This window comes from Ensifer sp. ENS07 (genome assembly GCF_014852185.1).
Lineage (GTDB): Bacteria > Pseudomonadota > Alphaproteobacteria > Rhizobiales > Rhizobiaceae > Ensifer > Ensifer adhaerens.
In genome coordinates this window covers 56,040-277,401 of record NZ_JACVBE010000004.1, presented here as the reverse complement: position 1 = coordinate 277,401, position 221,362 = coordinate 56,040, and the positions used below count along the sequence as shown (strand labels likewise).

Below are 221,362 nucleotides of genomic sequence, written 5' to 3'. Positions count from 1 at the left end.
CGCTCTTCAAGAACGAGGGCCTGAAGATCATCGGCCTCAACGTTCAGCCTTTCGACGCCGGCAAACACAACGGCCTGCCGCTGATCGCAGACGCCCGCGCCGGTCTCAACCGCATCTCCGGCGGTCTTGGCGGCCACAAGGCCGATCCGAGCTGGACCGCGAAGGCCAAGGCCGGCAAGGCGGAATGGCTGGCGGCGGCCGACAAGGCGACGGCCACGACCAATGCCGCCCTCCCCTCCGACGCGCAGGTGATCGGCGCCGTGCAGCGCGCCCGCGGCGGTAAGAACACGACGCTCGTCTGCGCCGCCGGCGGTCTACCCGGTGAGTTGCACAAGCTCTGGCAGGCGGAAGAGCCCGGCGGCTACCACATGGAATACGGCTTCTCGACCATGGGTTACGAAGTTGCCGGCGGTCTCGGCGTCAAGCTCGCCAAGCCCGAGAGCGACGTGATCGTCATGGTCGGTGACGGCAGCTACATGATGCTGAATTCGGAGATCGCCTCTTCGATCATGCTTGGCGCCAAGTTCACGATCGTGCTGCTCGACAATGCCGGCTACGGCTGCATCAACCGGCTGCAGATGGGTACCGGTGGCGCCAACTTCAACAATCTCTTGAAGGACACCCATCACGTCGAACTGCCGCAGATCGACTTCGCGGCGCATGCCGGCGCGATGGGCGCCGTCACCCGCAAGGTCGGCTCGATCTCCGAGCTCGAAGCAGCGCTCAAGGAGACCGCGAGCGAGACGCGCACGACCGTGATCGTCATCGACACCGATCCGCTAATCACGACCGAGGCCGGCGGCCACTGGTGGGATGTCGCAGTGCCCGAGGTCTCGGGCCGCGCCCAGGTCAACGCGGCGCGCGAGGGTTATGAGAAGGCGCTCGCCGCACAGCGCTTCGGCTAAGATTGCCCTTTCGGCGCCCGCGTTTTCGCGCGGGCGCTTTTCCCGTTTATGCTCACAAAACATCCGCCTTCCGCGGATGGCATCAGAAAGTGAAAGACATGATCCGCTACGGAACTAACCCGATCGCCTGGAGCAACGACGACGATCATTCGATCGGCGCGCATTTGACGCTCGAGGACTGCCTGTCCGATTGCCAGAAGATCGGCTTCGACGGCATCGAGAAGGGCCACAAGATGCCGTCCGATCCGGAAGCACTGAAGCAGAAGCTCGGCTCCTACGATCTCGTATTCGTCTCCGGCTGGCACTCGACCAACCTGCTCACCCATGACGTCGAGGCCGAGAAGAAGGCGATCCAGCCGCATCTCGACCTCCTGAAGCACAATGGCTGCAAGGTGGCAATCGTCTGCGAAACCTCGAACGCCATCCATGGCGACGACGGAAAGTCGGTCGCCAACGACAAGCCGGTGCTGCCGGCCGACCAGTGGAAGAAGTTCGGCGCCGACCTCGAAGCGATCGCGCAATATTGTGCCGACCAGGGCATCGACCTCGTCTACCATCACCACATGGGCACGATCGTCCAGACCGGCGAGGAAATCGATCTCCTGATGCAGAACACCGGCCCGGCGACCAAGTTGCTGCTCGACACCGGGCACGCCTGGTTCGGCGGTTCCGATCCGGCCGAGGTCGCGAAGAAATACATGCACCGCGTGCGCCACATCCATTGCAAGAACGTGCGTCCCGCTGTCCGCAAGGTCGTCGAGGGCGAAGGCCTCTCCTTCCTCGAAGGCGTGCGCCGTGGCGTCTTCACGGTTCCCGGCGACAGCGAAGGCGGCGTCGACTTCCTGCCCGTACTGAAGATCGCCGCCGAGCACGATTATTCCGGCTGGCTGGTGATCGAGGCGGAACAGGATTCGGCCGTGCGCAACCCTTTCGAATACCAGTCACTTGGGTTGAAATCGCTGAAGGCCTTCGCCAAGGAAGCCGGGCTCGACAAGTAAGCCGTCACTTTCGGTCGCCGGACTTCACGGGGCGTGCCCCTCATCCGCGCGGTGAGGGAGGCCCTCATCCGGCTGCCGCCACCTTCTCCCCGCCGGCGGGGTGAAGGGATAGGCCGCGCCCTCCGGTCCCTCGCGACGTAGAGGTGGGGAGCGCGACGCAAACTCCGAAAATCCCCTCTCCCCGTAAGCGGGGAGAGGGCTAGGGTGAGGGGCAGGCCAACCATTCGGCGCGGCTCCAGAAAAAGTATCAGGGAGATCGACATGTCCAAGCTACTCGTCAAACCGAAGGCCAAATCGGGCCTCATGCAAAACGTGACGCCGGAGAGCGCCGGCTGGACCTATGTCGGCTTCGCGCTGGAACGGCTGAAAGCGGGCGAGACGACCGAGGGCGAGACCGGCGACAAGGAAATCTGCCTGGTGCTCGTGTCCGGCAAGGCGAAGGTCGCCGTCGACGGCGAAAGCCTCGGCGAGCTCGGCGAGCGCATGACCCCCTTCGAGGGCCAGCCCTATGCCGTCTACGTGCCGAAGGGCAGCCGCTGGCAAGCAACGGCCACCTCCGACCTCGACCTTGCCATCTGCTCGGCCCCGGGCGGCGACGGCTTCAAGGCGAAGGTGATCGCACCGGGCACCCATCCGCAGATGACCCGCGGCAAGGGTACCAACACCCGCTACGTCACCAACATCATGCCGGAAGATGACGGCTCGGCGCAGTCGCTGCTCGTCGTCGAGGTGATCACGCCCGGTGGCCATACTTCCTCCTACCCCCCGCACAAGCACGACCAGGACGACCTGCCGGCCGAGAGCTATCTGGAAGAGACCTATTACCACCGGCTGAACCCGCCCCAGGGCTTTGCGATGCAACGCGTCTATACCGACGATCGCTCGCTCGACGAGACCATGGCAGTCGAGGACGGCGACGTGACGCTGGTGCCGAGGGGCTATCATCCGGTCGCTGCCGTGCACGGCTACGACGTCTATTATCTCAACGTCATGGCCGGACCGAAGCGCATCTGGAAGTTCCACAACGCCCGCGAACACGAGTGGCTGTTTACCGGCGTGTAAGCGGCGAACCAAACGGTGGCACTCCACCGCTCTCCGTCCATGCCGAACGGCGGGGCGAGACGCTGCGATCCTTGAGCCCGATCGCCCAATGAGGCTTCGGGCGGATGAGAGTGGCATAGCCTTTCGCCCGGACCGCCCTAGCTTTCCCGCTTTCAGGGAGGGCTCCATGCATATCGACGGGCAATGCCACTGCGGCTTCGTCACCTACGAGGCGGAGATCGACCCGGCCGATGTCGGGATCTGCCATTGCACCGATTGCCAGCAACTGACGGGATCGGCCTACCGCGTCACCGCCGGCACGGAACGGGAGAACTTTCGGCTGACCGGCGGCGAACCGAAGCTCTATGTGAAGATCGGCGCAAACGGGCGGCAGCGGCTGCAGTTCTTCTGCCCGAACTGCGGCTCGCCGATCTATACGACCGGCACCGACGAGGACGCGCTGGAGGTTGGCATCCGGGTGGGAACGATCAACCAGCGCCGGCAGCTCAGACCGCGGTCGCAGATCTGGTGTTCCTCGGCGTTGCCCTGGATCGGCGACGTCAGGAAGCTGCCGGGCCGCGATCGCGACGAGGCGCCTCACGCTTAGCCATCTCGGCCTGAACCATCATGCGGCGACGAGCAGACGATCCTTGAGCGGCGCCCATGCTTCGCCGATCACGACCGATGCCGGCGTCGCCGTCATCTGCGATGGGCGCGCCTGCGGATTGACAGCAAGATAAGTCTTCACCAGATGATAGCCGATCGTGTAGCCGGCCCAGCGCGGCAGAGACCGATCGGTGCCAAAGAACCAGCCTGCGTGATCATAGGTCTCGGCCCAAAGCTCTCGTTCGGCGCGCTCCAACAAGCTTTCCCAATCCGCGGCGTTGAGCGCATGATTCCACACATGGCCGTCGCCGCCGTTGATCTCGGCATCGAAAGCATCGGCCAGCCCCTCGCTGACCAGCGCTTCGCCGAGCTTGGAACCATAGCCGCAGGTCGCGTGGCGAAAGGAATGATGCAGTTCGTGCGTCAGCAATTTGCGCACTTCTCCCGCACTAAGGCTCGCCTCGAAATTCTCGTTGCCGGGATCGACCGTGAAGACGACCAGCGCCCTGCGGTAGCAGGCGCCCGCAACACCGAGTTCGGGGATCGTCTCGCCCGCACGATACTCGACGAGGACATCGATGGGGGCGGCGCTGTCCGAGGCAGAAACCGCCGCGCCGACACGCTCGGCGGTTTCCCGCACGGCCTCCCGTATTCGTTCGTGCCACGGCGCCAGAGATCCGTCCGCTTCGAGAAAGTGAACACGAAGATCCAGCATTTCGACCATCTCCTATTGTCTCAGCCGCCTGGAACCGCAACGTAAGGATGCGGCCGGTGATTGCAACGCCGGAAAGATGAAAGTTTCTGCGACCCACCGATGTCAGCCGGAGCAGGAGGCGTCATGAGGCGTCATTGCGATGGCCGGATGCGGCGCCTCGGTGTACAAGACAAAGCTGGAGAACGGAGCAGGCGCGCGGGATGGCGAAGGGCAAGATCAGGATGCTGCGCAGTGCCGCCGCGGGCATAGACGCTGTCGAGGCCGAAACGCGCCAGTCCTTCGCCCGCCACACGCACGATCAGTTTGGCATCGGTCTCATCTATGAGGGCGCGCAGAAGTCGCTCAGCGGCCGCGGCATTGTCGAAGCCGGCGCCGGCGACATGATCACCGTCAACCCCGGCGAGGTGCATGACGGAACGCCGATCGGTGATGCCGGCCGCGCCTGGCGCATGCTCTACTTCGATCCCTCGGTCATCGCGACTGCCGCCGAGGATATCAGCCAGGGCCGCGCGCATTCCGGCGAGTTCACTGCACCCGCGTTCCACGACCGGGAGGTCGCAGATCACTTTCGGGCACTGTTTGCGGCCATCACCGATCCGACGGCCATGGGCGACGCCATCCGGCACGAGGAGCAGCTCCTGCCGCTGCTTGCAGGCGTTCTTGCAACCGGCAGGCGACACCAGCGTGAACGGCCGGCAACAGTCGCGGCGGCCAAGACGATGATCGACGACGATCCGACGGCCGCGATCACGCTCGCCGATCTCGCCGCCGAAGCCGGGCTCAGCCGCTTTCAACTGGTGCGCAATTTCGCAAGTGCGGTCGGCCTGACGCCGCATGCCTATATCGTCCAGCGCCGCATCGATCTCGCCCGCCGCCTGATCGGTGGGGGCATGCCGCTGGCGGAGGCCGCGTTCGCGGCCGGCTTCGCCGACCAGAGCCACATGACCCGCGTCTTCGTCAGCAAATATGGCCTCTCGCCGGGCATCTATGCCGGGGCCAAAAAGTAGCGCCCGCAATTCCGTTCAAGACCCGAGCCCTCCCCCGGAGCATTGCTGCATCGGCTGCACAGCGACAAGCGCGGCGAAGCAACGGAGAACGGACATGTCGGGAAAATTTCAAGGCTATCTCTATCTGTCGCTGGCGATGATCCTCGTCGGTAGCACGGTGATCGCCAGCAAGATCATCGCGACGGGCCTGCCACCGTTCACGGCCACCGCGCTGCGCTTCGCCGTCGCCTTCCCGCTCTTCCTGCTGTTGATGTGGCTCACCAGGACGTCATGGCCGAAACTTAAGGGCCGCGACTGGCTTCTCCTCATCGCCCAAGCCGGCGCTGGCAGCGTCGGCTATACGACGCTTTTGATCGCGGGCCTCAGCCTGACCTCGGCAACCGATGCCGGCGTGGTGATCGGTACGCTGCCGGTGGTTTCCGCCGCCATCGCTATCCTTCTTCTCGGCGAGCGCCCGGACCGCAAAGTGCTTGCGGCGATCGCACTTGCCGCAGCCGGCGTGCTGACCATCGTCTTCAAGCCCGGCGAAGGCGGCACCCATTCGCCGCTCGGCATCGCCCTCATCTTTGGCGCCGTCATATGCGAAGGCCTGTTCATCCTTCTCAACAAGCGCGTGAAGACGGAGATCTCGCCGCTGGCTCTTTCGACGCTGATGGCCGGCCTCGGCTTCGCGGTCGCCATCATCCCTGCGCTCTTCGAGACGCATGCGACGGCCGAGATCGACAGGGGCGCAATCGTTGCGGTTCTCTACTACGCCCTCATCCCGACCGTTGCCGGCTTCCTGCTCTGGTATGCGGGATCGGCCAAAGTAAGCGGCACCGAGGCCTCCGTCTTCACGGCGCTGGCGCCCGTTTCAGCCGTCGCCTTCGCCTTTCTCCTGCTCGACGAGCCGGTCGGCGCCCCTCAATTGCTTGGGATCGGCTGCGTGCTCGCCGCCGTCCTCGGCCTGACCCTACCCCAGATCCTCGCCGGCCGAAGGACGGCACGCGCCTTTCCGGTCGCGGAGGTTTGAACCAGAATGAACGCATCCAATTCGAGGACTTCCATGCACTTCCAGCACGCAGACGACATCTGGCGCGATTTCCCGGAGCTGAGCGCCGGCGCGCTTTTCATCGATGGCATAAATGGCGGCGTCTCGGTCGAGGACCATGTTCGCCAGTTCCAGGCGAGCGCAAATGATCGTCTCGGCGCGGGTTCGGAAAGCGACCTGCCCGAGATCCAGGCGTGGCGCCGGACCTTTGCCAAGATGGGATTGAAGCCGACACAATACCGCTCGGCAGCCGAAGCCTTGCTCCGCCGCTTCCGCAAGGAAGGGGACCTGCCCTCGATCCATCCGCTGATCGATCTTTGCAACGCCGCTTCGCTCGCCTTCGCCATTCCGATCGCCGTCTTCGACCTCTCCCACGTCAGCGGTTTTCTGCACGTCCGCCGGGCGGCCGGCAGCGAACGCTATCTGACGTTCTCAGGAGAAACGGAGAGCCCCGAACCAGGCGAAGTGATCTTCGCCGATGCCGAGGGGCGGGCGCATGCCCGGCGCTGGACCAACCGGCAGAGCGGTCTTTCGGCCATCCGGCCGCAGACGACGCATGCGCTGATCGTGGCGGAAGCGCTGCACAAGACGGCATGCGAGGACACCGAACGCCTGCTCACGGCACTTTCGCAGGCAATCGAACAGACCTGGGGCGCTCGCCCGAGCATGGCCATGCTCGATCGTTCGTCGCCGCGTTTCGATTTTTCGGTTTAGGGATTTCGTTCGGAAAACGGCGCTTGGGCGCCGCGAGACCGGCCGATGCCTAGGCACCGGCCGGACACAGGACAATCAGGCCGCCTTGGCGACGTGATATTCCTTGATCGCGACCATCTTGATCGCCGGATAGCGCTCGGCTTCGTAGCGCAGCGAGAAGCTGTCCTGCGCCAGGAACACCGGGTCGCCGTCGAGATCGCGGGCGATGTCGCCGCGGCGCGCGGTGACGAACTTGTCGAGTTCGGCCGGCTGATCGGACGAAATCCAGCGGCAAACGGAAAAGCGCGACATTTCGAAGGAGACCGGCAGGCCGTATTCGGCGCTGAGGCGCTCCTTCAACACGTCGAGCTGCAGCGCGCCGACGACGCCGACGATCGCCGGCGAGCCGTCTTCCGGCGAGAAGAGCTGCACGACGCCTTCTTCCGCCATCTGCTGCAGCGCCTCTTTCAGCTTCTTCGCCTTCATCGCATCCTCGAGCCGCACGCGGCGCAGGATTTCCGGCGAGAAGTTCGGCACGCCCTGGAACACCAGCGGCTCACCCTCCGTCAGCGTGTCGCCGATACGGAGCGTGCCGTGGTTCGGGATGCCGACGACGTCGCCGGCGTAAGCCGTGTCGGCGAGCTGGCGCTGCGAGGCGAAGAAGAACTGCGGGGCGCTGAGGCCAAGCTGCTTGCCGGTGCGCGACAGGCGTGCCTTCATGCCGCGCTCGAGCTTGCCGGAGCAGACGCGGGCAAAGGCGATGCGGTCGCGATGGTTCGGGTCCATGTTGGCCTGGATCTTGAAGACGAAGGCCGTCATCTTGTCGTCGGTCGCATGCACCGTGCGGATATCCGCGACCTGGTCGCGCGGCGGCGGGGCGATGTCGCCAAGCGCATTGATGAGATCGCGCACACCGAAGTTGCGCAGCGCCGAGCCGAAAAAGACCGGGGTCAGGTGGCCTTCGAGGAAGGCCTTCTTGTCGAAGGGCTTGCAGGCCTCGATCGCCAGCATCAGCTCTTCGGTAAAGGCGTCGCGCTCGTTTTCCGGCAGGCGATGGGAGGCCATTTCCGGGCCGTTGACCTTGGTCGGGATTTCCTGCGTGTCCGAACCGCGCACGGTGTTGTCGGCGAGGTTGTAGGACCCGCAGAAAGTCTTCGAGCGGCCGATCGGCCAGGTCACCGGCGCGCAGTCGAGCGCCAGCTTCTCCTCGACCTCATCCAGGATCTCGAAGGGATCGCGGCTCTCGCGGTCCATCTTGTTGACGAAGGTGATGATCGGGATGTCGCGCATGCGGCAGACTTCGAAGAGCTTTAGCGTGCGCGGTTCGATACCCTTGGCGGCGTCGATGACCATGACGGCCGCATCCACCGCCGTCAGCGTGCGATAGGTGTCATCGGCGAAGTCTTCGTGACCGGGCGTATCAAGAATGTTGAAGACGTTGCCGCCATACTCGAAGGTCATCACCGAGGTGACGACCGAGATGCCGCGCTCGCGCTCGATCTTCATCCAGTCCGAACGGGTCTGGATGCGGTCCTTCTTGGCCTTGACCTCACCGGCGAGCTGGATGGCACCGCCGAACAGCAGCAACTTTTCCGTGAGCGTGGTCTTACCGGCGTCCGGGTGGGCGATAATCGCAAATGTGCGGCGGCGGGAGACCGCCTCGGCGAGAGTTTCAGCCATGTCGTAAAATCCTGTGAGTTGCCGCGTCCTTTACAGGCTCGGCCCCGATTATGCAATTGACCGAGGCGCCCGTGGCCCGGCTTATGCGGGCATGAGCACGCACACTTCCCTATCCCGCCCGACCCTCAACCTCGTTCGTCTGCCGCACGGCGAAGGCCTGGAGCTTCCGGCCTACGAGACCGCAGGCGCCGCCGGCATGGATTTGCGCGCGGGCGTCCCCGCCGATCGACCGCTGATGCTCACCCCCGGCAAGCGCGCCCTCGTTCCGACCGGCTTCATTTTCGAAGTGCCCGCCGGCTACGAGGCGCAGATCCGCCCGCGCTCCGGCCTCGCCTTCAAGCACGGCATCACCTGCCTCAACACGCCCGGTACGATCGACAGCGACTATCGCGGTGAAGTGAAGGTGCTGCTCGTCAATCTCGGCGACGAGGAGTTCATCTTCGAGCGCGGCATGCGCATCGCCCAGATGGTGATCGCACCGGTCACGCAGGTCACGGTTCGCGAGGCCGACGGCGCAAGCGAGACGGCACGCGGCGCCGGCGGCTTCGGCTCGACCGGCGTCTGATCGAGCGACGGCTACCGCTTCGCACTTTTCCCGGAATTGGCTTTTAGGCCGTAATCCCGAACGGAAAACCGCTATGCACTTTTCCTGGGATTGCTCTCGCATGCGCAATTCCGGACGGAAAACCGCTTCGCACTCTTCCTGGGATTGCTTTAAATCAAAGGCGGCAGGCGGCGCTTGACCGGTGTCGACTTGACAATCGAGGTGTTGGTCTGCGCCTTCTCGGCGATCCGGTCGAGGATCGTGTCGAGCTGCGCCATGTCACGCACGTAGAGCTTGGCGATGAAGCAGTCGTCGCCTGTAACCTTGTCGCATTCGACGAATTCCGGCGTTTCCTGGATCAGCCTCTCGACGATGTGCAGCATGCCCGGCATCGGCCGCACGCGGATGACCGCCTGCAGCGGGTAGCCGACTTTGGCGGGGTTGAGGGCGATGGTGAAACCGTCGAGGACACCGCGCTCTTCCAGCTTGCGGAGCCTATCCGCAGCGCTCGGCGAGGAGAGCCCAGCCTCCTGCGCGAGCTCCTTCAGCGACACCCGGGCATTGGCGGCCAGTATGTCGAGGATTCGTCGGTCAATCTCGTCCAGCATCACGACACCATAAGTCACAACAACAAACAGAACTTCGATAATTAGGCAACCTAGCACAATTGCCTTCGTTAATCTATGGGAAAGGCCATGAGCACCGGCTATTCTGCGATCACCAATAGGAGCAGAAATCATGAATACCGAGCTCAAACGCGGCAGCATCGAGATGACGGCAGCGATGCTGATATCCGGCACCATCGGCTGGTTCGTGCTGATGTCGGGGCAGCCGGTGACGAGCGTGGTGTTCTGGCGCTGCGTCTTCGGGGCCATAACGCTCGTTGCCATTGCCTGGGCGCTCGGACTTCTCGACCGTCGCCACTTCAGCCGACGGATGCTGCTGCTTTCGGTCATCGGCGGCATCGCGATCGTGGTCAACTGGCTGCTGCTTTTCGCCGCCTATTCCCACGCATCGATCTCGATCGCGACGATGGTCTACAACACCCAGCCCTTCATGCTCTTGGGCCTCGGCGCCGTGTTCCTCGGCGAAAAGATCACCGTCACCAAGATCTTCTGGCTCCTGGTGTCGTTTGCCGGCATGCTCGCGATCATTTCGGCCAAGCCTGGCCAAGGCTTCGCGCCTGAAGATTATCTGATCGGCGTGGCCCTTTCGATCGGCGCTGCCTTCTTCTACGCGATCGCGGCGATTGCGACCAAGCTGCTCAAGGGCACGCCGCCGCATCTGATTGCGCTGATCCAGGTGATCACCGGCACCGTGATGCTGGCACCGATGGCGCTTGCCGCACCCGCCCCGTCAGGTGCAACGCAATGGTCGATCGTCCTGACCCTCGGCGTCATCCACACCGGGCTGATGTATGTGATGCTCTACGGCGCGATCCAGCGGCTGCCGACGCACATGACCGGGGCGCTTTCCTTCATCTATCCGATTGCCGCCATTGTGGTGGACCGCCTCGCCTTCGGGCACCAGTTGCAGCCGATCCAGATCGCCGGCTCCGTCGCGATCCTCGTTGCCGCCGCCGGCATGACTCTCGGCTGGAAACTTCGCCTTCCCTCTTCTATCAAGAAGCGGGAACGCGAAGGGAGAACTGCATGATCACCTGCTACCTGAAATACATTATCGACCCTTACAAGGCGGCCGAGTTCGAACATTACGCCAAGCTCTGGATCCCGCTCGTCAATCGGCTGGGCGGCACGCATCACGGCTACTTCCTGCCGCATGAAGGGGCGAACAACATCGCCCTGGCGCTCTTCAGCTTTCCGACCCTTGCCCACTATGAAAACTACCGCCGGGAAATGGCCGCGGATCCGGAATGCCAGGACGCCTTCGCCTATGCCGAGAAGACGCGCTGCATCCTCAGCTACGAGCGCAGCTTCATGCGGCCGGTTTTCGAGTAAGCCAGCTCCGGAGTTGAGGGCGGCGTCGGCAAGCGCGCGTTAGCGCCGCGCTTCCGAAGCCATGCTCAGCGCGAAGCCGAAGAGCGCCGTCCCCATCGCCCAGCGCTGCACCACCATGAACAACGGCCGCCGGGCAAGAAAAGCGGCGATGCCGCTGGCGGCGAGCGCGATCATGGCGTTGACGGTGACGCTGGTCGCGATCTGGATCGAGCCGAAGACCAGCGACTGGCCGAGCACGTTGCCGAGCTCCGGCCGGATGAACTGCGGCAGCAACGAGAGATAGAGCACCGCTACCTTGGGATTGAGCAGGCTGGTCAGGAAGCCCATGACGAACAGCTTCTTCGGCCCATCCTTCGGCAGGTTCTTGACCTGAAAGGGCGAGCGTCCACCGGGCCTGACCGCCTGCCAGGCGAGATAGAGAAGGTAGGCTGCACCGGCGATGCGAAGCGCATCATAGGCGAGGGGCACGGCCAGAAGCAGCGCTGTGATACCGAATGCCGCCGAGACCATATAGACGACGAAGCCGAGCGCCACGCCGCCGAGCGAAATCAAGCCGGCGCCCGGCCCCTGGCTGATCGAGCGCGAGATCAAGTAGATCATGTTCGGGCCTGGCGTCAGCACCATGCCAAGGGCCAGGAGGGCAAAGCCGATCATATCCTTCAACTCGGGCATGGAGAGGCGCCTTTCGCTCGTTTTCGCCAAGCTCTACGCATTTCGCACCAGCGGACAACGCCAGACTTGTCACCCGGTCAATTTCTTCAGCGGACGCCCGCCGGTCGCAGTTCGGTGATTTCCTTTTTCAGTCGCTTGAGGTAGAAATCGGCATCATCTTCGGAAGGACGTTCCATGACGCTCGCGGCCCTCATCGCCTATAGCGGCGCGCTCTTCATCGCCGCGGCCATTCCAGGCCCCGGCGTGACGGCGCTGGTTGCGCGCGCGCTCGGCTCCGGTTTCCGCGAGACCTTCTTCATGGGCCTCGGCATCGCGCTCGGCGACATGATCTATCTAACCGCGGTCATCCTCGGGCTGGCGCTGATTGCCCAGACCTTCACCACAGCCTTCCTGGTGGTGAAGTTTGCCGGCGTCCTCTACCTCGGCTACATCGCGTGGAAGCTGTGGAGCGCAGGGCTGCTGCCGGAGGACATCAAGGCGAAGCCGTCGACGAGTGCGGCCATGTCCTTTCTGTCCGGCCTGCTGATCACGCTCGGCAATCCGAAGACGATGCTGTTTTACGTGGCGCTCGTGCCGACGCTGATCGACATTCGGGCGATCGGACCCGGCGACTACGGCCTGCTCCTGACAGCCACCTTTCTGGTGCTCTTGAGCGTTCTCGTACCCTATATGGTGCTCGCCTCGCGTGCGCGTCTGCTGCTCAAGCAACCGAAGGCCCTGAAAGCGCTGAACCGGGTTGCGGCCAGCGTGCTTGCCGGCACGGCGGCCTATATCGCCGTTCGCGCCAGCTGAAAAAACTTTTCCCGAACAACGACTTCGCCAGTGGTTTTTCCTTCGGCGGATCGCTGCGCGGTGTTTGTCGTTCTGGAATTGCGCGATCATTGTTCCTATTCTCATAGCTCGACAATTTACGCCCAAGGGAGAAACCCATGTCCGACACACGCAAGCCCGGCCGCGGCCGCGTCTACTCCTCGATCACGGAAACGATCGGCGACACGCCCATCGTGCGGCTGGACAAGCTTGCCAAGGAAAAGGGCGTCAAGGCGAACCTGCTCGCCAAGCTCGAATTCTTCAACCCGATCGCCTCGGTCAAGGACCGTATCGGTGTGGCGATGATCGAGAGCCTGGAAGCGCAGGGCAAGATTACGCCCGGCCGCACGACGCTGGTGGAGCCGACCTCCGGCAATACCGGCATCGCGCTCGCCTTCGTCGCGGCCGCCAAGGGCTACAAGCTGATCCTGACGATGCCAGAGACCATGTCGGTCGAGCGGCGCAAGATGCTGGCGCTGCTCGGCGCCGAGCTGGTGCTGACCGAGGGCGCCAAGGGCATGAAGGGCGCGATCGCCAAGGCGCAGGAACTGGTCGAGACACTGCCGGACGCCATCATCCCACAGCAGTTCGAAAACCCGGCCAACCCGGAAATTCACCGCAAGACGACGGCCGAAGAAATCTGGAACGACACGGACGGCGCTGTCGACATTTTCGTCTCCGGCATCGGCACCGGCGGCACGATTACCGGCGCCGGCCAGGTGCTGAAGGCGCGCAAGCCTTCGATCAAGGTAATCGCCGTCGAGCCGGAGGAATCTCCGGTTCTGTCCGGTGGCAATCCCGGGCCGCACAAGATCCAGGGCATCGGCGCAGGCTTTGCGCCGGCGATCCTCGACACCACGGTCTATGACGAGATCGTCACGGTCAACAGCGCGGAAGCGATCGAGGCCGCCCGCCTTGTCGCCAAGCTCGAAGGCGTGCCGGTCGGCATCTCCGCCGGTGCAGCTCTAACCGCGGCAATCGAGGTCGGCCAGCGCGAGGAAAATGCCGGCAAGACCATCGTCGTCATCATCCCTTCCTTTGCCGAACGCTACCTCTCGACGGTGCTGTTCGATGGCCTGGGCGGCTGATCAGGCTGGGATAACTTCTGATCGGAAAGGGCGCCCACGAGGCGCCCTTTTTTTTCCAGGCACGCCGCTATGCGGCGACGGGCAAGCGTTCCCCGGCGATCCGATAGGAAATCGCCTCGGCGAGATGGATTCGGCCGACCGTCGACGCACCATCGAGGTCCGCAAGAGTGCGCGCCACCTTCAGCACCCGGTGATAGCCGCGGGCGGAGAATTTCATCTTTTCGGCGGCGTCCCGGAGAAGCTGCAGGCCGGCCGCATCGGGTGCTGCGATCTTCTCGATCATCGAGGTCGACGCGCGGGCATTGCTTGTCAGCTCTGGATGTCCGAGGGCGGCGAAACGATCGATCTGCAGCGCCCGGGCACGGGCGACGCGACGGGCAACGACCTCACTGCTTTCGGCTGCGGCCGGCTTCAGGAGATCGGCGGCGCTGACGGCCGGCACGTCGATGCGGATATCGATGCGGTCCATCAGCGGACCAGAAATGCGCGCCTGATAGTCGGACATGCAGCGCGGTCCACGGGCGCAGCTGCGGCCGGGTTCGCCGGCCATGCCGCAGCGGCAGGGGTTCATGGCCGCGACAAGCTGGATCGCGGCGGGATAGCTGACGCGGTGGTTGGCGCGGGCGATGATGCATTCGGCGGTTTCAAGCGGCTGGCGCAGCGCGTCGAGCACCTGCGGCGAGAATTCCGGAAACTCGTCGAGGAACAGTACGCCGTTGTGCGCAAGCGAGGCTTCGCCAGGCTTGGCGCGCAAGCCGCCACCGACCATGGCGGCCATCGTCGCGGAATGATGCGGCGTGCGGAACGGCCGTCGGTCCGAGAGCTTGCCGCCTGGAAGCTGCCCGGCGATCGAATGGATCATCGACACTTCGAGGAGCTCGGCCGGGTTGAGCGGCGGCAGGATCGACGGCAGGCGGGCAGCGAGCATCGACTTGCCCGAGCCGGGCGGGCCGACCATCAGCAGATTGTGGTTGCCGGCGGCCGCCACTTCGAGCGCCCGCTTGGCGCTTTCCTGACCCTTGATATCGGCGAGATCGGGCAGGTTAGATGCGCCTGAGCGGATCGCGGCCTCGGGTCGCGAAAGCACCTGCGTACCGCGGAAATGGTTGGCGATTGCGATCAGGCTGCGGGGCGCCAGAATGTCGATCTCGGCCCCGGCCCAGGCCGCCTCGGGTCCGCTTTCGGCCGGGCAGATCAGCCCCTTGCCGAGCGCATTGGCACCGATCGCGGCGGGAAGCGCGCCGGCAACGGCAGCAATGGTGCCATCGAGATTGAGCTCACCGATCACCACATAAGGCGCCAACGCATCGCCGGGAATGGCGCCGAGGGCTGCCATCAGGCCGAGTGCGATCGCCAGGTCGAAGTGGCTGCCTTCCTTGGGAAGGTCAGCGGGCGCAAGATTGACGGTCACGCGCTTGGCCGGCAGCGCCAGACCTGAAGCATGAAGGGCGGCCTGCACCCGCTCGCGGCTTTCGGCGACGGCCTTGTCCGGCAGGCCGACGATCTGCATGCCGACCTTGCCCGGCGCGACCATCACCTGCACATCGACAGGCAGACCCTCGATACCCTGAAATGCGACCGTGCTGACGCGCGCGACCATGCTTGCCCCCTCGCCCAGGCAGCCCAGTTATCGGGCGCCACAACCGCCCAGGGTTGCAGGCAGAAGCCTTGCACGGATCGCGCACAAAAACAAGAACAATAACGGAACATTTGAGGAGACGCGGGCCTGTACCTGGGACGTTTCGGCAAACGGCCGCAGGCGGAGGCCCGCGGCAAGCGCCATCGACCCGAGATGGATCCTAGGCCGAGATCTTGATCAGGCGCTTGCGCTCGATCGCATCCCAGAGCAGGCTCGCGACATCGGCGCCGCCGAACTTCTTCACTTCGCGGATGCCGGTCGGCGATGTCACGTTGATCTCGGTCATGTAGTCGCCGATAACGTCGATGCCGACGAAGAGGAAGCCGCGCTCCTTCAGCGCCGGCGCGATGCGGGTGCAGATTTCCTTCTCACGCGCCGTCAGTTCGGTCGGCTCAGGCCGGCCGCCAGCATGCATGTTGGAGCGGGCGTCGTGGTCTGCCGGAACGCGGTTGATGGCGCCGACCGGCTCGCCGTCGACGAGCAGGATGCGCTTGTCGCCCTTGCGCACCGCCGGCAGGTATTCCTGGGCGATGAAGGGCTCGCGGAACATCTGGCCGAACATTTCGAGCAGAGAGGACATGTTGCGGTCATCGCGGGTCGAGTGGAACACGCCGGCGCCGCCGTTGCCGTAGAGCGGCTTCAGGATGATGTCGCCCATTTCCTGGCGGAAGCTGGCGATCTCAGCGGGGTCGCGGGTGATCAGCGTCTTCGGCATCAGGTCGGCGAATTCGGTGACGAAGATCTTCTCCGGCGAATTGCGCACCCAGGCGGGATCATTGACGACGAGCGTCTTCGGATGCAGGCGTTCCAAAAGGTGCGTCGAGGTAATGTAGGCCATGTCGAAGGGCGGATCCTGGCGCAGCAGGATGACGTCCATGGTCGAAAGATCCACGCGCTCGGCTTCGCCAAGCGTGAAGTGGTCGCCCTTGACGTCGCGCAGCGTCATCGGCTGCACGCTCGCATAGACCTTGCCGTCGCGCAGCGACAGCTTTTCCGGCGTATAGTGGAAGAGGCGATAGCCGCGCGACTGTGCCTCGAGGCTCATGGCGAAGGTGGAGTCACCCGCAATGTTGATGCCCGACACATGGTCCATCTGGACCCCGACATTGACGATTTTCGCCATCTACCCATTCCCTCATGGATCACGGATAGCCGTGATCGATTTCAAACCGCCGGAGCGAATGAGGACGGGAAAACCGCTGCCCTCTGCCGCACTGGCAAAGCCCTCGACATGTAGAATGCGGGCGGGCCTTAGGCAAGGAGAGGCGAGCCTATTCGAAGCCTTCGATCACGCAGGTGATGAGATCGTGATCCGAAAGCGGCCGGCCGGTTTCGTCAAGCGAAGGAATGATCGTGGTCTCGCCGATCTTCAGCCCGCGCGACAGGAACCAGTCGAGCTTCATCGCCCGCTCTGGCCAGCGGGTGATCAGGCTCGGCCGCGTGGTCATCACGTCGAGCGGCCCACCATGGCGGGTAAAGCCCCTGATGGCGCTCATGGCAAACAGCCCTTCGGCCTCGAAATCGCCGCCGGCATGGTTGCCGGTGTTGAGATCGCCACCGATCATCACCGGCAGGCCGGGGAAAGTCTCGTCGAGTGCATCGATCAATTCCTTGACCTGGCGCTCTCGGTAGACGGCAGTCGTCGCACTCTCGAGATGGGTGGAGACGGCGACGAAGGGTCCGGCTTCCGTCTCGATGACGGCGCCGATCGCACAGCGCTCGCCAAGGCGCGGCTGCTCGCCATCGGTGAACCAGAGGCGTTCGCCCCATAGGCGCAACATGAAGGGCCGGGAGAACGGCACCGCAGCCATCACCGCATTGCCATGGAACCCCTTGGCGTTGAATTCGTCCTCGCAGAATTCGCGCTCCGTATCGGAGCCGAGCCCCATCTCGATGAACTCGATGCCATACGCATAGTGCATGCCGAGTGTTTCGGCGACTTCGGCGGTCGGGTGACGCTGGCCGGTGCGGGCCATGCCGTTGTCCATCTCTGAAAGAAGGACGACCGGCGCGTTTGTCGCGGCGAGATGGGCGGCGCTTTCGGCCGGAAACAGGCAGCGCTCCAGGTTCCAGGCAGCAACGGTGAACGGGAAGGCGAGCGGCGTATCGGAGGCCGGTGTGCCGCCGACCTCCACGCTGTTCATCTCCGGCCGTGCGGCCATGGCTGCGTCATGGGCGGCAATGGTGCGCACGATCTCGGCAAAGCTGGCGCGGGTTTCAAGCGAAGGAACGGCAAGCTGCTCGACGGTCTTGGAGATCACGATGCGGTCTCCAGGCGTGGCGCTGCAACCGGCGCTTCATTGGCAAACGACGTGCCGCGCTCCAGCCGCTTGCCGGTCTCGGTCGAGAAGAAGTGCAGACGGTCGACGGCGATCGTCACTGCAAGATCACCCGAAAGTGGCGTCTCCGGAGACAGCGCGATGGTGAGCGCCTGGCTCTCGATGGTGCCGTGCACGAGCCGCTGCGCGCCCAGTTCCTCGACATAGTCGACCTGGAACAGCATGGCGTCCTCGCCGACGCCGGCGAGCTTGAGATCTTCGGCGCGAAGCCCAACCGTGACCGGGCCTTCGACCGGCGCACGGTCGCCAAGCGCGATCCTGTAGAGACCGATCTGCAGGTTGCCGCCTTCGATCTCACCCTTGATCAGGTTCATCGCCGGCGAGCCGATGAAGCTGGCGACGAAGGTTGAGGCCGGGCGGTGATAGACGTCGAGCGGACGGCCGATCTGTTCGATGCGACCGCCATTCAGCACCACCAGACGGTCGGCAAGGGTCATCGCCTCGAGCTGGTCGTGGGTGACGTAGAGCGAGGTCGTACCGAGGCGCTTCTGCAGGCGTTTGATCTCGCCGCGCATGGAGACGCGCAGCTTGGCGTCGAGATTGGAGAGCGGCTCGTCGAAGAGGAAGGCCGCCGGCTTGCGCACGATGGCGCGGCCCATGGCGACGCGCTGGCGCTGGCCGCCCGAGAGCGCACGGGGCTTGCGGGTAAGATAGGGCTCGATCTCCAGCATGCGAGCGGCTTCGGCGACGCGGGCGTCGATCTCGGCCTTCGGCGTCTTGCGGTTCTTCAGGCCGTAAGCGAGGTTTTCGTAGACGGTCATGTGCGGATAGAGCGCGTAGTTCTGGAAGACCATGGCGATGTCGCGCTCGGCCGGATCGACCTCGTTGATCACGCGTGAGCCGATCGTCACCGTGCCCTTCGAAATCGTCTCCAGCCCCGCGACCATGCGCAGAAGCGTGGACTTGCCGCAGCCGGACGGGCCGACCAGCACGATAAATTCGCCGTCCTCGATATCGATCGAGACGGATTTCACCGCCTCGACATTGCCGTGATAGATCTTCGAGACCTCGGCGATGGTAATGGCCGCCATGGCTGCCTCCGTAAGATTGATGTCGTTTCAGGAGCGGGCGGGACTTTTGTCCCGCCACGACCCCGTTTACTTGTCGCTTTCCGTCAGGCCCTTGATGAACCAGCGCTGGAAGATCACGACGATCATGACCGGCGGCAGCATGGCGAGAATCGCCAGCGCAAAGGCCTCGTTATAGTCGGGGATGTTCGAGCCGACCCAGACGAGCAGGATCTGCTTGATGCCGCGCACCAGGGTGAAGAAGCCTTCGTCGGTGGTCATCAGGGTGGGCCAGAGATACTGGTTCCAACCGTAGACGAACATGATGATGAAGATCGCCGCCATCATCGTGCGCGAGAGCGGCACCAGTACGTCGATGAAGAACTTGAAGGGGCCGGCGCCGTCGATGCGCGCGGCCTCCAGCAACTCGTCCGGCACCGACTTGAAGAACTGCCGGAAGTAGAAGGTGCCCGTCGCCGAGGCGAGAAGCGGCACGATCAGGCCGGTATAGGTGTTGGTCAGCTTCAGCGTGTTCATCACTTCATAGGAAGGAAGGATGCGCACTTCGAGTGGCAGAAGCAGGGTGGTGAAGATCACCCAGAAGAAGAAGGTCGCGAGCGGAAAGCGGAAATAGACGAGCGCATAGGCCGCCAGCATCGACAGCACGATCTTGCCGACGGCGAAACCCAGGCCGAGGATCATCGAGTTCAGCATCATGTTGAAGCCGGTGATCTTGCCGGTGAAGCCGCCCTCGCGCGTCAGTACCGTCTGGTAGGTCTCGACGAAATGGCCGCCCCAGCTGAGGCTGAGACCGTTGCGGTGAATGTCGGCCGCCTCGTGCGTCGAGGTCATGAAGGCGACGACGACGGGCGCCACCATGATGAAGACGCCGAAGAGCAGGACGATGTGGTCGAAAATCTTGGTGCGATACATCGGCCCCACCTCAGTTGTAATGCACGCGCCGCTCGATGAAGCGGAACTGGAAGATGGTGAGCACGAAGACGATCAGCATCAGGATCACTGACTGGGCCGAGGAGCCGCCGAGATCGTTGCCGCGGAAACCGTCCATGTAGACCTTGTAGACAAGGGTGATCGGGTTGTTGGCAGCCTTGTCCTTCACCATCACGTCGATGACGCCGAAAGTGTCGAACAGCGCATAGGTGACGTTAATGATCAGAAGGAAGAAGGCGGTCGGCGCGAGCAGCGGCAGGATCACCGTCCAGAAACGGCGGAAGCCGGAGCGGCAGTCGATCGCCGCAGCTTCCCGCACCGAGACCGGAATGCCCTGGAGCCCTGAGAGGAAGAAGATGAAATTGTAGGGGATCTGTTTCCAGACCGAGACGACCACCATGGAAAAGGCGGTGTCGAAGTAGTTCAGACCAACCTTGATGTCCCAGCCGAACCAGCGCGCAAGCTCGACGATCGGGCCGATATGCTGGTCGAAGAACATCATGCCGATGAGGCCTGCGACCGGCGGGGCAATGGCATAGACCCAGATCAGCAGCGTCTTATAGGCGGCGTTGCCGCGGATGACGCCATCGGCCTTGACGGCGAGCAGCAGCCCGATCGACAGCGCAAAGAAGGTGACCAGCGCCGTGAAAACGGCGGTGAAACGGGCAATGCCGAGATATTCGCCTGATTTCAGCACGTCGGCATAATTGGTCATCCCGACGAAGGTCGAGCCGAAACCGAAGGGGTCTTCAAGATAGAACGACGACTGGATCGCCTGAACCGACGGCCAGTAGAAGAAGATGAAGATGATCGCGAGCTGCGGCGCGAGGAAGAGGTATGGCAGGAACGGCGAGGAGAACTGCACGCGCTTTGCAGCGCTTTCGCCTCCGCTATTCGACTGGCCACCGAAAATCCGGAAGGCGCCGAAGCGACGCCCCCCGGTCTTTGTTCCGGTCCCTCCCCGCGCTGCGGGGAGGAGATCTGTCGCGGTCGACATCGAGCTCAGCCGGCCGTCTTGGCGAAACGGGCGAGCAGCTCGTTGCCTTCCTTCTCGATCGTGTCGAACGCGTCCTTGACGGTTGTTTCGCCCGAGAAGATGCGGCCGTATTCGCGTTCCATGATTTCACGGATCTGCGGGTAGAAGCCGAGGCGGTAGCCCTTCGACCAGTCGCCGGCCGGCAGCATCAGCTGCTTGATGCCGACTTCGGCAACCGGCTTTTCCTTGTAGTAACCATCCTTCTGGGCAAGCTCGTAGGCTGCCTTGGTGATGGCCACATAGCCGGTGGCCTTGTGGTAGAAGTACTGGATCTCAGGCGAGGTCAGGAACTGGAAGAAGTCGGCAACGCACTTGTTTTCTTCATCCGTCTTGCCGGACATGGCAAAGAGTGCCGCGCCGCCGATGAAGGAGTTGGTGCCGGCGCCCTTGATCGAGCCCCAATAGGGCAGGAAGGTTGCCGAGAACGGCATCTGCGCCGTCTTCTGCAGGCCGCCGAACGAACCCGACGAACCGATCCAGAACGCAGCCTTGCCTTCTTCGAAGACCTTCTGGTTGTCGTTCCAACCGGCGCCGTAGAAGGCGAAGTAGCCTTCATCCTTCCAGGCCTTCAGCTTGTCGAACATCATGACGAGGTTCGGGTCGGTGACCTTCAGCTCAGTGTCGACGACGGCGTCGTAACCGTTGTTGTTGGTGGCGAACTGGATGTTGTTGCGGGAGAAGAAGTTCTCCGTGAACTGCCAGGTGAGCTGCGACTGGACGAGCGGGATGTAACCGGCTTCCTTCAGCTTCGGGGCGACGGCCTCGAACTCTTCCCAGGTCTTCGGCGCTTCGACGCCGGCCTTCTTCAGGGCCTCGTCGTTGATGTACATGATCGGCGCGGAGGAATTGAACGGCATGCCGACGAACTTGCCTTCGCTGTCGGCGTAGAAGTAGCGCACGCCATCGATGAAGGCGTTGCGGTCGAAGTTGTGACCAGCCTTGATGATCAGGTCTTCGGCCGGGATGACCGCGCCCTTGGCGTTGATGATCGTGGCGGCACCGGCGTCGAAGACCTGCAGGATGTTCGGCTGTTCACCCGAGCGGAAAGCGGCGATACCGGAAGCGAGCGCTTCCTCGTAGGTGCCCTTGGAAACCGGGGTCAGCGCGCAGGCGCTCTGGGCTTCATTGAACTTCTTGGAAACTTCATTGATGACTTCGCCATTGCGGCCGGCCATGCCGTGCCACCAGGTAATGTTGGTCGCGGCAAGCGACGAGGTCGCGGAAAATGCAAGGGTAAGGGCTGCGAGCGTAAACTTCTTGAACATGACTAATCCTCTCCACCGGGTTGCGGATGGCAGTGGACTAGTGACCTTCAATGACAGGCCCGTAACGCTTTTATGTCGGAACGATTACAAATTCGAGAATATGTTCCAACGAGGAGCACCCGCGGAACAACGCAATCATTTTCCTTCATTATGCGCCGATTCAGAACGCATCCGGCAGGTGCCGCGGCCAGCCCCAAGGGGTCACGGTGACGATGTCGTAGCGCACGGAAAGCCTGCTGAAATCCGGCTGTTTCGCCAGCCAGAGATCGCTCGCGGCACGGATACGCCTCTGCGCTGTCGCCGTCACGGCGAAGACGCCGTCTTCGGCCGAGCGACGGGCCTTGACCTCGACGCAGGCGATGAGATCGCCGCGCCTTGCGATGATGTCGATCTCGCCAAGCTTGGTGCGATGGCGCATGGCGACGATGCGGTAGCCCTTGAGCAGAAGGCAAAGCGCGGCACGGTATTCGGCGAGATGCCCTCGCCTCAGCGCCTTCAGCTTCCGCTTGTCGCCACCATCAGTCGTCATGGCGCTCCTTCAACTGCAGCAGCCGGTCATAGAGTTCCTTGCGCGGCAGGCCCGTCTGGCGGGCGGCTTCGGTTGCCGCCTTGCCGGTCGGCATGTCGGCGACCAGGCTTTGCAGCAGCGCGTCGACGTCGGCCGCTTCCGGTTCGGGCGCGGCATCGGGAGGGCCTATGACGAGCACGATCTCGCCCTTGACCGGCCCCGCCTGTTCATAATGAGCTGCAAGCTCGCCGAGCGTGCCGCGGCGAAATTCCTCGAAGGTCTTGGTCAATTCGCGGCAGACGGACGCCCGCCTGCCCTCCCCCAAAACGTCGGCCGCCGCCGCAACCGTCGCAGCGATCCGGTGCGGCGATTCGAAGAACAGGATGGTTGCCGGCACGGTGGCGAGTTCCCTGAGGCGATCGCGTTTGGCCTTGTCCTTGGTCGGCAGGAAACCGGCAAAGAGGAAAGCATCGTTCGGCAGGCCGGACCCGACGAGGGCTGCAAGCGGCGCCGAGGCGCCGGGAATCGGCACGACGCGATGTCCGGCCTCGATCGCAAGCTGCCCCAGGCGGTAGCCGGGGTCGGAGACCAGTGGCGTGCCGGCATCAGAGACTAGTGCCACCGAACGCCCTTCGGCGAGCGCTGCCAGCAGCCGCGGACCGGCCTCGTCGGCATTGTGCTCGTGGTAGGCGTAGGGCCGATTGGTGATGCCGTAGCGATCAAGCAGAACACGGGTGACCCGCGTGTCCTCACAGGCAAGCACATCGGCGCCGGCCAATGTTTCCAGCGCGCGCAGCGTGATATCGCCGAGATTGCCGATCGGGGTTGCCACCAGATAGAGCGCGGCATCAAGGGGGCGGGCCGGAACGCTCACATTGTGCAGCCGGTAGCTGCGCTCCCTCTGTCCGCCGGCCGGTTCCGCTGTCTTTTGCTTTTCCACCTGTAACGTCCTGATCGTGCTTACCGATGTGTCTGTCCGGTCTTTATGAGTGAGCCACCATGGCAGAGCAAGGGCAAGACGACGGGCCCACGTGCCGCATCTGGGGACAGAAGCCCTCAAACCCCTTGCTTTCCGGGCGCTCTTTCTGCCATTTTGCCGGTCCACATCTATCCGGTCGGTCGGCCGGGGCACTCGCAGTTGACGCTCAGGCGGACGTTTCGCCCGCCGGGCAATGGTTGAAAGCGGCATCCCATGCGCATTACTCTCGAGCGATCCAACCTCCTGAAATCGCTGAACCACGTGCACCGCGTGGTGGAGCGGCGAAACACGATCCCGATCCTCTCGAACGTGCTCCTGCGTTCCGACGGCGCCAGCCTCGAAATGAAGGCGACCGACCTCGACCTCGAAATCACCGAGGCGACCCCGGCGCAGGTGGAGCAGGCGGGCGCGACCACCGTGCCAGCGCACCTGCTCTACGACATCGTGCGCAAGCTGCCCGACGGTTCGGAAGTGCTGCTCGCCACCAACGCCGAGGGCACGGCGATGACCGTCGCCTCGGGCCGTTCCAAGTTCTCGCTGCAGTGCCTGCCGCAATCCGACTTCCCGGATCTGACCGCCGGCAGCTTCTCGCATTCGTTCCGCCTCAAGGCGACTGACCTCAAGATGTTGATCGATCGCACCCAGTTCGCGATCTCGACTGAGGAAACCCGCTACTACCTCAACGGCATCTTCGTACACACGGTCGAAAGCAAGGGTGAGCTGAAACTGCGCGCCGTCGCAACCGACGGCCATCGCCTGGCGCGCGCCGACGTCGAGGCGCCATCCGGCTCCGAAGGCATGCCGGGCATCATCATCCCGCGCAAGACCGTCAGCGAATTGCAGAAGCTGCTCGACAACCCGGAACTCGTCGTCACTGTCGAAGTCTCGGACGCCAAGATCCGCCTGACGATCGGCTCGATCGTCATGACCTCGAAGCTGATCGACGGCACTTTCCCCGACTACCAGCGCGTCATCCCGGCCAACAACGACAAGGAACTGCGCGTCGATTGCCAGTCCTTCGCTCAGGCGGTCGATCGCGTATCGACGATCTCGTCGGAGCGCGGCCGCGCCGTCAAGTTGGCGCTGAACGAAGGCCAGATGACGCTGACGGTCAACAATCCCGATTCCGGCAGTGCTACGGAAGAACTGCCCGTCGGCTACGACCACGATCCGCTCGAAATCGGCTTCAACGCGAAGTACCTGCTCGACATTACTTCGCAGCTGACAGGCACCGATGCGATCTTCATGCTGGCAGACCCGGGCTCGCCGACGCTCGTCCGTGATCTGGCCGCTGAAGATGCGCTCTATGTGCTCATGCCGATGCGCGTGTAGCCGGGCCTGATGCGGCGCGAAATGCCAACCCGTCACGCCCGCGCGTGACGGGTTTTTTGTTGGCCGCGGCATCTGCGGACTGTTGATAAGCGAACGCTTTCAGGCGCAGACAGACTTGTTTTTGCCGCAGATGGGGACACATTATGATCACCGCCGCCGCGGCCGGCCCGAATCACCGGGCGAGGAATTTTGCGCGGACGGCCTGTGCGAGGAGAGGACAGCGGTTTTGAGGGGTTCAATGAATTTGCGCGTGAAGGTGAAGGAACGGCTCGGACGGAAGTTCGACGAAGAGATTCGCTTTTTCAAAGGATGGATGAGCAATGCCAAGGCCGTCGGCGCGATCCTGCCGACCTCCTCCGTCACAGCGCGCCGAATGGCGAGCGTCATCAATCCGGCCTCAGGCCTTCCGGTTCTTGAGCTCGGCCCCGGCACCGGCGTCATCACCAAGGCGATCCTGGAACGTGGCCTTGAGCCGTCCAATCTCGTGTCGATCGAGTATTCGACCGATTTCTACAATCAGCTCAAGACCAACTTCAACGGCGTCAACTTCATCAACGGCGACGCCTTCGATCTGGAACACACGCTCGGCGAACTCAACGGCCAGACCTTCGACAGCGTCGTCTCTGCCGTGCCGCTTCTGAACTTCCCGATGCATCGCCGCGTCGAACTGATCGACGATCTGCTGTCGCGCATTCCGGTCGGCCGGCCGGTCGTGCAGATTTCCTATGGGCCTTTGTCGCCCGTCGTTGCCATGCCGGACCGCTACAGCATCCAGCATCTCGACTTCGTCGTGCGCAACATTCCGCCGGCGCAGCTCTGGGTCTATCGCCGGGCGCACTGACGGGATGTTCGGCGTCTACGTCACCCATCCGCAGGTCCAGATCGATCCGGACGTGCCCGTCCCGCAATGGGGACTTTCCACTGTTGGCCGCGAACGCGCGGTCATCACCGCCCGATTGCCCTGGGTGCGTTCGCTCGGACGGATCGTTTCGAGCGACGAAACCAAGGCGATCGAGACGGCACAACTTTTGGCCGATGCGGCCGGCGTGACGGTCGAGGTCCACCACGACATGGGCGAGAACGATCGATCGGCCACCGGCTTCCTGCCGCCGCCGGAATTCGAGAAGGCGGCCGACTGGTTCTTCGCCAATCCCACCGAAAGCTTCAAGGGCTGGGAGCGCGCGATCGATGCCCAGAGCCGCATCTCGAACGCGGTCTTTCGGATCCTCGGCGATCACGATCCGAAAATCCCGATTGCCTTCGTCGGCCATGGCGGCGTCGGCACACTTCTGAAATGCCGCCTTACCGGCGCGCCAATCTCGCGCGCAGCCGACCAGAAGGGTGGTGGCGGCGGCAATGTCTTCGCTTTCCGCCTTGCGGATCGGACTGTTGCATGCGACTGGACCCCGATGGAACACTGGCAGGGGATTTAGACGATGACCGAAACCGCGCGCGACAGACTGATCGTAGGCCTCGACCTTCCGACGATTGCGGATGCCGAGAAGATCGTGTCGACGCTCGGCAACGATGTCTCCTTCTACAAGATCGGCTACCAGTTGGTCTTTGCCGGCGGCCTGGAATTCGCGCGCGACCTGGCCAAAAGCGGCAAGAACGTCTTCCTCGACATGAAGCTGCTCGACATCGACAACACGGTGGCCAAGGGCGTCGAGAACATCGCCAAGATGGGCATGTCGATGCTGACCCTGCACGCCTATCCGAAGGCGATGAAGGCGGCTGTCGAGGCTGCAAAAGGCTCCGACCTCTGCCTGCTCGGCGTCACCGTGCTCACCTCGATGGACGAGCAGGACGTGATCGATGCCGGCTATGAATACGATCCGCACACGCTGGTGCTGCGCCGGGCCGAACAGGCGCGCGCCGCCGGCATGGGCGGCATCGTCTGCTCAGCGGAAGAATCGGCGGCAGTGCGCAAGATCATCGGGCCGGACATGGCACTCGTCACCCCGGGCATTCGCCCGGCCGGCGCGGACAAGGGCGACCAGAAGCGGGTGATGACGCCCTCCGAGGCGCTCAAGGCCGGATCCAGCCATCTCGTCGTCGCGCGCCCAATCGTCGCAGCCGCCGAGCCGCTTGCGGCTGCCCGCGCCATCCTTGCCGAAATGAACGGTGCGCTCGCCCGCTGATGCCGGGCGACACCCGTCGGACCAGCGCGCCCGGTCGATCCGCTTGACCTCGGCCCAAATTTGCCGGAAGTAACACTCCCGTCAGCCTTTCGTGCTGCAAGACGAGGAGCTCAATATGGCCAAGGGATACTGGATCGCACGGGTCGATGTCCGCGACCCCGAGCGCTACAAGGACTATGTAGCGGCCGCAAAGCCCGCCTTCGAGAAATACGGCGCCAATTTTCTGGCACGCGGCGGGCTGCATCATCGGTTGGAGGGTGGCGTTCGCGCCCGCAACGTCGTCATCGAATTTCCATCGCTGCAGGCGGCGATCGACTGTTATAACTCTCCCGAGTACCAGATTGCCGCCGCGATCCGCCAGGAAGTCGCCGACGCCGAGATGGTGGTCGTCGAAGGCGTCTGATCCCACCGCCCCCAACCTTTAGCAGGCTCTGCACGCAGGCGTCGATTGGCCTTCACCTCTCGCGGCTGTTGGGTTATGTAGCAATCAATTCTTTCCGATCCGATCAGGAGTGCACATCCCATGACCTTGTCCAACCTTCCGCCGCTGGTGACGATTTTCGGCGGATCCGGGTTCGTCGGCCGTCATGTGGTGCGCGCGCTCGCCAAACGCGGCTATCGCATCCGCGTCGCCGTTCGCCGGCCGGACCTTGCCGGTCATCTCCAGCCGCTCGGCAATGTCGGCCAGATCTCCTTCGTTCAGGCGAACCTGCGCTACCGTAAATCGGTCGACCGCGCCGTTGAAGGCTCCGATCACGTCATCAACTGCGTCGGCGTACTGTTCGAGAGCGGCCGCAACACCTTCGATGCGGTCCAGGATTTCGGCGCCCGTGCCGTGGCTGAAGCGGCCCGCGGCGTCGGCGCGACGCTGACCCATATCTCCGCCATCGGCGCCGACGCCTCCTCTGCATCGAACTACGCCCGCAGCAAGGGCCGCGCCGAGGCCGCTATCCTTGAGACCAAGCCTGACGCGATCATCCTGCGTCCGTCGGTCGTCTTCGGTCCAGAGGACGGCTTCTTCAACAAATTCGCCAACATGGCCCGCTTCTCGCCGGTCCTGCCGCTGATCGGCGGCGGCGAGACGAAATTCCAGCCCGTCTACGTGACCGACGTCGCCGAAGCCGTGGCCCGCGCCGTCGACGGCAAGATCGCCAAGGGCAAGATCTACGAACTCGGCGGCCCTGACGTCTTGAGCTTCCGCGACTGTCTCGAGATCATGCTCAACACGATCGACCGCAAGCGCACGCTCGTCTCGCTGCCCTTCGGCGTCGCGTCTCTGATCGGCAGCGTTTCGTCGCTGATCCCCTTCGTCACGCCGCCGCTTACCGCCGACCAGGTGGTGTTGCTGAAATCCGACAATGTCGTCTCCGCAAAGGCCGTATCGGAAGGCCGCACACTTTCCGGCATCGGCATCGACCCGACGATGCTGGAATCGATCCTGCCGACCTATCTGGTGCGCTACCGCCCGCAGGGCCAGTACACCCGTAGCGGCCGCGCCGCCTGATCGGCAGCAACCCAACGATTTTTTTGAACGGCCGCCGGAACCACCGGCGGCCGTTTTCTGTTGTATTGCGGTAACAGCGTTGCAGTTCTGCCGCAGTCGGAAAAGCGATTGGCATTTACCGCAAATTCAACATGTCCTGATATTGATCATGTCATATCCACCAACTAAACACCGCCTCGCGCCCCCGATCCCAAGGCATGACGGCGGGCGGCGGCATCAATCTCGAAAGGCATAGCGTCCATGGGCAAGTCGATCGCAATCTTTTTTGCGTGTGCGGCACTGATCATTCTGGCTGGATCGTTCATGGCGCCGAACACGGTCGCCAGCAGCGGCAAGGATTGCGCACCGGCCTATGGCGTCGATCCGTGCACCACGGCATCGATCGACCTTTCCGGCCACTAAGGGCCGGCGCCTCGACGAGGCATCAAAAGTTATTGGCGGGGGCCAGTAGCCGCGTGCGTTTCACCATGAGACGCACGCGGCTTTGTTTTTAGGGCCTGACAACAGGTCAAGGAAAAAGGCGCGTCGGGGACGCGCCTTTTGTCATTGAGATCGTCGGTTCTGCTCAGCCAAGCAGCCACAGACCGATCAGGCCGGCGATCCCGACGATGATGCGCCAGATGGCGAAAGGCGTGAAACCGCGCCGCGAGACGAAGTCGAGCAATGAGCGCACGACGAAGATGCCGGCGACGAAGGCCGCAATGAAACCGACTGCAATCAGGGTAAAATCGTCAAAGGAGAGCGCATCGCGGTTCTTGTAGAGGTCCAGCGTAAAGGCGCCGACCATGGTCGGCATCGCCAGGAAGAACGAGAACTCGGCGGCCGAACGCTTGTCGGTGCCCATCAGCAGGGCGCCGGCGATCGTCGCGCCGGAACGGGACGTTCCGGGGATCATAGCCAGGCACTGGAACAGGCCGATCTTCAGCGCCAGCGACGGCGGGTAGTCCATCACGTCGGTATAGCGCGGCTTCAGCGGCAGATGGTCTATCGCATAAAGGATGACGCCGCCGACGATCAGTACGACGCAGATCAGGACAGGCGTCTCGAACAGCACCGTCTTGATAAAATCATGGGCAATGGCACCGATGACCGCCGCCGGCAGGAAGGCGAGCAGCACTGACACGACGAAGCGGCGCGCCTTGATGCTTGTCGGCAACGCCAGCGCGATCGACAGAAGCTTCTGGAAATAGACGAGCAGGATCGCCAGAATGGCGCCGAGCTGGATGAGGACGGCGAAGGTGTTGCCCGGCGACTTGAAGCCGAGGAAGTGGCCGGCGAGAAGGACGTGCGCCGTTGACGAGACGGGGATGAACTCCGTCAGGCCCTCGATCAGACCGAGGACAAGCGCACTGATGATCGATTGATCCGCCATATATGAGAATTTCCTGACAAGTTTTGGAGTGGGAGGAAAAGGCTGATTCGCTTGTGTTTGCCACCACAAATTTCTATAGCTCTAACACATGAGCCGTGGCCAGACGCTTGCGCCGCCACGCTGACGCCCCCAAGCCAAAGCCCTGAGAAGCCAGATCATCGATGCCGACACTGTATCACCACCCCATGTCCGCCGCTTCACGCTTCGTTCGCCTGATCCTTTCGGAATACGGCTACCAGACGGAATTGACGGACGAGCAGCCCTGGGAGAACCGGCGCGACTTCCTGGCTTTGAACCCGGCCGGAACGCTACCGGTCTATGTTGACGACAGTATGAGGGCGCTCTGTGGGGCGACGATCATCTCGGAATATCTCGACGAGACGAATGGCATCATGAAGCGGGATCGCCGCCTTCTGGCCGAGGATCCGTTCCAGCGCGCGGAAATCCGCCGGCTGGTCGAATGGTTCCTGCAGAAGATGGAAGCCGATGTGACGCGGCCGCTGGTGCGCGAGCGGATCTTCAAGCTGCAGATGACGCCGGACCAGGGCGGCGGCGCACCCGACAGCAAGGTCCTGCGGACCTCGCGCGCCAACATCCGCCAGCATATGAAGTATCTCTCCTGGCTTGCCGGCTCGCGGACCTGGCTTGCCGGCGACCGGATCTCCTATGCCGATCTTGCCGCCGCCGCGACGGTGTCCGTGCTCGATTATCTCGGCGAAATCGACTGGTCGGACGCCCCGAGCGCCAAGGAGTGGTACCAGCGGCTGAAGTCCCGCCCCTCCTTCCGGCCGCTGCTTGCCGAGCGCGTGCGCGGCGTCACCCCCGTTCCGCACTATGCGGATCTCGACTTCTGAGGCGAATACCGTGCCCGGCATCGATGCCAAGGCAGACAGTGAGGAACGGCGCCGGCTGAAGCTGACGGCGTTCCTGAAGGCAGAGGCGGCAGACAAGGGCTTCGATCTCTGTCGCATCACCCGGCCGGATGCCATTCCGCAAGCACCGGCCCGGCTTCGAGACTTTCTCGACGAGAGCTTTCACGGCACGATGGACTGGCTCGAAGAGACAGCCGAGCGCCGTTCCGATCCGCGCACGCTCTGGAGCGAGGTGCGCTCCGTCGTCATGTTCGCGATGAACTACGGCCCGGAACACGATCCGCGTGGCATTCTTGAGCGGACCGATCGCGGTGCGATCTCGGTCTATGCCCAGAACCGCGACTACCACGACATCATCAAGGGCAAGCTCAAGGAAGTCGCGACCCGCTTTGCCGCGCGCGCTGGCGAGTACGTCAAGGTCTTCGTCGATACCGCCCCGGTGATGGAAAAGCCGCTGGCGGAGCAGTCCGGCCTCGGCTGGCAGGGCAAGCACACCAATCTGGTCAGCCGCGAATTCGGCTCCTGGCTTTTTCTCGGCAGCCTGTTCACGACGGCGGACCTCGCCTTCGACGAAGCCGAGCGCGACCATTGCGGCTCCTGCCGCGCCTGCCTCGATGCCTGTCCGACAGACGCTTTCCCGGCGCCCTACCGGATCGACGCGCGACGTTGCATCTCTTACCTCACGATCGAGCACAAGGGGCCGATCGATCCCGAATTCCGGCCGCTGATCGGCAACCGCATCTATGGCTGCGACGACTGTCTTGCCGCCTGCCCCTGGAACAAGTTCGCGCAGGCAGCCTCGGAAATGAAGCTCAGAGCACGCGACGATCTGAAGGCGCCGTCGCTCGAAACCCTGCTTGACCTGGATGATCCGAGCTTTCGCAGCCTGTTCTCAGGCTCACCGGTCAAGCGCATCGGTCGCGACCGGTTCGTGCGGAACGTGCTGATCGCCGCCGGCAATTCAGGCAGCCAGGCGCTGGTGCCCGCAGTCAAGGCCCGCGTCAACGACACCTCAGCCGTGGTGCGGGCAATGGCGGTCTGGGCGCTGTCACGATTGGTCGCGCCTGCGGCGCTTGCGGAATTTGCCGAACAATGCGAGCCAGAGACGGACGAAGACGTCCTCAACGAATGGCAGATCGCGGGAGTGAGCCGATGCATGTCCTGATCCTTGGCGCCGGTTACTCCGGTACGGCAATCGCAAAAGCGATGGCCCCAACGGCCACAAGCGTTATCGGCACCACCAGGAGCGAGGAGAAGGCGGCAAAACTCGAAAGGGCCGGCATCCGCCCGGTGCTCTTCGACGGCGAGACGATCTCCGACGACCTTGCCGCCGCCCTCGGCAAGGCAACTCATCTGATCCAGTCGATCGCGCCCGGTCGCGATGGCGATCCCATGTTCCGCACCACGAGCCCGGACCTCACGCAGATCGCGCCGAACCTCGAATGGATCGGCTATCTCTCAACGGTCGGGGTCTATGGCGACCATGGCGGCGAATGGGTCACCGAGGACATGCTGCGCAAGCCGGTCTCGGCCCGCTCTGTCGAGCGCGTGGAAGCGGAGGACGCCTGGATCGCCTTCGGCAAGAACCAGGATATTCCGGTCGCGGTGCTCAGGCTCTCCGGCATCTACGGACCCGGACGCAACGCCTTCTGCAATCTCGAAAACGGCACGGCACGGCGGCTGGTCAAGCCCGGCCAGGTGTTCAATCGAATCCGCGTCGAGGATATCGGCGCCGCAGCGCTGTTCCTCGCCAACAATGGCACCAGCGGCGTCTTCAACATCACCGACAACGAGCCGGCGCCGCCGCAGGACGTGGTCGCGGAAGCCGCCCGGCTGATGGGCGTCGAGCCGCCGCCGGAAACGCCTTTCGAGCAAGCCGAACTGTCACCGATGGCCCGCACTTTCTATGGAGAAAACAAGCGGGTTTCGAATGCCCGCATGCGTGCGACCGGTTTTGAATTTGCCTTTCCGGATTATCGCGTCTCGCTTGCACAGCTTTGGCAGTCGGGCGCGTGGCGCGGACAGTGAAATGCAATACGGCACCCGCCAGATAGCATAACCCGTAATGCTTATAGAACGTCGATAGTCAGTCCGTCAGTAATGGCCAGGGCTCGGCCATCGCAATTGTGACATTCTTTGGATATTCGTTCGATACTTGGCTAATTTCATACAACCTGCGCGCTAGTAACGAATTTTCGACCATCCGGATTCCGGAAAATTGGTCCAATTCGAAATTTTTAATGAAATTTTTCGTTTACGGGCGGGTTCGGCTCACGTGCGGAGGCTGGCGAACGCTCAACCCCTGATTCCAAAGAACTCCTGTCTGCGTTTAAACTATTTCAAACAATCTTCGTTTTTGAAATTTCGTCATTTTTTAATAAATCCTAATAGAGCGTAAATGGTTGAAGCACGTTTTTGCCATTTTTCGCCCCAATTAGCGGTTCTCAGAAGTTTTTAACCAAGTGTTTTGACCGAGGGGATCGCCAGTTTGACGCCAGCGAAGATCAAGACGGCTGCCGCTGCAGCGCTATTCACGGCCACTATCGGTCTCGTCTCCGTTTCCGATAGCCATGCAGCCGGCGCCGGCTGCGGCGGCGCATCCTGGTATGCGCTGAGCTCCAAGACCGCCTCCGGCGAGCGCATGAATGCCGCTCACCTGACGGCCGCCCATCGCAGCCTGAAATTCGGCACCAAGGTGCAGGTCACCAACAAGCGCAACGGCAAGAGCGTTATCGTTCGCATCAACGATCGTGGCCCGTTTATCCGCGGTCGCGTCATGGATCTTTCCAAGGCTGCAGCATCGCAGATCGGCATGGTCCGCTCCGGCACTGCCAGCGTCTGCTATCGCGTCGTCAATTCCTGATCTTGAAATACTGCTACCCGGCCTGCGGGCGGGTGGATCTACTTCGCTAAAGACCGTTCTCGGCGGTTAATCTTCTCCGCCGTCTTGCTCTTCGATGCCATCGCCGTTACCACGGCGAAAAAGGAGTTGATCGAAGATGCGTTTGGGCGGCAGGCTCGCTGGAGCCATTGAGGTTCTTGAGGATATCGAAAAGCGGAAGCGCCCGGTCGCCGACGCGCTCAAGGATTGGGGCCTTGGCCACCGTTTCGCCGGATCCGGCGATCGCTCGGCGATCGGCAACATCGTCTACGACGCCCTTCGCATGAAGCTCTCCCACGCCTACCTGATGGATAGCGACAGCGCCTCGGCCCTCGGCCACGCGGTGATGTACCGCCAGTGGGGCTTTTCGCCCGAGGCGCTGGCCGCCGAGCTCGATGGCGACAAGTTCGCGCCGGAGGCACCGGCCGAACAGCTTCAAGCCTTCAGGTCGCGCCGGATCGAGGACGCCCCGGCCCATGTGCAGGGCGACATCCCCGAATGGGTCCAGGCCTCCTTTGAAGAGAACTTTTCCGACGACTGGCTGGAAGAAGCCAAGGCGCTCGCCGGCCGGCCGACGCTGGACCTGCGCGCAAACACGCTGAAGGCGTCGCGCGCCAAGGTCCTGAAGGCACTGGAGCGTAGCGGTGCCGAGGCCGCAACGATCGCCCGTAATGGTATCCGCATTCCCGCCGGCGAAGGCGCCTCGCGCCTGCCGAACGTCACGGCCGAGCTTTCCTTCCAGAAGGGCTGGTTCGAGGTTCAGGACGAGGGCTCGCAGATCGTCGCCGATCTCGCCTATCCGCAGGAAGGCGAACAGGTGCTCGACTATTGCGCCGGCGGCGGCGGCAAGACGCTCGCCATGTCGGCGGCGATGAACAACAAGGGCCAGGTGCACGCCTACGACACCGACCGCAAGCGGCTAGCCCCGATCATCGAGCGGCTGAAGCGCGCCGGCACCCGCAATGTCCAGGTGCATGAATCCACCGACAGCCTCGCGCCGCTTGCCGGCCGTTTCGACCGCGTGCTGGTCGATGCGCCCTGCACCGGCACCGGTACCTGGCGCCGTCGCCCCGACACCAAGTGGCGGCTGAACCAGAAGAACCTCGAAGAGCGCATCTCCCAGCAGGAAGAAGCGCTGGCAAGCGCTGCCCAGTTCGTCCGTCCCGGCGGCCATCTGATCTACGTCACCTGCTCGGTACTGCCTGAGGAAAACGAGGCGCAGGTCTACGGCTTCTGCGAAGACAATCCGGAATTCGAGATCCTGTCGGCCGCCGATATCTGGGCGACGCTGTTCGGCACCGACAAGCCGCAGCCCTGGTCGGCAGACATGAAGACGGTGACGCTGACACCCGCTTCCACCGGCACGGACGGCTTCTTCTTCTGCCTGATGCAACGCAAGGGTTAACGCCGTTTGACGATCGGCAAAAGACGCGCATCAGATTGAAAGCGTTCTAAACTATACACTTTGACACAAGTTTGCTTTTGGTTCATGAGAAGCGGGCTCGGCGGGGCCTTTTCTGATGGCTCGACGGCTGAACGACGCCATGTTTTGCGGCTCGTTCGACGGCGCCGGGGGACGCAACAGGAGAGGGTCATGACCAAGAAATTTTTCCGGGGCGCCGCGCTGGCGCTGATGACGGCGACCTCGGCGATGGCCCTGCAGCCGGCCCATGCCGCAACCGATGCCGCCGCCGTGGTGAAGCACTACACCGCCGTCGCCCACGCCAAGTTCGAAGACGCGCTGACGACCGCAGAAGCGCTCGACAAGGCCGTTGACGCGCTGATCGCGACGCCGAGCGAAGAAACGCTGAAGGCCGCGCGCGACGCCTGGAAGAAGGCCCGCAACCCCTACCAGGAAACCGAAGTCTACCGTTTCGGCAATGCGATCGTTGACGAGTGGGAAGGTAAGGTCAACGCCTGGCCGCTCGACGAGGGCCTGATCGACTATGTCGATCCGAGCTATGGCACCGAGAGCGACGAGAACGCGCTGTTCACCGCCAATGTCATCGCCAACAAGACGATCAAGATCGACGGCAAGGACGTCGACGCTTCCAACATCACGCCGGAATTCCTGGCGGGCACGCTACAGGAAGCCGGCGGCATCGAAGCAAACGTCGCGACCGGCTACCACGCGATCGAGTTCCTGCTCTGGGGCCAGGACCTGAACGGGACCAAGGCCGGCGCCGGCAACCGCCCCTTCACCGACTACGACACCAAGGCCTGCACCCGCGGAAATTGCGACCGCCGCGCCGCCTACCTCAAGGCTGCGACCGAGCTGCTCGTTTCCGACCTCAAGGAGATGGTTGCCAACTGGACGCCGGATGGTGCCGCGACCAAGGCGGTCGAGGCCGACCCGAAGGCTGGTCTCGTCGCCATCCTCACCGGCATGGGCTCGCTCTCCTATGGCGAACTGGCGGGCGAGCGGATGAAGCTCGGCCTGCTGCTGCACGATCCGGAAGAAGAGCATGACTGCTTCTCCGACAACACGCACAACTCGCACCTGCACGACGCGATCGGCATCCAGTCGGCCTATACCGGCGAATATACCCGCGTCGACGGCACGAAGATGACCGGCCCGTCGCTGTCCGAACTCGTCGCCGCCAAGGATGCAGCGCTCGACAAGGAAATGGCCGGCAACCTTTCGACCACGGTCGAGAAGATGCAGGCGATGGCCAAGCGCGCGGAAACGACCGAGGCCTACGACCAGATGATCGGCGAAGGCAATGCCGAGGGCAACGCCACCGTTCAGGCGGCGATCGACGGCCTGATCGCCCAGGCAAAGACCGTACAGCGCGTCATTGCGTCGCTGGATCTCGGCACCGTCGAGCTTGAAGGTTCCGACAGCCTGGATAATCCTAACGCCGTCTTCCAATAAGCTGAAAAGGCGGGCCGCGTCGACAAAGACGCGGCCCGATCCTCCTGAGATGAAATCTGGCGCTTTCCGCCTTTGCGCGCTTGTTCTCGTTCAAGCGCTTTTCACGGCCCTGCCCGCCTTCGCCGGCGACGGCCTTTTGACCGAACGCTCCGACCTCAACGACAAGGACCGCCAGCGGGTCCAGGCGGTGACGCGGCCTGCGACCGATTTCTCCAAGGCGGAAACCTTCGAAGCCATGTCCGGCGGTGCGGCCACCTCGATCGCGCCCGTCAATGCCGACAGTTTTTCGCAATTCTCGGCCAATCTCACCTTCCAAGAGGAAGAGGGCTTCAAGCTCGGCAACGCGCTCTTTCGCAAGCTTTGGGTTTCCTCCCCCTCCTCCACACAGGCCTCCGACGGGCTCGGACCACTCTACAACGCCCGAGCCTGCCAGAGCTGTCACCTGAAGGACGGGCGCGGCCGGCCACCGGAAGGTGCCGTCGATACAACCTCGATGTTCTTCCGCCTGGCGCGGCCGCCCCGCGACGACGAGGAGCGCCGGATGATTGCGGCGCACGAGGTGGTGAACTTCGGCGACGCTGTTTATGGCGCCCAGCTTCAGGATAGCGCCGTGCCCGGCCTTGCCGCCGAAGGCCATCTGAAGATCAGCTACACCGAGGAGCCCTTCACTTTCCCCGACGGCGAAACGGCCTCTCTGCGCCGACCAGGCTATTCGGTGGCCGATCTCGCCTATGGCCCGCTCGATCCGGAAACCACGCTCTCGCCGCGTGTGGCGCAGCCGATGATCGGCCTTGGCCTGATCGAGGCGATCCACGAGGCGGACATCCTCGCCCTTGCCGACCCCGACGATAGGGATGGCGACGGCATCAGCGGACGGCCGGCGCTGACGCGCGACGCCAGGACCGGCAAGCTCATGCTCGGGCGCTTCGGCTGGAAGGCGCAGAACGCCACCGTGCGGCAACAGAGCGCCGATGCCTTCGCCACCGACATCGGCATCTCTTCACCCGACGCCGACCGCCCGCATGGCGACTGCACCGCGGCCCAGGCAAAATGCCTGACCATGCCGACCGGCGAGCAGGCACGCCTTGGCCCCACAGAAGCGCCCGACCCGGTGCTCAACCTCGTGACCTTCTATTCGGAGAACCTGGCCGTGCCGGCGCGGCGCAAGGCGAGCTTTGCGGAGACACTGCGTGGCAAGAAGGTCTTCTACGAACTCGGCTGCACCAGTTGCCACACACCGAAATTCGTCACCCGCCGGGACGCGGCCAACAAGGCGCAGTCGTTCCAGCTGATCTGGCCCTATTCCGATTTCCTGCTGCACGACATGGGCGAGGGTCTTGCCGACGGACAGCAGGTGGGTGTGGCCACCGGCCGCGAGTGGCGCACGCCGCCGCTTTGGGGCATCGGCTTGACGAAGACCGTCAGTGGGCACACTTTCCTGCTCCACGACGGACGCGCCCGCAATTTCACCGAAGCGATCCTCTGGCACGGCGGCGAAGGGCAGAAGGCCCGTGACGCCTTTGCCGCCCTTGCCGCAAGCGATCGCCGCGATCTCCTTGCCTTCCTGGAGTCACTCTAATGCCCCGCACGCATACGCTTACTCTCGCTTTTGCCCTGACCTTGACCGCCGTTTTCCCGGCGGTGGCCCAGGAAGGAAGCGCGCTCTCGCCGCGCGTCGTCAACGAGGCGGCCGTGCCCGCGGTCATGGCCAAAGCCGTCGACGGCTTCATCATCCCCGGCTATCGCAACCTCACGGAAAAGACCGCTGCCGCCACGCAGGCCACGGCCAAGCTCTGCGCGGCGCCGTCGCAGGCGACGGTCGATGGCGCTCGCGTTGCCTTTTCCGAGATGGTCGGCGCCTGGTCGGCGATCGAGGTGGTGAGGCTTGGTCCGGCACTTGAGCAGAACCGCTTCGAGCGGTTCCTGTTCTACCCCGACCGCAAGAGCACGGGCCTGAAGCAGGTGCAGGCGATCGTTTCGAAGCACGATGAAAGCGCAACGGACGAAGCCAAACTCAAGGGCAAGAGCGTCGCCGCACAAGGGCTCGGCGCGCTCGAATACGTGCTCTATGGCACGGGCGCCGAGTCACTTCTGAACAAGGATGGCGATTTCCGCTGCCGCTACGGCCTAGCGATCACCAAGAACCTCGACACGATCGCCAACGAGTTCCTGGCCGCATGGCAGAAGCCCGATGGCATTCAGGCTGCCTGGAAACATCCGGGCCCTGACAATCCCGAGTTCCGCGACAACCGCGAAGCGGCAACAGAACTGCTCGGCATTCTCGTCCATGGCGTCGAGACGGTGAAGGACCAGCGGCTGAAGCCGTTCTACGAGAGCAAGGACGACAAGGGACATCCGAAGCTCGCGATCTACTGGCGCTCCGGCAACACCATGCCGTCGATCGCCGCCAACGTGCGGGGCCTGAAGACACTGTTCGACGTTGCCGACATGCAGAGCCTTTTGCCGGAAGACAGCCGCTCGGTCGCGGGTTCCGCCGACTTCGTCTTGAAGTCGGTGATCGGCATGGCCGGCAACATCGACGGACCGATCGATCAGGCGCTCGAGGACAAGGACAAACGGGCCAAGCTCGCCTTCCTGTCGCTCAATACCAATGACCTTCTCGATCGACTGAACAAGGATTTCGGCGGTGCGATCGGGCTTGGCGCGGGCTTCTCCTTTGCCGACGGCGACTAGAGCGGGATGAGGAAACGTGTGCGCGGTTTCCGCCCGCATCCCGCTCAAGCGCCGAGTGTTGACAATCAAGGTTTTTGGGCGCAAAGCGCTTCCCGTGTCCGCTCTCGCGGGCACGTTTCACCACAAGGACCAACTCCCAATGAACCCCGACAGTCGAAGTCGAGCCTTCACGCTCACGGCCGTCCGGTCCTGATTGATCAGGGCTTCAGGCGGTCGGATGACTCGCCCTATGGAGCCCAATATGCTGCGCATCTACAAAAGCCAGAACAGCCACCTCGTGCTTGTCGACATGATCGACGGCATCGCCCTGCCGACGCCGGCAATCTGGTACGACCTCTACAATCCATCGGCCGAGGAAACGCGGCTCGTCGAAGGCCAGCTCGGCATCGAGATCCCGACCCGCGACGAGATGCAGGAGATCGAGCTTTCCGACCGCCTCTACCAGGAGGCCGGCGCCGAATTCATGACGATGACGGCCGCCGCCAAGCTCGACAGCGATTATCCGGTCAAGGTGCCGGTGACCTTCATTCTCAAGGGCACGACGCTGGTTACCGTGCGCCACGCGGACCCGAAGCCGTTCCAGAATTTTTCCAATCGCATCCAGAAGGCAAACGGCCAGATCTGCGAAAGCGGCGAACTGGTGATGCTCGGGCTGCTTGAGGCGATCATCGACCGTACGGCGGATGCCCTGGAGCGCGCCGGCAGCGAGGTCGACGGAATTTCGCGGGATGTGTTCCGCAAGACCAATGCCAGCGCCACCAAGAAGACGCGCGACCTGCAGTCGCTGATCGAGCAGATCGGCCAGAAGGGCGACCTTTTGACGGTCATCCGCGAAAGCCTGGTCAGCATCGGCCGGCTCGTCGCCTATCATGTGGCGCTCGAAGGCATGGGGCCGCGCAAGGCAGGCAAGGAAAGCCGGCAGCGGATCAAGCTGATCCAGCGGGACGCGACGTCGCTTGGTGATCACGCGCTGTTCCTGTCGAACAAGATCAATTTCCTGCTCGACGCGACGCTTGGCCTCATCAACCTCGAGCAGAACCAAATCATCAAGATCTTCTCGGTTGCCGCCGTCGTCTTCCTGCCGCCGACGCTGGTCGCCTCGATCTACGGCATGAACTTCGGGGTGATGCCGGAACTGCAGTGGGAATTCGGCTACCCTGCGGCACTGATGCTGATGGTGATCTCGGCGATCGTGCCCTATTTCTACTTCAAGCGCCGGGGCTGGCTCTGAGCGCGCAACCTGCTGCATCGCAGCCCTGAGCGGGCACTCCGCCCAGGGCTTGCAGATTTCCATGACGAGCGAGGATGGCATGACAGCCGCCACGGGCCTGATCGACCGGCGCAGTTTCCTGAGGATGGCGGGCGCGGCCTGGGTGGCGAGCCTCGCGCCTGAGCGAGCCTTCGCCCTGACCAGGGCCGACGCCGTCTTTGCCTCGGCCTTCATGGCGCCGGACGGCAGCTATGGCGTCGCGACGCTCACGGAAGCGGGCGAGATCATCGACCGCACGGCGCTGCCGGCCCGTGCACACGGCATGGCCTATTCGCCCGTCAGCCGCCGCACCGTCGCCTTTGCCCGCAGGCCCGGCACCTATGCGATGATCCTTGCAACCGACGGCACGGCCGAGCCGATCGTGATCACCGCTGCCGACGGCCGGCATTTCTACGGGCATGGCTGCTTCTCGGCAGACGGCAAGCTGCTCTACGCCACCGAGAACGACTTTGCCGCCAATCGCGGCATGGTCGGCATCTATGACGGCAGCGACAACTTCACCCGCATCGGCGAATTCCCGACCTATGGCATCGGCCCACACGACATGACGCTGAGCGCCGACGGGAAACTGCTGGCGATTGCAAATGGAGGCATCGAGACCCATCCGGATTTTGGCCGCACCAAGCTCAATCTCGACCATATGGAGCCGAGCCTGACGCTGGTCGATACGCGAACCGGCGCGCTCGTACAGAAGCACGGTCTGCCGGATGATCTCAGCCGCCTGTCGACCCGGCATGTCGATATCGGTCCGAAGGGCGAGATCTGGTTCGCCTGCCAGTATGAGGGTGCGCGCAGCGACCTGCCGCCGCTCGTCGGCTCGTTTTCCCAGGGCGAAGACCTGAAGTTCCTGTCTCTGCCCGAGCGCACGACGGAAGCGCTGGCGAACTATGTCGGCGCCATCGCCGTCAACCGGAACGAGGGGCTGATCGGACTGACTTCGCCGAAGGGCGGCGTGGCGGTGATGCTCGATGCACGAACCGGTACCGTGCTGAAGGAAGAGCGCGTCGCCGATGCGGCGGGGGTCGCCAGAGCCGACCACGGCTTTGCCGTTTCCTCCTATGACGGCCACTTCAAGGCTAACAAGAGCCGAGTGGCCTGGGACCAGCACATCGTGCGGTTGGCTTAGGCCTAAGACGATCTCAGGCCGAAAAACGGCCGTCGCCGGAGAGTTTTGCCAGATCGTTCCAACGATAGGCGGTCTGGTCGTGGTTTTCGCCGCCGAGGCTCACCTGGCCCTGGCCAACGGCAATGGCGCCGAGATGCTCATAGAAGCCCCGATTCGGGTTGCTGGAAAGCACCCAGGCAAAGAGCGACTTGCCGCCAAGCTCCCGGCAGTGACCGGCGACGCTGCGCACCAGTGCCGAGCCGATGCCCGCGCCCTGGAACTCTTTCAGGATGTAAAGCGCATAGAGCTCGCGGTCGAACCGCGGCGGCATCGAGCGCGCCTTGCCGTAATTGGCAAAGCCGATCACCTTGTTCGTGCTCACGTCAACCGCAACCAGATGGAAGACGTCGGCGATGCGCATGCGTCTTGCGTGGCGCAACGCCTGTTCCTCGATGCTCATGGCGTCGAGAAAGGCATCGGAAATCAGCCCGCGGAAGGTCGATCGCCAGGTTTCGACGATAACGGAGGCGATCATCATGATGTCATCCGGGCCGGCCGGCCGGATGTCGATACGTCGGAAGGTCTTCATGGCAGCTCATATAGGTGGTGCATGATGGCTTCAAAACGGCGGCCCCGCTGGAAAGACGGAAAGTCTGTTCTATCTGGCGAGATCATGAACAGAACCATCGTATACGTAGTCTTCATCGCCGCCGTTCTCGGCCTCGGCCTTCTCATCGGCACCAACAACATCCCCGGCGAATGGTACCGGTCGCTGGCAAAGCCAGCCTTCAATCCACCGGACTGGATCTTCGCGCCGGTCTGGTCGATCCTCTACGTGATGATCGGCGTTGTCGGCGCCCGCATGTTTCTCGATCATCGGCGCAGCGCCGCCATGCGCCTGTGGCTGGCGCAGATGATCCTCAACTTCCTCTGGTCGCCACTGTTCTTTGGCATGCAGGATATAGCGTCGGCGCTGATCGTGATCATCGCGCTCGTGATCGCGGTTGCCGGCTTCGTCGTCGCAAGTTGGCAACGGGATCGCATTTCGGCCCTGCTGTTCCTTCCCTATCTCGCCTGGGTTGCGTTTGCGACGGCGCTCAACAGCGCGATTTTGCTCATGAATTGAACTTGTCCGACCTTCACGACCGTGCCACTGTCCCGCGGTCATAATGATGCCGCCCGACACAAAGGCCCATGGACTGATGGACGACCGTGATCCCCCCGATTTCCGAAAGCGCATTCGCGAGAGCTTCGCGCGGCAGGCGGCGATGCGCACGATCGGCGCCGAACTGACACTTGTCGAGCAAGGCACGGTCGAAATCGAGCTGCCCTTCGACGACAAGCTGACGCAGCAGCACGGCTTCCTGCATGCCGGCGTGATCTCCGCGGCGCTGGATTCAGCCGGCACCTATGCGGCCTATTCGGTGATCGACCCGGATGCCTCGATCCTGACGATCGAGTTCAAGGTCAACCTGCTTTCGCCCGGGCGCGGCGAACGCTTCCTCTTCCGCGGCGAGGTGACAAAGCCCGGATCGACGATCATCGTTTCCGACGGTCGCGGCTATGCGATCCGCTCCGACGGACCGGCAAAGCTGATCGCCTCGATGACCGGAACGATGATGGTTGTGCGCGGACGCGAAGGGATCGAAGGATGAGTTTTGCCGTCAAGGACGTTGCCGGACACAAGGTGCTCTACGTCATGGCCGTGGATGCCGAGTACGGTCCGCACCTGAAAGGCCGGATCAAGCCGCTGATGACCGGCGTCGGGCCGGTCGAGGCGGCCGTCGTGTTGACGCGCACGCTTGCCGAACTCGCCGCCGAGCGGGCCCTGCCCGATCTCGTCGTTTCGCTCGGCTCGGCGGGTGCCGCCACGCTCGAACAGACCGAAGTTTACCAGGCGGTTTCCGTCGGCTACCGCGACATGGATGCCTCGCCGCTCGGCTTCGAGAAGGGCGCAACGCCGTTTCTCGACCTTCCGGCCGTGGTGCCGCTGCCGCTGCGCATCCCCGGCGTTCCGGAAGCGCGGCTTTCGACCGGCGCCAACATCGTCTCGGGCGCTGCCTACGAGACGATCGACGCCGACATGGTCGAGATGGAGACCTTCGCGGTGCTGCGCGCCTGCCAGTCCTTCGGCATTCCTTTGATTGCGCTTCGCGGCATTTCCGACGGCAAGGCCGAACTGAAGCACGTCAACGACTGGACGGAGTATCTTCACGTCATCGACGAGAAGCTTGCAAGCGTGATCGACCGGTTGGAGAATGCGGTTTCGAGCGGCGTGATCCCGCTCTAGACCCCGATGGCTTCGGGTCTGGTCGACCCAAGGCCATAAACGTGATCGATGCTCACAGGTCAGAACGGGATGCGGGCGGAAAACCGCACGCACTTTTCCTCATCCCGCTCCAAAACCCCGGAATTGTCCGGGTGCAATAGAATCGTTGCGTCGATGGCGGGCTTTCATTAAAGGCTCGCCATGATCAAGCTTGTTTGAAGGCACCCAATGACCCAGACAGCCCATCCCGACACCGTTCTCATCGTCGACTTCGGCAGCCAGGTGACGCAGCTCATCGCCCGGCGCGTGCGCGAATCCGGTGTCTATTGCGAAATCGTGCCGTTCCAGTCGGCCGAAGAAGGTTTTCAGCGGCTGAAGCCGAAGGCCGTCATCCTTTCCGGCAGCCCTGCCTCGACGCTCGATATCGGCTCGCCGCGTGCGCCCTCGGTGATCTTCGATTCCGGCCTGCCGGTGTTCGGCATCTGCTATGGCCAGCAAACCATTTGCGCCCAGCTCGGCGGCAAGGTCGAGAGCGGCCATCACCGTGAATTCGGCCGCGCCTTCCTGGAAGTCGAAAAGGAATGCGCTCTGTTCGACGGTCTCTGGTCCCTCGGCTCGCGCCACCAGGTCTGGATGTCGCACGGTGACCGCGTCACCGCGATCCCCGAAGGCTTCGAGGTCGTCGCGACCTCCGCCAACGCCCCCTTCGCCTTCATCGCCGACGAGAAGCGCAAGTACTACGCCGTGCAGTTCCATCCGGAAGTCGTGCACACGCCCGATGGCGCCAAGCTGATTTCCAACTTCGTGCACAAGATCGCCGGCATCAAGGGCGACTGGTCGATGTCGGCTTATCGCGCCAAGGCGGTCGAGGCGATCCGCCGCCAAGTCGGTGACAAGAAGGTGATCTGCGCGCTCTCGGGCGGCGTCGACAGCTCGGTTGCGGCACTGCTGATCCACGAAGCCGTTGGCGACCAGCTCACCTGCATCCTCGTCGACCACGGCCTCATGCGCAAGGACGAGGCAAAGAACGTCGTTGCGATGTTCGAGGAGCACTACAACCTGCACCTCCTGCACGTCGACGCTTCCGACCGGTTCATCGGCGAGCTGGAAGGCCAGAGCGATCCGGAAACCAAGCGCAAGATCATCGGCCGCCTGTTCATCGAGGTGTTCGAGGAAGAGGCAAAGAAGCTCGGCGGTGCGGACTTCCTCGCCCAAGGGACGCTCTATCCCGACGTGATCGAAAGCGTCTCGTTTACCGGCGGCCCGTCGGTGACCATCAAGTCGCACCACAATGTCGGCGGCCTGCCGGAGCGCATGAACATGCAGCTCGTCGAGCCGCTGCGCGAACTCTTCAAGGACGAAGTGCGCGTGCTCGGCCGCGAACTCGGCTTGCCCGACAGCTTCATCGGCCGCCACCCCTTCCCGGGTCCGGGCCTTGCCATCCGTTGCCCGGGCGGCATCACCCGCGAGAAGCTCGAGATCCTGCGCGAAGCGGATGCGATCTATCTCGACGAAATCCGCAAGGCCGGCCTCTATGACGCCATCTGGCAGGCTTTCGCTGTGCTTCTGCCGGTGCAGACCGTCGGCGTCATGGGCGATGGCCGCACCTACGAGTTCGTCTGTGCACTTCGCGCCGTCACCTCGGTCGACGGCATGACGGCGGACTTCTACCACTACGACATGGAATTCCTCGGCCGCGCGGCGACGCGTATCATCAACGAGGTCCGCGGCATCAACCGCGTCGTCTACGACGTCACCTCGAAGCCGCCGGGCACGATCGAGTGGGAATAAACGCGCGGACGCATCTGCTGCGTCGGTGATAAAAAATGTTAAAGGGCGTGCTTCGGCGCGCCCTTTTTGCTTCCCGGCACAGTCGCGGCCCGGGTGCAGCGCTACTTCACCGCGTCGCGCATGCCATCGCGGAGTTTCCGCACCCGCTCGTTCAAATCGATCATTTCCGGCACCGTGAAGCCGGAGTTTTCCAGAAGCGCATCGGTCAGGCAGCCGGTCTTCACGTGGAGGCCGCGCCCTTTCGCGGTGAGGTGGACCTCGACCTGCCGCTCGTCGGTGACGCTGCGATGCCGCCCCAGGAAGCCGGCAGCTTCGAGCCGCTTCACAGCCGGCGTGATCGTGCTCGATTCCAGACCCAGCCGATCGGCAATCGCCGAGATCGTCAACCCATCCCTCTCCCAAAGCGTGCTCAGGACGAGATACTGCGTGTAGGTCACACCGAGCGCATCGAGCATCGGCTTGTAGACGCGGTTGATGGCGATCGACGCCGAGTAGATCGAAAAACAGAGCTGGCTGTCGAGCGGCAGCGTTGTCGGTTCGTCAGGCATTCCAACCTCCTTGTGGCGCTTTGCGGCTTCTTCCGCGAAAATAGATATCGCGATAATTAATATCTTTACAAGAAACCGGAGTCGCCGTATACGATTGTTATCGCGATAATGAATGTCGCGAAAACAACTCAACGAAGGAGACCCGAAATGCTCAAGTCCCTCATCACCGCCGCCGCTTTCGCCCTCTCCGCAAGCGCGCTGACGCCGGCCCAGGCCGCCCCCGCCACCAAGAATGTCGTGCTCGTTCACGGCGCCTTTGCCGACGGCTCCGGCTGGCAGGGCGTCTACAACATCCTGAAGAAGGACGGCTATAACGTCACCATCGTGCAGAACCCGACCCTGACGCTTGCCGGCGATGTCGCGGCCACCAAGCGTGCGATCGCCGCTCAGGACGGCCCGATCGTGCTCGTCGGCCACTCCTATGGCGGTGTGGTCGTTTCGGAAGCCGGCACCGATGAGAAGGTGAAGTCTGTCGTCTACATCGCCGCCTTCGCGCCGGATAAGGGCGAGTCCGTTTCCTCGCTCATCGCCAACCCGCCGGCCGGCGCGCCCGTTCCGCCGATCCTGCCGCCGGTCGATGGTTTCCTCTCGCTCGACAAGGAAAAGTTCGCCGCCGCCTTCGCGGCCGATGTCGATCCTGAGATTGCCGCCTTCATGGCCGACTCCCAGGTCCCGTGGGGCGTCGAAGCGGCAGCCGGCGCCGTCACCGCTCCGGCCTGGAAGGAGAAGCCGAGCTTCTATCTGGTCGCGACCGACGACCACATGATCCCGCCGGCCGCCCAGCGCCAGATGGCAAAACGCGCTGGCTCCACCGTGGTCGAAACATCCGGCAGCCACGCCATCTACGTCTCGAAGCCGGAAGCGGTCGCCAAGCTGATCGAGCAGGCAGCGCAGGCGAGCGAATAAGCGATATCAACCGGCAACGAAGGCAAAAGGGCGAAGCGCGACGCGTCGCCCTTTTGCTTGTCCCGAAGACAATCCGGAAGATCCTGGTGGACGCCATTGCCGGCCCTGTTGCCGCCAGATCTTTGGTTAGAATTTCTGACCGCCCCATGCTCGATCGGCACCTCGATCGAACGGATCGCCCTTTCTATCTTCTGTCTCACCGGCGCTCAGGCCCAACGCCCGAGCCGGACTCAAACAGAAACGCACCTTTCGAAAGGGCATATCCATGGAAAATGTTCACGGAAAAGTCGTGGCCGTGACCGGCGCAAGCAGCGGCATCGGCGAAGCCGCTGCGAAGCTGCTGGCGGCTGCCGGAGCCAAGGTCGTGATTGGCGCACGCCGGTCCGACCGGCTGGAACGCATCGCCGGCGAAATCGCCGGCGCCGGCGGCGAGGTCCGCTTTCGCGTGCTCGACGTTACCGACCGCGGCGACGTCGCCGCCTTCGCCCGCTTTGCCCAGGCCGAATTCGGCCGCCTCGATGTCATCGTCAACAATGCCGGCGTGATGCCGCTGTCGCCGCTGGCAGCGCTCAAGGTCGACGAGTGGGACCGCATGGTCGACGTGAACATCAAGGGTGTGCTCTATGGTATCGCCGCGGCCCTGCCGATCATGAGCGCGCAAGGGGACGGGCAGATCATCAACATCTCCTCGATCGGCGGCCATTCCGTGTCGCCGACGGCCGCCGTCTATTGCGCCACCAAGTTCGCCGTCCGGGCGATCTCGGACGGCCTGAGGCAGGAGACCGACCGCATCCGCGTTACCGTCATCTCGCCCGGAACGACGACCTCCGAACTCGCCGATACGATCAGCGATTTGACCGCACGAGAAACCATGAAGGAATGGCGGGCCGTCTGCATCAGTCCTGACGCCATCGCGTCGTCGATCGCCTACGCCATCGGACAGCCCGACGATGTCGACGTCAGCGAGATCATCGTGCGCCCGACGGCGAGCCCGCATTGAGGCCATGTGCTCCGGGGATCAAAGCGACTGAAGGCACGCCTCGAGCGTGCCTTTTCGTTCTGCAGCAGCATTCAAATCAATAGCGTTGACTAATCAATTAGTATTCGCTATTTATTTATCCATGATGATCGAAACCGCTCCCATCACCGCCGTCATGCGCGCCCTTGCCGATCCGACCAGGCGCGCCGTGTTCGAGCGCATCGCCAATGCCGACGAGATCACCGTCGTTGAACTGACGCGCGGCAGCGGCGTGACGCAGGGCGCGATTTCGCAGCACCTCAAGTCGCTGAAACAGGCGGGTCTCGTCGCCGAGCGTCCGGAGGGCCGCAACGTCTATTACCGCGCCGAGCCCGAGGGCCTGGCGCCGCTCGTCGACTGGATGAGCCACTACGGTACCTTCTGGCGTGACCGCTTCGCCAATCTGCGCACCCTTCTCAAGGAGATCGATCCATGACCGACGCAGCAGCCTTGAAACTCGAGACCCAGGATATCGTCGTCGACGAGGTCTTTCCGCATACGCCCGAGACGATCTGGAGGACGCTGACCAACGGCGAATTGATGGGCCGATGGATCATGCCGCCGACCGGCTTCCAACCGGTGGAAGGCACCCATTTCACCTTCCGGACGACGCCCGCCGGCGCATGGGACGGGACCATCCGTTGCCAGGTGCTGGAGGTGCGCCCGCATGAGCGTTTCGTCTACTCCTGGAAAGGTGGCGACGAAGGCAACAGCGGCTATGGCTCGCGTCTCGATACGGTCGTCACCTGGACGCTGACGAAGGTCGACAACGGCACCCGCCTCCGGCTCGTTCATTCCGGCTTCGTCACGCCGAAGAACGACAGCGCCTATGCCAACATGAGCAATGGCTGGCCGAAGGTCCTGTCGCGACTCGGCACCATTACCGACGAACAGCATTGAAGCCCAGGCCGGGTCGCCATAGCGATCCGCCCCCCCCCCGAAACAGGCAAAGTGATTGGTCGGCGTCGCCCTCGCAGCCACGCGCAAGGCTTTGCCGTGCCCGAGACTGGAGCGAATGTATGAGCAAGTCCTATATCGGCGGATGCGCCTGCGGTGCGATCCGCTACGAGATCTCAGGAGAACCGGTCTTCTCCAACGACTGCCAGTGCCGTGATTGCCAGCACGAAAGCGGGACCGGGCACGGATCGCATATGGCGTTCCGCCGCGAGGGCGTGAAGCTCGAAGGTCAGGCCTCGCATTGGGACATGGTCGCCGACAGCGGCCATTTGAAGACGCGCGGCTTCTGCCCCAGCTGCGGCTCTCCGGTCTACATGACCTTCTCAGCCATGCCGGAGTTCTTCAGCGTTCGCGCTGCAAGCCTCGACGATCCCAGCCGTTACAGACCGCAAGCGGTGACCTACGCCGTGCGCGGCCTTGCCTGGGACCGTCTCGATCCGAATTTGCAGAAATTTGGCCGGATGCCGACGGAGTAGCGAAGCAACAGCCTCAGCCAACGGGTGAAGTCTTCCATTCCCCGCCGGATGTCCTTGGCATTGTCAGCCGGCATCCCCTTCTCCGGTCGAGACCACATGTCGTGGCGCGCGACCCGGGCGGCGGAGGGCACCATGTCGTCGAACCAATTCGCATTCGATCTCGGCTGTCCCCAGCCAGCGCCGGCAATCGACATCCTCTACTTCGCGCTGCTTCCGGACGAGCCGGCTGCCACGAAGGCACTGGCGATTGCCGAAAGGGATTTCGCCGACCAGATGGCGGATGGCTTCATCTATCGGCCCGATCGCCTGCACGTCTCTGTCGACAAGCGCTGGCAGGGCCGCGGCTTGCCCGACTTCGCGGTTGCGGATGCGCTGCGGCAGGGTGACCGCGTCGACGTGCCAGCGGTCGAGATCCGCCTCGACAGGTTGGTCAGCAACGGCAATGGCCGCGACCGGCCGCGCGCCCTGACGACGCGCGACGCCGCGCCGGGCTTCAGCGCGCTGGTCCGGCAGATCGAGGCGCTCAAACGCCCGCTCATGGCAATCCCCCATATGACGCTCTACCGGAACGATCGGGTCGCGCCGGATCTCCGCGTTTCCGAACCGGTCTCCTGGGTGGCGCGCGAACTCGTTCTGATCCATGCCCGCAAGGGGGCGGGCTCTACGAAGATCCTCGCCCGCTGGCCGCTATTGCCGTCGCGCTGAAGTCCAGGCGGAAGGTAGCCGCACACCTTGGTGATGTGCCAGTCCGGCTCCGACGGTGACCCCGCCCTTACGCGGGCGGAATGAAGGGTTGGCTGATCGTCTGGAACACCGGAAGCGCTTCAAGCATGTCCGCATGCGCCTGCAGACGCGGATAGCGTCCCATCGCGACCAGATCGCGATGCACCTCCTTGAGGAAGCGCAACACAGCCGCAACGGCGATATCCACATGGCCGATGCGCTCGCCGAACCAGTAGGCGCCCGTGCTTTGCGCGCGGCTCGTTTCGAGCACTTGAAGCGTCTCTTCGATCTGGCGGCGGCAGCGGTCGACCCAGAGTGCCGAGACCGCCCCGTGCAACCGCTTCTCGTAGAACAGGCTGACGGCCTTGTCGCCGAGGCCCGTGGCGAGCGTCGCGATTCTCAGCGCCCGGTGGCGCGCCGGTTCCGTTCGCGGGAACAGGACCCGTTCGTCGGAAACGAGACTGTCGAGATAATCGAGAATGATATGGCTGTCGGTAAGCACCGTCCCATCGTCCAGAACCAGCGTCGGCACGCGCGTCAGCGGATTGTAGGCCCGAAGCTCGTCGGCATTGCCGAAGGACGACCAGGGACGATGTTCGAACGGGATGTCGTAAAGGCTGAGCGCGATGCCCACGCGTCGCACGAAGGGGGAGTCATATTGGCCGATCAGGATCATCTTGCTGTCTCCCACCTGTGCTGGATGCTTCACGGAACAATAGGCCTGCCGATCATGTCAAAGCCAGAGCGACGTCGGCGCAACCCGAAACCGCACCCTAGTTCTTAGCGACTTGCGGAGCGCCTTGGGAATGCCGATAAGCGCGACCAACGAACGATACGGGAGGAGCCCATGGACGTTTCCGAAATCATCATCGCCGGCGATACGCCCGGTATCGAATGGCGCCTACCGGTTTTCCGTTTCAAGGGCAGAACGGCCGCTGCACCGAAGACCTACATCCAGGCGGCGCTGCACGCCAACGAACTGCCGGGCACCGCACTTGCCCATTTCCTGCTGCAGCGGCTGCAGCAGGCGGAGAAAGACGGCGCCATCCTCGGCGACATCACCGTCGTGCCCCAGGCAAATCCGATCGGCACCGCGCAGTCGCATTTCGGCGAGTTGCAGGGCCGCTTCGACCTCGGCTCACGCACGAACTTCAACCGTGATTTTCCGCTGATCACGCTTGGCGACCGTGACCGGCTGATCGACGATCTCGACCGCTACTCGGCGACGGATCGGCTGAAACGGCAGCTGCTGCATATGGCGCTCGGCGCCGACCTGATGCTCGATCTTCATTGCGACGACGAGGCGCTGCAATACGCCTATATCGACGACGCCTTCTGGCCGGAAGCGGGCGACCTCGCCTCGGCGCTCGATATGGAGGCGGTCTTCCTTTCGGACGGCGAAAGCTCCGCCTTCGAGGAGGCTGTCGCCTATGCCTGGAAATACGAAACCGGGCAGAAGAAGACACGCCTGCCGGGACGCCTCTCGGTGACGGTCGAGCTTCGCGGCACGCGCGACGTTTATCCGGAGCTTGCTCGCAAGGATGCCGAAGGGGTCTTCCGCTTCCTCGTCGCCCGCGGCGTCATTACCGGTGACGAAGAAACGATTGCACCCTTCGCTGGCATCATCGCACCGCTCGACAACATCGAGATGATCAGGGCCCCTGAGGCCGGCGCCATCCTGTTCCACCGGGATATCGGCGAGAGCGTGAAGGCAGGCGATCTGCTCGCAACGATCCTTACGCGCCCCGGCCAGGCGGACGGCGCCCTCGAGGTGCGCGCGCCGCAGGACGGGCTGATCGTCACCCGCGTCTCGACCCGCCTTGCACGCCGGCGCTCGGACTTGATGAAGATCGCCTGCGCTGCGCCGTCGAGCGCCGGGCGCAAACCCGGGTCGCTTGAAGCCTAGGGCCTGGGATTGAATGTTCAAGCGGCCGTCACGCCCCCGTGGCGGCCGTCATCTTTGGGCTGTCGAGCAGAATGGTCGAGCGCAACGTCTTGATCTCGGCGATCTGCTCGAATTCACTCCAGAGCAGGCGTTTGTAATCCGCGACGTCGCGCACCGCGATCTTCAGAAGAAAATCGAAATCGCCGGCGACCGTGTGGCATTCCACCACCTCCGGCATGCGCGACACCAGCTCGATGAAGCGCTGGCCGACCTTGCTTGCGGTGCGCTCCAGCGTCACCTCGACGAAGGCCTGGAAGCCGATGCCGGCTGCCTTCGGATCGACGACCACCGTCTGGCGGATGACGCCGGCCGCATAGAGCCGGGCAAGGCGGCGCGACAGCGGCGCCGGCGAGAGCCCGACTCTCGCCGCAAGCGCGTTGTTGCTGAGCGATGCATCCTCCACCAGAAGACGGATAATCCGCCGGTCGATCTGATCCAGTTCCACCGCCATCTTCTCAACCATCATCGCCCCCAACGCTTCGATTTCGGCTTCAGGGAATATGCCGCAGCACGCAAATCAGCAAATGAATTGCAGAATTTTGCGCAAATAGCACGCTGTCGATATTGTCTCCGTGGCAAATATCGCATCGATTTTGCGCTTGCGCTGACTTAAGAAGAAAGCCGCAGGGCAGCCGGAGGAACGGCGGCCGGCAGGCTTTCTCGACCGATAACGCATCGCTGCCACTCAAGGGGGAATTTCCGGCATGTTCGACGCTCTGATCCGCCAACCCGATGATCCGTTGCTGGCCCTGATCGGGCTTTACCGCAAGGACGAGCGCCCCGGAAAGGTCGATCTCGGCGTCGGCGTCTACCGCGACGAAACCGGCCACACCCCGATCTTTCGCGCCGTCAAGGCAGCGGAGAAGCGCCTGCTCGAAACGCAGGACAGCAAGTCCTATGTCGGCCCCGAGGGCGATCTCGTCTTCATCGATCATCTCTGGACGCTGGTCGGTGGCGATACCATCGATCGCAGCCATATCGCCGGCGTGCAGACGCCGGGCGGTTCCGGCGCTCTCCGGCTCGCGGCCGACCTCATCCACCAGATGGGCGGCAAGCGCATCTGGATCGGGCTGCCGAGCTGGCCAAACCATGCCAGCATCTTCAAGACCGCTGGCCTTGAGCCCGCCGGTTACCCGTTCTTCGACGTGCCGACGCAGAGCGTGCTCTTCGACAACATGATAACGGCGCTCCAGAGCGCTGCTGCCGGCGACGCCGTGCTGCTGCATGCGAGCTGCCACAACCCGACGGGCGGCGTCATCACGCAAACGCAGTGGATGGAGCTTGCCGCCGTCATCGCCGAGCGCGGCCTGCTGCCGCTCGTCGACCTTGCCTACCAGGGTTTCGGCCGCGGTCTCGACGAGGATGTCGCCGGTCTCCGCCACCTGATCGGCGTCGTTCCGGAAGCGCTGGTTGCCGTTTCCTGCTCCAAGTCCTTCGGGCTCTATCGCGAGCGCGCCGGCGCGATCTTCGCGGTGACGGCCTCCTCGTCTTCGGCCGATACGGTCCGCTCCAACCTCGCCGGCCTTGCCCGCACCAGCTACTCGATGCCGCCGGATCACGGTGCTGCAATCGTGCGGATAATCCTTTCCGACGCCGAGCTCAAGCGTGACTGGCAAGCAGAACTCGAAACCATGCGGCTGCGCATCACCAACATCCGCCGCGCGCTCGCCGAAGGCTTGCGCGATCGCTGGCAGGCGCTCGGCGCCGTCGCCAGCCAGGAAGGCATGTTCTCGCTGCTTCCGCTTGCCGAGGCCGACGTCATGCGGCTTCGGAACGAGCACGGCATCTACATGCCCGGTTCCGGCCGCATCAACATTGCCGGCCTGAAGACGGCGGAAGTCGACGGCGTCATCGCCAACTTCAAGAACCTCTGAGGACCATGATGGCCGAGCACAGCATCGACGCGACAGAAACCCCGACTGAACGCCATCGCCTCTACGAGGATGCGCTGGCGATCCTGACGGGCACGCTGATCATGTCGCTCGGCATCATCATCTACAGCAAGGCGATGCTGCTCACGGGCAGCACGTCGGGCCTGGCACTGCTTCTGCAATATGCGACCGGCGCCGAGTTCTGGCTGGTCTTTTCGCTCGTCAACCTGCCCTTCTACGTCCTGGCGGTCAAACGGCTCGGCTGGATGTTTGCGCTGCGCACCTTCATCGCCGTCAGCCTCGTCTCGCTGTTTTCTCGGCTGACGGCCGGCTGGGTGGAGATCGCCCGGCTTGACCCGATCTACGCGGCGGTTGTCGGCGGCGGGCTGATGGGCATGGGCCTGTTGATCCTCTTTCGCCATCGCACCGGGCTTGGCGGCATCAACATCGTCGCGATCTATCTCCAGGAAAGGTTCGGCATCCGTGCCGGCTATTTCCAGCTGGCGGTCGATCTCACCATTCTGGCTGCCGCCTTCTTCGTGTTGCCGCCATCGAACCTGGTGCTCTCGGTGATCGGGGCCGCTGTCGTCAACATGACGCTGGCGATCAATCACAAGCCGGGACGCTACGCCGGCGTGACCTGACGCAAGGTCTCGGTCTTCCCTCCCGCGCATCGGGCGGCTATCACTCCTGCCACGCTTTGAAATTGCGCGATTCCCAGCGGCGCGGCCGTTCGGAATTGCTCGCTGCGGCTGGAGCATGGGAATGACGGTTACGATTTACGGCATCAAGAACTGCGACACGATGAAGAAGGCCCGCACCTGGCTCGACGGCCGGGGCATCGCCTATCGCTTCCACGACTATAAGGCCGAGGCCATCGACCGCCCGCATCTCGAGCGCTGGTGCAAGGAGGCCGGATGGGAAACGGTGCTGAACCGCGCCGGCACGACTTTCCGCAAGCTCGACGAGGCCGACAGGCAGGGCCTCGACGAACAGAAGGCGATTGCGCTGATGCTCGCCCAACCCTCGATGATCAAGCGTCCGGTGCTCGAAGCGGACGGCAATCTGCTGATCGGCTTCAAGCCGGACCTCTACGAGGCCGTACTCGCCAAAGCCTGACCCCCATTTGGAGCGACGACGATGTCGAAGACCACGCGCGCCACGCAGATGCTTTCGAAGGCCGGTGTCACCTTCAGCGTGCATGCCTATGACTATGATCCCAATGCGGAGCGCGTCGGCCTGCAGGCAGCCGAGGCGCTCGGCGAGGATCCGAGCCGGGTGCTGAAGACGCTGATGGCTGAAGTCGACGGCAAGCCGGTCTGCTGCGTCGTTCCCTCGGATCGTGAGGTCAGCATGAAGAAGCTCGCCGCCGCCTTCGGCGGCAAGTCGGCGGCGATGATGAAGCCGGCGGATGCCGAGCGGCTGACCGGTTACCATGTCGGCGGCATCAGCCCGTTCGGCCAGAAAAAACATGTGCCGACGGCAATCGAGGAGGCCGCACTTGCCGAAGTGCAGGTCTACATCAATGGCGGACAGCGCGGTCTGCAGGTGCGGCTTGCACCCCGCGACGCCCAAACCGCGCTAAAGGCGATCGCGGCACCGCTCATCGCCTGAGGCACTGCCATCAAAATATCACAGATGCCTTATACGAGCCGCTGATGCGGGGACGAAATGTGCAATTTTTGCATGCACGCCCGCCTTGGAACGGCGTCGGGTCTCTCACATGGCATTTGCAAGATTTCCCAGCGCGAAGCGTCTTCTGAAGCGCCTCGCCGTCGGCACGGCTGCGCTCGTCGCGGCCCTAGTCATCTACCTCGTCGGTCTTCAGTGGACCGGCAATTTCCATACGCTCGTGGCCGGTGAGGTCTACCGTTCGGCACAGCCGACGCCGGAGGCGATCGCCGCCTATTCCAAGGCCTACGGCATCCGCACCATTCTCAACCTGCGCGGCGAAAAGCCGGACGAGCGCTGGTATCGCGAAGAGGTTGCCGCCGCCGAGCGCAACGGTATCCGGCTCATCAACTTCCCCATGTCCGCTTCGGCCGAGATCGACCGCAAGGAAACCGACGCGCTGATGGCGATCCTCAGGGACGCGCCAAAGCCGCTTCTGATCCACTGCAAGGCCGGCGCCGACCGCACCGGCCTCGTCTCGACGATCTACCTGCAGCAGATCGCAGGGGTCGACGAGGAAACGGCCGAGTGGCAGCTTTCGCCGCTCTATGGACACGTGGCCATTCCCTATCTCTCCGGCACCTTCGCCATGGACGAGACCTGGGAAGCGCTGGAGAAGTCGTTCGGGCTGAGCAGCTAGGCGACGACGGCGTCCCAGATTGACGCTCGTTCCGGCGGGGCCCCTCATCCGGCCTGCCGGCCACCTTCTCCCCACAAGCGGGGCGAAGGAGACGCATGGCACCCGTTCGTCTCAGCAACGACGACCTCCCTCTCCTGTGACGGCTCCGGTCGGCGGCGCTACGAACAGCACGCCAGCACGCCCCCTCTCCCCACCTGCGGGGTAACTTGCCTGGAAGGCGCTACCCGATCGTTCGCCGGTACCCTGTTTGAGAACTGACGTGCTCTACCTGAGCTTCGCCAGCAGCCCCGTGAGCTGCCGCGCCTCCGCTTCTGTCAGCCGGGCGCCGACATGGGACTCTATCGAAGGCCCATAAGTCTGCCACATGCGCGCGCGCAGCGCCCTTCCGGCCTCGGTGACGACAACCCATTGGCCGCGACCGTCGGCGTCGAAGGCTTCGCGACGGACCAACCCCTCTTTGACCAGGCGATCGATCAGGCGGGACAAGTTATACTGCGCGAGCAAGGTGCGCGCCTCGATCTCGAAGGGCCGCAGCCGGCCGTCTTCGGCCTGAACCAGTTCCCACAACACGTCGTACCAGCCAAGCGGTGGCAGGCTGGCCCCCTTGAAATCGGCCTCGATCCGAGCAAGCACGCATTCCCGTGCGCGCATCAGCCCGATCCAGGCCGCGGTCGTTTCGGGGCCAGGGCCCTTCTCGTCGATTTTCGTCTCTTTGCTCATAGATGCAATTACATCCATCTTGAAAGTCGAAGCAAGCCCACATACATGCATATGCATCTACTTTACCTCAACCGGGAGATTGCCATGCTTACCCTCGTCAGCCACCATCTCTGCCCCTATGTGCAGCGTGCCTCGATCGCGCTCGACGAAAAAGGCGTTCGCTTCGAGCGGACCTATATCGACCTCAAGGCCAAGCCCGACTGGTTCCTGAAAATCTCCCCGCTCGGCAAGGTGCCGCTGTTGCAGGTGCCGCAGCAGAGCGGCGAAACGGTACTGTTTGAAAGCTCCGTCATCGCCGAATATGTCGAGGAAAGCCAAGCCGGCCCGAAGCTTCACCCCGAAGATGCGCTGGAGCGCGCCCGTCATCGCGGCTGGATGGAATTCGGCTCGTCGATCCTTTCGGATCTCTGGGGCTTCGAGACTGCTCAGGACCGGGAAACCTACGAACAGAAACGCCAGGCGGTGGCCGGCAAACTTGCGACCATGGAAGCGGCACTTGGCGAAGGTCCCTACTTTGCCGGTACACAATTTTCGCTCGTCGATGCGGTCTTCGCACCGATCTTCCGTTACTTCGATCTCTTCGACACGCTTGCAGATCACGGCATTTTCGACGGACTCGATCGTGTCGGCGCCTGGCGCAAGGCGCTCGCCGAGCGGCCGAGCGTCAAGGCGGCCGTGACGCCGGATTACGGTGAGCGGCTGATGACCTTCCTCAGGGAGCACGACGCCTATCTGCTGCGCGCCGGACAGGCATAGCGAAGAGCGCGTGATCACGCCGTCCTTCAGTTTGGCGCGCGCCTGCTCTATGACAGGGCGCAAGCCATGCTGGAGGAGCGCCTTGTGACCGACATGATCTCGACCCTTACGGTTCTTGAGCCCTATCCCGGCGTCTATGCCTACTATGACGGGCGTGTTGCCGGAGTGCGGCTCTATTCGCAGGCGGCGAACTGGCTCGATGACGGCGCCTACGAACTCGGCGTCGCCTCCTATGCCATCGTCGACGGCGCGCAAGCGCTGGTCTACGACACGCATATCTCGCTCGATCACGCCCGGGCGATCCGCAACCATCTCGAAAGCCTTGGCGTCACCGCGATCCGCGTCGTGCTCAGCCATTGGCATAAGGACCATGTGGCCGGAAATGCGGTCTTTGCCGATTGCGAGATCATCGCCCTCAAGCTGACGGCAGCGAAACTTGAAGAAAACCGCGAGAAGATCGAAACGGCGACGCCGCCGATCCAGCCCCTCGTGATGCCGAACCGCCTGTTCGACGAGACGCTTGCACTGACCGTCGGCGCACGCCGGGTCGAACTGCATCACTTCGCCATCCATAGCGCCGATGGCAACGTGATCTGGCTGACCGAGGAGAAGTTGCTGCTGGCGGGCGATACGCTTGAGGATACGACGACCTTCATCAGCGAGGCTGAGCAGACGGCGACGCACATCGCGGAACTCAAGCGCCTGCGGCAATGGCAGATTGCTCGGATTCTACCCGCCCATGGCGACCGCGAACGCATCGCCAGCGGCGGCTACGGACCGAAACTGATCGATGCCAATCGCGGCTATCTCGAGCGGCTGACCCGCGCGATCGCGACCGGTTCTGCCATCGGCACACTCAAGGAATTCGCCGCCGAGGATATCGCCTCCGGCGCGATCCTCTATTTCGCGCCTTATGAGGCTGTGCACAGGAGCAATGTCGAGCGGGTGCGTGCGGCCCTCGGCGCGCGCTGATTGCACGAAACCTCCCGGGCTCAGCCTTCATTTTCGCCGCAAAGCACTCTAAGTCTTCTTCTTCCGATTTCAGAAAGACAGGTAGATCATGACCTTTCCCGCCAATACGCCCGATCCGATCGACCCGGTGAAACTCGACAAGCTCGCGGAAGTCGCGATCCAGGTCGGCCTGCAGCTTCAGCGCGGTCAGGACCTTGTCATGACTGCGCCGGTCGCGGCGATGCCGCTTGTTCGCCTGATCACCAAGCACGCCTACAAGGCCGGTGCCGGCCTCGTGACGACGCTCTATTCGGACGAGGACACGACGCTTTCGCGTTATGCCTATGCACCGGACGAGAGCTTCGACCGGGCAAGCGACTGGCTGTTCAAGGGCATGGCCGAAGCTTTCGCCGGTGGTGCAGCGCGGCTTGCGATCTCCGGCGACAACCCGATGATGCTTTCGGCGCAGGATCCGGCCAAGGTGGCGCGGGCCAACAAGGCAAATTCCATTGCCTATAAGCCGGCGCTCGAAAAGATCTCGAACTTCGACATCAACTGGAACATCGTTTCCTACCCGAACCCGTCCTGGGCGAAGCTCGTCTTCCCGAACGACCCGGAAGAGGTTGCCGTCGAGAAGCTCGCCAACGCCATCTTCGCCGCCTCGCGCGTCGATGTCGCCGATCCGGTGGCCGCCTGGAAGGAGCACAACGCCAACCTCGCCCGGCGCTCGGCCTGGCTGAACGGCGAGCGCTTTGCCGCGTTGCACTTTACCGGCCCGGGCACCGATCTGACCGTCGGGCTTGCCGATGGCCATCTCTGGTGCGGCGGCGCATCGGAGGCCAAGAACGGCGTCACCTGCAACCCGAACATCCCGACCGAGGAAGTGTTCACGACGCCGCATGCGCTGCGCGTCGAAGGCCATGTCTCCTCGACCAAGCCGCTGTCGCACCAGGGCACGCTGATCGACAACATCCAGGTGCGTTTCGAGGGCGGCCGGATCGTCGAAGCCAAGGCATCGCGCGGCGAGGAAGTACTGAACAAGGTGCTAGACACCGACGAGGGCGCGCGCCGGCTCGGCGAAGTGGCTCTGGTGCCGCATTCCTCGCCGATCTCGGCAAGCGGCATCCTGTTCTACAACACGCTGTTTGATGAAAACGCCTCGTGCCACATCGCGCTCGGCCAGTGCTATTCCGGCTGTTTCGTCGACGACACCAAGCTGACGCCGGAACAGATCCGCGCCCAGGGCGGCAATTCCAGCCTGATCCACATCGACTGGATGATCGGTTCGGGCCAGGTCGACATCGACGGCGTGCGCGCCGATGGTAGCCGCGTTCCGGTCATGCGAAAGGGTGAATGGGCCTGATCACGGCCCCTCCCCGGCCTCGTCCGACCTGAAAGGCTTGTGGCCGCCACAACACATGCGGCGGCCTTTTCTATTGGGGAAACTGCCCCTTCAGCCGTTGGCAGCCCGCTTCAGACGCGGCATCTCCGCCGATTGGTAGAGGGACAGCACGTGGCCATCGGGATCGGCGAATTCTGCCGACCAGCCGCCGGGCGCATGGCTCACCGGCGTGACGATGGTGGTTCCCTTTTCAGCGAGGCCCGCGACCACATCGTCGATGCCGCCCTCGGCGAGATCGAACACGACGATCGGTGTGTTGCCCGGCTTGCTCTCCACGACGAAGAAGATCAACTCGACCTCGTCTTCTATCTTCGCCATCAGCCAGGAACCGGCTTCGTCGTCCTCCATGCGCTGGACGTTGAGACCCAGAACATCACGGTAGAAGGCTTCCGTGCGGGTGAGATCCGAGACGAAGTAGCAGATGGCCCCGATACGTGGTTTCGACAACATTGGTTGCTTCCCTTGTGTTTGTTACGCCGGCTTGTTGCCGCCGGTTGCCGTTTCGTGAGACACGCGCGGCGAAAAATTGATCGCGAAGAGATGGCCGTCCGGATCGTGGCTGGCAAAGGCGGCGCGGCCGCCGCGGGTGACCGGCAGCAGGGCCTGACGAATACGGCCGCTTTCGAGCGGATAGCGAAGTCCGGTCAGCTCCAGATTGGTCTCGACATGGCCGGCATCGCGCCAGGCCCGGCGCAGCATCAGGATGCGCTGGCGCAGCGCTTCATCGGAAATGCCGAGGAGATGACGGATTTCGAGGCGATTGTGGCCGCCGATCGCCAGCAGCATCACGATCCTGAGGCTCGGGGAAAGCGTGACGGCGAAGGCCAGCGGATCGCCAGAGCGCCGCTCTTCCACTTCGGGAACGTCCGCTTGGAGCTCCCGGCGCAAACGGCGAGCAGCGGTGCGCGCCTGCATCGCTGCGAGCTTGCGGAGAACACCGCAGAACCAGGCGCGATCGCCGCCGGTTGGAAAACGCCCTGCCTTGAGCGCGACGATCAGCGCCTCATGCAGCAAATCCTCCGCTTCGGCCGCACGGCGGCTTTGCCGCCTCGCGAAACGGAGGAGATCGGAATAGAGCGCTGGCGTCAGATGCTCGGTCATCAGGGCGTGCGCTTCTTTGAGGATTGACGTTGCCGGCAATGTGAAGCGCATGCGCTGTGGTTGCAAGCCCTGCTTTCAGGCGCGCGCCGGTCGCACCTTCGGGGCGAGTTGCGCGCGCTGGCTGAGCCAGACGCTGGCGAAGACGACGAGGATGCCGAGCGCCTGCACCGGCGTCAGTTGCTCGCCGAGCACGCCCCAGCCGAGCAGGATGGCAACGACCGGGCTCAGGAAACCGAGCGGCGAGACGGCAGAAGGTTCGAGGCGCGACAGGCCGCGGAACCAGAGCAGATAGGTGAAGGCGGCGCCGATCAGGCCGAGATAGGCGAGACCGAAGACGTTGGCGGTGGTCAGCGACGGCAGCGACGGCTCGAAGAACAGCGCCACCGGCACGAGCATGAGGCCACCGGCCGCCAATTGCCAGGCAGTGAAGGTGAGCGGCGGAACCGGCGGCGCCCAGTGGCGGCTCAGCACCGTGCCGAAGGCCATGGAGACGGCTCCGGCGAGACCAGCGAGCACCCCGAGCGGATCGAGCGCGGCGCCCGGCGTCAACACCAGCAGGGCGACGCCGGCAATGCCCGCAAGGCCGGCAACCACGCTGAGCAGGCGGATCGGCGAGCCCAGGAAGACGCGCGACAACAGGATGACGATCAGCGGCTGAACGGCACCGACGGTTGCGGCGACGCCGCCTGGCAGCCTGTAAGCGGAAACGAACAGCATGGCCCAGAAGAAGGAGAAGTTGAGCGCGCCGAGCACGAAGGTCCGCGGCCACCAGATACCGTCCGGCAGGCGCCGCACAATCAGGAGCAGGAGCAACCCCGCCGGCAGGGCCCGCAGCATGGCAACCGTCAACGGATAGCCAGACGGCAGGAACTCTGTGGTGACGAGATAGGTGCTGCCCCAGATGGCCGGTGCCAGCGCGGTCAAGGCAAGGTCGACGGTGCGGTTCGAAGTCATATCTTTACCTCAAGAATCTCTATATCAAGATAAAATGACGATAACGCGGTTTATCTCTAAGTCAAGATACTCTATGCTGAGATAAATGCATGGAGGTTTTGATGGATCGCGTCGACAGGATTTTGGCCCAATGGCACCGGGAGCGGCCGGACCTCGATGTTTCGGCCATGGGCCTGCTTGGCCGGCTCTCACGGGTTTCGACACATATCGCCCGGGAAATCGAGAAGTCGTTCTCCGAGCGCGGATTGAATGCGTCGAGCTTCGACGTGCTCGCGACGCTTCGTCGGTCCGGACCGCCCTATCGGCTTTCGCCCGGAGAACTTCTGGATACGACCATGGTCAGCTCCGGCACCATGACCAACCGCATCGACCAGCTTGAAAAGGCCGGGCTCGTCGAACGGATCGCCAATCCCGAGGACAGGCGGGGGGTGATCATCGCCTTGACGGACGAGGGCTTGCGCCGTGTCGACGAGGCCGCGACCGCGCATGTGGCAAACCAGCATCGCGTCGTTTCCGCGCTGTCGCCCGAGGAACGCGTAGTGCTCAACGCACTGCTGCGCAAATATCTCGCGACCTTCGAGTAGCCGCGATCACAAACTGGAGGCAAGCCGACGGACACGCTCCAGATGCGCCTTGCGCTTGGCGTCGGTCGCCCGGTCCATGTCGTGCAGCGCGAGCATGCGGAAGTTCAGTCCCTTGGCGCAGAAGGCGGCGATGCCGCGCTTCAAAAGCCGCTTCACCGGATTACCCATGTAGAGATGCACCACCCACCAGGGCGAGCCGGTCGTCGTCAGCGCCCAGAAGAGCTTGATATTGTGGAGCCGCGGGATGATGCGGCCGCCGGCCGGGTCGTTGTCGAAGGCGATGCCCGGCGCAAAGACGCGATCGAAGAAGCCCTTCAGGATCGCCGGAAAATTGAACCACCATTGCGGGAAGACGAGCACCAGCCCATCGGCCGCCTGCAGCCGGCCGATCCAATCTGCCGCGCCTGACCGATCATAGGTGTCGGTGAAGTAACTGCCGCGCTCGGCGACGCTGAGGCGCGGATCGAAATCCTCGCGATAGAGATCGAGTAAGTCGACCGAATGTCCCCTCGCCTCCAAGGCGGCGCGCGCTTCACGCGCCACGTTCGCGGCAAAACTGTCTTCGAGCGGGTGGGCAAGCACGAGCAGAATGCGCATGCGGTGTTCCTAACATATCGATCTGGAATCAAGATCCGTCGCCGGGAAAATGAGCTTAAAAATCAACCGAATACAATGCCGTTTTTCGCGACCGTCAGGCCGCGCCGAGGAGGCAGTCATGCGAGCCGACACGCTCGCTCCCTAGACCGCCAGCAGCCGCCTTCTTCAGAACGGGGATTTGCCCGATCCTGCCCGGGCTTCCAGCGCCAGTGTGTCGAAGACGGAGGGCGAGCGGCGCACTGACCAGGCGGAAATCAATTGCGCGGCGGCGTCATCGGCGGCCTGTCCCGGACCAAGCTCCAGATCGTAACACTGTCCGACGTGAATGCGGTGAAAATCATCTGCGGCGCTGCCGATCGGCCGGTCGGCGCGAAGCCGTTCGCGCCGGATGAGTTCGTCGCGTTCACAATGAAGCGCGACAAAAAACACATCGAACGGCTGAAGCATCACCGCGAGCTCAGACGCCCAGCCGGGCTCTTCGAGAATGTGCTCCAGCAGGAGATTGTTGCCGGCTGACGCATAGGCGACCAGCGAGCGGTGAAAACCGTCGAAGAAACGCGCCCGGTGTTCCTTCCAACGAAAATCGCCGCGGCGGAACCTTTCCATTGGCACCGTCCCCGAAGCGCGAAGATGGTCGATCGAAACATGCCAGAACGGCGCGCCGATCTGCGCCTGGACCGCCCGCGCCAGCGTCGATTTCCCGCTGCTGGAAGCGCCGTGGATGAAGATAATCTTGGCTCGCTCGACCATGCCGGGCTCCGTCACTTTCTTGCGAACGCTGGCGTTATGTCGTCGGCATGACAGCGTGATGACGCGCTAGAACAGGTTGCCCTGTTTCGGCGGGTCTCCCGCCGGGTCTGCGGGCTTCGGCTGCTTCTTGCGGGGCGCCGTCGGCGGAGAACCTGGCTCGCCCTCCCCGTCGCCGGCAATCGCCGACACGCGACCGTCGGCAAATTCCAGGCTTAGCGTCATCCCGACCGAGACGGACGCAGCCTGGCGCACCGGCCCGCCTTCGGCATCGCGCACCAGCGCAAAACCGCGCTGCAGGACGTTACGATAGGAAAGCGACTGCAGGATGCGATCCTGGGCGACGATGACGCTGCGCAGGCGTCGCACGTCGGCGCGCACGGCCGCATCGGACCGGGCAGCAAGCCCGGCGACGCGATCGGATGCCCGATGGATCTGGCCGATGAGGCGCGAGGGCAAGGCGCGCAGCGCAGCGTCGGCCGCAGAAACCCGCGCCTCGCCGCGATGGACTTGCCGCTCGACGATGCGGTCGGCCTTGTTCATGGCGTCGACCAGGCGCTGGCGACGCTCGGAAAGCTTGCCCTTGAGAAGATCGGCACGCAGCTCGGCAGACACGCGTTCGAACTGACGACGCTTGTTGGCCGTGTTCATCGTGAGCCCGCGCCCGAGCCCGAGTGCAGCCTCGTCGAAACGGCGGCGCGGCAGCGCCAGCAACTGGTCGAGCGACGGCAGCGCCCGCGCCAGAGACCGCACCGCCTGGCGGCGATTGTCCATCTGGCGCCCGACAGCCGACTTGAGGCGTGCCGACAGGCCGGAGAGACCGGCTTCGAGATCGGCCCTGACCGGCACCGCCATTTCCGCAGCACCCGTCGGCGTCGGCGCGCGCTGGTCGGCGGCATAGTCGATCAGCGTCCAGTCGGTCTCGTGGCCGACGGCCGAAATCAGCGGGATCCCGGAGGCGGCGGCGGCGCGCACGACGGCCTCGTCGTTGAAGCCCCAGAGGTCTTCGAGGCTGCCGCCGCCACGCGCGACGATCAGGACATCCGGCCGCGCAATCGGCCCGCCGGGCTCGATCGCGTTGAAGCCGCGGATCGCCGCTGCCACCTCGTCACCCGAGCCATCGCCCTGCACGCGAACCGGCCAGACGACGACATGGACGGGAAAGCGGTCGGCGATGCGGTGCAGGATGTCGCGGATGACGGCACCGGTCGGCGACGTCACGACGCCGATCACCTTGGGCATATAGGGCAGCTGCCGCTTGCGATTGGCGTCGAACAGCCCTTCGGCGGCCAGCTTGCGCTTGCGCTCTTCGAGCAGCGCCATCAGCGCGCCGGCGCCGGCCGGTTCCATCGTCTCGATAACGATCTGATACTTCGACGAACCCGGGAAGGTCGTGACCTTGCCGGTCGCGATCACCTCCATGCCCTCTTCCGGACGGAAGCGCAGGCGCGAGAAGGTGCCCTTCCAGATGACTGCATCGATGCGCGCCCGATCGTCCTTGAGCGCGAAATAGGCGTGGCCCGACGAATGAGGGCCGCGATAGCCGGAGATTTCGCCGCGCACGCGCACCTGGTCGAAGGCCTGTTCGACCGTTCGCTTGATCGAGCCCGAAAGCTCGGACACCGAATATTCGGTGAGGTTGCTCGGAGAATCGCTGTCGAAGAAAGAGGCCATTGCCTCTTTTACCGCACCCTTCGCCGAAGGCCAGCACATCCCTCACGCTTTCCACGCGCCAGGGGCGTGGCGCTCAAGGCGCCAGCGTATAGAGCCGGATGGGCGAGCCTTCCGAAACCGGCAGGGGCGACAGGAATGCCGGCACGCGCCCGGCGGCGAGATCCGCATAGAGACCACGCGGAGCGCGGGCAGCTATGACCTGCGTTTGAGCGTCAACGGCGCAGAAGGCGAGCACCGGCTGCCCCAGCTGGTGCAACAGGACGGCGGCGGCTTCGGGCTCGGCCAGGCCGATCTTCAGCTCGCGGAGCATGCCGCCGGCATTGCGATGATAGGGCGCGCTGAGCACGCGGTGTTCGGTGCGGCGAAGCAGCGTCGCGCCGATATCCGACGGTCCGACGACCAGCGACGGCGCCAGCCGCCCAATATCGGCAAGGGCGGCGTCGGTCAGGCACGCCTCGCCGTTCGTGACCGCTGCTTCCGCGGCAGCAAACCCGCTGATCCCCTTTTCCGCAAGCGTTCCGGCAACGGCCCACATCGCCGGAACGGAAACGAGCAGCGCTCCGACATAGAGAAGGGAGGCGCGGGCGCCAGCCGTTCCGCCGCTCGACCGCGCACGCAGGTCGGCAAGCAGCAGGGCCATCGGCACGATGGCGAGCAGGTTGGAAAATGCCATACCGCGGACCTGGACGAGGGCGATCGCCAGGCTCGAAAGCACCAAGGCAAGGAGCACCAGATGGAGATCGATCCGGTCGCGATGCAAGATGCGCCAGAGGCAGATGGCCGAGGCAAAGGCGCCGGTGAAATAGTAGGCGCCGATATTGGTCGGCTCCTGCGCAGCGATCAGCGTGACGGAACGGGCTTCGGAGATATGGTCGAGCCAGAGCTCGATGAGCAGCGGATCGAGACCGGCCAGTGGATTACCGAGGCATTGCGGCGCCACCGACAGGGCGACCGCGGCAACGACGAGACCGCAGAGAGCGAGCGCGCCGAAGCGCAGCGCTGGCGCGCGGTGGCTGACAGTGGCGGCGGCGAGCGCGAGGAGGACGCCTCCCGTCAGCGCCAGCGAATAGAAGGCGATCGAGAGATTGTCGCAGGTCGCGACGAAATAGAGGCGCGGCGGGACGGTCGAAAAGAAGATGACGCTGAGGCCGGCTGCCAGCGAGAGGCCGAAGGCGACGGTCGAACGCGCGGCCGTCTGGCCGGCCCAGAGCCACTGGCAGGCAACGATTGCGCAGACGACCGCCACGAGTGGCGTGGTTTCGGCACCTACGGCGATCGCGAGTGCGGCCGCCGCTCCCGCAAGCGCATAGTTTAGGGCACGATACCGTCGATCGACGAGCATCGCCGCCATGACCGCGGCCAGCACCAGTTGCACATTGTGGTGATCGATGGCCCCCCCGAGGAAACGGTTCGAGGTGGCGATGAAGATCGCGGTCAGCCCCAGGCAGAAATGCATGGCGACCGTGCCGCCGGCACGGCGTCCGGCGAGCCCCATCGCCGCAAGCAGCCCGACCGCGAGCGCCATCGGCCAGATCGCAAGCGCCAGGACTTCCGCCTGCTCCACGCCGACAAAAGGCCGAAAAATCAACATGAGCCCGGCGATCGGCAGATCGATCAGGCGCGACCAGTGCATCAGCGTTCCGCCCTCGAGCCCCAGGCGGGGCTGGGTGAGGTCGAACCAGCTCTGTCCGGCGAGGAGGTCGCGCACCTCGACCAGGCGCATGGCATCGTCATTGTCGCGGCCGAGATAATCCGGCGCCCGCATGAACTGGGTGACGAGGAAAAGAACCGTGGGCACGCCATAGGCGAGCACCATCCCAAGGAGGCTCGACGAGAGCCGCCGCTGCCTGGGCGTAGCCGCCATTTCCGGTAGTGCCGCCATTCCGCTCGACATAGGTTCCCGCCCTCTAGATCGCGTGGATCTTACGTCCCTGCGATCAAGAAAGCGTAAAGCGCGCGGCGGCGAGGCCGGTCGCTTCGACCGGCCCGCGCGGCGCACCTTGGCGTCTTGTTAACACCCTGATCCTATGATGGCGCGATCCAACAGCAACCGAGCCACCTTGATGTTCGACCGCTTCAACATCGCCGTTCTCCTGCCTTGCTACAACGAAGCATCGACCATCGGACAGGTGGTCGAGGGTTTCCAGACGGCACTACCGACGGCGCGAATTTACGTCTACGACAACAACTCGACCGACGGCACGGCGTTGAAGGCGATGCTTGCCGGCGCGACCGTCGTACGTGAACGCCGGCAGGGCAAGGGGCACGTGGTGCGCCGCATGCTCGCCGATATCGACGCCGACATCTATGTCATGGCCGACGGCGACAGCACCTATTGCCCGACCGATGCGGAAGACCTGATCCGCACCTTGATCACCGAGCGCGCCGACATGGTCGTCGGCACGCGGCGCGGCGTTCACGACGATGCCGGCAGGCAGGGTCACGCCTTCGGCAACAGGCTTTTCAACATTCTGTACCGGGAAATTTTCGGTACCGATTTCAACGACATCTTCTCCGGTTACCGCGTGCTCTCGCGCCGCTTCGCCAAGAGCTTCCCGGCGATTTCCAACGGCTTTGAAATCGAAACGGAGATGTCCGTCCATGCCTCGCGTCTCAAACTGCCGGTCGCGGAGCTTGAACTGGACTATGGCCGGCGCCCGGAAGGTTCCCATTCCAAGCTGTCGACGTACAAGGATGGCGCCAAGATCCTCTGGACCTTCGCCATGCTCATGAAAGAAACGCGGCCCTTCACGTTCTTCGGCGTGATCGCCATGGCGTTCTTTGCGACGAGCATCGGCTTCATGATGCCTGTCTTGCTCGAATATTTCGCCACAGGCCTCGTGCCGCGCATGCCGACCTGGGTCCTCGCGCTGGCCATGCTGATGATGTCGATCATCATGTTCACCGCAGGCCTGATCCTCGATTCGGTCTCGCGCGCCCGCACCGAGCAGCTCCGGCTGCACTACATCGCGACACCGGTACGGGCTGCGCCGCTGGAGAAGGTCGATAGCGGCGTCGCTCTGCCCCGGGGCGAGGACCAGGAAGCCGGCTTGCAGTCGGCACCACGCATTGTGCGGGAGCGCCGCGGATGAACCGGGAAACGACCAACCGCATACGCTTCCTGATCGAAGACGTCATGCCGCCGATCCTCAGGGATTCGCGCCTGTTCAAGGGTATGGCGAGCCTCGCCTGGGGCAAGCACATCGCCCATCTCGCCGACTTTCGCGCACGGGCGCCGTTCCTGTCGGCGAACGAGTACGAGGACCTCTACCGGCAGCACCCAAGAGTGCACGAGGGAACGGACAATTCCGAAGCCTGCGTGCGCAAGATCGCGGCAAGCGTCGTCGGCGACAGCGTCTGCGACGTCGGTTGCGGCACCGGCGTTCTGTTGAAGCGTATCCGGGAAGCCAAGCCCGACCTTAAACGCCTCGCCGGTGTCGACTTCGCCATCGACGATGCGGCCCGGATCGAAGGCATCGAATATCACGCCGCGATGATCGAGGACCTGCCCTTTGCGGACGGCGAATTCGACACGGTCGTCTGCACGCATGTGATCGAGCACATTCTCGACTACCGCAAGGCGATCGCCGAGCTTCGCCGGGTCACTCGCCGGCGCCTGATCATCGTCGTGCCGCGCGAGCGCGAGTACCGCTACACCTTCAATCCGCACTTCAATTTCTTTCCCTATACCCACTCCTTCCTGCGGGCGATGCATCCCGTTCCGGCCGAGCACACATGCGTCGATATCGGCCGCGATATCTTCTATTGCGAAGACAGAACTGCCGCGGCGGAGTGAGGCATGGCGATGAACCTCAATCTCACGCCCACCGTCTGGTTCGGGCTGTTCTTCACGCCGGTGCTGATCTCGGCCGGGCAGATCCTCTTCAAGCTGACAAGCGCGAAGACCGGGAATGCCAGTGCCCAGGGGCTCCTGGCTCTGGCCCTCAGCCCTACCCTGCTGATTGCGCTCGCCGTCTATGGCATCGGCACGATCATCTGGATCTTCACGATCAAGTCGGTGCCACTGACGATCGCCTATTCCTTCATGGGTCTTACCTTCTGCATCGTGCCGCTGCTTGCCGCCGTCTTTCTCGGCGAGGCGGTGACGCTGCGCTACGCCTTCGGCGCCGCGCTGATCATCAGCGGCATGATCATCATCAACTCCTAAGGGGATAAGCGGGCCTCATGATCGTCACCGCATCCTTCGTCCTCGGCATTGCCATATGCGGCCTCAAATCCGCCCGCGCCTGCCTGTTTGCCGGCACGGGGCTGCTGGCGCTTGCCGGCGCAAACGGCGACTGGATCCAGGCGGCGGCAGCGATCGGCGCTTACAACATGGGCGTCGCGCTGATGATTTGCGGCGCGATTGCCATCGGCCTGGAGCGCGACCGATAGCCGATCATCCCTTGCGTTCGAAAAACGTCCTGGTCTCCTCGTCGGCCGGAAAGAAAGATTCGATCAGCACCCCCTCGACCAGCGCATCCTGGGTCGAGCCGAAGGTCTGAAGCGTGGTGATGAAGCTTAAGCGCAAGCCGCCGACGTCGAGCTCGATCGGCAGCACCGGCAACCGGTCAGTGTCCGGATGGTTTTCGGTCGCACGCGTCACGGCCGGATTGGACGCCGCTTTTTCCAGCCGCTTGCCGAGGCGGCTGCGGGGACCCTGCAGCCAGGCTTCGGTTCTGACCCGCTGCACCAGATCGGCGGCCGCGGCCTCCCAGTTGACGACCAGCTTGCGCACATTGTCGTTGCCGAGAAAGGTGTCGAGAAAGTTCTCGCCGGGCTGGAACGGAATGTCGGCGGCAACCGCGAGGCTCGCCAGCGCCGGATTGACGACCAGCAGTGTATACTCGTGATCGAGCACCAGCCCCGGATAGGGATCGTGGCGCGCCAGGATCAGCCTGATGGCATTGGCAACGACCGGCGGCATGGCGTCCAGCCCGGAGGCGGGCCGCGTCGCCATCCGCGGTCGATAGCCGGCTGCCGAAAACAGCGTGCCCTGGTCGCGGGCGGGGACTTCCAGCACCGAGGCCAGCCGCAGGATCATGCCCTCCGACGGTTTCGAGCGGCCGGTTTCGAGAAAGGACAGGTGGCGCGCCGAGATGCCGGCGGCAACCGCAAGATCAAGCTGGCTCATGCGGCGATGCCCGCGCCATTCCTTCAGATGTTCACCAAACTGCATGGATCGTGATTCTCCGTTCTGCCGGAGAGTGGCGCGCGCCGGTCGTAAAATCCATTACCTCAGAGGTAATTGGTTTGATGACACCGAACCGGCAATCTCCGGTCATCGACAAACCGATGGAGCCGACGATGAACCTCTCGAACCGCAGCCTGCTCAACAAGACCTTCCTTGCCGACGGCGTCTACTCTCTTGCCGTCGGCGCCGTGCTGATCCTTTTTGCCGCCCCGCTTGCTTCGCTCTTCAGCCCCGCCGCGACAGCGCCGATGATGAAGATCCTCGGCGTCGGGTTGGTATTTTGGGGGATCTTCCACCTTGCCGCGGCGCGCAACGGCGGGCCGGTCGCAGCAGCGGCACGCGTCAGCATCGCTGGCGACATCCTTTGGCAGGTGGCAAGCGTAGCACTGCTGGTCGCGGCTTACCCGTTCCTCACAGTCGCGGGTATCGGCTTCATCGTCATCGGCCTGATCACGGTCGCCGACTTTCTGATCTTCAAGCTGCGCGGCCTTGCGCGGGAACAGGCAGCGATTGCCTGACGGGATGATCGCTGGAGATGAAGAGGAACGGGCCTGCCGGCAAAACCAGCGGGCCCTTTCCGTTGATCAGATGGTCTCCCAACCGTCCTTGGCGCTGGCGCGGTAGATCGCGTCGATGAATTTCTGATTGAGGCGGGAGTTTTCCAGCGTCACCACTTCCTCGTCCTCGCCCTTGGCCGCGCGGGCGAAAGCCTCCGCCTGGAGCTTGTACTGGCGCGCGTCCTGGAAGCGGAAAAGCTGGGATTGGGCGTGGTTCTGGTTCGTCAACTCCACTTCCTCGCGGCCATAGCGGTCAGCGTTGAAGGGCGACTTCACCTCGATGAAGCCCTTGTCGCCATGGAAGACCATGACCTGGCGGGCCGCCAACTGGGTGGAGATGTAGAAGCTCAGCTCGAAGTCGCCGAAATCGGCGCGCACGCTCGAATAGATATCCGTGCCGAATTCCGGATCGCGATCGGTGTTTGCCTGAACGCGCACCGGCTCCTTGGCCGTGACGAAGCGGGTGGTGATCGTCGGGTATACGCCGATATCCGGCAGGCCGCCGCCACCGAGCGCCGGGATGTTGCGCATGTTGTTGGGGTCGCGGTTGAAATAGGTGAAGGCGCCCTGGACGTGGCGCAGCCGGCCGATCGCGCCTTCGGCGATTAGGGCGCGGACCTTTCGCCAGACCGGGCTATAGGTGACCATGAAGGCTTCGGCGATTACGACGCCGTTGCGGTCACGTGCGGCGATGAGCTGGTCGATCTCAGAGGCGCGCAGGGCAATCGGCTTTTCGCAAAGCACATGCTTGCCGGCATTGGCGGCCTTGACCGACCATTCCACATGTTGCGCCGTCGGCAGCGGAATGTAGACCGCATCGATGACATCGGAAGCGAGCATCTCTTCGTAGGAACCGAAGGCGTGCGGCGCGGAGAAGCGATCGGCCATTGCCCGGGCCTTGGCGAAGTCGCGGCTGGCGACAGCCGAGACGACGGCATTTTCCGCATCCTGAATGGCCGGCACGACGAGGTCGCGGCCGATCCTGGCCGTGGACAGAATTCCGAAACGTAACATGACAAGGCTCCCTGATTTGGTGGCAGAGACTAGCGCCGAGGTACGTACCTAGCAAGCGGCAGTGAGCGGTTTGGCGAAGAAGTACGACGTGCAGAAAGTTGCCGAAAGGCGGGTGACAATGTCAGCTTTTCTGCCCTATCTTTCCTTCGCAATCCTCCCGATCGCAACATGCCCTCATCCAGTCCAATGGAGCGAAACCATGGAAAAACTGAGACTTGGCCGCACCGACCTGACAATTGCGCCCCTCGTCTTCGGCGGCAATGTCTTCGGCTGGACCGCCGACGAGAAGACCTCTTTCGCGCTGCTCGACGCCTTTTTCGATGCCGGCTTCAATGCCATCGACACCGCCGATGTCTATTCCTCCTGGGCGCCCGGCAATCAGGGCGGCGAGTCCGAAACGATCATCGGCAAGTGGCTGAAACAGTCGGGCCGGTCGCGCGACAAGGCCGTCATCGTCACCAAGGTCGGCTCGGAGCTCGGCCCCGACCGCAAGGGGCTTTCGCGCCGCTGGATCCTGCAGGCGGTCGAAGATTCGCTGAAGCGGCTCCAGACCGACCATATCGATCTTTATCTCTCGCACTGGCCAGACCCCGACACGCCTTACGAGGAGACGCTTGCGGCCTATGACCAGCTTCTGTCCGAAGGCAAGGTGCGGGCGATCGGCGCCTCCAACCTGAACTCGCTGCAACTGCGCGAGGCGCTCGACGTGTCCGCCAACCAGGGCCTGCCCCGCTATCAGGTGCTGCAGCCGGAATATAATCTCTACGACCGCGACGCATTCGAAGGACCGCTGCGCGACCTCTGCATCGCCGAGGAGATCGGCGTCATCAGCTATTTCGGGCTGGCGCGGGGCTTCCTTTCGGGGAAATACCGCACCCACAAGGACCTCGAAGGCTCCGTGCGCGGCAGCGGCGTCGAGAAATATCTCGACGGACGCGGCATGCGCATCCTTGGCGTTCTCGACGACATCGCGGCCGACACGGGCGCGACCCAGGCGGAAATCGCGCTCGCCTGGATCCGGACACGCAAGGGCGTCACAGCGCCGATCGCCAGCGCCACCAGCCTTGAGCAATTGCAAAGCCTCATTCGCTCCGCGGAACTCAAGTTGTCGGACGAGGCGGTGCAAAAACTCAACGACGTCGGTGAGTGACGGGAGCAAAAACCACACAATGGCATTGACGATACGCGCCGCGACTGGCGGCGACGAGGCGGACTGGCGCCGCCTCTGGGCTGGCTATGTCGCCTTTTCCGGCACCGATCTCGCCGAAGACATCATCGACCTCACCTGGAAGAGGCTTATGGATCCCGCCGCACCGCTCTTTGCGCGGCTGGCGATGCTCGACGGGCAGGTGGTCGGCTTTGCGATCTGCCAGGAGCAGCTCGCCACCTTCTTTCGCCAGTCGATATGCTACATCGAGGATCTCTATGTCGATCCTGCAGCGCGCGGCCAGGGCGTGGCGCGGGCGATGATCGACGATCTCATTGCGCATTGCCAGGAGAAGGGCTGGGACCGGCTCTACTGGTACACCGAGGCCGACAATGCGACGGCGCGGCGGCTCTATGACCGCTACTCCGGCACCGACGAGCACGTGCGCTACAAGGTGAATATCGGCGCGGCCCTCAAATCCGGAAACCCGGCATAGGCCTCGGCGTGGCGGCCGGCCTGGTTCTCCATGCCGGCCTTGGTCAGGACACCGCGCGGCTCAACGAAGCTCATGATCCGGCGCGCCGGCCGCTCGTGCCACTGGATGTTGAAAGCCCATAGCTTCGGGAAAAAGCAGAGCGAGGCGTAGGGCAGATGGTCGTGGATCCACCAGGCGATCGACTGCCAGCCGCCGATCTCGCCGCGTCGATCCCAGACCCAGGGAATGACGATGCAGGCGGTGGCGCCGATGCACCCGTCGGCATCGCGCATGTCCCAGATGTGGTCGGCGGCAGAGGCCGCATTGGTCGAGCAGTTGAGCCCATTGGCATTGCCGAAGCCGTTGACGGCGCGGTTGCGGTAGCCCGAGCGGATGACGAGGCGGCCGAAGGTCGCTTCCAGCGGTTCCAGCAGTTCCTCGCAGAGACGGCGCCCGGCCTCGATCGCCAGATCCGGATCATCGGGAATGTTCGGGATACGGTAGAAGTCGGCGATTTCCGAATGCAGGAAATCGCGAAAGAAGAAGTTTCGAGAAAGCCGCACCCGGCCGAGATCTTCAAGACCCTTCATCGAACCGGGCTTTTTCATAGGCCTTCCTCTCATCAAGACACGAAACCAATGGCATTCCATCCGGGCCCGTCGCGCCACCCGATTTTGCGCCGGCTGCTATCCGCTGTGCCGGAAGAAGTCGATGAAAGCGCGCAGTGCCGGCCGCATCTGCCGGCGGCTCGGATAGTAGAGATAGGGGCCGGCATAGGGCGCGCACCAGTCCTCCATGACGCGCACCAGCTTCCCTTCGGCAATCGCGGTCTCGACCCGTGAGAGGAAGAGATAGGCGAGACCGGCGCCGCCCATTGTCGCCTTGATGATCGGCCGGTCCTCGCCAAGGATCAGCGGTCCCTCGACCGATACCGTCAATTCCTCGCCATGCTTCTCGAATTCCCAGCGATAGAGCGTGCCGTTGGAGAAGCGCCGGCGGATGCAGCGATGCTGCGCGAGGTCGCGCGGATGCTGCGGCCGGCCATAGCGTTGGAAATATTCGGGAGACGCGACGACGGCGCTTTCCAGCTCCGGGCCGACCTTCACCGCGATCATGTCGGCCTCCAGGCTCTCGCCGAGCCGGATGCCGGCGTCGAAACCTTCTTCGACGATATCGGTGAAGCCGTCCTCGTTGGCGATTTCGAGCACGATCTCGGGATACCGATCCAGGAAGGCGCCCAGGCGCGGCGCCAGGATCAGATCGGCAGCGAACCGCGGTGCGGTGATGCGCAGATTGCCGGCCGGGCGCTCGCGGGCGTCGGCGGCTGCCTCCAGTGCATGGGCGATCTCGTCGAGCGCCGGCGCCAACCGTTCGAGCAGCCGGCGCCCCTCCTCCGTCGGGGCGACGCTGCGGGTGGTGCGGGCAAGCAGACGAATGCCGAGGCTCGCCTCGAGGCTGCCGACGGCGTGGCTGACGGCCGAAGGTGCGACGCCCAGTTCGCGCGCGGCACCACGAAAGCTGCCGTGGGCGGCGACGGCGGCCAATACCGCGAGTTGGGAGAGCTGTGTTCTGTTCATTGATCGAAATAATAGAACAGCCCGTGAGAATTGACAGTGATTTTCAGCCGCCCCATCGAGCCCTATTCTTCACATGTCGCCAGCGTCAGGACGAAGCGAGGAGCTCGTCTGGCGATGAGGCAGAGGAACCCGTCGCGCCGCCACAAAAGGGCGTGGGCGGCGGTGCCACCCACCATTTCATGCCTCGGACGATAGACGTGCGCTCCCAACGCGCTAGCTCCGACGCATGGCAGCCATAAAGGACACGACATGAAGACCCGCAAACTCGGAAGTGAGCTTACCGTCTCCACCATCGGCCTTGGATGCATGGGCATGAGTTTCGCCTATGGCGCTGCGGACGAAGCGGAATCGATCCGCACGCTGCAGCGCGCCGTCGATCTCGGCGTCACCTTCTTCGACACGGCCGAAGTCTATGGTCCCTTCGAGAACGAAAAGCTCGTCGGCAAGGCGCTCGGCCCGGTGCGTGACAAGGTGGTCATCGCCACCAAGTTCGGCTTCCGCATCGAGACCGGCGTGCCGAGCGTCCAGGCGATCAGGGGCGTCGACGGCCGGCCGGAGCATGCGAAGGCGGTAGCGGAAGCCTCGCTCAAGCGGCTCGGCACAGATGTCATCGATCTCTACTACCAGCACCGCGTCGACCCTGACGTACCGATCGAGGACACCGTCGGCGCCATGGCCGAGCTGGTGCGCGAGGGCAAGGTGCGCGCGCTCGGCCTTTCGGAAGCGAGTGCCGCCACCATCCGCCGCGCCCACAAGGTTCATCCGATCGCCGCGGTGCAGAGCGAGTATTCGCTGTGGACGCGCGATCCGGAAGAAGACGTGCTTGCCACTTGCCGCGAACTCGGCATCGGTTTCGTGCCATACAGCCCGCTTGGACGCGGCATGCTGACCGGCGCGATCCGCAAAGCCGAGGATCTGGAAGCCGACGATTTTCGCCGCTCGCTGCCGCGGTTCCAGGCGGAGAACTTCGACGCCAACGTCCGACTGGTCGAGACGCTGCAGGCGCTGGCCGAGGAGAAGGGCGTGACCGCCGCCCAGCTGGCGCTCGCCTGGGTCATCAACCAAGGCGATTTCATCGTGCCGATCCCGGGTGCCCGCAAGCTCGACCATCTGGAGCAGAACGCCGCCGCTGCGGAAATCCGGCTCACGGTCGAAGAAACCACCCGGCTGTCCGACGCACTCTCGCCGACCCTGGTCGCAGGAAAACGCTACACCGACGCCTCGCTGGCACTCACCAATCGTTGAGCCAAAATTTCTCTCCGCTCTCCCAGCGGAGAGAATGCCCATCGAAATTCCCGCTGAACGCACTACCTCTGAGCAACAAGCAACTGGGGAGGAGCGGGATGTCCGACGAGCAGGCGATCAGTGCAGTGGTGCACCTCTATGTGGACGGCATGGCATTTGCCAACGAAGGGGCGCTGCGCAAGGCGTTCCATCCCGATGCGGCGATCATCGGCAACTACCAGGGCGCGCTCGAATGGATGACGCGTGACGGCTTCATCAAGGCGATCCTCGATACCGGTGCGGCACCACCCGGAACACAGCCGGAAATGGACGTGCAGATGATCGACATCACCGGCGACGCCGCCACGGTGAAGGTCATCGACAGCTTCGCCGGAGAGCGCTTCTCCGATTACCTGTCGCTGGTGAAGATCGACGGCCGTTGGCTGATCGTCAACAAGATCTATCACCTGCACGCGCAATGACGGACGGCGGACCCGAGTCCACATCGACCGGCCGGCTGCTCGCCATCGACCATGTGCAGCTTGCGATACCGGAAGGCGGCGAAGACTTGGCGCGCGGCTTCTATGGCGGGTTGCTCGGACTGACGGAGGTCGTCAAGCCCGCCAATCTGCTTGGCCGTGGCGGCTGCTGGTTCGAGCGGGGCAGCATCCGCCTGCACCTCGGCATCGACCAGGATTTCGTGCCGGCGCGCAAGGCCCATCCGGCCTTTTTGGTCGACGATCTCGAGCGGATGATCCTCAGGCTCGAAGCCGGCGGCGTGACGATCGCCGAGGACGAGCCGCTTGCCGGCTACCGCAGATGTTATGGCAACGACCCGTTCGGCAACCGCATCGAGCTGATGCAGCGCGCGCAATAGGCCGCAACGAAAAGGGCCGCTGCGGTGCAGCGGCCCTTCGGTATCGGTTTTGTCGATCGGATCAGGCGCGCAGTACGCCGCCGGTCGTCTTCGTCACATTGGCGACGATCTTGGCGGTGAGCGCCTCGAAATCCTCGTCGGTGAGCGTACGCTCGACCGGCTGGATGGTCACCTCGATGGCGATCGACTTCTTGCCTTCGCCGAGCGATGCACCCTCGAAGACGTCGAAGACGCTGACGCCGGTCACCAGCTTGCGGTCGGCACCCGAAGCGGCGCGCAGGATTGCGCCGGCTTCCACGGCCTTGTCGACAACGAAGGCGAAGTCGCGCTTGACCGCCTGGAACGGCGAGAGATCGAGCGCCGGCTTGGTGCGGGTCGCCTTCTTCTTCGGCTCCGGCATGGCATCGACATAGATCTCGAAGCCGCAGAGTGCGCCGGAGACGTCGAGCGCTTCCAGCGTCTTCGGATGGAACTCGCCGAAGGTGCCGAGAACGATCTTCGGGCCGAGCTTGATCGTGCCGGAGCGGCCCGGATGATACCAAGCGGGACCGCCCGGTTCGAACTGGACGTTGCCCATCGGCACGCCGCAGGCTTCGAGCACGGCAATCGCGTCGGCCTTGGCGTCGAACACGTCGACCGGCTTGCCGCCGCCCTTGGCGGCGTTCGACCAGAGACGACCTGCACCGTTCAAGGAAGCCGTGCCGCGACGAATGCCGCCGGCTACGCGGCGCTGCGCGTCCGCCGTATCGCCTTCATAGGTGCCGGAGACTTCGAAGATCGCGACGTCGCCGAAACCCTTGTCGGCATTGCGCTGGGCAGCCGTCAAAAGGCCCGGCAGCAGCGACGGGCGCATGTCCGACATGTCGGAGGCAATCGGGTTCGCAAGCTTCAGTGCCGGTGCGCCGCCGCCAAAGAGCTTTGCCTGCTCTTCGGAGATGAACGACCAGGTAACGGCTTCGAGCATGCCGCGGCTGGCAAGCGCGCGCTTGGCAAGGCGCGTGCGGATCTGCAGCGTCGTCAGGATCTTGCCGTTGACGGTACCATGGCTCGGCAAGGGGGCTGCAACGATGTTGTCGACGCCGTGGATGCGCATGACCTCTTCGACGAGATCGGCCTTGCCGTCGACATCGGGACGCCAGGAAGGAACCGACACCTTGAAGCGGTCGCCAGAACCTTCGACGCCGAAGCCGAGCTTTTTCAGGATCGAGACGCTTTCCTCGGAGGAAACCTCAAGGCCCGTCAGGCGCTTCACTTCGGAAACCGGGAAGTCGACGATCTTCGGCTCATGGCCGGCATAACCGACCACTTCCGCCTTGGCGGCGGTGCCACCGCAAAGCGCGAGCACCAGTTCTGTGGTGCGCTCGAGACCGGGCACCATATATTCCGGGTCGACGCCACGCTCGAAGCGGTAGCGCGCATCGGTGATGATGCCGAGCGTGCGGCCGGTCTTGGCGATGTTCATCGGGTCCCAGAGAGCCGATTCGATCAGGACGTCGGTGGTGTTCTCGTCGCAGCCGGAATGTTCGCCGCCCATGACGCCGCCGATCGACTCGATCGCCTTTTCGTCGGCGATGACCACGTTGTTGGGACCGAGCTTATATTCGCGCTGGTCGAGCGCCAGCACCGTCTCGCCGTCCTTGGCGCGGCGGACCGTCAGGTTGCCCTTGACCTTGGCGGCGTCGAAGACGTGCATCGGCCGGCCCTGGTCGAAGGTCATGTAGTTGGTGATGTCGACCAGCGCATTGATCGGGCGGAGGCCAATTGCCAGCAGGCGCTGCTGCATCCACTTCGGCGACGGGCCGTTCTTGACGCCGCGCACCAGGCGCAGCGAGAAGCCCGGGCAGAGATGCCTATCTTCGCCGAGATCGAGCGTCAGCTTGGTGGGCGTGTCGCCTTCCACCTTGAAGGCCGGCGCCTTGCGCGCCTTCAAGGTGCCGAGGCCGGAAGCGGCGAGGTCACGGGCAATGCCGTAGACGCTGGTGCAATCCGGCCGGTTCGGCGTGAGGTTGATCTCGATCATCGGATCGTCGAGGCCGGCATAGGTCGCATAGCTCGTGCCAACGGGTGCGTCGGCCGGAAGGTCGATGATGCCGTTGTGGTCCTCGGAGATCTGCAGTTCCTTTTCCGAGCACATCATGCCGCGGCTTTCGACGCCACGGATGGTGCCGACGGCGAGCGTCACGTCGATGCCGGGAACATAGGTACCGGGGGCTGCAAAGGCGCCGACCAAGCCGGCGCGCGCATTCGGTGCGCCGCAGACGACCTGGATCGGAGCGCCGGCGCCGGTGTCGACCATCAGTACCCGCAGCTTGTCGGCGTTCGGATGCTGCTCGGCCGAAACGACCTTGGCGATGACGAAGGGCTTGAAGGCGGCCTTGTCGTCGACGTCTTCCACTTCGAGCCCGATCATCGTCAGGCGCGCGCAGATGTCTTCCAGCGAAGCGTCGGTTTCAAGGTGGTCCTTGAGCCAGGAAAGCGTGAATTTCATGATTTCACCTGTGTCCTAAATATCTACGCGCGATCAGGCCGAGAGACCGCCGAACAGCGTCGGCATGTCCAGCGGGCGGAAGCCGTAATGGGTCATCCAGCGAACGTCGGCGTTGAAGAAGTCGCGCAGGTCCGGCATGCCGTATTTCAGCATGGCGATGCGATCGAGGCCCATGCCCCAGGCAAAGCCCTGGTACTCGTCCGGATCAAGCCCTCCGGAGCGCAGCACGTTCGGGTGCACCATGCCGCAGCCGAGGATCTCCATCCAGTCGGTGCCTTCGCCGAACTTCACGATCGGGCCGGAGCGGTCGCACTGGATGTCGACCTCGAAGGACGGCTCGGTGAAGGGGAAGAAGGACGGGCGGAAGCGCATCGTCACCTGGTCCACCTCGAAGAAGGCCTTGCAGAATTCTTCCAGCACCCAGCGCATATTGGCGACGTTGGCCGCCTTGTCGATGACCAGGCCTTCGACCTGATGGAACATCGGCGAGTGGGTCGCGTCCGAATCCTGGCGGTAGGTCTTGCCGGGAATGATGATGCGGATCGGCGGCTTCTGCGCTTCCATCGTGCGGATCTGCACCGGCGAGGTGTGCGTGCGCAGCACCTTGCGATCGCCGTTCTCATCCGGGTTGAAGAAGAACGTGTCGTGCATCTCGCGGGCCGGATGACCTTCGGGGAAGTTCAGCGCCGTGAAGTTGTAGTAGTCGGTCTCGATATCGGGACCTTCGGCGATCGAGAAGCCCATGTCGCCGAAGATCGCGGTGATCTCGTCGACGATCTGGCTGATCGGGTGGATGCGGCCGCGCTCGGCCGGCGAGGAGCGGACCGGCAGGCTGATATCGACGGTCTCGCGCGCCAGGCGCTCGGCAATCGCCTGGTCCTTCAGCGCCGACTTGCGGGCGGCAATCGCTTCGGCGACCGTGTTCTTCAGCGCGTTGATCTGCGCGCCGCGGGTCTGGCGCTCTTCCGGCGTCATGGTGCCGAGCGTCTTCAGGAGCTCGGAGATCGAGCCCTTCTTGCCGAGCGCGTTGACGCGCACCGCCTCGATCGATCCTTCGTCGCCGGCGGCGTCGATGTCCGCCAGGAGTGTCCGTTCCAGTGTTTCCAGTTCGCTCATTCTGTCCTGCCTCGATGCGGGAATGGGTTCGGTTCTATATCGGTTCTTGTCTTCAGGAATGTGATCGCGTTGCACCCGCCAGATAGTCCGTCGCAGCGATGAAACGGATGATATCGTTGCCCTTGCGGAAGCGCAGGACGAAGCGCGCCAGCGGCAGGAAGCGGATGAAGAGCGGCATGATTTCGGTGAGCGCCCGGCTGGCTTCCGCCGGCGCTGCGCGCCTCCAGGCGGCAAAGGCCGCGGCCGGGGTTTCCGGCTGCACGGCCCGGCTCGCCACCTGCAGGAACAGGAGCCAAAGGTCGCGCGCCTGGGCGGTCGCCAGCGGCATGACGCTCGCAGGCACCTCCTCGAAATCGAGGAAGCCGAATTCGCCGTTGTCGATGATGAAATCGCGCGGATGCGGACGTCCGTGGCAGAGACCTGCGCGGTGCAGGCGCCCGAGTTCCGCAGCGCAGCGCACCAGCAGCTGATCGTGCGCGGCGGCGTCGCTGTTGCGCAGCGGCCCCATATGCTTGCTGACCGGCAGACCAAGATGGGAGAGAACCAGCACCTTGGGCCCACGGTAGACGACCTCGGGCGTCATGAAACCGGCCGCGGAGAAGGTCGCGATCTGGCGAACTTCGCGCTCGATCATGCCCTCGACGTCGAGAAGCGGGGACGGCAACAGCACCGGAAGGCCACAGACCCGCGCGACGAAGGCTTGCGTGCGCAGCCAAAGACGAGGGCCCTGACGACGATAGCGCTTGATCCAGACCATACGATCCTTGAGCTCGCAGCGCTCAACGCGCTCCCGGCCGGCTGCAAGCGCTGCCAGCAGAGACGTCATATCGTCGTCATCAAGCTCCGGGACCGCGCATGGTCCCCTTCGATCGTGGTACACTTTCGTCCCGTAAAACAAGAAAAACCCGCGCCAGCCCTGCCAGCGCGGGTTTCCCAACTAATTTCAAAAACGATTTTGGGAAAACGCTGGCTTAACGAACAGCGCTTTCAAACTCGTTTGCCGTGCCGGCTTCCTTGAGATAGGCGAGCGCCTTCTTGGAAGCTTCGACGAGGGCGCCGAATGCTGCCGGCTCATGGATAGCCATGTCGGACAGAACCTTGCGGTCAACTTCGATGCCAGCCTTGTTCAGGCCGTCGATGAAGCGGCCGTAGGTCAGGCCGAATTCGCGGACGGCAGCGTTGATACGCTGGATCCAGAGAGCGCGGAAGTTGCGCTTGTTGACCTTGCGGTCGCGGTAAGCGAACTGCTTCGAACGGTCAACCGCTGCCTTGGCGGCGCGGATGGTGTTCTTGCGACGGCCATAGAAGCCCTTGGCTGCCTTGAGCGTCTTCTTGTGCTTGGCGTGAGCGGTTACGCCGCGTTTTACACGTGCCATGTCATGATCTCCTTAACGTGTCCAATATGCCTGAAAGTCTTAGAGACCGTTGGGCAGGTAGTTCTTGATGACCTTCTTGCCATCAGGCTCCGCGAGAACCATGGTTCCACGTGCGTCGCGGATGAACTTGTTGGAACGCTTGATCATGCCGTGGCGCTTGCCAGCAGCTGCTGCACGAACCTTGCCGGTCGCGGTGATCTTGAACCGCTTCTTGGCAGACGATTTCGTCTTCATCTTGGGCATTTTGCTACTCCATTGTTCTTAAGAATCGAAACGGACAGACGAGGTCCATTTCCAGCGTTAAGAACGGCCACGGCATGCCCTGCCGGACCGTTCGGACGGGGGCTTATAACCGCACATCCCGAAAAGCGCAACTGGGGAATCGAAAGAGCGGGCTGCAAGCGGCGATCCAGTGCCTTCGCCGCCTGCGCATGCCGCCTTTTTTTTGCGACGACGCATTGCGCCTCAGGTCGGATCGCGCGGACGCCGGCTGCCGCCGCCGACGTCGAAGATCAGCGCGACCTCGAGACCGCCCAGGGCCGACTGCCCGAGCGACATGGTCGCGCCATAGGCCTCCGCTATATCGGCGCTGATCGCCAGCCCCAGGCCATTGCCGGAGGCGTGGCCCGGCGCTGCATTGGCACTATGCCCCCCGCGGCGCATCGCCTGCTCGCGGTCGCCCTCGGCAACCCCCGGCCCATCGTCACCGACCGTGATCCGCACGCGCCCGTCGACCACCTCGGCCGATAGCCGGATCCGCGCCCGCGCCCATTTGGCGGCATTGTCGAGCAGATTGCCGAGACATTCGGCAAGGTCGGCCGGGTCGACGTCGAGTGAAATCGACGGATCGATGTCGACCTCCCAGACGACGTCGCGCTCCGCGGTCACGGGACGCAGGACGCTGACCAGCTTGTTGCCGAGATCGGCGAGTAAGGTCGTTGCCATGCGCTCGACGCCCATGCGGGCCGCCTGAAGCTGGCGGTCGGCGCGCTGGCGTACGAGGTCGACCTGTTCGAGCGCGATGTCGCGCTGGTGTTTCGGCAGGCCTTCGGCGAGTTGCGCCAGCACCGTCAGCGGCGTCTTCAGCCCGTGGGCGAGGTCGCTGGCGCGCGCCCGGGCCTGCGCCAGCGCCGTCGCGCGCTCCGCAAGCAGAAGATTGATTTCGCTGACGAGCGGCTGCACCTCACTTGGCCCGGCCAGGCCAAAATCCTTCTCCTCGCCGGACCGGACGCGGGCGGCTCGCTCCCGCAGCCGCACCAGTGGCAGAAGGCCGAGGGCACCCTGCAGGAATGCGGCGCCGGCAAGCACGACGGCCGTCGCCAGCAGCATCAGCCGGATACGGCCGTGAAAGGCGGAAAGAGCGTCATCGAGTTCGCTGCGCGCAAAGCCGGCAGTAACCGCGAACTGCCTGGCATCCGCGCCTTCGCCAAGCGTCAGGGCCTGGCGGTAGACAAGGATCGGCGCGCCATCCGGCCCCTCCGCTTCGAGGAAGCCCAGGTGGTGCGGCGCCGACGGGCGATCGGCATCGATTACCGTGTCCCACAGGGAGCGCGAACGCAGAGGAGTGCCGCCGTCGCGGTCGAGCTGCCAGTAGCGGCCGCCGGCCGGCAGGCTCAGGCGCGGATCGGCCGGCGCGCGCGGCAGCACCAATTCACCGTTGCGCACCCGCACCTGGGCGGCAACCGTATCGACGAGCGTTGCCATTTCGGCGCGGTAGCGCCCGGCAACGTAGTCGGTAAAAAGCCGGCTCAAGGAGAGCCAGACCACCAGCAGAACCAGGCAGATGGCGACCGATGCGCCGATTGCCAGCCTCAGCCGCAACGAGCGGATCATGCGCCACCGTCCGGCAGGACATAGCCAAATCCGCGCCGCGTTTCGATCGCACCGCTCTCCGTCTTTTTGCGCAGACGGGCAATCATCGCTTCCACCGCATTCTTGGCGGCATCGTCGTCGCGGCCCTGAACGTGGCTTGCCAGCTCGAGCGGCGTGACAACCTGCCCCTTGCGCTCCACGAACAGTGCAAGCATGCGGTATTCGAGCGGGCTGAGGTCGAGCGGCAGCCCGTCGAAGGTCACCCGGCGCCCCGCCTCGTCGAGGGTGAAGCGTCCGGCAGCACGCACCGACCCAACACGCGGACCGGCGCGCCGCAGAAGGGCGCGCAGCCGCGCCAGAAGCTCCTCGGCCCGAAAGGGTTTCGGCAGATAGTCGTCCGCCCCGGCATCGAAACCGTCGACGCGCTCCATCCAGGAGCCGCGCGCCGTCAGAACCAGAACCGGCGTCTCCAGCCCCGCCTGCCGCCAACGCTTCAGGATCGACAGCCCGTCCATGCCCGGCAGGCCGAGATCGAGGATGACCAGGGCGTAGTTACCGCTCTCCCCTTGCTCCCAGACATCCGGGCCATGGGTGAGCGTATCGACGCCGTAGCCTTCCGCCTCCAGCCGGCTTGCCACATGGGCCGCGATGTTGGGATCGTCCTCCGCCAGAAGAATCCGCATGTCGTTCCTCTAGAACCCGAAAATGTTCACGAACTTGCCGGTTCGAGCATTGATGCGCAGGTTGCGGATCGTGCCCTGCTCGTCGCGGGTGCGGAGCCGGTAAATCTCGCTGCCACCCGATCGCTTGAGATCGACCGCAATGACCTGGCCGTATCTGTCTTCGTCGACCAGCCGGAGAACCTCCTTCAGCGGCAGGATGTCGCCCTTTTCGACGCCGTCGCGCGCCCGCTCCTGATCGCTTCGACGGATACCGCCGGCACCATCCGGCCCTAGGTCTTCGTCGTCATCATCATCATCATCGTCTTCGTCTTCGTCATCATCGTCGTCATCGTCGTTGCCGTGCCCGCCGCCGCCATGCGAGCCACCGTCATCATCGTCGTCGTCATCCTTGGCGAGAGCCGCCATGCCGCCGGGCTGCGGCGCGAGCGAAAGCAGGAGCGAGCAGCAGAAGAGCGCGATCAGGTCTCGTCGTGTCATCGCCATGGCTTCATCCTGTCGCAACTGCTCCTCAGCGTCGGGTCCTTCCAAATGCGCTTGCGCAAGCATCCGCCAGGTGCTTCGTCTGCGGCGACGCCGCGGGCATCGTTCGGGGCGAGCCTATGCCAGCCTTGGCGAGAACGCCAGCGACGCGCATGCCCCCGGCGCCGTTTCGGGCACAGGGGGCATGCGCTTGCCGGGTCGGGCCGCCGGGCGGGCTGGTGACGGCCGACCATCGCTCCGGCGCATGGTGTGGGGCGAATGCGCCGGGCAAATTGTGACCTGATCAGAATGCCGGCCGGATGGAGACGCTGCCGACCGGTCCCGGATTGCGGCGGATATCGCTGTCGTGCGGCTCGACCGTCACGACGCGAACGCCATGTTCGTATTCCACCTCGACCTCGAGCACACGGCCGAGATTGTCGACGGCAACCAGCGAACCATTGCGCAGGCCCCGGAGATTTTCGTCGGTCACCCGCAGTTCAATCTCATGATCATCTCGGGCATCATCGAAGTCGTCGTCGATGTCGTCGAAGCGGTCATCATCATCATCATCGTCGTCGCGATGACCGGGGCCACGATCATCGTCATCGTCTCGATCGTTGTGACGACCGTCGTCCCGATCGTCGTCGCGGTCGTCATTGCCGCCACCACGACCGCCGTTATCGTCGCCGTCATCGTCATCGTCGGCGAGCGCCGTGGTCGAGAAGGGATTCGACGCTCCGGTGGCAACGAGGGAAGCGCCAATCGGCGCCGAAACGAGGCCGCAGACGGCGACCGTAGAAACGAGCAAGGCCTTGCGCAGTACTGAAGTCATGATCTCGGCTCCTTCTCCCGATGCGATGCGGAGAGAATGGCACGGGACGCCTGACAGCTCGCTGAGGGCGATTGTCAGCATTCTGTCAGCAAAGCCCGAAGGATCCCGCAAACGAAAAAAGCCGCCCGGAGGCGGCTTTCGTCATCTCGACGGATGGGCGGCACGCGCTTAGCGCGGCGCGAGAACCATCATCATCTGGCGGCCTTCGAGCTTCGGCTCGGCTTCCACCTTGGCAATCGCCTGGGTGTCGTCCTTGACCTGCAGCAGAAGCTTCATGCCGAGTTCCTGGTGGGCCATTTCGCGACCGCGGAACTTCAGCGTGACCTTGACCTTGTCGCCGTCCTCGAAGAACCGGTTCATCGCCCGCATCTTCACGTCATAATCGTGCGTGTCGATGTTGGGACGCATCTTGATTTCTTTGATTTCGACGATCTTCTGCTTCTTGCGCGCTTCGGCCGCCTTCTTCTGGTTGGCGAACTTCAGCTTGCCAAGATCGAGGATCTTGCACACCGGCGGTTCGGAGTTCGGCGCGATTTCCACCAGATCAAGACCGGCTTCCTCCGCCATACGGAGCGCCTGGTCGATCGGGACGGCGCCGATGTTCTGGCCTTCGGCGTCGATAAGCTGAACCCGGGGCACCCGGATTTCCTTGTTTGAGCGCGGCCCCTCCTTGACGGGGGCGTCCGCTTTGAACGGTCTGCGAATGGTCGTACTCTCCTCGAGCTATTTCGAAAAATGTTGTTTAATTCGTTCGCCGGCGCGATCCCAAACGAAGCGCCTGAATCTGTCACCGACGGCAATGTGTGAATTGCGACGGGAGAGTCAATAGCACGGCTTGCAAGGAAAATCACCACCTGTCGATAGCAAGACGAATCTGTTTTAGAAAGAAAATCGCCAGCGAAACGGGCCCTTGGAGAGAATTTGCATGCAGGATACGCCAGCCGAGACGGAAATCAGCTTCATCGAGGTCGGCGCAGCGGAGGCCGCGCGCAAGATCGCGATGCGCGTGCGGCACGCCGACAAACCGGCGGATGCGCAGCCGACGCTGGTCTGGCTCGGCGGCTACCGCTCGGACATGACCGGCACCAAGGCGGTCGAAGTCGAGCGCTATGCCATGGAACGGGGGGCTAGCTGCGTGCGCTTCGATTATTCCGGCCATGGCTCCTCCGGCGGCGCCTTCACCGACGGCACGATCTCGCGCTGGTTGGAAGAAAGCCTCGCCGTCATCGATCAGGCGGCACCGGGGCGCGTGGTGCTGATCGGTTCGTCGATGGGCGGCTGGATTGCCTTGCGGGTCATCCAGGAGCTCAGGCGCCGGGGCGACGGAAACCGGCTCGCCGGTCTCGTCCTGATCGCGCCGGCACCCGACTTTACCGCCGAACTGATCGAGCCCAACCTGACGGATGCCGAGCGGGCCTCGCTTTTAGAAAGCGGCTATTTCGAGGAGCCTTCCGAATACAGCCCCGAGCCGAACATCTTTACCCGCGCGCTCATCGAGGACGGCCGGGCCAACCGGGTGCTCGACAGCACGATCTCCACCGGCTGCCCGGTGCACATCCTGCAGGGCATGCGCGACCCCGATGTCCCCTACTCCCACGCCCTGCGGCTGATGGAGCACCTACCCGCCGACGACGTCGTCATGACGCTCATTCGCGACGGCGACCATCGCCTCTCGCGTGAAGAAGACATTGCTAAAATGAAACAGGCGATCGGCACGATGCTCGCCTGAGCCCATGCCGCAATAGCCCTTCCTTTTCGACGGAACCTCAAGGACAAAACCCGTCCCGTGCCGCAGATCCCCTGCGGCGCAACGGTTCGCGTGCACCCCGCTCCGGTTTTAACCATAAAGTCCGATGCCCCGATTCCGGAGATTGACTCCGCAGCCCCGACGTTATTAACTCTTTATTAACGATTAGAGCAGCGCCGGGGACGAACCTAAACAAGCTGCCTTCAACTCAGGATTGCGCGAATGCGTCCGGACAAAGAGCGTCCGGCATACCGCGCCGCAGGGGACTTGTATGGCGTCTTGGACTGGGGTTAAGGGAAGTATCGCGGCGTTCTGCGCACTTTTCATTTCAGCAAACACGGCAATCCCCGCACAGGCGGGATCGCCTCCCTGGATGCAGACCGGCTCCGCGACCTCGCAGCCGATCGGCCACTACGAATTCTGCCAGAAGTACAAGAGCGAGTGCAACGTACGCTCCAAGGGAACCGTCGCTGCGCGTGTGACCGAACGAGGCTGGGCAACGATCCGGCAGGTGAACGCGGCGGTCAACCGCGAGATCACGCCGATGACCGACCTGGAACTGCACGGCCGGGACGAAGTCTGGTCCTATCCGGACGGCGCCGGCGACTGCGAAGACTTCGTGCTCGAAAAGCGCAAGCGCCTGATGAGCAGGGGCTTCTCGGCAAGCGACCTGTTGATCACCGTGGTGCGCAAGCCTGACGGCGAAGGCCATGCGGTTCTGACCGTTCGCACCTCGCAGGGCGACTTCATCCTCGATAACCTCGAAAACGGCGTCAAGCTCTGGACCAACACGCCCTACCGCTACCTGAAGCGCCAGGCGTCGAACCACAGCGGCCGCTGGGTCACCATCCAGAACGGCGCGGAAGTCCTCGTTGGCTCGGTCGGCAACTGACCTCAAGACAACACGAAGAGTTTCAAAAAAGGGCCGGTCGAACCGGCCCTTTTTCGTATCTCCCGCTCGCCCGTCAGGCGTTGCCGATCAGGATGCCGGCCGCGAGCACCAGACCGCCGCCGAGCACCACCTGGAATGCGGCCCTGAGGAACGGCGTTTCCATGTAGCGGTTCTGGATGAAGGCGATCGCCCAAAGCTCGACGAAGACGATTACCGCTGCAGTCGCGGTCGCCGTCCAGAAATGCGGGATCAGATAGGGCAGCGCATGGCCGAGACCGCCGAGCGCGGTCATGATGCCGGAGGCAAGGCCGCGCTTGATCGGTGAGCCGCGACCGGAAAGCTTGCCGTCATCATGGGCGGCTTCGGTGAAGCCCATGGAGATGCCGGCGCCGACGGAGGCCGAGAGACCGACAAGGAAGGTCTGCCAGGTATCCTGGGTGGCAAACGCAGCGGCGAAGATCGGGGCCAGCGTCGAGACCGAGCCGTCCATCAGGCCGGCGAGACCGGGCTGAACGTAAGTGAGGATGAACTGGCGGCGCGCGGTCTGGTCCTCCTCGGCGCGCACGTCCTCAGGCGTATGCTCTTCGCCAAGCCGACGGGCGAGCGATTCATGCGACTTTTCGGCGATCGCGAGATCGCCGAGCAGTTTGCGGGTGGCGGCATCCTGGGTTCTGGTGGCGGCCTCGACATAGAAGCGGTGCGCCGCCTCCTCCATCGCTTCGGCCTCCTCGCGTGCCTTTTCGATCGGCATTTCGGCAATCAGCCAGTCAGGCTTGCGCTCGGGGAAGTCGCGCACATGTTCGCGCCGGATCAGCGGGATGCGGTTGCCGAAGCGCTGGACGTGCAGATCGATCAACCATTGCCTGTGGTGGCTTTCCTCCTCCGCCATCTCCTCGAACACTTTTGCCGAGTGGGGGTACTGCGCCCGAAGCGCATCCGCATATGCGAGATAGATGCGCCCGTCGTCCTCCTCGGAGGAGATGGCGAGCGCCAGGATTTCCTGTTCGCTGAGAGACAAAAACGGGCGTTTGGAACGGGAGAAGAGACGGGAAAACATTGGGAGGAAACCTTCTTTAGAATAATTCTAAAATAGAAATGCAGGATCGCACCGTCAAGCCCAAAGCTATGCAATCATGTAACAATCGCTCGACAGAGTGTCGCGGCTCGGCCACCATGCCCGCCAGTTTCGAATCCCTATCCCCTCCCCGGAGCGATCGCCTCGATGAGGACCATCTATCCACTTTCCGAAAGCAAGGACACGCTGCTCGATCGTGTCGGCGCCAGGCTCGCCGCCCGCCTGCAGGCGCAGACGTCGGGCTACGAGCCCTACACGCCATCCGATCAGGAAACGCTGGCGCGCACGCTGCGCCCGGGCGACATTCTCCTGATCGAAGGCAACCAGAAGGTTTCGGCAGCGATCAAGTATCTGACGCAATCGACCTGGTCGCATGCCGCCTTCTTTGCCGGTGACCAGATGCCGCTGACGCTCGATCAGGCGACACTACCCGTCATCGAGCGGCCGCAACTGATCGAGGTAAACATCGGCGAGGGCTGCGTTGCCGTGCCGTTGAAGAAATACGCCTCGTTCAACACCCGCATCTGCCGGCCTATCGCGCTGACGCCGGATGATCGCACAGCACTCGTCGGCTTCATGATCTCGAGGCTCGGGATGAAATACGACCTGAAGAACATTTTGGACATGCTGCGCTATTTCATGCCGACGCCGCCGGTTCCGGTGCGCTGGCGGCGGCGCCTGCTTGCCTTCGGTTCCGGCGACCCGACGCGCGCGATCTGCTCGACGCTGATTGCGGCCGCCTTCGAGCAGATCCGCTATCCGATCCTGCCCGAGGTTACCCGCGCGCCCGGACGGGCGTCCGCGACCTCGACCTATTCACGCGAGGAGATCCTGCATATCCGCCATCATTCGCTCTACACGCCCAGGGATTTCGACCTCTCGCCGTTCTTCGCGATCGTCAAGCCGACGCTGGAGTTCGGCTTCGACTACAAGCGATTACGCTGGCAAGGTGACGGAGAACACCCGTTCAAAGGTTGAGAGCGAGCGCCTGTTCGCGGGCCATGTAATCGCGCTGGCGGTCGGTGATGTAATCGCGAACGATCGGCGCCGCATCACGCGAGCGCGACAGCTGCATGTGGAAGACAAGCTGGCTGCCGGTGCGGAACATCATCTCGGCACTGATCAGATAGAACTCCCACATGCGGGCAAAGCGCTCGTCGTACAGGGCGATCACCTTGTCGCGGTTCGCGTCGAAGCGCGCGCCCCAATGGGCAAGCGTCGTCGCGTAGTGCACCCGCAGGAATTCGAGATCGCTGACCCAGAGGCTGTTGCGCTCGACGACCTCGAAGACCTCCGACAGTGCCGGCGAATAGGCGCCCGGGAAGATGTACTTGCGAAGCCACGAGCTCGCCATGCCGGGCGGGCTCATGTGGCCGATCGAATGCAGCACCGCCAGGCCGTCGTCCGGCATCAGCGCGTTCAGCTTCTTGAAGAACTCGTCATAGTGATGGACGCCGACATGTTCGAACATCCCGACCGAGACGATGCGGTCGAACGGCCCCTGCACATCGCGATAGTCCTTGAGCTCGAAGCGCACCCGGTCCGACAGGCCCGCCTTGCGCGCCCGTTCGGTGGCAAGCGCCTGCTGCTCCTTGGAAAGCGTGACGCCGAGCACCTGAACATCCGCCAGCTGCGCCAAGTACATCGCGAGATCGCCCCAGCCGCAGCCAATATCCAGCACCTTCATGCCGGGCTCCAGGCAAAGCTTGGAGGCAAGCAACCTCAGCTTGTTGCGCTGCGCCGTCTCGAGCGTCTCGTTGGGCTCGCGGAAGTAGGCGCAGGAGTAGAGCATGTTCTCGTCGAGGAACAGCTTGTAGAACTCGTTGCCGAGATCGTAGTGATGCGCGACGTTCTGCTGGGCCTTGCCCTTGGGGTTGGCCTGCTGACGCTTGCGGAAGCGCATTTTTACCGCGCGCAGCAACTTCTGGATCGGGTAGGAGCCGAGCGACAGGCGGTTGATCGAAAACAGCGTCAGGAAATCGCGGAGGGTGGAGCCCTCCTCGAAGCGCATGGTGCCGTCCATATAGGCTTCGCCGGCGGCCAGTTCGGCATTGAAGACGAGGCTGCGATAAAGCTTCTTGTCGGTGAGACGCATCGTCACTTCCGGTCCTGGCGTCCCGGAATAAACGTGCCTCTTGCCATCGGCATCGATCACCGTCAGGCGACCCTTGCGAATGAACGACTTCATCATATGCGACAATGGGAACATGCAGGCCCTCTCGTGACACGTCGTATCGGCGCCGCATCCTAGCACCCGTTTTTCGAAATGCGCCCCTTAAATTTCTGGTTGCTCATGCGGCCTGCCCGAAACGAAAACGGGGACGGCAACCTTCGCTGCCGTCCCCGTCCAAATTGACCTGGTCGATGCCTCAGTCCTTGGCGCGCTCGACGTAGGAGCCGTCTTCCGTCGCGATGATGACGCGGGTGCCGGCCTGGATATGCGGCGGAACCAGCGTGCGGACGCCGTTCGACAGAATGGCCGGCTTGTAGGACGACGAAGCCGTCTGGCCCTTGACGACCGGCTCGGTCTCGGTGATTTCGAGCGTCACGTGGCGCGGCAGGTCGATGGCGATCGCCAGGCCTTCGTGGATCGAAAGAATGACGGCCATGCCTTCCTGCAGGTAGGCCTTGAGATCGCCGATGTCCTCGGTGGTCATGACCAGCTGGTCATAGCTTTCCGGGTTCATGAAGTGGAAGCCTTCGGCATCTTCATAGAGGAAGGTGTGCTCGCGGTCTTCGACGAAGGCGCGCTCGACCTGTTCGGTCGTGCGGTAGCGTTCGGAGACCTTCACGCCGTCGGAAATGCGGCGCATGTCGACCTGGGTGACCGGCGTGCCCTTGCCCGGGTGGAAGTTCTGGGCGGTAAGCACGACATAGAGCTTGCCGTCGACGTCGAGAACGTTGCCCTTACGGACAGATGAAGCGATGACCTTGACCATTAGTCTTCCTTGTAACAGAGGTATGCGCGACACCGCGGGCCGGAAACACGGGCCCTGAAGGACGCGGAAAGAAGGATTTCGCGCCGCCACTACCCTAATTTCGCGCAAATAGCCAGCCTGAGCCGGTATCTGCACGAAGAAAGCCTGGACTGAACCGATCATGTCGCATGCCTCACCCTGGTGGACACCCGATGTCCATGCCGACCGGCGCCCGTTTCTTCTCGGCCGCAACCGGATCCAATCGGTATTGCGCCGGTTCTTCGAGACACGCGACTTCATCGAGGTCGACACCGCGACCCTGCAGGTCTCGCCCGGCAACGAGGCGCACCTGCATGCCTTCGCGACCGAGGCGCTCAACCACGACGGAACCGGCCATCCGCTCTATCTGCACACCTCGCCGGAATTTGCCTGCAAGAAGCTGCTGGCCGCCGGCGAAGAGCGCATCGCCTGCTTTGCCCATGTCTACCGCAATCGCGAGCGCGGGCCGCTTCATCACCCCGAGTTCACCATGCTCGAATGGTACCGCGCCGGCGAAAGCTACGAGGCGCTGATGCGCGACTGCGCCGAGATCCTGGCGCTTGCGGCGGAAACCACCGGCACCAAGCAGTTTATTTTCCAGGGGCAGGCCTGCGATCCCTTCGCCGCTCCGGAGCGCCTCAGCGTGGCGGACGCCTTCGAGCGCTTTGCCGGCATCGACCTGCTGGCATCGATCGCCGCCAACGGCGAAACCGACCGCGACCATCTGGCTGCCACGATGGCCGCAGCCGGCCTTCGGGTCGCCCATGACGACACCTGGGCCGATCTTTTCAGCCGGGTGCTCGTCGAAAAGGTCGAGCCGCACCTCGGCTTCGGCCGCGCGACGATCCTCGACGAATATCCGACGGCCGAGGCGGCACTGGCGCGTCCTGCCGCACGCGACCCTCGCGTTGCCGAACGCTTCGAGCTCTATGCCTGCGGCGTTGAGCTTGCCAATGCCTTCGGCGAGCTGACGGATGCGCCGGAACAACGGCGTCGCTTCGAGATGGAGATGGCGGAGAAGGCCCGCGTCTACGGCGAGACCTATCCACTCGACGAGGATTTTCTTGCAGCGCTCGCGATCATGCCCGAGGCAAGCGGCATCGCGCTCGGCTTCGACCGGCTGGTGATGCTCGCAACCGGAGCCTCACGCATCGACCAGGTGCTCTGGGCGCCGGTGGCGGAGACACGGGCATGAACGTCCACCGCCCGATCAAGACCGCACGCGAGCTGGTCGAAACTGGCCTCATCGACAGCGCCAAGGAGGCGGCGGTTGCCGCCGTTGCCGAGCGTTATGCCGTTGCGATCAGCCCCGCCATCGCCGGTCTCATCGATCCCAACGACCCCAATGACCCGATTGCACGGCAGTTCGTGCCGGATGCCGCCGAGTTGACCCTGCTGCCCGAAGAGCGCGAGGACCCGATCGGCGACAAGCCGCACAGTCCCGTGACCGGCATCGTCCACCGTTATCCCGACCGAGTGCTCCTGAAGGCCGTGCATGTCTGCCCGGTCTATTGCCGCTTCTGCTTCCGCCGCGAAATGGTCGGACCCCAGGGGCTCGGCACGCTGACACCAGCCGAACTCGATGCGGCGATCGCCTACATCGCCGAACACAAGGAAATCTGGGAGGTGATCCTCACCGGCGGCGATCCGCTGGTACTGTCCCCGCGGCGGCTCGCCGAACTCATGGAACGGCTGAAGCCGATCCCCCATGTGAAGATCGTCCGCCTCCACACCCGCGTGCCCGTGGTCGAGCCGGCACGCATCGACGCCGACCTGATCGCGGCACTCAAAGCCAGCGGCAAGGCGACCTATGTGGCGCTGCATGCCAACCACCCGCGCGAGCTGACGGACGAGGCACGTGCCGCCTCTGCCCGCCTGATCGATGCCGGCATCGTCATGATCAGCCAATCGGTGCTCTTGAGGGGCGTCAACGACGATGCCGAGGTGCTTGCCAGCCTGATGCGCGCCTTCGTCGAAACGCGGATCAAGCCCTACTACCTGCACCACCCGGATCTCGCCCCCGGCACCAGCCATTTTCGCCTGACGATCGAGGAAGGCCAGGCGCTGGTTGCCGCCCTGCGCGGCCGCGTCTCCGGCCTCTGCCAGCCGACCTATATCCTCGACATTCCTGGCGGGCACGGCAAGGCGGTGATCAGCGCTGCCTCGATCGCGGACGAGGGCGGCGGCTGCTACACCGTCACGGATTTTCGCGGCAGCGAGCACAGCTATCCACCGAAAGCCTGATGCACGGCGAGAAATCGCGACTCTCCAAATTATTGAAACTTCTTCAAAATAATCAGCTCATGCATTTTTCTTCGCGTCCTGCGAGAAAAATCATCGAGCCCGCGTCACAGCTGTCCGGCGTCGATCGTCAATTGGTCATAAGCAACACGACAACGATGGAGTTGAGACCATGACCGATACCAAGGCCGTCCGCTACGAACAGGAAATCTCCGACGTGCTCGGCGCGCTCGCCGACGTGCACAAGACCATGGACCTGCACGGGCTCGACCGCACGATCCACAATCTCGTGCAGCTGCGCGCCTCGCAGATCAACCGCTGCGGCTTCTGCGTGAAGATGCACACCAAGGAATCCCGCACCGAGGGCGAGAGCAACGAGCGGCTCGACCGCATCATCGTCTGGGACCAGGTCAATGATTTCACGCCGCGCGAGAAGGCAGCGCTTGCCTGGACCGAAGCTCTGACCGAACTCGAGCCGCGCACCGACTTTGCGCCGCTTCGCGCCGAGCTGCGCCAGCATTTCAGCGAAAAGGAGATCAGCGTCATCACCGCGACGGTGGCGATGATCAACCTTTGGAACCGCATCCAGATCTCGAGGCACTGACATGAACGACCGGCAGCACATGCAGATCTTCGAGGAGGCGCGCCCGCGCCTTCTCGGCCTTGCCTACCGCATCCTCGGCTCGCGTGCCGATGCGGAAGATGCGGTGCAGGATACGTTCCTGAAATGGCAGGAGGTCGACCGGACAACGATCGAAACGCCGGCGGCGTGGCTGACGACCGCCTGCACGCGGCGCTGCCTCGACCTCCTGAAGGCGGCGCACCGCAAGCGCATCGATTATGTCGGCGCATGGCTACCGGAGCCGATCCATACGGCGAGCGATGACAATGCCGAGGAGAAGCTTGCGCTGACATCCTCACTGACGACGGCCTTCCTGCTGATGCTCGAACGGCTCACACCGAAGGAGCGCGCCGCCTATCTGCTGCACGAGATCTTCGGCCAGCCCTATGAGGAAGTGGCCGAAACGCTCGACATGCAGGAAACCGCCGCCCGCAAGCTGGTGTCGCGCGCCAAGACCAATATCGGGCTCGAAAAAGCCCGGCACCAGACGCCGCGTGAGCGACAGGACGAACTGCTTTCGGCCTTCCACCAGGCAATCCACGGCGGCAATGTCGCTAGCCTCTCGGCCCTGCTTTCGGCCGATGTGAAGCTGACAGCCGACGGCGGCGGCAAGGTGGCGACCGTGCTCGGAGTGCTCTCGGGCAAGGAGACGGTGCTCGCCTTTATCATCGATCGGCTTACCGAATACTGGTCGCATTACGTCTGGGAAATCGGCGACATCAACGGCGGCCGCGGCATCGTGCTTCGAGACGAAGCGAAAAACGAGATCGCGGCAACCGTCGCCTTCGGCTATGACGGCGACGGAAACGTCAACGACATCTTCATCATGCGCAACCCGGACAAGCTCACGCATTTCGGCGAGGCTGCGCTCCACTGATAATGGCGGCATCGCCCTTGCAAACGTGATCCTCCCCACCGGCCGGGCCGGCCGCACGTTTTCGGCAATACCGCTGCATGAGGTACTGACATGCTCGAAAAAACATCCGCAGCCCACCAGGAAACCGGCTGGCGCGCGCTTTTGACCGGCGGAAACGCCGTGCATTCGCTGGTGCTCAGCGGCGGCGTCGCGCTGCACGCGCTCAACATCTACGTCGTAACGACGATCATGCCTTCGATCGTGCGCGAGATCGGCGGGCTCGAATATTACGCCTGGAGCACGACCGTCTTCGTCGCCGCCTCGATCCTCGGCGCGGCCCTGTCGGCCCGGCTGCTTGGTGCCGTCGGCGCCGGCGGCGCTTATGCGATCGGTGCGCTGGTCTTCGGGCTGGGCACACTCCTCTGCGCTGCGGCCCCCTCGATGGCGATGCTGCTCGCCGGCCGCGCGATCCAGGGTTTTGGCGGCGGGCTGCTCTATGCGCTTGCCTATGGCGTGATCCGTGAGGTCTTCCGGCCAGAGCTCTGGACCCGCGCCATCGGCCTGATTTCGGCCACCTGGGGTACGGCGACGCTGGTCGGCCCGGCGATCGGCGGTATGTTCGCGGAGTTTTCCACCTGGCGCGTCGCCTTCTGGTCGCTCTTGCCGCTGACGGCGCTGCTGGCGACCCTCGCCTTCTCGACCTTGCCGCGCAAGGCTGCCGGCGAAGGCGCACGCACGCCGCTTCCCTTGGTGCAACTGGCGCTGCTCGTCGCCATCGTGCTTGCGCTTTCCATCGCCAGCACGCTGACCACGGCGGTGGAGCAGGTAGGCTGCGTCGGCGCGGCGATCCTCATGTTCCTGGCACTGCTCGTCGTCGAGAAACGGGCGACAGGCAAGCTGCTCCCCTCCGGCAGTTTCACCCCGACCTCCCCGCTGGCAGCCCTTTATGCTACGATCACCCTGCTGATGGTCGGCCTGCAGCCGGAAATCTATGTGCCGTACCTCCTGCAGGAGCTGCACGGATTGTCGCCGCTGGTAGCCGGCTACATTGCGGCGCTGATGTCGATCGGCTGGACCGCCGGGTCGATGACAAGCGCCCACTGGCATGGGGAAAGGGCAAAGCAGACGATCTTTGCCGGCCCGGCCTTCGGCTTTGTCGGCCTGGCACTGATTGCGCTGTTCATGCCGATGGCAGGATCGGAATTCATGGTGATCGCCGCGCCGCTCAGCGTCGGCATCATGGCGGTCGGCTTCGGCATGGGCTTTGCCTGGCCGCACATCGTGACGGCCGTCTATGAATTTGCGCCGGAAGGCGAAGCGGAGAAGGCGTCGAGCTCGATTACCACGGTCCAGCTCTTCGCCGCAGCACTCGGCGCGGCGCTGGCCGGGCTTACCGCCAATCTCGCCGGCATCGAAACGCGGTCGACGGAAGGCGTGGCGATGGCGACACGCTGGCTCTTCTGGCTGTTTGCGCTGATGCCGGCGCTGGCCGTTCTGACAGCCGGACGTGTCTGGCGGGCGCGCCGAACGGCGAAATAGGCGCCTTTGCGGGCCTTCCCCGGGGTGGAGGGCCTGCAAAATGCAAGCTGTGCGGCGGGGTGCATCACGCCCTTGGGAGGAGAGGATGGAAGCCGAGGAGATCGGCCTTCACGGCGTACGGGAGACCTTGCTGGTCACGCTCCAGGCCAAAGCCGCAGAGAGCGCGTTCCCGGATTCCCTGCTCAACGATCACTTTGCCGCCGATCTCATGCGGCGGCTCGCCGGCAGGCCGAAACCGCCCGATGCCGGCCACGACATGACCATCGGCATTGCCGTGCGCGCCCATATGCTCGACCGCTGGGCGCGCGCCTTTATCGGGCGCCACCCGGACGCAATCGTGCTCAACCTCGGCTGCGGTCTCGACACACGTATATTGCGGCTCGATCCGCCCGCGTCCATCGGCTGGTTCGATGTCGACTTTCCCGATGTGATCGCCTTGCGGCGACAGCTTTTCCCGGCGCGCGTCGGCTGCACGACGATCGCCTCCTCGATAACGGAGCGTGAGTGGATCGACCTCGTTCCGGCGGACCGCCCGGCGATCATCGTCGCCGAGGGCGTGTTTCCCTATCTCTCAGAACACGAGGTCCGCGACGTCTTGCGACGGCTGACCTCCTGTCTTGCCGGCGGGGAAATCGTCTTCGACGCCTACAGCCATCTCGGTATCGAGCTTTTGCGGCTGAGCCCATCGCTGCGGGCAACGGGGGCGGAGCTTCGCTGGGGGCTGGAAAACGCGCAAACGCTGGAACGCGACGTGCCCGGGCTGACGTTGCTCGACGAGATCAGCGAGTATGATTCAGGCCAGGTCGCACGCCTGTCGCCGATGGCGCGGATAGCGGCGCATGTCGTCAGCGCCCTGCCGATGCTGCGCCGGATGGGCCGCCTGTTGCGCTACCGTTTCTAGCCCGGCAAGGCATGAAAAGGGCCGCGCCTTGCGGCGCAGCCCCTTCGATTGCAAGCGGTCGCTTTCGGCCGATCAGGCCTTGATCGGCGCGATCGAGATTTCGACGCGGCGGTTCTGCGCGCGGCCGGCTTCGCTTCCGTTGGAGGCGATCGGACGCTCCTTGCCGTAGCCCATGGCCGACATACGGCGCTGGTCGACGCCCTGGCCCGCCAGGTAGTTGGCGACCGAAGCGGCGCGGCGCTCGGAGAGGCCCTGGTTGTAGGAGGCGCTGCCGGTCGCGTCCGTGTGGCCATCGACGTCGATCATCGTCTTGTTGAACTTGCGCAGCACGATCGCCACCGAGTTCAGCGTGTCGTAGAAGGCCGGGATCACCTGGTCGCGGTCGGTCGCGAACGTGATGTTGGACGGCATGTTGAGGATGATGCGGTCGCCGGCGCGCGTGACCGATACGCCGGTGCCCTGCAGCTGGGCGCGCAGTTCGGCTTCCTGGTTGTCCATGTAGTTGCCGATCAGGCCGCCGCCGAGACCGCCGATTGCGGCGCCGACGAGTGCGGAGTCACGCCGTCCTGCGGCACTGCCGCCAACCAGCAGACCGGTCGCCGCGCCGAGGCCTGCGCCGATCAGCGCGCCACCGGCCGTGTTCGACATCTTCTGCTCGCCCGTATAGGGATCGGTGGTGGTGCATCCCGAAAGATAGATGGCCGCGACAGCCAGAATGGCGCATTTCTTGATCATGGAATCAGTTGTCCCCATTGGTGCTCGAAGTTGCTTCATACTAGCGATTGCGGCAGGAAGATGAAGAGGCGTCCCATTCACGCCAAGGTTTACCGGCAAATCCAGCTTCGCCAGCGGCTGGCGTGGCCATCAGGGCACACAATAACCGATCCTTCACACGCTCTTGATAGGACGGGCACCAAAGAAAAGAGAGGCAAGCTCCAATGGCAATCGAGTTCGGCGACACGCAACGCAGTCTCAGCGACACGCTCAACGGCATGATTGCCTCGATCCGCGGCGAGACGATCACGCTACGCGAGCTGATGACGGAAATCGGCGAACAGGGCTTCCTGCTGCTGTGCGCCCTGCTGACACTGCCGTTTCTGCTGCCGGTATCGATCCCGGGCGTCAGCACCGTCTTCGGCGCAGCGATCATCCTGATTTCCGTATCGGTCACGCTCAATCGCCTGCCGTGGATGCCGCAGCGCATTCTCGATCGCCGGATCGAAACCGAGAAGCTGGTGCCGACGCTGCAGAAAGGCGCGGATCTCGTTTCCAAGCTGGATCGTTACGTCCGTCCGCGTCTCGGCTTCCTGACGAAGGGCGCGCTGATGAACCGCTTCAACGGCCTGATGATCATGGCCGGCGGCATTCTCCTGATGTTCCCGCTCGGCCTGATCCCGCTGTCGAACACGCTGCCGGGGATCGCGATCCTCTTACTCTCGCTCGGTATCATCCAGCGCGACGGACTGATGGTGGCCGGGGGCTATCTCTTCCTGATCGCGACCACGGTCTACTTCACCGTGCTTGCCTATATGGCCTTTGCCGCCGGTCAGGGCCTGTCGTCGTTCTTCGTCTCCTGACACCTCATCAGGCGTGTGGATCGGCCCGGCCAACTGCCGGGCCTTTTCGTTCTGACCATCTGTGGCACGCAATTCCGGACCGAAACCGCTGTACACGTTTCCTGGAATTGCTCTAGGCAGCCAGACCGCCGAAAGCCCGGTAGCTGGCAAAGTCGGTGCGGATGCCGAGCATCTTCATCAGCGCCTCGCGATCGAGGCCGAGCTGGCGGTCGAACTCGACAAGCGCGGCTGCGACCTTCGGCGCGACGTCAGCATTGGCGAATTCGATCATGGTGATGAAGTCAAACTGGCCAGGACCGGCGTGCTGCTCCAGGAACAGGTCCTTCACATATCCATCCTGCTTGCGGATGACGGCCAGCGTCTTGTCGACCAGCTCGACGAACTGCGGCCGCGCTTCCGCCGGCACGGTGTATTTGTTGATGCGGTAAAGCGGCGCCACGCTATTTGATTGACTGCTCATAGCTCTTTTCCTCTCATCTCTTTTTGAACGAGAGCAGTCGTACGACCTCAAGTATAGTTGAGGTCAATAGTGGCAAAACGCTTTTCCGATGACGGAATCCTAGCCGGAAATACCTCTCAGCACGTTGGCGACGTTGAGGCCGATTTCCGGCACGCCGTAGCCCCCCTCCATGCAGACGACGACCGGCAGGCCGGTGCGCCGCAACGCCTCGCCCATGCGCAGGTAGTCTTCGGACTTCAGCTCGAAGAACGAGATCGGGTCGCGCTCGAAGGTATCGACGCCGAGCGAGACGACCAGGGCTTCGGCACCGAAGGCCTCGATGCGCGAGAGCGCGTCGGCCATGGCGCCCGACCAGGCATCAAACAGGGTGCCCCGCGGCAGCGGATAGTTTTTCGTCGTGCCGAGCCCGGCACCGGCACCCTCCTCGTCGGCAAAGCCGAGGAAATGCGGGAAGGCCTCGACCGGGTCGCCATGCAGCGAGGCGAAGTAAACGTCGCCGCGTTCGTAGAAAATATCCTGAGTGCCGTTGCCATGGTGGAAATCGACATCGAGCACGGCGACCTTCTGGGCACCATAGTCCCTTAGGCGCTGGGCGGCGCACGCAGCATTGTTGATGAAGGAATAGCCCCCATAGAGATCGATCGCCGCATGATGGCCGGGCGGGCGGCAGAGCGCGAAGGCGGCACGGCTCCCGGCGTGGATGTGGTCGGCCGCCGAGATGGCGCAATCCATCGCCGCGCGGGCGGCGGCGTAGGTACCCTCAGTGATCGCCGTTTCCGCCGCGAAGGAATAGTAACCGAGCGCGCCGTCGATATCCCTCGGCGGATGCTGGCGCATGCGCCGCGCCGGGAAGCAGGCCGGGATCGCCTCCCCCCTGTAGCCATCGGCGACCCAGCGCGACCAGGCGGTTTCGAGGAAGTCGAGGTAATCGGGCGCGTGCAGCTTGAGAGCGACATCGAGACCGTGACGCTCGGGTGCTACGACATCAAGGAAACCCGCTTCCTTCACCGCCGCCAGGATCCATTCGGCGCGGAACGGCGCCTCGAAAGGCGGCACGAGTTCGCCGCCGAAAAGTTCGGTCTTGGCGTCGCGGAGCTTGTGGTCTTCGGAGTAGTAGATGCGCATGGGGGTATCCTGAAGGGGCAACAGATGGGTGCCGGTACCCTACCCGCGGTTTCAGGCTTGGCAAGTTGCCCCTCATCCGGCCTGCCGGCCACCTTCTCCCCGCAAGCGGGGCGACGGAGACGCGCGGCACCCGCTCGCCTCGACAACAGCACCTCTGAAGGGCCAAAGCTCCGCTCGGCAGCGTCGCTAAGGGCACGCCCCTCTCCGCGCCTGCGGGGAGAGGGTTAGGGTGAGGGGCGATTGCGCCGATCGAAGACCATTCGCTAGGCCGCAATCCGCTTGTAGAAGAATGTCGTGGCGCAGAGGCCGCCTTCCGGCCACATCGCATAGTCGGGGATGACGCCGACGCGCTCCCAGCCCAGGCGCGGATAGATCGCCTCGGCCTCGCTGCCGGTCGCGGTGTCGAGCACCAGCAGCGTCTTGCCGCGGGCTGCCGCCTCGCGCTCGACCGCGTCCATCAGCCGGCGTGCCAGCCCTTTGCCGCGGGCGTCGCGATGCACCAGCAGCTTCTTCAGATCGCCGCGGTGCGGCTGGTTCGGCATCTGCGCGACACCGACCTGCACGGTGCCGAGGATGCGGCCTGCAACCTCGGCCACCATCAGCAACGTCTCGCCGCCCGCAACCGCCTCGGCGACGCCGCGCCAGTAGGCAAGCGCGCTCTCGGGCGGATAGGGCTGCATGAAGCCGACCGAGGCGCCACCCTCGACGCAATCGGACAGCACGTCGGCGAGCGCAGGGACGGCGGCCAGCGCTTCATTCGCAGACAGCAGGCGGATCTGAATATCGGACATGGTCAAACCTTGGTGCGGCAGAGGATGACGGCGTAGTGAGCCGGCTCATCGTGGGGGTTGTAAAAGATGTGTCCCGCCTCCAGCCCCATGAACAGGCAATCGCCTGGCTCGAGCGAATGGAAGCCGGATTCGGTCGTCATTTCGAGCCGCCCGGAAAAGAGCCAGAGGTGCTGTGTAATGCCGCGATCGGAGGGTTGCCTCTCGAAGACGACACGGGCACCGGGCGGAAACTCGACCTCGACGATATCGATCGGCGAGCCAAGACCATCCGGCGAGACGGAGCGGCGCAGATAGCCGGATTCCGGATCGCGCCAGAGCCGCTGGTCGGCGCGCCTGGCAAGCGGTGACGCCTCCTCGGCATCAAAGGCAAAGAGTGCTGAAAGCGTGGTTGAGAGCGCGCTGCAGAGCTTGGCAAGAAGCTGGGCGGTCGGGCTCGCCTCGCCGCGCTCGATGCGCGAAATCATCGCCCGGCTGACACCGGAACTTGCAGCAAGCTCGTCGAGCGTCAGGTTCTGTTGCGTCCGCAGCGTGCGAATGCGCTCGCCGATGGCATGTTCGAGGGGATCGGTGACGTTTTCCATTATTTGAGATTGCATTTCTCATATAGTGGAGTCAAGACTGCGGAAGACCGAAAATACAGGCATGCGATGCCGCTTTGGCGACAGCGCAACAAGGGTATTTCGGCTAAGGTGGCAGCTTCGGACACAGAAACGAGAAAAGCTTTCACTTCAATACTTTAGACAGCCCTCATCCATCACGCCAGCGCACCCGCACGGGCGGCCTCATCGACAGGTTGGACATGACAAAGCAGCCCTCCTCGCTGACCTCGATCGCCAGTATCGTCGCCTCGATGACGGCGGTGGCGATCGGCAACGGCATGATGCTCGCCTATGTGCCCTTCGCGCTGACGCGCTCGGACGCGCCGGACTGGGTGCCAGGGGCTGCGGTCACGATGATCGCCTTCGGCGGGCTGATCGGCTGCGTCATCGCCGGACCGATGATCCGTCGTGTCGGCCATGCGCGCGCCTTCTCCTGCTCGATGGCGCTCGTCATCCTCTCGGCGCTGACGATCGCGCTCGGCATGCATCCGCTCTTGTGGGTACTGGCCCGCGGGCTTTATGGCGCATCCGGCAACACCAATTTCATCATCGCCCAAAGCTGGCTCAACCATGCGAGCGAAAACCACTGGCGCGGCAAGGCGATGGCGCTGTTCTACATGGCCTATGTCATCGGGCTCGGCACCGGCGCCTGGCTGTTCGGACAGATCCCGGCCGACGGCAACCTGCCGCCGCTCGTCACCATCTTCTTCACAGCGCTCGCGCTCTTGCCGATCGGGCTGACGCGGCTGCCGACGCCACCGCCGCCGGCCAAAGTGAGCATCGACATCCCGATGGTCTGGCGCAATTCCCCCGTCGCCTTCATCGGCGTGCTTGCCGCCGGCGGCCTTTCGATGGTGGTGCAGGGCTTCACGCCGATCTATGCGGCCGCCAACAATGTCAGTCAAAGCGACGTCGCCAATCTGATGTTCGTCATGCAATTCGGCCTCATCGCCATCCAGTATCCGATGGGAACATTGTCGGACCGGATCGACCGGCGCCTGGTGTTGATCGGCACGTGCCTGTTGATCCTTGCTGCCGGCTTCTTCGCGCTTTCGGCGTCGTTCAGCAATCTGCTCCTTCTGATGCTGGTCTTCGCGCTCTTTGCAGGTGCTGTCGAGACCGTCTATTCGATCGCCAATGCGCATGCCAACGACCGCACGGATCCCGCCGATTTCGTACCGCTTGCCAGCACCATGCTGGTCGCCTGGTCGATTGCTGCGACCGTCGTGCCGATGCTGGTGACGCTGCTGACACCGGTGTTCGGGCAGCGCACGTTCATCTATGCGGCGATGGCCGTTGCCGCGCTTTATGCCTTCTTCGTGCTGCTCAGGTTGCGCAAACGTGATGAGGTGCCGGCGGCCGAGCGCGAGAGCTTCGAGATCAGGAGCGCGCAGGTGCCCAATGCCGGCGCGCTCGTCGATGCGGAAGCGGGGGCCGAATAGGCCGATTTATAGTGAACGAAGCCTTCATTTCCCGCTTTGCGGCGGTTGAAGGCACTGCTATATGCGGCCCATGAGCACAACATCTTCGAAGACGCCCCTTTCGCATATCCGCAACTTCTCGATCGTGGCCCACATCGACCACGGCAAGTCGACGCTTGCTGACCGGCTGATCCAGTCCACCGGTGGCCTCGCCGAGCGCGAGATGTCCGAGCAGGTGCTCGACAGCATGGATATCGAGCGTGAGCGCGGCATCACCATCAAGGCCCAGACGGTGCGCCTGCACTACAAGGCCAATGATGGCGAAACCTATGTGCTGAACCTGATCGACACCCCCGGCCACGTCGACTTCGCCTACGAAGTCTCGCGCTCGCTTTCGGCCTGCGAAGGCTCGCTGCTTGTCGTCGACGCGTCGCAGGGCGTGGAAGCCCAGACGCTCGCCAACGTCTACCAGGCGATCGACAACAACCACGAACTCGTCACCGTGCTCAACAAGATCGACCTGCCGGCGGCCGAACCGGACCGCATCAAGGAGCAGATCGAGGAAGTGATCGGCATCGACGCGTCCGACGCCGTGCTGATCTCGGCGAAGACCGGCCTCGGCATCCCTGATGTCCTCGAAGCGATCGTCACCAAGCTGCCGGCGCCGAAGAGCGACGGCGGCGATGCGGCGCCCTTGAAGGCCCTGCTCGTCGACAGCTGGTACGACACCTATCTCGGCGTCATGGTTCTCGTGCGCATCATCGACGGCACGCTCAAGAAGGGCATGACCATCCGCATGATGGGCACCGACGCCAAGTACACGATCGAACGTGTCGGCGTGCTGACCCCGAAGATGGTGGCGATGGATGCGCTCGGCCCCGGCGAGATCGGTTTCATCACCGCCTCGATCAAGGAAGTGGCCGACACCCGCGTCGGCGATACCATCACCGAGGACAAGCGCCCGACCGCAACCGCGCTGCCGGGCTTCAAGCCGGCACAGCCGGTGGTCTTCTGCGGCCTGTTCCCGGTCGATGCTGCCGACTTCGAGGACCTGCGCTCGGCGATGGGCAAGCTGCGCCTCAACGACGCCTCGTTCTCGTTCGAAATGGAATCCTCGGCAGCACTCGGCTTCGGCTTCCGTTGCGGCTTCCTCGGTCTGCTGCACCTCGAAATCATCCAGGAGCGTCTCGAGCGCGAGTTCGACCTCGACCTGATCGCGACGGCCCCGTCGGTCGTCTACAAGCTGTTCATGACGGACGGCTCGGAACGCGAGTTGCACAACCCGGCCGACATGCCCGACGTCGTCAAGATCGCAGAAATCCACGAGCCGTGGATCCGCGCGACGATCCTGACGCCCGACGACTATCTCGGCGGCATCCTCAAACTCTGCCAGGACCGCCGCGGCATCCAGATCGAGCTGACCTATGTCGGCACCCGCGCGATGCTGACCTACGACCTGCCGCTCAACGAAGTCGTGTTCGATTTCTACGACCGCCTGAAGTCGATCTCCAAGGGTTATGCCTCGTTCGACTACCAGATCACCGAGCACAAGGAAGGCAACCTTGTGAAGATGTCGATCCTCGTCAACGGCGAGCCGGTCGATGCGCTGTCGATGATGGTGCACCGGATGGCAGCCGAAAAGCGCGGCCGCGAAATGTGCGAAAAGCTCAAGGAGCTGATCCCGAAGCACATGTTCAAGATCCCGATCCAGGCGGCCATCGGCGGCAACGTGATTGCCCGCGAAACCATCTCGGCGCTGCGCAAGGACGTGACCGCCAAGTGCTACGGCGGCGACGCCACCCGCAAGCGCAAGCTGCTCGAAAAGCAGAAGGCCGGCAAGAAGCGCATGCGCCAGTTCGGCAAGGTGGAGATCCCGCAGGAAGCCTTCATCGCCGCCCTCAAGATGGGCGACGAGTAAGCGGCAGCGCCGCATGTTTCAACGTTTGTAAAGGGCGGCCCTCGGGTCGCCCTTTTTGGTTTGTGAAGGTGAGGCGATGCTGGAGCAGCAAGATTGGTCGCACGCAGGCGTGGTTTCCCGGACTAGCTACTCCGTTATTCTGGGCCACGGCGTCTCACAGTGACCTCTCACGACGGTTACTCCGGCAGCTTCTTCGGCAGCCAGAGCCAGGCCATGATACCCAATGCGAGCAGCGACAGTGCGCCGACGCCGGCCGCGATGTGAAGACCGGTGAGGAAGGCGTCCTTGGCCTGCAGCACCGTTTCAGAAGCAAGGCCCGGCTGATCGAGGGTTTCGTTCAGCGTGCCGGCCACGCCGGGGCCGAGCAGCCGGAAGCTGAGTGCCGCCAGTGAACCCAGAAGCGTGATACCGAGCGCATTTCCGAGTTCGTTGCTGGTCTCGGCGATCGAGCCCGCGGCACCGGCGCGTTCGGCAGGCACCGCCGACACGGCGATCTCGGCGACGAGGCTGAAGGAGAGGCCGTAGCCGATGCCCGCAACCACAGTCGAGGCGATGAGCGCTGCCACGCCCGCCTCGGTGCTCGTGAGGAGCAGCAGAAAGAGGCCGGCTGCGATCAGGAAATGCGTCGCAACAAGCGCCGTCTTGCGGCCGACCACATCGACGATGCGCGCTGTCCCGACACAAGTCGCCATCAGCACGACGGCGCCGGGCAAGGTCAAAAGTGCTGCGGTAAAAACATCGAAGCCGAGGACCGATTGCAGATAGATGCCCGAGAGGTAACCGACGGCGGACCAGACGACCAGCGGCAGGAGGCCGGTGAGAATGGCGATGGAAAAGATGCGGTCCCGGAACAGGCCGAGGTCGAGCAGCGGATAGGCGATCCGCGTTTGCCTGCGAAGAAACAACGCGATGGCGAGGACGCCGACGATCCCGGAGAGCGTCTGCAGCGGCGTGAAGCCGTAGGCGGCCGCGGTCTTCAGCGAATAGGTGGTGAGCAGGATACCGGCAAAGGACAGGACAAGGCTTGGCAGGTCAATGCGGCCATAGGTCGTGGAGCGCACCTCGCGAAGCAGAATGGGTGCAGCGACCAGGAAGCCAAGCACGACGGGAACGTTGATCAGGAACACCACGCCCCACTCGAGCCGCTGCAACAGGATGCCGCCGATAACCGGACCGATGGCGAAACCGGCTGCAAAGGTGGCGGCGAAGATGCCGATCGCCTGCGCCCGCAGTCGCGGATCCGGAAACAGCGCGCTGACGATTGCCAGCCCCGAGGGCAGCAATGTCGCGCCGCCGAGCCCCATCAGCGCCCGGGAAGCAATCAACGCCATGGGCGACTGCGCATAGGCCGCACCGAGCGATCCTGCACCGAAGATCACCGCGCCGATCATGATCAGCTTCAACCGCCCGTAGCGATCGCCGATATTGCCGAAGGCAATCAGCAGCGAACCGACGACGAAACCGTAGATATCGAGGATCCAGAGCGCCTGGTCGGCGGTGGGCAAGAGAGCCGAGGTCACGCGCGGCATGGCGAGATAGAGGATGGAGCCATCCATGGCCACGATGAGGACCAGTGGCAGCACGGCGATGAGGCCGAGCCATGCGCTTCGGCCTTGGGAGTGAGGGAGTGAGACGTCAGTCATTGGGCACGGATCCTTTGCAAACGGCATGCGTCGGCATGCCGCTTCGGCCGCCGGCCGTCAGGCAGGCGGGTGGTTGCGGTTGGGTGATATCTTCTATATACTTAAGGTAAGTTACTTTTGGTATATAGTGATGTCAAGCACCATGGAAAGAGACACGGTCACCGCAAAACGCGTTCGCCTCACCCGCGAGCAGCGGCTACGCCAGCTGCTGGACGTCGCATGGAGGCTCGTTCGCGAGGAAGGGACCGATGTGCTGACGCTGCCGCGCCTGGCCGAGGAAGCGGCCGTCGCCAAGCCGGTCGTCTATGATCATTTCGGAACACGCAACGGACTGCTCGCCGCGCTCTACCAGGATTTTGATGTGCGCCAGACGGTGGTGATGGACGCTGCCATCGCCGCGAGCGACCCAACGCTGGAAGCGACAGTCAGGACGATTGCCGCCTCCTATGTCGACTGCGTGCTCACGCAGGGTCGCGAGATGCCCGGCGTGCTGGCGGCTCTCGCCGGCTCGCCCGAGCTTGCGGCCGTCAAACGGGACTATCAGCTGGTCTATATCGAAAAGTGCCGAAAGGTGCTGGGCCCGTTCATCGGGCAGAGGGGCATCGCACAGGCCGGTTTCTGGGCAATGCTCGGCGCAGCCGATGGCTTGTCCCACGCTGCAGCGACGGGCGAAATCACCGCCGACGAGGCTCAGGACGAGCTTTACGAGACGATCATTGCCATGGTGAACAGAAGCGGCCGTTAGAGCGGCACGCTTTCAAGAGATGCCCTTTGCGAGCGTCGGCGCTCTTTTATCGCCGACGCCTCTCGCCAAGGCGTGGGGCCGATCTCCGCAAGACCGATCCAGCCTATGGTGTCAGCTGCCTCCCGGGACTGAACTTCGGGCCCGGGGATGAAGACCGGGAGGGTGGCGCTGCCAGAGCGGCAGTGCTCGCCTCATCCGTCCTCAAGCACGTACCGCTTCGAAATGCGATCCACCAACTGCCCGTCCTTCAGCGGCACCGCCTTGTCGACCTTGTAGTCGACGAAACCCATCTTGCCGTAATAGCTGAGCCCGCTGACATTGTCCGCACGGATGGTGGCGTTGAGGGCTTTCAGGCCGATCGAGCGGGCGAAGTCGCAAGTGGCATTAAAGAGCGCCGTGCCGGCGCCGGGCACCTTGTTGTCGGGGCGCGAGAACGTGCCGATGTCGGCCCAATCCTGCGGTATGCCGTCCCACTGGTCGAGCGCCTGGAAGGCGCAAGGCTCACCCGCATCGTCCTCGGCGACGAAGCAGCTGACGAAGCCCGGGCCGGCGAGATAGTGCGCCACGAAGCTCTCAGGCGTGAACGGCGTCTGATGGGCCGTGGTGCCACCGATCGCGATGATCTCGTTGAGGAAAGCGCACAACGCAGGTGCATCTTCTGGCCGCGCCGGGCGCACGTGGATCGTCTTCATCTCAATCGTCATCAAAAATCGTCCTTCTCCAATCGTCTTACGTCGACGCGCGGCGGAGCGGCCGCGCCGGGTTGCCGGCGACCACGGCGCCGGCCGCCACGTCCTTCGTCACCACCGAGCCCGCACCGACGATCGCGCCATCCCCGATCGTGACACCGCCGAGAATGATCGCGCCGCCGCCGATCCAGACATCGGCACCAATCGTCACCGGCTTGGCGACTTCGAGGCCTTGGCCGCGAAGCACGGCATCCCTGTGGTGCTCGGCGCAATAGATCTGCACGTTCGGCCCCAGCATCGTCCCCGCCCCGATCGCCACGCGGCCGCTGTCGAGGATCGTGCAGCTGGCATTGAGATAGACGCGGGCGCCAAGGTGGATGTTGATGCCGTAGGAGCAATGGAACGGCGCCTCGATGAAGACGTCGTCAGCGACCGCACCGAACAGCACCCGCAGCGCCGACGCCATGTTTCCACGCTCGATCGGCGCCATGGTGTTGTGCTGATGGACAGCAACGCGTGCCGTCATCCGAAGTGCCTCGAGTTCGTCGACGAGGCAGGAGTACCATTCTCCGGCTGCCATCTTGTCGCGTTCGCTGGCTGTCACGCTTTTGCTTTCGCTTCCGCGGCTTCGCGCCGTGCCAGGCTTTCCGGCGGCCACATCGTCTTCATGTCGTAATAAATCTCGAAAGCCGGTGCGCCGCCCTCGAGCGACAGCCAAGCAACCTTGGAGCGGGTGAAGATATGCGCATCCGGCGGGAAGTCCGACGGGCGGTCAAGGCTTGCGATCCGGACGAAGGAAAGCCAGCCGCGCCGGCCGTAGTCGCTCCAGAGGGCCGTCTGGCATTCGGCACAGCGGTAGACATCATGCGAACGGCCGCTGTCCGTCGGAAGCGTCACGACGACCGGCTCGCCCTCAATGAGTTCGATATTGTCGCGCTCGATCACGCCGTTGACGACGAAGGCGCTACCGACCTGGCGCTGGCAATCGCTGCAATGGCAGCAGTTGACGAACATCGGCGCCGCCTTCAGCCGATAGCGGATCCTGCCGCAGAAGCAGCCGCCGTTTAATGCCTCGCTCATCCGGTAACCTCCTCCAACGCCGGTTCCTCATTCACCGCGCCGCCCTGATGGCGAACGATCGTCGCGACCCAGGCGCGAGCAAGAGACAGGCCCGCGGCATCCGCCTGGCGGCCGTGGCGCGCGGCGTGTTCGCGATAGCGCGCAAGCCAAGTGGGATCGAGCCGCTTGATGGTGTCCGGGAAAGCGCGGTTCCAGTCTTCGACCAGGTGTGTGTCGGCCTCGAAGTGGAATTGGGTGCCGTAGGCGGCGCGGCCGACGCGGAAGGCCTGATGTCGGGTGACGGCGTTTTCGGCGAGATGGACAGCCCCCTCAGGCAGCGTGAAAGTGTCTCCGTGCCACTGGAAGATCGGGAAGCTCTCACCGACGCTGGAAAGGACCGGGTCCTCGGCGCCTTCGCCGCGCACCTGCACCTCGCACCAACCGAACTCCTTGGCCTCGCCCAGCAGGTTCCGGCCCCCATAGGCGCGGGCGAGAAGCTGGCTGCCGAGGCAGATGCCGAGCACGGAACGGCCGCTGTCACCGAAGCGGCGCATCAGCGCGACAAGATCAGGCAGATAGGGATAGGCGGCATCGTCGAGCGCGCTCTGCTCGCCGCCAAGCACCACCAGTGCGTCGTATCCTTCCGGTGTTTCAGGAACGGCCTCGCCGAGATAGGCGCGGCGGATCTCGATCTCGGCCTTTGCCTCGCGAAGCGCCGTGCCGACCTGGCCGAGCTCGGTCTTCGCCATGTTTTCAACCACCAGCACCCGCATCATCGCATTCCCTTCGCATCGACCGTGGAGATTGACCACGAGCGCGGCCACTGTTCAAGAGGTCACATAGCGATGCGATGATGCGGACGGGTTCATGCGGGCCTTGACTTCGTGAGCGAACTTTCCGACCCTTGGGGCATGATGATGCCGACGATTTCTTCTCATTGCTGCTTCCGGGTGTGCCCGATCGCAGGAACCTGACCCCAGCCCGGACGCTTGCGCTCTCCGGGTCAGGGGAGCCTTTCGCGTCGGCAGAAGAAATTTCCGAGCGCGGCTGAACGAGCGCCTAATCTCCAGAAAACCTATTCGATTGCGCCCTGTCGTGCGCTTCGATTGAACGTGTCAGGTCCCATCATGGCGGCAACCCGCAAGAAACTTCCCCCGATCATCATCAATGCCGAAGACCACAAGCGGCTGACGGCGCTCGCCTCCTCCGCGCTCGAGCGCGTGCCTGATGTGGCCGAGGCACTGCTCTTTGAACTCGACCGCGCCCGGGTCGGCGCGCCCGACGCGCTGCCCGCCAACAGCGTGCAGATGGGCTCCACCGTCGCCTTCGAGGCCGACAATGGTTTTGCCAAGCAGGTGACGCTCGTCTATCCCGGCGAGGCCGATATCGAGGCCGGCCGCATCTCTGTGCTGACCCCTGTCGGCGCGGCGCTGATCGGGCTCTCCGTCGGCCAGTCGATCGACTGGCAGGACCGGTCGGGCAAGGTCCACCGGATGACCATTCGCAGCGTGACGGCGAAGGAAAGCGCCTGAGAGGTCGCGACGGCGAAAGCCTCACCAGCTGCAAGACGAAAACGGGGAGGCCGGTTTTCACCGCCTCCCCGTTCTTCTAAGCGTCGTTCATTCGATCAGAACTGCTTGCCGAGCTTGGCGTCGACAGACTGGCTGTTGGCGCCGCGGATGGCGAAGAAGAACAGGATCGCTGCCCAGAGGATCGACTTCTCCGCGCCGAAGAGGCCCTCACCCTGCACGATGCCATGGAAGTAGACGGTGACGAGCAGAACGATCATGCCGGCAAAGGCAGCCGGGCGCGTCAACAAACCGATCGCGATCAAAATGCCGCCGAAGAATTCGGTCGCGGCGAGCAGCGGCGACCAGAAGACGCCGGGATAGAAGCCGAGGCCCTCGACCATGCCGATCGCGCCGAAGGGATTGGTGATCTTGCCAAAACCGTGAACCGCAAGCAGAGCGCCGGCGAGCACACGCAACAGCGTTTCGGCGGATGTATTGAGCGGCAGATAGATCTTTTCCAGCGCCGGCAGGATGGCGCGCGGGCGGGAACTGGAAACGGTGACGTCGGTCATTAAGGGGCCTCTCCGGCGGTTGGGTGCGACAATTTGTGCAATGCCGCATTGTCTCGCCGCGACGACAGCGCAAAGCAAGCTATCCGCCGATAAAAACATGACTAAATTGGTTGACAATCGTGTGAGCGCAGCGTGAGCATGAGCCCCGGAACGCAGTTGTTTCCAACTGAGGCGACCGCTATGGTCGCCGCCCGAAGCACATCCGAGACACCCGATGGACCAGAAGCCGCGCATCACCATCCTTTACTGCACCCAGTGCAGCTGGCTGCTTCGCGCCGGCTGGATGGCGCAGGAACTGCTGCAGACGTTCGGGCAGTCGCTCGGCGAAGTGGCGCTCATTCCCGGCACCGGCGGCAATTTCGAGATCCGCGTCGATGACGCGCTCATCTGGGAGCGCAAGCGGGACGGCGGTTTCCCCGGGCCGAAGGAACTGAAGCAGCGCATCCGCGACATCATCGAGCCGGAGCGCGATCTCGGTCATACGGACAGGAGCTGATCCTGGATTTCGGAATTCTTGCCGGCGTCTTTTCCGCGGCCTTCCTGTCGGCGACGTTGCTTTTCGGCATGTCGGAAGCTGCGATCGTGGCCGCCGCCCTGCACGGCGAAACGAGCCGCCCTGCCCTCTTCATCGCCGCGACATCAGGCAACGTGCTCGGCGCCGTCGTCAATTTTGCGCTCGGGCGTTTTCTGATCCGCTTCGAGGGGCGCCGGTGGTTTCCAGTTTCGCCCACCAATCGGCAAAAGGCAGAGGCGCTCTTTGCCCGCTACGGCCAGCCGGTGCTGCTTCTTTCCTGGCTGCCGGTCATCGGCGACCCACTGACGCTGGTCGCCGGATTGCTGCGCATGAAGCTGCTGCTGTTCCTGCTGTTCGTCACCATCGGCAAGGCCGCACGTTATGCGGTCGTCCTTTACCTGACGCCATAACAGCCCCGCACAACTCAGCTGTGCGCGAAGATATCCGTCTCGTCCCAGCCAAGCAGGTCAAGCTTGGAGCGCGTCGGCAGGAAGGCGAAGCAGGCTTCGGCATGCTCGATGCGACCATCGCGGATGAGGCGCGCCGTCAGCTTGTCGCGCAGCGCATGCAGGTGCAGCACGTCGGAGGCGGCATATTCGAGCTGCGCCTGCGACAGGGTCTCTGCTGCCCAGTCGGACGACTGCTGCTGCTTGGAAATGTCGACGTCGAGCATTTCCTTGAGGTTGTCCTTGAGGCCGTGGCGATCGGTGTAAGTGCGGGTCAGCCGCGAGGCGATCTTGGTGCAGAAGACCGGCGTCGTCGTCACCCCGAAGGTATGGAAGAGGACGGCGATATCGAAGCGGCCGAAATGGAAGATCTTCTGGCGGGCCGGATCGGCAAGCATGGCGACGAGGTTCGGCGCTTGCTTCTGGCCGGCTGCGATGCGGATCACGTCGGCCGTACCGTCGCCCGGAGACAGCTGCACCACGCAAAGGCGATCACGGCGGGGGATGAGGCCGAGCGTTTCCGTGTCGATCGCGATTGCGCCTCGATAACGGTCGGCGTCGGTTGCGGAGATATCGCCTTCATGGAACCGTATTGCATTCGCCATCGAAAATCCCCAGATCAAACGAAGTGGTGTGGCCTATAGCGCAAGTTTGGCGTCGGCGATACCGTAGTCACGTTCCGCCCGCCGGCTGCCCTTTGAAAGTCCTGACGATGACGTCTTTTCAACCCGCCCTCGCTCTCTCCACGCTCGCGCTGGCGATCGGGCTGACGGCCATGCCGGCACCGGCGCAGACCTATCGGGACCTGCCGGGCGTGCGCCAGATGGATCCGTTGAATGGTGGTGGCGACCAAACCGTATGCGAGCAGACCTTTGTCGACCGAAACTATCCGTTCGAATCGTCGGCCCGCGGCGGCCCCATCTACGACACGATCTACAACTGCCGCCGTGGCGACGGGCCGGTCTTCCAGGGCAGCGACCTGCCGCCTTCGCTCTATCGGCAGAAGCGTGGTCTCGGCTACTAAGCAAAAACACGACAAGCAATCCTCGTGCGAAGACAGCATCGGGACCGCCACGCCGCTTGGCAAGCGGCGGAACGGTTCCTAGCCTCACGGCCAGAGCATGGGCGTCCTCCGTCTCAGCGCCGCGCAAAGGTCACGGTAGCGCTTTGAGGTGCTGCATGTTTTTATCCTTCGATCGACCCGATCAAAGGAAACCTGCAGTGGGAGGAACCATGCCCGACAACCGGCCGCTTGCCATCAGTGCACCCGCACCACGCACGCTCGATCTCATCTTCACACCGGAAACCCTCAAGGACCTGCATCGCCGCTACCGCATCGTCGAAGCGGACCCGGAGGATATCGCCGGCCTTGGCGACGACGTGCTCGGCAACGCCCACTACATCATCGGCCAGCCCCCGCTCGACCACGCCACCCTCAGGCGCATGAGCCAGCTGAAAGCGATCCTCAACGTCGAAAGCAACCTGATCAACAACATGCCCTATGAGGTGCTGTTCGAGCGCGGCATCCATGTGGTGACCACCGGGCAGGTCTTTGCCGAGCCGGTGGCGGAACTCGGCCTCGCCATGGCGCTCAACATCGCCCGCGGCGTCGTCGACGCCGACCTTTCCTTCCGTGAAGGCCGCGAACTCTGGGGTGGCGATGGCAACCGTTCGGCGCGCCTGCTTTCCGGCTCCGAGATCGGCATCATCGGCTTCGGCGATCTCGGCAAGGCCCTGAACCGCTTGCTCTCCGGCTTCCGGGCGAAAATCCGCGTCTTCGACCCCTGGATGCCGGCCTCGATCCTGCGGGACAATGGCGTTGAACCGGCTTCGCTCGAGACCGTGCTGGGCGAAAGCGACTTCGTCTTCGTCGTTGCTTCCGTTACCAGCGAGAACGAAGGCTTCCTTGGCGAGAAGGCGTTTGCCCGCATGCGTCCGGGTGCCGCCTTCATTCTCCTCAGTCGCGCCGGCGTCGTCGATTTCGAGGCGCTGATGGCCGCGGTCGCAAGCGGCCATATCGTGGCGGCGAGCGACGTCTTTCCGGAGGAGCCCCTGCCGCTCGACCATCCCGTTCGCCGCATGCCGGGCTTCCTGCGTTCGGCGCACCGCGCCGGCGCGCTCGACAGCGCCTTCAAGAAGATGGGCGACATGGTGCTCGAAGACATGGACCTGATGGATCGCGGCCTGCCACCGATGCGCTGCAAGCGTGCCGAGCGCGAAACCGTCGCGCGCATGCGCTCGAAGCCGGTAACGGTGAACTGAGACATTTTTCGCTGCGGATCTCGGCGGGATCGTGCATCCCGCCGATTAACGTGTTTTATGGGATTCGCATTTAACTTTTCTTGCACATGCGATCAACCTTGCACGTTAAGGTCGTCGCCGAGGCATCGTTACGGAATCAGAGAAACGCGATGGTAGACACGGCGCCCGGCGCTCGACAAGGCAAAGCACGCGATGGCTGGAACAGTTCGCTGCGATCGCTGTTCAGCCTCGTCATGGTCGCCATGCTGATCGTCGTTTCCGCGACGCTTGTCGGGCTCGACTACCATCGCTCGCGCAACGCCGCGATCGCTGATGCCGAGGCCAACATGCGCGGCTTCATGAACCGCCTTGTCGACCGGCTGGGCGTGCTCTCGGGCGACACTTCCGCCCTCGTCAATCTCGTCTCCTCCGTCGCCAATTCCTTCCTCGTGCCCCCGCCTGAGCGCATGAACGACAAGGTGGCGGTGCTTCGTGAAGGCATCACCCGCTCGCCGCACATCGATGGGGTCTATGTCGGCTACCCCAACGGCGCCTTCTTTCAGGTCGTCGACCTCAAGCAGGTTGCCTGGCGCATGGCGCTCGACGCGCCCCGTGGCGCCGCCATTGCGGTGCGCTCGATGGAAAGGGACTCAAACGGCAAGCCGCTCCAGCGCGTTCTCTTCGTCGACAAGGACGGCACGCAATTCTCCGAACGGCGGCTACCGCCATCGAGCTTCGACCCGCGCACGCGACCCTGGTATCGCGCGGCCGTCAACGGCAAGGCCGCGGTCTCGACTGGACCCTATGAAAGCGCCACCACCGAAACACTGGGCATGACCATCTCGCAGGCGCATCGCGGCAATCCGCAGATCGTCATCGGCGCCGATGTCGTGCTCGATACGATCACCGACTTCCTCGCCCGCGAACGGCTGACTGCTGGTTCGGTGTCCTTCATCCTCGATGCCGTCGGCCGGCCGATCATCCATTCCGACCGGGTGATGATGCGACGCATCATGGCTGCCAAGGATAAGGACGCCCCGATCGTGCAGGCCGACAGCGACCCGCTGATCCAGAGCATCCGCCAACATCCACCAGCGCCCGGCAAGGCCGACTTCGTCCAAGTCGGGGACCGCACCTACCTCGTCATGGTAACGCCGCTCGAATCCGCGCTGCTTCTCTCCGGCAACCGCGCCGTGGTGGCCGCACCGCTCGACGAATTGATGGCGGACGCCAACAAGACGCTCGTTCAGGGGCTGGCGATTTCCGGGGCCGTGGTAGCCTTGGCGGTACTCGCCTCGCTGGTGCTGGCGCATCTGATTACCAAGGGGCTCAACCAGCTGACCGCCAGCGCCAACCGGCTGCAGGACCTCGACTTCACCACCCCGATCGATGTTTCCTCGCATGTCAGCGAAATCTCGACCCTCGGCGGCGCCATGAACCGGGCCCGCGATGCAATCTTCACCTTTGCGCTCTATGTGCCGAAGGAACTGGTGCGCAAGGGCATCGAATCCGGCCATTTCAGCGGCCGCTCCGCCTGGCGTCAGGAAGTCACCGCGCTCTTCACCGACATCTACGATTTCACCACGCTCAGCGAACGGCATTCGCCCGAGGAGGTGGTGGCGATGCTGTCGGAGTATTTCGATATCTTCAGCGAGACGGTCGGCGAGCACGACGGCACGATCATCCAGTTCCTCGGCGATTCGGTCTTTGCCATGTGGAACGCCCCGGCACCGGACGACAAACACGCCGAGAATGCCTGTCGGTGCGCGCTCGCGGTCCAGCAGCGCCTCAGCATCTTCAACGAAGCACAGCGCAAGAAAGGACTGCCGGAGTTCCGCACACGCTTCGGCATTCACACCGGCACCGCCGTCGTCGGCAATGTCGGCGCCAAGGAGCGGCTGCAATATACCGCCATGGGCGACACGGTGAACGTCGCCTCGCGCCTCGAGGGCATGAACAAGAACTACGGCACGATGATCATGGCGAGCGGCGCGGTCGTTGCCCATACGGGTGGCACGATCCACTTCCGGCCGCTCGGCACAGCGCAGGCCAAGGGCCGGGCCTCGACCCTGGAGATTTACGAAGTGCTGGGCGCGGAGCCGAAAGAGCCGGAAGCCCTCGATGACGGCCCGAAGACACACGACAACTTGTCGGCCGGCTCCGAAAGCCGCGAATAGACGTCAGGAGCCGAGGCGGCGGTTCTGCCGGGTGACCCAGCGAATGCCGCCGACCACGGCGAAGGCGAGCAGTGGCCAGACGGCCCAGAAGACGCCGCGCCAGGTCAAGAGATTGATGGTGAGAAGCACCAATCCCGAGAGCACCAGTATGCCGATGCTGCGGTCCACCCACGGGTTGGTCTTGATCCAGGCAAGGCCGGCAAGGATGGCGAGGCCAAGCAGCGGCCAGACGGACCAGAAGGTTCCGTTCCAGGTCAACAGGTTGAGAGCGACCAAGCCAGCGGCAACGATGTAGAGAACCGGGAGCGATCCGCTCCTGATTGCCGCAATCACGCCCACCGGCTCCGGACGCGGCTTGGCCGCCTCGGCAGCGGCTGCTTCAGCACGGCGGCCGAAGGTCTCTGCGGCAAAGGTCGGACGGGGATCGTCCGCGCCGATGCGCACGGCATAGCTCGGCACACCGCCATCGATGTTCTTGACCTCAAGAGGCCCCAGAAAATCGAAACCGACGGCGACCTTGTTGCGCACCTGGTCGTACACGGTATTGGAGATGACGATGCCGCCAGCCGGCGCGGACGCCTGCAGCCTGGCTGCAACATTGACGCCGTCGCCGTAGAGATCGTCGCCCTCGGCGATCACGTCGCCGAGATTGATGCCGATGCGAAACAGCATCTGCTCGTCGGCCGCGCATTTCTCGTTGCAGCCGGCGAGTTCGTTCTGCACGTCGATCGCGGTGCGCAGCGCTTCCACGACGCTCGGAAACTCGGCGATCAGTCCATCACCCCAGGTGTTGACGACACGGCCCTCATGCGCCTCGATGAGCCTTCCCATGGCATCGCGATGGCGCTTCAACGTGGCGAGCGTGCCCTCCTCGTCGGCGCGCATCAGCCGCGTGTAGTCCTGGACGTCCGCAGAGAATATGGTCGTCAGCTTGCGACGTGTCTCAGACATCGCTTCGTCCTTCTCAAAGCCGCCGCCCCGGCGGACGATAACATGGGACCGCCCTCACGCGGAAAGCCTGCCCTTCATAGCCGATAGAATATCAATGCTGCCGGCCCAAGCTTCAAGGCGCACCACGCGAAAATATCCTGGGCATGCAACCATCCTGGTCGAAGAGCGAGGGTCGGAAGGCAGGAAATCGCCACGGAATCCGGCCAAACGCCAGAAACGAAAAAACCCCGGCGAACCGGGGTTTTTCAAAACCAAATCAAAGATTTGGTTTGGGAATTTGGTGCCCAGAAGAGGACTCGAACCTCCACACCCTTTCGAGTACCAGCACCTGAAGCTGGCGCGTCTACCAATTCCGCCATCTGGGCGACGAGCGGGTGTGTAAAAGGCTCGAGTCGAAGTGTCAACAGGCTTTTTGAAGTTTTCGTGTCGGAGGACAAAAAACTCAGTTCGAGGCGGTTTTTGCCCAATGCCGGATTGTGGATAGGCCGCTCGACAGCAGTCCCTCGGCCGCCTCGGCCGTGTCCGCCTCGACATAGCAACGCATCTCCGGTGCATTTCCGGAGGGGCGGAAGTGAACGATGCGACCGTCGTCAAGCGTCACCCGCAGCCCGTCGATATCGCTGACGGCGACCGGCCGGCCGATCGGCGCCAGGAATGCCGCGAGATTTTCGTTGCCGCCGCGCAAATAGGCCATCAGCCGGGCGCTGGTTTCGACCGGGAAATTTTCGAGCCGGTCGCTGAGCGCCACAGGAAGCCGATAGGAGGCGGCCAGCACCGACAGCGAGAGTTTGGCCTCTGCCGCCGCAGCCAGTGCGGCGACGATCGGCAGGACGCAGTCGCGGGTGGGCAGCGGCTGGAGGGTTGCGTCGTTGACGACGAAGGGGCTGGCCGTCAGCGTGCCGCCATTGGCCTCGAAGCCGGCGACCTTGGTCGACCCCTCGTCCAGGGCCTCCTGCATTCCGGCGATCACGAAGGGCGACCCGACGCGGGTGCGCAGCACGGAGAGCCCTTCCCTGCGCTCCAGGCCCGAATTCGAGGTGACCGGCGTGACGACAAGCGTAGCACCGAGGAAGCCGCAGGCAATCAGCCCGAGGAGATCGCCGCGCAGCGGCAAGCCGTTCTCGTCCGCGACCAGCGGCCGGTCGCCGTCGCCGTCCGCCGATACAATCGCATCGAGCCGGTGTTCGCGGGCCCATTCCTGAAGGCGTTCGATCGTGTCGGTGGACACCGCTTCGGTATCGACGGGGATAAAGTGTTCCGAACGTCCGAGGGCGACGACCTCGGCGCCAAAGAAGGCGATCAGATCGGCGAGAAGATCCCGCGCGGCGGTGCTGTGCTGGTAGACGCCGACCTTGAGGCCGGCGAGCGCGCCGGCGGGCAACAACTGCCGGTTTCGCTCGATGAAGAGCGAGGATGCGCGGGACGCATGGTCCTCACCAATGCCCTGATTGGCGACCGGCTCGATCTGCCCGGCGATTTCATCGGCAATCCGGCTGATGGCGACTTCATCTTCCTTGTCGATTTCGCCATCCGGCCGATAAAACTTGATGCCGTTCCGATCAGCCGGGATATGGGAGCCGGTGATCATCAGACCGGCCGCTCCGCATTCGCGGCCATAAAGCGCAAGCGCCGGCGTCGGCACCGTGCCGCAATCGAAGACGCGCAGTCCTTCGCGCGCGAGTGCCGAGGCACAGACTGCCGCGATTTCCGGGCTCGAATCGCGAAAGTCGCGGGCGATCACGATCGGGTCACCCGGCTGGCTGCGCCCGGACGTCAGAAGATAGCGCGCAAACGCGGTCGCGTAGCGGGCCGAAGGCTCACCCTTCAGTTCCTCTGAAAGGCCACGCAGGCCGCTGGTACCAAACTTCAACTGCATCGCATTCTCCGCTGCCCGTTGCCGGGCGAAAAAGGGACAAAAACAAAACGGCGCGCACGCGGGACAAGCGCTTTCCGGGCAAGTTGGCCAAAGGCCGGAGCTCCGAGGCTCCCTTCTGCACGCTCCCTGCCCATTGCCATGAATAAACCAAGAAATGCAAACGTAATACAGGCAGGGACACAACCGGAAGGCAGTGCTTTCCGAAAGCGAGGACAAAATGACGGGATTTCGCAATTTCGTTATCGGCTGCAGCTTGGCCGCCGCCTCCCTGATCACCCCCGTCGGACCTGTGCAGGCGATGCCGCTTCAGGCGCCCGACCTTCAGATCAAGGCACAAGGCGACGTCCAGAATGTGCAGTATTACCACCGCCGTTACGGCGGATATGGCGGATACGGCTGGCGAGGCGGTTGGGGAGGCCCCTATTACAGACGCGGATGGGGTAGCCCCTACTATGGCGGCTCCGGCCTGACCCTCTACTTCGGCTCGGGCGGATACTACGGCGGCGGTTACTATGGCGGCGGATACTACCCCCGCTACGGCTACTATCCCCGCTACGGCTACAATCGCGGCTATTATCCCCGCCGTTACTACGGCGGCAACTACTACTATCGCGATCGGTATGTCGGTGGCGGCAACGCCCATGTCAGCTGGTGCCTGTCGCGCTACCGTTCCTACAATCCGGCAACCAACCGGTTCTTGAGCTACGGCGGCGCTTACAAGGTCTGCTATTCGCCCTATCGCTAGAGCGCGGCGCGTCCGCATGAACGCACGAGAAACGCTCTAGCGCCCTGATTGGGGCGCGGCCTGGCCGTACCGCCTGCGCACCTTCTCTCCGCCCCGCATTAGCGGGAGTTGGAAGTTTTGCGCGCCATCACCGGCGCTTGCGTGCCCCAACATCTCGGCAGCGCCAGTTAAACCGGCATTAACTGCAAGAGCCTACCGTTTCAAAACGATCCACTGTGCTGCCAGGATGAATCATGCTGCTTCCGACCCAGCAATCTGCCGCCACCGCGACGACCAATCTGGTCGGCTCGATCCTCAAGGACATCGAAAAGCGGCAGACGGAGGAAGAAGAAAAGGCCAAGAGCACAAAGGACGACCGGCTCCTTAGGGCGCAGGTCGAGCCCGATGGCGCTCAAAAGGCCGCCAACGAGAAGATCAACGGCTACTTCTTCGATCATGCTCGCAACGACGCCAACAACAACCGCGCCGTGCTCATCCGTGAGGTCGGAAAATTTTTCGACATCGAGCGCGAAACGTTCAAGTCCGATTCCGCCTTTGCAAGGGAAATCGAGAACCAGCTGAAGCAGCTGGAATCGCCCGCCATTGCGAAAATCGAGGAAGAACTGGGGCTCGACAAGCTCGGACTATCGCTTACGGAGCTGGTCGAGGCGCTCAAGAACCCCGGCGGTCCGGAAAACGACGCACTGAAGGTTGCGCTCGGCGAAACGAGCGACAAGGGACCTCAAAGCGTTGCACAAGCCGCAAATGCCGTCGACCGCCTGAAGAGCGCGACGGAGCCTGCGTCGACCGAGGAAGCCCAGCTCAACAGCCTGCGCGGTGACCCGACGCGCAGAACCGACAAGCTGTCGCTCGACGAAGAGGAGCAGCATCTGCGGGCGCTCCAGCTCAAGGACGAGATGGAAGATATCGCCGACCAACGCACGGCAGCCGGCCCCTTTCTGCGCTTCGACGACAACGGCCTCTATAGGCTCGCTGCGCTAAGCCTCTGACGGCTTTCGGCGCACGATGCCGAGCCGCGCCATGACCTCCTTGGGTATGCCATAGCGGCGAACCACATCGCGGCTGTCACGCAGGCCGCAAATCTCCCGCTGAATGAGGAAGGCCCATACGGCATCGGCCGCCTCGTCGAGCACCCGCTCGCGTAGATCCCTCGCCACATCTCCCTTCAATGCCGCAAGCGCTGCAAGCGCCTTTTCGACCTTGAGGCCATGCCGGCCAAGCGCATCGGCGCGCTCGGACATCAATTCGTATTCGAGCACGTTGAAGGCGCCGGCCGTCGAGAAGTTCGGGCTTAGGGCTTTTGGGGGACGGACTGTCATCCGAAACTCCTGGCACAGACACCATTCGAGCCTGCAGAGCGGCTCCCTTAAAGATAGGCCTTGCAGACCCGTCCGCAAGCTGGGTCGCGACATGCCGGAAGCCGAAACATGGTTAAGAATTCATAAACCTCTTTGCCCTAACCTCAAACCATCATGCCGATTCTCCTATCCGCGGCCGAGCCGCGGCTGTCTGGCCATTCGCCACGACGCGCATGAGGCGCCAACCCGCAAGTCATGAACAGAAAGTCGCGCGCAAGCCGAAAAATCGGACCGCGCCCGAGCGCGTTTCGTCGTTCCACGACGAATGGTCAAACCGAGGTCAAGCGAGATGGAGACCAGAATGCTGATACCCATCCAGGCTCGAACCGCGGCCCCCACGGAAGAGACGAGCGCAAGGACGCTGCAGCCTGCAGCACCATTGACCGCCAGCCAGCGTGGCGAAGCCATACAGAAGATCCTCGATGCGCTGACGCGGCATCTTTCCGGTCGTGAGATCCTTTCGAAGGACGCGCTGGTGCGGCTGATGGAGGATCTCGCGCGCATCCTGAAGTTCCCGCCACTCCCGCAGGAGGGGGGGCGCGATTTCGTCCGGCGGTTGGTGGCCTTCCTCGAATCGATGCCGACGTCCGACCGGCTGCTTCTGGAGCGTCAGCTTGGCGGGCGCAATCTTTCAATCCGCGTCGGCCTGCTAGCGGACCTGCCGGCGATCCGCAACGGCACGAGCGCGCCGGGCGGCACCGCGACACCCATGCCGGCGCAGGCGCGCGACCTCATCCTGCGCAACCCCTCGCTCCAGCCTGCGCTGCCGTTCAGCCAGACCGCGGCACGCACGCCGCTCGGTGGTGAAGTCGCACTTCTACAGGCTGTGCTGCGCAAGACCTTTGGCGTCGGCAACGATGTGACCGAGCCGCAGGGCGAGGATCTGGACGCGGCCGGAACCGAAGCGCCATCAAAGAGCGGAAGCGAAAAGCCCACAGAGCGGGGTGAGGCGCGCGCGAACGCCGCGAAGAGCGCTTCATCGGGCGACACGCCGATCGGGAGCGCTGCCTCGCTGCTTGCGGGCGAAGGCGAGATCGCGGAACCGGCATCGCTGTCTGGCCCCATCGCCGAGGCCGAGCAGGACCTGCAATCCGGCGAAGTCGGACACGGCGAGACGGAAGCGCCCGCCAGAGAAAGTGCCGCAACACCGCTTGAAGCGCATGGCGCCGATGAAATGGAGGCTGCCGACACGATCGAAGGCGAGGATCCCGACGGCACCTACGGCCCGCTGCCCGATGCCGACGAAGAAGACGGCCACAGGACCACCGCTGCCGGTCGCAACGATCCGGAGGTGCGCTCGGCACGCGTGCTCTCCGAGCCCATCAAGACGCTCATCCGCGACAGCGTGGCCTTGCCTGCGGGCGCGGCCGATGGCGATCCGGGATCGGCGGCGCAGCAGACGGACGAGCCGGCTACGCAGCCCCAGCCCGCCGCCAAGGAAGCTGGCATGCGCGTCGCTGATGCCGCCGCCCGCCAGCGCGCCGTAACGGACGCCGGCACGACCTTGCCGTCGCTGCTCGACGATCGCTCCGAGGAGACCGCTGCACCACCGCGCGGACCCGCGGACATTCGCCCGCAACGCGCCACGGACGAGCAGACGGTGCAGCAGATGATCGCCAGACTGGTGGAAAACGGCCTGCCGCGCGAGGCCATCCCCTTCGCGATGATCCCCTATCCAGTGGCCGCCGGCGAGGTGGAAGGCGAAGACCATTCGCGCGGCATGCCCGGAGGCTCGGGCGAAGATGCAGCGGGTGAGGACGAAACGACACAAGAGGGAAGCGACGGAAATCCGGAAGACGGAGAGCCGACCGGCGAAGCCATGCCGGAGGGCGAGGCACCGGAACCGCCCGACGCCTACGATCTTTACCGCAGGCTCGGCGGTCTCGGCTAAGACGCCGGTTCAGCCTTAAGCTCGGGCCTAGCCCCATCCAGGGCTGGGGGCCGATTTCACAATTCGGACTTGGTTGGAAAGAAAAACCCGCGGAGATCGCTCTCCGCGGGTTTTCCAATTCAAACGCCAGGCAACGATTACTCGTTGTTCTGGCGGTTCTTCAGAGCGGCGCCGAGGATGTCGCCGAGCGAAGCGCCCGAGTCGGACGAACCGAACTGAGCAACGGCTTCCTTCTCTTCAGCGATTTCCAGAGCCTTGATCGACAGCTGGATCTTTCGGTCCTTCTTGGAGAAGTTGGTGACGCGAGCGTCGACAACCTGACCAACCGAGAAACGCTCCGGACGCTGTTCGTCACGATCACGCGACAGGTCAGCGCGGCGGATGAACGAGGTGATGTCTTCGTGGTTGACGAGCTTCACTTCGATGCCGCCATCGTTGATCGCGATGATCTCGGCCGAAACAACGGCGTTCTTGCGCAGTTCGCCCGAAGCAGCGGCGTCGCCGACTGCATCCTTGCCGAGCTGCTTGATGCCGAGCGAGATGCGCTCCTTCTCGACGTCGACGTCAAGAACAACAGCGCGAACGACGTCGCCCTTGTTGAACTCTTCGATGACCTGCTCGCCCGGACGGTTCCAGTCGAGGTCGGAAAGGTGAACCATGCCGTCAACGTCGCCGTCGAGGCCGATGAACAGGCCGAATTCGGTCTTGTTCTTGACTTCGCCTTCGACTTCGGTGCCAGCCGGATGGCTATGCGCGAATGCCTGCCACGGGTTCTCGAGCGTCTGCTTGAGGCCGAGCGAGATACGACGCTTGGTCGGATCGACTTCGAGAACGACAACGTCGACTTCCTGGCTCGTGGACAGGATCTTGCCGGGGTGTACGTTCTTCTTGGTCCAGGACATTTCGGAGATGTGGATCAGGCCTTCGATGCCCGGCTCCAGCTCGACGAACGCACCGTAGTCGGTGATGTTCGTGACGGTACCGGAGATCTTCTTGCCGACCGGGTACTTCGCACCGATGCCATCCCACGGATCCGACTCGAGCTGCTTCATGCCGAGCGAGATGCGGTGGGTTTCCTGGTTGATGCGGATGATCTGAACCTTGACCTGCTGGCCGATGTTCAGGATCTCCGACGGATGGTTCACACGGCGCCATGCCATGTCGGTGACATGGAGCAGACCGTCGATGCCGCCGAGGTCGACGAACGCACCGTAGTCGGTGATGTTCTTGACGACACCTTCGACAACCTGGCCTTCTTCAAGGTTCTGAACGATTTCAGAACGCTGCTCGGCACGGGACTCTTCGAGAACCGTACGACGCGATACGACGATGTTGCCGCGGCGCTTGTCCATCTTGAGGATTTCGAAGGGCTGCGGGTTGTGCATCAGCGGGGTGACGTCGCGGATCGGACGGATGTCGACCTGCGAGCGCGGAAGGAAGGCAACGGCGCCGTCGAGATCGACGGTGAAGCCACCCTTGACCTGGTTGAAGATGATGCCTTCGACGCGTTCGCCGGCTTCGAACTTCACTTCCAGGCGCATCCAGCTTTCTTCGCGGCGAGCCTTTTCGCGCGACAGAACAGCTTCGCCGAGCGCGTTTTCGATGCGCTCAACGTAGACTTCGACTTCGTCGCCGACCTTGAGCGAGCCGTCCTTCGCCTTCGCGCCGAATTCCTTCAGAGCGATGCGGCCTTCGACCTTCAGACCGACGTCGACAACGGCGACGTCCTTTTCGATGGCCGTGACAATGCCCTTGGCAACATAGCCTTCGGCGAGATCGGTCTTCGCGAAGGATTCTTCGAGAAGCGCTGCGAAATCGTCACGGGTTGGGTTGGTAGCAGACATGGAATCTCCTGCATGCATCTCACGGGGGAGACGCATATGCGCCGGGGGCTGGTGTTGAACAGGCCTGAACCCAGTCCGCCCCATCGAAGGGACAATCCGGCGCGTGGACGGAATTTCAGGCTTATGCAAGAAGAGCGATCCTGACAGTGTCCGGGATGGGCTCTTCTTCAGATCTTCTTGATCAGGGCCGCATCGATCAAAGACTTCGCGGCCTGAAACGCCGCCTCTATACTCATTTCAGACGTATCAAGCAAGTGCGCGTCGTCGGCCGGGCGCAAAGGACTGTCGGCGCGGCCCATATCACGCTCGTCGCGCTTCTTCACATCCTCGAAAATCGTCTGGTAGTCGGCCGGCTGACCATTGCCGATGATCTCGTCATAGCGGCGCTGCGCCCGCACTTCCGGCGATGCTGTGACATAGAGCTTCACCGGAGCATCCGGGCATACGACCGTGCCGATGTCGCGGCCGTCGAGCACCGTGCCGGGCTCGCGCAGCGAAAAAACCTGCTGCGCCTCGACCAGCGCCCGGCGCACGGCCGGCATGACCGCGATCTTCGAGGCGGCCTCGCCGATCGCGTGGGCGGAAAGCACCGAGCGATCGAGCCCGGCCAGTTCAACCTCGCGCGCCACCTTCTCGGCGACCGCCTCGTCGTCGAGCGGCAAGCCGCCATCGAGCAGCGCCTTGGCGGTGGCGCGGTAGGTGAGGCCGGTATCGAGATGATGGAAGCCGTATTCCTCGGCGATGCGGCGCGAGAGCGTGCCCTTGCCGGCTGCGGCCGGTCCGTCGATAGCGATGGTGAACGTCATTTTCCAACCTGCATATGTATGTGGTCGTCGTGCCTGGCGGCCCGGCAACCCTGAAACCGAATGGACCCCGCTTCGACGCCAAGTCTCTGCGCCAGATGCGGCTCCACGAAAATCTTCTCGATGCCGAAACCGCCCCCCTCGGCCGAGAGCCAGCGGAGCGCCTCTGCGGTCCGGCCTTCTTCCAGCGGCAAGGGCCGCCACAGCGATTGCAAGAAGTCCAAGTCCCAGCGCAAGGTCAAGAGGTCTTCGCGATCCCGGCATGGGAGAATGCTGTCCGGTCCCGGCTGCTCGAAGGCAAAATAGCCGATCGGCGAGCGGGTCGCCTGATCCTCATAATCGCCCTCGGCATCCTGATAGAAGAACGCGACATCGAGCTTCCGACCGTCCGAATGGGACAAATGCGGGAAGAGCGGAAAACCGTCGAAGAACGGAAAGTTGGCGTCGAGCGCCAAGGTGGTCGTTCCGGGGAATACCTGATCCACATGGCGTGACAGGGCAGCGGCCGCTTCCTTCAGTTCCGGAACGACATATTGGCGGTTCAGGACACAGAAGAGCGGCGACTGCATTTTCAGCCGCGACGTGCCGTCGTCGAAACAGGGCAGAGGAACGCGGCCGAAGATCGGCGCAATGGCATAGCTGAGCGCGGTCCCTGCCGCATAGAGGCCGAGAAAGAGCGCCAGAAATACGGCAACGCCGGCTCTCCTTCGACGCAGGAGCCCAAGAGTGACGATCCAGACGGCGCCACCGATCTGCGTCAGCAACGTCAGAAGAACCACGACCGCGAGTGTCAGCAGCCATCTCATTGTTACCGCCGGAATCGTGGGTCTCACGCGATCCTCGCGCCGAGGCTGGTCATGAGGTCCATGAATTCAGGAAAGCTTGTCGCGACCATCGACACGTCGTCGACGGTGACCGGGTGTTCGGATGCAAGCCCGAAAATAAGGAAGCTCATGGCGATGCGGTGATCGAGATGGGTGTTTACGGTCGCGCCGGCAGCGCTTCCGAGCCCCTTACCGTCGCGACGGCCGCGCACGACCAGCGACGAGGCGCCCTCCTCGCAATCGACGCCATTGCGCTTCAGGCCCCCGGCGATGGCGGCGAAGCGATCGGACTCCTTCACACGCAGTTCGTCGAGCCCGGCCATGACGGTATTCCCCTCGGCGAAGGCGGCGGCGATGGCGAGAGCCGGGTACTCGTCGATCATCGAGGCGGCGCGCTCTTCGGGAACGGTGACACCGCTGAGTTCCGAGTGCCGTACGCGCAGATCCCCCACGTCCTCCCCGCCAACCTGTCTGCTGCCGATCACCTCGATATCCCCTCCCATCTCCTTAAGCGTCAGGATCAGGCCCGTGCGCGTCGGGTTCATCAGCACGTTGGTGATCGTGATGTCGGAGCCTGGGACGATCAGGGCTGCGACCAGCGGGAAAGCCGCGGACGAGGGATCGCCGGGCACGTCGATCTCCTGGCCGGTAAGCTTGCCGCGACCATCAAGGCGGATCGTACGGACGCCGCTGACGTCGGTCTCGACAGTGAGCGCGGCGCCAAATGCCTCCAGCATCCGTTCCGTATGATCGCGCGTCATGACCGGTTCGATGACAGTGGTGATCCCGGGCGCGTTGAGACCGGCAAGCAGCACCGCCGACTTCACCTGTGCGGAGGCGACGGGCACGCGATAGGTGATCGGGGCAGGCGTCTTCGGTCCGCGTAGGGTCACAGGCAGGCGATCGCCTGCGGCGGCCCTCACCTGCGCGCCCATTTCGCGCAAGGGCTCGAGAACCCGCGCCATCGGCCGGCGGCTGAGCGAAGCATCGCCAAGGAATGTCGTTTCGAAGTCGTAGACGCCCGCCAACCCCATCGCCAGACGGCAGCCTGTGCCAGCATTGCCGAAATCGAGCGGCGCTTCCGGCGCAAGCAGTGCACCGTTGCCGACACCATCGACGATAAAGGTATCGGCCTCCTTACGAATGCGGGCCCCCATCGCCTGCATCGCGCGGCCGGTGGCCAGCACGTCCGCGCCTTGTAGCAGGCCGGTAATGCGCGTCTCGCCGCTAGCAAGCCCGCCCAGCATCAGCGCCCGGTGCGAGATCGACTTGTCGCCGGGGATGCGGATCGAGCCGCGCAGATCGGCGGACTTTCGGGCAGTGGCGGGTCTCGGGCCCGATCCATGAGACATGCGGCATCCTCTGGCCCGAAAGGGCGTTCTTACCGAAGGGCACAACCGCGCCCGCACCGCGGCACTCCTATCACACCCTCGCTGCGTGTTTCCATAAATTGCGGCCGCTCGCGGAGCGCCACAAGGGGCGGGCAAGAGCCGGAAAGCCAGCAACGCCGGGGCTTTGGCGATTTGTCTTTGACAGATGCGGCCAAGACGATTATGGGGACCGGCTAATCATCATAAGCTTGATACCCTTTCCACCCGCCGGCTTTCCGGCAAGCGCCGGCTCGACCGGCCATTCAAGAGGCTTTGACTGTGGCAAAACCGGAACTTGGAACAAAGCGCATCGACCCGGAAACGGGGCGCAAATTCTACGATCTGAACAGTGATCCGATCGTTTCGCCTTACACCGGCAAGTCCTATCCGCTGTCCTTCTTCGAAGAAACCTCGGTCGCCAAGGTGCTCGAGAAGGAAGAAGAAGAAGAGGTAACGGAAGTCGACGCAGAGAACACCGAAGTCGAACTCGTTTCGCTCGAGGATGCCGATGATGAGGCAGCGGGCGGCGACGACCTGCCGGATCTCGGCGACGACGACGTCGAAATCGACGGCGACGACGATGACGACACCTTCCTGCAGACCGACGACGAAGACGATGACGACGACATGAGCGACCTCATCGGCGTGTCGGACGACGAAGAAGACGTCTAAGCGCTTCAAATGACAAAGAAATGCTCCCGTCCTCGGCCAAAGTGGCCCGGACGGGAGAAAAACGGCCCGGACAAAAAATAAATCCACAGGCCACGCATTTTTCGGCTTGCCATCCTCAAAAAGGGGAAGTAATAAGCCGCCACTCGCCGAGCACAACAGCTCGACGAACTTCCCGGACCGGCCTAGCCGGAACCCGATATGGGGCTATAGCTCAGCTGGGAGAGCGCTTGCATGGCATGCAAGAGGTCAGCGGTTCGATCCCGCTTAGCTCCACCAAAACTTTCCTTCGATTGATCAGTACCCAGTCCTCAGGGACCTTCGTTCGCGGCCATTTCGTCCAGCGAATCCAGGATCATCGTCAGCAACCGGATGATGTCGGCGGATTCGAGCAGAGCATTGCGGATTTCGCGCTCGGACCGTTTGGGTATGGACCCGGCAATGTCCAGCAGGATGTTGGTCACGTCCGGCGCTTCGGTGTTCGGTTCCATGCCCGTCTGCTCGCGCATGCAGCGGATCAGCGCCACTGCGCCTTCAAGCAAACGCTGTGCCTGCACCGGGGTGAGGTCATGGACCTCGTTGGCGGCACGAAACAGCTGCGATCGGAAGCCGGCTATCGTGGTCATCTCGCGGATGATACTCCTTTCGGCTTCAAATGAAAGTGGTGGCCGGGGCCGCCCACGCAACGTTCGGATGAACATGATGCATGCGTTACCTTGCGCGAACGCGAACAGCCGTTTCGCGCGCAACATCCGGCCGCGCGCCATGCATTCATGATTTGTTAAGCAGCGGAACGCAGAAGCTGATGCCATGTTTCTGATCTCGAAAATCTTCTGGCTCATTGTGCAGCCGCTGTCGTTCTCGCTGCTCGCCGTCATCGCCGGGCTGCTTGCGACGGCCATCGGCTGGCGACGCATCGACGCCGTTCTCGGCAGCCTGGGCGCGCTGGTTCTTTTCATCAGCCTGTTCACCACCGCTGGCCCCTATGCCCTGCAAGCGCTTGAGGATCGATTTGTGCGCCCGACGCCGCCGACAGCGCTTTCCTGCATCATTGTGCTCGGCGGGGCCTTCGAAAACGAAGTCATGGCAAGCCGCGGCGGCACGGAGCTCAACCAGGCAGCAGACCGCTTCATCGAGACAGCGAGCCTCGCCAAGCGCTATCCCGAAGCACGAATCCTCGTCTCCGGCGGCGATGGCTCGATCAGCGGCGCCTACGAGGGCGATGCGCTGGCCTCGAAGGCGTTCTTCGACATCTTCGGCATTGCGGCCGATCGGGTGATCCGCGAGGAAGATTCGCGCACCACCTTCGAGAACGCGCGCTACACCAAGGATCTTCTGGCTGCAAACGGGCTGACGCAATGTGCGCTCGTCACCTCGGCGTATCACATGCCGCGCTCCGTCGGGCTGTTCCGCGCCAACGACATCGACGTCCTGCCCTGGCCGACCGACTACCGCACCAGCGGCAAGGTGTGGCTTGGCTTCGATTTCACCCAGCCCTCACTGAACGCGCAGCTGACGACGACGGCCGCCAAGGAATGGACCGGGCTCGTCGCCTATTACCTGCTCGGCCGCACTCAGACGGTGCTGCCGCGCTAGACGACCATGACACGCCCCAGTGCAGCAAACGGCAGCGCGCCTCCTGACTTCATCCCGACGGTGCGCTAATGATCTGCGGGAGCCAATCGGGCTGAAACGGAGCGCCCATGCCGATCCTCGAAATCCTCGACTATGCCGGTGTGGCCGTGTTTGCCGCAACCGGGGCGCTGTCGGCCTCGCGCAAGCAACTCGACATCATCGGCTATCTGTTCCTGGCCTCGGTCACCGGCATCGGCGGCGGCACGATGCGTGACGTCGTGCTCGGCGCAACGCCCGTCTTCTGGGTCACCAATCCGACCTATCTTCTGGTCTGCGCGACGGTCGCCGTTCTCCTGTTCTTCACCGCCCATCTCTTCGATTCCCGCTACCGGGTCCTCGTCTGGCTCGATGCGATCGGGCTGTCGGCCTATTGCGTGATGGGTGCGGCGAAAGGCTATGCAGCGACGGGGTCGCCGAGCGTCGCGCTCGTTACCGGCATGCTGACGGCGACGTTCGGCGGCGTGCTTCGCGATCTGCTGGCCGGAGAACCCTCGGTGCTGCTGCGGCCGGAAGTCTATGTGACGGCAGCGCTGATCGGTGCCAGTGCCTACGTGCTGGCGACGATGGTAGGACTACCACTTGTGGCCGCCTCAACGCTCGGCGTGGCCTCGGCCTTTGCCGTGCGTGCCGGTGCGCTCAAGTTCGGATGGACGCTGCCGACCGGCAAGGCGCTGCCGGGCCGCGATCCGGACGACGTGATGTGAGCCTTTCGCACGTGCGTGCCTATGACAGGCGGCGGACAGCGCCGGTATCGTAGTTGATGCGGTGTCGGCCGCCACCCGGGCGGCTTCAGCGAAAGGGATACAGCATGCGTTTCTTCAGCAACAAGCTTGCCGCACTCGCCCTTCTTTGCATGGCCTCGCCGGCATTTGCCGCCACGACCGTCAAGGTCGTCGAAGGTGGTGAAGCGGGCGGCCCGATGACACTGACACTCGACCAGTCGACGATAAAGGCCGGAGAGACTGTCTTCCTGGTGCACAACGACGCCATGACGGAAGAGCACGAGATGGTGCTGGTGAAGCTGAAATCAGCCGACCAGAAGATCAATCTCATCGCGGCCAAGCATCGGGTCGACGAAAAGCAGCTCAAGAGCCTCGGCGAGGTTTCCGAGCTGAAGCCCGGAGCCGACGGCCAGCTGAAAGCCAAGCTCGCGCCGGGCAGCTACGTGCTCCTTTGCAACATCAAAGGACACTACGAGGCCGGCATGCGCGCCAATCTGACGGTGACGGAATAGCGGCGATCGATCGCCATCGCGGCCACCATGACGGTGGCCGCCGGATCAGCGGTCGTTTTTACGGCGCAGACGAATGACCACGTCGACATGGGCGATCTCCATGCCCTCGGGCGGTTCCGGCAGGTTGTCGATGTGGATGTTGCTGACCGGAATATCGAGAACCTCGTTCTGGCCCTCGACGAAGAAGTGATGATGGTCCGACACGTTGGTGTCGAAATAGGTCTTGGCGCTTTCCACCGCCAGCACGCGGATCATGCCGGCTTCGGTAAACTGGTGCAGCGTGTTGTAGACGGTCGCCAGCGACACCGGCACGCCGGCCATGACGGCCTCTTCGTGCAGTTCTTCGACGGTCAGGTGGCGATCACCCTTGGCAAAGATCAGATCGGCGAGGGCAACGCGTTGACGGGTCGGACGCAGGCCTGAGTGGCGTAGCCTTTCTTCCGAACTCACTTCTGTTGCTTTCGTCATCAAGGGTCGTTCCATGTATCCCGGCGAAATTCACAATACTTCCTCCGCGATATAACTTTTACGTCCTCGCCTTTCAATAGATTCCAGCCCTGACAGGCGTTGCAAAGCCCGAAAAACCGGTCAAACTCGGGGAATGCTGGCAATTAACTCTGGTCGCGCCCACATTGATCCTGTAAGCGACGGCGGAGTGAAATCGCCATCAGAAGCGATGGAGACCGGACGGAAAACCGCAAGATCCGGGTCGCCACGCTTCATTTCAAGCCGAACTTGCTCTAAAGCAGGTCGGACAACACAATTTGTTACGCGGGGAAACATCTATTCATGACGACCAGACAATCCAGCTTCAGCTATGAGGAAATCCTGGCCTGCGGCCGTGGTGAGTTGTTTGGCCCCGGCAATGCCCAGCTGCCGCTGCCGCCGATGCTGATGGTCCACCGCATCACCGAAATCTCCGAGACCGGCGGCGCCTTCGACAAGGGTTACCTGCGCGCCGAATACGACGTGCGGCCGGACGACTGGTATTTTCCCTGCCACTTCCAGGGCAACCCGATCATGCCCGGCTGCCTCGGCCTCGACGGTATGTGGCAGCTGACCGGCTTTTACCTCGGCTGGCTTGGCGAGCCCGGCCGCGGCATGGCGCTTTCCACCGGCGAAGTGAAGTTCAAGGGCATGGTGCGTCCCCATACCAAGCTTCTCGAGTACGGCATCGACTTCAAGCGCGTCATGCGCGGCCGGCTCGTGCTCGGCACGGCCGACGGCTGGTTGAAAGCCGATGGCGAGACTATCTATCAGGCAACCGACCTCCGCGTCGGCCTGTCGAAGGATAAGGCCGAGTAAAATCCAGGCCTTTCCGCAGCCAACGAAATAAAGAAAAGGTCAGTACCATGAGACGGGTTGTTGTCACGGGCCTCGGCATCGTTTCCTCGATCGGGAACAATGCAGACGAAGTTACGGCGTCGTTGCGCGATGCCAAGTCGGGCATCACGTTTTCTCCCGATTTCGCCGAGAATGGCTTCAAGTGCCAGGTCTGGGGCGCGCCGTCGCTCGATCCGACCGAACTCGTCGATCGCCGTGCCATGCGCTTCCTGTCTCAGGGCGGCGCCTGGAACCACGTGGCGATGAAGCAGGCGATCGCCGACTCCGGTCTGGAAGAAGCCGTCATCGCCCGCAACGAGCGTACCGGCATCATCATGGGCTCGGGCGGACCGTCCACCCGCACCATCGTTGAAGCGGCCGACATCACCCGCAAGAACGTCAGCCCGAAGCGCATCGGCCCGTTCGCCGTTCCGAAGGCGATGTCTTCGACGGCGTCGGCGACGCTTGCCACCTGGTTCCAGATCCACGGCGTCAACTATTCGATCTCGTCGGCCTGCTCGACCTCGGCCCATTGCATCGGCAACGCCGCCGAGATGATCCAGTGGGGCAAACAGGACGTGATGTTTGCCGGGGGTCACGAAGACCTCGACTGGACAATGTCCAACCTGTTCGACGCCATGGGCGCCATGTCGTCGAAGTACAACGAAACGCCGGCGACGGCTTCGCGCGCCTATGACGCCAACCGCGACGGCTTCGTCATTGCCGGTGGCGCAGGCGTTCTCGTTCTCGAAGAGCTGGAGCACGCCAAGGCCCGCGGCGCGAAGATCTACGCCGAAATCGTCGGCTACGGCGCCACCTCCGACGGCTACGACATGGTGGCTCCGTCGGGCGAAGGCGCGATCCGCTGCATGCGTCAGGCGCTCTCGACCGTGAAGGGCGAGGTCGACTACATCAACACCCACGGCACCTCCACCCCGGTTGGCGACAGCAAGGAAATCGGCGCGATCCGCGAAGTGTTCGGCAGCAAGATGCCGCACATCCAGTCGACCAAGTCGCTCACGGGTCACTCGCTCGGTGCGGCCGGCGTGCAGGAATCGATCTACGGCCTGTTGATGATGCAGGCGGGCTTCATCGGCGAAAGCGCGCATATCAGCGAACTCGACCCGGAATTCGATGGCGTTCCGATCGTTCGTAAGCGCATCGACAATGCCAAGATCGATACGGTTCTTTCGAACTCCTTCGGCTTCGGCGGCACCAACGCAACGCTCGTCTTCCAGCGCTACAACGGATAACACCATGACGGGACTGATGACTGGAAAGCGTGGCCTCATCATGGGTGTGGCCAACAACCATTCTATTGCCTGGGGCATCTCCAAGGCGCTTGCAGCGCAAGGCGCGGAACTGGCCTTCACCTTTCAGGGCGAGGCGCTGGGTAAGCGCGTCAAGCCGCTGGCGGCCGAGCTCGGTTCCGACTTCCTGCTTCCTTGCGATGTCGAAGACATTGCGTCTGTCGATGCGGTCATCGATGCGATCAAGGAACGCTGGGGCAAGCTCGACTTCATCGTTCATGCCATCGGCTTTTCGGACAAGAACGAGCTGAAGGGCCTCTACGCCGACACCTCGCGCGACAACTTCAGCCGCACGATGGTGATCTCCTGCTTCTCCTTCACCGAGATCGCCAAGCGGGCTGCCGAACTGATGGATGAGGGCGGCTCGATGCTGACGCTCACCTATGGCGGCTCGATGCGCGTCATGCCGAACTACAACGTCATGGGTGTCGCCAAGGCAGCGCTCGAGGCGTCGGTGCGCTATCTCGCCGCCGACTATGGCGTTCGCGGCATTCGCGTCAACGCGATCTCGGCGGGCCCGATCCGCACGCTTGCCGGCGCCGGCATTTCCGACGCCCGGGCGATGCTTTCCTGGCAGCAGAAGAACTCGCCGCTGCGCCGCACTGTCACGATCGACGATGTCGGCAGCTCGGCCCTCTACCTTCTTTCGGACCTTTCGCGCGGCGTGACCGGCGAAATCCACTACGTCGATTCCGGCTACAACATTACGTCGATGCCGGCACTCGATGCGCTCAGGACCGCCGACGCAGAGTGACGGCAGCGGCAAAGCCGCTGACTGACGACCCAGCTTCTCTAGAAAACCCCGGCGAGACACCTCGCCGGGGTTTCTTTTTTGAGGTCGGCAAGGCCCGACGGCCTGAGACAACATCAGTCCGGAAGGCCGGCCTTGTGGAATCCGTCCACGAAGTGCGCGAGCGTCGCTGCGTCACGAAACGGCTCGGTCGTCGCCCAGAAACCGGTCGTGAAATGCGGGTTGGCGACGAGGAACAGGTCGACCTCGGCGCGTGCCTCGTCGAACCGCCCCAATTGCGCGAGGCTCGCCGCCAGGAAGCGACGCGAGCTGGTGCGGTAGGTCTCGTCCTTGCGCAGCGTCTCGACCGCGGCTTCGTAGTCTCCGGCCGCATACTGCGCCTGGCCGAGTGTCAGATAGTACCAGCTTGCCGGATAGGGGTTCAGCCGGAACGCCTTGCGAATGTGCTCCAGCCCTTCCTCGACCCGGCCTGCCAGGATCGTGATGTCGGACAATGTCGCCCAGGTGTCGGCTTCGTTCGGGTCAAGCTCGATGGCCCTGGCAAATTCCGCGTCGGCCTCGGCGAAGTTGCGCTCATAGGCAAGCAGATTGGCCAGCACCCAGCGGCAACCTGCGTCGTTGGGATCGATCGCGACGGCTTTGCGCGCCAATTCCAGGGCGATGCCGCGGGTCGGTACGATTGGCTCGCCCCAGTGCACCCACCCCATCCAGTGGTTCATGGCGAGCCAGCGATAGGCCTCGGCATAATCAGGGTCGAGCGAAACGGCGCGAGTGAGCATCAGATGCGCTTCCCGGGCGGTCTGCGGCGAATCGTCGATCAGCTTGCGCGCCCGCACGCAGAGATCATAGGCCTCGAGGCTCCTGGGGCGATTGCGTGACGGCGGGGTACGCAGCCGACCGAGCAACGCCTCGACGATCTTGGCCGTCACCTCGTCCTGAACGGCAAAGATGTCTTCCAGGTTGCGGTCGAAGCGTTCGGCCCAGAGGTGCTCTCCGCTCAGCGCATCGACCAGCTGGGCGTTGATGCGCACGCGTCCGGAGGCGCGCCTTGCGCTTCCTTCCAGAAGGTAGCGCACGCCGAGGTCTTCGGCGATCGCGCGTACATCCATCGCCCTGCCCTTGTAGGCAAAGGTGGAATTGCGGGCGATGACGAACAGACCACCGCTCCGGGAGAGATCGGTGATCAGATCCTCCGTCAGCCCGTCCGCGAAGGAATCCTGATCGGGATCGTTGCTGAGATTGACGAAGGGCAGCACCGCGATCGAAGGCCGGCCCGGCAACGGCAGCGGCTTTCGCCCGCCTGCCAGCCGCTCGATACTGCCCATGAAACGGTAGCCGATGCGCGGAACCGTTGAAATCCACTCGCCGCCGTCGGCAGCCCGGCCGAGCAGCTTCCTGAGCTGTGCGATCTGTACGGTGAGATTGCCTTCCTCGACGGCCGTACCCGGCCAGGCCGCGTCCATCAGCTCGGTCTTGGCGAGGATTTCGCCCGGCCTTTCCACGAGCGCCGCAAGCAGCTTCACGCCGCGATGCCCGACCGCAACCGGATCATCGTTCCGCAGGAGCGTTCCCGCACCCGGATCAAGCACGAACGGACCAAAGGCAAACCGTGTATCCTGCATGCGGCGATCTATAGCCCGTTTGGAAGTTTTTGAGAACTTTTTGGAAGGGCTTAAGTACGGCGCCGATCCTATTCCGCAGAATCCAACCTCCTTCAGATCGAGGGTCCCCCCGACCCTCAAAGCCGATAGCGAGGTTGTCATGAACAACGCCCCCTTTTCTCCCATTGCATCGCCTCAGGCCGCGGCGCCTGAGACGCCGAGGAGCCCGACGCGTTCGCATTCCCCTGTCGAGACGCTGAAACGGATGGTCGCCGCCTGGCGTGAACGGAACCAATTTCACCTAGAGCTCGATCGAAAGCTCAAGGGCGATCCGCATCTGATCGACGATATCGGCCTGACGCGACGTCAAGTCGAGGAGGAGCTCGCCAGGCCCTTCTGGCAAGTGCTTTGAGATGAGCCGCGCAATGACATCGGACCAGCGACCGCCACCGGCGCCGACCCTTGGCGAGGTGATCACGACGTTCCGCGAGGATCAGGCCCCCTGGGCGGCGATGGCGGGTATCATCGCCACCGTTACCGTCTTTGCCGTGGCGCAGGGGCTCACCTATCCGCTGCTCAGCTTCATCCTGGAGCGGCAGCGGACGGCACCCGCCCTGATCGGCCTGTCAGCGGCCATGACGCCGCTGGGGTTCATCCTGTCGGCGCCTCTGATCCCGATGCTTTCGCGGCGGCTGGGCGGTGCCCGGCTCGCGATCCTCTGTTCGGTGCTGGCCGCCAGCACGCTTGCCGCCATTGCGTGGACTGAGGACGTCTGGGCCTGGATGCCGCTTCGCTTTCTGCTGGGCGTCTTCGCCAATCCGCTATCCGTGATCAGCGAGACCTGGCTGGTGGCCATTGCGCCCGCGTCCCGCCGGGGCCGCATCATGGGTCTCTATTCCTCGGTCGTTTCAGCCGGTTTCGCCATAGGGCCGCTGTCGCTCGGGATGGTCGGAACGGCGGGCTGGTCGCCGTTCCTGATCGGCATCGTGGCCTTTGTCGCCTGCGGCCTGATCTTGCTTGCCCTCGTGTCGCGCCTGCCGGCGGTGCCGCAGGATGGGGAAGCAACGTCCGTCGCCGGGTTTTTCGCGCTGGCGCCTTTGCTGCTGTTTGCGGTCGCAACGGCTGCGGCCTTCGAGCAGACCCTGCTTTCGCTGCTTGCGGTCTATGGCGCAGCGCTTGGCAGCAATGAGGAGCGCGTCGCGCCGCTCATGACCTGCTTCATTGCCGGCAACGCGTCGTTGCAGATCCTGCTCGGGCGCCTCTCCGAACGCAGGGGATCGACGCAGACGATGCTGTTCTGCGTGCTTTCCTCCCTGGCCGGCTGCCTGCTGCTGCCATGGCTGTTCGAAAGCTGGCTCATCTGGCCGCTTGTTTTCGTCTGGGGCGGGGTGACGTTCGGGATCTATACTCTGTCGCTGATCCAGCTCGGCGAGCGGTTCAGCGGCCTGACCCTGATCGCCGGCAACGCCGCCTTTGCCTTCGCCTGGGGCCTTGGCGGCATGGTTGGCTCGCCAGCAACGGGACTTGTCATGCAAGTGACGGGACACCACGGGTTGCCGTTGTCACTCGGCCTGCTCTGCGCCGTCCTTGCGGGGCTATTGGTCGTCGCGAGAAGGCGCGGCTGAGGCGCGCGCCGGTCCGCCTGCCTTTTGCCGGCAAGCTCAAATCAGGACGAACAGCACGAGCAGAGCCACGATGACCGCCAGCACGACGAAGCCCGTATGGGTCCGGCGTGCCGGGTCAAGCGGCGAGCGATAGAGGCTCTGCAAGAACGACATGGGCACCTCGGAGGTCGCGCCATGTCCCTCGCCCTGCTTGATGTCCTTGGCAATAGCTTCGGCCGCATCCTCGCTCAAGGGCGGCCTGTTCACTCCCGACGTCATGGAACTCATCCTCCGGCAGTAAAACCGGGCACATGGTGAGCCGGATCTGCGACGAAGGCAACGGGCTAAGTCTGACTTGCAGCCAGATGCAAAAAAGCCGGGTCATCTGCCCGGCTTTTTCCATTCTCGGATGGCGCAAAATGCGTCCTGCGGCGTCTCAGCGCTTGGCCCAGAGCACCTTGAATCGGGCGTTGCGGCAGGTCTCGCCGTATTCCTTGGAATTTTCCGCCAGCACCTGCTCGTAGGGAAGACCACGATTGGCGACCATCATCAGCTTGCCACCCTGCTTCAGCGCCTTCAGCGCCGTCTTGATGATGGCGACGCCGAGCGACGGCTCAGCCGCGTGGCCTTCATGGAAGGGCGGGTTCATGACGATGAGGTCGTACTTGTCGCGCGGCTCTTCGCTCGTCAGGTCGAACCAGTAGAAACGGGCCGGCATGCGCGGCGCGTTCGCCATCATGTTGACGCGGGCCGCCTCGAGCGCCTCGTGATCGGCCTCGAAGAGATCGACCCCCTTGGTACCCGGTGAAGCTTCAGCAAGCTTGGCTGCGAGATAGCCCCAGCCAGCGCCGAAATCGGCGGCGTGGCCATGGAAATCGTTCGGAAGACGCGACGCCAGCAGCTCGGAGCCCGCATCGATGCGGTCGTGCGAGAACATGCCGGGCGAGGCCTCGAACAGACCGTCGACGCGTACCGGCACCTTGGCAAGCTTTTGTACTGCGTCGGTGACATCTTCCGGGCGAGTGAACCAGAAGGCGACGCCGTGATACTTCGGCAGATGGTCGCCGTCCCATTCGAACTTGGCGATGCGCTTCTTCAGCGACTGGATGCCGTCTTCCTTGCCGCCGGCAACGACGATCAGACCGCCCTCGCGCGTGCGCTTCAGCGCCTCGGCGATCCGGTCTTCGTTCTCGCCCTTGTGCTTGCCGCAGAGGATCAGCGTGACGTCGTAGTCCTCGCCGGTGATTTCAGGCGCCACGTCGGCGCGGGCGGCTTCCAGGGCGCGATAGAGCGGCCGCAGCGGCTGCACCGCCGAGATTGACGCCTCGAAGCCCTGCGGCAGCCTGTAGCCCGCCTCGGCGCCGAGGAACAGCACGCGCTCGCCCTCGCCCGGCGGGTCGATCACGCCGCTGTCGAACGGGTAAAACAGGGTCTTCAACGAATCTCGGCTCATCGGTCTATCCGTCATCTTCCTACAAGAAAGGGGCGCGGAGCGATCCGCCCCGCGCCCCGAATGCATTCGGGTGAAGCGCGCTTATTCAGCGGCTTCGCCGTCGCCCTTCTTTTCAGACTTTTCGGCAACGATTTCCTTGCCGGTGGCCTGGTCAACGACCTTCATCGACAGGCGAACCTTGCCGCGCTCGTCGAAGCCCATGAGCTTGACCCAAACCTTGTCGCCTTCCTTGACGACGTCGGTCGTCTTGGCGACGCGCTCGGAGGCGAGCTGCGAGATGTGGACGAGACCGTCACGGGCGCCGAAGAAGTTGACGAAGGCGCCGAAGTCGGCGGTCTTCACAACGGTACCTTCGTAGACCTGGCCGACTTCCGGTTCGGCAACGATCGAGTGGATCCACTTGCGGGCCGCTTCGATTTCCTTGCCGGACGAGGAGGCGATCTTCACGGTGCCGTCGTCTTCGATGTTGATCTTGGCGCCGGTCTTTTCGACGATTTCGCGGATGACCTTGCCGCCCGAACCGATGACTTCGCGGATCTTGTCGACCGGAATGTTCATGACTTCGATGCGCGGGGCGAACTCGCCGAGCTGGCCACGGCTTTCGGAAATGGCCTTGGCCATTTCGCCGAGGATGTGGAGACGGCCGCCCTTGGCCTGGTTGAGCGCGATGCCCATGATCTCTTCGGTGATGCCCTCGATCTTGATGTCCATCTGGAGCGAGGTGATGCCGGCGTCGGTACCGGCAACCTTGAAGTCCATGTCGCCGAGGTGGTCTTCGTCGCCGAGAATGTCGGAGAGAACGGCGAAGCGCTCATCTTCCTTGATCAGGCCCATGGCGATACCGGCAACCGGCTTTGCGAGCGGAACGCCGGCGTCCATGAGAGCGAGCGAGGTGCCGCAGACGGTGGCCATCGAGGACGAGCCGTTGGACTCGGTGATCTCGGAAACGACGCGCAGCGTGTAGGGGAACTGCTCGGCTTCCGGGAGCATCGGGCGGATAGCGCGCCAGGCGAGCTTGCCGTGACCGATTTCGCGGCGGCCCGGGGAGCCCATGCGGCCGGTTTCGCCGACCGAGAAGGGCGGGAAGTTGTAGTGCAGCATGAAGCGTTCTTTGTACATGCCGGTCAGGCTGTCGACGTACTGTTCGTCTTCGCCGGTGCCGAGCGTGGCAACGACGATCGCCTGCGTTTCGCCGCGGGTGAACAGCGCCGAACCGTGGGTGCGCGGCAGAACGCCGACTTCCGACACGATCGGGCGAACGGTTTCCAGATCGCGGCCGTCGATGCGGCTCTTGGTGTCGAGGATGTTCCAGCGAACGATCTTGGCCTGCAGGTGCTTGAAGACGGCGCCGATTTCTTCGGCCGAATGGGCCGGGTTCTCGATGCCCTCGGGCAGGAAGTGTGCCTTCACCTTGGCCTTGACGGCGTCGACGGCAGCGTAACGGGCAGCCTTCTCGGTGATCTTGTAGGCGTTGCGCAGCTCGTCTTCGGCAAGCGAGAGCATGGCGTTTTCGAGAGCGGAATGATCTTCGGCTTCGAATTCGCGCGGCTCCTTGGCAGCGACTTCAGCGAGCTTGATGATGGCGTCGATGACCGGCTGGAAGCCCTTCTGACCGAAGACGACGGCGCCGAGCATAACGTCTTCCGGCAGTTCCTTGGCTTCGGATTCGACCATCAGCACCGCTTCCTGGGTGCCGGCGACGACGAGGTCGAGGGTCGATTCGTCCATCTCGTCGAGATGCGGGTTCAGAACGTACTGGCCGTTGATGTAGCCGACGCGCGCGCCACCGATCGGGCCCATGAAGGGGATGCCCGACAGCGTCAGCGCTGCAGAAGCGGCGACCATCGACAGGACGTCGGGGTTGTTTTCGAGGTCATGCTGCATGACCGTGACGATGACCTGGGTGTCGTTCTTGTAGCCATCGGGGAAGAGCGGACGGATCGGACGGTCGATCAGGCGCGAGACGAGCGTTTCGTTTTCGCTCGGACGACCTTCGCGCTTGAAGTAGCCACCCGGGATCTTGCCGGCGGCGTAGGTCTTTTCCTGGTAGTTGACGGTCAGCGGGAAGAAGTCCTGGCCCGGCTTCGGCGACTTGGCCGAAACGACGGTGGCGAGAACGACGGTTTCGCCGTAGGTGGCGAGAACGGCGCCGTCAGCCTGACGGGCGATCTTGCCGGTTTCGAGCTTGAGCGGACGCCCAGCCCATTCGATTTCAACCTTGTGGGTATCGAACATGTTCTGTCCTTCGTGTGCGGCGGACCTCTCCGCGGCTGTTACAGCGCGGGCGGTCGAAGGGCCGCATGAAATGGCGCATCACGGGCAAGACAACGGGAGGCTTCACGCTTTAATCGGCTGTTTTCCGCTTTGCCCGACCATCCGCTTTCAGCGGCGTTTCCGGCAAGCAGGGGCCGAAGCATCCTGCAATCCTGCCCCATGACGGGCCATCGGTTGATCCGCGATACCGGCCCATCCGGCTCGCTGGATTCTCTCGTTTAGCCACGTTCCTATGCGGCTGGAGAGTTTAATCGTCGAGCGTTCAACGCTCCATAAAAAAGCCGGCGGGCCGCAAAGACCCGCCGGATAAGTCGCTTAGCGACGGATGCCCAGGGCACCGATCAGCTTGGTGTAGCGCGCTTCGTCTTTCTTCTTCAGATAGTCGAGGAGCGAACGACGGCTGGAAACCATCGCGAGCAGACCACGGCGGGAATGGTTATCCTTCTTGTGGCCCTTGAAGTGTTCGGTCAGGTTGTTGATCCGTTCCGTCAGGATAGCAACCTGGACTTCCGGAGAACCGGTGTCGCCTTCAACGGTTGCAAATTCCTTGATGAGCTGAGCCTTACGCTCTGCAGCAATCGACATCGGATGATCCTTTCGATTTCGAGGATTTCGGGACGCCGTCAGCCGGGATGTCGTCCAGCTGCGGCCGTGAATGCAACGGGCATGCGCCTTTTGCTGGCGTGCCTATAAACGAATTGGATGAAAAAGGAAAGGGTCATGGACCGGCGCCCGGGAGGGCCGGCGGAAGGCCTCAATTGCCGGTCGGGAACGGGTGCATCGGCGGCGATTTCATTCGGCCGCGATCGGGAGGAGTTCGGCCCCGATCGAGGGACAAAAAGTGACGGCGGCAGGTCATGGCGCGTCATCCCCTTCGGCCGGTCGCGGCACGGTGATCCGCCACTCGATGCCGTCGGCATGCATCATCCGCTCGAGCCCCGCATTCAGGGCCATGCCGAGCATGCGTTCGAGCACGAGCGTGCCAAACCCCTTGCGGATCGGATCAGAGGGCTTGCCCGCGAGATCGGCCCCCTCCTCCCGCCAGCGTATGGCAATGCCCTCATCCTCCAGCGACCAGCTCAGCTTGACGACGCCTGAGGTGTTGGCGAGCGCGCCATATTTGGTCGCATTGGTCGCGAGCTCGTGCAGCGCCATGCCGAGCGTCTGGGCGATCTGGGTCTCGAGCCGCAAGGGCGGGCCGGACAGGATCACCCGCCTCGGATCGTCAGGCGTGAATGGCTGCAGCTGGTTCTGGGCCAGTTCCCGGAAATCGACCCCTTGGGCGGCGTTGGCGATCATAAGGTCGGTGGAGCGGGCGAGCCCGGCGATGCGCTTGCGGAAACTGTCGGCGAAATCAGCGGCACTCTCGGCCGAATAGACCGACTGGTTCAGCATGGACTGGATCACCGTCAGCTGGTTCTTCGAGCGGTGCGCCACCTCGCGCATCAAGAAACGGATTTCGCTCTCCGCCTTGGTGCGCGCGGCCGCCGCACGGGCCAGAGCTGCCGAGACCTGTTCGACCTCGGCGATCATATGCGGGCGCGGCTCGATCCGCTCGCCGGCGCCAAGGCGGCGGGCATCCTGCGCCACGAGCTTGACGCCCTGCGACAACAGCCGCGCGATTGCCAGCGAACCGGCGATCGCGATGCCGGCAAAGATGATGCCGCCGAGCGAAAGCCACAGGAACGACCAGACGGCCGGCGCATCGACGATCGCCCGCGGCGCCCAGGCGATGATCCGCCAGCCGGTGATCACCGAGAATTCGGTCGCCACCCGGTACTCCGTGCCGTTCTCCTTGATGTTGCGAACGCCGATGCTGATCGCCGGAACCTTGTCGAGGAAGAACGGCTCCCCGGCCTTGACCGCCGCGTCCGAGGAGATGATGACCTTTCCCGCGCCGTCGACGAGGGCCGCGTTCCAACCAGGCGACAGCGTATCGCGGTTGACGGCCTTGGCCATGTTCTCAGCGTTTTGCGTCAACGCCAGCAGATACTCCTCACCGGTCGAGAGTTTTGCCGGCAGATAAACGTTGAACACCCATTTTCCGGCGGTCTTGCCGAAGAAGACGTTGGAGACGAGCGGCGCGCCGCTATTGGTGAAGGCGCGCTCGATGGAGTCCGCATCCGACCCCTTGCCAAGCTGAGTGCCGAAGGGGACGCGGGTGTTAAGCCGCTGCTCGTGCTTGCGATCGATGACGATCAGGTAGGAATCCGTCTGCGCGAGCGCCGTCGAGGCTCTCTCGTAGAAGGCTTGCAAATTGTCGTCCTCGATCGCCCGCGAGGTCGACAGCACCTTCAGCGTCGTCAACATGCCCTCGATATCGCGCTCGACGATGCGCGTCACCGATCCGGTCGAGGCCTGCAGCAGCGAGGTGATGACCTGTTCCTGCGCGTCGACGCTGCGCTTCAGCACGACCAGCGAAAAGATGAAGGCCGGAACGATGGCGACCAGCAGCAGCGACGTCAGATAGAAACTGAACGGGCGGGTCAGCCGATGACGGGCGCGATCAACCATCGCCGCCAGGCCATCGCTTGCCCTGCGCTTTCCTTCCTCCGTCACACCGGTCACCTGCAACATCCCTTGCGGTTCCCTGCCGGTGGCATCAACGCCTTCGGCGCACGCCGCCGCAAGCGGCGCAACCGCCAAACGGCAACGAAACGCGATACGGAAACGGAATCACCTCGGATGGACTGGGAACCCATGCCGGGATCATGCGTCAAGGATAAAGCAAAGGCAAATGGTTCCGGGTGCTTAGCTTCCGGCGAAGACGCGCTTGGGGCGGAATTCGCCCTCGGCGATCTCACCGATCGCGACCAGCTTGCCGCGCGCCGTGGCATAGGCCTCGGGCGTCGCCAGCGGTGCGTCGCGGCCGCGCAGGATAATGGGATTGCCCATCCTGAGACGGTGCGCCTGGTCGTCATTGACAGGCACGTGCGGCAGGCTGGAAAGCGCCTCGCCGGTCTCGATCAGATAGGCGTCGAGTGCCGCCAGACGTTCCTGGTCGTCCTCGATCTTTTCCAACGCCACCAGGTCAGAAAGCGGCACCATGTCCTCTTCGCCGAAGGGCGCGACGAAGGTGCGTCGCAGCGACGCGATGTGGCCGAAACAGCCGAGGTCGCGGCCCATGTCGCGGGCGAGCGAGCGCACATAAGTGCCCTTGCCGCATTCGATTTCGAAGTGGGCCAGGTTGGGTGCGGCACCCAGCAGAGTCAGCCGGTGGACCTCGACCTCGCGGGCCGGGATTTCGACCGTCTCGCCGTCGCGGGCGAGATCATAGGCGCGCTCGCCATCGATCTTGATCGCCGAGAACTGCGGCGGCACCTGGCTGATGACGCCGGTGTATTTCGGCAGAAGCGCGCGGATTGCCTCTTCGTTCGGCCGTTCGGCCGAGGAATGGGTTGCTTCGCCTTCGAGATCGTCGGTGGAGCGTTCCTCGCCCCAGGCGACGGTGAATTCGTAGATCTTGCGGCCGTCCATGACGTAAGGAACGGTCTTCGTCGCATCGCCAAGCGCGATCGGCAACATGCCGGAGGCCAGCGGATCGAGCGTGCCGGCATGGCCGGCCTTCTGGGCCTTGAACAGCCACTTGATCTTCGAGACGGCTTCGGTGGAGCCGAAGTCGAGCGGCTTGTCGAGGATCAGCCAGCCCGAGATCGGGCGGCCCTTGGGCTTACGCGGTTTGGACATGAAATCTACTATTCTTCGTCTTCGCTGGTCTGGTCGAGATCGCGGCTGACTTCCGGCGAACGCAAGAGCTCGTCGATCTTCTTGTAATTGTCGAAGCTCGTATCGTCGCGGAAACGAACGTCGGGCATGTATTTCATCTGCCGGAGCTGCGGACCGAGGCGGCCGCGAATGTACTTGGCATTGCGGTTGAGCGCGTCGATGACCTCGGCATGGTTGGGCACGCCAAGCGGCGTGACATAGGCCGTGGCGATCTTCAGATCTGGTGACATGCGCACCTCCGAAATCGCGATGACGGTCTTCTCGATCACCGGATCGCGGACCTCGCCGCGTTGCAGAACCTGGGTGATGGCAGCGCGCACCTGTTCGCCGACGCGCAGCATGCGCTGGGAGGGGGCAGAGGATGTGGCTTTGCTCATGGTCGTTGCTTTCCAAGGTATTGCGCCCGCTCGGGGCGGCAAACCGTTTTACTCTTCAGCGTAATATACCTTCCGTGCCTCAGGCACGGGTAGCTCTGATTGCCTGCGCCCGCTTTCTTCGACGCAGTCCCAGAAAGACACCCGTAGCCGTCAACACGAGCGCGGACAGCAGTTGGATCAGTTCGAACTGCGGATGTGCGCAACCCTCATTGATGGCCGACTGCCATAACTGGTGCTCGGCATCTCCCCAGGACGTGATGGCCACCAGGAGGAGGAGGCTGCCGAGAAGGCTCCCGACCCAAAGCAGCGCCCGAAGGCGCAAAACCGCTGAACCGGTAACGAGACAGAAAAGCGCCGCCAGGCCGACCCAATTGGTCAGAAAAGCGGCCACCTCGTTGAGAACCGAGAATTTCTGACCATCCCATTCGGGATAGATCTTGTCGCAGACTTCCGCGAAGGCCGGCGTCCACCAAAACGACACAACAGCGGCCAGGGCCGCCGTTGTGCAGATTTGCCGGGCTTTCAGGCCCATTAGAGCGTCCGGGTGATATGCTCGACGCGGAAGCACTCGATCGTATCGCCGGCGCGGATGTCTTCGTAGTTCTCGAAGGCCATGCCGCATTCCTGACCGACATTGACTTCCGAGACTTCGTCCTTGAAGCGCTTGAGGGTCTTGAGCTTGCCTTCGTGGATAACGACGTTGTCGCGAACCAGACGGACACCGACGCCACGCTCGACCTTGCCTTCGGTGACGCGGCAACCCGCGACCTTGCCGACCTTGGTGATGTTGAACACCTCCAGGATCTCGGCGTTGCCGAGGAAGGTTTCGCGACGCTCCGGCGAGAGCAGGCCCGACATCGCCGCCTTCACGTCATCTACCAGATCGTAGATGATGTTGTAGTAGCGGATTTCGATGCCGGCACGCTCGGCGGCCGAACGGGCCTGCGAGTTGGCGCGGACGTTGAAGCCGATGATCGCGGCGTTCGATGCCTCGGCGAGCGAGATATCGGACTCGGTGATACCGCCGGCACCCGAATGCACGATGCGCGCACGCACTTCGTCGGTTCCGAGCTTGTCGAGAGCACCGGCGATCGCTTCGATCGAACCCTGCACGTCGCCCTTGATGACCAGCGGGAACTCCTTGAGGCCGGAGGTCTGGAGCTGGGTCATCATCTGCTCGAGCGAACCGCGCGAGCCGGACTGACGGGCAACCTGCTTCTCGCGGGCGAGACGCTGGCGGTACTCGGAGATCTCGCGAGCACGGCTTTCGTTCTCGACGACGGCGAACTTGTCGCCGGCTGCCGGCGTACCGGACAGGCCGAGAACCTCGACCGGCATGGACGGACCGGCTTCCTTGACGTGTTCGCCCTTGTCGTTGACGAGCGCGCGCACACGGCCCCACTGATCACCGGCGACGATGATCTGGCCCGGACGCAACGTGCCCTTCTGTACGAGGACGGTGGCAACCGCACCGCGACCGCGGTCAAGCTCGGCTTCCACGACCGTACCTTCGGCCGTCCGATTCGGATTGGCGCGCAGGTCGAGGATTTCTGCCTGAAGCAGGATCGCTTCGAGCAGCTTGTCGAGGTTGGTGCCGTTCTTGGCGGACACTTCCACGTCGAGGACTTCACCGCCCATGGATTCGACGAAGACTTCGTGCTGCAGCAGCTCGGTGCGAACCTTCTGCGGATTTGCCGACGGCTTGTCGACCTTGTTGATCGCCACGATGATCGGAACACCGGCCGCCTTGGCGTGGTTGATCGATTCGATCGTCTGCGGCATCACGCTGTCGTCAGCCGCAACCACCAGGATCGCGATGTCGGTCGCCTGGGCACCGCGAGCACGCATGGCGGTGAACGCCGCGTGGCCGGGGGTGTCGATGAAGGTGATCTTGTTGCCGTTCTGCTCGACCTGGTAGGCGCCGATGTGCTGGGTGATGCCACCGGCTTCGCCGGCCACCACGTTGGCGTGGCGGATCGCATCGAGCAGCGAGGTCTTGCCGTGGTCGACGTGCCCCATGATCGTGACGATCGGCGGACGCGGTTCCATTTCTTCGTCCGTGTCCGAAACGTTGAAGATGCCCTCTTCGACGTCGGATTCCGAAACGCGCTTGACCGTGTGGCCGAATTCGCCGGCGATGAGTTCGGCCAGGTCGGCATCGATCAGATCGCCGGGCTTCATCATCTGACCTTCCTTCATCAGGAACTTGATGACGTCAACGGCGCGCTCAGACATGCGCTGCGACAGCTCCTGAATGGTGATGGTCTCGGGCAGGATGACTTCGCGCGAAATCTTCTCGCGGGTTTCCTGCATCTGGCTGCGCTTGAACTTCTCCTGGCGGCGACGCATGGCCGACAGCGAACGGGCGCGCTGGCCGCTATCCTCGTCGGCAGCGGTGGTCAGTGTCAGCTTGCCCTGGCGGCGACCGTCGTCGCCCTTCGGGCGGGCCGGAACCTTGGCAGGCTCGGGACGCACGACCTTGCCGCGCGCCGGACCTGCGCCGGGACGCGGACCACGATCGTCATCCTTTTCGTTGTCGACCTTACGGCCGCGCAGTGCGCCGGCCGGAGCCGGGGTCGGAAGTCCACCTGCCTGGTCGGCGGGCCGTCCGGCCTGCGGGCGGCTGTCAACGCGACGCTCGGTGGAAGCCGGTGCGCGAGCAGCCACGGGGCGCTCTTCAACAACCTCTGCGGCCTTAACTTCGGCTTTGGCTTCGGGCTCGGCCGCCGCGCGGGCTGCTTCCTCGGCAGCGCGGCGTGCGGCTTCTTCCTTCTCCTGCTGGAGACGGGCTTCTTCCTCACGCTTGCGGCGTGCTTCGTTCTCAGCGCGGATGACCGCTTCTTCGGCGTCCCGGATCTGGGCTTCGGCCAGAGCACGGCGGCGCGCATCGATCTCACCGGCGGATAGCTGATTCAGAACGACACCGACGCGCGGACGATTGGCCTGGTTGGCTTCCTGACGCGTCGAATGCTGCTGCGGCTGCGGTGCCGGGCGACCCGAAGGCTGCGGCTGAGCCGGGCGCTGATCGGCCGGGCGCGCAGCGGGAGCTGCAGCAACCGGTGTGATCGGACGCTCGTCCTTGGGGCGGTGGAAGGGGCGTTTCTTGGTTTCGACCACGACCGCCTTGGTGCGGCCACGGCCCATGTCCTGACGCACGGTCCCCTGCGAAACCCCGTGGGGCTTCAGGGTCAGCGTCTTCTTGCCCGCTGCGCTGCCTGTCTTGTCGTCGTTGTTGTCGGTCATTCCGTTCCGTTCCTAGCGATCAGGGCCGGATGCGTATCACCTGACCCTGTCTTCCAAATTGTCTCAAACAATGTACGCGATGCCAGACTGTGCCGGTGACGCGGGTCATTGCTGTGGCTTGCCAGCGCCGCCGTCGGCCCGGACCGGGACGGATCCTCGGTACTTTTCGAGCATGATTGCGCGCTTCACTACACCTTCACCCGCCTGCCCTGCAAGCGCTGCGGCATGGATAAAAGCATTACTTCCTAAAAGGCCCTCCATTTCCGCCCCGGTGAAGGGACGGAACGAAGGTATTTCCATTTCATCGTCGGCCACAAAGCTCATCGCCTTGCGGGCCTGGTCTATCTTGCGCACGCCGTCGGCCGCAGCGTCGGACGCATGAAACACGGCGAGTGCCGCCAGTCCCCTGACGGCCTGCTCCGTCTTCGTTGCGCCGGAGATGAACTGGGCCGCCTTGCGCGCCATGTTCATCATTCCGGCCAGTTGCTCGGCGAGCAGCCGGTCGACATCGTCGGCGAGCGTCGCGTCGGCCTTGACGTCCGCCTTCAGGGCGCGGGCGAAGAACTTCTTCGCCACCGCCTTCTCAATCAGCGCCCGCTCGGCCTTGACCCAGCAGCCGCGCCCCGGAAGCTGACGCTTCAGATCGGGAACGACGCGACCGTCTGGCCCAGCCACGAAGCGGATCAACTCGTCTGGCGAACCGCTTTCACGAGTGACGATGCAGGTCCGCGTGCCGCCGCTGCGATCCTTCGGCCCCCCATCCGTGGGCAGGGCGTCCGAAGGCAGGCTGTCGGCATGATCAGAGGCGATCATCGTCCTTAAGCGTCCTGCTCGGCGCCTTCGGCAACGTCGATCGGCTCTTCACCTTCGACCTCTTCGCTTGCCAGGTCCTCTTGCGTGATCCAGCCGGCTGCGAGGCGGGCCTGAACGATCATGGCTTCGGCTTCGGCGCGCGAGACGTCGAACTTCGAGAAGGTGCCTTCGAAACGCTTGGTCTCGCCGTCCTTGCGTTCGCTCCAGCCGACGAGATCGTCAGCGGCGCAACCAGCAAAGTCCTCGACCGTCTTGATGCCTTCTTCGCCCAGCGCAACGAGCATCTGGCTCGTCAGGCCGTCGATTGAGCGCAGTTCGTCGGCAACGCCGAGTTCGCGGCGCTTGGCATCCATTTCCGCCTCGATCCGGTCCAGGTACTCGCGAGCGCGGGTCTGGATTTCGTTGGCGGTCTCGTCGTCGAAACCGTCGATCGACGCAATTTCGTCGAGATCGACATAGGCAAGCTCCTCAACGGCGGCAAAGCCTTCCGAAGCCAGCACCTGACCGACCATTTCGTCGACGTCGAGCGCATCCATGAAGAGGTTGGTGCGCTCGGTGAATTCCTTCTGGCGGCGCTCGCTCTCTTCCTGCTCGGTCAGGATGTCGATATCCCAGCCGGTCAGCTGCGAAGCGAGGCGAACGTTCTGGCCGCGTCGGCCGATGGCGAGCGACAGCTGCTCGTCGGGAACGACCACTTCGATGCGCTCGGCGTCTTCGTCGAGAACGACCTTGGCGACTTCCGCCGGCTGCAGCGCGTTGACGATGAACGACGCCGGATCCTGCGACCACGGAATGATGTCGATCTTTTCGCCCTGCAACTCGCCGACGACGGCCTGAACGCGCGAACCGCGCATACCGACGCAGGCGCCGACCGGATCGATCGAGCTATCGTTGGAGACGACCGCGATCTTGGCGCGCGAACCCGGGTCGCGGGCAACCGACTTGATCTGGATGATGCCGTCGTAAATTTCAGGCACTTCCATGGTGAAGAGCTTCACCATGAACTGCGGATGGGTACGCGACAGGAAGATCTGCGGGCCGCGCTGTTCGCGGCGAACGTCGTAGACGAAGGAGCGGACGCGATCACCGTAGCGCATGTTTTCGCGCGGGATCATCTCGTCGCGACGGATGATGCCTTCGCCACGGCCGAGGTCGACGATGACGTTGCCGTATTCGACGCGCTTGACCGTGCCGTTGACGATTTCGCCGACGCGATCCTTGAACTCGTCGAACTGACGGTCGCGCTCGGCCTCACGCACCTTCTGCACGATGACCTGCTTGGCCGACTGGGCGGCGATGCGGCCAAAATCCATCGGCGGCAGCGGGTCGGCGATGAAGTCACCGAGCTTGGCGTCCGGATTGCGATCGCGAGCAAGCTCGAGCGGGATCTGCGTGGAGTAGTCGTCAGCCTTCTCGACCACTTCCAGAAGACGCTGCAGGCGGATTTCGCCAGTCTTGGAGTTGATGTCGGCGCGGATGTTCGATTCCGACCCATAGCGCGAGCGGGCGGCCTTCTGGATCGCGTCGGCCATCGCGGCCAGAACGATCTCGCGGTCGATCACCTTTTCACGCGCGACAGCATCCGCGATCTGCAGAAGCTCGAGCCGGTTAGCACTGACTGCCATGTCTTGTCTCCGTTGGGTTGCAGGGGGCTTTCAAGCTCCGCCCGACTTATTCCTCAATAGGTGAATCTTCGTCTTCGAAATTCTCGTTCGCGGCACGCGCAGCCTTGGCCTTCTTGTCGGCCGTCAGCGCATCGCGGATCAGATCGTCGGTCAGGATCAGCCGCGCTTCGGAAAGCGTGGTGAACGGGATCACGACGACGGGCTCCTCGCCATAGGCCACCTGGTCGCGCTCAAGCCGGAAACCGTCGTCATCGACAGAAACGATCTTGCCGCGGAACCGCTTGCGGCCATCGACCAGAACCGACGTCTCGCATTTCAGCAGGTGACCCTGCCAGCGGAAGAAGTCGGACTTGCGCACCATCGGGCGGTCGATGCCCGGCGACGACACTTCGAGATGATACGCCTTGTCGATCGGATCTTCCACATCGAGCACCGGCGAAATGGCCTTGGAGATCTCTTCGCAGTCCTCGACGGTCATGGTGCCGTCGGTGCGCTCTGCCATGATCTGCAGCGTCATGCCGTTCTGGCCCGACATGCGCACGCGCACGAGCTGGTAGCCCATCGGCACGATCACCGGCTCGATGATGTCGGCGACGCGTTGGTCGAGACCGGTTTCGGTGATCAGGCGGGGTTCATTTGCATTTTCAGCCGTTGTCGTATCGGACAAACGATCATCTCCTCATCGGACCGGCTAATAAAAAAGAGCGGGTCCTGACGGGCCCACTCTTCATCTACCGATCAAGAATTTGAGGCTCATATACGCCCCATCGCCACAAATTGCAAGGCATTGGGCCGTCCGACGCAAATGGCCGGACGAACCGCCGGCGAGCATCTTCGCCAACAAGGTCAGTTTCAGCGGGTGGCACTTCGCGTTGTCGGGCCTATAACAGGAGACGAACCGCTTCGAGACGACAATCAAGAAACGAAGAGAGAAGACGAGGTGCCAACCCGTATTTCGCCGCTTGCCCCCTTCAAGCACGACATCTTCCGCACGATATGGATCGCGAGCCTCGCCTCCAATTTCGGCGGCCTTATTCAATCGGTCGGGGCCGCCTGGCTGATGACCTCCATTTCCTCGTCGGCGAACATGGTGGCGCTGGTGCAGGCTTCGACCTCGCTGCCGATCATGCTTTTCTCGCTTGTCTCTGGCGCGCTTGCCGACAATTTCGACCGGCGGCGGATCATGCTGGTGGCGCAGTGTTTCATGCTCTTCGTCTCGGCGCTCTTGACGATCTGTGCCTATGTCGGGCTGATCACGCCCTGGCTGCTCCTGCTCTTCACCTTCCTCATCGGCTGCGGCACGGCGCTCAACAACCCATCCTGGCAGGCGTCGGTCGGCGACATGGTTCCGCGCGAAGACCTGCCGGCAGCGGTCGCGCTCAACAGCATGGGCTTCAACATCACCCGAAGCGTCGGCCCGGCGATCGGCGGCGCCATCGTCGCGGCACTCGGTGCGGCGGCTGCCTTCTTCGCCAATACGCTCAGCTATTTCGCCATCCTTTTTGCGCTGGTGCGCTGGCGTCGCGAGGTGCCGACGAGCACGTTGCCGCGCGAGACGCTGGGGCGCGCCATTTCGGCTGGCCTGCGCTACGTCGCAATGTCGCCGAACATCGGCAAGGTTCTCTTGCGCGGCTTCCTCTTCGGCCTTTCGGCAAGCGCCATCCTCGCTCTTCTGCCGCTCGTCGCCCGCGACCTCGTTCAGGGTGGGCCGCTCACCTACGGTCTGATGCTCGGCGCCTTCGGCCTTGGCGCGATCGGCGGGGCGCTGCTCTCCGCCCGCCTGCGCGAGAAGCTTTCGAGCGAAGCGATCGTGCGCATCGCCTTCACCGGATTTGCCGCCAGCGCCGCGATCACGGCCTGGAGCACCTATGCCTGGCTGAGCTGTCTCGTGCTGCTCATCTCCGGCGCCTGTTGGGTGCTGGCGCTGTCGCTGTTCAACACCACGGTGCAGCTGTCGACGCCGCGCTGGGTGGTTGGCCGGGCCCTTTCGCTCTACCAGACCATGACCTTCGGCGGCATTGCCGGCGGCAGCTGGCTCTGGGGTACGGCCGCCGAGCAATATGGCGCGGCCAACGCGTTGATGGGCTCCTGTCTGCTGATGTTCGCCGGCGTCGTGGTCGGCTTCCGCCTGCCCTTGCCGGAATTCACCTCGCTCAACCTCGATCCGCTGAACCGCTTCAACGAGCCGCCGCTCGAACTGGACCTGAAACCGCGCAGCGGCCCGATCGTCATCATGATCGACTACGAAATCGCCGACGACGACATCCCGGAGTTCCTGACCACCATGGCGGAACGGCGGCGTATCCGCATCCGTGACGGCGCCGGACACTGGGCGCTGATGCGCGACCTTGAAAACCCGACCACCTGGACGGAGACCTACCACGTGCCGACCTGGGTCGAATATGTGCGTCACAACCAGCGGCGCACCCAGGCGGACGCGGCCGTCGGCGACAGGCTGACGGCGCTGCATAGCGGCAAAGCACCACCGCGCGTGCACCGGATGATCGAGCGCCAGACGATCGTGCCGACCCATTACGAGCGCTACAAGCGCCAGGTGAATGTGGACATGCACTAGCTTGTGCCGGCCCTCGCGCCGATCTCGACCATGCAACGAAAAAGGCCCCGGTGACGGGGCCTTTTCTTTTCGGCAGTCGGCGCACCAGCGCCTCCGGCTGCAATTGGCTCTACCGCAGCTTCGCCTTCAGCGAAGCATCGGGGAAGCAGGTGGCGGCAAGGCCGCTCTTTGCCTGCCAGTCGCCGAGCGAACGGCGCGTCTTGTAGCCGGGGAGACCATCGACCTTGCCGACGTCGTAGCCCTTGGCAACCAGCGCCTTCTGCATCTTCAGAACGTCCGAGCGCAGCATGTTGCCGACGTCGCCCCACGTGCCGCGGAACGCGCCGCCGCCTGTCGCAATGCGGTCGGCGAGGTTGCCGATGAAGAGCGCGTAGAGGTCGGAGTTGTTGTATTCCTTGAGCACGTAGAAATTCGGCGTGACGATAAACTCCGGCCCATGGCGACCAGCGGGCACCAGCATCATCGAAGATGCGGACAATTCGTGCGACGGAAAGGCGTTGCCGGAAATCCTGACGATCCCCTTGTTCGCCCAACTCGACAGGGGCTGGGCGAGGTCCGGCCCTTCCTGCGCACAGGAGACGGCTTCGGGAATCGATACTTCGAAGCCCCAGTCACGCTCGCGCTGCCAGCCCTTCTTGACCAGATAATTGGCGATCGACGCCAGGCTGTCTGGCACCGAATTCCAGATGTCGCGGCGGCCGTCGCCATCGAAATCGACGGCATATTGCAGGAAGCTCGACGGCATGAACTGCGGCTGACCCATAGCGCCGGCCCAGGAGCCGCGCATCGCCGCCTCGTCGACATCGCCGCTGTCGAGAATGTGCAGTGCCGCGATCAGCTCGCGGCGAAACAGGTCTGGCCGCGTCGACATAAACGCCTTGGTCGCGAGCACATCGACCACCGGATAGGGGATCTTGGCGCGGCCGAAGCCGGATTCGCGGCCCCAGATGGCAACGATCACCGAGCCCGGCACGCCATAGGTGCGCTCGATCTTCTTCAGGGTCGACGCATGGGTGGAAGCCAGGCTGCGGCCGGTGGCGGCGAGCCCCTGCAGACGCTTTTCCGAGAAGTAGTTTCCGGGCGAGGAAAACTCCGCCTGGCTCTGCTTCTGTTCCTTCGGCTTCGGGAAGCCGGGCGGCGCCAGATCCGGCAGGTCCCAGTTGAGCTTCACGTCGGAAAAGGCCGCCTTGAAGGATCCGGCGGAAATGCCGGCCTTCTTCGCCTCCGGCCAGAGATCATTCTGCAGCCAGGTACGAAACTGCGCCTCGACGTCGGCTTTGGTCGAGGCTTGCGCGAGCCCCAGCCAGCCACAGAGCAGCAAGGTCGTCAGTGAAAGAAGTCTCAGCATAAGGCTTCCCCATCGGTTGGATTGCAGCGTCCGAAATGACGCTCAGATCGACGTGCGGGCGCGAAGGGCAGCCGCCAAGGTGCCTTCGTCGAGGTAGTCGAGCTCGCCGCCGACCGGCACGCCATGGGCAAGCCGGGTGATCTTCACCTCCATGCCTTCGAGCTGGTCGGTGATGTAGTGCGCCGTCGTCTGGCCCTCGACGGTGGCATTGACGGCGATGATCAGCTCGCGGACGCCGCCATTGGCGACGCGCTGGACGAGACCCTTGATGTTGAGATCGTCGGGGCCGACGCCGTCGAGCGGCGAGAGCGTGCCGCCGAGCACATGATAGGCGGCGTTCATAGCGCCGGCGCGTTCCAGTGCCCAGAGATCGGACACGTCCTCGACAACGATGAGCACGGCGTGGTCGCGACGCTCGTCCGAACAAACGGTGCAGGGATCGATCGTATCGACATTGCCGCAGCAGGAACAGATGCGGACCTTGCGGTGCGCTTCGCCCATCGCGTCGGCGAGCGGACCCAGCAACTGGTCCTTCTTCTTGACGAGATGCAGGGCGGCGCGGCGCGCCGAACGCGGTCCGAGCCCCGGCACTTTCGCCAGGAGCTGGATGAGTTTTTCGATTTCAGGGCCGGTGACTCGTTTTGCCATGCGGCGCTTTTAGCCCATATCGCGCCGAAACGGAATCGCCTTCGAAACGCCCGCACGCGAAGCGGCGGGTGTCGACGCGGTACCCGGCGGCTACCACCGCCGGCGCGCAAATGCTGCGGGCGGCAGACCGCCCTGCTTCCCGAACCTACTGCCCGGAGACGATCAGAAGGGCAGCTTCATGCCGGGCGGGATCGGCAGGCCGGCAGTCAGTTCGCGGGTCTTTTCCGCCTGCACAGCTTCGGCCTTGTCCTTGGCGTCCTTGTGGGCGGCGACGATCAGGTCTTCGAGGATCTCGACGTCGTCTTCCTTGAACAGCGAGGGATCGATCTTCAGGCTCTTGAGGGTGCCCTTGCCGTCGAGGCGAACGGTGACGAGGCCACCGCCGGAGGTGCCGTCGACTTCGAGCGCGGCGATTTCCGCCTGCATCTTTTCCATCTTGGCCTGCATTTCCTTGACCTTGCCCATCATCCCCATGATGTCGCGCATCGTCGTCTCCTGTCTTTCTGTTTCTGCTCGCAGACGGGACTATTCGATGTCGTCGCCAGGGACGATATCGCCGTCGGCGGATTCGGCTGTGGCCGGAGCCTGGCTCTCGGCCTCTTCTTCAACGGCGCGAATGCGCACGTCGGTGATCTTGGCGCCCGGGAACCGGGCGAGAATGGCGGCGACATCGGGGTCCTGGCGCGCGTCGTTGACGCGCTGCTCCTGCGCCCGCTGTTCCGCCTCGATCAGCGTCGGCTCACCGGCCTCGCGGCTGTAGCTGACGATCCAGTGGATGCCGGTCCATTCCTTGAGCTTGACGGCCACTTCGCCAAGCAGCGTCTTCGGCGCGTCATCCGAGACGTTGACGTCGAGACGTCCGGGCTCGATCCGCACGAGCCGCAGAAAGCCGCGCACCAGCGTCTTCAGCTTGATGTCGCGGTTCTTGGCGCAGAGATCGGCGATGTCGGCGATCGAATTGACCGGCACCGACGGCTGCGGCTTGGCCGCAGGCGCCGCCACCGGGCGTTCTTCGATGCGGCCAACGGCAACCGCCTGGGGCGCCACGTCCGGGACGGCGCGCAGCATGGTCGCACCATTGCTCGTCGGGCGCTGCACCGGCATCGGCTGCGATGCCTGCGCCGACACGGACACGGAAGCCTGGGCCTGTGCGCCGCCGCCGTTGCCACCTGAAGGGCCAGGGCGAGCGCCGCCGCCTTCATTGCCGGAAAGTTCCAGCAAGCGCCGCGCGGCCTCTTCAGGCGCCGGCAGATGTGCCGCATGCGCCAGGCGGATCAGCACCATTTCGGCGGCACCCGCCGGGCGCGACGAGCTTTCGGCTTCCGGAATGCCCTTCAGGAGCATCTGCCAGATGCGCGAGAGCGCCGTAACCGCGACGCTCTCGGCAAAGACGGCGCCGCGGGTGCGCTCGATCTCGCTCAAGGACTGGTCGTTGACCGCCTCCGGTACGTATTTCATCCGGGTGACGAGATGGGTGAAATCGGCAAGGTCGGTCAATACGACCGTCGGATTGGCGCCGGCCTCGTATTGTGCGGTGAATTCCTTGAGGGCCGCGGCGACATCGCCTTTGACGACGTGCTCGAAGAGGTCGACGATGCGGGCTCGGTCGGCAAGGCCGAGCATCGAACGCACGGTTTCGACTTCCACAGCGCCGCCGCCATGGGCAATCGCCTGGTCGAGCAGCGACAGACCGTCGCGCGCCGAGCCTTCGGCAGCGCGGGCCACCATCGCAAGCGCTTCCGGATCGAAGGATACGCCTTCCTTGCCGAGGATCGTCGAAAACAGGCCGACGAGATCGGACGCGCTGATGCGGCGCAGGTCGAAGCGCTGGCAGCGCGACAGAACCGTGATCGGCACTTTGCGGATTTCGGTGGTCGCGAAGATGAATTTCACATGCTCTGGCGGCTCTTCGAGCGTCTTCAGCAGGCCGTTGAAGGCCTGGGTCGAGAGCATGTGCACTTCGTCGATGATGTAGACTTTGTAGCGGGCCGAAACCGGGCGGTAGCGCACCTGTTCGATGATCTCGCGGATATCGTCGATGCCGGTGTGTGACGCCGCGTCCATTTCGATGACGTCGACGTGACGCCCATCCATGATCGCCTGGCAATGTTCGCCGGGAACGCGCAGGTCGATGGTCGGCCGATCGATATCCGGTGTCTTATAGTTCAGCGCGCGGGCGAGAATGCGGGCGGTGGTGGTCTTGCCGACCCCGCGCACCCCGGTCAGCATGTAGGCTTGGGCGATGCGGCCGGTTTCGAACGCGTTGGTGAGCGTGCGCACCATCGGTTCCTGGCCGACCATCAGGTCGGAGAAATCCTTGGGGCGATACTTGCGCGCCAGAACACGGTAGGCGGCTGGTTTCTCAACGGATGAAATGGACGTATCGTCGCTCATCGACCCTGCCGCTGTTCGAACTCTTGTCCCGACAGGACGGAGAAGGTGGGAGGCTGGCACGATGACCCGTGCCGGAGCTCGTTGGGGCTGCTTCCTTCCGGACCTGACCCGGTTGGCGAGTGGCTCGTCCACCACCAACCTCCCGGCTTCCATATCGGCAATATCGAAAGCAAATGCAAGCCAAGCCGTCAAAAAACTGATATCGATATGCAAAACAAGGCGAATCCGTCATTCTCAATAGCCGAGGAGACCCAGTTGACGACCTTCACCCTCGACGAGCGGCTCGAGCGCGACGGCATTCCGATCGCCTCGATCGGGCTTTGCCAGATGCGGCTGATGAACGACCGCCGCTGGCCCTGGCTCGTGCTCATTCCTCAGCGTGAAGGCATTTCTGAGATCTTCGACCTCACCCCGCTCGACCAGACGATGCTGACCTTCGAGACGACCATGGCAGCGACGGCGCTGAAGAAGGTCACGGGCGCCGAGAAAATCAATATCGGCGCATTGGGTAACATCGTCCGGCAGCTTCACGTGCATATCATCGCCCGCAGCGACGGCGACCCGAACTGGCCGGGGCCGGTCTGGGGCTTCGGCAAGGCGGAGCCGTGGGACGAAAAAGAACATCAGGCCTTCGCAGCCCGCATTCTGGAAAACCTCTGAACATGACGAAATCGATCTTTGACCTTCGCAGCCCGCATCCAGAGCCAAGCACCCTCGTCGCCTTCTCAGAGAATCATCTGGATCGCCAGTCGGAGCACCGGGCCGACGATTGCGTCCAGGTGGCACTGAAGCACCCGGGTGCGCATTTCCTGGCCTTCTCCGGACCGAAGCTGATCGTCAAGCATGACGAGAAGATCATCGACCCACTGTTTGCGCCTTATGAGCTTGAAGGTCTCGAACCCGTTCTCGACGAGACGATCCTGCTCGGCTACCTCGCCAACGGCGAGCCCCGGCTGGCCGTGCCGACGGGCCTGACGGACGAGACGATCACCGAGCCCTTCAAGATCGCCGACGGCCGCACCCTCTATCGCCAGCAGATGCTGCCGGAGGAACTGCTCGGCCAGTTCGCGCAAGGCTCGAGCTTGATTACCTGGAATGCCAACAACCGCTTCTGCGGTCGCTGCGCAGGCCCGATGGAAGGCAAGGCCGGCGGCTATCGCCGGGTCTGCACCGCCTGCGGCCATATGGTCTTCCCGCGCACCGACCCTGTCGTCATCATGATGACGATCGACCTTGAGCGCGATCTTTGCCTGCTCGGCCGCAGCCCGCATTTCGCGCCGGGCATGTATTCTTGCCTTGCCGGCTTCGTCGAGCCGGGAGAGACGATCGAAAACGCCGTGCGGCGGGAAACGCTCGAGGAGTCCGGCATCCATATCGGCCGGGTACGCTACCATGCCTCGCAGCCCTGGCCGATGCCGCACACGCTGATGATCGGCTGCTATGCGGAGGCGAAATCAACCGTCATCAAGCGCGACGAGCACGAGCTGGAAGACGTGCGCTGGTTCACGCGCGATGAAACGATCGCGATGCTCGAAAGGTCGACCGGGGTCGCCGACACCGGCGACGCGCATATTCCGCCGCCGAAGGGCGCGATCGCGCACCAGCTGATGCGTGACTGGCTCGCCTGGGGCGAGCGGACATAAGGCGACGGATACAGGGAGATCGACCGTGTCCCGCTCCGAACGGCTGCTCGACCTTCTGCAGGTGCTCCGGCGCTACCGCCAGCCGGTGAGCGGCCAGCGACTGGCGGAAGAAACCGGCGTCAGCCTCAGAACGCTCTACCGCGATATCGCCAGCCTCCAGGCGCAGGGCGCTGATATCGAGGGCGAGCCGGGGCTCGGCTATGTGCTCAAGCCCGGCTTCATGCTGCCACCGATGATGTTTTCCGCCGAGGAGATCGAAGCCTTGGTGCTCGGCTCGCGCTGGGTCTCCAAGCGTACTGACGATGATCTCGCCGGCGCTGCCGCCAATGCGCTCGCCAAGATTGCCGCGGTGCTGCCCGCCGAACTTCGCGACGAGCTCGACAGTTCGACCCTGCTCGTCGGCCCGAGCCCGCCGGCCACCAACGGCATCGACATCGCCGCGCTTAGGCGCGCAATCCGCAACGAGCGCAAGGTGGAGCTCGACTACGTCGACAATGACGGCAGCGCGACGCAGCGCACCGTCTGGCCCTTTGCCCTCGGCTTCTTTGAGAACGTGCGCATGGTCATGGCCTGGTGCGAGCTGCGCCTGGACTTCCGGCACTTTCGCGCCGACCGCATGCAGAAGATGACGGTGACGGAGGCGCGCTATCCCCGCCGCCGGCAGGTGCTGATGAAGGATTGGCGCGCGAGCCAGAACATGGCGGCATCGAAGCGAGAGACGGTCGGCTCCTGACGGGTGTTGGTGCGCCGATGCTGACAGAAACTGGCAGCGGCCAGCCCTAGCCTGCACCTTCCGCAACAAGGAGGAACAGCATGGCCAAGGCAAATCTCATCGTTCTCTACGTCAAGGACCCGCTCGCAAGCGTGACCTTCTACCGCGCGCTTCTCGCGCAGGAACCAAGCGTCACCTACCAGACCTTCTCGTCCTTCGAGCTGCCCGGCGGCTTCACGCTCGGGCTCTGGGCCGAACATACGGTCGCGCCAGAGCCGGCGGCATCGGGCAGCCGGTCGGAACTGGCCTTCATGGTGGAAGACGAGAGCGCGGTGCGCGCACGTTACGAGGATTGGAAGGGGAAAGGCCTGCCGATTGCGCAGGAATTGACCGAAATGGATTTCGGTCCGACTTTCGTCGCGCTCGATCCGGATGGTCACCGGCTGCGCGTCTGCCTCTACGATTCTTGAGCGAGAGGGTATGCTGCGCGCATCCCGCCAGCCTGAAGCGGCGGGATGCGCGAATGGTACGGAATTAGCGGCCGTAAACGGCGGCCTGGATCTGCGAACGGGACAGACCGATGTCGCTCAGTGCGTGATCGTCGAGAGCATTCAGCTCGCGGATCGCACGGCGGGTCTTCGCATATTCCATGATCTTCTGACGGATCTTCATCTTTAACACTCCTTACTTGACGAGCGTCAAATAGGCATTTGCCTAAAATTTGTGTAGCGCCACGATTGCAAACTAGGCATGCGCCAGACGCGTAGCCGGTTAACGAATTTTTGCCACTTTCACCCCCGTAGGGCGTGGCGAAACCAATGATTCTCTCGGAAAATCACCGCGAACGGTACGCTCAGGACTTAAACGTGATGCTCTGAAAACCTTAGCCAGATGGCAGGATCAGATATGTGCGGCGCGAGAAGACCACAACCGCAGGCTTCATTTTGGTCAGAAATCAGGCGCATTCGCGGCCTTCAGGCGGAGCTGAGGGGCCAAGCAGCGTGCTAACGATAGCGACCGCCTCACCACTTTGGGAGGCGGTCGAGGCCCGCCTGCGCAGGCCTTTCTCAACAGCTTGGCGCCGGAGCGGCCTGTTCAGAGAACGCCGCGCATCGGGTGCGCGTTATAGGTTCCGAGGATGCGGACCTTTTCGGAGAAGAAGCGAAGCTCGTCCATGGCATGGCGCACGCCGACATCATCCGGGTGGCCTTCGATATCCGCATAGAACTGCGTCGCCACGAACCGGCCGCCAAGCTGGTAGCTCTCGAGCTTGGTCATGTTGATGCCGTTGGTGGCGAAACCGCCCATGGCCTTGTAGAGCGCTGCCGGGATGTTGCGGACATTGAAGACGAAGGTGGTGATGATCAGCTCTTCGTCGCTGGTGCGGGCGATGCGCTGCTCTTCCCTGGACAGCACGACGAAACGGGTGACGTTGCTCTCGGTATCCTCGACGTTCTCGGCGATGATTTCGAGGCCATAGAGATCGGCGGCAAGCCGCGGCGCGAGCGCTGCCATCGAGCGGTCGCCCTTTTCGGAGACGAGCTTTGCCGCGCCCGCCGTATCGCCGGCGACGACCGGCTTCCAGCCGTTGGAGCGCACGATCTTGCGGCACTGGCCGAGCGCATGGATGTGGCTGTGCACGGTGCGGATCTCGTCACGCGTGACACCCGGAAGCACCATCAGCTGAAAACGGATCGGCATGAAATATTCGCCGACGATGTGCAGCCGCGATTCCGGCAGGAGGTGATGGATGTCGGCGACCCGGCCGGCGATCGTGTTCTCGATCGGGATCATCGCCAGATCGGCGTCGCCGTTCTCGACCGCGACGAAGGCATCCTCGAAGGTCTGGCAGGGCAGCGGCTCCATCGATGGGAACATGTCGCGGCAGGCCATGTCGGAATTGGCGCCATAGTCGCCCTGGAAGGAAATCCTGTTGGTCTTGGCGGTCACGGTAGCGTCCTTCTCAGGTTCTGATATCAGCGGGTACGGGCAGACAGGATGCGGCGGGCCTTTTCCAGCTCCACCGGCGTGTCCACACCAAGCGGGACCGAATCGACGATCTCGACATCAATGCGCATGCCGGCTTCGAGCGCACGCAGCTGCTCCAGCGATTCGCGGCGTTCGAGCACGGAGGGCTGAAGCGAGACGAAGCGTTCCAGCGCCTGCCGTCGATAGGCATAGAGCCCGATGTGATGATAGAGCGGGCCTTCGCCATGAGGCGCGGTCGCGCGGGTAAAATAGAGCGCACGCAGGCGCGTGTCGGAAAGCGGCGAACCGACGACCTTGACGATGTTCGGGTTGGTCTTCTCGCTCTCCTCGGTGATCGCCACCGTCAGCGTGGCGATATCGGTGGCAGCATTTTCGAGCGGGTTCAGCGCCGCGCGGATCGATGCCGGTTCGACCGTCGGAAGGTCACCCTGGACGTTGATGACGATCTCGGCTTCGCCGTTCGGATCGGCCTTCTGCAGCGCTTCGTAGATCCGGTCGGAGCCGGACTGGTGGTCGATGCGGGTCATTATCGCTTCGAAGCCGGCCTCGCGCACGACGTCAAAGACCTGCTGGTCGTCAACGGCAACGACGACGCGGCCGACGTCCGCTTCCTGCGCTCGGGTCGCGACCTGAACGATCATCGGCAGGCCGCAAATATCGGCGAGCGGCTTTCCGGGTAGGCGTGTCGAGGCCATGCGCGCCGGAATGAGCACGATGACTTTAACTGAATTTTCGCGATTCATGATCTGGCCTTCAAAAACCCCGCCGAAAGTGTCAATAAGTCTCAGTTAGGGGCCGATAATCACTGTTGCAACGCAGAGCCAAAAGACATAGGTTCCGCGCGATTTCAAGATAGGCCGGGTTTTTGTTTGCGCCGGTGGCAAAGGGAGCGTTTGCAGATGAATTCATATGTGAACATGGGCGTGGGCGCCTTTCTGGGAACGGTCTTCGTTCTGATGTCCGTGTCCATTGCATCGGAAGGCATTTTCCATTCCGAAGCTCCCGAGAAGGAAGGCTTTACGATCGTTGCGGAAGAAGGCACGTCTGAAGCAGGTGCCGGTGGTGCCGCGGAAGTCGAAGTCGACATCAAGCCGCTGCTGCTCAAGGCCGACGCTTCTGCCGGTGAAGCCGTGTTCAAGAAATGCGCAAGCTGTCACACCGCCGACAAGGGCGGCGCAAACAAAGTCGGTCCGAACCTCTGGGGCCTCGTCAACCGTCCGATCGCTTCGCATGAGGGCTTCAGCTACTCGGCCGGCATGAAGACGTTTGCCGAAGGCGGCAAGGTCGTCTGGGACTACGACCACCTCAGCTACTTCATCGAAGCACCGAAGAAGCACGTTCCGGGCACCGCCATGGGCTTTGCCGGCGTCAAGAAGCCCGACGAGCGCGCCAACCTGATCGCCTGGCTGCGAGAGCAGGCCGACGCTCCGGCAGCACTGCCGGACGCATCTGCCGGTTCTGCCGAAGCCGCACCGGCTGCCGGCGAAGCGGCACCGGCTGCTGGCGCCGAAGGTGCAAAGCCGGCCGAAGCGCCGGCAACCGAAGCCAAGCCTGCCGAAGGTCAGCCGGCACCGGCTCAATAAGTTCAGCGGTCGGAAACGATCCCATGCAAAAGGCCCGGCTCGCGCCGGGCCTTTTCGTATTCGGGGATAGGCGGAGATGTTGCGCACGGAACGTTCAGGCGGATCCAAGCCTCTGCGGCGAAACAGTTTGCCGGAGAGAGTGGTAATCACATCAGCAGATAGGCCCAGACCGAAACGCTGATGACGCCGAGCGCGGTCGTCAGCGTGATCGTCGAGGACGCCAGCCCATGGCCGACATTGAAATGGTTGGCGATCAGCCAGGCATTGACACCCGTCGGCACGGCCGACGTCAGCACCAGCGCCGTCGTCCAGTTGTCGTTGAGGCCGAGCAAGTGGCAGCTCGCATAGACGACCGCGGGCATGACGGCGAGCTTCAAGACGCTCGTCATCGAAGCGAGCCCGAGATTGCCGGCAAGGCCGTATTTATCCAGCGCCATGCCGATCGAGATCAGCGCTGCGGGTGCCGCCATCGACGCCAGTTGATCGACGACGGTCTTGACCGGACCGCCAAGCGGCTGGCCGATAAGGTGGAAGGCGGCGCCGCAGGCAAGGCCGATCACCAGCGGGTTGCGCACCAGATTGCGGGCGACACCGGCCAAGAGCTGCAGCGGGCTTTGCCCCGGCTTGCCGCCGGCGCGCCGCTCCGCACGCTCCATCAAGAGCGTGCCCGCTATCATCATGACTGGCAGATGCACCGAAAGCAGGATCGAGATCGCAACGATGCCCTCCTCGCCGACGATTCGCGACACCAGCGGCAGGCCGATGAAGACCGTGTTGGCGAAGGCGGAGGAGACGCCAGCGAGAACGCCCATGCGCGCATCCCGCCCGAAGACGAGCGTCGCCGCCACGTGTCCCAACGTCCAGGTCACCGCGACGCCCGAGAAATAGGCGACCCAGAGCGGCCAGGGCGAACCGTCCTTGAAATCCGCTTCCGCAATCGTGCGAAACAGCAGGATGGGCACGGCGACGCGAAAGACAAAATCGCCCAAGGCTTCGCCGACGGCCGGTTTCAGGTAACCCAGGCGCACCAGCAACCAGCCGGCAAGGATCAGGATGAAGATGGGCAGGACGTTCTGGAAGATGTCGGACATGCGCGGGCCCTGGATCGCGATGACCTTGGAGCGGATCGATCCAAGTCCTTCGGGGTCTGTTCTCATGAGGTAGAGCGGGAGACGGGCGGAAGACCGCAGATGCTTTCCTCTTTCCGCTCCTGGAATGGTCCTGCCAGCAATAACGTTGTTCGCACCCGCGCCGCAAGCGCGCGAGCAGCGGGCACAGGGAGGGGAACATTCCCCGGCCGCAGGCGTTCCGAAACAGCATGAGGAACGAGCCATGCCGACAGAGAAGTCCATTTACGCGCACAAAGACGACGATCCGCATCTCATCGACGATGCGCTCGCCGACAAGGTGCTGCGCTACATCCAGTATGCGGCGATGATCGATACGCGCGAGATCTCGGTGATGGCGCTCGGCGGGATCGTGGTGCTTTCCGGTCATGTGGCGCAGGCATCCGATATCGCCTGCGCCGGCGATGCCGCAGCATCGGTGATCGGCGTCACCAGCGTCGAGAACCGGCTGGCGGTGATGCCGGGCGCGGCCGAGGCTGATAGCTGAGCCAGGAGTTGCCGTCCGGAAATCCCGATGATAGGACATGCCGGCATGAGATTTCGGCTGGCTTGGCGGTATCGCTGGAGAGCCGCCATAGGAGCCGCAGATGAGGACCGACCCGTCAGCAACCAGGTAAGCCGCAACAACGGTTGAATAAGTTGTTGCGGCGTCTGTCGGCTCACATTCAGAAGATTTGATGAAGTGGCAGATCGCCGCCGAATGGTTTTCATTTGCGCGGATGTTTCATCATGCCCGATCGTAATTCCCTCACCTGGTCCTATTCGCTGCCGGCAGCCCTTTTGCTGATGGCGCCCTTCGATATCCTGGCGTCGCTCGCCATGGACATTTACCTGCCCGTCGTGCCCGACATGCCGGCGATCCTCGGCACGTCGCCCGCAGTCGTCCAGCTCACGCTCAGCCTCTACATGCTGCTTTTGGGGCTGGGTCAGCTGCTGTTCGGCCCGCTGTCCGACCGCGTCGGCCGCCGTCCCGTTCTTCTCGGTGGCGCGACGCTGTTTGCGCTGGCCTCGCTGGGACTGGCCGCAACCACCTCGGCACCGGTCTTCGTCGCCTTGCGGCTTGTCCAGGCGGCCGGCGCCTCGGCCGCACTGGTCGCGACCTTCGCGACCGTGCGCGACGTTTATGGCGCACGTCCGGAGGGTGTGACCATCTATGGCCTCTTCAGCGCCATGCTCTCCTTCGTGCCGGCGCTCGGGCCGATCGCCGGCGCGCTGATATCAGGCGCTTTCGGATGGCGGGCGATCTTCCTGACGCTTGCCATGCTTGGCCTTGCAGCACTCGGCCAGGCCTTGCCGCAGTGGTCGGAAACCCGGCCCGACGCCGCAGCACCGTCAAAGCCGAGCTTCAGACCCATGCTCGCAAGTAGCGCCTTCTGGACCTATACGCTTGGCTTCAGCACGGCGATGGGCGCGTTTTTCGTGTTCTTCTCCACGGCGCCACGCCTGCTTATCGATCGCGCCGGCTATTCGCAGCTGGGCTTCAGCCTGGCATTCGCCACCGCCGCCGTCGTGATGATCATCGCCACGCGCTTCGCCAGGGGCTTCGTCACCCGCTACGGGACCTCCGGTTGCCTGGCCCGCGGCATGGCCTTGATCATCCTCGGCGGGCTGCTGCTTGGCGCGGGCGAAGCCTCGGCGGTGCCGTCGTTCCAGAGCTTCGTGCTGCCAATGTGGGTGATCGCCTTCGGCATCGTCATGAGCGCCTCGGTCACCGCCAACGGAGCGCTCAAGGCCTTCGATGCCATCGCCGGGACGGCGGTCGCGCTCTACTTCTCGATCCAGAGCCTGATCGTCAGCCTTATTGGCACCGGCGCCGTTCTCCTGCTTGGCGGTGATACGGCCTGGCCGCTCGTCGGCTATTGCCTCGGCATGGCGACGATCACGCTGCTGGCGCTGGCGTCTCTCAACCGGCGCGAAAATCGATAGCCTTGCCCCTCCCGGAGCGGTCGCCTGCTCCGGGAGGTCTTCGACAGGAAAGGCGGCAGCATGCCCCTTGACCTCGCCCCTGGGGCTGGCCCCAGACTACCTTCATGACCGATTCCTACTTCCTCGCAGGCCGCTTCGGCGCCGCCACACGATTGTCGCCGAAAGCACTCAGGCTCTATGCCGAGCAGGGCCTGCTGGTGCCTGCCCGTGTCGATCCCGCGACCGGTTACCGCTATTACGCCGCCACGCAGGCAAGCCGCGCCAGGCTGATTGCCCGGCTGCGGCAGCTGGGCCTGCCGATCGCCCGGATCGCACGGCTGATAGATCTTCAGCCCGACGTTCGCCTCACGGAGCTGCGCGCCTGGCTGGAGGTGCAGAGCAAACGACTCGAGGATCAGCGCGAGCTGGTGGAGGCAATCATCCGGCAATCGAGCGGCGGCGACGATCCGCTGGTCAGGGCCGTTGCCGTGCGCGACGTCGCGCCTTCGAAAATCGTCTATCGCCAGCACCATGTGACGGTGGATGCGCTCGAGGCCTTCACCGAAAGCGCCGAAGCGGAGATCCGCGGCTATCTTGCGCAATCGGGCAAGAGCGACGATGGGCAGATGACGCTGCATTTCCACGAGCCGGTCAATCACGACGGCAAGGGTCTCGTCGAGGTGGCGATCGGCTATGACGGCAGCCTCGAACCCACTGGTGATCTGCGCATCCGCCTTCAGCCGGCGGGACGCGAAGCGTTCCTGGCCGTGGCCGAACCGTTCGAAACCTTTCCGGCCGTGCTCCGCGTCTATGACGCGATCGAAGCCTGGTTCGAGCAAAGCGACGATCTCAGCTGCTTCGGCAGCCCTTACGAAATCTATCCCGGCAGCGGCGGTACCCGCTTCGATGTCGCCTACCCCATCGTGCGCTAACCCAATCCCCGCACGCTCCAATCACTCAAGGACCAACCGATGCAGCACTTTTCCTATGTGGGCTCCGGCCCCTATTGCTACGCCAACTCATTTGCAATGATGTTCGGCGAAGCCGCGCCCTCGACCTCGACCATTGAGCTTGCCACCGGTAGCCCCTTCGGCATGCAGATCGTCGGCGGTACCCTGCCGTTCTTCGACCCCTACGGCTGGGATCCGGAGGCCGGGTTCGACGGCGCGCTGAAGGCGCTCGGCTGGACGTCGCAGGTCAGCAGCGGCGGCGAGCCCGAGGACGCGCTTTCCCGCCTGCGCTCGGCACTGAAGGATGGTCCCGTCTGGGTCGGCCCGGTGGAGATGGGGCATCTGAGGCACCAGCCCGGCATGACGGGACCGATCGAGGCCGATCACTACGTCGTGGTCCTCGCGATCGACGAGACGCGCGTGCTGATGCACGACCCGCAAGGATATCCCTACGCCTCCCTGCCGCTCCACGATTTCATGACGGCCTGGGGCGCCGAGACGCTGAGCTACGGCGACCCCTACACCATGCGATGGGGATTCTCTCGTGTCGCCGACGTGAGCGAGGTCGAGGCAATCCGCGCCTCGGTGCCGGCCGCGATCCACTGGCTCTCGATGACCACGGACCGGCTGGTGCCGACGGGCAGCCTTGGCAATGCCGACGCAGCCGAAGCGCTCGCCGCTCTGATCGAAGACCATTGCGACAAGAACCTGCGGGCTCACCTCGTGCACTTCGCCGTTCGTGTCGGTGCCCGCCGCGCCGGCGATGCGGCGTCCTGCCTGGCGCGGGCAGGCCTTGCCAAATCCGCCGCCATCGCCGGCGAACAGGCACGGCTGATCGGCGCGCTGCAGTATCCGCTGGTCCTGCGCAGGGATGCCGAGGCGGCCGCAAGCCTACGCCTTCTGGCGCCGACCTACGACCGGCTGTTCACCACCCTGCAAGCCGGGGAGTGATCCCAAAAGCCGCGCAATTCCGGACGGAAAACCGCTTCGCACTTTTCCTGGGAATCCCTCGCTTGGCTGGCGCAATTCCGGACGGAAAACCGCTTCGCACTTTTCCTGGAATTGCTCTTAGGCAATGAGCTCCGAGAAGCTTTTCGGTCGCGCCGACTTTGCGTCGCGTACCGTCGCGTAGTGGAGCCCAACGACGCCGTTGTCGTAGTGCTCGCTGCCGATCAGCTGCAGCTCGTTCTTGTCGCGAAGCCGGGCGAACCATGGTTCGCCCGGCGATACGACCGGGTAGACGAAGAAGTGGTAGCGATCGACGAGGCCGAGGCCGATCACCGTCTGCGCCAGGCTCGCGCCGCCGGACAGATGGATATCCCGGCCGGGCTCAGCCTTCAGGTCGGTCAGGTAGCGCGAGAGCGCCGCATCATCAGGAACCACCGCCCGCTCGGCATTGTGCCAGCGGCTGATCGCCTGATCTTCGGTGCGGGAGAACACGATCTTGCGATAGTCGTGCATACGCCCTGCCATCACCCGATTGGTCTCGCCGCCCGCCTCGTCCTTCAGCGCGCCCGGCCAGTAGCCGACCATCTCCTCATAGGTGGTGCGGCCGACCAGAACCGTGTCGTAGCCGGCGTAGAGACGGTCGATCGCCCGGTATTGTTCGTCGACCACCGTCCCCATCCAGGCAAGCGGATCGTCGAGGCGGCCATTCAGTGTCGTCATCATCTGCAGCACGATATTGCGCATGGGATCGTCTCCTCAGTGAGTTTGCTCGACGAACCGGGCCAGTTGCCCGGCAACCGTTCCCCAGCCGTCGTGAAAACCCATCTCCTCGTGCATCTTCCGGCCCGCGCCGCTCCGATGCATTACATGGGCAGCGTATTCGGTGCCGGCTGGATGGTCGCTGAGGGTGATGATCGCCGTCATGAAGGCGTTTTCCGCCGGCCGCCAACCGGCAACGAGCGTGTCGGTGAAGACGATGCGCGAGAGTTCGTCGACCGCGAGGAAACAGGCGTCGATATGCGGCAGGAATGCGCCGCCGCCTTCGCTGATCCGCGTCACGAAACTGCCGCCGGGCCTGAGATCCATGTCGATCACCTTGCATCTTGCCGGCTCAGGAACCCACCATTGCTCAAGCCGAGAGGGATCGCTCCAGGCGCGCCAGACCGTCGCGCGCGGCGCCTTGATGATGCGCGCCATCGTCAGGTCGAGTTCAGGATCGGGAGAGCGGATCATGGTCATTCCTCCTCGTGTTCAGTGACGAATTTTTCCAGCCGGTCGGCGCGGCCTTCCCAGAGCGCGCGCTGCGCCGAAAGCCAGCTCTCTACCGCGGCGAACTGCGCCTTCTCGATGGCGCAGGTGCGGACCCTGCCCTCCTTGTGCGTGCGGATGAGCCCACTGCCTTCAAGGTAGTGGATGTGCTTCATGAAGGACGGCAGGGCCATGTCGAAGGGTCTGGCGAGATCGCTGATGCTCGCCGGACCGCCGCCGAGCCGCGCAAGCACCGCACGGCGGGTGGGATCGGCGAGCGCCTGAAAGATCACGTCCAATCGGTCTGAATACTGTTCCATAAGGCTAAGTATCACACGTCAATACTTAGCGCAAGAGCTAACTATTCGTCGCCCGACCGCCGCCAGCGCCAGCCAATTTGTCACATGGCCGTTTTCTTGACCTCAAGCCTGGTTGAGCTTCTACAAACCCCGTCGGTTCAATCGGAAATGGGGGCCGACGTGGCATTGGAAAACCAGATAAGGACTGACAATCCCGGGACTGGAACGGCATCTGCGGGCATCGCCGAGCCCGGCGGCGGCGCAGCATCGAGCGCCGCCTGCTGGCTCGCTGGCCTGGCCGCCATCGCACAGACAACGGCGATCGCGAGCGCGCGCAGGGTCGCCTTTCTCACCGCAAGGCAGGGATGATCCATGTCAGGCCCTATCGCAAGCATTCTCGATTCGCGCGCCTTCGGCATTCTCGCCCGCGTGCTGCTAACGCTCGTCTTCTGGTCGAGCGGCCTTGCCAAGCTCTTCGACTTCAACGCCAACGTCGCGATCATGGAAGGCTTCGGCCTGACGCCGGGATGGCTGTTCAATTCGATGACGTTAATCCTGCAGATCGGCGCCTCTCTGCTGATCATCCTCAACCGTTGGGTCTGGCTTGCCGCCGGGGCGCTCGCCGTCTTCACGGTGCTGACGATCCCGATCGCCCATCCTTTCTGGCTGAAGGAAGGCGAAGAGACCTTCCGCGACATGACCGTCGCGCTGGAGCACGTCTCCGTGATCGGCGGCCTGGCGCTGGTATCGATCCTGTCGCGCAGGCGTTGAACGTCAACAACCGGCGGCTCGGCAAGACCACTCAGCCCTCGCGGCAGCGCGTGTCTGGAACGCGTCGAGACCAGGGCAGCGCGGCTGCTCTGGTCTAACACCTCAGCGCTTCCGGGCGACGATGTAGGGGCGGTTGTCGTTGCTCGCCGATGCGTGATTTTCCGCCGACAGAAGCTCGAAGCCGGCGGCGACGATGTGCCGGCTGAGTTCTGCTGCGCTGAAAGTTGCCGCATAGGGCGCCAGTCCGACGGCCCGCATCGCCGGCAAGAGCAGGAGCTGGACGAGCGGGTTCATGTCGCCGACGCAGGGCGTCTTGGAGATGAACACTCCCCTGGAGGCAAGCAGGGTATGGATGTTGTCGAGCGTGGCGGGCAGATCGCGCACGAGATGCAGGTAGTTGAAGCCCAGCACCGCATCGAACTGCCCACGTTCGGCCGCAAGCGTTTCGGCCGTCGCGCTGCGAAAGGCGAGGTTCGGAACCAGGTCGACGGCGTACCTCTCCCGGGCAATGGCGATCATCTCGGTCGAAAAATCGGTTGCAAGGTAGTCGCGCACATCGCCCGCCAGCCGAAACGCCGTCGTTCCCGTGCCGCAACCGAGTTCGAGCACGCGGTCATCGGGCAGAAGCAAGGCGCGGGTGCGGTCGAGCGTGTGTTCATAGGCGGCCGGGTCCGCGATCGTTCCCTTGGCGTATCGCCGCGACGTCCGGTCCCAGAAGCGCGCGTCGCTCGCCAAACTCATGCTGCCTCTCCCCAGAACGCAACCGGTCCCCCGCGATGCTCGAAGCCGGTGCCACACCGGCCAGGGAAACCTGCCGAAACCCAACGGCTGCCGATACCAGCGAAAGTCCAAGAATAGCGCGGAACCGTCAACATTTGACGGAGAACGGACCCTCGATCGGCAAAGAGCCGCTCTCTCGCAGTTCAAGCCAGGCGAACCCAATCAACGGTTTCAAGCACATAGGGGGCGAAGAGAAAATCGCGGATCGCGGCGATCTCGTCCCGACGCCAATCGAGAACGACGAAATGCGCCGGTTTTTCCATGGGGCCGGCACTGTCGAAAACCAGCATGGCCGGCCGCCCTTCGATTGCGCCGAGCGCGAAACGCCACTTTGTCTCCTGCGCATAGCCGGTGAAATAGCGGCTGATGCCCTCGCGACCCTCCAGCTTCAGCCTGTTGACCAGCTCAAGTTTTACATCGTCGGCCAGCATGGCGCGGATGGCATCGAAGTCGCCGCCCTGAAAGAAGCGCACGAAACTTGCCAATTTGTGCCGGTTCGCGTCGGACATCAGCGGCAGCCGCATATCCTCCGGGCGTTCGGTCAGGAACCTGAGCGCCACCCTGGCGCGCTGCAGCGCCGATTTGGCCGCCGCCGGCGTACACTCGGCGATAGCGGCGATTTCCTCGATCGAATGACCAAGCACATCCTTCAGGATCACCGCGCAGCGTTGAAGTTCCGGCAGTTGCAGGAAAGTTTGAAAGCCGATCGCAACGATGTCCGCCTCGGGCAGCGGCGCATCTTCCATGTCATCGAGCAGGGGGACGATCTTGTGCCTGGACCGCCGGCGCAGAAAATCCAGACTGGTGTTGTGGGCGATGCGCAGCAGCCAGCCTTCGAGATTGTCCACCACCACGCCATCCGCCCGCGCCTGCACGGCCTTGATCAGCGTGTCCTGCAGCACGTCCTCACCATCCACGGCCGAGCCGGTCATGCGCGCGCAATAGCGGTGCAGCCGCGGCCGGAGATCCCTCAAGCGATCCTCGAAGTCTTCCGTATTCATGACATCGAGTTCCATCGGGATATCTCCAGGGGCCGGTTCGGACGATAGCGTGGACTGAAGAAAATGTCCGCTGCCTGACCGATCGAAACCGGCTCCGGCAACGCACAGCCGTTCGACATCAGCTGTGATCGCTGAGGACCACCTCACCGATGACCGATTCGAGGCTCGCCAGTTCGAGGATCTGTGGGAAATAGGCCTTCATCCTGACATCGGCGCGCATCGCTTCGACGGCCGCGGGCGTCTCCCATTCCGAATAGATGATGACGCTGGTGCCATCCCTGGCAGCAATCAGCCGGCTCGTCCGCCAGCCGCCGAGCGTGCGGATGACGGTGTCGATGTTGCGCTTCAACAGCGCGATCAACTGCTCCTGCTTGCCGGGTTCGACCTTCAGAACGTTGACGAGAGTGACGGGTGCAGTGGTCATGGTGCTTCTCCTTCGTTGCGGATGCACCAAAGACGAAGCGGAGAGGCGAAACGGATCGCGCGGGCGAAGATTTCTTAGCGCCAGGCGGACGTCGGGGATACTCCCTTGGCAGGGGGGCGCCTTCGAGGGGCTCGGCAGCGGACCATCCGTTATCGGCCGGTAGCCCGCCGAACAGTGACAGACCGTTAGAGGGCAAAGCCGCTGGAGGCCGCCGGCTCGCCGTCGTCGCGAACCTTCAGGATGGTGTCGATCAGGCCCCATTCCAATGCTTCTTCTGCGGTCATGAAACGGTCCCGGTCCATAGCGCGTTCGAACTCCTCGTAGGTCCGTCCGCAATGTTCCGCATAGAGGCGCGTCATGCGCTGCTTGGTGCGAAGGATCTCCTCGGCATGGATCTGCATGTCGGACGCCTGGCCCTGAAAACCGCCCGATGGCTGGTGCACGAGGATGCTGGCATTGGGCAAGGCGGCCCGTTGGCCCGGCGTGCCGGCCATCAGCAGAAACGAACCCATCGACCGTGCGGTCCCCATGCACAGTGTATGCACCGGTGCCCGGATGTAGCGCATGGTGTCGTACATGGCGAAACCGCTGGTCACCACGCCACCCGGCGAATTGATATAGAGATGGATGGGCTTCTTCGGGTTTTCCGCTTCGAGAAGAAGCATCTGGGCGCAGACCAGCGCAGAGACCGTGTCGTTCACCTCACCGTTGAGAAAGATGATTCGCTCGCGCAGCAGGCGGGAATAGATGTCGAACGACCGCTCTCCACCGTTCGACTGCTCGACGACCATAGGGACGAGTTGCATCGCTTCGCGCATCGGCGAACTCCATTTATCCAGAGATTGAGGGGAAGCTCGCCGGTCTAGGCGGCGAGCATGAGAGTATCGTTGCTGTTCGCGGCCGTCCTGGTCACGCGACCGCCGCGAACATTCGGCAGTTCGTGGACGATCCGCAGCCGGGTGCCGCCCGAACCAATCGGGGCGATCCGGAATGTGACCGTACTTTCGAGAAACGGAGCTTCGGTTTCGCGCAGCCTGTAGCAGACCTCTTCTCCAGGCACGACGACGGCGCCATCGGGGTCGGCCAATGCCTCTTTCGGTAGCCAGTTCTCGCGAAACGCCGGGATGCTGATTGCGCGCCAGACCTTCTGCGGCGCCTCGTCGAGTTCGTATTCCAGCTCAAGGCTGTTATCGTCCGGGGCGCTGATTTCGCGGTTCATTGGTCCATATCCTTCAGCAAGATCTTCAGAGCTTCGATGCGTGCCGGCCAGTAGGCACGGTATTTCGCGAGCCACTGCGCAATTTGGGCCAGCCCGTCCGGGTCGACTTCGTAGTTTACGAACCGACCTTGCCGCTGCTCCTTCACCAACCCGGCACTCCGCAACACCGAAATGTGCTGGGACATGGCCGGCTGGCTTATGTCCATACCTTCCCGCAAAGCGCTGGCATTCATGCTTCCATCAGCAAGCTTCTCGAAGATGGCGCGGCGCGTGGGGTCAGCCAGGGCTCGGAATATCTCGTTCTCGATCATGCCAAACACATAAGCACGGACTTATCTCAATAACAAGTGCGCTGTTCAGCAGGAGGAGGAAGGGACGCGACTTTGCGCACCAAACGACTTTGTCACGGCGCTTCAGATCAATACCCGCCAGTAGACAGGACAAGGGTAGCGCTTAATGCGCATTGGTAATGGAAGCAGAACAAGGGGGAAATGGCGGACAGAGAGGGATTCGAACCCTCGATACGCTTTCACGTATACACGCGTTCCAGGCGTGCGCCTTCAACCACTCGGCCACCTGTCCATCCGTCAGCAGCCGATGGTCAATCCGGCTGGATGGGAAGGGCGGGGCCCTTCGGCGTCAGCCGGCTGATAACCGGCGGACGCGCGTCTATATACCGATGATTTGCCCGGGATCAACTGCTTTCTGACAGATTATTGACATCTTGTGACGCGGGCGGGTTCCCGGTTCCCATTGTGCACTCCGGGCAAGGGGCTTATCTCTTGCGTCAGGGCGTGTCCGATGCGTCCGGCCCGTCTCGGCCACATCCTCCGGCATGCCAGATTGCCGCATATTTTCATTGTCGGGCCTTGTCCGAGGCACGGGCGATCGGAGAAGATGCGGCAGGGCGACGCGCCGAGCCGATGACCGGCGCCAGCCAGCGAATTGAAGGGAATGCCGTCCGATGCGATTTCTATTGAGGCTGGCGAGCGCCGTCGTGTTGTTTGCCGCCGTGCTTGCCGGTGCCGTCGACGCGATCCAGTCGGTCGCAGCATCGGAACTGGTCATGACGTCGCTCGGCGACGACCTGGAAGCGCTTGGCGCCGACACGGCAAGCTGGGTCCAGTTTGCGCAACGTTCCGATACCGCACCGACGATCTGGCACGGGATGCTGCATTGGCTGCTGCAGCAGCCGGCCTTTGCGGTGCTGGCGCTGATCGCCCTCGTGCTATGGATGGTCGGATACAAGAAGCGGCCGGCGGCCGGACGATTCGCCGCCTGACGCATTGCAGGCGGCCTTCGCATCGAAAGGAGTGTGCTGATGTTCCTGATCGACATGTTCAACAAGAAAACGATCATGCCGGACGCGCAGACGGCGCTGCCGGGCCGTGACGCCGCGATCCCGACGGCCGAGACACATTTCGTTTCCGGCCGGCCGTTGAAAAGCCCCTACCCCGACGGCACCAAGAGCATCCTTCTGGGCATGGGCTGCTTCTGGGGCGCCGAACGATTGCTGTGGAACATCCCCGGCGTCTACGTGACCGCGGTCGGCTATGCCGGCGGGCTGACGCCGAACCCGACCTACCAGGAAACGACGACAGGGCTTACCGGCCATGCCGAAGTGGTCCTGGTCGTCTATGATCCGGAAAAGGTGAAGCTCGCGAGCCTGCTCAGGACCTTCTTCGAGGAACACGACCCGACGCAGGGCATGCGCCAGGGCAACGATATCGGCACCACCTACCGCTCGGCGATCTATGCCTATGACGACGAGCAGTTGGCGCACGCCAAGGCCGCGCGCACCACTTTCCAGACGGCGCTGAAGCACGCCAATCACGGCGGCAGGGTGACGACCGAGATCGGCATGGCGGGACCGTTCTATTTCGCCGAGGACTACCACCAGCAATATCTGGCGAAGAACCCCAGCGGCTATTGCGGCCTGCGCGGCACCGGCGTCAGCTGCCCGATCGGCCACTAGACGCATACCCCACGGGTGGCATCCCGCGCGCGGTCGCGATACCCACAACCCTGAGGCCGCACCGGACCGACCGGGACACCTTGTCGTGATCTCAAAAAATGCAACAGAACCGGTGCCTTACGAGTGCCGGTATCCGTGGCTTCAATTTTTACCATCTGAAAAATTTTGAGTGTTTTTTTGCCGTGACCGTGCAAGGATGCGCCACCCTAGCCCCAAGGAGAAGGGGGTGGGTTCCGCAGACAGGCTTCCGTCAGGGAGCCGGCGGGAGGACCCAATAAGATCAATAGCGACAACAGGGCTGCACGATGAAAAAAACAATTCTCGGTCTTTTTGCCTTTTCGATGATGTCCGCCACGGCACTGGCCGCCGACATCAAGCCGGCGATCATCTACGATCTCGGCGGCAAGTTCGACAAATCCTTCAACGAGGCTGCCTTTAACGGCGCCGAGAAGTTCAAGACGGAATCGGGCGTCGAATACCGCGAGTTCGAAATCGCCAACGATGCCCAGCGTGAACAGGCGCTGCGCCGCTTCGCCAGCGACGGCAACAGCCCGATCGTCATGGCCGGCTTCAACTGGGCGGCTTCGCTCGAGAAGATCGCGCCGGAATATCCGGATATCAAGTTCGCGATCATCGACATGGTCGTCGAGAAGCCGAACGTCAAGTCGGTCGTCTTCAAGGAACAGGAAGGCTCCTACCTCGTCGGCGTTCTCGCCGGTCTCGCTTCCAAGTCGAAGACCGTCAGCTTCGTCGGCGGCATGGACGTTCCGCTGATCCACAAGTTCGCCTGTGGCTACGTTGGCGGCGCCAAGTCGACCGGCGCTGACGTCAAGGTTCTGGAAGCCTACACCGGCACGACGCCGGACGCCTGGAACGACCCGGTCAAGGGCGGCGAAATCGCCAAGTCCCAGATCGACCAGGGCTCGGATGTCGTCTACCACGCAGCCGGCGGCACCGGTGTCGGCGTTCTGCAGGCAGCCGCAGATGCGGGCAAGCTCGGCATCGGCGTCGATAGCAACCAGAACGCCCTGCAGCCGGGCAAGGTCCTGACCTCGATGCTGAAGCGCGTCGACGTCGCCGTCTACGAAGCCTTCACGGCAGCCAAGAACGACAAGTTCGAATTCGGCATTTCCAACCTCGGCCTCAAGGAAGACGGCGTCGGCTACGCGCTCGACGACAACAACAAGGCGCTGATCACGCCGGAGATGCTCGACGCGGTGGAAAAGGTGAAGGCCGAAATCATTGCCGGCAAGGTCCAGGTCCACGACTACATGAGCGACGAGTCCTGCCCTTACTAAGAGCAGCGCTTGCGTCATGAAAAAGGCCGCCGGTTCATTGGACCGGCGGCCATTTTTTTGCTTGTCCTGACGTGAGCGCGGCGATCAGTAATGCGGCGGCTTCGTGATTGCCGGCGCGTCGAGCGACTGCTCTTCGAGCGTCAGGAACCTTTCGGTCAGCCGGTCGAGCTTGGCGCGCGCCTGCTCGACCACCTTCCATTGCTCGGCAAGCTGATCGGAAAGCTCCTCGATGGTCTTGGCCTGATGGGCCACGGTCTCCTCGAGGCGGGTGATCCGTTCGTCGGTGTTGCTCATTCTTGCAAACTCCATGGGCGCGCGGCGCCGTTTGCCGGCAGATTGGCCACAGCCGGCCTTATGTCAAGCAAGGCCTTATGCCTTCGCCGCCACACGCAGCGAGAACCCGGGATCCCTAGCCGAAAGACGCTTGTGCAGGTGCACCATCAGGCCGGCGGCAAAGAGCGGCGTCAAAAGGTTGACGAAGGGCACAGCCAGGAAGCCCGCGAGCAGCAGACCGGCGAGAAAGACGGTCGAGCGGTGCTTTTCCCGGAAGAGCCGCGCTTCCGCCGGCGCGCGATAGCGCATCGCCGCAAACTCGAAGAATTCGCGGCCGAGCAGATAGCCGTTGACCAGGAAGAAGGCGACGAGATTGACGCCCGGAACGAGCAGCAGCACCAGCGCCAGGAGGTTGCCGAGGATCACGACGCCCAGGAACTTCAGTGAGCCGGCAACCGCCTCGCCGAGCGGCAGCGGCCGTCCCGGGGGCTCGTTCGGATAGTCACGCTTCTCGATGACGTCGGCGACGTCGTCGAGGAAGAAGCCGGCGATCAGTGCGGTGACGGGCGCAAGAAGCAGGGCGAGCGCCAGGGCCAGGCCAAGGCTTGCGAAGATGCCGAGCACGAAGGTCAGCCAGCCGGCCCAGACGGGTGTGCCCGGCATCAGCGTGTCGATCCAGGGCAAGGCGAGCCAGATGAACACTTCGCGCACCGCAAACCACAGGGCGACAAGCGCAAGGATCGTCAGGCCCAGCACCTTCCAGAAGACCGATCGGGTCTCGGGTGCAAACAGATTGGCAAGCGACAGTCGCGCCGCGTCCAGGATCATCATCGCTCTCCAGCATGGGCCAAGGTTCGATGGTGCATGTAGGCAGAGGCGCTACCGGCGACAAGATAGTCCCGGCAGGCACCCGTCTTTATGCAAGATTCATGCGCCTCGTCTAAGGGAAGCATGGAAAACGCCGGGAGCGGCGATATTGTAGACATACGGGATGCCGGCAGCAGCGCTCCGCGGAGGATGACATGACAGAACAAAAGACACTCGCCAGCCTTTCAGTGCTGGTGCAGAGCGGCAAGCTGGATCCGGTGGAGCTCGCCAAGGAAACCTATGCGGCGATCGACGCACACGGCGATTACGCCATCTTTGTCGAGCTGACGCCGGAGCGCGCGACGCGGGATGCGGAGGCTGCCTCGAAGCGTCTGAGGGCCGGGCGCTCGCTCGGTCTGCTCGACGGCCTGCCGGTCGCCTGGAAGGACCTGTTCGACACCGCCGGCAACGTTACGACCGCCGGCTCGGCCGTGCTTCGGACGAACGCGCCGGCAACGAGCGACGCGCCTGTGGTCGCCGCCGTTTCCGCCGCCGGCATGGTCAGTGTCGGTCGCACCAACCTTAGTGAATTCGCCTTCTCCGGCCTTGGCCTCAACCCGCACTACGGCACGCCGCGCAACCCGGCGGCCACCGACGTCGAGCGCATTCCCGGCGGCTCGTCGTCGGGCTCGGCGGTCGCGGTTGCGGCCGGACTGGTGCCGGCGGCCATCGGTACCGACACCGGCGGATCTGTCCGCATTCCCGCAGCCTTCACCGGCATCGTCGGCTACAAGGCGACGCGCGGCCGCTATGCGATGAAGGGCATTTTTCCGCTGGCTGAAAGCCTCGATTCGCTCGGGCCACTCTGCCACACGGTACAGGATGCCGTCTGGGTGGACGCCGCCATGCACGGGCTGACGGCGCCGACCGTGCGCCGCGCCGACCTCTCGAGCATCGCGCTGGTGATCCCGGAAACGGTGGTGTTCGACGATGCGGAGCCGGAAGTCGTCGAGGCCTTCGAGGACGCGATCAAGCGACTTGAGCGGGCCGGCGTTGCCGTCAGCCGCCGCGCTTTTCCAACCTTCTCGGCCGTGTTCGGGCTGATGGCCCGCCACGGCGCCCTGGTGACGGCGGAGGCCTATGCGCTGCACCGCGAGCGTCTGGCCGGGCCCGAGGCCAACGCGATGGATCCACGCGTCGTCGCCCGCACGCGGCTCGGCGAGAAGATCTCCATGCCCGACTACATCGCGCTCCTCGACGCGCGCGACCAGCTGATCCACGAGACGGTCGAAAGTCTGAAGCCGAACGAACTCATCGCCCACCCGACGCTGCCCCATGTCGCCCCGCCGATCGCGCCGCTTCTCGAAGACGACGAACTGTTCTTCAAGATCAACGGCAAGACGCTGCGCAACACCTCGATCGGCAACTTCCTGGATTTCTGCGGCATCTCCATTCCTTGCGGGCTCGGGGCGGCGGAAATGCCGGTCGGCTTCCAGCTTGCGGCCCCGCATCACCAGGACGACCGGCTGCTTTCGGTGGCGCTTTCGGCCGAGGCGATCATCCGGGGTGAGGCATGATCGTCTGTTTCGATATCGGCGGCTCTGCAATCAAAGGCGCGATCGTGCATTCGCGCGACCGGATCTTTCCGCTGCCGCGCCGAACCACGCCACTTACCAATTTCCGCCAGTTCGTGCAGGCGCTCGAATCGGTTCTGGACGAAGCGGGCGGACACCCGGACTGCGTGGCGATCTCGATCACCGGCGTGATCGATCCCGAGACGCGGCGCATCAAATGCGCCAACATTCCCTGCATCGACGGGCTCGAACTGGTTGCTGAACTCGAGGCGGCGCTGCATCTGCCGGTAAAGATCGCCAATGACGCCGACTGTTTTGCGCTGGCCGAGGCCGGAGCGGGTGCAGGGCGCGGTCATCGCATCGTCTTTGGTGCCATCCTCGGCACCGGGGTCGGCGGCGGCCTTGTCATCGACGGCCGGCTGATCAATGCCGATGGCGGATTCGCCGGCGAATGGGGCCATGGCCCGGCGATCGCGTCGGAGGCCGGGGATCCACCAATGGCGATTCCCGCCTACGCCTGCGGCTGCGGCCAGAAGCGCTGCGTCGATACCGTCGGCGGCGCCCGCGGGCTGGAACGGCTGCACCAGACCGCTCACGGCAAGACGCTTTCGAGCCAAGAGATCATCGAGGCCTGGAAGGTTGGCGACGCCGAGGCGAAACGCACGGTCGACCTGCTCGTCGATCTCGTCAGCTCACCGCTGGCGCTCGTCGTCAACATCACGGGTGCGACGATCGTGCCCGTCGGCGGCGGCCTTTCCAATGCCGAGGAACTGCTCGCCGAGATCGACAAGGCGGTGCGTAGCCGGATTCTGCGGCGGTTCGACCGGCCGTTGGTTGTACGCGGCGAATGCCGGATCGAGCCCGGCCTCATTGGCGCGGCGCTGCTCGGGCTTTCAGGAGACAAGGCATGAGCGACATCAAACTCGAAGTCTGCGTCGACGATGCCGACGGACTTTACGCGGCCATCGAAGGCGGCGCCGACCGGATCGAGCTTTGCGCCGCCCTTTCCGTCGGTGGCCTCACGCCCAATCCCGGCCTTATGGCGCTGGCTGGCCCGCCACGAGTGCCCGTCTACGCGATGATCCGGCCGCGGCCCGGCGACTTCATTTTCTCAACCGCTGACCTCGACGCGATGCGCCGCGATATCGACGCGGTACGGGATGCCGGTCTGGCCGGCGTCGTGCTCGGCGCCTCGCTTGCCGATGGCCGGCTCGACACGTCGATGCTCACCAAGCTCAGCGGCCATGCAGCCGGACTCGGCATGACGCTGCACCGGGCCTTCGACCTCGTCCCGGATTTCGCCGAGGCGATGGAAATCGCAGTCGACCTTGGCTTCGAGCGCATTCTCACCTCAGGCGGGGCCAGGAGCGCGCCGCAGGCGATCGACCGCCTTAGCGAAATCATCGGCCTTGCCAAGGCCAGGCTGTCGATCATGCCGGGATCCGGCGTCACGCTGAAGACGGTCGACGCTCTGCTCGATCACCTCACGGTCAGCGAAGTGCACTCCTCCTGCTCGATTAGTGAGCCGGCTCAGGATCAACGCTTGGTCGATATGGGGTTCGTTTCTTCCGATCGGCGCCGCACCGATCCGGAGACGGTGCGGGCGATGAAGGCGAAGCTTGCGGCCCGCAGCCCGCGCTGATCGGCGCCTTTCCTTCCCTCAAAGGAAAGACCCGGAGAGCAGAGCGCTTTCCGGGTCTTCTTGTCAAATCTTCTCGTAAGCGGCAATCAGGCTGCGTAGACTTGGTCGCCGCCAATCCAGGTGGAGCCCATGCCGAGTTCAGGCGTGAGCAACACGAAATCGGCGTCCGCTCCGGGCTTCAGCCGTCCCTTGTGAGTGGCAAGCCCCATGGCATCGGCCGGATAGGCGGACGCCATGCGAAGGGCTTCCTCGACCGGGAGGCCAAGCTTCTCGTGCACGAAGCGCACCGAAGACAGCATGTCGATGTCGGCGCCGGCAAGCGTGCCGTCGGCAAGCGTCAAGCGGCCACCTTCGCGCAGGATTTCGCGGCCATTGAGCTGGAAGCTCTTCATGTCGGTGCCGATCGGCGACATCGCGTCCGTGACGAGAAAGATCTGGCCCGGCCCCACCTTGGCGCGCAGCGCCACGCCCATCGACGCCGGCTCGACGTGATAGCCGTCGGCAATCAGGCCCGCATGCAGCGTGCCGGTGGCAAGCGCAGCACCGACCACGCCCGGCTCGCGATGGCCGAGACCGCTCATGGCATTGAAGAGGTGAGTGACGGTACGTGCACCCGCCTTGGCGTAGGCGACCGCAGTTTCATAGCCGACATCCGTGTGGCCGAGGCTGACGACGGCACCGGCATCGGCGAGCGCCTTTACCTGCTCCCTGGTGGCGTTTTCCGGCGCCACAGTCACCATCAGGACACCGAGCGCCTTGGCGCAATCGAGCATTTCGGCGAGATCGGCATCGTCCATCGACCGGATCAGTTTCGGATCATGAGCACCCTTGCGCGCGACCGAAAGATGCGGGCCTTCGAGATGCAGCCCGAGGAAACCGGGCACACCGGCCGCCTTTGCCTCAAGGCCGGCCTTGATGGTGGCGCTTCGGATTTCGCGCGTATCGGTGATCAGCGTCGGCAGAAGCGCCGTGGTGCCGAACTTGGCATGGGCCGAGCAGATCTGCCGGATGCCTTCGACGGTCGGCTCCTCGTTCAGAAGCGCACCACCGCCGCCGTTGACCTGCAGGTCGATGAAACCCGGCACCAGCAGCATGCCGTGGGCATCGATCCGTTCGGCGTCGGCGGGAATGTCGGCCGACGCCACGATCGCCTTGACGCGACCAGCTTCGATGACGAGGGCGCAGCCGTCGTGCCATTCGACGCCGTCGAACAGGCGGGCGCCGGTGATTGCCTTCCTCTCGCTCATCTCGTCTCCGTTACCTTCTTGAGGCTTGCCGGCGCATCGGGATTGAGACCGCGCGAACGCGACCAGGCCTCGACGAAACCGTAGAACGGCAGGATCAGCGTCAGCGCGTCGGTGATCGGGTGACCGGTCTCGACGAACGGCAGGCGCTTGGCCTTGACGGCGAGGTTCGAAGTAGCATGAACCACCGCGCCCTTTTTCGCCATACCGTCGGCAATGCCGGCAACCGACGTCTCGGCCGCATCACGGGCGGCAAGCGTGAGCACCGGGAACTTGGCGCCGACGAGCGCCACCGGCCCGTGCAGCACTTCGGCCGCCGAATAGGCTTCCGCATGCATGCCGGAGGTTTCCTTGAACTTCAGCGCCGCTTCGCTGGCGATGGCGAGCGCCGGGCCGCGGCCGAGCACATAGAGCGATTCGGCTTCGCCGAGATCGTCGGCAAAGGCCTGCCAGTCGAGCTTCACGGCCTTGGCAAACTGGTTCGGCAGGTCGGCGACCGCGCGCTGAAGTGCAGCGTCGCCGGTCCATTCGCCGAGCACGGCAAGGCCAGCGACGATCGAATTGACGTATGACTTCGTGGCGGCAACGGCGATTTCCGGACCGGCCAAGATGTCGAGCGGGTTGGTGCAGGCCTCTGAAATCGGCGACGGCAGCGTGTTGGTGAGCGCGATCGAGACCGCGCCGGCATCGGTTGCAGCCTTTGCCATGGCGACGATATCCGGGCTCTTGCCCGACTGCGAAATCGCGATCGCCGCGGCACCGCCGAGCTTCAGCTTGGCACCGTAGATCGAGGCGAGCGACGGGCCGAGCGAAGCGACGGGCACGCCGGCTTGCAGCTCGATCGCATATTTGAGGAACAGCGCCGCATGGTCGGAGGAGCCGCGGGCGATAGTGACGAGGAAGGCCGGATCCTTGGCGCGCAGTGCGGCGCCGGCGGCCTTCAGCTGGTCGGCGGAGCGTTCCAGCAGACGCTGGGCGGCTTCGGGGATCTCGTCGATTTCTCGGCGCATATTGGTCTGCATGGTCAATTCCCTTTCTTGGCGGAGCCGTCGCTTTTAGGATTCCGACAGCGTCAGTTCCGCGACAAAGTCATAGGCATCGCCCCGGTAGAGCGAGCGGGTGAATTCGACGACGCGTCCCGATGCGAGATAGGAGACACGTTCGATGGAAAGGCCGGCCGAACCGACGGCGACGCCGAGCATCGAGGCATCCGGATCCTTGATGTTGCAGGCGGAGATGCGCTGCACGGCGCGAACCGGTCGCGAGCGGGTCTTGTCGAGCGCAGTATAGAGAGACGAGGTGACGGCCTGCGGGTCCGGCAGGAACTCCGCCGAAATGCTGGCGCGCTCGATGGCAAGCGGCATGTCGTCGGCGATGCGCAGGCGCCCGAGCCGGGCAACCAGCGCGTCGGCCGGAAGGCCGAGCGCCATCATCTCATCCGGAGAGGGGTGAAACAGGCCGCGCTCCAGCCAGCGGGCATGGGTGTTCAGGCCGCGGCGCGCCATGTCTTCCGTGAACGAGGTCAGCCGCGAGAGCGACTGCTGCACCTTGGAGACCGGCTTGACGACGAAGGTGCCGGAGCCGTGGCGGCGAACCAGCAGGCCGTCGCGCACGAGATCGTCCACCGCCTTGCGCACGGTGACGCGGCTGATGTTGGCGTAGTCGGCAAGATCACGCTCGGGCGGCAGAGCGTCGCCGTGGTTCAACTTGCCCGACTGGATCGCGTCTTCGAGCGATTGCCGAAGCTTGAGATAGAGCGGCCCCGACCCTCCGGACTGCAGACCCTCGAGCGGCAGAATGGAAGCGAGCTGGTGCGTCATGCGCCTGCCCTCGCCTGGGTGCCGAAACGCTGGGCGGCAACGGCGACCGATCCGGTCAGCGCGTCGGCTTCCGCCTCGACGAGCAGGGCCTGATGCCGATCGGCAAGCCAGGGGCGATAGAGCGGCGCCAATCCGCCAAGAAGGCACAATCTTTCGCAGCCTCTTGCAACGACGACATCAAGCGCCTCATCCACTGTGAGGGCAGCGGCTTTCAGGATGCGCACGGCAACCGGGTCGCCGGCGGCGGCGCCTTCGAAAACACGCGGCGCATAGCGGCCGAATTCCCCGGGCTTGGCGAGGCGGGCGAAATCGACGACGTCGCGCGCCTCGTTGTTGAATTCGGCAAGGACGCTGTCGGTGACCGCCGAGGCTTCATGAATATTGTCGAAGGCAAGCAGGCTTTCCTGCAGAAGCGCATGGCCGATGCGTGCACCGCTGCCATGGTCGCCGATGGTGAAGCCCCAGCCGCCGACATAGCTGACGGTTTCGCCCTGGCGAAGGATATAGATGCTGCCGGTACCGAGAATAGCGACCGCACCGTCACGATTGCCGAGCGCGCCCTGAAGGGCAATCAAGCCATCGGATTCGATATCGGCTGCGGCGAACGGCAGGCGGCGCTTAACATAATGCACGGCGTCGCCGACATTGTGCCCGGCGACACCGACGATCGCCTTGGCAGCGGTTATGCCCTGGGGATCAAGGCCCGCTTCCATAAAGGCGGCGCGTGCGGCCTCACCGATATTGGCAAGCGCGGTTTCCGGGTCTGTCAGGATATTGGCCGCACCCGCCTTGCCGCGCCCGAGAATGCGCCCGTCCGCCGATGCCACAGCAGCCCGGCAGCTCGTTCCGCCGCCATCGATTCCGATCAGGTAATTTGTCATGAGTACCTCCGCCCATTGAGGATACCAAAAAAATACCAATAACCAAGCCTGAATCCGTCTGCAGTTTCGTTTTCGTTGCAATACGTTGAAATTCAATGGCTAATTTAGCTGTTTAGTTTTTTAAGACGTCAAAACTTAAATTCTGCTGGACAATTGGTATTTTTTTGGCATTAATTTGACCAAGAGGAGATACAACCCATGCCGTCAGCCAAGACCGAAGAGCGCCACGACAACGCCAAGGGCCTGGATCTTATGCATCCGGCGCTGGCGCTCCGGCTGCTCGCGTCCGGCCAGCAGGCGGCCGCCAAGGCCGTCGACGCGGCGATCGAGTCGATTGCGGCTGCCGCATCGCTCGCGGCCGAATCCCTCGCATCCGGCCGGCGTCTCGCCTATGCGGGCGCTGGCAGTTCCGGCCTGATGGCCATGGCCGATGCGCTCGAACTGCCCGGCACCTACGGCATTCCCCAGGACCAGATCGTCGTTCTGCTTGCCGGCGGCACCGCCAGCCTGAGCGACCTTGCGGGCGGCTATGAAGACGACATGGACCTTGCCCGCAACGACGTCCGCAAGGCCGGCATCGGCGCGGGCGACTGCCTTGTTTCCGTTTCCGCCAGCGGCTCCACCCCTTACGCGCTCGCCGCGGCCGACGAGGCCCGCAAGCTGGGCGCCAAGGTGATCGCTGTCGCCAACAATCCTGGTGCGGCGCTGTTCAAGGACGCCGACGTTTCGATCCTTCTGCAGACGCCCCCGGAAGTGGTTTCCGGTTCGACGCGCATGGGTGCCGGTACCGCGCAGAAGATCGCCTTCAACATGTTCTCGACGCTGGTCGGCATTCAACTCGGGCATGTGCTCGACGGCCACATGGTCAACCTGCGCGCCGACAATATCAAGCTGCACGGCCGCGCAATCCGCATCGTTACCGACATTACCGGCATCAGCGCTGGCGAGGCCGGCCGGCTGATCAACATGGCCTCCGGCTCGGTCAAGGTCGCAATCCTTCTCGCCTCTGGCGCGAAGGACGTTGCGGTCGCGGAGGCGGCACTGAAAGAGGCCAGACAGAACCTGCGCCGGGCGATCGATATCGTCACGGCCTGACATAAGCCTGGGATTCAAACCGCGCCAAAACGGCGCAACATAAGAGGGAGAAGCTGAATGACCCGTACGACTATCAAGGGCCTGCTGCTTGCGTCGAGCATTCTCGGCACGGCCGGGCTGGCGCACGCCGAGGACGTGACGCTGACCATCGAAAGCTGGCGCAACGACGACCTGGCGATCTGGCAGGAAAAGCTGATCCCGGCCTTCGAAGCCAAGAACCCGGGCATCAAGGTCAAGTTCGCCCCGATGGCACCGACCGAATACAATGCCGCGCTCAACGCCAAGCTCGACGCCGGCTCCGCAGGCGACCTCGTCACCTGCCGTCCGTTCGACGTCTCGCTCGAACTTTACAACAAGAAGCACCTCGCCGACCTGACGAGCCTGCCGGGCATGGAAAACTTCTCGCCGGTCGCCAAGTCTGCCTGGACCACCGATGACGGCAAGGCCACCTTCTGCGTGCCTATGGCATCGGTCATCCACGGCTTCATCTACAACAAGGACGCCTTCGACCAGCTCGGCATCCAGATCCCGACGACGGAAGCGGAATTCTTCGCTGCCCTCGACAAGATCAAGGCCGACGGTAACTACATCCCGATGGCGATGGGCACCAAGGATCTCTGGGAAGCCGCAACCATGGGCTACCAGAACATCGGCCCGAACTACTGGAAGGGTGAGGAAGGCCGCGCCGCGCTGATCAAGGGCGAGCAGAAGCTGACCGACGAGCCGTGGGTCGAGCCCTACCGCGTTCTTGCCAAGTGGAAGGATTATCTCGGCGACGGCTTCGAAGCCCAGACCTACCCGGACAGCCAGAACCTCTTCACGCTCGGCCGCGCCGCGATCTATCCGGCCGGCTCGTGGGAGATCGGCCTGTTCAACACCCAGGCTCAGTTCAAGATGGGCGCCTTCCCGCCGCCGGTCAAAAACGCTGGCGACACCTGCTACATTTCGGACCACAACGACATCGGTATCGGCCTCAATGCCAAGAGCGCACATGCCGAGCAGGCCAAGACCTTCCTGACCTGGGTTGCTTCGCCTGAGTTCGCCGACATCTACGCCAACGCACTGCCGGGCTTCTTCAGCCTCAACTCGACCCCGGTGAAGATGACCGATCCGCTCGCCCAGGAATTCGTCTCCTGGCGCGAAAAGTGCAAGCCGACGATCCGCTCGACCTACCAGATCCTGGCACGCGGCACCCCGAGCCTGGAAAATGAGACCTGGGTCGAATCGGCCAACGTGATCAACGGCACGGATACGCCTGAGGTTGCCGCCGAGAAGCTGCAGAAGGGCCTCGACGCCTGGTACAAGCCGGCGAAGTAAGACGTAAGCGCAACAGGTTCCCTCCCCTTCTTGGGGAGGGTCGGCCCTACAGCGCCGCACGTTCTGGACGTGCATAGAGCACCTTTAGCCGGATGGATTTAAGGATGCCGTAGGGACCGGGCGGGGCGACATGCCGAATCACGGCACTCCCCCAGCCGAAGCGTCACCGGCCTCCCACAGTGGGAGGCCACCGACGCAGTCGTTTGCAAAAGAACGCGATAGACTTAACCTTCGTCATGAGCCCTCGATAAAGGGGCAGACGGCATGCGGCGCGACCGGCCGCGTGGCGCCGGTGCGCATCATGATTGTCTGGGGACCGGTCTTCTAGAAACGGATGGATCCATGAGTGACGCTCTTTCAGTGCAAGAGGGACAGCCGACCGCAAGGCGGCCGAAACGCTGGCACATCCTCGTCTTCCTGCTGCCGGCCTTCCTGGTCTATTCGGCGGTGATGATCCTGCCGTTGATCGAGACGCTCAGGCTTTCGCTGTTCAACACGGTCGACGGCCAGTCGACCTTTGTCGGCCTTGCGAATTTCCAGACGCTGTTTGGCGAAGAGCGCTGGGCGCACGACTTCTGGAATGCGCTGAAAAACAACGTCATCTTCTTCATCATCCACATGTGCGTGCAGAACCCGATCGGCGTTGCGCTCGCCGCCATGTTGTCGATCCCGAAGCTGCGCTTCGTCACTTTTTACCGCACGGCGATCTTCCTGCCGACGCTGCTCTCCTTCGTGATCGTCGGCTTCATCTGGAAGCTGATCCTGTCGCCGATCTGGGGCGTGGCACCCGGCATGCTCGACCTCGTCGGCCTGAAGTCGCTGTTTGCCCCCTGGCTCGGCAAGCCGGGCTCGGCGCTCATCACCGTGTCGCTGATCTCGGTCTGGCAATATGTCGGCATCCCGATGATGCTGATCTATGCCGCCCTGCTCAACATTCCGGATGAGGTGATCGAGGCTGCCGAATGCGACGGCGTCACCGGCTGGAGCCAGTTCTGGAAGATCAAGCTGCCGCTGATCCTGCCCGCCATCGGCATCATCTCGATCCTGACCTTCGTCGGCAACTTCAACGCCTTCGACCTGGTCTACACGGTGCAGGGCGCGCTTGCCGGTCCTGACGGCTCGACCGACATTCTCGGTACGCTGCTCTACCGCACCTTCTTCGGTTTCCAGCTGCAGCTCGGCGACCGCTCGATGGGCGCGACGATCGCCACGGTGATGTTCCTCATCATCCTCGCCGGCGTCTCGCTCTACCTCTTCGTCATTCAGCGCCGCATGCGCCGCTACCAGTTCTGAGGAGACCGGAGATGTCGAAAGCACGCGATTCATTTCTCCGCACCGGCTTCGTGCATGCAGCGCTCATCGCCTACACGCTCATCTCGCTGTTTCCGGTGTTCCTGACGATCATCAACTCGTTCAAGGATCGCAACGCGATCTTTCGGGCGCCGCTGACGATCCCGACGCCGCAGACCTTCAGCCTGATCGGCTATCAGACCGTCCTCGGCCAGGGGGACTTCGCCACCTATTTCCAGAACAGCTTCATCGTCACGATCGTCTCGATCGCGCTGGTGCTGCTCTTCGGGGCGATGGCCGCCTTCGCGCTGTCGGAATACCGCTTCCGTGGCAACACACTCATGGGCCTTTATCTCGCGATCGGCATCATGATCCCGATCCGTCTCGGCACCGTCGCCATTCTGCAGGGCATGGTCGCTGCCAACCTCGTCAACACGCTGACGGCACTGATCCTCGTCTATACAGCCCAAGGCCTGCCGCTCGCGATCTTCATTCTCTCGGAGTTCATGCGCACGGTCTCGGATGACTTGAAGAACGCCGGGCGCATCGACGGGCTGTCGGAATATTCGATCTTCTTCCGCCTGGTTCTGCCGCTCGTCCGTCCGGCCATGGCAACCGTCGCGGTCTTCACGATGATCCCGATCTGGAACGATCTCTGGTTCCCGCTGATCCTCGCGCCGGCGGAAACCACCAAGACCGTGACGCTCGGCTCGCAGATCTTCATCGGCCAGTTCGTCACCAACTGGAACGCGGTTCTGGCGGCGCTGTCGCTCGCCATCCTTCCGGTTCTCGTCCTCTACGTCATCTTCTCGCGGCAACTGATCCGCGGCATCACGGCAGGAGCAGTCAAGTGAGTGCAAGCAGCAAACCGGTCCGGGTCCTCGTCGCGGGGCTCGGCAACATGGGGCGCAGCCATGCGCTCGCCTATCACAACAATCCCGGCTTCGAGATCGTCGGCCTCGTCAACCGCTCGAAGGTGCCGCTGCCGGAGGAACTGAGCGGCTACACGATCCATCCGGACTTCAAGACGGCCCTGGCCGAATTGAAGCCCGAGCTCTGCTCGATCTGCACCTATTCGGACAGCCATGCGGACTTTGCGGTCATGGCGTTCGAGGCCGGCGCCGACGTCTTCGTCGAAAAGCCGCTCGCAACCACCGTCGCCGACGCCCAGCGCGTCGTCGCGGCTGCGAAGAAGCACGGCCGCAAGCTGGTGATCGGCTACATCCTGCGCCATCACCCCTCGTGGATCCGGCTGATCGCCGAAGCGCGCAAGCTCGGCGGTCCGTATGTCTTCCGCATGAACCTGAACCAGCAGTCCAGCGGACCGACCTGGGAGACGCACAAGTCGCTGATGAAGACGACGTCGCCGATCGTCGATTGCGGCGTGCACTATGTCGACGTCATGTGCCAGATCACCGATGCCAAGCCGGTGGAAGTGCGCGGCATGGGGCTCCGTCTCTCCGACGAGATCGCGCCCGACATGTACAATTACGGTCACCTGCAGGTGATCTTCGAGGATGGTTCGGCCGGCTGGTATGAAGCCGGCTGGGGGCCGATGATCTCGGAAACCGCCTTCTTCGTGAAGGACGTGATGTCGCCGAAGGGATCGGTGTCGATCGTCATGGACCAGAATGCCAAGTCCGACGACATCGACATGCACACAAAGACCGCGGTGATCCGGCTGCACAACGCCGAAACTGGTCCCGATGGCCGCTTCCTGAAAGCCGACGAGGACCTGAAGATGGACGGCGAGCCCGGCCACCAGGAACTCTGCGACCGCGAGCAGGCCTATGTGCTGAAGGCCATTCGCGAAAACATCGACCTCGACCGTCACATGAACGACGCCGTGCAGTCGCTACGCATCTGCCTTGCCGCAGACGAAAGCGTGCGCACCGGCAGACCAGTCAAACTTTAAAGGGGGCAACCAGGTGGGATCGCTTCAACTCAAATCCATCCGCAAGGCCTACGGTAGCCATGAGGTGCTGAAGGGCATCGACCTCGAGGTGAAGGACGGCGAGTTCGTCATCTTCGTCGGCCCGTCGGGCTGCGGCAAGTCGACCTTGCTGCGCACCATCGCTGGCCTCGAGGACGCGACCTCCGGCAGCGTGCAGATCGACGGCACGGAAGTCGGCCACGTGGCGCCCGCCAAGCGCGGCATCGCCATGGTGTTCCAGTCCTACGCGCTCTATCCGCACCTGTCGGTGAAGGACAATATGGGCCTTGGCCTGAAACAGGCCGGCGCTCCGAAGGCGGAGATCGAGGACAAGGTCGGCAAGGCTGCGAACATGCTGTCGCTCGATCCCTACCTGGCCCGTCGCCCGGCCGAGCTTTCGGGCGGCCAGCGTCAGCGCGTGGCGATCGGCCGCGCGATCGTGCGCGAACCGAAGCTCTTCCTGTTCGACGAGCCGCTTTCGAACCTCGACGCGGCGCTGCGCGTCAACACCCGGCTTGAGATTGCCCGGCTGCATCGAAGCCTGAAGGCAACGATGATCTACGTGACCCACGACCAGGTGGAGGCGATGACGCTCGCCGACAAGATCGTCGTCCTCAACGCCGGCCAGATCGAGCAGATCGGCTCGCCGATGGATCTCTACAACCGCCCGGCCAACGTCTTCGTCGCTGGCTTCATCGGCTCGCCACAGATGAACTTCATCGAGGGCGCCCGGCTCGGCGATGTCAAAGCCAAGACGATCGGCATCCGCCCGGAGCACATGGCGCTTTCACGCGAGAGCGGCGACTGGAAGGGCAAGGTCGTGCATGTCGAGCACCTCGGCGCCGACACCATCGTCTATATCGATTCCGAGCAGGTCGGCACCATCACCGTCCGCCTCTTCGGCGAACATCGCTACGCGCCTGACGACATCGTCTATGCGACGCCGACGGTCGGTGCCATGCACCGTTTCGGCGACGACGACCGCGTCCTCGCCTGATGCGTTTTGAGGCTAAGGCCTCATCACAGCTGCGTGAAAACCGGCCGCCACGGGACTAACCCCTTGTGGCGGCTGAATTATTTTTTGAATAGCCGTGCTGAATGACTCTGTTGCGCTGCAAAGCGATTTAACATACATTTGTGTTTGTATATTAGCTTTCCGGTATTTTCCCCAAGCGATACCGGTTCCGCTCCCCTTCACTTCCGGACCGCACGGGCACCTTGCGAGATGCACCTGTCGCCTGCGGTCACCGAATATGGACATCGCTATGCGCATGAACCGACCGACACTGGCCGCCGCCTTGGCAACTGTGATTCTTCTTTCCGGCTGCCAGAAAGAGGAAGCACAACAGGGCGCCGCCGCATTCCCACCGTCCGCCGTCGCGGTCTTCACGACCAAGACCGAAACCCTGCCGATCACCAACGAGCTTCCGGGCCGCATCGCCGCGACCCGTGTCGCCGAGGTTCGTCCGCGCGTTTCCGGCATTGTCGTCGAACGCGTCTTCCAGCAGGGCTCCAAGGTCAACGCCGGTGACGTGCTCTACCGCATCGATCCCGCCCCCTTCCGCGTCCAGGTCGAAAAGGCAGAGGCCACGCTTCGGCGCGCCCAATCCATTCGCCAGCAGGCCCAGCAGAAGGCCGATCGCCAGGAGCAGCTGAAGAAGGCGAACGTCGTCGCCGCGCAGCAGCTGGAAGATGCGGCTGCGCTGCTTGCGACGGCCGACGCCGATGTCGCGATCGCCGAAGCCGGCCTCGCTGCGGCCAAGCTCGACCTGCAATATGCCGACGTGACGGCACCGATCAGCGGCCGCATCGGCCGTGCGCTGATTACCGAAGGCGCGCTCGTCAGCACCAACAGCTCGGAAAATCTCGCGACGATCCAGCAGCTCGACCCGCTCTACGCGGACTTCACCCAGTCGGCGACCGACCTCATCCGCCTGCGCAAGGCGCTTGAGGACGGCCAGATGATGAACGGCGACGGCGAGGAAGCCGAAGTCCAGCTCGTGCTCGACGACGGCACCACCTATGAGCACAAGGGCAAGCTCCTGTTCTCGGAGGCCGCCGTCGACGCGACGACCGGCCAGGTGACCCTGCGCGGCGAATTCCCGAACCCCGACAACGACCTGCTTCCCGGCATGTATGTTCGCGTACTTGTGCAGCAGGGCGTCGAGAAGGACGCGATCACCGTTCCGCAGCAGGCCGTCCAGCGCAACAACGCCGGCCAGTCGCAGGTTTATGTCGTCGGCGCCGACAACAAGGTCGAGTTCCGCAACGTGACCCTCGGCCGCACGATCGGCACCCGCTGGCAGGTGACCTCCGGCATCAAGGCCGGCGAAAAGGTCATCGTCGAAGGCTTCCAGAAGATCGGCCCCGGTGCCCCCGTCGAGCCGACGGACTGGAACCCGGACGCCAAGCCGACTGCCGAAGCAGCGCAGACAACGGCCGCTGCCGACGAAAAGCCTGCCGAAGCTACAAAGTGAGTTTGATTGATGCCTAGTTTTTTCATCGACAGGCCTATTTTTGCCTGGGTGGTGGCGATCTTCATCATGGTCGCCGGCGTCATTGCGATTCCGCTTCTGCCGGTATCGCAGTATCCTGACGTCGCGCCGCCGCAGATCTCCATCAACACGAGCTACCCCGGCGCCTCGTCGCAAGACACCTATCAGAGCGTCACGCGACTGATCGAAGACGAGCTGAACGGCGTCGAAGGCCTGCTCTATTTCGAGTCGACCTCCAGCGCCTCCGGCTCGGTCGAAATCAGCGCCACCTTTGCACCGGGCACCGACCCGGGACAGGCGGCCGTCGACATCCAGAACCGGGTTCGCCGCGTCGAACCGCGCCTGCCCGATTCGGTCAAGCGCCAGGGCGTGCAGGTCGATGAAGCCGGCTCCGGCTTCCTGATGATCGTGGCTCTCACCTCGACCGACGGCTCGATGGACGCCATCGGCCTCGGCGACTATCTAAGCCGCAACGTGCTTAGCGAAATCCAGCGCGTGCCCGGCGTCGGCCGTGCGCAGCTGTTTGCCACGGAACGCTCGATGCGCGTCTGGCTCGATCCGGACAAGATGCTGGGTCTGAACCTGACGGCTGCGGACGTGACCAATGCGATCACGGCGCAGAACGCCCAGATCGCTTCGGGCTCGATCGGCGCACAGCCGAACCCGATCACCCAGCAGATCAGCGCGCCCGTCGTCGTCAAGGGCCAGCTCGAAAGCGCCGAAGAGTTCGGTGCGATCGTGCTTCGCGCCAATCCGGACGGCTCCTCCGTCCGCCTGCGCGACGTTGCCCGCATCGAGATCGGCGGCGAAAGCTACGCCTTCTCGACGCGCCTGAACGGCAAGCCGTCGGCGGCTATCGCCGTCCAGCTTTCGCCGAGCGGCAACGCCATGTCGACCTCGGCCGCCATCAAGGAACGCATGGACGAACTGGCGAAGTTCTTCCCGCAGGGCCTCGAATATTCGGTTCCCTACGACACCTCGCCCTTCGTCGCCGTTTCCATCGAGAAGGTGCTTTCGACGCTGGTCGAAGCGGTCGCGCTGGTGTTCATCGTGATGTTCCTGTTCCTGCAGAACATCCGCTACACCATCATCCCGACGCTCGTCGTGCCGGTGGCGCTCCTCGGCACCTGCGCGGTCATGCTGGCGATGGGCTTCTCGATCAACGTTCTGACCATGTTCGGCATGGTGCTGGCGATCGGCATTCTCGTCGACGATGCGATCATCGTCGTCGAAAACGTCGAACGCATCATGTCCGAGGAAGGGGCAACGCCGAAAGAAGCCACCCGCAAGGCGATGAAGCAGATCACCGGCGCCGTCATCGGCATCACGCTGGTTCTCGCCTCGGTGTTCATTCCGATGGCCTTCTTCCCGGGCGCGGTCGGTGTGATCTATCGCCAGTTCTCGCTGACGATGGTCGTCTCGATCCTGTTCTCCGCACTTCTCGCTTTGTCGCTGACACCGGCGCTCTGCGCGAGCTTCCTGAAGCAGGTTCCGAAGGGTCATCATCACGCCAAGCGTGGCTTCTTCGGTTGGTTCAACCGCTCGTTCGACAAGACGTCGCACGGCTATAGCGGCATCGTGAAGCGCCTGGTCCACCGGACCGGCCGCTACATGATCGTCTATGTCGCGGTGCTCGCCGGTCTCGGCTGGCTGTTCATGAAGCTGCCGTCGTCGTTCCTTCCGGACGAAGACCAGGGCTTCGTGATCGTCATGATGCAGCTGCCGTCGGAAGCAACGGGCAACCGCACGACCGAGGTGGTGGAGCAGGCCGAGAAGATCTTCGGCCAGGAAACGGCAGTCGAACGCATCATCGCGATCAACGGCTTCTCCTTCTTCGGTACCGGCCAGAACGCAGCGCTCGCCTTCGTGACGCTGAAGGACTGGAAGGAACGTGACGCCGACAATGCCGCACAGTCGATCGCCATGCGGGCGACGATGGCGATGAGCCAGATCAAGGATGCGATCAGCTTCGCGCTGTCGCCGCCGGCGATCCAGGGCCTCGGCACCACCGGCGGCTTCTCGTTCCGCCTGCAGGACCGTGGCGGTCTCGGCCAGGCGGCGCTGTCGCAGGCCCGCGACCAGCTGCTCGGCATGGCTGCTGAGAGCAAGGTGCTCTCCGGCGTCCGCTTCGAGGGCATGCCCGATGCGGCTCAGGTCAGCGTCACGATCGATCGCGAGAAGGCGAACACCTTCGGTGTGACCTTCGCCGATATCAACTCGACGATCTCGACCAACCTCGGCTCGTCCTACGTCAACGACTTCCCCAATGCCGGACGCATGCAGCGCGTGACGGTGCAGGCGGACGAAGGTCAGCGCATGCAGACCGCCGACCTCCTGAACCTCAACGTCCGCAACGCCAATGGCGGCATGGTGCCCCTGTCGGCCTTCGCGACGGTGGAGTGGGTCAAGGCGTCGACCCAGACGATCGGCTACAACGGCTACCCGTCGGTCCGTATCAGCGGCGAAGCCGCCCACGGCTACTCTTCGGGTGACGCGATCGCCGAGATGCAACGGCTGGCGGGCCAGTTGCCTGCAGGCTTCGGTTACGAATGGACCGGCCAGTCGCTGCAGGAAATCCAGTCCGGCACCCAGGCGCCTCTCCTGATCGCGCTGTCGTGCCTTCTGGTGTTCCTGTGCCTTGCAGCCCTCTATGAGAGCTGGTCGATCCCGGTGGCGGTGATCATGGTCGTTCCGCTCGGCGTCATCGGTTCGGTGCTCGCCGTGATGATGCGCGACATGCCGAACGACGTCTACTTCAAGGTTGGCCTGATCGCGATCATCGGTCTCTCGGCGAAAAACGCGATCCTGATCATCGAGTTCGCCAAGGAACTGCGTGAGCAGGGCAAGTCGCTGATCGACGCGACGCTGGAGGCGGCACATCTTCGCTTCCGGCCGATCCTGATGACGTCGCTAGCCTTCACGCTCGGCGTTCTGCCGCTCGCAATCGCCACGGGTGCCAGCTCCGGCAGCCAGCGCGCCATCGGCACGGGCGTCATGGGCGGGATGATCTCGGCAACGGTGCTCGCTATCTTCTTCGTTCCTGTCTTCTTCGTGTTCGTCACGAAGCTCTTCAGCCGAAAGAAGGTGGAGAACACACCGACAGCCGCAGAAAACCCGACACCCGCCGAATAAAACAAGACTGGACGGCCCGCCTCTGGCGGGCCGTCGCATGAGGAGGAATGAATGCGCCGAACAAAGGCCGATGCAGAAGCAACAAGACAGAAGATCCTGAGCGCCGCCGAGCGCGTCTTCTACGAAAAGGGCGTCTCGAACACGACGCTCGAAGAAATAGCCAAGGCCGCCGGCGTGACCCGTGGCGCCATCTACTGGCACTTTGCCAACAAGACCGACCTGTTCCTCGCGCTGCACGACGCTGTGCCCTTGCCGCAGGAAGACATGGTCGCCCGCGAGATCGAAGCGGAAGCTGCCGATACACTCTCCATCCTCGAAGGTGCCATGGGCGACTGGCTGGATGTTCTGGCCGCCGACGAGCAGCGCCAGCGCATTCTGACGATCATGCTGCGCACCAATTACGACGGCGACCTGGGCGAGGTCCTCGCCCGCCAGAAGGAACTCGACGAGCACCACAATGTCGTGCTCGAACTCGCTTTTTCCCGCGCGCTCGCCAAGGGGCAGATGCACGAGACCTGGACCCCCGCCTCCGCGACGCGGACCCTGCATTGGATGATGCTCGGGCTCTGTACGGAATGGCTGCTGTTCGGCCGCACCTTCGATCTGACGGCCGAGGGACGCGAGGGCCTGAGCCGGCTCTTTGCCAGCTTCCGCGCGCCGGCCGTTACCGCGACCGCCGTCGTAGCCCGCCTGTAACAGCTGTAGCCGGCACCCCTGTGAGTACCGGCTACATGAAGCGCCTTCCAGAACCCTCTAGCTGAACACGACCGTCTTGTGACCGTTGAGCATGACGCGCCGCTCCAGGTGCAGCTTGACGGCGCGCGCCAGCACCCGGCTTTCGATGTCGCGGCCGGTGGCGACGAAATCTTCCGCCGTCAAGGCATGGCTGACGCGTTCGGTTTCCTGTTCGATGATCGGGCCTTCGTCGAGGTCCGGCGTGACGTAGTGCGCCGTCGCCCCGATCAGCTTCACGCCACGCTCATGCGCCTGATGATAGGGCTTGGCGCCCTTGAAGCTCGGCAGGAACGAATGGTGGATGTTGATCGCCTTGCCGTAGAGGCGCTTCGACAGATTGTCGGAAAACACCTGCATGTAGCGGGCAAGGATGACGAGATCCGCGCCGGTCTCCTGGACCAGTCGCAGAAGCCTTTCCTCCTGCTCGGCCTTGTTGTCCTTCGATACCGACCAACAGTGATAGGCGAGCCCTTCGGCTTCAGCCGTACGCCGGCTGTCTTCGTGGTTGGAGACGATGGCGACGACCTCCGCGTTCAACCAGCCGACACGGATCTGGTAAAGCAGGTGCAGGAGCGCATGGTCGAACTTGGAGACGAGGACCAGGATCTTCGGCTTGACCGCAGCATCCGTGAGCGTGGTCCGCATCTGGAAACGCTCGACGGCCGGGCGAAGCGCCCGCTCGACATCACCAGCCTGAACGCTCGCTGCAACCTGGAAGGCGATGCGCATGAAGAAGCTGTTGGTCTTGGTATCCCAGAACTGGTTGCTCTCGGCGATGTTTGCGCCAAGGGCGGCAAGCTCCGTGGTGACGGCGGCGACAATGCCGGGTTTGTCGTCGCAGGACAGGACAAGAATGAAGGTCTTCGGCGCCATGATCTCCTCCGATTGCAGCCGTTTCGGATGAGGCTCGAGCCCCTTCCCAAAGGCTGCCTATGAGGAGTTGAACGCGCCGGCAATCGTTCCGGCTGCGACGGCTGACGCTTTCTATCATCCTGATGGAAAGGCGCCCGGGAGCATGGAATGCCCCCGGGCGCTGCAAGATTCGTCGCATTCGGCTTTTGAGGTTTTCTGAGAGGTTTCCATCAAAAACCCGGTGTGCACCGACTAGATCAGTGCGCCTCGTCCCAGTTGGTTGCCGCGCGCGCATCGACCTTCAGCGGCACTTTCATGTCGAGCGCCGGCATGGCGGCGTTCTCCATCACCGAGACGACGACCGGAATGGTGTTTTCGACCTCGGCGTCCTCGACCTCGAAGATCAGTTCGTCGTGCACCTGCAGCAGCATGCGGGCCGAAAGCTTCGCCTCGGCCAGCGCCGGCTCCATCTTCACCATGGCGCGGCGGATGATGTCGGCGGCCGAGCCCTGGATCGGCGCGTTGATCGCGGCGCGCTCGTTGAAAGCGCGATGCGATGGGATCGACGAGCGGATGTCCGGATAGTGGGCGCGGCGGCCGAAGATCGTCTCGACGTAGCCGTGCTCGCGGGCAAACACCTTGGTGCCTTCCATATAGTCGCGGATGCCGGGGAAACGCTCGAAATAGCGCTTGATGTAGTCGCTGGCTTCGGAGCGCTCGATCGACAGCTGGTTGGCAAGGCCGAAGGCCGAGATGCCGTAGATGATACCGAAGTTAATCGCCTTGGCGCGCCGGCGGATTTCGCTCGGCATGCCCTCGACCGGAACGCCGAACATTTCCGATGCGGTCATCGCATGAATGTCGACGCCATCGGCAAAGGCCTGGCGAAGCTGCGGAATGTCCGCAACATGGGCAAGCACGCGCAGTTCGATCTGGCTGTAGTCGGCCGAGACGAGCTTGTGGCCGGGCGTTGCGATGAAGGCGGTGCGGATCTTGCGGCCTTCGGCGGTGCGCACCGGAATGTTCTGCAGGTTCGGATCGGACGACGACAGGCGGCCGGTGGTCGTGGCGGCAAGCGCGTAGGACGTATGCACGCGCTTCGTCTCCGGATGGACGAAGCCCGGAAGCGCATCGGTATAGGTGGACTTGAGCTTGGTCAGCTGTCGCCAGTCGACGATCTTGCGCGGCAGTTCGTGGCCTTCGGCTGCCAGGTCTTCCAGAACCTGTGCCGAGGTCGACCATTGCCCGGTCTTGGTCTTCGAGCCGCCGGCAAAGCCCATCTTGCCGAAGAGGATATCGCCGAGCTGCTTCGGCGAACCGATGGTGAAGGTTTCGCCAGCGAGCTTGTAGATCTCGTCCTCGAGCCCGGCTGCGCCCTGGGCGAGCTCGCCCGAAAGCCGCGAGAGGATCTGGCGGTCGACGGTGATGCCGCGGTCTTCCATGCGTGCCAGAACGGCAACCAGGGGCCGCTCCAGCCGCTCATAGACGCGCATCAGCCCCTTGGCGGCCAATCGGGCCTTCAGGATATGCCAGAGCCTGAGCGTGACGTCCGCATCCTCAGCCGCGTAGGCGGTTGCCCGGTCGATATCGACGAAGTCGAAGGTCACCGAGGATTTGCCGGTTCCGGTGATGTCCTTGTAGGCGATCGGCTTGTGGTTCAGCCAGCGCTCAGACAGCGAGTCCATGCCATGGGTGCCGTTGCCGGCATCGACGACGTAGGACATCAGCATCGTGTCGTCGAAGCTTTCGACGGTGATGCCGTGCCGCTTCATCACGAGGTAATCGTATTTCAGGTTCTGGGCGACCTTGAGGACCGAAGGGTCCTCCAGCAGGCGCTTCAGCCGGCTCAAGGCTTCTGCGACCGGGATCTGGTTTTCGGCGAGCCCGCCGCCGAGCAAGTCGCCGACGCCGGTCTTGTGGATCAGCGGCACATAGGCCGCCCGGATCGAGGCGCCGGTCGGGTCGGCCTTGTGGTCGGCGATCGCCAGCGAGAAGCCGACGAGGTCGGCCTGCATTGCATCGAGCGAGGTCGTTTCCGTGTCGAAGCCGACGACACCGGCTTCGCGCGCGTCCGATATCCACCGGTCGAGAGTGGCGATGTCGCGGATCGTCACATAGGCGCTCTGATCCATCGGCGCCTTGGCGAAGATTTCAGCGCGTGCCGCAGCGAGCGCCTCGGGCGTCGCGTCCGCGCCATTCGCTTCGCCGGCACGCGACAGGACGGCGGCGGCTTGCGCGGCCTCGCCACGGGCGGCAGCTGCGGTGGAGGAGCCCTCGCTGACCTTTTCCGCGCCATCTCCCTTGTCGAGATCAGGGCCGCGCGCCTCGGCGCCCCATTCTACCGGCACCAAGGCTGCTTCAACGGCATCGGCGTCCGTACCGGTCGCGGCGGCGACGCGACGCGTCAGCGTTGTGAATTCCATCGCCTTCAGGAAGGCGATCAGCTTCGGACCGTTCTGCGGCTCGAGGCTCAGCTCTTCGAGCGGAACGTCGAGCGGCGTGTCGGTCTTGAGTTCGACGAGCTGGCGCGACAGACGAGCGAGATCGGCATTGGCGATGATGTTCTCGCGGCGCTTGGCCTGCTTGATCTCGCCGGCGCGGGCCAGCAGCGTTTCGAGATCGCCGTACTCCTCGAGCAGCTGTGCTGCCGTCTTCGGGCCAATGCCGGGAATGCCCGGGACATTGTCGGTGGAGTCACCGGTCATCGCCTGCAGGTCGATCATCTTTTCCGGCGGCACGCCCCATTTCTCGATCACTTCCGGGATCGAGATCTGCTTGTCCTTCATGCTGTCGTACATGGACACGTTCGAAGTCACGAGCTGCATCAGGTCCTTGTCGGACGAGACGATGGTGACGCCGGCGCCGGCGGCTTCTGCAAGCCGGGCGTAGGTGGCGATCAGGTCGTCGGCCTCATAGCCTTCCTTCTCGATGCAGGGCAGGTTGAAGGCGCGGGTCGCGTGACGGATCAGCCCGAACTGCGGGATCAGATCTTCCGGCGGCGCCGTGCGGTTCGCCTTGTACTGATCGTAGAGCGCGTTGCGAAAGGTCTTCGACGAATAGTCGAAGATGACCGCGAAATGGGTCGGCGTGACGCCGACCGAGGTGTCGCGCGCATCGGTGAGCAGCTTCCACAACATGTTGCAGAAACCCGATACCGCGTTGACCGGAAGGCCATCGGATTTGCGGTTGAGCGGCGGGATGGCGTGGAACGCCCGGAAGATGAATCCGGAGCCGTCGACGAGGAAGAGATGATCACCGTTTTTCATGGGCAAATGGATAGCGCGGGGCAAGCCAAAGGTCCATTGCGGTTTTCCCGCCAGACACTACATTCTCCACCGGTCGCGGTGGCCGCGATCGCCACCGCGGATTGCGAAAACAGGGACTGATTTCGCCTTGGGATCGAGCGCCAAAAGGCTTCGCAAGCGCCCGTTCGGCTTCACGCAAACGTTACATATTTGTAATGTCCGATTCAGCCCCGGTATCCTTGAAAAGCCACATTTGAATCCTCAAATCTTACTCAACGGCACCGAGTGATGCCGTCTTCTGGTGATTGGCCTGTCCCCCGCCCGCACCAGATGAGGACAAAGGCCTTATCCCCCTCTCCGGGCCTTTGTCCCGTTTTCAAAAGACCGTCACGGCGCCGCCTCCGCACCGTGACGGTTTTTTGTTTCTGCCGTCCGATCACCTCCGCTCAAATCCCGGTGAGACCCGACGGTCTCAAGGTCCATCGCCTGCATTGTAACTTGTCTTCATGGCGGTTCGGGCGTACCGATAGACATGGCCTTCAATCGTATGGAATCTGCGACCTACCTGGCCAGCCTGCTGGCTAAGAGCTTTTCGCGCGCGCTTCACGAGCGCGGCCAGAAGCTTGGTTTCGCGCCCGGTCAGTTTCCCATCCTGCTCGAGCTTTGGGCCGAGGAAGGCCTGACGCAGAAACAACTGCTCGATCGCCTCGACATCGAACAGGCGACGATGGCAAACACGCTCTCGCGCATGGAGCGCGACGGGCTCATCCTCCGCCGCAAGCATCCGCAGGACAAGCGCTCGCAGCAGATCTACCTCACCGAAAAGGCAAAGGAGATGGAGGCGGCCGCCAAGGAGGCAGCGCTTGCCGCCGACCAGTCGCTGCTTGCCGGCCTCAGGAATTTCGAACGCGAACTGATGCTCGAATATATGCGCATGGCGCTCGCGAGCGTGGCACGCAGCGACAGTCGCGCCTGAACGCACCACCCCCTTATGATCATTCCATCAAAAAAATTGGCTTAAAGCGGGCGTTCGCCCGTTCTAAAGCGGGGGCAGACGCGTCGATCCGGGCGCCCCGGCGCTCACCTTGCCGACGCGCCGGGCTCTCCGTTCACCGTCACCTGAGACCTCTGCCCAAAATCGCTCAAATCGATTTCGCTTTGGCGGCACATGCAGTAGGTTCCGGCGAAACTTGAAGCAAGGATATGCATGATGGCTGACATCACCCCCGTTCTCGAACGCGCAGACGCCAACCTGCCAAGGAGCCTCGACCGGCTGTTCGACCTCGTTCGGATCAAGTCGATCTCGACCGACCCGGCCTTCAAGGCGGAATGCCGCAAGGCGGCCGAATGGCTGGTGGCCGAACTCAACAGCCTCGGCTTCACCGCATCGGTGCGCGACACCCCCGGCCATCCGATGGTCGTCGCCCACCATGACGGCGCCAAGCCCGATGCGCCGCATGTGCTGTTCTATGGCCACTATGACGTTCAGCCGGTCGATCCGCTGAACCTCTGGGACACGGATCCGTTCGAGCCCGGCATCAAGGAAATCGAACCCGGCCGCAAGGTGATCACCGGCCGTGGCACGGCTGACGACAAGGGCCAGCTCCTGACCTTCGTCGAGGCGGTGCGCGCCTACAAGGACGTGCATGGCGCCCTGCCCTGCCGCGTCACCATCCTGTTCGAAGGCGAAGAGGAATCCGGCTCGCCGTCGCTGAAGCCCTTCCTCGAAGCCAATGCCGCCGAACTCAAGGCCGACTATGCGCTGGTCTGCGACACCAGCATGTGGGACCGCGATACGCCGGCGATCTCCGCTGGCCTGCGCGGCCTCGTCGGCGAAGAAGTCATCGTCCGGGCTGCCGACCGCGACCTGCATTCCGGTTATTTCGGTGGTGCTGCCGCCAACCCGATCCGCATCCTCACCACCATTCTCGCCGGCCTTCATGACGAAAACAGCCGCGTGACGCTGCCAGGCTTCTACGAAGGTGTCGAAGAGACCCCGGCCCAGATCAAGGCGGCCTGGGAAACGCTCGGCCAGACGGCAGAGAAGTTCCTCGGCGAAATCGGCCTTTCGATCCCGTCGGGTGAAAAAAACCGCTCGGTGCTGGAACTGACCTGGGCGCGACCGACCGCGGAAGTCAACGGCATCACCGGCGGCTATACCGGCGAAGGCTTCAAGACGGTGATCGCGGCCGAGGCTTCGGCAAAGGTTTCCTTCCGCCTGGTCGGCAACCAGAACCCGGAAAAGATCCGCGAAGCCTTCCGCGCCTATGTGCGCTCCAAGGTTCCGGCCGACTGCTCGGTCGAGTTCCATGCCCATGGCGGTTCGCCAGCGATCCATCTTCCGTACGAATCGCCGCTGCTCAACACGGCGAAGGTGGCCCTGTCCGACGAGTGGCCGAAGCCGGCCGTCATCATCGGCATGGGCGGCTCGATCCCGATCGTCGGCGACTTCCAGAAGATGCTCGGCATGGAATCGCTGCTCGTCGGCTTCGGTCTTTCCGACGACCGCATCCATTCGCCGAACGAGAAGTACGAGCTGCAGTCCTATCACAAGGGCATCCGCTCATGGATCCGTATCCTCGACGCGCTCGCCGCCTGATGATCGGTGCGGGACGGGGCGCGATTTTGTGCGCGCATCCCGCCCGAGCCACTTGACCCCGGAAGCCGTGGCGGAGCTCTCGCCACGGCTTCTTTGCTTTGGTTGCGTGGCTGGAGATGATGCAGCCCTCGCGCGCAAGCGCTCCATCGACGCGCATGCATCGCTGCCCGATCGGCGGGATGTCCACGCTTTACCGTTTCCCCTTCACTGTTTCCCGGCGGTTTCTCCGTTGTCGGCGGGCCGTCAATCCTTGACCTCCGGGGTCTCAGGTGCTTCCTTTTTGTGAAACAAATCACAAAGGGAAATCGGATCGTTGGCAAGGGTAAGGACCGAAGCGTCGCGCTGCGGGCGTGACGTTATGACAAAGCGGCTCAGAAAACTGAACGTCTCCGCTCGGAGAAACCCTCCGGCCGCTGCAACGGAAGTGTCCTTGAAACAACCCCGCCACGCCCTCGCATCCATCGCGGCACCGGCATGAAGCGGCTGCAGACCTATTTCTGGCCCGTTGTCGGCCTTCTGGCGATCCTGTTTTCGGTGAACGCGCTCTATCATGAGTTGCGCGACCTGTCGTTCGACGAGTTTCTCGCAAGCTTCAATGCTATTTCGCTGAGGAGCTGGCTTCTGGCGATCGGCTCGACGCTCCTCGCCTATGCAGCTCTGGCGGCCTACGACCGACTTGCGCTCGACCACCTCGGCCACCGCATTTCGCTCTGGTTCATCACGCTCTGCTCGTTCACGACCTACGCGCTGTCGCACAATCTCGGCGCCTCGGTGTTCTCCGGCGCGGTCGTGCGCTACCGCGCCTACCGTTCCAAGGGGCTTTCCCCGGGCGAAGTCGGCGTTCTCGTCGCCTTCTGCTCCTTCACCTTCACTCTCGGGACCTTGGTTCTATCGGCCGTCGTGCTTCTGGTACGGCCCGACATCATCGAGCGTTTTGCCGAATTCCTGCCGGTCGAAATGTCGCTCACAACCGGCGTGCTCATCCTCATCGTCATCGGGCTCTATGTCATCGGCAGTCTCGTCGGGCTGCCGTCGTTCCGCACGCGCTGGTTCCAGCTGCACTACCCGAAGCCGAAGATCGTTTTCCGGCAGCTGGTGATCGCTCCGGTGGAGCTGATCGGCGCCGCCGGGATCATCTATTTCGCCCTGCCGGAAGCGGGAAATCCGGGCTATATCGTCATTCTCGGGATCTTCCTTGCGTCCTTTTCGGCAGCCCTTCTGTCGCATGCGCCCGGCGGGCTTGGCGTACTCGAGCTGATTTTCATCGCCGCCTTGCCGGAAATGGACCCGGCTGCCGTGCTTGCGGCGCTTGCGATCTTCCGGCTGCTTTACCTCGTCATCCCGTTCGTGCTTGCGCTGATCGTGATCCTGGTGTTCGAGCGGGCGCGTTTCGTGGCGGAGCGCCAGCCGCCGAAGGGAAGCGACCTCCCCTAGGCGAAGAGACCGCGTCCATCACGGATATCAGGGCGCGTTGCAGACAGTGGGCAGCGCCTGTTCGAGCGGCCCCTTCACCTCGTGCAGGCGCGCCGCTTCGATCTGGTAGGGTGTAAACGGCGGCACCTGCAGCGACGGATTGATGATGCGGGCGACATAGCAGCCGGCGAAGAACCGCACCCGCCCCCGCTTCTCGATCGATTTCACCGCGACGGGAACGGCGGAATAGATGCTGCCCGCCCCGGCCTCCGTCTTCACCTTGCCGACCTTGATCTCGACAGACACCGTGCGCTCATAGCCGCGGGTGAACGCCTTGAAGCCACCGACGGGTTTCGATTCGCCTAAATAACCATAGGCGCGGGCATATTCCTTGCGGTTGACGGCGTTGTAGAGCGAGCGGACGAGCGCGGCCCCATCGGACCGGTCATCGACATAGGCGACGCTGTCCTGCGCCAGAGCTTCGCCATTCAGGGCTGCAAATGCGCCGAGGGCGAAGACGGTGGATCGAAGCTTCATGGCAGTCCTCCTTTGTCGTGCGGGCAGCCGAACACAACAATGAGGCGAAGCCATAGCAGGATTCGCGAGTGGATCGATAACGACATAGGCCAGCCACCGTTCGGCGCGGCACCGGCGATCCGTTTGACCTCAGCAAATTTGGGAGGCGGTGGGCGGCGTCACGCCGATGAGCAGAAAGCCGCGGGCATAAGCGCAAAATGAAAAGAGCCCCGTGTGGGAGGAGGTACACGGGGCTCTCGAACTTGATCGGCAGCTGGGAGGAGGAGTGCCGCCGATCCGCATCGGGCGCCGCGGGAGGAGGTGCAGCGCTTCGATGAGTCGTATAATAATTATGCGCCGCAACAATTTCAAGACATCATTTTGCACTGCACAAAATCGTGAAGGAAAGGCAGGGCCAAAGGCATCGTCCCTGACGTCGGATCGCGGTTGGTGCATCCGGAGGACCGCCGCGACCGATAACCTGATAGAAACCACAACTACTGATGGCAGGTTCCTTTTGTTCAGCTTTTTCGACATACATCTACGTGTAAGCCAAGAATAAATTTTCACTCAGTAATTGCAGGCGCTCAAATGAAATTGCTGCTCCAGATTCCGACCGCCCTCATCGTTGTCCTGATTCTTGCGACCTGGCTTGCCAGCCTCCGTCTCGTGGTGCTGCCGCCCGGCTCCCTCAAGCTCAAAGCGATGACGGCCCTCGTTTATCAGGGACATGGCTTCCGTCTGATCGACAGCCCGCTCGGCATGTGCGGCCGTCGGGCCCACCCGGCCGCCGACTGCGAGGAGGTGGCCATGAACCATCTGGGCAAGCGGGTGCTGCTGCGGATGCCTTTCAGCCAATGGCTCTACGATTACACCGATCCCTATCCGGTGAGCCCCACGGCATCGGTCGAAGAGACTCCGCTTCGAAACGCCATCCAGTGAGAACCGGCGAGCACGGGCTCGGACCTGGAGGCGCATGCGCGCCTAAGCGTCAAGGTTTTGAACCATCAGGCTTTTTCACAACGACTTTCTTAACCACCCCTTAAATTGCCGCATTTAAAGTTCACCCGGTCGCCGTGGCGGATGGGCGTGGGACGCCGTTACCGCCGTTGAAATCGATTGGCCGCAACGATAGCGCCAAGGGCCACCGCTGGGCGGTGAGGGATAGATCAAACGGCATGGCAGCAAGCGGCAGGTCAGGACAGCGGATCGAGCCCTCGTTCGGCGGAAACGAGGACGATGACGACGACGATTTTCGCGTAGAGGCCAGCGACCGCGTGACCACGAGCCGCAAGGCGCCACGCGGCAAATCTTCCGGCCAGACCAACAGGAGCAGCGGCAAGAAGAAGCCAGCCGGCAAGCGCGGCGGCGGCCGTCGCGGCTCCGGTGGCGGTGGCTTGGTCGGCCTTGTCCGCACGCTGTTCTACTGGTGCATCGTGCTCGGCATCTGGGGCGCGATGGGCGTCGGCGGCCTGGTGCTCTACTACGGCGCGCGCATGCCGAGCGCCGAAAGCTGGTCGATCCCCGATCGCCCGCCGAACGTGAAGATCCTTGCCGTCAGCGGCGACATCATCGCCAACCGCGGCACCACGGGCGGCGAAGCGCTTTCGCTCGAAAACATGTCGCCCTATATCCCGCAGGCAGTCATCGCCATCGAGGACCGGCGCTTCTATTCCCATTTCGGCATCGACCCCTTAGGTCTGGCCCGCGCCATGCTGACGAACGTCACTACGGGCCGCATGGTCCAGGGCGGCTCGACGCTGACGCAGCAGCTCGCCAAGAACCTGTTCCTGTCGCCGGAGCGCACGCTGGAGCGCAAGGTGCAGGAAGTCTTGCTCGCCTTCTGGCTCGAGCAGAAGTATTCCAAGGACCAGATCCTGGCGATGTATCTCAACCGGGTGTTCTTCGGCTCCAACGCCTATGGCGTCGAAGCGGCCTCGCGGCGCTACTTCAACAAGTCGGCACGCGACGTGAACCTCGGCGAGGCGGCCCTGCTCGCGGGCTTGCTCAAGGCCCCTTCGCGGCTCTCGCCGGCGCGTGATCCGAAGGCGGCGGAAGAGCGCGCCCAGATCGTGCTGGGCGCGATGCGCGAGGAAGGCTTCGTCACCGACAGCGAGATCAAGACGGCGATGTCGCAGACGCCGACCAAGGCCAAGAGCTACTGGTCGGGCGCCGAGCATTATGTCGCCGATATGGTGATGGACCAGCTTCCGGGCATGATCGGCGAGATCAAGGAAGACCTGGTCATCGACACGACGATCGACCTCAATCTCGAAAAGAAGGCCGAGGAAGTGATTGCCGCGACGCTGGACGCCGATGGCAAGAAGCTCGACGCCTCGCAGGCCGCCCTCGTCTCGGTCGACGGCACCGGCGCCATCCGGGCGCTCGTCGGCGGCAAGGACTATGCCGAGAGCCAGTTCGACCGCGCCTCCAAGGCCAAGCGCCAGCCGGGCTCGGCCTTCAAGCCCTTCGTTTATGCCGCGGCCATGGAGATCGGCCGCACGCCGATGTCGATCCGCAATGACGGTCCGGTTCGGATCGGCAACTGGACGCCGGAGAATTACGACCAGAAATATCGCGGCGAGGTGACGCTTGCCGATGCGCTCGCCAACTCGCTGAACACGATCGCAGCCCAGCTGGTCATGGAGGTCGGCCCTTCCAACGTCGTCAAGGTCGCGCACCGCCTCGGTATCGATTCCGAGATGCAGGCAAACGCCTCGATCGCGCTCGGGACGTCGGAAGTGAGCCTCGTCGAACTGACCTCGGCCTATGCCCCCTTCATGAATGGCGGCTTCAAGGCGACGCCGCACGTGATCCGCCGCATTTCCAAGGCGGACGGAACGGTGCTCTACGAAAACACCTACGACAACCCGCCGCGCGTGCTCGATCCGGCGATCGTCAGCGAGATGAACCAGATGCTGCTGCGGGTGCTGACCAAGGGCACTGGCAAGAAGGCGCAGCTGAAAGGCTGGGAAGCGGCCGGCAAGACCGGCACGACGCAGTCCTTCCGCGACGCGCTGTTCGTCGGCTACACCTCGAATCTCACGACCGGCGTCTGGTTCGGCAACGACGACGGCAAGTCGATGAAGAAGGTCACCGGCGGCGGCCTGCCGGCCAAGGCCTGGCACGATTTCATGATGGCGGCCCACGAAGGGCTTTCGCCCTCGCCGCTGTTCGGGACGACCGGCGTGCAGCCGGTCTTCGACGACGGCACCGCGCCGCCCCCAGGCGACCTGATGTCCGGCGACCCGGAAGCCTTCCCGGAAGCACCCGTCGGCGTCGATGGCGGCGTCGCGGTCGGGCAGCGTCCGGTCGACCAGGGCGGCGCCCCGTGGGGCGGCCAGACGGCGGATCAGGGCAACGGCGGCATGGTACCGCCGGCCGATGTCGGCCAGACGACCGGGGCCACGCGCCGCACCACGCTTTTCGATATTCTGACCGGCGGCTGAGCCGCCCGTGAACCTCGATTTGACAGGGGATCCGGCCTGTAGGCAGGCTGCGGCCGATGGCCCATTTCGGGCTAGACAAATCCCGGGCTTGCTTTTGCCCCCAAACGCCCCGCAGAATGCCTTGCAGTCCGAAACGCCGGTCCTTATATACGCCGCATCGGCGCAGTCTAAGCTGCGAAGAAATCCAAAGACCATCCCGTTAGGGGCTGTCTCACGAATGCCTGACCGGGTTCCGACAGTCCGCTGCAAGGAGAGAACGACATGGCTAAAGTTATTGGTATTGACCTGGGAACGACCAACTCCTGCGTCGCCGTCATGGACGGTAAAGACGCGAAGGTGATCGAAAATGCCGAGGGTGCGCGCACGACCCCCTCGATGGTGGCATTCAGCGAAGACGGCGAGCGTCTCGTTGGCCAGCCGGCCAAGCGCCAGGCTGTCACCAATCCGGAAAACACGCTTTTTGCGATCAAGCGCCTGATCGGCCGGACCTTCCAGGACCCGACCACGCAAAAAGACAAGGACATGGTTCCTTACAAGATTACCAAGGCCGACAATGGCGACGCCTGGGTCGAAGCGCACGGCACGGATTACTCCCCGTCGCAGATCTCCGCCATGATCCTTCAGAAGATGAAGGAAACGGCCGAATCCTACCTCGGTGAAAAGGTCGAGAAGGCCGTCATCACCGTTCCGGCCTACTTCAACGACGCCCAGCGCCAGGCAACCAAGGATGCCGGCAAGATCGCCGGTCTCGAAGTTCTGCGCATCATCAACGAGCCGACCGCGGCAGCGCTCGCCTACGGCCTCGACAAGAAGGACGGCAAGACGATCGCCGTTTACGACTTGGGTGGTGGTACCTTCGATATCTCGGTTCTCGAAATCGGCGACGGCGTCTTCGAAGTGAAGTCGACCAACGGCGACACCTTCCTCGGTGGCGAAGACTTCGACATGCGTCTCGTCCAGTACCTCGCCGGCGAGTTCAAGAAGGAACAGGGCATCGACCTGAAGAACGACAAGCTCGCTCTTCAGCGCCTGAAGGAAGCCGCTGAAAAGGCCAAGATCGAGCTGTCCTCGTCGCAGCAGACCGAAATCAACCTGCCGTTCATCACGGCTGACGCTTCCGGTCCGAAGCACCTGACGATGAAGCTGACCCGCGCCAAGTTCGAAGCGCTTGTCGACGACCTGATCCAGCGCACCGTCGCGCCGTGCAAGGCAGCCCTCAAGGATGCCGGCGTCTCGGCTGCCGAGATCGACGAAGTCGTTCTCGTCGGTGGCATGAGCCGCATGCCGAAGGTGCAGGAAACCGTCAAGCAGCTGTTCGGCAAGGAGCCGCACAAGGGCGTGAACCCGGATGAAGTGGTCGCCATGGGCGCCGCCATCCAGGCCGGCGTTCTGCAGGGCGACGTCAAGGACGTTCTCCTGCTCGACGTCACCCCGCTGTCGCTCGGCATCGAAACGCTCGGTGGCGTCTTCACCCGCCTGATCGAACGCAACACGACGATCCCGACCAAGAAGTCGCAGACCTTCTCGACCGCCGACGACAACCAGTCGGCCGTGACGATCCGCGTCTCCCAGGGCGAGCGTGAAATGGCTGCAGACAACAAGCTGCTCGGCCAGTTCGACCTCGTCGGCATTCCGCCGGCACCGCGCGGCATGCCGCAGATCGAAGTGACCTTCGACATCGATGCCAACGGCATCGTGCAGGTTTCGGCCAAGGACAAAGGCACCGGCAAGGAACACCAGATCCGCATCCAGGCATCTGGCGGCCTCTCCGACGCCGACATCGAAAAGATGGTCAAGGACGCCGAAGCCAACGCTGAAGTCGACAAGAAGCGTCGCGAAGGCGTGGAAGCCAAGAACCAGGCCGAAAGCCTGATCCACTCCAGCGAGAAGTCGCTGAAGGATTACGGCGACAAGGTTTCGGAAACGGACCGCAAGGCGATCTCCGACGCGATTGCCGCGCTGAAGACCGCCGTCGAAGCCTCCGAGCCGGACGCCGAAGACATCAAGGCCAAGACCAACACGCTCATGGAAGTTTCCATGAAACTCGGCCAGGCGATCTACGAAGCGCAGCAGACGGAAGCCGCTCATGCGGATGCCGCCGCCGACGCTGCCCGTGACGGCGATGTCGTCGATGCCGACTACGAAGAAGTCAACGACGAAGACGATCGCAAGCGTTCGGCCTAAGTCGCCCTTCAAACAGACGGAAAAGCCCGGGTTCGCCCGGGCTTTTTTGTTGCCGGTCTCGCCCGTCAGGGCCTGCAATATCGGCGATCGGCACTGTGACTTGCCGCAAACGTACCTTTTCCGACAAAAAACCGTATCTACCGCCGTTCGGGCTATGGTATCGCGCTTCAAGGTTTACTAAATCGGTGGCAAGGTAAACGGGCAGCCGCCGAGCCATCGCGCTGGCTTGCCAACAGGATAATCTTCTACGAATGAAACGTGATCTCTACGAAACGCTTGGTGTTGCCAAGAACGCCGACGAAAAGGAGCTGAAGAGCGCCTTCCGCAAGCTCGCGATGAAGTATCATCCGGACAAGAACCCCGGCGACGCGGCAGCGGAGAAGACCTTCAAGGAAATCAACGAAGCCTACGAGATGCTCAAGGACCCGCAGAAGCGGGCGGCCTATGACCGCTACGGTCATGCGGCTTTCGAGCAGGGCGGCATGGGCAACGGCTTCGGCGGCGGTGGTGCCGGCGGTTTCTCCGACATCTTCGAAGACATCTTCGGCGAGATGATGGGCGGCGGGCGCCAGCGGCGCTCATCGGGCGGCCGCGAGCGCGGCGCCGATCTTCGCTACAACATGGAGATCTCGCTCGAGGAAGCCTTCGGCGGCAAAACGGCGCAGATCCGCGTTCCGACCTCGATCACCTGCGACGTCTGCACCGGCTCCGGCGCCAAGCCGGGCACCAGCCCCAAGACCTGCGGCACCTGCCACGGCTCCGGCCGCGTGCGCGCCGCTCAAGGCTTCTTCTCGATCGAACGCACCTGCCCCACCTGCGGCGGGCGCGGTCAGACGATCACCGACCCCTGCGGCAAGTGCCACGGCCAGGGCCGGGTCACCGAAGAGCGCACCCTCTCGGTCAACATTCCGGCCGGCATCGAGGACGGTACGCGCATCCGCCTTTCGGGCGAAGGCGAAGCCGGCCTTCGCGGCGGACCGTCGGGCGACCTCTACATCTTCCTTTCGGTCAGGCCGCATGAGTTCTACCAGCGCGACGGCGCCGATCTCTATTGCAGCGTGCCGATCTCGATGACGACGGCTGCCCTTGGCGGCAAATTCGACGTGACGACACTCGACGGCACCAAGTCGCGCGTCACGGTTCCCGAGGGCACCCAGGCCGGCAAGCAGTTCCGCTTGAAGGGCAAGGGCATGCCGGTGCTGCGCTCGGCGCAATCGGGCGACCTCTACATCCAGATCCAGATCGAAACGCCGCAGAAGCTGACCAAGCGCCAGCGCGAACTGCTGCAGGAATTCGAGGAGATCTCCTCCAAGGACAACAATCCGGAATCGACCGGATTCTTTGCCCGGATGAAGGATTTCTTCGATACGCTGAGCGACTAAGGCTTCAAGCCCGACGACTTCTACAGCGCCGCGCGCCGGAAACGGTTGCGCGGCGCTTCTATTTCAGAGCAGGGCCATGAGCTGCCACAGCCCGGCCAAAACGAGCGCTACCCCGGCGATGCGGGACAGGATCCCGCCGCCGGGCACGACCTTCTCCGCCAGAACGAAGATGGCGATCGCGGCGATCAACAGCACGTTCATCACCCCGCCGACGAACAGCAGCGCCATCAGCGCCCAGCAGCAGCCGACGCAATAGAGCCCGTGCCGCACACCGAGGCCGAAGGCGCCGCCCGCTTCCCGACGAAAGCCGCCGTGGGACTGGATGAAAAGCAGCGGCGCCTGGCATTGACTGAGACAGCGATCCTTGAGCGGCGTGAACTGGAACAGGCCGACAGCAATCAGCACGATGCCGCTGAGGACCGCACTGGCGCTTGCAAGCGCCGGCGTGAGCAACAGGGCGCGATCGAGCAGCCATTGCCCGAGAACAGCGACGAGCGCGAACAGGATCCAGGCCGACAGATAGCCGGCGGCAAAGAAACCGGTGGCGGCAAAGGGCTTGCCCTGTTGGGCGGCCTTGCGGCCGACACGGGCATAGAGCAGGATCATCGGCGTCGCCGACGGCACCATCATGCCGACCATCATTACGGCCCACATGACGAGGGCATAGGCGAAGGTCGTGGCGGACCAGGGAGCGGCAACCGCGCCCGCCATCGATGCCATGGCGCCCTGCTGTGCCCCCATGGTCATGGGCTTGTCCGCCGGCATGTCCATGGGCATATCCATGTCCATGCCGGAGCCCATATCCATGCTGGCTGAAGGAGCCGGGGGAACAGCCATGTCCATGGCCGACGCCAGCCACAGGATGTAGAGCCAGCTGATCGCCGTCAGGGTGACCAGCGCCGCCACGACGATGACGCGGTCACGTCTAAGCAGGGTTTCGAGCGCCGTGTCTCCCATCGGCGTCAGTGGATCACGCCGCTTTCGGTCAAATGCATCCGGGCGAAATGGGCATGCGAATCCGCAAGCGCCAAAGTCAGCGGCCCTTTCGTATCGGCCCATCCGCGCCCGACTTCGCAAATGTCGTATTCGAAGCCATGGGGGAGATTGATGCGCGCCTGATGGGCGGCGCCGGTCACGGGATTGAGGATCGGCTCGCCGCGTGCGGCGATCCAGCCCGGCACGTTCAGCCGCGCCGTTCGGGCGCCAACATCAACCTCGAAATCGATCTCGGCAAAGACCGGATCGTGCATGGTTTCGAAGGTGGTTGCGAAGACCTGGAAGAAGGTCGCGCCGGGTTCGGTATCCTCGCCACTCATAATGCGCAGCAGCGCGCCGCGCTGTTCGTCCGATGCGCGGCTGTCGACGATCGGCACCACCTGCCCCCTGCCCTCATGGATCGCGCCCGGCCAGGCGGCGATCAGGCCGCCGCGAAGCCCATCGAGCCGCGTGTCGCCGTGATAGCCTTCCTCGATCTCGAAGGCGCCGACAGCGCTGCAATGGCCTTGGGTCGGCAGAGCGTTGAACTGGCAGGGGCAGCCATAGGCGCAATTGCAATGAATGAACTCACGCCCCTTCATCATCCATCTGACACTCGTCATCGTCTCCTCCTGAGATCTGATCGGTGTTCGTCTCGCGGTTCCCCGCAAACAGATGCCTTTTATTAGAATAGAAAAATATACTCTTCTCCGCCGCCGATGCCAACGGCAGGCGATGGGCAAAGGCGGGAACACGACAGCGCCGCGGGTCGGTCGGACCCGCGGCGCTTGGATGATCAGGTTTCGAGCTCTTTATCGGTGTCCGTCCTAGAGCGTCGCCATGCCGCCATCGACGATCAGTTCGGCACCGACGGTAAAAGTGGCTTCGTCCGAAGCGAGGAAGACCACGGCCTTGGCGATCTCGCTCGCATCGCCGAAACGGCCAAGCGGGATCTGCGCGGCGATCGCATCAACCACTTGCTTGTTTTGTTCGGGCGTCGGGGCGTGGCCGTCATGGAGCGGCGTGCGGATTGGGCCGGGGCTGACGGCATTGACCCGGATGCCGCGGCCGACGAGTTCGCCGGAGAGCGTGCGGGCCAGCGACAGCAGGCCCGCCTTGGTCAACGCATAGACGCTGGAGGTCGGCATGCCGATATGGGCGTTGATCGAGGTGTTGAGCACGACCGAGGCGCGCTTGGAGAACACGGGCAGCAGTGCCTGGATCAGGAAGTACGGGCCCTTGACGTTGATGGCGATCGACCGGTCGAAGCTCGCCTCGTCCCACTCTTCGATCGGCTGCAGCTTGGCGATGCCGGCATTGATGAACAGGATGTCGAGCGTGCCGAAGGCGGCACGGATCTTTTCGGCAACGGCCGCCTGGCCGGCGACATTGCCGGCATCGGCCTCGATGATGAGCGCAGCCTCGCCAAGGACGGATCGGGCTTCGGCGATGTTCTTCGGATTGGTGCCGGTGACGGCAACGCGTGCGCCTTCGGCAATGAACTGGCGGGCGGTTTCGAGACCGATGCCGCTGGTGCCGCCGGTGATGAGTGCCGTCTTGTTCTCCAAACGTGACATGATGAAATCCTCTTGCTGGGTTGAGAAGGAGGCCGGTTCGATTGGCCGTCCTTCGATGCCCACAGATATGGCGGAAAACTGTCGTTCGGATTAGTCTCCCAATTGTGGAACTCGAATTCGGAAAAGCCGAACGATGATGAAGATCGAAGGAATAGCTGCCTTTGTCGCCGTGGCCGAAGCCGGCTCGATCAGCGAGGCGGCACGTCGCCTACGGCTGTCGAAATCCGTCGTCAGCGAAAGAGTGGCAGAACTGGAGCGCGGGCTCAACGCCACGCTTCTCCACCGCACCACACGCAAGCTGACGCTCACCGAGGATGGCATCGCGTTTCGCGAGCGCGCCATCCGGATTGTCAGCGAAGTGCAGGCGGCCGCCAGCGATCTTGCCGAACGCCGCGGGCTGCTGACGGGACCGCTTCGGATCGCGGCCCCCGTCAGCTTCGGCCGAAGGCATCTCGGTCCGGCGCTCTATCCGTTCTTGGCCCAACACCCGGAGATCGAGCTGACGCTTGACGTCGACGACCGACGGGTCGATGCCGCCTCCGAGGGCTACGACGCGATCGTGCGCCATGGCGCGATCGCCGACTCACGGCTGGTCGTGTGGAAACTTGCGAGAAGCCGGCGCCTGCTGGTCGCCGCGCCCGACTATCTCGACCGGCACGGCACGCCCGCGTCGCTCGCCGAACTCGAGGGCCATCGCGGCATCTTCTACACCAACCGGGGTGCTGCCGACTGGCGTTTCGAAGGTCCTGGCGGTGCGACAGTCGTACGGGCGCGCCTGGCGCTTGGCATGAACAATGGCGACATGCTGCACGATGCCGCCGTCGCCGGGCTCGGCATCGCGCTGTTGCCCGCCTTCATCGCCGGTCCGGCCGTGCGCGAGGGGCAACTGAACGAGATCGACGTTGGGCTCAGCCCGGAGCCGGAGTTCATCTACATGGCGCATCCGGAGGGCCGGCGCGCCTCCACCAAGCTCAGAGCCATCGCCCAGCACCTGAAGGAAGCCTTCGGCGATCCGCCCTATTGGGATCCGTGACGGCTCCGCAATCCCGGCACAATCGTTGCGGGTGACGGTATCGCGCCGATCGCCGATCAAGTCTTGACCAAGGCTTGACCGAAACCGGCTGGCATCATCAGCGCATCCCCTGACAACCGAAAATTGGATTCCTATCCTTCATGCGGAACCGCTTTCTGAACTGGATCGTCCTCATGGCGCTTGGCACCAACGCTCACGCAAGTCCGCTTCCCGCTCCCACCGACGCAGAAATTCGGGAGATCCTGGCCGACCGGATCGACAAGCAACAGCAGTCGATCGGCATCGTCGTCGGTATCATCGATGCCAATGGCCGGCGCATCATCGCCCACGGCCATCCGGCCAAAGGCGACCCGCGCCCCGTCGACGGGCAGACCGTGTTCGAGATCGGCTCGGTCACCAAGGTCTTTACCGCGCTGCTGCTGGCCGACGCGATGGAGAAAGGCGCACTCAGCCTTGGCACACCCGTCGCCACGCTTCTTCCCGAGAGCGTGATCATGCCCGAGGACAAGCAGACGCCGATCACGCTCGGCGACCTCGCAACGCACATGTCCGGCCTGCCGCGATTGCCCAGCAATCTGGTGCCGGCCGACATGAGCAATCCCTATGCCGGCTACGACGCGGCGAAGCTCTATGCTTTCCTCTCCAGTCACAAGCCGCAGCGCCGCCCCGGCGTCGGGCATGAATACTCCAATCTCGGCGCCGGGCTTCTCGGCCACGCGATCGCCTTGAAGGCCGGGGTCTCCTATGAAGACCTCGTCGTCAGCCGTATCGCCGTTCCCCTCGGCATGAAGG

234 protein-coding genes, 3 tRNA genes and 1 other RNA gene (2 of these 238 only partly in view) are annotated in these 221,362 nt (G+C 63.5%); 128 read left to right on the top strand and 110 right to left on the bottom strand.

The features are described from left to right. The 4 genes from iolD to IB277_RS16310 form a co-directional block, all read left to right on the top strand. Positions 1-905: the 3' portion of a 3D-(3,5/4)-trihydroxycyclohexane-1,2-dione acylhydrolase (decyclizing) gene (gene iolD, locus IB277_RS16325; protein ID WP_110818546.1), read on the top strand. 949 nt of this gene lie to the left of the window's left edge; only the last 905 of its 1,854 coding nucleotides appear in the window; its start codon lies off the left edge, out of view; its stop codon occupies positions 903-905. Positions 906-1,003: 98 nt separating this feature from the next. Then, the gene (iolE, locus tag IB277_RS16320; protein ID WP_034797543.1) at positions 1,004-1,903 is read left to right on the top strand and encodes a myo-inosose-2 dehydratase; all 900 of its coding nucleotides are present in this window, start codon (positions 1,004-1,006) and stop codon (positions 1,901-1,903) included. 261 nt (positions 1,904-2,164) lie between these two features. Next, positions 2,165-2,965 carry a 5-deoxy-glucuronate isomerase gene (gene iolB / locus IB277_RS16315; RefSeq protein WP_060580637.1) on the top strand — a complete coding sequence of 267 codons (801 nt, stop codon included), beginning with the start codon at positions 2,165-2,167 and terminating at the stop codon, positions 2,963-2,965. Positions 2,966-3,131: 166 nt separating this feature from the next. Continuing rightward, positions 3,132-3,551 (top strand): GFA family protein, encoded by a 420-nt coding sequence (locus IB277_RS16310; RefSeq protein ID WP_060580636.1) that lies wholly within the window; start codon positions 3,132-3,134, stop codon positions 3,549-3,551. Positions 3,552-3,569: 18 nt separating this feature from the next. Here the strand turns inward: IB277_RS16310 and IB277_RS16305 are convergent, their stop codons facing one another. Beyond that, positions 3,570-4,265, bottom strand: a complete 696-nt coding sequence (locus tag IB277_RS16305) for a DUF2268 domain-containing putative Zn-dependent protease (protein WP_162731845.1) — start codon at positions 4,263-4,265, stop codon at positions 3,570-3,572. 200 nt (positions 4,266-4,465) lie between these two features. On the opposite strand from IB277_RS16305, the gene IB277_RS16300 reads away from it, so the two are divergent. The 3 genes from IB277_RS16300 to IB277_RS16290 all read left to right on the top strand — a co-directional run bounded on the left by IB277_RS16300 (position 4,466) and on the right by IB277_RS16290 (position 7,016). Then, on the top strand, positions 4,466-5,272 hold the full coding sequence (locus IB277_RS16300) for an AraC family transcriptional regulator (protein WP_110818548.1): 807 nt from the start codon (positions 4,466-4,468) through the stop codon (positions 5,270-5,272). A gap of 94 nt (positions 5,273-5,366) precedes the next feature. Next, positions 5,367-6,284, top strand: a complete 918-nt coding sequence (locus IB277_RS16295; RefSeq protein WP_060608358.1) for a DMT family transporter — start codon at positions 5,367-5,369, stop codon at positions 6,282-6,284. A gap of 33 nt (positions 6,285-6,317) precedes the next feature. Further along, entirely contained in the window at positions 6,318-7,016 is a 699-nt protein-coding gene (locus tag IB277_RS16290; protein ID WP_060580632.1) for a B3/4 domain-containing protein, read from the top strand. 75 nt (positions 7,017-7,091) lie between these two features. Here IB277_RS16290 and IB277_RS16285 read toward each other — a convergent pair whose 3' ends face one another. Beyond that, positions 7,092-8,675: a peptide chain release factor 3 gene (locus IB277_RS16285; protein ID WP_034797554.1), complete on the bottom strand. Its 1,584-nt coding sequence runs from the start codon at positions 8,673-8,675 to the stop codon at positions 7,092-7,094. A 91-nt stretch (positions 8,676-8,766) separates the two neighbouring features. On the opposite strand from IB277_RS16285, the gene dut reads away from it, so the two are divergent. Next, positions 8,767-9,240, top strand: a complete 474-nt coding sequence (gene dut / locus IB277_RS16280; RefSeq protein ID WP_192371320.1) for a dUTP diphosphatase — start codon at positions 8,767-8,769, stop codon at positions 9,238-9,240. A 149-nt stretch (positions 9,241-9,389) separates the two neighbouring features. Here dut and IB277_RS16275 read toward each other — a convergent pair whose 3' ends face one another. After that, entirely contained in the window at positions 9,390-9,827 is a 438-nt protein-coding gene (locus IB277_RS16275; protein WP_060519687.1) for an Lrp/AsnC family transcriptional regulator, read from the bottom strand. A 130-nt stretch (positions 9,828-9,957) separates the two neighbouring features. On the opposite strand from IB277_RS16275, the gene IB277_RS16270 reads away from it, so the two are divergent. Together IB277_RS16270 and IB277_RS16265 are read left to right on the top strand one after the other, a co-directional pair. After that, positions 9,958-10,875, top strand: a complete 918-nt coding sequence (locus tag IB277_RS16270) for a DMT family transporter (RefSeq protein WP_060519685.1) — start codon at positions 9,958-9,960, stop codon at positions 10,873-10,875. Further along, the gene (locus IB277_RS16265; RefSeq protein ID WP_090300993.1) at positions 10,872-11,177 is read left to right on the top strand and encodes an NIPSNAP family protein; all 306 of its coding nucleotides are present in this window, start codon (positions 10,872-10,874) and stop codon (positions 11,175-11,177) included. The genes IB277_RS16270 and IB277_RS16265 overlap by 4 nt, the downstream gene beginning before the upstream one ends. 39 nt (positions 11,178-11,216) lie before the next feature. Here IB277_RS16265 and IB277_RS16260 read toward each other — a convergent pair whose 3' ends face one another. Continuing rightward, positions 11,217-11,849, bottom strand: coding sequence for a LysE family translocator (locus IB277_RS16260; RefSeq protein ID WP_192371319.1), 633 nt, complete (start codon positions 11,847-11,849; stop codon positions 11,217-11,219). Between the two features lie 174 nt (positions 11,850-12,023). On the opposite strand from IB277_RS16260, the gene IB277_RS16255 reads away from it, so the two are divergent. Together IB277_RS16255 and cysK are read left to right on the top strand one after the other, a co-directional pair. Next, entirely contained in the window at positions 12,024-12,641 is a 618-nt protein-coding gene (locus IB277_RS16255; RefSeq protein ID WP_090300995.1) for a LysE family translocator, read from the top strand. A 137-nt stretch (positions 12,642-12,778) separates the two neighbouring features. Next, positions 12,779-13,747 (top strand): cysteine synthase A, encoded by a 969-nt coding sequence (gene cysK / locus IB277_RS16250; RefSeq protein ID WP_034797566.1) that lies wholly within the window; start codon positions 12,779-12,781, stop codon positions 13,745-13,747. A gap of 67 nt (positions 13,748-13,814) precedes the next feature. On the opposite strand, the gene IB277_RS16245 is transcribed toward cysK, so the two are convergent. The 9 genes from IB277_RS16245 to rsmI all read right to left on the bottom strand — a co-directional run bounded on the left by IB277_RS16245 (position 13,815) and on the right by rsmI (position 23,432). Further along, positions 13,815-15,347 carry a YifB family Mg chelatase-like AAA ATPase gene (locus IB277_RS16245; protein WP_110818549.1) on the bottom strand — a complete coding sequence of 511 codons (1,533 nt, stop codon included), beginning with the start codon at positions 15,345-15,347 and terminating at the stop codon, positions 13,815-13,817. Positions 15,348-15,546: 199 nt separating this feature from the next. Continuing rightward, positions 15,547-16,509 (bottom strand): glutathione synthase, encoded by a 963-nt coding sequence (gshB, locus tag IB277_RS16240; RefSeq protein ID WP_090296334.1) that lies wholly within the window; start codon positions 16,507-16,509, stop codon positions 15,547-15,549. Between the two features lie 148 nt (positions 16,510-16,657). Beyond that, positions 16,658-17,647, bottom strand: coding sequence for an endonuclease (locus tag IB277_RS16235; protein ID WP_162731846.1), 990 nt, complete (start codon positions 17,645-17,647; stop codon positions 16,658-16,660). Further along, positions 17,644-18,756: a sn-glycerol-3-phosphate import ATP-binding protein UgpC gene (locus IB277_RS16230; RefSeq protein WP_060580627.1), complete on the bottom strand. Its 1,113-nt coding sequence runs from the start codon at positions 18,754-18,756 to the stop codon at positions 17,644-17,646. The genes IB277_RS16235 and IB277_RS16230 overlap by 4 nt, the downstream gene beginning before the upstream one ends. 66 nt (positions 18,757-18,822) lie before the next feature. Next, positions 18,823-19,665, bottom strand: a complete 843-nt coding sequence (gene ugpE, locus IB277_RS16225) for a sn-glycerol-3-phosphate ABC transporter permease UgpE (RefSeq protein WP_090296332.1) — start codon at positions 19,663-19,665, stop codon at positions 18,823-18,825. A 10-nt stretch (positions 19,666-19,675) separates the two neighbouring features. Further along, on the bottom strand, positions 19,676-20,680 hold the full coding sequence (locus IB277_RS16220; protein WP_244546755.1) for an ABC transporter permease subunit: 1,005 nt from the start codon (positions 20,678-20,680) through the stop codon (positions 19,676-19,678). A 5-nt stretch (positions 20,681-20,685) separates the two neighbouring features. Beyond that, positions 20,686-21,984, bottom strand: a complete 1,299-nt coding sequence (locus tag IB277_RS16215) for an extracellular solute-binding protein (protein ID WP_029742937.1) — start codon at positions 21,982-21,984, stop codon at positions 20,686-20,688. Between the two features lie 160 nt (positions 21,985-22,144). Further along, the gene (locus IB277_RS16210) at positions 22,145-22,513 is read right to left on the bottom strand and encodes a YraN family protein (protein WP_090296329.1); all 369 of its coding nucleotides are present in this window, start codon (positions 22,511-22,513) and stop codon (positions 22,145-22,147) included. Next, entirely contained in the window at positions 22,503-23,432 is a 930-nt protein-coding gene (rsmI, locus tag IB277_RS16205) for a 16S rRNA (cytidine(1402)-2'-O)-methyltransferase (RefSeq protein WP_110818550.1), read from the bottom strand. Before rsmI ends, IB277_RS16210 begins: the two co-directional genes overlap by 11 nt. 252 nt (positions 23,433-23,684) lie before the next feature. On the opposite strand from rsmI, the gene dnaN reads away from it, so the two are divergent. The 7 genes from dnaN to IB277_RS16170 all read left to right on the top strand — a co-directional run bounded on the left by dnaN (position 23,685) and on the right by IB277_RS16170 (position 28,850). Continuing rightward, positions 23,685-24,803: a DNA polymerase III subunit beta gene (gene dnaN / locus IB277_RS16200; protein ID WP_034804468.1), complete on the top strand. Its 1,119-nt coding sequence runs from the start codon at positions 23,685-23,687 to the stop codon at positions 24,801-24,803. Between the two features lie 238 nt (positions 24,804-25,041). Beyond that, positions 25,042-25,644 (top strand): phospholipid N-methyltransferase PmtA, encoded by a 603-nt coding sequence (pmtA, locus tag IB277_RS16195; protein WP_082005986.1) that lies wholly within the window; start codon positions 25,042-25,044, stop codon positions 25,642-25,644. A 4-nt stretch (positions 25,645-25,648) separates the two neighbouring features. Further along, on the top strand, positions 25,649-26,236 hold the full coding sequence (locus IB277_RS16190; RefSeq protein ID WP_090296324.1) for a histidine phosphatase family protein: 588 nt from the start codon (positions 25,649-25,651) through the stop codon (positions 26,234-26,236). 3 nt (positions 26,237-26,239) lie between these two features. After that, complete coding sequence (pyrF, locus tag IB277_RS16185; RefSeq protein ID WP_034804475.1) at positions 26,240-26,944, top strand: orotidine-5'-phosphate decarboxylase; 705 nt, start codon at positions 26,240-26,242, stop codon at positions 26,942-26,944. 115 nt (positions 26,945-27,059) lie between these two features. Then, on the top strand, positions 27,060-27,347 hold the full coding sequence (locus tag IB277_RS16180; RefSeq protein ID WP_034804478.1) for a DUF1330 domain-containing protein: 288 nt from the start codon (positions 27,060-27,062) through the stop codon (positions 27,345-27,347). 120 nt (positions 27,348-27,467) lie between these two features. After that, positions 27,468-28,448: a complex I NDUFA9 subunit family protein gene (locus IB277_RS16175; RefSeq protein WP_060519663.1), complete on the top strand. Its 981-nt coding sequence runs from the start codon at positions 27,468-27,470 to the stop codon at positions 28,446-28,448. A 240-nt stretch (positions 28,449-28,688) separates the two neighbouring features. After that, complete coding sequence (locus tag IB277_RS16170; protein ID WP_034804494.1) at positions 28,689-28,850, top strand: hypothetical protein; 162 nt, start codon at positions 28,689-28,691, stop codon at positions 28,848-28,850. Between the two features lie 163 nt (positions 28,851-29,013). Here IB277_RS16170 and IB277_RS16165 read toward each other — a convergent pair whose 3' ends face one another. Continuing rightward, entirely contained in the window at positions 29,014-29,820 is an 807-nt protein-coding gene (locus IB277_RS16165; RefSeq protein WP_034804497.1) for an undecaprenyl-diphosphate phosphatase, read from the bottom strand. A gap of 161 nt (positions 29,821-29,981) precedes the next feature. Here IB277_RS16165 and IB277_RS16160 point away from each other — a divergent pair, with 161 nt between their 5' ends. From IB277_RS16160 to IB277_RS16115, 10 genes are all read left to right on the top strand, one after another. Continuing rightward, positions 29,982-30,674 (top strand): glutathione S-transferase family protein, encoded by a 693-nt coding sequence (locus IB277_RS16160; RefSeq protein WP_090296322.1) that lies wholly within the window; start codon positions 29,982-29,984, stop codon positions 30,672-30,674. Further along, positions 30,655-31,857: a tRNA epoxyqueuosine(34) reductase QueG gene (queG, locus tag IB277_RS16155; protein WP_162731847.1), complete on the top strand. Its 1,203-nt coding sequence runs from the start codon at positions 30,655-30,657 to the stop codon at positions 31,855-31,857. Before IB277_RS16160 ends, queG begins: the two co-directional genes overlap by 20 nt. Beyond that, a complete protein-coding gene (locus tag IB277_RS16150) occupies positions 31,845-32,720 on the top strand; it encodes an SDR family oxidoreductase (RefSeq protein WP_090296317.1) in 876 nt (291 codons plus the stop codon). The genes queG and IB277_RS16150 overlap by 13 nt, the downstream gene beginning before the upstream one ends. 460 nt (positions 32,721-33,180) lie before the next feature. Continuing rightward, entirely contained in the window at positions 33,181-33,555 is a 375-nt protein-coding gene (locus IB277_RS16145) for a septal ring lytic transglycosylase RlpA family protein (protein WP_060519659.1), read from the top strand. Positions 33,556-33,691: 136 nt separating this feature from the next. Continuing rightward, positions 33,692-34,978 (top strand): RsmB/NOP family class I SAM-dependent RNA methyltransferase, encoded by a 1,287-nt coding sequence (locus IB277_RS16140; RefSeq protein WP_034804507.1) that lies wholly within the window; start codon positions 33,692-33,694, stop codon positions 34,976-34,978. Between the two features lie 189 nt (positions 34,979-35,167). Then, positions 35,168-36,448 carry an imelysin family protein gene (locus IB277_RS16135; RefSeq protein WP_110818552.1) on the top strand — a complete coding sequence of 427 codons (1,281 nt, stop codon included), beginning with the start codon at positions 35,168-35,170 and terminating at the stop codon, positions 36,446-36,448. Between the two features lie 49 nt (positions 36,449-36,497). Next, positions 36,498-38,027, top strand: a complete 1,530-nt coding sequence (locus tag IB277_RS16130) for a di-heme oxidoredictase family protein (RefSeq protein ID WP_060580620.1) — start codon at positions 36,498-36,500, stop codon at positions 38,025-38,027. Then, a complete protein-coding gene (locus IB277_RS16125) occupies positions 38,027-39,142 on the top strand; it encodes an imelysin family protein (RefSeq protein ID WP_090296312.1) in 1,116 nt (371 codons plus the stop codon). Before IB277_RS16130 ends, IB277_RS16125 begins: the two co-directional genes overlap by 1 nt. Positions 39,143-39,383: 241 nt before the next feature. Further along, positions 39,384-40,373 carry a magnesium transporter CorA family protein gene (locus IB277_RS16120; RefSeq protein WP_060519881.1) on the top strand — a complete coding sequence of 330 codons (990 nt, stop codon included), beginning with the start codon at positions 39,384-39,386 and terminating at the stop codon, positions 40,371-40,373. 61 nt (positions 40,374-40,434) lie between these two features. Beyond that, the gene (locus IB277_RS16115; protein WP_244546754.1) at positions 40,435-41,538 is read left to right on the top strand and encodes a DUF1513 domain-containing protein; all 1,104 of its coding nucleotides are present in this window, start codon (positions 40,435-40,437) and stop codon (positions 41,536-41,538) included. A 13-nt stretch (positions 41,539-41,551) separates the two neighbouring features. Here IB277_RS16115 and IB277_RS16110 read toward each other — a convergent pair whose 3' ends face one another. Next, positions 41,552-42,106, bottom strand: a complete 555-nt coding sequence (locus IB277_RS16110) for a GNAT family N-acetyltransferase (protein WP_034804517.1) — start codon at positions 42,104-42,106, stop codon at positions 41,552-41,554. A gap of 84 nt (positions 42,107-42,190) precedes the next feature. Between IB277_RS16110 and IB277_RS16105 the strand changes: the two genes are divergently transcribed. The 4 genes from IB277_RS16105 (at position 42,191) to guaA (ending at position 45,577) form a co-directional block, all read left to right on the top strand. Further along, positions 42,191-42,643, top strand: a complete 453-nt coding sequence (locus IB277_RS16105; RefSeq protein ID WP_060580618.1) for a TspO/MBR family protein — start codon at positions 42,191-42,193, stop codon at positions 42,641-42,643. 76 nt (positions 42,644-42,719) lie between these two features. Further along, on the top strand, positions 42,720-43,172 hold the full coding sequence (locus IB277_RS16100; protein WP_034805179.1) for a PaaI family thioesterase: 453 nt from the start codon (positions 42,720-42,722) through the stop codon (positions 43,170-43,172). Beyond that, positions 43,169-43,807 (top strand): 5'-methylthioadenosine/S-adenosylhomocysteine nucleosidase, encoded by a 639-nt coding sequence (locus IB277_RS16095; protein WP_090296310.1) that lies wholly within the window; start codon positions 43,169-43,171, stop codon positions 43,805-43,807. The genes IB277_RS16100 and IB277_RS16095 overlap by 4 nt, the downstream gene beginning before the upstream one ends. A 207-nt stretch (positions 43,808-44,014) precedes the next feature. Next, positions 44,015-45,577, top strand: coding sequence for a glutamine-hydrolyzing GMP synthase (gene guaA / locus IB277_RS16090; RefSeq protein WP_034804526.1), 1,563 nt, complete (start codon positions 44,015-44,017; stop codon positions 45,575-45,577). Positions 45,578-45,678: 101 nt separating this feature from the next. On the opposite strand, the gene IB277_RS16085 is transcribed toward guaA, so the two are convergent. Beyond that, positions 45,679-46,125 (bottom strand): MarR family winged helix-turn-helix transcriptional regulator, encoded by a 447-nt coding sequence (locus IB277_RS16085; protein WP_034804530.1) that lies wholly within the window; start codon positions 46,123-46,125, stop codon positions 45,679-45,681. A gap of 147 nt (positions 46,126-46,272) precedes the next feature. On the opposite strand from IB277_RS16085, the gene IB277_RS16080 reads away from it, so the two are divergent. The 6 genes from IB277_RS16080 to IB277_RS16055 all read left to right on the top strand — a co-directional run bounded on the left by IB277_RS16080 (position 46,273) and on the right by IB277_RS16055 (position 50,187). Further along, the gene (locus IB277_RS16080; RefSeq protein ID WP_034804533.1) at positions 46,273-47,031 is read left to right on the top strand and encodes an alpha/beta hydrolase; all 759 of its coding nucleotides are present in this window, start codon (positions 46,273-46,275) and stop codon (positions 47,029-47,031) included. Positions 47,032-47,296: 265 nt separating this feature from the next. Continuing rightward, positions 47,297-48,031 carry an SDR family oxidoreductase gene (locus IB277_RS16075; protein WP_060580615.1) on the top strand — a complete coding sequence of 245 codons (735 nt, stop codon included), beginning with the start codon at positions 47,297-47,299 and terminating at the stop codon, positions 48,029-48,031. A 124-nt stretch (positions 48,032-48,155) separates the two neighbouring features. Further along, positions 48,156-48,485 (top strand): helix-turn-helix transcriptional regulator, encoded by a 330-nt coding sequence (locus tag IB277_RS16070; RefSeq protein ID WP_060519878.1) that lies wholly within the window; start codon positions 48,156-48,158, stop codon positions 48,483-48,485. Further along, entirely contained in the window at positions 48,482-48,949 is a 468-nt protein-coding gene (locus tag IB277_RS16065; protein ID WP_034804539.1) for an SRPBCC domain-containing protein, read from the top strand. Before IB277_RS16070 ends, IB277_RS16065 begins: the two co-directional genes overlap by 4 nt. Positions 48,950-49,068: 119 nt before the next feature. Next, a complete protein-coding gene (locus IB277_RS16060; protein WP_192371318.1) occupies positions 49,069-49,482 on the top strand; it encodes a GFA family protein in 414 nt (137 codons plus the stop codon). A gap of 132 nt (positions 49,483-49,614) precedes the next feature. Then, positions 49,615-50,187 (top strand): 2'-5' RNA ligase family protein, encoded by a 573-nt coding sequence (locus IB277_RS16055; protein WP_090296304.1) that lies wholly within the window; start codon positions 49,615-49,617, stop codon positions 50,185-50,187. Positions 50,188-50,254: 67 nt separating this feature from the next. Here the strand turns inward: IB277_RS16055 and IB277_RS16050 are convergent, their stop codons facing one another. Then, positions 50,255-50,881 (bottom strand): glutathione S-transferase family protein, encoded by a 627-nt coding sequence (locus tag IB277_RS16050; protein ID WP_090296303.1) that lies wholly within the window; start codon positions 50,879-50,881, stop codon positions 50,255-50,257. A gap of 171 nt (positions 50,882-51,052) precedes the next feature. Between IB277_RS16050 and IB277_RS16045 the strand changes: the two genes are divergently transcribed. After that, positions 51,053-52,111 (top strand): succinylglutamate desuccinylase/aspartoacylase family protein, encoded by a 1,059-nt coding sequence (locus IB277_RS16045; protein WP_060519636.1) that lies wholly within the window; start codon positions 51,053-51,055, stop codon positions 52,109-52,111. A 28-nt stretch (positions 52,112-52,139) separates the two neighbouring features. Here IB277_RS16045 and IB277_RS16040 read toward each other — a convergent pair whose 3' ends face one another. Further along, on the bottom strand, positions 52,140-52,613 hold the full coding sequence (locus IB277_RS16040; protein WP_089043352.1) for an Lrp/AsnC family transcriptional regulator: 474 nt from the start codon (positions 52,611-52,613) through the stop codon (positions 52,140-52,142). A gap of 28 nt (positions 52,614-52,641) precedes the next feature. Continuing rightward, positions 52,642-52,839 (bottom strand): hypothetical protein, encoded by a 198-nt coding sequence (locus tag IB277_RS16035; RefSeq protein ID WP_143034216.1) that lies wholly within the window; start codon positions 52,837-52,839, stop codon positions 52,642-52,644. A gap of 15 nt (positions 52,840-52,854) precedes the next feature. Between IB277_RS16035 and tatA the strand changes: the two genes are divergently transcribed. From tatA to IB277_RS16010, 5 genes are all read left to right on the top strand, one after another. Then, positions 52,855-54,024: a tyrosine aminotransferase gene (gene tatA / locus IB277_RS16030; RefSeq protein ID WP_090296300.1), complete on the top strand. Its 1,170-nt coding sequence runs from the start codon at positions 52,855-52,857 to the stop codon at positions 54,022-54,024. A gap of 8 nt (positions 54,025-54,032) precedes the next feature. Then, positions 54,033-54,665, top strand: coding sequence for a YitT family protein (locus IB277_RS16025; protein WP_089043143.1), 633 nt, complete (start codon positions 54,033-54,035; stop codon positions 54,663-54,665). 121 nt (positions 54,666-54,786) lie between these two features. Further along, a complete protein-coding gene (locus IB277_RS16020) occupies positions 54,787-55,140 on the top strand; it encodes an ArsC family reductase (protein ID WP_034804565.1) in 354 nt (117 codons plus the stop codon). A 21-nt stretch (positions 55,141-55,161) separates the two neighbouring features. Beyond that, positions 55,162-55,635 carry a Cys-tRNA(Pro) deacylase gene (ybaK, locus tag IB277_RS16015; RefSeq protein WP_090296298.1) on the top strand — a complete coding sequence of 158 codons (474 nt, stop codon included), beginning with the start codon at positions 55,162-55,164 and terminating at the stop codon, positions 55,633-55,635. Positions 55,636-55,744: 109 nt separating this feature from the next. Beyond that, the gene (locus tag IB277_RS16010) at positions 55,745-56,332 is read left to right on the top strand and encodes a dual specificity protein phosphatase family protein (protein ID WP_060519626.1); all 588 of its coding nucleotides are present in this window, start codon (positions 55,745-55,747) and stop codon (positions 56,330-56,332) included. 264 nt (positions 56,333-56,596) lie between these two features. On the opposite strand, the gene IB277_RS16005 is transcribed toward IB277_RS16010, so the two are convergent. Then, positions 56,597-57,052 carry a MarR family winged helix-turn-helix transcriptional regulator gene (locus IB277_RS16005; RefSeq protein ID WP_246812749.1) on the bottom strand — a complete coding sequence of 152 codons (456 nt, stop codon included), beginning with the start codon at positions 57,050-57,052 and terminating at the stop codon, positions 56,597-56,599. 84 nt (positions 57,053-57,136) lie between these two features. On the opposite strand from IB277_RS16005, the gene IB277_RS16000 reads away from it, so the two are divergent. From IB277_RS16000 to IB277_RS15990, 3 genes are all read left to right on the top strand, one after another. Beyond that, entirely contained in the window at positions 57,137-57,808 is a 672-nt protein-coding gene (locus IB277_RS16000) for a glutathione S-transferase family protein (protein ID WP_110818593.1), read from the top strand. A 93-nt stretch (positions 57,809-57,901) separates the two neighbouring features. Continuing rightward, positions 57,902-58,780, top strand: coding sequence for an MBL fold metallo-hydrolase (locus tag IB277_RS15995; RefSeq protein ID WP_244546756.1), 879 nt, complete (start codon positions 57,902-57,904; stop codon positions 58,778-58,780). 88 nt (positions 58,781-58,868) lie between these two features. Beyond that, positions 58,869-60,122, top strand: coding sequence for an aminopeptidase (locus IB277_RS15990; RefSeq protein ID WP_034804607.1), 1,254 nt, complete (start codon positions 58,869-58,871; stop codon positions 60,120-60,122). Between the two features lie 90 nt (positions 60,123-60,212). Here IB277_RS15990 and IB277_RS15985 read toward each other — a convergent pair whose 3' ends face one another. From IB277_RS15985 to IB277_RS15975, 3 genes are all read right to left on the bottom strand, one after another. Further along, the gene (locus IB277_RS15985; RefSeq protein ID WP_034804610.1) at positions 60,213-60,611 is read right to left on the bottom strand and encodes a VOC family protein; all 399 of its coding nucleotides are present in this window, start codon (positions 60,609-60,611) and stop codon (positions 60,213-60,215) included. A 21-nt stretch (positions 60,612-60,632) separates the two neighbouring features. Beyond that, positions 60,633-61,262, bottom strand: a complete 630-nt coding sequence (locus IB277_RS15980) for an RNA polymerase sigma factor (RefSeq protein ID WP_090296431.1) — start codon at positions 61,260-61,262, stop codon at positions 60,633-60,635. Positions 61,263-61,337: 75 nt separating this feature from the next. Beyond that, positions 61,338-62,216, bottom strand: coding sequence for an EamA family transporter (locus tag IB277_RS15975; RefSeq protein WP_110818555.1), 879 nt, complete (start codon positions 62,214-62,216; stop codon positions 61,338-61,340). A gap of 89 nt (positions 62,217-62,305) precedes the next feature. Between IB277_RS15975 and IB277_RS15970 the strand changes: the two genes are divergently transcribed. Next, on the top strand, positions 62,306-62,800 hold the full coding sequence (locus IB277_RS15970) for a MarR family winged helix-turn-helix transcriptional regulator (protein ID WP_029742901.1): 495 nt from the start codon (positions 62,306-62,308) through the stop codon (positions 62,798-62,800). Positions 62,801-62,806: 6 nt separating this feature from the next. Here IB277_RS15970 and IB277_RS15965 read toward each other — a convergent pair whose 3' ends face one another. From IB277_RS15965 to IB277_RS15950, 4 genes are all read right to left on the bottom strand, one after another. Next, positions 62,807-63,397, bottom strand: coding sequence for an NAD(P)H-dependent oxidoreductase (locus IB277_RS15965; RefSeq protein WP_090296288.1), 591 nt, complete (start codon positions 63,395-63,397; stop codon positions 62,807-62,809). A 165-nt stretch (positions 63,398-63,562) separates the two neighbouring features. After that, a complete protein-coding gene (locus IB277_RS15960) occupies positions 63,563-64,147 on the bottom strand; it encodes a chloramphenicol phosphotransferase CPT family protein (protein ID WP_090296286.1) in 585 nt (194 codons plus the stop codon). Between the two features lie 66 nt (positions 64,148-64,213). Next, positions 64,214-65,818 carry an exodeoxyribonuclease VII large subunit gene (gene xseA, locus IB277_RS15955; RefSeq protein WP_029742898.1) on the bottom strand — a complete coding sequence of 535 codons (1,605 nt, stop codon included), beginning with the start codon at positions 65,816-65,818 and terminating at the stop codon, positions 64,214-64,216. A 73-nt stretch (positions 65,819-65,891) separates the two neighbouring features. Further along, positions 65,892-67,712, bottom strand: coding sequence for a hypothetical protein (locus tag IB277_RS15950; RefSeq protein WP_090296284.1), 1,821 nt, complete (start codon positions 67,710-67,712; stop codon positions 65,892-65,894). 136 nt (positions 67,713-67,848) lie between these two features. Between IB277_RS15950 and IB277_RS15945 the strand changes: the two genes are divergently transcribed. From IB277_RS15945 to IB277_RS15930, 4 genes are read left to right on the top strand one after another with little or no spacing between them, the layout of a single operon-like run. Beyond that, positions 67,849-68,910 carry a glycosyltransferase family 2 protein gene (locus IB277_RS15945; protein WP_049811024.1) on the top strand — a complete coding sequence of 354 codons (1,062 nt, stop codon included), beginning with the start codon at positions 67,849-67,851 and terminating at the stop codon, positions 68,908-68,910. Then, entirely contained in the window at positions 68,907-69,614 is a 708-nt protein-coding gene (locus tag IB277_RS15940; RefSeq protein ID WP_060580604.1) for a class I SAM-dependent methyltransferase, read from the top strand. The genes IB277_RS15945 and IB277_RS15940 overlap by 4 nt, the downstream gene beginning before the upstream one ends. Positions 69,615-69,617: 3 nt before the next feature. After that, on the top strand, positions 69,618-69,986 hold the full coding sequence (locus IB277_RS15935; protein WP_244546751.1) for a transporter: 369 nt from the start codon (positions 69,618-69,620) through the stop codon (positions 69,984-69,986). A gap of 17 nt (positions 69,987-70,003) precedes the next feature. Next, positions 70,004-70,213 (top strand): hypothetical protein, encoded by a 210-nt coding sequence (locus IB277_RS15930; protein WP_090296281.1) that lies wholly within the window; start codon positions 70,004-70,006, stop codon positions 70,211-70,213. 4 nt (positions 70,214-70,217) lie between these two features. Here the strand turns inward: IB277_RS15930 and IB277_RS15925 are convergent, their stop codons facing one another. Continuing rightward, positions 70,218-70,997: a helix-turn-helix domain-containing protein gene (locus IB277_RS15925; protein ID WP_090296279.1), complete on the bottom strand. Its 780-nt coding sequence runs from the start codon at positions 70,995-70,997 to the stop codon at positions 70,218-70,220. A gap of 77 nt (positions 70,998-71,074) precedes the next feature. Here IB277_RS15925 and IB277_RS15920 point away from each other — a divergent pair, with 77 nt between their 5' ends. After that, entirely contained in the window at positions 71,075-71,530 is a 456-nt protein-coding gene (locus IB277_RS15920; RefSeq protein ID WP_051659679.1) for a hypothetical protein, read from the top strand. 66 nt (positions 71,531-71,596) lie between these two features. Here IB277_RS15920 and IB277_RS15915 read toward each other — a convergent pair whose 3' ends face one another. Continuing rightward, the gene (locus IB277_RS15915) at positions 71,597-72,583 is read right to left on the bottom strand and encodes a Gfo/Idh/MocA family protein (protein WP_110818557.1); all 987 of its coding nucleotides are present in this window, start codon (positions 72,581-72,583) and stop codon (positions 71,597-71,599) included. 199 nt (positions 72,584-72,782) lie between these two features. Between IB277_RS15915 and IB277_RS15910 the strand changes: the two genes are divergently transcribed. Continuing rightward, on the top strand, positions 72,783-73,733 hold the full coding sequence (locus IB277_RS15910; RefSeq protein ID WP_029742451.1) for an aldo/keto reductase: 951 nt from the start codon (positions 72,783-72,785) through the stop codon (positions 73,731-73,733). Positions 73,734-73,752: 19 nt separating this feature from the next. Then, a complete protein-coding gene (locus IB277_RS15905) occupies positions 73,753-74,226 on the top strand; it encodes a GNAT family N-acetyltransferase (protein ID WP_090296277.1) in 474 nt (157 codons plus the stop codon). On the opposite strand, the gene IB277_RS15900 is transcribed toward IB277_RS15905, so the two are convergent. Both IB277_RS15900 and IB277_RS15895 read right to left on the bottom strand, forming a co-directional pair. Then, a complete protein-coding gene (locus tag IB277_RS15900) occupies positions 74,178-74,813 on the bottom strand; it encodes a hypothetical protein (protein WP_034804634.1) in 636 nt (211 codons plus the stop codon). The two genes, IB277_RS15905 and IB277_RS15900, sit on opposite strands and share 49 nt — an antisense overlap. Before the next feature lie 78 nt (positions 74,814-74,891). Continuing rightward, entirely contained in the window at positions 74,892-75,782 is an 891-nt protein-coding gene (locus IB277_RS15895; RefSeq protein WP_034804636.1) for a LysR family transcriptional regulator, read from the bottom strand. Positions 75,783-76,031: 249 nt separating this feature from the next. Between IB277_RS15895 and IB277_RS15890 the strand changes: the two genes are divergently transcribed. From IB277_RS15890 to IB277_RS15880, 3 genes are all read left to right on the top strand, one after another. Then, positions 76,032-77,027, top strand: coding sequence for an aldo/keto reductase (locus IB277_RS15890; protein ID WP_034804639.1), 996 nt, complete (start codon positions 76,032-76,034; stop codon positions 77,025-77,027). Positions 77,028-77,125: 98 nt separating this feature from the next. Further along, positions 77,126-77,488, top strand: coding sequence for a nuclear transport factor 2 family protein (locus IB277_RS15885; protein WP_034804642.1), 363 nt, complete (start codon positions 77,126-77,128; stop codon positions 77,486-77,488). After that, entirely contained in the window at positions 77,485-77,883 is a 399-nt protein-coding gene (locus IB277_RS15880; RefSeq protein ID WP_192371317.1) for a VOC family protein, read from the top strand. The genes IB277_RS15885 and IB277_RS15880 overlap by 4 nt, the downstream gene beginning before the upstream one ends. A gap of 61 nt (positions 77,884-77,944) precedes the next feature. On the opposite strand, the gene pheT is transcribed toward IB277_RS15880, so the two are convergent. From pheT to IB277_RS15835, 9 genes are all read right to left on the bottom strand, one after another. After that, positions 77,945-80,371, bottom strand: a complete 2,427-nt coding sequence (gene pheT / locus IB277_RS15875) for a phenylalanine--tRNA ligase subunit beta (RefSeq protein WP_090296274.1) — start codon at positions 80,369-80,371, stop codon at positions 77,945-77,947. Between the two features lie 33 nt (positions 80,372-80,404). Continuing rightward, on the bottom strand, positions 80,405-81,487 hold the full coding sequence (gene pheS / locus IB277_RS15870; protein WP_029742442.1) for a phenylalanine--tRNA ligase subunit alpha: 1,083 nt from the start codon (positions 81,485-81,487) through the stop codon (positions 80,405-80,407). A gap of 52 nt (positions 81,488-81,539) precedes the next feature. Then, positions 81,540-82,313, bottom strand: coding sequence for a hypothetical protein (locus IB277_RS15865; RefSeq protein WP_049810925.1), 774 nt, complete (start codon positions 82,311-82,313; stop codon positions 81,540-81,542). 145 nt (positions 82,314-82,458) lie between these two features. Beyond that, a complete protein-coding gene (rplT, locus tag IB277_RS15860) occupies positions 82,459-82,863 on the bottom strand; it encodes a 50S ribosomal protein L20 (RefSeq protein WP_029742440.1) in 405 nt (134 codons plus the stop codon). A 39-nt stretch (positions 82,864-82,902) separates the two neighbouring features. Then, positions 82,903-83,106, bottom strand: coding sequence for a 50S ribosomal protein L35 (rpmI, locus tag IB277_RS15855; protein ID WP_025425550.1), 204 nt, complete (start codon positions 83,104-83,106; stop codon positions 82,903-82,905). Positions 83,107-83,328: 222 nt separating this feature from the next. Then, positions 83,329-84,696: a sensor histidine kinase gene (locus tag IB277_RS15850; RefSeq protein ID WP_060580596.1), complete on the bottom strand. Its 1,368-nt coding sequence runs from the start codon at positions 84,694-84,696 to the stop codon at positions 83,329-83,331. After that, the gene (locus tag IB277_RS15845) at positions 84,693-85,358 is read right to left on the bottom strand and encodes a response regulator transcription factor (RefSeq protein ID WP_029742438.1); all 666 of its coding nucleotides are present in this window, start codon (positions 85,356-85,358) and stop codon (positions 84,693-84,695) included. Before IB277_RS15845 ends, IB277_RS15850 begins: the two co-directional genes overlap by 4 nt. A 9-nt stretch (positions 85,359-85,367) precedes the next feature. Beyond that, on the bottom strand, positions 85,368-85,841 hold the full coding sequence (locus IB277_RS15840) for a PepSY domain-containing protein (RefSeq protein WP_060580595.1): 474 nt from the start codon (positions 85,839-85,841) through the stop codon (positions 85,368-85,370). A 280-nt stretch (positions 85,842-86,121) separates the two neighbouring features. Then, a complete protein-coding gene (locus IB277_RS15835) occupies positions 86,122-86,310 on the bottom strand; it encodes a hypothetical protein (RefSeq protein WP_029742436.1) in 189 nt (62 codons plus the stop codon). 15 nt (positions 86,311-86,325) lie between these two features. Here IB277_RS15835 and IB277_RS15830 point away from each other — a divergent pair, with 15 nt between their 5' ends. After that, positions 86,326-86,646 carry a hypothetical protein gene (locus IB277_RS15830; RefSeq protein ID WP_090296272.1) on the top strand — a complete coding sequence of 107 codons (321 nt, stop codon included), beginning with the start codon at positions 86,326-86,328 and terminating at the stop codon, positions 86,644-86,646. Positions 86,647-86,820: 174 nt separating this feature from the next. Here IB277_RS15830 and infC read toward each other — a convergent pair whose 3' ends face one another. Then, a complete protein-coding gene (gene infC / locus IB277_RS15825) occupies positions 86,821-87,357 on the bottom strand; it encodes a translation initiation factor IF-3 (RefSeq protein ID WP_034804663.1) in 537 nt (178 codons plus the stop codon). Between the two features lie 220 nt (positions 87,358-87,577). On the opposite strand from infC, the gene IB277_RS15820 reads away from it, so the two are divergent. Next, complete coding sequence (locus IB277_RS15820) at positions 87,578-88,381, top strand: carboxylesterase (protein ID WP_090296269.1); 804 nt, start codon at positions 87,578-87,580, stop codon at positions 88,379-88,381. A gap of 289 nt (positions 88,382-88,670) precedes the next feature. After that, entirely contained in the window at positions 88,671-89,291 is a 621-nt protein-coding gene (locus IB277_RS15815) for a transglutaminase-like cysteine peptidase (RefSeq protein WP_029742432.1), read from the top strand. Between the two features lie 73 nt (positions 89,292-89,364). On the opposite strand, the gene mbfA is transcribed toward IB277_RS15815, so the two are convergent. Continuing rightward, complete coding sequence (gene mbfA / locus IB277_RS15810) at positions 89,365-90,348, bottom strand: iron exporter MbfA (RefSeq protein WP_029742431.1); 984 nt, start codon at positions 90,346-90,348, stop codon at positions 89,365-89,367. A 165-nt stretch (positions 90,349-90,513) separates the two neighbouring features. Here mbfA and IB277_RS15805 point away from each other — a divergent pair, with 165 nt between their 5' ends. Next, positions 90,514-91,344, top strand: coding sequence for a lipo-like protein (locus IB277_RS15805; RefSeq protein ID WP_060519573.1), 831 nt, complete (start codon positions 90,514-90,516; stop codon positions 91,342-91,344). On the opposite strand, the gene IB277_RS15800 is transcribed toward IB277_RS15805, so the two are convergent. Both IB277_RS15800 and efp read right to left on the bottom strand, forming a co-directional pair. Then, the gene (locus tag IB277_RS15800; RefSeq protein ID WP_029742429.1) at positions 91,334-92,575 is read right to left on the bottom strand and encodes a cyclopropane-fatty-acyl-phospholipid synthase family protein; all 1,242 of its coding nucleotides are present in this window, start codon (positions 92,573-92,575) and stop codon (positions 91,334-91,336) included. The genes IB277_RS15805 and IB277_RS15800 overlap by 11 nt on opposite strands. Before the next feature lie 160 nt (positions 92,576-92,735). Then, a complete protein-coding gene (efp, locus tag IB277_RS15795; protein ID WP_029742428.1) occupies positions 92,736-93,305 on the bottom strand; it encodes an elongation factor P in 570 nt (189 codons plus the stop codon). Between the two features lie 160 nt (positions 93,306-93,465). On the opposite strand from efp, the gene epmA reads away from it, so the two are divergent. From epmA to IB277_RS15765, 6 genes are all read left to right on the top strand, one after another. Then, positions 93,466-94,518: an EF-P lysine aminoacylase EpmA gene (gene epmA / locus IB277_RS15790; protein WP_090296268.1), complete on the top strand. Its 1,053-nt coding sequence runs from the start codon at positions 93,466-93,468 to the stop codon at positions 94,516-94,518. Next, the gene (locus IB277_RS15785; RefSeq protein ID WP_090296265.1) at positions 94,515-95,567 is read left to right on the top strand and encodes a lysine-2,3-aminomutase-like protein; all 1,053 of its coding nucleotides are present in this window, start codon (positions 94,515-94,517) and stop codon (positions 95,565-95,567) included. The genes epmA and IB277_RS15785 overlap by 4 nt, the downstream gene beginning before the upstream one ends. 169 nt (positions 95,568-95,736) lie before the next feature. Beyond that, a complete protein-coding gene (locus IB277_RS15780) occupies positions 95,737-96,168 on the top strand; it encodes a carboxymuconolactone decarboxylase family protein (protein WP_034804671.1) in 432 nt (143 codons plus the stop codon). A 1-nt stretch (position 96,169) separates the two neighbouring features. Further along, complete coding sequence (sigJ, locus tag IB277_RS15775) at positions 96,170-97,063, top strand: RNA polymerase sigma factor SigJ (protein WP_034804673.1); 894 nt, start codon at positions 96,170-96,172, stop codon at positions 97,061-97,063. Positions 97,064-97,153: 90 nt separating this feature from the next. Next, a complete protein-coding gene (locus IB277_RS15770) occupies positions 97,154-98,581 on the top strand; it encodes an MFS transporter (RefSeq protein ID WP_192371316.1) in 1,428 nt (475 codons plus the stop codon). A gap of 85 nt (positions 98,582-98,666) precedes the next feature. Continuing rightward, positions 98,667-99,482 (top strand): class I SAM-dependent methyltransferase, encoded by an 816-nt coding sequence (locus IB277_RS15765; protein WP_192371315.1) that lies wholly within the window; start codon positions 98,667-98,669, stop codon positions 99,480-99,482. 72 nt (positions 99,483-99,554) lie between these two features. Here the strand turns inward: IB277_RS15765 and IB277_RS15760 are convergent, their stop codons facing one another. Further along, positions 99,555-100,217 (bottom strand): OmpA family protein, encoded by a 663-nt coding sequence (locus IB277_RS15760; RefSeq protein WP_029742421.1) that lies wholly within the window; start codon positions 100,215-100,217, stop codon positions 99,555-99,557. A gap of 203 nt (positions 100,218-100,420) precedes the next feature. On the opposite strand from IB277_RS15760, the gene IB277_RS15755 reads away from it, so the two are divergent. After that, positions 100,421-101,059 carry an exopolysaccharide biosynthesis protein gene (locus IB277_RS15755; RefSeq protein WP_060608499.1) on the top strand — a complete coding sequence of 213 codons (639 nt, stop codon included), beginning with the start codon at positions 100,421-100,423 and terminating at the stop codon, positions 101,057-101,059. Between the two features lie 112 nt (positions 101,060-101,171). On the opposite strand, the gene IB277_RS15750 is transcribed toward IB277_RS15755, so the two are convergent. The 4 genes from IB277_RS15750 to IB277_RS15735 all read right to left on the bottom strand — a co-directional run bounded on the left by IB277_RS15750 (position 101,172) and on the right by IB277_RS15735 (position 104,016). Next, positions 101,172-101,519 carry a hypothetical protein gene (locus IB277_RS15750; RefSeq protein WP_029742419.1) on the bottom strand — a complete coding sequence of 116 codons (348 nt, stop codon included), beginning with the start codon at positions 101,517-101,519 and terminating at the stop codon, positions 101,172-101,174. A gap of 99 nt (positions 101,520-101,618) precedes the next feature. After that, positions 101,619-102,644 carry a histone deacetylase family protein gene (locus IB277_RS15745; protein WP_090296256.1) on the bottom strand — a complete coding sequence of 342 codons (1,026 nt, stop codon included), beginning with the start codon at positions 102,642-102,644 and terminating at the stop codon, positions 101,619-101,621. A 263-nt stretch (positions 102,645-102,907) separates the two neighbouring features. Then, positions 102,908-103,435, bottom strand: a complete 528-nt coding sequence (locus IB277_RS15740; protein WP_110818561.1) for a GNAT family N-acetyltransferase — start codon at positions 103,433-103,435, stop codon at positions 102,908-102,910. Between the two features lie 2 nt (positions 103,436-103,437). Next, entirely contained in the window at positions 103,438-104,016 is a 579-nt protein-coding gene (locus IB277_RS15735; RefSeq protein WP_162731789.1) for a helix-turn-helix domain-containing protein, read from the bottom strand. 218 nt (positions 104,017-104,234) lie between these two features. On the opposite strand from IB277_RS15735, the gene IB277_RS15730 reads away from it, so the two are divergent. Together IB277_RS15730 and lepA are read left to right on the top strand one after the other, a co-directional pair. After that, entirely contained in the window at positions 104,235-105,476 is a 1,242-nt protein-coding gene (locus tag IB277_RS15730; protein WP_029742415.1) for an MFS transporter, read from the top strand. Between the two features lie 70 nt (positions 105,477-105,546). Then, the gene (lepA, locus tag IB277_RS15725; RefSeq protein ID WP_370689543.1) at positions 105,547-107,373 is read left to right on the top strand and encodes a translation elongation factor 4; all 1,827 of its coding nucleotides are present in this window, start codon (positions 105,547-105,549) and stop codon (positions 107,371-107,373) included. Between the two features lie 176 nt (positions 107,374-107,549). Here lepA and IB277_RS15720 read toward each other — a convergent pair whose 3' ends face one another. After that, on the bottom strand, positions 107,550-109,016 hold the full coding sequence (locus IB277_RS15720) for an MFS transporter (RefSeq protein ID WP_110818562.1): 1,467 nt from the start codon (positions 109,014-109,016) through the stop codon (positions 107,550-107,552). A 130-nt stretch (positions 109,017-109,146) separates the two neighbouring features. Between IB277_RS15720 and IB277_RS15715 the strand changes: the two genes are divergently transcribed. Further along, positions 109,147-109,761: a TetR/AcrR family transcriptional regulator gene (locus IB277_RS15715; protein ID WP_060608511.1), complete on the top strand. Its 615-nt coding sequence runs from the start codon at positions 109,147-109,149 to the stop codon at positions 109,759-109,761. Between the two features lie 191 nt (positions 109,762-109,952). Here IB277_RS15715 and IB277_RS15710 read toward each other — a convergent pair whose 3' ends face one another. From IB277_RS15710 to IB277_RS15695, 4 genes are read right to left on the bottom strand one after another with little or no spacing between them, the layout of a single operon-like run. After that, positions 109,953-110,465: a GNAT family N-acetyltransferase gene (locus IB277_RS15710; RefSeq protein WP_234824394.1), complete on the bottom strand. Its 513-nt coding sequence runs from the start codon at positions 110,463-110,465 to the stop codon at positions 109,953-109,955. 25 nt (positions 110,466-110,490) lie between these two features. Next, positions 110,491-111,054, bottom strand: a complete 564-nt coding sequence (locus IB277_RS15705) for a sugar O-acetyltransferase (RefSeq protein ID WP_060580583.1) — start codon at positions 111,052-111,054, stop codon at positions 110,491-110,493. Beyond that, on the bottom strand, positions 111,051-111,530 hold the full coding sequence (locus tag IB277_RS15700; RefSeq protein WP_090296246.1) for a GFA family protein: 480 nt from the start codon (positions 111,528-111,530) through the stop codon (positions 111,051-111,053). Before IB277_RS15700 ends, IB277_RS15705 begins: the two co-directional genes overlap by 4 nt. After that, a complete protein-coding gene (locus tag IB277_RS15695) occupies positions 111,527-112,282 on the bottom strand; it encodes a type 1 glutamine amidotransferase (RefSeq protein ID WP_090296418.1) in 756 nt (251 codons plus the stop codon). Before IB277_RS15695 ends, IB277_RS15700 begins: the two co-directional genes overlap by 4 nt. Before the next feature lie 354 nt (positions 112,283-112,636). Here IB277_RS15695 and rnk point away from each other — a divergent pair, with 354 nt between their 5' ends. Then, positions 112,637-113,041: a nucleoside diphosphate kinase regulator gene (gene rnk / locus IB277_RS15690; RefSeq protein ID WP_090296243.1), complete on the top strand. Its 405-nt coding sequence runs from the start codon at positions 112,637-112,639 to the stop codon at positions 113,039-113,041. A 95-nt stretch (positions 113,042-113,136) separates the two neighbouring features. On the opposite strand, the gene IB277_RS15685 is transcribed toward rnk, so the two are convergent. Further along, positions 113,137-113,592, bottom strand: a complete 456-nt coding sequence (locus tag IB277_RS15685; RefSeq protein WP_029742404.1) for a DoxX family protein — start codon at positions 113,590-113,592, stop codon at positions 113,137-113,139. A gap of 214 nt (positions 113,593-113,806) precedes the next feature. Here IB277_RS15685 and IB277_RS15680 point away from each other — a divergent pair, with 214 nt between their 5' ends. Both IB277_RS15680 and IB277_RS15675 read left to right on the top strand, forming a co-directional pair. Further along, positions 113,807-114,088 (top strand): SelT/SelW/SelH family protein, encoded by a 282-nt coding sequence (locus IB277_RS15680; RefSeq protein WP_090296241.1) that lies wholly within the window; start codon positions 113,807-113,809, stop codon positions 114,086-114,088. Between the two features lie 83 nt (positions 114,089-114,171). Continuing rightward, a complete protein-coding gene (locus tag IB277_RS15675) occupies positions 114,172-114,516 on the top strand; it encodes a YqaA family protein (RefSeq protein ID WP_090296415.1) in 345 nt (114 codons plus the stop codon). Positions 114,517-114,530: 14 nt separating this feature from the next. On the opposite strand, the gene IB277_RS15670 is transcribed toward IB277_RS15675, so the two are convergent. Beyond that, positions 114,531-115,157 carry a ribonuclease D gene (locus IB277_RS15670; RefSeq protein ID WP_090296238.1) on the bottom strand — a complete coding sequence of 209 codons (627 nt, stop codon included), beginning with the start codon at positions 115,155-115,157 and terminating at the stop codon, positions 114,531-114,533. A 107-nt stretch (positions 115,158-115,264) separates the two neighbouring features. Here IB277_RS15670 and IB277_RS15665 point away from each other — a divergent pair, with 107 nt between their 5' ends. The 3 genes from IB277_RS15665 to IB277_RS15655 all read left to right on the top strand — a co-directional run bounded on the left by IB277_RS15665 (position 115,265) and on the right by IB277_RS15655 (position 118,970). After that, positions 115,265-115,576, top strand: coding sequence for a hypothetical protein (locus IB277_RS15665; protein WP_029742399.1), 312 nt, complete (start codon positions 115,265-115,267; stop codon positions 115,574-115,576). Between the two features lie 209 nt (positions 115,577-115,785). Next, complete coding sequence (locus IB277_RS15660; RefSeq protein WP_090296233.1) at positions 115,786-116,814, top strand: hydroxyacid dehydrogenase; 1,029 nt, start codon at positions 115,786-115,788, stop codon at positions 116,812-116,814. A 149-nt stretch (positions 116,815-116,963) separates the two neighbouring features. Continuing rightward, on the top strand, positions 116,964-118,970 hold the full coding sequence (locus IB277_RS15655) for an adenylate/guanylate cyclase domain-containing protein (protein WP_110818563.1): 2,007 nt from the start codon (positions 116,964-116,966) through the stop codon (positions 118,968-118,970). Between the two features lie 3 nt (positions 118,971-118,973). On the opposite strand, the gene IB277_RS15650 is transcribed toward IB277_RS15655, so the two are convergent. From IB277_RS15650 to IB277_RS15640, 3 genes are all read right to left on the bottom strand, one after another. After that, positions 118,974-119,921 carry an adenylate/guanylate cyclase domain-containing protein gene (locus tag IB277_RS15650; protein ID WP_029742396.1) on the bottom strand — a complete coding sequence of 316 codons (948 nt, stop codon included), beginning with the start codon at positions 119,919-119,921 and terminating at the stop codon, positions 118,974-118,976. Between the two features lie 278 nt (positions 119,922-120,199). Then, positions 120,200-120,286 (bottom strand) — tRNA-Leu (locus IB277_RS15645). Positions 120,287-120,363: 77 nt separating this feature from the next. Then, entirely contained in the window at positions 120,364-121,791 is a 1,428-nt protein-coding gene (locus IB277_RS15640; protein WP_110818594.1) for a phosphomannomutase, read from the bottom strand. Between the two features lie 223 nt (positions 121,792-122,014). Between IB277_RS15640 and IB277_RS15635 the strand changes: the two genes are divergently transcribed. Together IB277_RS15635 and IB277_RS15630 are read left to right on the top strand one after the other, a co-directional pair. Continuing rightward, positions 122,015-122,542: a BA14K family protein gene (locus IB277_RS15635; protein ID WP_034805252.1), complete on the top strand. Its 528-nt coding sequence runs from the start codon at positions 122,015-122,017 to the stop codon at positions 122,540-122,542. Positions 122,543-122,775: 233 nt separating this feature from the next. Beyond that, positions 122,776-123,531, top strand: a complete 756-nt coding sequence (locus tag IB277_RS15630; protein ID WP_110818564.1) for a hypothetical protein — start codon at positions 122,776-122,778, stop codon at positions 123,529-123,531. Here the strand turns inward: IB277_RS15630 and IB277_RS15625 are convergent. Beyond that, the gene (locus tag IB277_RS15625; protein ID WP_060608536.1) at positions 123,520-123,861 is read right to left on the bottom strand and encodes a DUF6665 family protein; all 342 of its coding nucleotides are present in this window, start codon (positions 123,859-123,861) and stop codon (positions 123,520-123,522) included. The two genes, IB277_RS15630 and IB277_RS15625, sit on opposite strands and share 12 nt — an antisense overlap. Before the next feature lie 340 nt (positions 123,862-124,201). On the opposite strand from IB277_RS15625, the gene IB277_RS15620 reads away from it, so the two are divergent. Continuing rightward, positions 124,202-125,791, top strand: coding sequence for a hypothetical protein (locus IB277_RS15620; protein WP_146242986.1), 1,590 nt, complete (start codon positions 124,202-124,204; stop codon positions 125,789-125,791). A gap of 137 nt (positions 125,792-125,928) precedes the next feature. On the opposite strand, the gene rpsA is transcribed toward IB277_RS15620, so the two are convergent. The 4 genes from rpsA to aroA form a co-directional block, all read right to left on the bottom strand. Next, the gene (rpsA, locus tag IB277_RS15615; RefSeq protein WP_082005877.1) at positions 125,929-127,653 is read right to left on the bottom strand and encodes a 30S ribosomal protein S1; all 1,725 of its coding nucleotides are present in this window, start codon (positions 127,651-127,653) and stop codon (positions 125,929-125,931) included. A gap of 149 nt (positions 127,654-127,802) precedes the next feature. Then, positions 127,803-128,441: a (d)CMP kinase gene (gene cmk, locus IB277_RS15610; RefSeq protein WP_110818566.1), complete on the bottom strand. Its 639-nt coding sequence runs from the start codon at positions 128,439-128,441 to the stop codon at positions 127,803-127,805. Next, entirely contained in the window at positions 128,438-129,244 is an 807-nt protein-coding gene (locus IB277_RS15605; protein ID WP_110818567.1) for a hypothetical protein, read from the bottom strand. The genes cmk and IB277_RS15605 overlap by 4 nt, the downstream gene beginning before the upstream one ends. Positions 129,245-129,267: 23 nt before the next feature. Continuing rightward, entirely contained in the window at positions 129,268-130,614 is a 1,347-nt protein-coding gene (aroA, locus tag IB277_RS15600; protein ID WP_110818568.1) for a 3-phosphoshikimate 1-carboxyvinyltransferase, read from the bottom strand. A 297-nt stretch (positions 130,615-130,911) separates the two neighbouring features. Between aroA and IB277_RS15595 the strand changes: the two genes are divergently transcribed. Both IB277_RS15595 and IB277_RS15590 read left to right on the top strand, forming a co-directional pair. Beyond that, entirely contained in the window at positions 130,912-131,304 is a 393-nt protein-coding gene (locus IB277_RS15595; protein ID WP_029742385.1) for a TIGR02300 family protein, read from the top strand. Between the two features lie 200 nt (positions 131,305-131,504). Then, a tRNA-Ala gene (locus IB277_RS15590) sits at positions 131,505-131,580 on the top strand. A 32-nt stretch (positions 131,581-131,612) separates the two neighbouring features. On the opposite strand, the gene IB277_RS15585 is transcribed toward IB277_RS15590, so the two are convergent. Next, on the bottom strand, positions 131,613-132,143 hold the full coding sequence (locus IB277_RS15585) for a hypothetical protein (RefSeq protein ID WP_146242987.1): 531 nt from the start codon (positions 132,141-132,143) through the stop codon (positions 131,613-131,615). On the opposite strand from IB277_RS15585, the gene IB277_RS15580 reads away from it, so the two are divergent. The 3 genes from IB277_RS15580 to IB277_RS15570 all read left to right on the top strand — a co-directional run bounded on the left by IB277_RS15580 (position 132,112) and on the right by IB277_RS15570 (position 134,170). Next, positions 132,112-132,897 (top strand): YdcF family protein, encoded by a 786-nt coding sequence (locus tag IB277_RS15580; RefSeq protein WP_192371314.1) that lies wholly within the window; start codon positions 132,112-132,114, stop codon positions 132,895-132,897. The genes IB277_RS15585 and IB277_RS15580 overlap by 32 nt on opposite strands. A gap of 107 nt (positions 132,898-133,004) precedes the next feature. Continuing rightward, positions 133,005-133,640, top strand: coding sequence for a trimeric intracellular cation channel family protein (locus IB277_RS15575; protein WP_029742382.1), 636 nt, complete (start codon positions 133,005-133,007; stop codon positions 133,638-133,640). A gap of 104 nt (positions 133,641-133,744) precedes the next feature. Continuing rightward, complete coding sequence (locus IB277_RS15570) at positions 133,745-134,170, top strand: plastocyanin/azurin family copper-binding protein (protein ID WP_034804743.1); 426 nt, start codon at positions 133,745-133,747, stop codon at positions 134,168-134,170. A gap of 45 nt (positions 134,171-134,215) precedes the next feature. Here IB277_RS15570 and irrA read toward each other — a convergent pair whose 3' ends face one another. Beyond that, entirely contained in the window at positions 134,216-134,638 is a 423-nt protein-coding gene (irrA, locus tag IB277_RS15565; protein ID WP_029742380.1) for an iron response transcriptional regulator IrrA, read from the bottom strand. Between the two features lie 321 nt (positions 134,639-134,959). Here irrA and fabA point away from each other — a divergent pair, with 321 nt between their 5' ends. From fabA to fabI, 3 genes are read left to right on the top strand one after another with little or no spacing between them, the layout of a single operon-like run. Further along, positions 134,960-135,475 (top strand): 3-hydroxyacyl-[acyl-carrier-protein] dehydratase FabA, encoded by a 516-nt coding sequence (gene fabA, locus IB277_RS15560; RefSeq protein WP_029742379.1) that lies wholly within the window; start codon positions 134,960-134,962, stop codon positions 135,473-135,475. A 47-nt stretch (positions 135,476-135,522) separates the two neighbouring features. Next, the gene (fabB, locus tag IB277_RS15555) at positions 135,523-136,746 is read left to right on the top strand and encodes a beta-ketoacyl-ACP synthase I (RefSeq protein WP_029742378.1); all 1,224 of its coding nucleotides are present in this window, start codon (positions 135,523-135,525) and stop codon (positions 136,744-136,746) included. Between the two features lie 4 nt (positions 136,747-136,750). After that, positions 136,751-137,557, top strand: a complete 807-nt coding sequence (fabI, locus tag IB277_RS15550; RefSeq protein WP_029742377.1) for an enoyl-ACP reductase FabI — start codon at positions 136,751-136,753, stop codon at positions 137,555-137,557. 113 nt (positions 137,558-137,670) lie between these two features. Here fabI and IB277_RS15545 read toward each other — a convergent pair whose 3' ends face one another. Continuing rightward, a complete protein-coding gene (locus IB277_RS15545; protein ID WP_060519517.1) occupies positions 137,671-139,176 on the bottom strand; it encodes a winged helix-turn-helix domain-containing tetratricopeptide repeat protein in 1,506 nt (501 codons plus the stop codon). A 139-nt stretch (positions 139,177-139,315) separates the two neighbouring features. Here IB277_RS15545 and IB277_RS38075 point away from each other — a divergent pair, with 139 nt between their 5' ends. Both IB277_RS38075 and IB277_RS15535 read left to right on the top strand, forming a co-directional pair. Further along, positions 139,316-139,567 (top strand): DUF1127 domain-containing protein, encoded by a 252-nt coding sequence (locus IB277_RS38075; RefSeq protein WP_060519868.1) that lies wholly within the window; start codon positions 139,316-139,318, stop codon positions 139,565-139,567. Between the two features lie 13 nt (positions 139,568-139,580). Continuing rightward, positions 139,581-140,780, top strand: coding sequence for an MFS transporter (locus IB277_RS15535; RefSeq protein ID WP_090296413.1), 1,200 nt, complete (start codon positions 139,581-139,583; stop codon positions 140,778-140,780). 36 nt (positions 140,781-140,816) lie between these two features. Here the strand turns inward: IB277_RS15535 and IB277_RS15530 are convergent, their stop codons facing one another. The 12 genes from IB277_RS15530 to rimP form a co-directional block, all read right to left on the bottom strand. Beyond that, positions 140,817-141,038: a hypothetical protein gene (locus IB277_RS15530; protein WP_029742372.1), complete on the bottom strand. Its 222-nt coding sequence runs from the start codon at positions 141,036-141,038 to the stop codon at positions 140,817-140,819. A gap of 157 nt (positions 141,039-141,195) precedes the next feature. Beyond that, the gene (locus IB277_RS15525; protein WP_060580570.1) at positions 141,196-142,212 is read right to left on the bottom strand and encodes a class I SAM-dependent methyltransferase; all 1,017 of its coding nucleotides are present in this window, start codon (positions 142,210-142,212) and stop codon (positions 141,196-141,198) included. 81 nt (positions 142,213-142,293) lie between these two features. Beyond that, a complete protein-coding gene (gene pnp / locus IB277_RS15520; protein WP_029742370.1) occupies positions 142,294-144,447 on the bottom strand; it encodes a polyribonucleotide nucleotidyltransferase in 2,154 nt (717 codons plus the stop codon). A 354-nt stretch (positions 144,448-144,801) separates the two neighbouring features. Then, positions 144,802-145,071, bottom strand: coding sequence for a 30S ribosomal protein S15 (gene rpsO / locus IB277_RS15515; protein ID WP_029742369.1), 270 nt, complete (start codon positions 145,069-145,071; stop codon positions 144,802-144,804). 270 nt (positions 145,072-145,341) lie between these two features. Then, the gene (locus IB277_RS15510; RefSeq protein WP_162731790.1) at positions 145,342-147,054 is read right to left on the bottom strand and encodes a sensor histidine kinase; all 1,713 of its coding nucleotides are present in this window, start codon (positions 147,052-147,054) and stop codon (positions 145,342-145,344) included. Between the two features lie 183 nt (positions 147,055-147,237). Then, on the bottom strand, positions 147,238-148,173 hold the full coding sequence (truB, locus tag IB277_RS15505) for a tRNA pseudouridine(55) synthase TruB (RefSeq protein ID WP_090296212.1): 936 nt from the start codon (positions 148,171-148,173) through the stop codon (positions 147,238-147,240). 8 nt (positions 148,174-148,181) lie between these two features. Beyond that, positions 148,182-148,589 (bottom strand): 30S ribosome-binding factor RbfA, encoded by a 408-nt coding sequence (gene rbfA / locus IB277_RS15500; protein WP_029742366.1) that lies wholly within the window; start codon positions 148,587-148,589, stop codon positions 148,182-148,184. 79 nt (positions 148,590-148,668) lie between these two features. After that, positions 148,669-149,121: a hypothetical protein gene (locus IB277_RS15495; protein WP_110818570.1), complete on the bottom strand. Its 453-nt coding sequence runs from the start codon at positions 149,119-149,121 to the stop codon at positions 148,669-148,671. After that, positions 149,121-151,832: a translation initiation factor IF-2 gene (infB, locus tag IB277_RS15490; protein ID WP_034804758.1), complete on the bottom strand. Its 2,712-nt coding sequence runs from the start codon at positions 151,830-151,832 to the stop codon at positions 149,121-149,123. Before infB ends, IB277_RS15495 begins: the two co-directional genes overlap by 1 nt. Before the next feature lie 105 nt (positions 151,833-151,937). Continuing rightward, positions 151,938-152,645 carry an RNA-binding protein gene (locus IB277_RS15485; protein WP_090296207.1) on the bottom strand — a complete coding sequence of 236 codons (708 nt, stop codon included), beginning with the start codon at positions 152,643-152,645 and terminating at the stop codon, positions 151,938-151,940. A gap of 5 nt (positions 152,646-152,650) precedes the next feature. Next, complete coding sequence (gene nusA / locus IB277_RS15480) at positions 152,651-154,270, bottom strand: transcription termination factor NusA (protein ID WP_029742362.1); 1,620 nt, start codon at positions 154,268-154,270, stop codon at positions 152,651-152,653. A 46-nt stretch (positions 154,271-154,316) separates the two neighbouring features. After that, positions 154,317-154,937, bottom strand: coding sequence for a ribosome maturation factor RimP (rimP, locus tag IB277_RS15475; protein ID WP_029742361.1), 621 nt, complete (start codon positions 154,935-154,937; stop codon positions 154,317-154,319). Between the two features lie 273 nt (positions 154,938-155,210). Between rimP and IB277_RS15470 the strand changes: the two genes are divergently transcribed. Continuing rightward, positions 155,211-156,845, top strand: coding sequence for an MFS transporter (locus IB277_RS15470; protein WP_029742360.1), 1,635 nt, complete (start codon positions 155,211-155,213; stop codon positions 156,843-156,845). A 109-nt stretch (positions 156,846-156,954) separates the two neighbouring features. Here IB277_RS15470 and IB277_RS15465 read toward each other — a convergent pair whose 3' ends face one another. The 5 genes from IB277_RS15465 to ffs all read right to left on the bottom strand — a co-directional run bounded on the left by IB277_RS15465 (position 156,955) and on the right by ffs (position 161,378). Next, positions 156,955-158,193 (bottom strand): lytic murein transglycosylase, encoded by a 1,239-nt coding sequence (locus IB277_RS15465; protein WP_090296204.1) that lies wholly within the window; start codon positions 158,191-158,193, stop codon positions 156,955-156,957. Between the two features lie 42 nt (positions 158,194-158,235). Beyond that, positions 158,236-158,841, bottom strand: a complete 606-nt coding sequence (recR, locus tag IB277_RS15460) for a recombination mediator RecR (RefSeq protein WP_110818571.1) — start codon at positions 158,839-158,841, stop codon at positions 158,236-158,238. A 162-nt stretch (positions 158,842-159,003) separates the two neighbouring features. After that, positions 159,004-159,327 carry a YbaB/EbfC family nucleoid-associated protein gene (locus IB277_RS15455; protein WP_029742357.1) on the bottom strand — a complete coding sequence of 108 codons (324 nt, stop codon included), beginning with the start codon at positions 159,325-159,327 and terminating at the stop codon, positions 159,004-159,006. 39 nt (positions 159,328-159,366) lie between these two features. Further along, complete coding sequence (locus IB277_RS15450) at positions 159,367-161,235, bottom strand: DNA polymerase III subunit gamma/tau (RefSeq protein WP_090296201.1); 1,869 nt, start codon at positions 161,233-161,235, stop codon at positions 159,367-159,369. Between the two features lie 45 nt (positions 161,236-161,280). Next, positions 161,281-161,378: signal recognition particle sRNA small type (ffs, locus tag IB277_RS15445), an RNA gene on the bottom strand. Between the two features lie 64 nt (positions 161,379-161,442). Here ffs and IB277_RS15440 point away from each other — a divergent pair. The 4 genes from IB277_RS15440 (at position 161,443) to IB277_RS15425 (ending at position 164,060) form a co-directional block, all read left to right on the top strand. Next, a complete protein-coding gene (locus IB277_RS15440) occupies positions 161,443-161,895 on the top strand; it encodes an HIT domain-containing protein (RefSeq protein ID WP_162731791.1) in 453 nt (150 codons plus the stop codon). Positions 161,896-161,897: 2 nt separating this feature from the next. Continuing rightward, positions 161,898-162,878, top strand: a complete 981-nt coding sequence (nudC, locus tag IB277_RS15435) for an NAD(+) diphosphatase (protein ID WP_034804765.1) — start codon at positions 161,898-161,900, stop codon at positions 162,876-162,878. Positions 162,879-162,903: 25 nt separating this feature from the next. Continuing rightward, complete coding sequence (locus IB277_RS15430) at positions 162,904-163,611, top strand: YafY family protein (protein ID WP_110818572.1); 708 nt, start codon at positions 162,904-162,906, stop codon at positions 163,609-163,611. A gap of 80 nt (positions 163,612-163,691) precedes the next feature. Continuing rightward, complete coding sequence (locus IB277_RS15425) at positions 163,692-164,060, top strand: VOC family protein (protein WP_034804768.1); 369 nt, start codon at positions 163,692-163,694, stop codon at positions 164,058-164,060. 64 nt (positions 164,061-164,124) lie between these two features. Here IB277_RS15425 and IB277_RS15420 read toward each other — a convergent pair whose 3' ends face one another. From IB277_RS15420 to IB277_RS15410, 3 genes are all read right to left on the bottom strand, one after another. Next, on the bottom strand, positions 164,125-164,262 hold the full coding sequence (locus tag IB277_RS15420; protein WP_064817013.1) for a DUF1127 domain-containing protein: 138 nt from the start codon (positions 164,260-164,262) through the stop codon (positions 164,125-164,127). Between the two features lie 423 nt (positions 164,263-164,685). Continuing rightward, on the bottom strand, positions 164,686-165,540 hold the full coding sequence (locus tag IB277_RS15415; protein ID WP_029742350.1) for a prephenate dehydratase: 855 nt from the start codon (positions 165,538-165,540) through the stop codon (positions 164,686-164,688). Between the two features lie 26 nt (positions 165,541-165,566). Beyond that, positions 165,567-166,322: a 3-deoxy-manno-octulosonate cytidylyltransferase gene (locus tag IB277_RS15410; protein ID WP_090296196.1), complete on the bottom strand. Its 756-nt coding sequence runs from the start codon at positions 166,320-166,322 to the stop codon at positions 165,567-165,569. Between the two features lie 156 nt (positions 166,323-166,478). Here IB277_RS15410 and IB277_RS15405 point away from each other — a divergent pair, with 156 nt between their 5' ends. Further along, a complete protein-coding gene (locus IB277_RS15405) occupies positions 166,479-167,162 on the top strand; it encodes a cytochrome c family protein (RefSeq protein ID WP_029742348.1) in 684 nt (227 codons plus the stop codon). A gap of 146 nt (positions 167,163-167,308) precedes the next feature. On the opposite strand, the gene IB277_RS15400 is transcribed toward IB277_RS15405, so the two are convergent. Then, positions 167,309-168,253 (bottom strand): AEC family transporter, encoded by a 945-nt coding sequence (locus tag IB277_RS15400; protein ID WP_060609576.1) that lies wholly within the window; start codon positions 168,251-168,253, stop codon positions 167,309-167,311. A 241-nt stretch (positions 168,254-168,494) separates the two neighbouring features. Here IB277_RS15400 and IB277_RS15395 point away from each other — a divergent pair, with 241 nt between their 5' ends. From IB277_RS15395 to IB277_RS15380, 4 genes are all read left to right on the top strand, one after another. Beyond that, complete coding sequence (locus IB277_RS15395; RefSeq protein ID WP_029742346.1) at positions 168,495-168,776, top strand: BON domain-containing protein; 282 nt, start codon at positions 168,495-168,497, stop codon at positions 168,774-168,776. 242 nt (positions 168,777-169,018) lie between these two features. Continuing rightward, positions 169,019-170,215, top strand: coding sequence for a CmlA/FloR family chloramphenicol efflux MFS transporter (cml, locus tag IB277_RS15390; RefSeq protein ID WP_090296193.1), 1,197 nt, complete (start codon positions 169,019-169,021; stop codon positions 170,213-170,215). Positions 170,216-170,319: 104 nt separating this feature from the next. Further along, positions 170,320-171,126, top strand: coding sequence for a MerR family transcriptional regulator (locus IB277_RS15385; protein ID WP_090296191.1), 807 nt, complete (start codon positions 170,320-170,322; stop codon positions 171,124-171,126). 39 nt (positions 171,127-171,165) lie between these two features. Next, the gene (locus tag IB277_RS15380) at positions 171,166-172,095 is read left to right on the top strand and encodes a hypothetical protein (protein WP_060519497.1); all 930 of its coding nucleotides are present in this window, start codon (positions 171,166-171,168) and stop codon (positions 172,093-172,095) included. 117 nt (positions 172,096-172,212) lie between these two features. On the opposite strand, the gene IB277_RS15375 is transcribed toward IB277_RS15380, so the two are convergent. The 3 genes from IB277_RS15375 to IB277_RS15365 are packed head-to-tail and all read right to left on the bottom strand — an operon-like array spanning position 172,213 to position 173,660. Continuing rightward, positions 172,213-172,836 carry a dihydrofolate reductase family protein gene (locus IB277_RS15375; protein ID WP_090296185.1) on the bottom strand — a complete coding sequence of 208 codons (624 nt, stop codon included), beginning with the start codon at positions 172,834-172,836 and terminating at the stop codon, positions 172,213-172,215. 12 nt (positions 172,837-172,848) lie between these two features. Then, the gene (locus IB277_RS15370) at positions 172,849-173,325 is read right to left on the bottom strand and encodes an SRPBCC family protein (RefSeq protein ID WP_090296408.1); all 477 of its coding nucleotides are present in this window, start codon (positions 173,323-173,325) and stop codon (positions 172,849-172,851) included. Positions 173,326-173,327: 2 nt separating this feature from the next. Then, positions 173,328-173,660, bottom strand: coding sequence for a helix-turn-helix transcriptional regulator (locus IB277_RS15365; protein ID WP_090296182.1), 333 nt, complete (start codon positions 173,658-173,660; stop codon positions 173,328-173,330). Between the two features lie 159 nt (positions 173,661-173,819). Here IB277_RS15365 and IB277_RS15360 point away from each other — a divergent pair, with 159 nt between their 5' ends. Together IB277_RS15360 and IB277_RS15355 are read left to right on the top strand one after the other, a co-directional pair. Further along, positions 173,820-174,008 (top strand): hypothetical protein, encoded by a 189-nt coding sequence (locus IB277_RS15360; RefSeq protein ID WP_192371313.1) that lies wholly within the window; start codon positions 173,820-173,822, stop codon positions 174,006-174,008. A 3-nt stretch (positions 174,009-174,011) separates the two neighbouring features. Further along, positions 174,012-174,410 carry a DoxX family protein gene (locus IB277_RS15355; RefSeq protein WP_110818573.1) on the top strand — a complete coding sequence of 133 codons (399 nt, stop codon included), beginning with the start codon at positions 174,012-174,014 and terminating at the stop codon, positions 174,408-174,410. 102 nt (positions 174,411-174,512) lie between these two features. Here IB277_RS15355 and IB277_RS15350 read toward each other — a convergent pair whose 3' ends face one another. The 7 genes from IB277_RS15350 to IB277_RS15320 form a co-directional block, all read right to left on the bottom strand. After that, positions 174,513-175,151 (bottom strand): bifunctional 2-polyprenyl-6-hydroxyphenol methylase/3-demethylubiquinol 3-O-methyltransferase UbiG, encoded by a 639-nt coding sequence (locus IB277_RS15350; RefSeq protein WP_110818574.1) that lies wholly within the window; start codon positions 175,149-175,151, stop codon positions 174,513-174,515. A gap of 182 nt (positions 175,152-175,333) precedes the next feature. Beyond that, on the bottom strand, positions 175,334-176,206 hold the full coding sequence (locus tag IB277_RS15345) for a sigma-70 family RNA polymerase sigma factor (protein WP_110818575.1): 873 nt from the start codon (positions 176,204-176,206) through the stop codon (positions 175,334-175,336). 103 nt (positions 176,207-176,309) lie between these two features. Beyond that, on the bottom strand, positions 176,310-176,615 hold the full coding sequence (locus tag IB277_RS15340) for a putative quinol monooxygenase (RefSeq protein WP_060580552.1): 306 nt from the start codon (positions 176,613-176,615) through the stop codon (positions 176,310-176,312). Between the two features lie 185 nt (positions 176,616-176,800). Beyond that, positions 176,801-177,433 (bottom strand): ATP-dependent Clp protease proteolytic subunit, encoded by a 633-nt coding sequence (locus IB277_RS15335; protein ID WP_034804815.1) that lies wholly within the window; start codon positions 177,431-177,433, stop codon positions 176,801-176,803. Between the two features lie 44 nt (positions 177,434-177,477). Next, on the bottom strand, positions 177,478-177,834 hold the full coding sequence (locus IB277_RS15330) for an SRPBCC domain-containing protein (protein ID WP_090296171.1): 357 nt from the start codon (positions 177,832-177,834) through the stop codon (positions 177,478-177,480). Beyond that, positions 177,831-178,145 (bottom strand): helix-turn-helix transcriptional regulator, encoded by a 315-nt coding sequence (locus tag IB277_RS15325; RefSeq protein ID WP_034804822.1) that lies wholly within the window; start codon positions 178,143-178,145, stop codon positions 177,831-177,833. The genes IB277_RS15330 and IB277_RS15325 overlap by 4 nt, the downstream gene beginning before the upstream one ends. Positions 178,146-178,326: 181 nt before the next feature. Next, a tRNA-Ser gene (locus IB277_RS15320) sits at positions 178,327-178,416 on the bottom strand. Between the two features lie 382 nt (positions 178,417-178,798). On the opposite strand from IB277_RS15320, the gene IB277_RS15315 reads away from it, so the two are divergent. The 3 genes from IB277_RS15315 to IB277_RS15305 all read left to right on the top strand — a co-directional run bounded on the left by IB277_RS15315 (position 178,799) and on the right by IB277_RS15305 (position 181,107). After that, on the top strand, positions 178,799-179,116 hold the full coding sequence (locus IB277_RS15315) for a membrane protein (protein WP_034804825.1): 318 nt from the start codon (positions 178,799-178,801) through the stop codon (positions 179,114-179,116). A gap of 39 nt (positions 179,117-179,155) precedes the next feature. Continuing rightward, complete coding sequence (gene msrA / locus IB277_RS15310) at positions 179,156-179,809, top strand: peptide-methionine (S)-S-oxide reductase MsrA (RefSeq protein ID WP_110818577.1); 654 nt, start codon at positions 179,156-179,158, stop codon at positions 179,807-179,809. Positions 179,810-180,114: 305 nt separating this feature from the next. Beyond that, entirely contained in the window at positions 180,115-181,107 is a 993-nt protein-coding gene (locus IB277_RS15305) for a BMP family protein (RefSeq protein ID WP_034804831.1), read from the top strand. Positions 181,108-181,191: 84 nt separating this feature from the next. Here the strand turns inward: IB277_RS15305 and IB277_RS15300 are convergent, their stop codons facing one another. Both IB277_RS15300 and IB277_RS15295 read right to left on the bottom strand, forming a co-directional pair. Continuing rightward, a complete protein-coding gene (locus IB277_RS15300; protein WP_034804834.1) occupies positions 181,192-181,401 on the bottom strand; it encodes a SlyX family protein in 210 nt (69 codons plus the stop codon). A 75-nt stretch (positions 181,402-181,476) separates the two neighbouring features. Further along, positions 181,477-182,208, bottom strand: coding sequence for a sulfate transporter family protein (locus tag IB277_RS15295; RefSeq protein WP_034804837.1), 732 nt, complete (start codon positions 182,206-182,208; stop codon positions 181,477-181,479). 194 nt (positions 182,209-182,402) lie between these two features. On the opposite strand from IB277_RS15295, the gene IB277_RS15290 reads away from it, so the two are divergent. From IB277_RS15290 to IB277_RS15280, 3 genes are read left to right on the top strand one after another with little or no spacing between them, the layout of a single operon-like run. After that, positions 182,403-183,764 (top strand): amidase, encoded by a 1,362-nt coding sequence (locus tag IB277_RS15290; protein ID WP_110818578.1) that lies wholly within the window; start codon positions 182,403-182,405, stop codon positions 183,762-183,764. Further along, positions 183,761-184,672 (top strand): ROK family protein, encoded by a 912-nt coding sequence (locus tag IB277_RS15285; protein WP_060609497.1) that lies wholly within the window; start codon positions 183,761-183,763, stop codon positions 184,670-184,672. The genes IB277_RS15290 and IB277_RS15285 overlap by 4 nt, the downstream gene beginning before the upstream one ends. Beyond that, entirely contained in the window at positions 184,669-185,403 is a 735-nt protein-coding gene (locus tag IB277_RS15280) for a copper homeostasis protein CutC (protein WP_060609500.1), read from the top strand. The genes IB277_RS15285 and IB277_RS15280 overlap by 4 nt, the downstream gene beginning before the upstream one ends. Before the next feature lie 86 nt (positions 185,404-185,489). On the opposite strand, the gene nagA is transcribed toward IB277_RS15280, so the two are convergent. Genes nagA through IB277_RS15260 form a run of 4 tightly spaced genes read right to left on the bottom strand, consistent with a single transcriptional unit; the run spans position 185,490 to position 189,348 of the window. After that, entirely contained in the window at positions 185,490-186,650 is a 1,161-nt protein-coding gene (gene nagA / locus IB277_RS15275) for an N-acetylglucosamine-6-phosphate deacetylase (protein WP_060609504.1), read from the bottom strand. Next, on the bottom strand, positions 186,647-187,669 hold the full coding sequence (locus IB277_RS15270; protein WP_192371312.1) for an SIS domain-containing protein: 1,023 nt from the start codon (positions 187,667-187,669) through the stop codon (positions 186,647-186,649). Before IB277_RS15270 ends, nagA begins: the two co-directional genes overlap by 4 nt. A 33-nt stretch (positions 187,670-187,702) precedes the next feature. Then, positions 187,703-188,467, bottom strand: coding sequence for a GntR family transcriptional regulator (locus IB277_RS15265; RefSeq protein ID WP_034804855.1), 765 nt, complete (start codon positions 188,465-188,467; stop codon positions 187,703-187,705). Next, positions 188,464-189,348 (bottom strand): N-acetylglucosamine kinase, encoded by an 885-nt coding sequence (locus tag IB277_RS15260; protein WP_060519464.1) that lies wholly within the window; start codon positions 189,346-189,348, stop codon positions 188,464-188,466. The genes IB277_RS15265 and IB277_RS15260 overlap by 4 nt, the downstream gene beginning before the upstream one ends. Positions 189,349-189,546: 198 nt before the next feature. On the opposite strand from IB277_RS15260, the gene IB277_RS15255 reads away from it, so the two are divergent. From IB277_RS15255 to IB277_RS15215, 9 genes are all read left to right on the top strand, one after another. Continuing rightward, a complete protein-coding gene (locus IB277_RS15255; RefSeq protein ID WP_060519462.1) occupies positions 189,547-190,443 on the top strand; it encodes an N-acetylmuramic acid 6-phosphate etherase in 897 nt (298 codons plus the stop codon). A 57-nt stretch (positions 190,444-190,500) separates the two neighbouring features. After that, positions 190,501-191,760, top strand: coding sequence for an ABC transporter substrate-binding protein (locus IB277_RS15250; RefSeq protein WP_034804866.1), 1,260 nt, complete (start codon positions 190,501-190,503; stop codon positions 191,758-191,760). Between the two features lie 342 nt (positions 191,761-192,102). Then, on the top strand, positions 192,103-193,053 hold the full coding sequence (locus tag IB277_RS15245) for a carbohydrate ABC transporter permease (protein ID WP_034804869.1): 951 nt from the start codon (positions 192,103-192,105) through the stop codon (positions 193,051-193,053). Positions 193,054-193,064: 11 nt separating this feature from the next. Continuing rightward, on the top strand, positions 193,065-193,904 hold the full coding sequence (locus tag IB277_RS15240) for a carbohydrate ABC transporter permease (protein WP_060609508.1): 840 nt from the start codon (positions 193,065-193,067) through the stop codon (positions 193,902-193,904). Beyond that, on the top strand, positions 193,901-194,965 hold the full coding sequence (locus IB277_RS15235; RefSeq protein WP_110818580.1) for a Gfo/Idh/MocA family protein: 1,065 nt from the start codon (positions 193,901-193,903) through the stop codon (positions 194,963-194,965). The genes IB277_RS15240 and IB277_RS15235 overlap by 4 nt, the downstream gene beginning before the upstream one ends. Positions 194,966-194,978: 13 nt before the next feature. Further along, a complete protein-coding gene (locus IB277_RS15230) occupies positions 194,979-195,980 on the top strand; it encodes an ABC transporter ATP-binding protein (protein WP_034804877.1) in 1,002 nt (333 codons plus the stop codon). A gap of 256 nt (positions 195,981-196,236) precedes the next feature. Further along, positions 196,237-197,460 carry an efflux RND transporter periplasmic adaptor subunit gene (locus IB277_RS15225; RefSeq protein WP_034804880.1) on the top strand — a complete coding sequence of 408 codons (1,224 nt, stop codon included), beginning with the start codon at positions 196,237-196,239 and terminating at the stop codon, positions 197,458-197,460. A gap of 9 nt (positions 197,461-197,469) precedes the next feature. Continuing rightward, a complete protein-coding gene (locus tag IB277_RS15220) occupies positions 197,470-200,610 on the top strand; it encodes an efflux RND transporter permease subunit (protein ID WP_034804897.1) in 3,141 nt (1,046 codons plus the stop codon). A 51-nt stretch (positions 200,611-200,661) separates the two neighbouring features. After that, positions 200,662-201,306 (top strand): TetR family transcriptional regulator, encoded by a 645-nt coding sequence (locus IB277_RS15215; RefSeq protein ID WP_034804901.1) that lies wholly within the window; start codon positions 200,662-200,664, stop codon positions 201,304-201,306. A gap of 57 nt (positions 201,307-201,363) precedes the next feature. Here IB277_RS15215 and purU read toward each other — a convergent pair whose 3' ends face one another. Beyond that, positions 201,364-202,218 (bottom strand): formyltetrahydrofolate deformylase, encoded by an 855-nt coding sequence (gene purU / locus IB277_RS15210; protein WP_051659688.1) that lies wholly within the window; start codon positions 202,216-202,218, stop codon positions 201,364-201,366. A 236-nt stretch (positions 202,219-202,454) separates the two neighbouring features. Continuing rightward, on the bottom strand, positions 202,455-205,463 hold the full coding sequence (polA, locus tag IB277_RS15205; protein WP_034805279.1) for a DNA polymerase I: 3,009 nt from the start codon (positions 205,461-205,463) through the stop codon (positions 202,455-202,457). A gap of 511 nt (positions 205,464-205,974) precedes the next feature. On the opposite strand from polA, the gene IB277_RS15200 reads away from it, so the two are divergent. The 3 genes from IB277_RS15200 (at position 205,975) to IB277_RS15190 (ending at position 209,475) form a co-directional block, all read left to right on the top strand. Then, positions 205,975-206,418, top strand: coding sequence for a MarR family winged helix-turn-helix transcriptional regulator (locus IB277_RS15200; protein WP_060519455.1), 444 nt, complete (start codon positions 205,975-205,977; stop codon positions 206,416-206,418). A gap of 231 nt (positions 206,419-206,649) precedes the next feature. Further along, a complete protein-coding gene (locus IB277_RS15195) occupies positions 206,650-208,041 on the top strand; it encodes a M20/M25/M40 family metallo-hydrolase (RefSeq protein ID WP_090296151.1) in 1,392 nt (463 codons plus the stop codon). Between the two features lie 474 nt (positions 208,042-208,515). Continuing rightward, positions 208,516-209,475 carry a YbhN family protein gene (locus IB277_RS15190; RefSeq protein WP_090296148.1) on the top strand — a complete coding sequence of 320 codons (960 nt, stop codon included), beginning with the start codon at positions 208,516-208,518 and terminating at the stop codon, positions 209,473-209,475. A gap of 27 nt (positions 209,476-209,502) precedes the next feature. On the opposite strand, the gene IB277_RS15185 is transcribed toward IB277_RS15190, so the two are convergent. Continuing rightward, positions 209,503-209,991 (bottom strand): hypothetical protein, encoded by a 489-nt coding sequence (locus IB277_RS15185; protein WP_090296146.1) that lies wholly within the window; start codon positions 209,989-209,991, stop codon positions 209,503-209,505. A 570-nt stretch (positions 209,992-210,561) separates the two neighbouring features. Here IB277_RS15185 and IB277_RS15180 point away from each other — a divergent pair. The 4 genes from IB277_RS15180 to dnaJ all read left to right on the top strand — a co-directional run bounded on the left by IB277_RS15180 (position 210,562) and on the right by dnaJ (position 216,985). Continuing rightward, positions 210,562-210,912 (top strand): hypothetical protein, encoded by a 351-nt coding sequence (locus tag IB277_RS15180; RefSeq protein WP_090296145.1) that lies wholly within the window; start codon positions 210,562-210,564, stop codon positions 210,910-210,912. Positions 210,913-211,148: 236 nt separating this feature from the next. After that, positions 211,149-213,419 carry a transglycosylase domain-containing protein gene (locus IB277_RS15175; protein ID WP_060580539.1) on the top strand — a complete coding sequence of 757 codons (2,271 nt, stop codon included), beginning with the start codon at positions 211,149-211,151 and terminating at the stop codon, positions 213,417-213,419. A 261-nt stretch (positions 213,420-213,680) separates the two neighbouring features. Then, the gene (dnaK, locus tag IB277_RS15170; RefSeq protein WP_034804922.1) at positions 213,681-215,603 is read left to right on the top strand and encodes a molecular chaperone DnaK; all 1,923 of its coding nucleotides are present in this window, start codon (positions 213,681-213,683) and stop codon (positions 215,601-215,603) included. A gap of 251 nt (positions 215,604-215,854) precedes the next feature. After that, the gene (gene dnaJ / locus IB277_RS15165) at positions 215,855-216,985 is read left to right on the top strand and encodes a molecular chaperone DnaJ (protein WP_034804924.1); all 1,131 of its coding nucleotides are present in this window, start codon (positions 215,855-215,857) and stop codon (positions 216,983-216,985) included. Positions 216,986-217,048: 63 nt separating this feature from the next. Here the strand turns inward: dnaJ and IB277_RS15160 are convergent, their stop codons facing one another. The 3 genes from IB277_RS15160 to IB277_RS15150 all read right to left on the bottom strand — a co-directional run bounded on the left by IB277_RS15160 (position 217,049) and on the right by IB277_RS15150 (position 219,537). Then, positions 217,049-217,942, bottom strand: a complete 894-nt coding sequence (locus IB277_RS15160; RefSeq protein WP_090296142.1) for a DUF2182 domain-containing protein — start codon at positions 217,940-217,942, stop codon at positions 217,049-217,051. Positions 217,943-217,947: 5 nt separating this feature from the next. After that, positions 217,948-218,583 carry a DUF1326 domain-containing protein gene (locus tag IB277_RS15155; protein ID WP_034804927.1) on the bottom strand — a complete coding sequence of 212 codons (636 nt, stop codon included), beginning with the start codon at positions 218,581-218,583 and terminating at the stop codon, positions 217,948-217,950. 204 nt (positions 218,584-218,787) lie between these two features. Continuing rightward, a complete protein-coding gene (locus IB277_RS15150) occupies positions 218,788-219,537 on the bottom strand; it encodes an SDR family oxidoreductase (protein WP_089043338.1) in 750 nt (249 codons plus the stop codon). A gap of 133 nt (positions 219,538-219,670) precedes the next feature. Between IB277_RS15150 and IB277_RS15145 the strand changes: the two genes are divergently transcribed. Beyond that, entirely contained in the window at positions 219,671-220,570 is a 900-nt protein-coding gene (locus tag IB277_RS15145) for a LysR family transcriptional regulator (RefSeq protein WP_090296140.1), read from the top strand. A gap of 140 nt (positions 220,571-220,710) precedes the next feature. Further along, positions 220,711-221,362 carry the start of a serine hydrolase gene (locus IB277_RS15140; protein ID WP_210187444.1) on the top strand. It continues 737 nt past the right edge of the window, so only the first 652 of its 1,389 coding nucleotides appear in the window; its start codon is at positions 220,711-220,713; its stop codon lies off the right edge, out of view.

Coding starts and splice junctions, on each gene's coding strand:
- iolE (WP_034797543.1), top strand. CDS start 1,004: ATGATCCGCTACGGAACTAACCCGATCGCCTGGAGCAACGACGACGAT.
- iolB (WP_060580637.1), top strand. CDS start 2,165: ATGTCCAAGCTACTCGTCAAACCGAAGGCCAAATCGGGCCTCATGCAA.
- IB277_RS16310 (WP_060580636.1), top strand. CDS start 3,132: ATGCATATCGACGGGCAATGCCACTGCGGCTTCGTCACCTACGAGGCG.
- IB277_RS16305 (WP_162731845.1), bottom strand. CDS start 4,265: ATGCTGGATCTTCGTGTTCACTTTCTCGAAGCGGACGGATCTCTGGCG.
- IB277_RS16300 (WP_110818548.1), top strand. CDS start 4,466: ATGGCGAAGGGCAAGATCAGGATGCTGCGCAGTGCCGCCGCGGGCATA.
- IB277_RS16295 (WP_060608358.1), top strand. CDS start 5,367: ATGTCGGGAAAATTTCAAGGCTATCTCTATCTGTCGCTGGCGATGATC.
- IB277_RS16290 (WP_060580632.1), top strand. CDS start 6,318: ATGCACTTCCAGCACGCAGACGACATCTGGCGCGATTTCCCGGAGCTG.
- IB277_RS16285 (WP_034797554.1), bottom strand. CDS start 8,675: ATGGCTGAAACTCTCGCCGAGGCGGTCTCCCGCCGCCGCACATTTGCG.
- dut (WP_192371320.1), top strand. CDS start 8,767: ATGAGCACGCACACTTCCCTATCCCGCCCGACCCTCAACCTCGTTCGT.
- IB277_RS16275 (WP_060519687.1), bottom strand. CDS start 9,827: ATGCTGGACGAGATTGACCGACGAATCCTCGACATACTGGCCGCCAAT.
- IB277_RS16270 (WP_060519685.1), top strand. CDS start 9,958: ATGAATACCGAGCTCAAACGCGGCAGCATCGAGATGACGGCAGCGATG.
- IB277_RS16265 (WP_090300993.1), top strand. CDS start 10,872: ATGATCACCTGCTACCTGAAATACATTATCGACCCTTACAAGGCGGCC.
- IB277_RS16260 (WP_192371319.1), bottom strand. CDS start 11,849: ATGCCCGAGTTGAAGGATATGATCGGCTTTGCCCTCCTGGCCCTTGGC.
- IB277_RS16255 (WP_090300995.1), top strand. CDS start 12,024: ATGACGCTCGCGGCCCTCATCGCCTATAGCGGCGCGCTCTTCATCGCC.
- cysK (WP_034797566.1), top strand. CDS start 12,779: ATGTCCGACACACGCAAGCCCGGCCGCGGCCGCGTCTACTCCTCGATC.
- IB277_RS16245 (WP_110818549.1), bottom strand. CDS start 15,347: ATGGTCGCGCGCGTCAGCACGGTCGCATTTCAGGGTATCGAGGGTCTG.
- gshB (WP_090296334.1), bottom strand. CDS start 16,509: ATGGCGAAAATCGTCAATGTCGGGGTCCAGATGGACCATGTGTCGGGC.
- IB277_RS16230 (WP_060580627.1), bottom strand. CDS start 18,756: ATGGCGGCCATTACCATCGCCGAGGTCTCGAAGATCTATCACGGCAAT.
- ugpE (WP_090296332.1), bottom strand. CDS start 19,665: ATGTATCGCACCAAGATTTTCGACCACATCGTCCTGCTCTTCGGCGTC.
- IB277_RS16220 (WP_244546755.1), bottom strand. CDS start 20,680: ATGTCGACCGCGACAGATCTCCTCCCCGCAGCGCGGGGAGGGACCGGA.
- IB277_RS16215 (WP_029742937.1), bottom strand. CDS start 21,984: ATGTTCAAGAAGTTTACGCTCGCAGCCCTTACCCTTGCATTTTCCGCG.
- IB277_RS16210 (WP_090296329.1), bottom strand. CDS start 22,513: ATGACGACTGATGGTGGCGACAAGCGGAAGCTGAAGGCGCTGAGGCGA.
- dnaN (WP_034804468.1), top strand. CDS start 23,685: ATGCGCATTACTCTCGAGCGATCCAACCTCCTGAAATCGCTGAACCAC.
- pmtA (WP_082005986.1), top strand. CDS start 25,042: ATGAATTTGCGCGTGAAGGTGAAGGAACGGCTCGGACGGAAGTTCGAC.
- IB277_RS16190 (WP_090296324.1), top strand. CDS start 25,649: ATGTTCGGCGTCTACGTCACCCATCCGCAGGTCCAGATCGATCCGGAC.
- pyrF (WP_034804475.1), top strand. CDS start 26,240: ATGACCGAAACCGCGCGCGACAGACTGATCGTAGGCCTCGACCTTCCG.
- IB277_RS16180 (WP_034804478.1), top strand. CDS start 27,060: ATGGCCAAGGGATACTGGATCGCACGGGTCGATGTCCGCGACCCCGAG.
- IB277_RS16175 (WP_060519663.1), top strand. CDS start 27,468: ATGACCTTGTCCAACCTTCCGCCGCTGGTGACGATTTTCGGCGGATCC.
- IB277_RS16170 (WP_034804494.1), top strand. CDS start 28,689: ATGGGCAAGTCGATCGCAATCTTTTTTGCGTGTGCGGCACTGATCATT.
- IB277_RS16165 (WP_034804497.1), bottom strand. CDS start 29,820: ATGGCGGATCAATCGATCATCAGTGCGCTTGTCCTCGGTCTGATCGAG.
- IB277_RS16160 (WP_090296322.1), top strand. CDS start 29,982: ATGCCGACACTGTATCACCACCCCATGTCCGCCGCTTCACGCTTCGTT.
- queG (WP_162731847.1), top strand. CDS start 30,655: ATGCGGATCTCGACTTCTGAGGCGAATACCGTGCCCGGCATCGATGCC.
- IB277_RS16150 (WP_090296317.1), top strand. CDS start 31,845: ATGCATGTCCTGATCCTTGGCGCCGGTTACTCCGGTACGGCAATCGCA.
- IB277_RS16140 (WP_034804507.1), top strand. CDS start 33,692: ATGCGTTTGGGCGGCAGGCTCGCTGGAGCCATTGAGGTTCTTGAGGAT.
- IB277_RS16135 (WP_110818552.1), top strand. CDS start 35,168: ATGACCAAGAAATTTTTCCGGGGCGCCGCGCTGGCGCTGATGACGGCG.
- IB277_RS16130 (WP_060580620.1), top strand. CDS start 36,498: ATGAAATCTGGCGCTTTCCGCCTTTGCGCGCTTGTTCTCGTTCAAGCG.
- IB277_RS16125 (WP_090296312.1), top strand. CDS start 38,027: ATGCCCCGCACGCATACGCTTACTCTCGCTTTTGCCCTGACCTTGACC.
- IB277_RS16120 (WP_060519881.1), top strand. CDS start 39,384: ATGCTGCGCATCTACAAAAGCCAGAACAGCCACCTCGTGCTTGTCGAC.
- IB277_RS16115 (WP_244546754.1), top strand. CDS start 40,435: ATGACGAGCGAGGATGGCATGACAGCCGCCACGGGCCTGATCGACCGG.
- IB277_RS16110 (WP_034804517.1), bottom strand. CDS start 42,106: ATGAAGACCTTCCGACGTATCGACATCCGGCCGGCCGGCCCGGATGAC.
- IB277_RS16105 (WP_060580618.1), top strand. CDS start 42,191: ATGAACAGAACCATCGTATACGTAGTCTTCATCGCCGCCGTTCTCGGC.
- IB277_RS16100 (WP_034805179.1), top strand. CDS start 42,720: ATGGACGACCGTGATCCCCCCGATTTCCGAAAGCGCATTCGCGAGAGC.
- IB277_RS16095 (WP_090296310.1), top strand. CDS start 43,169: ATGAGTTTTGCCGTCAAGGACGTTGCCGGACACAAGGTGCTCTACGTC.
- guaA (WP_034804526.1), top strand. CDS start 44,015: ATGACCCAGACAGCCCATCCCGACACCGTTCTCATCGTCGACTTCGGC.
- IB277_RS16085 (WP_034804530.1), bottom strand. CDS start 46,125: ATGCCTGACGAACCGACAACGCTGCCGCTCGACAGCCAGCTCTGTTTT.
- IB277_RS16080 (WP_034804533.1), top strand. CDS start 46,273: ATGCTCAAGTCCCTCATCACCGCCGCCGCTTTCGCCCTCTCCGCAAGC.
- IB277_RS16075 (WP_060580615.1), top strand. CDS start 47,297: ATGGAAAATGTTCACGGAAAAGTCGTGGCCGTGACCGGCGCAAGCAGC.
- IB277_RS16070 (WP_060519878.1), top strand. CDS start 48,156: ATGATCGAAACCGCTCCCATCACCGCCGTCATGCGCGCCCTTGCCGAT.
- IB277_RS16065 (WP_034804539.1), top strand. CDS start 48,482: ATGACCGACGCAGCAGCCTTGAAACTCGAGACCCAGGATATCGTCGTC.
- IB277_RS16060 (WP_192371318.1), top strand. CDS start 49,069: ATGAGCAAGTCCTATATCGGCGGATGCGCCTGCGGTGCGATCCGCTAC.
- IB277_RS16055 (WP_090296304.1), top strand. CDS start 49,615: ATGTCGTCGAACCAATTCGCATTCGATCTCGGCTGTCCCCAGCCAGCG.
- IB277_RS16050 (WP_090296303.1), bottom strand. CDS start 50,881: ATGATCCTGATCGGCCAATATGACTCCCCCTTCGTGCGACGCGTGGGC.
- IB277_RS16045 (WP_060519636.1), top strand. CDS start 51,053: ATGGACGTTTCCGAAATCATCATCGCCGGCGATACGCCCGGTATCGAA.
- IB277_RS16040 (WP_089043352.1), bottom strand. CDS start 52,613: ATGGTTGAGAAGATGGCGGTGGAACTGGATCAGATCGACCGGCGGATT.
- tatA (WP_090296300.1), top strand. CDS start 52,855: ATGTTCGACGCTCTGATCCGCCAACCCGATGATCCGTTGCTGGCCCTG.
- IB277_RS16025 (WP_089043143.1), top strand. CDS start 54,033: ATGGCCGAGCACAGCATCGACGCGACAGAAACCCCGACTGAACGCCAT.
- IB277_RS16020 (WP_034804565.1), top strand. CDS start 54,787: ATGACGGTTACGATTTACGGCATCAAGAACTGCGACACGATGAAGAAG.
- ybaK (WP_090296298.1), top strand. CDS start 55,162: ATGTCGAAGACCACGCGCGCCACGCAGATGCTTTCGAAGGCCGGTGTC.
- IB277_RS16010 (WP_060519626.1), top strand. CDS start 55,745: ATGGCATTTGCAAGATTTCCCAGCGCGAAGCGTCTTCTGAAGCGCCTC.
- IB277_RS16005 (WP_246812749.1), bottom strand. CDS start 57,052: ATGAGCAAAGAGACGAAAATCGACGAGAAGGGCCCTGGCCCCGAAACG.
- IB277_RS16000 (WP_110818593.1), top strand. CDS start 57,137: ATGCTTACCCTCGTCAGCCACCATCTCTGCCCCTATGTGCAGCGTGCC.
- IB277_RS15995 (WP_244546756.1), top strand. CDS start 57,902: ATGATCTCGACCCTTACGGTTCTTGAGCCCTATCCCGGCGTCTATGCC.
- IB277_RS15990 (WP_034804607.1), top strand. CDS start 58,869: ATGACCTTTCCCGCCAATACGCCCGATCCGATCGACCCGGTGAAACTC.
- IB277_RS15985 (WP_034804610.1), bottom strand. CDS start 60,611: ATGTTGTCGAAACCACGTATCGGGGCCATCTGCTACTTCGTCTCGGAT.
- IB277_RS15980 (WP_090296431.1), bottom strand. CDS start 61,262: ATGACCGAGCATCTGACGCCAGCGCTCTATTCCGATCTCCTCCGTTTC.
- IB277_RS15975 (WP_110818555.1), bottom strand. CDS start 62,216: ATGACTTCGAACCGCACCGTCGACCTTGCCTTGACCGCGCTGGCACCG.
- IB277_RS15970 (WP_029742901.1), top strand. CDS start 62,306: ATGGAGGTTTTGATGGATCGCGTCGACAGGATTTTGGCCCAATGGCAC.
- IB277_RS15965 (WP_090296288.1), bottom strand. CDS start 63,397: ATGCGCATTCTGCTCGTGCTTGCCCACCCGCTCGAAGACAGTTTTGCC.
- IB277_RS15960 (WP_090296286.1), bottom strand. CDS start 64,147: ATGGTCGAGCGAGCCAAGATTATCTTCATCCACGGCGCTTCCAGCAGC.
- xseA (WP_029742898.1), bottom strand. CDS start 65,818: ATGGCCTCTTTCTTCGACAGCGATTCTCCGAGCAACCTCACCGAATAT.
- IB277_RS15950 (WP_090296284.1), bottom strand. CDS start 67,712: ATGTCGAGCGGAATGGCGGCACTACCGGAAATGGCGGCTACGCCCAGG.
- IB277_RS15945 (WP_049811024.1), top strand. CDS start 67,849: ATGGCGCGATCCAACAGCAACCGAGCCACCTTGATGTTCGACCGCTTC.
- IB277_RS15940 (WP_060580604.1), top strand. CDS start 68,907: ATGAACCGGGAAACGACCAACCGCATACGCTTCCTGATCGAAGACGTC.
- IB277_RS15935 (WP_244546751.1), top strand. CDS start 69,618: ATGGCGATGAACCTCAATCTCACGCCCACCGTCTGGTTCGGGCTGTTC.
- IB277_RS15930 (WP_090296281.1), top strand. CDS start 70,004: ATGATCGTCACCGCATCCTTCGTCCTCGGCATTGCCATATGCGGCCTC.
- IB277_RS15925 (WP_090296279.1), bottom strand. CDS start 70,997: ATGCAGTTTGGTGAACATCTGAAGGAATGGCGCGGGCATCGCCGCATG.
- IB277_RS15920 (WP_051659679.1), top strand. CDS start 71,075: ATGACACCGAACCGGCAATCTCCGGTCATCGACAAACCGATGGAGCCG.
- IB277_RS15915 (WP_110818557.1), bottom strand. CDS start 72,583: ATGTTACGTTTCGGAATTCTGTCCACGGCCAGGATCGGCCGCGACCTC.
- IB277_RS15910 (WP_029742451.1), top strand. CDS start 72,783: ATGGAAAAACTGAGACTTGGCCGCACCGACCTGACAATTGCGCCCCTC.
- IB277_RS15905 (WP_090296277.1), top strand. CDS start 73,753: ATGGCATTGACGATACGCGCCGCGACTGGCGGCGACGAGGCGGACTGG.
- IB277_RS15900 (WP_034804634.1), bottom strand. CDS start 74,813: ATGAAAAAGCCCGGTTCGATGAAGGGTCTTGAAGATCTCGGCCGGGTG.
- IB277_RS15895 (WP_034804636.1), bottom strand. CDS start 75,782: ATGAACAGAACACAGCTCTCCCAACTCGCGGTATTGGCCGCCGTCGCC.
- IB277_RS15890 (WP_034804639.1), top strand. CDS start 76,032: ATGAAGACCCGCAAACTCGGAAGTGAGCTTACCGTCTCCACCATCGGC.
- IB277_RS15885 (WP_034804642.1), top strand. CDS start 77,126: ATGTCCGACGAGCAGGCGATCAGTGCAGTGGTGCACCTCTATGTGGAC.
- IB277_RS15880 (WP_192371317.1), top strand. CDS start 77,485: ATGACGGACGGCGGACCCGAGTCCACATCGACCGGCCGGCTGCTCGCC.
- pheT (WP_090296274.1), bottom strand. CDS start 80,371: ATGAAATTCACGCTTTCCTGGCTCAAGGACCACCTTGAAACCGACGCT.
- pheS (WP_029742442.1), bottom strand. CDS start 81,487: ATGAGCGAACTGGAAACACTGGAACGGACACTCCTGGCGGACATCGAC.
- IB277_RS15865 (WP_049810925.1), bottom strand. CDS start 82,313: ATGACGTCTCTGCTGGCAGCGCTTGCAGCCGGCCGGGAGCGCGTTGAG.
- rplT (WP_029742440.1), bottom strand. CDS start 82,863: ATGGCACGTGTAAAACGCGGCGTAACCGCTCACGCCAAGCACAAGAAG.
- rpmI (WP_025425550.1), bottom strand. CDS start 83,106: ATGCCCAAGATGAAGACGAAATCGTCTGCCAAGAAGCGGTTCAAGATC.
- IB277_RS15850 (WP_060580596.1), bottom strand. CDS start 84,696: ATGATCCGCTCGTTGCGGCTGAGGCTGGCAATCGGCGCATCGGTCGCC.
- IB277_RS15845 (WP_029742438.1), bottom strand. CDS start 85,358: ATGCGGATTCTTCTGGCGGAGGACGATCCCAACATCGCGGCCCATGTG.
- IB277_RS15840 (WP_060580595.1), bottom strand. CDS start 85,841: ATGGCGATGACACGACGAGACCTGATCGCGCTCTTCTGCTGCTCGCTC.
- IB277_RS15830 (WP_090296272.1), top strand. CDS start 86,326: ATGATCATCTCGGGCATCATCGAAGTCGTCGTCGATGTCGTCGAAGCG.
- IB277_RS15820 (WP_090296269.1), top strand. CDS start 87,578: ATGCAGGATACGCCAGCCGAGACGGAAATCAGCTTCATCGAGGTCGGC.
- IB277_RS15815 (WP_029742432.1), top strand. CDS start 88,671: ATGGCGTCTTGGACTGGGGTTAAGGGAAGTATCGCGGCGTTCTGCGCA.
- mbfA (WP_029742431.1), bottom strand. CDS start 90,348: ATGTTTTCCCGTCTCTTCTCCCGTTCCAAACGCCCGTTTTTGTCTCTC.
- IB277_RS15805 (WP_060519573.1), top strand. CDS start 90,514: ATGAGGACCATCTATCCACTTTCCGAAAGCAAGGACACGCTGCTCGAT.
- IB277_RS15800 (WP_029742429.1), bottom strand. CDS start 92,575: ATGTTCCCATTGTCGCATATGATGAAGTCGTTCATTCGCAAGGGTCGC.
- efp (WP_029742428.1), bottom strand. CDS start 93,305: ATGGTCAAGGTCATCGCTTCATCTGTCCGTAAGGGCAACGTTCTCGAC.
- epmA (WP_090296268.1), top strand. CDS start 93,466: ATGTCGCATGCCTCACCCTGGTGGACACCCGATGTCCATGCCGACCGG.
- IB277_RS15785 (WP_090296265.1), top strand. CDS start 94,515: ATGAACGTCCACCGCCCGATCAAGACCGCACGCGAGCTGGTCGAAACT.
- IB277_RS15780 (WP_034804671.1), top strand. CDS start 95,737: ATGACCGATACCAAGGCCGTCCGCTACGAACAGGAAATCTCCGACGTG.
- sigJ (WP_034804673.1), top strand. CDS start 96,170: ATGAACGACCGGCAGCACATGCAGATCTTCGAGGAGGCGCGCCCGCGC.
- IB277_RS15770 (WP_192371316.1), top strand. CDS start 97,154: ATGCTCGAAAAAACATCCGCAGCCCACCAGGAAACCGGCTGGCGCGCG.
- IB277_RS15765 (WP_192371315.1), top strand. CDS start 98,667: ATGGAAGCCGAGGAGATCGGCCTTCACGGCGTACGGGAGACCTTGCTG.
- IB277_RS15760 (WP_029742421.1), bottom strand. CDS start 100,217: ATGATCAAGAAATGCGCCATTCTGGCTGTCGCGGCCATCTATCTTTCG.
- IB277_RS15755 (WP_060608499.1), top strand. CDS start 100,421: ATGGCAATCGAGTTCGGCGACACGCAACGCAGTCTCAGCGACACGCTC.
- IB277_RS15750 (WP_029742419.1), bottom strand. CDS start 101,519: ATGAGCAGTCAATCAAATAGCGTGGCGCCGCTTTACCGCATCAACAAA.
- IB277_RS15745 (WP_090296256.1), bottom strand. CDS start 102,644: ATGCGCATCTACTACTCCGAAGACCACAAGCTCCGCGACGCCAAGACC.
- IB277_RS15740 (WP_110818561.1), bottom strand. CDS start 103,435: ATGTCCGATATTCAGATCCGCCTGCTGTCTGCGAATGAAGCGCTGGCC.
- IB277_RS15735 (WP_162731789.1), bottom strand. CDS start 104,016: ATGGAAAACGTCACCGATCCCCTCGAACATGCCATCGGCGAGCGCATT.
- IB277_RS15730 (WP_029742415.1), top strand. CDS start 104,235: ATGACAAAGCAGCCCTCCTCGCTGACCTCGATCGCCAGTATCGTCGCC.
- lepA (WP_370689543.1), top strand. CDS start 105,547: ATGAGCACAACATCTTCGAAGACGCCCCTTTCGCATATCCGCAACTTC.
- IB277_RS15720 (WP_110818562.1), bottom strand. CDS start 109,016: ATGACTGACGTCTCACTCCCTCACTCCCAAGGCCGAAGCGCATGGCTC.
- IB277_RS15715 (WP_060608511.1), top strand. CDS start 109,147: ATGTCAAGCACCATGGAAAGAGACACGGTCACCGCAAAACGCGTTCGC.
- IB277_RS15710 (WP_234824394.1), bottom strand. CDS start 110,465: ATGACGATTGAGATGAAGACGATCCACGTGCGCCCGGCGCGGCCAGAA.
- IB277_RS15700 (WP_090296246.1), bottom strand. CDS start 111,530: ATGAGCGAGGCATTAAACGGCGGCTGCTTCTGCGGCAGGATCCGCTAT.
- IB277_RS15695 (WP_090296418.1), bottom strand. CDS start 112,282: ATGCGGGTGCTGGTGGTTGAAAACATGGCGAAGACCGAGCTCGGCCAG.
- rnk (WP_090296243.1), top strand. CDS start 112,637: ATGGCGGCAACCCGCAAGAAACTTCCCCCGATCATCATCAATGCCGAA.
- IB277_RS15685 (WP_029742404.1), bottom strand. CDS start 113,592: ATGACCGACGTCACCGTTTCCAGTTCCCGCCCGCGCGCCATCCTGCCG.
- IB277_RS15680 (WP_090296241.1), top strand. CDS start 113,807: ATGGACCAGAAGCCGCGCATCACCATCCTTTACTGCACCCAGTGCAGC.
- IB277_RS15670 (WP_090296238.1), bottom strand. CDS start 115,157: ATGGCGAATGCAATACGGTTCCATGAAGGCGATATCTCCGCAACCGAC.
- IB277_RS15665 (WP_029742399.1), top strand. CDS start 115,265: ATGACGTCTTTTCAACCCGCCCTCGCTCTCTCCACGCTCGCGCTGGCG.
- IB277_RS15660 (WP_090296233.1), top strand. CDS start 115,786: ATGCCCGACAACCGGCCGCTTGCCATCAGTGCACCCGCACCACGCACG.
- IB277_RS15655 (WP_110818563.1), top strand. CDS start 116,964: ATGGTAGACACGGCGCCCGGCGCTCGACAAGGCAAAGCACGCGATGGC.
- IB277_RS15650 (WP_029742396.1), bottom strand. CDS start 119,921: ATGTCTGAGACACGTCGCAAGCTGACGACCATATTCTCTGCGGACGTC.
- IB277_RS15635 (WP_034805252.1), top strand. CDS start 122,015: ATGACGGGATTTCGCAATTTCGTTATCGGCTGCAGCTTGGCCGCCGCC.
- IB277_RS15630 (WP_110818564.1), top strand. CDS start 122,776: ATGCTGCTTCCGACCCAGCAATCTGCCGCCACCGCGACGACCAATCTG.
- IB277_RS15625 (WP_060608536.1), bottom strand. CDS start 123,861: ATGACAGTCCGTCCCCCAAAAGCCCTAAGCCCGAACTTCTCGACGGCC.
- IB277_RS15620 (WP_146242986.1), top strand. CDS start 124,202: ATGCTGATACCCATCCAGGCTCGAACCGCGGCCCCCACGGAAGAGACG.
- rpsA (WP_082005877.1), bottom strand. CDS start 127,653: ATGCATGCAGGAGATTCCATGTCTGCTACCAACCCAACCCGTGACGAT.
- cmk (WP_110818566.1), bottom strand. CDS start 128,441: ATGACGTTCACCATCGCTATCGACGGACCGGCCGCAGCCGGCAAGGGC.
- IB277_RS15605 (WP_110818567.1), bottom strand. CDS start 129,244: ATGAGATGGCTGCTGACACTCGCGGTCGTGGTTCTTCTGACGTTGCTG.
- aroA (WP_110818568.1), bottom strand. CDS start 130,614: ATGTCTCATGGATCGGGCCCGAGACCCGCCACTGCCCGAAAGTCCGCC.
- IB277_RS15580 (WP_192371314.1), top strand. CDS start 132,112: ATGTTTCTGATCTCGAAAATCTTCTGGCTCATTGTGCAGCCGCTGTCG.
- IB277_RS15585 (WP_146242987.1), bottom strand. CDS start 132,143: ATGAGCCAGAAGATTTTCGAGATCAGAAACATGGCATCAGCTTCTGCG.
- IB277_RS15575 (WP_029742382.1), top strand. CDS start 133,005: ATGCCGATCCTCGAAATCCTCGACTATGCCGGTGTGGCCGTGTTTGCC.
- IB277_RS15570 (WP_034804743.1), top strand. CDS start 133,745: ATGCGTTTCTTCAGCAACAAGCTTGCCGCACTCGCCCTTCTTTGCATG.
- irrA (WP_029742380.1), bottom strand. CDS start 134,638: ATGACGAAAGCAACAGAAGTGAGTTCGGAAGAAAGGCTACGCCACTCA.
- fabA (WP_029742379.1), top strand. CDS start 134,960: ATGACGACCAGACAATCCAGCTTCAGCTATGAGGAAATCCTGGCCTGC.
- fabB (WP_029742378.1), top strand. CDS start 135,523: ATGAGACGGGTTGTTGTCACGGGCCTCGGCATCGTTTCCTCGATCGGG.
- fabI (WP_029742377.1), top strand. CDS start 136,751: ATGACGGGACTGATGACTGGAAAGCGTGGCCTCATCATGGGTGTGGCC.
- IB277_RS15545 (WP_060519517.1), bottom strand. CDS start 139,176: ATGCAGGATACACGGTTTGCCTTTGGTCCGTTCGTGCTTGATCCGGGT.
- IB277_RS38075 (WP_060519868.1), top strand. CDS start 139,316: ATGAACAACGCCCCCTTTTCTCCCATTGCATCGCCTCAGGCCGCGGCG.
- IB277_RS15535 (WP_090296413.1), top strand. CDS start 139,581: ATGACATCGGACCAGCGACCGCCACCGGCGCCGACCCTTGGCGAGGTG.
- IB277_RS15530 (WP_029742372.1), bottom strand. CDS start 141,038: ATGACGTCGGGAGTGAACAGGCCGCCCTTGAGCGAGGATGCGGCCGAA.
- IB277_RS15525 (WP_060580570.1), bottom strand. CDS start 142,212: ATGAGCCGAGATTCGTTGAAGACCCTGTTTTACCCGTTCGACAGCGGC.
- pnp (WP_029742370.1), bottom strand. CDS start 144,447: ATGTTCGATACCCACAAGGTTGAAATCGAATGGGCTGGGCGTCCGCTC.
- rpsO (WP_029742369.1), bottom strand. CDS start 145,071: ATGTCGATTGCTGCAGAGCGTAAGGCTCAGCTCATCAAGGAATTTGCA.
- truB (WP_090296212.1), bottom strand. CDS start 148,173: ATGTCCAAACCGCGTAAGCCCAAGGGCCGCCCGATCTCGGGCTGGCTG.
- rbfA (WP_029742366.1), bottom strand. CDS start 148,589: ATGAGCAAAGCCACATCCTCTGCCCCCTCCCAGCGCATGCTGCGCGTC.
- IB277_RS15495 (WP_110818570.1), bottom strand. CDS start 149,121: ATGGGCCTGAAAGCCCGGCAAATCTGCACAACGGCGGCCCTGGCCGCT.
- infB (WP_034804758.1), bottom strand. CDS start 151,832: ATGACCGACAACAACGACGACAAGACAGGCAGCGCAGCGGGCAAGAAG.
- IB277_RS15485 (WP_090296207.1), bottom strand. CDS start 152,645: ATGATCGCCTCTGATCATGCCGACAGCCTGCCTTCGGACGCCCTGCCC.
- nusA (WP_029742362.1), bottom strand. CDS start 154,270: ATGGCAGTCAGTGCTAACCGGCTCGAGCTTCTGCAGATCGCGGATGCT.
- IB277_RS15465 (WP_090296204.1), bottom strand. CDS start 158,193: ATGCTGAGACTTCTTTCACTGACGACCTTGCTGCTCTGTGGCTGGCTG.
- recR (WP_110818571.1), bottom strand. CDS start 158,841: ATGGCAAAACGAGTCACCGGCCCTGAAATCGAAAAACTCATCCAGCTC.
- IB277_RS15455 (WP_029742357.1), bottom strand. CDS start 159,327: ATGCGCGACATCATGGGGATGATGGGCAAGGTCAAGGAAATGCAGGCC.
- IB277_RS15450 (WP_090296201.1), bottom strand. CDS start 161,235: ATGAGCGACGATACGTCCATTTCATCCGTTGAGAAACCAGCCGCCTAC.
- IB277_RS15440 (WP_162731791.1), top strand. CDS start 161,443: ATGCAAAACAAGGCGAATCCGTCATTCTCAATAGCCGAGGAGACCCAG.
- nudC (WP_034804765.1), top strand. CDS start 161,898: ATGACGAAATCGATCTTTGACCTTCGCAGCCCGCATCCAGAGCCAAGC.
- IB277_RS15425 (WP_034804768.1), top strand. CDS start 163,692: ATGGCCAAGGCAAATCTCATCGTTCTCTACGTCAAGGACCCGCTCGCA.
- IB277_RS15420 (WP_064817013.1), bottom strand. CDS start 164,262: ATGAAGATCCGTCAGAAGATCATGGAATATGCGAAGACCCGCCGTGCG.
- IB277_RS15410 (WP_090296196.1), bottom strand. CDS start 166,322: ATGAATCGCGAAAATTCAGTTAAAGTCATCGTGCTCATTCCGGCGCGC.
- IB277_RS15405 (WP_029742348.1), top strand. CDS start 166,479: ATGAATTCATATGTGAACATGGGCGTGGGCGCCTTTCTGGGAACGGTC.
- IB277_RS15400 (WP_060609576.1), bottom strand. CDS start 168,253: ATGTCCGACATCTTCCAGAACGTCCTGCCCATCTTCATCCTGATCCTT.
- IB277_RS15395 (WP_029742346.1), top strand. CDS start 168,495: ATGCCGACAGAGAAGTCCATTTACGCGCACAAAGACGACGATCCGCAT.
- cml (WP_090296193.1), top strand. CDS start 169,019: ATGCCCGATCGTAATTCCCTCACCTGGTCCTATTCGCTGCCGGCAGCC.
- IB277_RS15385 (WP_090296191.1), top strand. CDS start 170,320: ATGACCGATTCCTACTTCCTCGCAGGCCGCTTCGGCGCCGCCACACGA.
- IB277_RS15380 (WP_060519497.1), top strand. CDS start 171,166: ATGCAGCACTTTTCCTATGTGGGCTCCGGCCCCTATTGCTACGCCAAC.
- IB277_RS15375 (WP_090296185.1), bottom strand. CDS start 172,836: ATGCGCAATATCGTGCTGCAGATGATGACGACACTGAATGGCCGCCTC.
- IB277_RS15370 (WP_090296408.1), bottom strand. CDS start 173,325: ATGATCCGCTCTCCCGATCCTGAACTCGACCTGACGATGGCGCGCATC.
- IB277_RS15365 (WP_090296182.1), bottom strand. CDS start 173,660: ATGGAACAGTATTCAGACCGATTGGACGTGATCTTTCAGGCGCTCGCC.
- IB277_RS15355 (WP_110818573.1), top strand. CDS start 174,012: ATGTCAGGCCCTATCGCAAGCATTCTCGATTCGCGCGCCTTCGGCATT.
- IB277_RS15350 (WP_110818574.1), bottom strand. CDS start 175,151: ATGAGTTTGGCGAGCGACGCGCGCTTCTGGGACCGGACGTCGCGGCGA.
- IB277_RS15345 (WP_110818575.1), bottom strand. CDS start 176,206: ATGGAACTCGATGTCATGAATACGGAAGACTTCGAGGATCGCTTGAGG.
- IB277_RS15340 (WP_060580552.1), bottom strand. CDS start 176,615: ATGACCACTGCACCCGTCACTCTCGTCAACGTTCTGAAGGTCGAACCC.
- IB277_RS15335 (WP_034804815.1), bottom strand. CDS start 177,433: ATGCGCGAAGCGATGCAACTCGTCCCTATGGTCGTCGAGCAGTCGAAC.
- IB277_RS15330 (WP_090296171.1), bottom strand. CDS start 177,834: ATGAACCGCGAAATCAGCGCCCCGGACGATAACAGCCTTGAGCTGGAA.
- IB277_RS15325 (WP_034804822.1), bottom strand. CDS start 178,145: ATGATCGAGAACGAGATATTCCGAGCCCTGGCTGACCCCACGCGCCGC.
- IB277_RS15315 (WP_034804825.1), top strand. CDS start 178,799: ATGCGATTTCTATTGAGGCTGGCGAGCGCCGTCGTGTTGTTTGCCGCC.
- msrA (WP_110818577.1), top strand. CDS start 179,156: ATGTTCCTGATCGACATGTTCAACAAGAAAACGATCATGCCGGACGCG.
- IB277_RS15305 (WP_034804831.1), top strand. CDS start 180,115: ATGAAAAAAACAATTCTCGGTCTTTTTGCCTTTTCGATGATGTCCGCC.
- IB277_RS15300 (WP_034804834.1), bottom strand. CDS start 181,401: ATGAGCAACACCGACGAACGGATCACCCGCCTCGAGGAGACCGTGGCC.
- IB277_RS15295 (WP_034804837.1), bottom strand. CDS start 182,208: ATGATCCTGGACGCGGCGCGACTGTCGCTTGCCAATCTGTTTGCACCC.
- IB277_RS15290 (WP_110818578.1), top strand. CDS start 182,403: ATGACAGAACAAAAGACACTCGCCAGCCTTTCAGTGCTGGTGCAGAGC.
- IB277_RS15285 (WP_060609497.1), top strand. CDS start 183,761: ATGATCGTCTGTTTCGATATCGGCGGCTCTGCAATCAAAGGCGCGATC.
- IB277_RS15280 (WP_060609500.1), top strand. CDS start 184,669: ATGAGCGACATCAAACTCGAAGTCTGCGTCGACGATGCCGACGGACTT.
- nagA (WP_060609504.1), bottom strand. CDS start 186,650: ATGAGCGAGAGGAAGGCAATCACCGGCGCCCGCCTGTTCGACGGCGTC.
- IB277_RS15270 (WP_192371312.1), bottom strand. CDS start 187,669: ATGCAGACCAATATGCGCCGAGAAATCGACGAGATCCCCGAAGCCGCC.
- IB277_RS15265 (WP_034804855.1), bottom strand. CDS start 188,467: ATGACGCACCAGCTCGCTTCCATTCTGCCGCTCGAGGGTCTGCAGTCC.
- IB277_RS15260 (WP_060519464.1), bottom strand. CDS start 189,348: ATGACAAATTACCTGATCGGAATCGATGGCGGCGGAACGAGCTGCCGG.
- IB277_RS15255 (WP_060519462.1), top strand. CDS start 189,547: ATGCCGTCAGCCAAGACCGAAGAGCGCCACGACAACGCCAAGGGCCTG.
- IB277_RS15250 (WP_034804866.1), top strand. CDS start 190,501: ATGACCCGTACGACTATCAAGGGCCTGCTGCTTGCGTCGAGCATTCTC.
- IB277_RS15245 (WP_034804869.1), top strand. CDS start 192,103: ATGAGTGACGCTCTTTCAGTGCAAGAGGGACAGCCGACCGCAAGGCGG.
- IB277_RS15240 (WP_060609508.1), top strand. CDS start 193,065: ATGTCGAAAGCACGCGATTCATTTCTCCGCACCGGCTTCGTGCATGCA.
- IB277_RS15225 (WP_034804880.1), top strand. CDS start 196,237: ATGGACATCGCTATGCGCATGAACCGACCGACACTGGCCGCCGCCTTG.
- IB277_RS15220 (WP_034804897.1), top strand. CDS start 197,470: ATGCCTAGTTTTTTCATCGACAGGCCTATTTTTGCCTGGGTGGTGGCG.
- IB277_RS15215 (WP_034804901.1), top strand. CDS start 200,662: ATGCGCCGAACAAAGGCCGATGCAGAAGCAACAAGACAGAAGATCCTG.
- purU (WP_051659688.1), bottom strand. CDS start 202,218: ATGGCGCCGAAGACCTTCATTCTTGTCCTGTCCTGCGACGACAAACCC.
- polA (WP_034805279.1), bottom strand. CDS start 205,463: ATGAAAAACGGTGATCATCTCTTCCTCGTCGACGGCTCCGGATTCATC.
- IB277_RS15200 (WP_060519455.1), top strand. CDS start 205,975: ATGGCCTTCAATCGTATGGAATCTGCGACCTACCTGGCCAGCCTGCTG.
- IB277_RS15195 (WP_090296151.1), top strand. CDS start 206,650: ATGATGGCTGACATCACCCCCGTTCTCGAACGCGCAGACGCCAACCTG.
- IB277_RS15190 (WP_090296148.1), top strand. CDS start 208,516: ATGAAGCGGCTGCAGACCTATTTCTGGCCCGTTGTCGGCCTTCTGGCG.
- IB277_RS15185 (WP_090296146.1), bottom strand. CDS start 209,991: ATGAAGCTTCGATCCACCGTCTTCGCCCTCGGCGCATTTGCAGCCCTG.
- IB277_RS15180 (WP_090296145.1), top strand. CDS start 210,562: ATGAAATTGCTGCTCCAGATTCCGACCGCCCTCATCGTTGTCCTGATT.
- IB277_RS15175 (WP_060580539.1), top strand. CDS start 211,149: ATGGCAGCAAGCGGCAGGTCAGGACAGCGGATCGAGCCCTCGTTCGGC.
- dnaK (WP_034804922.1), top strand. CDS start 213,681: ATGGCTAAAGTTATTGGTATTGACCTGGGAACGACCAACTCCTGCGTC.
- dnaJ (WP_034804924.1), top strand. CDS start 215,855: ATGAAACGTGATCTCTACGAAACGCTTGGTGTTGCCAAGAACGCCGAC.
- IB277_RS15160 (WP_090296142.1), bottom strand. CDS start 217,942: ATGGGAGACACGGCGCTCGAAACCCTGCTTAGACGTGACCGCGTCATC.
- IB277_RS15155 (WP_034804927.1), bottom strand. CDS start 218,583: ATGACGAGTGTCAGATGGATGATGAAGGGGCGTGAGTTCATTCATTGC.
- IB277_RS15150 (WP_089043338.1), bottom strand. CDS start 219,537: ATGTCACGTTTGGAGAACAAGACGGCACTCATCACCGGCGGCACCAGC.
- IB277_RS15145 (WP_090296140.1), top strand. CDS start 219,671: ATGATGAAGATCGAAGGAATAGCTGCCTTTGTCGCCGTGGCCGAAGCC.